Raw genomic sequence first — 230686 nt, 5'->3', positions numbered from 1 at the left:
GATTCAAGAGAGATGATAAGCTAGATTTTTCCTTTGCGAAAACTACCGCATCCAACCCTTCGAAGGATCTGAAATGCTGAAATTTATAAACTACATCAGTGCTCCAATTTTTATCTTCCACAGTATCATAAGCCAAAAAAACTGTTGGCTTATCAAAATAAGAAAAGTCCAATCCTATAGTGGATCCAATATTCACAGAAAACTCACAATGCTGACAGAGGTTCATCAAGAGTTTTATATCCTCGAAAAGTGGATAAAAGGACATCCAACTAGCCCCTTTTTCCCATTTGGGAGGAATATGTTTGATATTGGAAAACCGATCCAATACAGTTTGGTAACGTTCTACTGTGCATACCGGAACTTGCCTAAAAAGAATTGAAACTTCAGGATTAGATTCCAAAGCAGAAGCAACGTCACTTAAATAATCTGGATCATGTGGAGAAGTCAACTCATCATCTCCAGAGAAGAGGATCCATTTTTTAGAAGTATCCAAACCATACTTTGCGGCAAAATCTTCTCTCGACTCCAATAACTCAGGCTGAAAATGAAAATCGAATTGAGGCGTTCCAACAATAGCTAAGGCGCTTTCTGGAATCTCTGGATAATATTCCAAGAGTTCATTTTTCATGTATTCAGACCAAACCGCGTAATGATCCGTACGAAGGGGAAGTCTTGCCTTTGGAAGATTGTCCCAAGAAAAAATTGCTGTCACTGTTTTTACCCCCAGATCAGAGGCTGCCAAACATAGCGGTTCTAAAGTTGCAACCCGTTGATGGGTGATAAAGATTAAATCAGGTTTGATTCTTTGAATATCTGATTTGAATTCTTGGTAGGCCAAACTTCGGCGCCATTTCAGTCTATTGGTTTCCTCCAGATATTTGATGCCCTCATAGTTGGATAAGGTAGTACTCGCAAGTTCTGTCGTTTTTTGAAATACCCTTTTCAAAGGATTATTTCTAACCTTAAACCAATTGGTCAAGATGGTTGGATTTTGCTTTAGTTTGGAATTGTGCTTCAGCCTTGCATAGGTGGAAGTTTCACGCAGAAATTGTTGAAATCTGGATTCTGTTACCTTTCTTAAAGGTTCATCGCTGAAATCAATTCCTCTTTCATTTTTTACATAATTTAAAATCTGACTTTCTAGATTATGCATCAAATGGATATGAAACCCTTGTTGATTCAAATGGAGAAACAAATCAGAATACAGATAATTTCTGATCCCTACCCCATCTGGAATTACAAATAGAATATTCTTATTCACTAGTAATTTTTTGACCTAATGATTTTCAGTAAACTTTTCTTGAAGAGTTCTTCACAGCCTTCTTCTTCAAATTCATTTAAAAAGAGTTCCCTGCTTTTTTCACCCTGCTTGATAACTTCCTCCTTATTGTTTAAATAATGTTCCATAGCCTGGGATAAAGAGGATGAAGAACAATCGACTGGCAAGACGTATCCGTTTTGCTCTTCAAAAACCCGGTTAGGAACATCCCCTACTTTTGTTGTAATGATTGGCTTTCCTGCAGCCATTGCTTCCAAAATAACCAAAGGGCCACCCTCAAAAGTACTGGTCATTACGAATACATCTATTTCAGAAAAACAGCGATGCCTTTCCTCAAAAGGAAAACTGCCTCTAAAATTAACCCTGTCTTCAATATTTGAATCTTTGGCAAAAGCTTTCAAATTGGCTAATTCTGGTCCATCGCCAAACAATAAAAATTCAAAAGCAAGATCCTTTTTCTTTAATATTTCTACAGCCTCTAAAATCACTTGAAGATTCTTGCCCAAATCCATTCTCCCTACATATCCAAATTTGATGGGGCTATGAACTCTAGGAGGGATTTTAAGAAATTCTTCTTGACCCAAATAAATCCACTGCTTGATGATGGAATAATCAGCCTTGGGATAATTTTCCAAAAGGTATTCTTCTTTAGCCTGAGCAGAAATCAAAAAAGAACCATTCCCCTCCATCAATCGATAGAAATGATCATTCTTTGGATGGAAAATCGAAGACTCATGATAGGCAAAAGCAACTCTATTTTGAACACAAAGTCTCAAAATATGAGGTAGCAGTCTGGTGGGACTGATTCCAGTAAAGCAAAGGTCAAATCCTTGAAGTTTTTCAATCAACCAAAAGTCGAATAATTCAGGAAAATTTCTGAAGCAATTGCCCAGACTCATATCAAACCTAAAGCCTGATTTGATCCAGATTTTCAGAAATTTCTTATTGAAAACCACCTGCTTTAGCTGAGGTAAATCCCAGTCTAATTTTGGAAGATTTTCTAATTCATTTACTTGGAATGGGGAATAAAAATTTAGAATAGCAACTTCAAATCGAGGATCAGAATGAAGACACTTTGCAAATCCTATATTTTCTAATTCTTGTCCACCAGGCCCCAATATCTCGGGTAAAATGAATAAAACCTTTCTTTTGATGGTCATAGAAAGGTTAATAATGCTTTTTAAACTGTGATTTTAGTAATTTTTGTATGGCTAGCTGAAGGGAGTAAATCATCTTTAGGAAAAATGATTTAGTCTTATGAGCTATAAGGAATTGGTGTGTGATAAATCGATCCCATTCTCCTTTTTGATCCAAATAATCTGAATAGATTTTCAGCCTTGTGGATTGCCTGTAGAAAGGATCCGTTGATCTTAATAAAGAAGTTTCTAATACTCGGTATTTGACTCCAACTTCCAGGATTCCCTTAAACGAAAATTGCTGGGCCATCTTTAAAAACAAATCCAGATCTTCCATCATGGATTCTGGGTTATAGCCACCGACTTTCAACGCAAATTCCTTTTTAACCAATACTGTCGGAGCAGTAATAAAATAATCCATCAGGAGTATAGGGAATATCATTCCCGAAGGTAATTGAGAAGAAGAAGTCCAATTTCTTTCCTGAAAAAATGTAGGTTCTTTTAAAGCCTGACTCTTCTTATCTATCTTTTCTGCATCGCAGTAAACAACTCCAAGTTTTTCATCAGATGTTTGGAATACTTTTACTTGATCTTTGATCTTTTGAGGCATCAAAACATCGTCACAGCTTAAAATCTGATAATATTCACCTTCAACCAATTTTAAAGCATCGTTTGCGTTTTCGGTGATTTTCTTGGTTGAGGACTGAAAAATCGTTTTGACTTTGGCCTGAGGATTTCTATTGATCCAGCCTTTTATTTTAGAGACACTTTGATCTTTGGAGCATGCATCCACGATGATTATTTCAATTTCCAGATAGGATTGGAAAATAATGCTATCCAATGCCTCTTCCAAAAATTCTTCATGGTTATAGGCTATCGCTATAATGCTAACCAAAGGATAATTAGGCACTTCCTTATCCAGGTCTATATTGATTTAATACTTGGATTACCTGATCAACTTCTGATTCTTCCATAACCGGACTGATTGGGATGCTTACAATCTCCTCATGGATACGTTCTGTGATTGGAAGTTTCAAGGATGCATATTCTTGATAAGCTCCTTGTTTGTGAAAAGGAATAGGATAATGAATCAAAGTTTGTATGCCATGTGAATCAGTAAACTCAATAAATTCCTTTCTATTCTTACACCGGATAACAAAAACATGAAAAACATGATCTAAACTACCTGATTGAAATTTTGGTAACGTTAAGTGAGGATTAATGATTTCTGAAAGATATCTCTCTGCAATTCTTCTTCTTAACTCATTCTCCTGATCAATGTATTTCAATTTAACCAATAAGACAGCTGCCTGAATTTCATCTAATCTGGAATTCACCCCTTGTAATTCATTGAGGTATTTTTTTTGACTTCCATAGTTGCCCATGGTTTTAATGATGTTTGCCAGAGATTCATTGGATGTTGTTACTGCACCGGCATCGCCTAAAGCCCCCATGTTTTTACCTGGGTAAAATGAAAAACCAGCAGCATCAGATAGATTTCCAGCCTTTAAGCCTCTATGATCCTTTGCACCATGAGACTGAGCACAATCCTCCACTAATAACAAGTTGTTTTTTTCAGCCAACTCTTTCAATTCTCTCATCGGAGACAACTGTCCGTATAGATGAACCGCCAGGATTGCTTTTGTTTTACTAGTGATAGCTTTACTTACATTTTCAACACTTAAATTATAAGTATCCTTATCCGGCTCTACAAAAACTGGAACCAAACCTGAAGCTGTAATTGAAATAATCGAAGCGATATAGGTATTAGCTTGGACAATCACCTCGTCCCCATCTTTCAACAGTCCTAATTGCTTAAAACCTTTGAAAATCAAAATCAATGCATCCAATCCATTTGCCACTCCAACGCATCTGGATGTGCCACAGTAGTCAGCAAATTTCGACTCAAATTCATCATGAAATTTACCTCTGATATACCAGCCATTTAACAAAACTTGATTTAAGGCTTCTTGTAATTCAGCCTCATGTGCAAGATTTATTTTTTGAAGATCTAGGAATTTTACCATGATTCTATGCTAATAAATTAAAACTCCTGAAGCTCAACCATCGATTTGAAGGTTTTGCTATCAGATAATAGTTCAGCAAAAGTGCCTCTACATTCAACTTCTCCGTCTTTCATAAGAAGGATTTCATCAGCATTTTTAACCGTACTTAGTCTATGTGCAATCAATACGATATTGCAGGATCCCTTTAATGAATCAATATTTTCTTGAATCATTTTTTCAGTCTCACTATCCAAGGCCGAAGTTGCCTCATCAAAAATCAATAATTCAGCATCTTTAAATAACTCTCTGGCGATAGAAATCCGTTGTTTTTGCCCTCCGGAAATCAAAGCTCCACTATCACCTAGGATGGTATTTTCCTTTTCCGGAAGTCCTTCAACTAGCTCTGTGAGATTTGCCAGTTCGATTGCTTTAATAAACTTTTTTTGATTAGCCTCTGTCTTTTCTGCCCAGAATGTGATGTTATTAAAAACGGTATCGTTAAAAATCACTGCTTCTTGAGTGATATAGCCAATTTTTGATCTGTAGCTAGAAAGATTATAAGACCTGAGTGGTTTTCCGTTGAGAGTAAATTCTCCAGAAGTAGGATGAATTAAACCGACGAGCAGGTTGGTTAAAGTTGTTTTGCCACTGCCACTTTTCCCAACAAGTGCATATGATCGATTATTAGCTATTTCTAAATCTATGTTTTTAAGAACATTCTTTTCTGGAGAGTAGTAAAAGCCCACTTTATTTAGATAGATTGATTTTATTCTTTCCACTAAAACTGTGGAATCATCTTGTTCCTTGCCACTTTCCAGATCATTGAGAAGCTCCAATCCTACATGAAGCCCACCTAAATTTGCGGTAAAAGCTTGCCAATGCGTTTGAACTAACATGATAAAATTCAATGCTCTGTAAAAGAACATTAAACTTAAAAATATGGCAGCAATATTCCCATTAAGAAGTTTTATCTCCACTAAAATAGCAGCTACCACAATTGCAATTACTAAAGGTTCTCTGGCTGCCATCAGAATCGCATTGAAGATTCCGATTTTCTTTTGCTCAAGCTCAATCTGGTCTACATAATCCTTTAGCTTGATTTTATATTTCTGAAAATAATTTGTGGCTTTTAGGTACTTAAAATTATGAACTGCTTGAATCAAAGAAGACTGATACTTATGGCTTAGTTTACTGTTATTAAGGGAAGCAGATTCTGTGTATTTAAAAATGATTTTGAAAATCAGATTGGATAAATAACCTCCTACACTGACCACAAGTGCAAATTGAAAGTTTGCCAATAAGGCCAACACTACATAAACCAAAAGTAATACGAAAGACTGGAGGGTATTAAAATATGCCACATAAGCAGATACAATTTTGTATATCTCCCCAGAGAGCGTGTTTTGAACCCGGCCGGCATCAAGACCTAGAAAATTCCTATATTCCATGTCGCCGAGACTATCTACCATTTGGTATCTGATCTTTCTGACAAAATACATTTGAACCAGTACTTTATAATGGCTTTCTAAATACTTAAAAAGCCCTTTTACCACAAAAATGAGTAAGAGAAATACCAGAATTACAACAGCAGTCAATTCAAAGCCTGACCAGGTAATAAAGTCAAGCAAAAAATTTAATGATCCTAATGACTCCTCTGCCTCAGCTTTATCTATTTGAGCTTTCCCTGCGACTTGAATCAAAGGAATGAATAAGGCAAGGCCAAAACCATCCAGAAAACCTCCGACTAAACTTAATACGACTAGAAAGATTATTCTATTCCCTAAGTAGGAGTAAAAGAAAATAAAATGTTTAAAGTATTTTGAAATCAACTTCACTTAGAATTGCTTCAGATTACTTTTTACTTTTTTTATCATCACTATAATAACCATATCCATAGCCATAGCTATAGCCATAACCGTAAGTAACTCCTTTACCTTCTACTCCATTAAACAAGGCATAAATATTTTTAATCCCTTTGCCTGTTTTAAGACCATTCAATGCATCGATAAAGTTTCTTTGACTATAATCTTGTCTAAACACAAACAGGGTCAGGTCTACAAAATTTAATAATTCGATTGTTTCACTTACCAAACCAATTGGAGGTGTATCTAAAATTATTACATCGTAAACCTTTTTAAGTTCATTAACTAGATTTTCAAACTGATCACCAGATAATAGTTCTGCAGGGTTAGGAGGAATTGGACCTGACACCAAAATATCCAAGTTTTCATATTCAGAACTTTGAACAGCATCGCCCCAATTCTCAATCTGATTACTAAGAACAGTAGAAAGTCCCAAATCATTTTTCAGCCCAAAATCATCAAATATTTTAGGCTTTCTCATGTCACATCCTACAAGGATTGTTTTTTTGCCAGTCAAAGAATAAACTGAGGCCAAATTCATAGCACAGAATGTTTTTCCTTCACTGGAAATAGTTGAAGTAAGCATTAAGGTGACCTGCTTATCCTTTTGCATTAAATATCTGATATTGGCTCTCAATGATCTGAAGGATTCTGCAATCCCTGACTTACCATTGTTAAATACTACCAGGTTATTTTCTTCTTTGTTTTTAAGGATAGTAGCAATTACAGGGATTTTTAATTTTTTCTCCAAGTAAGTAATATCCTCAATTTTAACTCTGAAAAGCTCTCTACAGACTACAAATACTATCGGTAAGATTAACCCACAGAAAAGTGCGAACAAATAATTCCTTTGCGGCTTTGGGGAAACTGGACCACCTACCGTCTTCGCAAATTCAATAATTTTATTATTTGGCCTATTAGAAGCTTTGGTAATAGCAGATTCTGCTCTCTTTTCACTTAAGAAGTTATATATGCTTTCAGAAAGATCAGCCTGCCTCTGCAAAGCAATCAAATTCTGTTCTGCCTGTGGGAGATTTCTAAATGATGATTCAATTTCTTTTTTCCTTTGCTCCAGATCATTTATTGTCATCTGGTTATTTAAGTCCACATTATCCAAAATTTCACGAATGGACTTATTGAGGTCATCTAATTTTTTATTGGCTTCTCTCACTGCAGGAGAAAGCTCAGTCTGGGTGGCCATCAAACGTGATCTATCCACTTGGACAGATAAGAGATTTTCTATCAAGCCATTTAAATATGGGTCTTCTATTCCCAAACCGGATGGCACCACAATTTCATTATAATTCTCTCTAACCAGATAATCCTTCAAACTTTGAAAATATCTGCTTTTTAATTTCGCATTCGCGAGTTCAGACTCTATTTCAGTCAGTCTGCCATAGACTGTGCTACTTTCATTATTTAGGTTATAAATTTTATTATTTGATCTAAACGACTGAACCTTATTTTCAAATTGAGTCAGGGAATCAGAAACACCAGCTATTTGCTTATCGATAAAATTGATAGTCCGATTAGCAATTTCATTTTTCTCTTGAAGCTCAAGTTCAAGATAAGTTTCCATCAAGGCATTCAAGTATGTTTGTCCTTTTTCGGTATTAGGAACAGCCATACTTAAGTTCAAAATAGTGGAGTTTTTTTCCTCTAAATCCACTATCAAACCTCCTGAATACTTGTTGATTAAGTAATTTTTATCCCTTACTATATAATATGCCTCCCCAGAATCTTGATTGGAGGTATTATTGATCTTAACTTTAAACTGAGGAGTTTCAATCCACTCATTAAATTTATATGTTCCTCCCTGATTTGGGACACCTACTCCGATACTGCCATCAGGATATGACTGAGAATAATTTTCGTCAGGAAAAGAAAGTGTATATTCAGCAGGATTATTCCACTTGACTTCCACCAGTCCATTTAAAAGTTGAGGGTTTTCCCATTCAACTTCTACAACAATTGGGGTTTTTCTAAATACCTCTTTTTTAATAAACCTTCCCTCTTCATAATATTCCACATCAAAATCCAGCTGAACTAATGCCGCTTCGGCAATAGGTCTGGACTTCAGAATAATAATCTCATTAGTGATACCAATTCCCTGCTGTCCACCCAATGCAGGATTTTCAAAAAGTGATAATGGACTTTCTTGTTCTTTGATAAAAAACTTACTTGAAACAAGGTAAGCCGGCACTGTAGTATTTGTATAAAAATAGGCTGTTGCAAGGAAAATAGCCATACAAATCAAAATGACAGGCCATATTCTTAATATTTTAGGAAAAAGCGTTTTTAAATCAAAACTACTATCGTCGTCTTGGAAAAAATCGCTCTCCTCTTGATTAAAACTCATATTATTAGGGATATTAATTTTTAACTAGTGTTAGAACCAAAGCAACTGCTGTTATAGTAGTCGTCAACAAAGTCAGAGTTTCAACCAAGTTGGTACCTGCTCCAAGCTCCCTTACTTTCATAGGTTCTGCATAAATCATATCATTAGGTTTTAAAAAGTAAAATTCGGAACCTAATAGGTCTCTATCTAGGAGATTGATTTTATGGATTTGGGATCCATCTGGATATTGTCTTACCAAGAGGACCTGATCTCGTTTCGCAACTCGGTTTAAATCTCCTGCAAAGGCAATAGCTTCATAAATAGTAACCCGATTTTGCAAAATGGTATACTTTCCAGACCTGGTAAACTCACCTAAAGCACTGAAACGGATTCCACCTAATCTCACTCTTACAAAGAATTCATTCTCCTTCACATACTTTAACACCTCTTTTTCAATTAACTCTTTTGCTTGTCTCGTATCCAAACCAAGAAGCTTCACTTCACCGATCAAAGGAATTTCCACTAATCCTCTTTCATCAATAGTGTATCCATTTAAGAAGAATGCATCTCCAGCACCTTGACTACCTCCCATTTGAGCAGAAGTTTGGTTTTCATTAGAGATGGCACCAAAGATCAAATTCAAATTTTGATCTGTTGTCTTAATAGTGATTTCAACAATATCATTTATCTGTAAAAGATATTCCTCTGTTTCGTATGGATACTTACCACTGGATTCAATTAAAGGACCTTGACTTTCTTCCAGTTCCTGCATGTAAATCATCTTTTTATTAGGCACGCATGAGTAAAAACAACACGCCAAAAACGCCAAACACAAGATGTTTTTAAATAATTTATTCATGAAATAGAGTTAAACGAAATAGAGATAATTTGAATTTGGGTTCAAAAATAAGAATTAATCAGAATTTTAAATTTTTATTTCTAGGAGCGCAAAAAGTTCCCTTTAAAGCCTTGCATCAACATCCTCTTTTTTAAGATATCCTTTTACATCAAATACAACTTGGTTTTCAGATTTTTGAATTTTCAAAGCTGCGAATTCTTTGTGAGAAACAGCCAAAATGATTGCTGAATAATCATTTAAGTCAGGAATATTTTTCCCAGATGAAATTTCAACTCCATATTCATGCTTTACTTCATCAGGATTTGCCCAAGGATCATATACATCCACATCCATATCAAATGATTTCAATTCCTTGTAAATATCAATTACCCGGGTATTTCTTACATCAGGACAATCTTCTTTAAAAGTAAACCCGAGAATTAAAACCTTTGCGTCAATCACTTTAAGGTCTTTACGCATCATCAATTTGATTACCTCGGTAGCTACATGCTTACCCATGGAATCATTTAATCTTCTTCCTGCTAAGATAATTTCAGGATGATATCCTAATTCCTGAGCTTTCTGTGCTAAATAAAATGGATCCACTCCAATACAATGCCCTCCAACTAACCCTGGTTTGAATTTTAGGAAATTCCATTTGGTTCCGGCAGCCTCTAAAACCTCATTGGTATCAATTCCCATGAGATTGAAGATTTTTGAAAGTTCATTGACAAAAGCAATGTTAATATCTCTTTGGGAGTTTTCGATGACTTTGGCTGCTTCAGCAACTTTAATGGAAGATGCTTTATGAGTTCCAGCAGTAATAACTGTTTGGTATAATTGATCCACATATTCTGCAACTTCAGGAGTACTACCTGAAGTGACTTTCAGAATTTTTGCAACAGTATGTTCTTTATCTCCTGGATTGATTCTTTCTGGGGAATATCCTGCAAAGAAATCATCATTGAATTTCAGCCCAGAAACTTGTTCCAAAACAGGGACACATTCATCTTCTGTAACTCCCGGATAAACGGTAGATTCATAAATAACAACATCTCCTTTTTTTAGGTAATTCCCTATATTTTCTGAAGCCTTTAACATAGGAGTCAGTACTGGTCTGTTGTGTTTATCGGTAGGAGTAGGTACTGTAACAATGTAAATATTACAATCAGCAAGAACAGAAGAATCTGAACTTGGAAGCAATCCTTTTCCTTCATTTGAATCAGAAATGAGTACAGATTGAAGTAGATCGTTTTCTACCTCCAATGTATGATCAACGCCAGAGTTGAGCTCAGCAACTCTTTTTGAGTCTATATCAAATCCTATTGTAGGAAATTTCTTTGCAAACTCTACTGCCAAAGGAAGGCCAACATATCCAAGTCCTATAACGGCAATTTTTACATCTTTAATTGGTGTTAACATTAAAATCTATGCGTTTTTTTTTAGTAGTGGTTAATTCTTAAAAATCTTTCAGAGATCTGGAAAACTTCCATTTACAACAAAGCTTCGCCCTTTCAGTCACAAAATTTGGTAACTTACTCAGCACGTATGCAGCTTTCTGAATTTCAATTAAAATCTATCTTTTGAAAAATCAGATTAAACTTACCTGCACAGTTAATCTCTCAAATGAGTACCAAAGTTACTCATTTGGAAATGATAGCAAAACTATTTGGATTTGGATAAACTAGTAGCTTAGCTATAAATTACTTTGAGAACCTGTAGATCAAATTAAAACTCCCATAGAATGACAATAATTTCTGACCGTTTGGATAGTCTTCGGTACTTAATCCATCTGATTGCCATTGATAATTATAGCTTTTTATGAATTGGGCTTTTCCGCTTAAAATCAATCGGTCAAACTTCTCATCCCACAAAAAACCTAAGCTTAAATCTATCCATGGTTTTTTCTCAGGGTTTTGACCGAAAGCCCTGTAAAAAAAGTCTTGATTGTTTGCCAATCTTTCAAGTACAATACCTCTTTTATTTAGGTTTCTGACTTTTGATATTTCAATAGTCTGGACATTTGAACCTACACCTGCCCCAACTCCAAGACTTTGTCCATAATTGACAAAGCCCCTAGCTAAGCCATGGGTATGCCAGGTCTGGTTTCCAATTAAACCTGGATATCTTGCATATCGGTTTATAGATTCCTGCTGATGAGTGACCTCTCCCCTAACCTGTATAAATTCATCAGGAACAGGCAATTTTATAAGCTTTTGAAATCCGAAAATATAGGCTCTGGCATGTTCAGGGTTTAAAATGAAATCTCTCCAATCGTATGAATGGTCCCGTCGGCCAAATTCTCCGTAAACTTCAAAATTTGCTTTTGGAATTATGTATCTAAAGGATATACTAACTTGCTGGTCCTGCCCCTTGCCATCATAATTGACGGAATTACCATTTTCAAAAAGTGTTTTTTTTTGGAATACTTCGAAAATCGGAAAATAATCATTGAAGGTCTTTTCTCGATATTTATTGTATTGCTGGAAAGTTCTGCTAAACCCAAGGAACAAGTTTTTTAGAAAAGAGGGATTATATGTAATTGAAATACCATTTAAGTATCTCCAATCCCCATCAAATTTTCTGAAAAAGTTTTTGTTTAAACTATCTATCTGAGAGGGGAAAAACCCACTATTTTCCAATCTTCCCATCAAAACCTGACCTTCAAAATTACCTAAAAAAGTTTTGACAGGCCTTCTCGTATTTAAACTCAGATGCGGAAAACCTTCTGCATTATCACTAAATATCAATGAGTTAAACTGACCGGGGCCCCACCAAATATTCTGGGTTGACAATCCAATTTGAATTGGGCCGGCCAAAATAGAAATGCTTGATTGTCCCCACCAAAACCTAGAAATCGATCCATCTCCAAATCTCTCTGGATTATCCCCATTGTTCCAATAGAAATACCTTGAGCTTATTACTTTTCGAGGGAAATTATCGGAGAATCCTTGATATGGCTTATTTTGAGAGTAGGAATATTCAGGCTGAAATTGAATTTCTAGAAAATGGAAACGTGCATAAAAACCGGTACTGATATATGTTTGCAAACCAACGTTAGGGGTTAAAACTTTGTTTCCCCAACCGTATGGCCTTTTGCTGTTCAATTCGGTGGTAGAAACAACCGGTAATATGGCAAACCTTAGATTCGGTCTTTTAGGTATTGGTTCACCTGATAAATAGGTGGAAATAATTTCAGAAGTATTTGATGAATCTCTTCCATCAAACCTTATTGGCCTTAAATTGAAGGAATACCTTTGACTAAAATCGCCTTGGAGTTGTTGACGTCTTAGATATTGCTCCAATACCGGATAATCAGCATTTAGGCTTTGAGCAAATAAGACATAGGAAGTATGAAAGAAGAAAAATGTTAAAACTAAACTTATGTGTTTTTTAATTTTTGACATCCAATTTTATCCTACTTTCTACCTGCTTTTTTGCCCAAAAAAACAAAAATAGACTCCTTTGCCTCTACCCACCTCAGGTTTTGTTTGATTAGAAAATAATCCAACTTTTGGAAGAATCCATTATCCTGAATTTTAGAGATCTCTTGAATATCTTTTAACCTAATTCTAAACTTACCAATCAGTTTTAAAAAAATAATTGTTTTATTACCTCCAGAAGGCAGTCTTCCTCCAAATCTCTTTGCTTTAACTCTTAATTCTTTCCAACTAGACCTGGCTGGATGAGAAACTTGAAGATCATTGAAATAAGCTATTTTAAATCCCTCTTTGACAGCCCGGTTACAAAATTCTGAATCTCCTCCAGTCAAAAGCTTCGTATTGAACCCTCCTATCTTTTCGAGAACAGATTTACGAACCAACAAATTGGCAGTAACTCCAAAATTTTCATCGTTTACATATTTTTCATTTGGAAAGGCAAAAACCTTTTCGAATCGGACATAACGATTATCTATTTCTGAAAAGAGTTTGATTGATCCAGCGAAAATATCAGTCGAATAACTATTCAAAAGAAAGACCGAAGTTTTGATCCAATTTGAAGATGGAATGCAGTCCGAATCAGTAAATATATATGCATCGCCTTTGGCCACTGAAATCCCTTTGTTTCTAGCAGCATAAGAACCAGGGATAATCTCTTTTAAATATCGAATTGGAAAAGAGTAATTTATATCCAATTCCTTTGTATCATTTGGGTCATTATTTACGATAATGACTTCAAATTCCACTTCAGGACTATCTTGATTTTCTAATGCTTGTAAACAAAAACCAAGTCTCTCCCAATCCTTGTAAAGTGGGATAATGACTGAAATAAAATAACTCAATTTATTTTTTTGCTTTGTGCAAATAGGTTTTTAGAACTCCAAAAACAGCGTAATGGGCAAAATAATAACTAGCCTTTAAAAAGCTTAAATTCTCAAATTCCCTATAAACCCTCCATTGGTATCTGGCTGCTCTGAATTTATTACCTGAAATAGAATCATCCCGCAATCTATAATGTGCTAAAGGTTTATCAATCCCATATGCAAAAGGAATCATTTTCAAAATTTTTAACCAAAGAGCAAAATCTTGTCTTCTTGAAATTATAGGCATGTAAACTTTACCAAGTTGCTCTGTATCATACATTGCTGTTAAGCAACCTATGGAGCAAGTTTTCAACAACTCTTCGTGGTTTACTTTTTTTGGGACATGGTGTCTACCTACAATGGATCCATTTTTAAATTTTTGATACCCAGTAAAAGTAAAAGCATGCTTGTTATCCAGCATGAACTTTAGCTGAATTTCTAATTTATTGGGAGCCCATAAATCATCACTATCTAAAAATGCAATAAATCTTCCTTTTGCTTTCTCAATACCTTTATTTCTACTGATTGCTGCTCCTAAATTCTTTGGGTTTTCAATTAAGTGAATTCTTAAATCTAGGCCTTCGTATTTGTTTAGAATATGGATTCCTGAATCTGTTGAATAATCATCTATCAAAATAAGCTCCCAATCTTGAAAAGTTTGATTCAGGATAGATTGAATAGTTTCCTCAATATGGGAATAGGCATTATGTACAGGTGTAATTATAGAAACTAACATTAAAAATTCTGAATAGAATTAAATCCTTTTAAACTTTCTTTTATTGAATCTCTCAATGAAATAGTCCGACTTGGTTTCAGAAATTGTTTGAATAAAAAAGCAAAACCTAAGCCTAAAAATAAGGAGTTTCCATATAACCTCTTAATTAGTGCTCCTTTACTTCTAAAGTATTTTTCATCTAAGATTTTACCAGAGCTTTCCAATGGATGGCAAACTATATATTCAGGAACAAAGTACAAATTCAGACCTTTGGATATGGCATCATTAAGAAAAATTGTCTCCTCTCCGCTTGGAAATTTAGAACCTAATCCAAAGTTTTCATCAAACTTTACCTCTGCATCTTTTAAACTTTTAATTCTCACTACTATCTCAACGGAGGAAACTTTGTAAATGCTACTTCTGTCGTGCTTAAAACTTTCTGAAGAATACTTTTTATAGGGTTTCCCTTCTGGAGTTATTATTTTGAATGTCAGGATATCAGCATCAGGAAATTGATCAAAAGCATCTTGAATTTTATTTTCAAAACCTTCACAATAAATTAAATCATCATCTGAAATCAGAGCTAAATCCTTGCTTGCATTATCCAAAGCTTTGTTTCTACTCTTTGATAAGCCTCTTTCATCAAAAGACAAAAAAGTGAAATTTTCTTCCCGAACTTCTTTCTCAGTTGAGTTTTGGGAAATAACTAATGTAGAAAAACTATACCCCTTAAATCCCTCTGGATTGGGATTCATTGTAGAGATTAATACTTGAAAACCCATCGAAACTTAGGATAGTAAAATGCAAGGCATTGTGCTGCAAGATTGGTCAAAAGCAATGTAGCTGGAAGTCTATGTCTAACTGCACCTAACAGGTGAAACTCAAAGAACGCAGACATGGCCACATAAAGCCCTATATACATTAGCCAAAGACCATATTGATTCCAATGTTTTAAGTAAAAAAGAGATATTCCAAGAATGAATAATAAATATAGTCCATCTGCAAAATAGGCTAATTTAGTCCAAAATGGAATGAATATTATCACTGGAAAAGGTGCCAAGAAAAACTGGAAAAACAATCCTGGAAAATCCAATATCACATCTATCCAATTTGTCCAATCTACTTCGGGGTAAGTCACTCCTGACTCAAAATAATTGATTCGTTGTACATTTCTAAATAAGGCGAGGCTTTCAGGAGAAATAGAAATCCCAACAATACTTGTTGCCAAATAATTTAGAGCGACAAATAAGAAGGGAATTAAAATAAGTGCGATTACTAAAATCGCTTTTCGACTTAATTTTAGATTTACTACAATTTGTAATCCAATGACAATGAAAAAATAAAGCAGTAATTGAATTCTTAAAATTCCGGCTAATATGATACCTAAGAATAGGAAAACGTTCATTTTGTTTTTTGAAGTCATTCCATAAAAGAATAAACCTAATGCCAAGACAAAATAGCTTTCCCGGAGGGGAGTAAATGAATACACGATGATGGATGGAATAAACACTCCTAAAATCAAAAAGAAACGCTGAACCCAAACATCTTTAAGTTGATAAGTTCGATTAAAGGCTCCTGCAAGGAAAACCAACCCCAATTGAAAGAATAGCGCATTAAATAAAAAGTAATTGAAAATGGACTTTAGTGTAAGGTGATATATTGGAATAGCCAAAAACTTATATCCTATTTTAACACCTACTGATTGATTACTTGGAGTAATTCCAGTTTCCAAAATTCTGGTAAACAAGTTAGTATCTGGAAAATAAGGAATCAATTTTATTTTAAAATCAACTAAACCAATAGCCAAATAAAAAAGTAATACTCCTAAAAAATGGATGTTTATATATTTGGAGTCTGCCAGCAAAATCTTTTTTGCTATGATTGTTAACACCAAATACACAATGATGAAATAAAGTGGCAGGGTTAAAAGGTGCCAAAATTCCACATTTTGGTAATAAGCCTTCAAATTCCTTTACTTTTTTTCCAGACGTATTTCCTATAAAAAAAATAAGAAGCATATTTCCTTAGCCTATTTGGCCTGGTCAAAAATGACTCATACATCTTCAACATTGATAAAAATTCTTTTGAAAATGCGTTCTTCTTCTCTCCTATTAAATCACACAAATCATTGACTTTTTGAAGATCTGAGGTACTAAACACTTCTTCAAATCTAAAGAGTATATAAACAAATAACCCTTCGATCCATACGAAGTCCTTATGATCTAGCTCTTTCTTCATTTTGGATGCATATATAAATGCTTGATTTAAAATAAATCTCCGCTTTTCTAAAGTAACTTTTTGGTGGTACAGGGATTTTCTATAAAAAGATGTATAACCTGTTGAATAATCCATTTTGAAGGAAATTTCTTTTTCATTCAGAGCTCTGACGTGCAAATCAACATCTTGAAATCTTAATAATCCCGGATCAAAACCTCCTATCCTTTCAAAAAAAACTTTAGACCAAAGTCCACTACTCCCATGCCATGGTATGCTATAGTCCAGAAACATGTTTCTGTAGTAAATAGGAGAGAAATTTAATTTCAATCCAGGAAAGAAATCTGTTCCATCCTCTTTATTTCCTGAAAAATGAGCTGTTGAAAAAACGATCAAATCCTCATCTTTCATCCTATTTTCTCTAAGCTCTAAACACTTCGTAGAAATTATATCATCAGCATCCAAAAAAAGAAGATGGCTACCCTTACATTTCTTTACACCAAAATTTCTGCAAGAGTTAGCTCCTTTTGGAAGACTTTCAGGTCTATAAAACCATTTAAACCTTGAATCTTTTTCAGCAAATTCTTTAACTATCTGCAATGAATTGTCAGTTGACCCATCATCAACTAGTACACACTCCCAATCACTAATTGTTTGTCCTGCGACTGACAAAAGAGTTTCCCTCAGGAAATCAGCATTATTGTAAAATGGGATAATTACTGAAATCATCAAATTATTCAGTAGAACCTTGATGCAGTTTTAGGTAAGCCTTTATGTAAATCAAAAAGATCAAAATTATTCCAAAAACAAATCCAAGAGCTAAACTGAATGCTAAAGTCAACATTAAATTAGGAGCAGTTGGTCTGTTGGGAATAAATGCCGGCTCCATTTCAGAAAAAATTGGCTTTTGGTTATTAAGTTCAATTTTGGAAGTCTCCAGTTCTTTTGCAATTGTTCTATAAAGCTCAAACTTTAAATTATACTCTGCATTCAAGTTTTGTTCTATCGCTTTCATACTTTCCAAAAACAATCCCTGATTCCTTTCTTTAAAGGAAGTTAGAGCATTTTGAGCATCTTTAAAGCCTTCCTCACTCTTGGTGTATTGAACTTCAAGATAATCTACATGGCTTTTTTGTTTTTCCTGAAGGTATTTGGTTGCATACTCAATCAATAAACTTTTCACCATTTTGGAAAATTGAAATGCTAAATCTGCTTCAGGCATATTAGTTATCAAATAAAGGAGACTACCTTCTGAGTTTGCTGTTATTCTTCCTCCTATTTGATTGATAGCATAAATTTCTAAAGGTTCATACTTTGTTCTTTCCTTGATCGCATTAGTCTCTCTCTCTTTGTCATTAACTGTTACTCCACTTTTAAAGACTGATAAAGGGCTTTTAATAAACTTGGAAATAGAATTTTCAGGCCTTGTTTCAACCATGTATTTAAAGAGAGAAACAGAATCAGGGTAAAGTTCCGATTTCACTTTTGAATTCATTAAATCCTCTAAAAATGGTTTGCTTTGAACAATGAAGGGATAAAGAGCGGGATCCAAAGTGGCCAGTTCTCTTGTAGAACCAGGCATTGAAAATCCTGCAACCTGGGCCAAAGATCCCAATCCTCCCGCAGCATTGGAAGTTTGTGACTCTACCAGCAAAATTGATTGAGCAGAATATGATTCGGGGGTTGTACTGTAATAAATAATCCCAAATAAGATAAAAGCCAATATGGTACCCACCAGAATTTTTAACTTGGCTTTACCTAGTTTAACCAGATTTACCAAAGTAAAATCATCGGTGATTAATATCTTTTCAATATGTTTTTTCATTTAATTAAACTAAAGTTCAATTGTAATTTTAAAAGGCATGCCAGGCATTTGATCGAGATGATTTTGTGGCATTTCAAGATCTTTCAGCAGTTTTCTTTTTGAAGTCCAAAAGAATCATTTCTCTCATCCCTAAACATTCTACATACCAAGTTGCAAAAAATAGTTTTGTTTTCTCTAAGATGCTCAGGTCATTATATGTGAAGATAGAAATATGAGGACGTACAAAATGTAAACCGAACTTCAATTTTTGTTTGGGAGAATAGTTTTTATAAAATCTAGAATACATACCTCCAATTGTTCGTTTTTTCTTTCTTACAATTTCAGCGATACTTTTTCTAGTAGGATGTTTGACCAATACATTTTTTCCAAATGCCATTTTAAATCCAGCCGTTGTAGCTTTTTTGGTCCAAACAAAGTCTCCTCCTGACATTAATCCTTCTGGAAAAAGTCCAACTGCATCGATTACTTTTCTACTACAAAATAAATTAGCAGTTATGCTTTGACCTTTCTCTTCTACATTTCTCTTTTGGTTAAAACCAAATTTCTTTTCATACAGAAATGCCAAGTCACTTCCTTTCTTTGATTTAAAAAACTCCATTTCACCTCCTACCAAATCAAATCCATCCTCTAAATACTCAAGTGCATTTTCAATCCAATCAGGAGTTGGCAAACAATCAGAATCCGTAAATGCCAATACATTTCCTTTCGCCTCTAGAATTCCTTTGTTTCTAGCCGCATATGATCCAGGTTTACTCTCAGAGATTATTTTAGTGTTTTCAGAAATAGTAAGATCATCAGGTTTAATATCTGAAGGATCGTTATTTACAATGATGATTTCAAAACTACTTTTTGGAATTGTTTGATTCTGAAGGTTTATCAAACAATCATTTAAAGTTTCCCAGTCCCTGTAGGTGGGGATAATTACAGAAACTATAAAACTCATATAGATCCAATTTTCACCATACTACCTATAAAAATCACCTATTTAATTTTGCAGGGAACTCCATAAGCTTTCATTCCATCTCCAATATTTCTTGTGACTACGGAGCCAGCTCCAATTTTACAATTTTTACCAACTTTTATCCCCGGAAGAATTACAGTACCAGCACCTATTTGTGTAAAATCTCCAACTTCAGCATTTCCTAAAATAAGTGAGCCTGGTCCGATTTCAACAAAATCTCCAAGTTTGCACTCATGATGGACATTAGCGCCAACATTAATTAATGAACCAAGTCCAATTTTCACCTCTGGCCCTATAAATGTCTGACTCAAGGCATCAAAATCACCAAATACTGATTCACTGATTATGGCACTTCTAGACTTAAGTGGTAAATAAAGCCCTCCAATTTTCTCCAAAAAATCAATCATTTTTTTTCTTATCAGTGGATTTCCTACTCCTAAGCAAAATTTGAAAGAGCTTGGGAAATAATTCTTTAAGGCTTGTTCTGAATGCAAAATCTCAATGTTGCTTTTGAAGCTTGATATGGAAGTATTCTCATCAAAGCAAAAAATTCTATTTTCTGACTGAATTGGATTTAAGTAAATCAACTCATCAAATACTTCCAAGGCATGACCACCTGCTCCTGCTATTACCATTAACTCTTCTTCATCTATGTAAAACAAAAATCAACATATTTGATCTATGACTATTTCTAAATCAACAGTTTCTGTTAATTTTTTCTTTCCAATATTTAATTGAATTGCTGAAAGCAAATTGTCAACATTGAAATCAATATCCCCTACTGCAATTCCTTCCTCAATTAGATGGCTATAAGTAGTTTCTCCTATTTCTTCGAGTATAATACTAAAAGTGCCCAAGTCAGCAGCTTCTGAAATGCAGCCAGAAAATTTAGATATATGAAGATCTACTTCTTTAAGTAAAAAAGGTAAGGGTGTCTCATTTGCGACATTCCAAAGAGTTGAATCGAATATATTCAAAGATCCAAGCAAAGAAACTAATTGTTCTTTTGATTCTGAATCAATCCTTGGATGTAATCGAAGCAACCAATCATATTTATCTTTTGTTTTGATAATCGAATCCAAAATGTATTCGTCCAGGATTGGAGATAATGGCTGAAGAGTAAATAAAATGGTAGGCCTTTTTAGCTTCAATTCAATTTTTTCATTTTCTAAAAAATAATGCCATGGATTTCCTCCAATCAGGGTTTTTACATTTTTGAATTTTAGATTTTCTAATAAATGACTTTCTGTTTTTTTATCCCATAACCAAAAAATAGAAGGAAGTATTGAATAATCACTTTTAAATCCTGAGTAAGCTGAATGAAATGAACCTTGCGTACCATGCTGAATATCAACACATTCAATCCCTTTGTTTCTAGCAGCGATCAATAATCCGAAACAAGGGATATTGTAATAGGACAAAAGGAATATCTTTCGAGGTTTAGTTCTAGTTAAAATCCATTCAAAACTAGCTTTCCAGATTAGTACCTTTATCAAAGTTTCAAACATTTCTGCTCGAACAGAAAAACTAGGATTTGATAACTTATTTTCAAAAAAGGAAATAAACCCTTCTACTCCTTTCCATTTAGAAAAATCAATAGGCTTTTCCTTGATTTTACTTTCAAAATAGTTATAGATTTTTTGAATATTAATCCCTCTATCCTGATAAGTTTTTTCTTTTATCTCATTTCCATATTCAAAAAATACAAATTCTTCTGAGCTTTTAACTAAAATATCTGCTATGGGATCATAAAATTTATTGAATGATTCACCTTTAAATTTTTCTCTGAAATTTACTCCACTAAAAAAAAGATAATCAGAGGGTTTCAGCTTTACGTTCTTAATTTCAAAGCTCAAAATCAATCTCTTTACAGCTTTTTTAATTGAATAAGTTAAACCAAGGCGTTTCGAATTATTACTTTCTTTTATTCCCCAAAAAAGTCTCAAAAACAAAGAGGTTTTGAGAATGGGCCAAACTTTAAAACCTTCAAAAACCCAGTCTTCAGTGGGGTTTCCTTTCTCAAAATCATTTAAAAATTCAATTACTTCTCTTCTTTCCTGAAATTTCATGAATCAAATTTCTTTTTGAATTGAATACCAGAAAGTATTGTTACAAAGATTAAGAAAGCAGTAATTAAAAGCTTTTGCTGTATTGAAAATTCAACGATGAAATATGCTGCAATCGTCAAACAGCAGGTAAGAATTAACCATTTAATAGGATGGTAATTGGTAGGGTTTTCTGATTTAATTGAAGGAATATAAAATCCAATATAACCCATGAATAATAATGAAATGAAAGTTGTGTAAGCAGCAACCTCAAAACCATAGATTGGAATAAAGATCGAATTAAGAATTACATTCATTATTCCAGCAACAAAAGTTACTTTCCAAACAATATTGGTCTTTTCAACAAAGAACATCTTATTTATGGAACCCATGTACATGGGTCGGTAATTGTAGCCCATAACTATCACAATACCCAAAGAATACATTTCCGCCAAGCCAGGACTTCTCAAAAGGAATGAAAAGAGTTCTTTAAGCCAAATGCTAACCAAAAAAGTCATTACAAAAAAGGCGAATTGTAATCCAAATATTAAGTTTCTAGCTACAACATCCTTTCCCTCTTTGAATTTTTGCATCATCATAGGACTGATTGCATAACCAGCAGCTATTCCTATTTGCTGAAAAATATTTCCAACAGTATATGCTGCATTATACTTCCCTATTTTATCCACACCCACACCCAACACATCCATCACCATCTTATCTGATGAATTCAGCAAATAACTTGAGTAATAATGAGGAACAGTGGGTAAGCTTACTTTAAGGGATTTTTTTATTAATCTCCACTTAAAATTGAATATGGGCTTTAATCCAAATTTAAAATTGATAGGGTAATAATAGGATGCATTAGAAAGGACAGTAGCAATTAGATTTGACCAAAACCAGCCCATATACCCTAATTTCAGAAATGATATAAAATAAAGGTTGAGAAGAACGGTTAATATTCCAAAGAAAGCAGTTCTTAAACCTATTTTAAGAGGTTTTTGCTTTAGCTGATAATAGGTAGTGCCAATAATTCCTACAGGACCGAAAAGGATTAGTGGCGCAACATTTATAAGCATTATCAACCACCTGTTTTCATGTGCCTCTTCTGGAACAATCCAATAGACTAAAAATCCTAAAAGTAAAGCATAAACAAAATTCCATAACGTCAAAAAACCGTAAATCTGTCTCCAAGCCCATTTAAAATGGTTAGGTGATTTATAAAAAGTATTTACGAGGATTACTCTCAATCCTAAAAATGCCAATACTGCAATACTACTGGTATAAGCAGTAAGAATTCCTGCTACCCCAAAATCTATTTCGGTTAAATCCTTGGTTATAATTGGAAGGATGAAGAATTGAGCTAATTTAGGTATTTGAGGAGCGAAACCATAGATTACTGTATGGCTAAATAATTTTTTAAACATGGAAATAAGTGTATCCTACTTAAGAAAATAATCTTTAATGAAACGCTCCTTCTTTCTTAAGCCTTAAATAGTGTTCTATGTCCCTTTTTTTAAAAACTTTTGCAGGGTTCCCACCTGCAATTGAGTAAGCGGGAATATCCTTTACAACAACTGCTCCTGCCTGAATAATCGCACCTTCTCCTATTGTTACGCCTCCAAGAACGATGACATTATTTCCTAACCATACATTATCTTCTATTGTAATATTTTTAATAATGTAGGTATTATCATAAGGGATTTTAGACCCTTCATAGTTATGGTTTTTTGATAAAATCATACAGGACTTTCCTGAATGGAAATTATCTCCGATCTTCACTATTCCTCCTTTAGGAATTTCAATGCCGTTAAAATGACAATTGTTGCCCAAGAAAACATTTTCATTAAAAACGCATTTAAAATTCACTTTCAATCCCTCTCCAAAAGCTCCTAAAACTTTCTTAGCCTGTCTAGTATGATATTTTATTCTAGACTTCTTTTTATAAGCCCTAAAATGATGTCGGAGATACTTATAGATATTCATAAATCAGAGTTTTTGACTATCTATTTTTTTACTTAAAAGTATTTCAGCTAGTGAAAAATCAACTAAATCATCAATATCTATGGAGTATAATTTTCCCATTAAATACTTAGTCATTTTTAGATTTTGATAACCTTTTTCCTCCAATTTTTCTACGTGAATCACATAGATTGCTCCATTTAATTCATAAACCACAGGACAATCTTGCCTTCTTGTGAAAACACCTTTTTTCACCTTATCTAAGACACCTTCCTGATTTTCTTCAAATAGGACATAATATGGATTGGAATCAGTTTCTTTAACGGACACAATTAATTCTGAATTCTTATCTATCAAGTTCAGAGCTTCTTTAATATGAAATCCTTTTCTTAGAGGAGAAGTAGGTTGAAGGACTACCACATAATCATAAATGACACCTTTATTTCGATAAAAATTCAAAGCATGTAGGATAACTTGCTCATTGGTAGCATGATCCGAAGCAATTTCAGCTGGCCTTAAAAAAGGTATACTTAATCCAAAACTTTTTGCTACCTCTGCTATTTCATTTGAATCAGTAGAAACGCAAATATCATCTGCATCAGCTACTTCAAGTGCAGCTTTAATTGTATGCCCAATAAGAGGAACTCCTGCTAAATCTTTTATATTTTTTTTAGGGACACCTTTAGAACCACCCCTAGCAGGTATTAAATAAAGAATCTTCATTTTATTAATTCAAAAAATTATACTTGAATGGATTTTTTCTCTTCAACAAATTCTTCGATAGTTCTACATATGTACTCTATTTCACCCTCGGTAAGATTAACCGAAGAAGGAAGACTAACTCCTCGGTCAGAAATCGACTTCGAAAACGTTAAATCTTTTGGATTCCCAAAATTGCGATATGGAGGCATTACATGAAGAGGATAAAATACAGGACGAGTCTCAATGGATCTATCTGTCATATAACTCATCAATTCGTCTCTATCAAAAGGTGAATCTTCCTTTATTAAAAAGGTATATAACCAATAGGAATTAAAGTTAAATCCTTCTTCTTTAGGCAAGATGAAAAAATTACTCTTGGATAAAACCTGACTATAAGACGTCGCTGCAAATCTTTTTCTCTCCACAAAAATCTCAAGTCTTTCAAACTGTGCCACACCTATTGCAGCCTGAAGATTAGTCAATCTATAATTATAGCCGACCACATCATGCCAATATCGTTTAGACTTGTTCATTCCGTGATCTCTTAGGACAATTGCCTTCTCATAAGTAGATTGATCTTTAAACAAAACCATCCCCCCTTCTCCAGTAGTAATTGTTTTATTTCCAAAAAAACTGAATGTGGCAGCATCACCAAAACTTCCAACAGGATTCCCTTTAAATTTGGACCCTAATGCCTCTGCACAATCTTCTACTATTTTTAGATTAAATTCTTTTGCTAAAGCAATCAATGGATCCATATCGCAAGGCTGCCCATACAAATGAACTGGCATGATTGCTTTTGTATTTTTAGTAATAGCCTTTCGAATCAAATTAGGATTTAGATTCCAAGTATCAGCCTCAACATCAACTAAAACAGGTGTTGCTCCTGTGTAAATGATAGCATTTATGGAAGCTGCAAAAGTTAAATCAGGCAGGATAACCTCATCTCCCTCTCCAATCCCAAGAGCTGCCAAAGCTAAATGTAAAGCAACGGTACCATTGCTTACAGCAACAGAATAATATCCTTGATGATAGGTGGAAAAAATATTTTCAAACTCTTTCACATACTTTCCCTGAGAGGAAATCCAATTAGTTTTTATACAATCCGAAACATATGCTAATTCATTGCCTTCTAATTGAGGAGAAGAAATTGGGATTTTCCTTAATCTACTTCTCGTGGCATAATCAACAACCTTACCTTCAATTGAAACAAGAGGAATGAACTTAATTCTTTCATTTAGGGTATCTAATATCGTCTGATTAGAAGAACCTACAGGTAAAGAAATGAAATTTCTGTTCATGATAGCAGAAACCTTTTCTTCTAAAGGAACATCCAGAATTAAAGCTCTTCTGATATCACCGTCTGTGATAACTCCAACTAATATTGAAGCGCTATTTTCTATGAACAATACACCGGTCCCTACTTTATCCAATGATTTTAGTGCGGTCCGTAGAGAATTATCTTCTCCTATTATCAACTCATTAATTTCCAAAATCTTCTAATAATGAAATTTGTCTCTTTACTTCTTCTACTGACAAGTTCTTTACTTCTAAAACATGAACCAGTGTATTAAATTGATTCATATGTTTTAAAAACCAATAGTCCAAATCCAAGGATTGATTGTCATCCATCTCTCCATTGTTATCACTATGATGTATTGCCCTGATATGATGTTTGATCTTGCTAAGTTCAATTTCTTTATCAAGATCTAATGTTTTGCAACTGACTTTTAAATGAGCTGTGTCTAAAAGTAAACCTATTCTAGAATGGTTAATTTTTTCGAAAAAACTATTAATCCCTTCTGAATCACAGCATAGCAAAGGATTTACACCACTGTAGTTAAACGGTGCTAATACATTGTTTTCTATTAGAAAATTAACGTTAAGTGAATCCGCAAATTCAAGAATTTCCTTTATAGAGCTTTCAAATAAGCTTTCGTGAAAACTTTTATCAAAATTATCAGAAAAAGTTATCTTCCTACCTAATTCCTCTGGGTTTGGGTCGATACAAAAACCAGCATGAGCTGCAAAAAATGGGGAATTGGAAATTTTAGATATTCTTAAACCATTTTTGCAATGATCAATTGAAAGATTTCTAATCTTTTCATTTCCACTGGCTAGGTTTAAAACAAAAGGAATTTCTGGCGCTGGAAAATAATTATGAGGCATCCGCTGAAGATCGGCCTCTATATAAATTTCTTCCATTCTATTTAAATATGGAATCCCAGAACTGAATTCCAAATTAAATTGATTCCTTTCACAGATTTGAATTATTTCATTGATAGGGACACCTAAAAATGCCAAAGAGCTGACATAGAAATTTTCACGCATATCTCACCATTAGATAGGACTTACCCAAATCATCAAAAACATCAAACCCATGCCTTTTGTACATTTTAAATGCTTGATCGTTCGATTTATCAACAGCAAGTCGGATCTCTTTTACTTTTGTTTTATCTGCAAAATCCAGTAGATACTTCATCAATAAAGTGCCGATTCCATTTCCCCTTAAATGACCAGCTACTGCTATTCCTAACCATATTACATTTGCTTCCTGGTCTAAATGACCATAACCGATTTCCTCCCCTGATTCTGAACTGGCTAAAACTGTGACAAGGTGGTTTTCAATTATATTAAGAGGTCTACTTTCAAAGTATCGAAAATTCAATGAGGACTCCCCCAGATTTTGAATAAAAGATCTTAGTGCATCTATATTATGAAGATCAATTTTTCTGACCTTAAATTCCATTACCAAATAATACAATCAAAATCAAGGACTTCATCTGACTTCATTTCTTTGGAAATTTTCTTACCGAGAATTTGATCTAACATTGAAATGGGAATTCCATTTAAGGGCCGTTTAAAACCAATAAACTCCTCTTTTAAAACCGTACCTTCCTCTAAATCTTGTAAAACAACCAAGCCTCTTTTCATTCCCTTACTATTTTCTATTTCAATAGGAGAAGGTTTTTTGACCTTTGATCCAAGAGAAAGCTCTATGTTGCGAATACCTTCGACAAGATCTTTAAATTCTGCAGGGGTCAAAGAACAACTGTGATCTGGCCCTTCCATTAACTTATCAATAGTCAAATGCTTTTCTATTACTGAAGCGCCTAAAGCCACAGCTGCGAAACATGCATAATTATTAGTAACATGATCGGAATACCCTACTTTTACATCACATGCTTCCTTCATGCTATTCATAGCCAAAATATTGGCATCTTCAATTCTTGAAGGATAATTGGTAGTACATTGTAAAACAGTAAGATTTGTATTGCCCTCTCCTTTTATAGCCTCCACTGCATCATATACATCAGCAAGAGTTCCCATACCAGTTGAAAGAAAAATTTGTTTATTTTTTCTGGCTACATATTTCAAGAAAGGAATTTCTGTCAACTGACCAGAAGCAATTTTATAGGCATTTACGCCAAGCTCCTCTAAAAAATCTACATCTTCTTTATTGTAGGGAGTTGACATAAAGTCAATATCTAATTCCCCACAATAGGATACTAATTCTAAGTATCCAGAAAAATCCATTTCGAGTTTCTTCAACATCTCAAATTGACTTTCCTCTTTATCTGTAACTTCTAATTGGTATTTAGCTTTAGGTGATGTCTTTGTAACAATTTGTTCCGCTTTAAATGTTTGGAATTTCACACAGTCAGCACCAGCTTCTTTTGCCTTTCTTATCAATTCCTTAGCTATCAAAATATCTCCGTTGTGATTTACGCCTGCCTCAGCTATTATATAAGTCTTTTGCAACATGTTAATTCCTGATAATTTAATTTGGCTTAATCAAAAATATGCCTCCATGGATCCCATAGAGGCATTTTCTTTTTTAGTTAGATCCGATATTGAATACTTCAAAACCTAAAGTGCTTAGGTATTTCTTATCGTATATATTTCTACCGTCGAAAATCACTTTATTTTTCAAAAGTTTACCTACCACATCCCAACTTGGGATTCTGAACTCAGACCATTCAGTTACTAATAGTAGTGCATCTGCATCGACCAAAGCATCATAAGCATCTTTGCAATAAGTCACTTTATCGAAGATATAGTGCTCTTTAGCTTCTTCCATTGCAACCGGATCATATGCTTTCACTGTGGCACCAGCTGCTCTTAACTCATCTATAATCACACCAGCTGGGGCTTCTCGCATATCATCGGTATTAGGTTTGAAACTCAATCCCCACATTGCGAAAGTCATTCCTGATAGATCTTCACCAAAGTGTGCTTTTACTTTATTTGCGAGCACGTGTTTTTGATCATCATTTACATCTTCTACAGCCTGAAGAACGCGAAGGTCATATCCGTATTGCTTGGCAGTTTTAATGATTGCTTTTACATCCTTTGGAAAACAAGAACCTCCATATCCTACACCTGGATAAATAAATTTATTTCCAATTCTAGGATCAGAACCAATCCCTTTTCTGACCATATTGGCATCTGCACCCACCTTTTCACATAGGTTTGCGATATCATTCATGAAAGAGATTTTAGTAGCAAGCATGGCATTTGCAGCATATTTTGTCATCTCTGCGGATGGAATGTCCATGTAAATGATTCGCTCTCCACTCAATTGGAATGGCTTGTAAAGGCGTTTCATAATTTCTTCAGCTCTAGTATCATCGATGCCGATGACAATTCTATCTGGTTTTAAGAAATCTTCTACTGCTGCACCTTCTTTCAAGAATTCTGGATTTGAAGCAACTGCAAAAGGTAAATCGGAACCTCTTTTATCCAATGCAGATTTAATTGCCCCTCTCACTTTTTCACCTGTGGTGACTGGCACTGTACTTTTTGTAGCGACAACAATGTAATCAGTCATTTTCTGCCCAATTTCATCTGCTACTGCTAACACATATTTCAAATCAGCAGAACCATCTTCTCCTGGAGGTGTACCTACTGCAATAAATGCTACGGAAGCACCTTGAATCGCTTCACCTAGATCAGTGGAGAAATGAAGTCTTCCACTTTTGTAATTACGAACAACGATCTCTTCCAATCCTGGTTCGTAAATTGGCATAATGCCATTTTTTAATTTTTCAATCTTCTTTTGGTCGATGTCAACACAGGTAACTTCGATTCCTACATCAGCAAAACAAGCGCCTGAAACCAAGCCTACATAGCCGGTACCAACTACTGCAATTTTCATAAAATATGGTGTTAAATATTATTGTAATAAACGATCCAAAAGGATCCCTAAAGTTGCCAAGCTTGAAGCTAAACCAATCCATCCAGCTGCACTAAGCCTGTTTCTTCGAGGTTTTTTGGGTACAACTATCTCTGCACCAGGTTCTAATTCCGGGTAGATATTAAATCCTAGATAATTATGGGTTCTCTTTGCGTCACCATTGGCATAAACTACATAGGTTTTTGACTTTCTGGCATCTTCAGTAAAACCACCTGCTTTTGAGATATAATTTTTTAAACTGTTCTTTTTATCAAATCTACTTGTGGTAGGAAGTAAAACTTCACCCACCATTCTAACTGTTTGTAATTGTTTTGGAATTTGGATCACATCCCCTTCCAAAAGGAACAAATCATCATCCGAGCCGGGATTTTTCATGATTTTTTCCAAATCGATTCCTACAAGATCCTGCTCCTTTATTCTCGCTTTATTCAAAGTAGAATCTCTAAAAAGTGTATCATTCATGTAACTACTCTCAAATAGCTTCATGCGCTCCTGCTCTCTTTCCTCGATTAATTTTTCCTGCTCCTTTTGAGTTAATTTTTGATCAATTCTTTCATAAAGCAATTCTTCTGCTTCGTTGATATTTCTATTTGTCTCAGGATTTAGATTTTCTTTTATTTCCCTCAACGAAGCCTCTTTCAACTCCTCATCCGTTGGACCTTTGAAATAAACAGTTCGTCTTACCAATGTTGCTCCTTTTGGATAAGCAAATTGCGTCAAACCTCCTGCTCTCTTGATGACATCTGAAATTCTTTCGTTGGCACTCGCTATCGCAAACTGTCCGGGGTAAACCACTTCTCCTTGAATAGAAATTATTTGTTCCCTTTCAAACCCTGGACTTCTTCGAATGAATATATGATCAAATGGCTGTAGAGGTTCATTCTTTTCTTCTGGAGACAATTCCAAATTTGGATCAATAGTCAAGGTTTTAATCTCAGCAATTTTTCCGGAACTGGCATCTCTGACTCTTCTTGCGATTTCAATGGAAGAGTTGGTAGCAGATTGTAACAAACCTCCAGATCTAAGGATCAAATCCCCAACTGTCATGTTAGATGCATAAGGATAAGTCCCCGGTGAATTAATCTCACCAGAAATCTTTACATAATATTCTTCCTGAATGTCATATCGGCTTGGAATAAACAACAAATCCTCATTCTCTAATTTCAAATCCTCTTCCGTGCCATCTAAAATCCCTTTCAAGTCCAGAGATTCTGCAGCTAAGGTTAAATCCGAACTCGTTCTGTAAAGTGTCGCTCTATTCACAAAAGCTTCAGGCTTCAATCCTTGTGCTTTTTCAATCAACCCTTTAACAGTCAATGTGCCATTTTCAAAAGAATATTCACCAGGACGATTGACAGATCCAGTTACTTGCACTCGGTTTACAAATCTCTCTAATGCCTCTCCTACCAAAATTTCATCCCCATCTTCTAATGAGAAACTTTGAAATTGATCACTTGGCACATCAATCACCTTTCGCTGATTATTTTCAATTCTTCTTACTGTTACTCGGTCTCTGTAAGCCAAGCTTCCAAAGCCACCTGTATAGACGTAGATATCGTTTAAATGCTCATCTGACTTGACTTCAAAAAATCCTTCTCTTCTGACGGGTCCAATCACTTCTACTCTTGCTTGCACTGCAGGGACAAGGATGACATCATTATCCTGAAGGGTGATATTAGAACTTTGATCACCTTTAGAGAGGAATTCATAAATATCCACAGTGGCCACCAAACGACTATCCCGGTAAACCTGGATATTTCTGAAAGCGCCATTTTCATTTGGACCTCCTGCGGCATACAGACCATTGAATACTGTAGCAAATGAAGGCAATGTGTAGGTCCCTGGTTTGGTCAATTCGCCCACCATAGAAACTTTAATAGATCTTATGTTACCTAGTCTGAGCTGGATGAATGTATTCGGATTTGAACCATTCAGACCAGAATATATTCTTCCAAGTGCTGATTTAATTCTGGCTGTGGCAGCTTCAATTGTAGAGCCTCCCACCTGAACTGGCCCAACATTGGGCAGAAAAACCCTTCCTTCTGGATTTACATTTAGGTCAAATGATTGTTGGGATGCTCCATAAACATCCAAAAGCAATTGATCACCAGATCCAATTACATAAGATTGGGGAGTTGGAAGGTTTAGACTAGGACTAAAATCCAGTTCACGGTTATGAAAAAGCTTATAACCAAAGATCTTTTTCTGAAATGGAGTAAGATCATAATATGGATCGGACCTTCTTATAGAATCAAATAAATCAGGCCCAGCAATCCCATTTACGGATCTTCCTGAACTAATGTCATTTAATTGATCTTGTGGACTAACAGACATTTGAAGCTCGTTAATCCTTTGTCTGAGTTTTGCAGCTTCTATAGCCGGCATGCCTCTTTCTCTTGCCAATGCTTCTAATTGATTCACTGTCAATCCACTAGCCTCAGCTCTCTTTATCAACTGCTCTAACTGTGCATTTGAAAGATCATCTACTCTTAAATTTTGAATATCAGACAAACTTTGCGCCTGAACAATTACCGCTAACAGTAGAAAAAGAATAAAGAAAAATACTGACTTGATAATACCTCGATGATAGTTGTTTCTCAATGGACTTGCTATGATTTGATTTTGAGTATAAACCATAAAGTAATTTGCAATAAAATTTTTAAAATCAGAGACATCTGGACACAGCTTCGCCCTTTCAGTCACATTATGTGCCTAGCAAAGCATAAAATTCAAGAAATTTTATACCCCTGCTTCTTTATCAAATAACACCAGACCGGAGGTAGTGATCCTCTCTCCAAGCAAGGTGAATACCACTTTTCTATCTATCAAATCTTCCACCCGAGTGGTCAGATGGCTGATGTATTCACTGTTTAAACTTTCTCCTGAAACCAACACATCAATTTTCCCGGAATCAATTCCTTCAGCAATATCTCCGACAAGAACCACCTGATGCACTTCACCCATACGTTCGAGAATCTGTTCAAGCAACTTGTCCAAGCCCAAATATTTTCGGATGATATCCTGGATATTTTTAAAGAAGGGATGCTGAATGTTTGCCTGATATTCTATTTTGTTTTTATCCGTATGTCTTTCTAGGATTCCTGCTTGAGTGAGATTATTTAATTCCTTTCTGATTGCATTGGTAGACTCCCCAAATTCATCAGCTAATCCGCGTAAATGACTATGAGTTTTTGAATTGACAAAAAACTTGACCAAAAGTCTTAACCTGGTTTTAGAAGTAATTAAAGATTCAAGCATAAAAAATCCCATTTAAGAGTGAGTAACAAAGGTACTCATTAGAGCGAACTGAAAAAATAAAATTGGGATTTTGAATAAAGAATCAACTATAATTTATTTAACATTTTACTACCCTCGATAAAGATTGTCAGGTCTTTTTTTGAATAATCTTCTAAACAGACTACCAGAATATGCACTAAATCCTCCCAATAAAAAGCCCAGTATCCCTGTAATCATAGAAAGGAAAACCCCAGAGCCCAAGCCCATTATCTCAGCCATTTGATCAGGCAGGGGGCTACCAGTTTGGTAACTGATAAACACTGTTTGACCTAACCATGCCAAACCCATTCCCAACCCTCCAGCTAAAAAGGAAGAAAATCCCTTTGCTCCTAAAAGTGCTGAAATCATTCCTATACAGATCATGACGATCCAAAACGGGGTAAATGGATTTACAAATACCACTACCAGCACACTTAATATGGTCAATGCTATAAATTTCATTTTTCTATTTTAATGTGGTTTGAAACAATACTCCCTCAGCTTCTGACTCTTCCCTCAAATTAAAGTTGAGGTATTTGCCTTCGGCCCAAACCGGTATAAAATTCTTGTAATACTTACTTCCAGGATTGCCCGATTGCCCCCCAGGATAAACACCAAATGCAGTGGGCTTATCTCCTAGCTCGACCACCATTCTCCAGCTTGCACCATGTCTTCCACTTGTTGCATTGACAATTCCAGCACCACCTCCTGTATAAACATGAGAAACTGAAAAGGCCTTAAACTGAGGTACTAAGTGCTGGATAGTCGTGTTTTTATAATTTGCCCAGGCATAATCCCCATTTTCTTCTTCCCATTTTCCCATCTCATCCAACATCATTTGAAATGACTTTTGAACATGGTCTTTGGCAGTTTCTACTTCCGAAGTATTCTCCACATCAAAAATTTTAGCTTCAGGTTCATTCAGCAAGAATTGAATGGTTTGATAACTGTTAGGCTTTACCACTGGCACCCCAAACTCATCCCACTTCTTCCAAATCTGGCCATAAAGGTCATTCCACCATATATAATAGAGGGTAGGAGCCTTTTGGTTTGGGTCGGCATAAAAATCCCATTCCTTTAATTGTGAAAGATATTCTTGTGCTTTGTCATTTTCTTTGAATGCATCTCCCAAAAGCGACAGCATAGTAGGCAATATTTCTGAAGCTTGCTGATAGTAATCATCAAACTGCAGAGCTTTCATGTCATCAATGGTGATTTGATCCATTTGTCTCAATCTTCCATTGATCCTCCTGTTTCTATAATGCTCATAGCTATTATCAAAAACATAATATGGATAATTGGAATCAACCGGATGCTGGTTTGCAGATGCAACAAAACCTCTTTCCGGATTCAATGTCTGTGGGTTTTGATCATTTGGGATGTATGTCTGCCATTCCATTTTTGGATCTGATCCATCCATCAAGAATTTACCTTGTTCAGGCCATTTTAGGGCAAACTTTCCTTGAATTCGCATTGCTATATCTCCTGATTTGGAGGCAAAAACAAAGTTTTGTGCCGGAGCGGTGAAGTTATCCAAAGCTATATTGTAATCCTTATGATCTTTGGCTTCATTCAGCAGTAAAAAAGTCTTTTGTTCATTTGAGCCCATATGAACGGTCCATTTCAAAGCAAAATTAACATCCTGACGATCGCCTCGGAAATTTTTATCATAAACGACTGGACCATAATGGGTATAAACCACAGTATCTAGAAATGCCTCTTGCCCTTTTATTTTGATCTCCTCAACTCTGAATGTCGTAGGTCTCCATTCATCTCCATATTTATATGCCTTTCTATCTTCTGATTGGAAAGTAATTTTGTACCAATCTCTGGCATCTTTAGTGGCATTAGTCACTCCCCAAGCTATGTTTTGATTAAAGCCAGAAATGATTCCCAATGCTCCAGGAAGCGATGCTCCTTTTACAGAATATTCAGGCGTGGTTAGTTGTAAAGAATACCAAAGTGAAGGCAAGTTCAATCCTAGGTGCGGATCATTTGCCAAAATAGGATTTCCATTCTTAGTTTTCGAAGGTGCGACCGCCCAGTTGTTCGAGCCGATTCCTTCAACAGGTTGCGGCAGAGGATCCATTTTCCAAGTTTCATCTGGATAATTGATGCTATCAGGCTTGGTTACAGGAATCGCATCAAAGTCCCAGACTTTACCTGCCTCGATCACAGGATCCGGTTCATTGGGTAGATCCGGATACAACTTATCAAGCATCTGTGCTCCCAGGATTTTTCTCAGATTAGTATATTCCAAATCTCTATCTCCAACTAGCATATCCGACATATACTTTAATAGCAATAAAGACTTGTAAGGTGTCCACTCTTCAGGACGATAGTTTAAGATTTTATATTCGACAGGAGTTTGTCCGGGGGATAATTGAGAAATGTATTGGTTCACTCCTGCCGCATAGGATTTTAAATATTCCAGGGTTTCAGGATCATTCTTTTCCAAAAACTCCATTCCAAGTTCTGCACCATATCCCAGCCCTTTTCTTCTGGTCATCCGGTCCAAATCCAGCGCGATATCGCCAACAATTTCAGATAGTCTTCCTGCTGCAGCTCTGGTTTGAAATTCCATTTGCCACAATCTGTGCTTAGCCGTGATGTAACCTTGAGCCATGTAAAGATCCTTTTTATTAGCTGCAAAAATGTGAGGGATCAGATTCTCATCGTAAACTACAGTCACAGGGTTACTAAGATCTGGCAGAGATAATTCCTCTTCTATTAACTCATCTTCACTATACATATTTTGCCAAAAACCATGATTTGGATCAATCAAAGGAGCAACTGGTGGTACTGGGCCAATTGGTCGGGAGATCAAAACAGCCAATGTAATAGTGATTGCTAAAACGAGTAGAAAAGAAATATACTTCATGCGATCATGTCAAGTGAGGTAAATTATCAGAGGAAATGAAAAATTAACTTCCCAATAATTTCATTTCAACCGGGTAAATTTAGTCCTTTCTTTGTGATTCCACATCAAAGAAATATAGATTTGACATCAATCAAAAAAAGCCCTCATTCGATTAGAATGAGGGCTTTTTGAATTTTTTATTTTAATTGATTGATATCGGCAATTTTAATTTTTCCCATCTCACAACCAATCCCGGATTTTCGATATCAATGGAAAATCTCTCTTGAGAATTTTCTTCCCAAACTGGGGAAACATCCACTCTTAATACATCATTTTTCTCATCGTATTGAAAATGCCCATGTTCCAGCTCCCAATCAGAATTAAAGATCACGGTCCAGTCAGAATCTTCTTTTGGAATGGTAAAAAGAGAATATTTACCAGCTGCCAATTTCTGACCTTCTATAGTCATATCTTGAGATAATTCTACATAAGTCGCCTCATTGGCTCCTGTTCTCCAAACCACATTATAAGGCACTAAATCACCCCATAAAACCCTTCCTTTTACAGCTGGAGAGCTATAATGAACCTTAAATGGCTTACCGGAGATTTCACCATCTTTCACCTCCAGAGGACTTGGTCGATTTTCAGATTCTGAAGCCTCCTCCGCTGTCTCACTCACCTCTGTTTTCTCCATCGTTTCAGAAGATTTAGGGTCACAAGAAATATTTACCAAAGCAACAAATGCTGCCCCAAATAGTAGGTATCGTGTTTTCATGATGTTGGGATTTCTATATCAAATAAACAATAAACTCAGGTACTACAAAATTCCGGCCTTTCTAAATTTCGGAAAAGTGCCTATTCTAAAGAAAGTCAAGAATATAAAATTCAAACCGTTTTTTCCTTTTAACGTAATAGAGACGGAATCGGCCGGAAATTTGTTTGCTCCAAATAAAATGCTCTGGAAGTTTAATAATTTACTTTTGAGTCATTTACTTTGAGTGCCACTAAATCTATCGCATGAAATACCTCTCCGGAATTATATTTTGTTGTTCGCTGATTTTATTTTTTAGTGTTTATGTTTCTCCTGAATACTTTCCTTACGTCGGCTTATTACCATTTTTTATCCCGGTTATTTGGCTGATCAACCTTTTCTTACTTTTCATTTTAACACTTTCATGGAAAAGAACAGCGCTTCTACATTTAGCTGCATTGATTATTGGGTATAAATTTGCCTTGATAACATTCCAAATTCATCCTAAAAAGGAAAATGCTGAAGGTTTAAAGGTATTGTCTTACAATGCACATCTATTTGATTATAAAAGAACTGAAGAAGGAAAGTTTGACCCGAATGTCTTTACCTGGCTGCAAGAACATCCAGCGGATATCAAGGTTTTTCAGGAATTCTATCAGGACTATACTTCGGCCTCGAGAAATGCCGTGAAACTACTGGGCAAGGACTCTGATTTTGAAACTTCCTATCAAGTCATTGAGGGGAATCCAGAAAAACGATCTTATGGATTGGCAATATTCAGTAGGTATCCTATCATCCATGAGGGAAAAGTATTTGATAAATCAGGAACCAACGGGGCCATTTTTGCAGACATTCTCTACAATAGTGATACAATTCGAATCTACAATGCCCATTTGGAATCCATGAGAATCAACTCTTCTGGACTAGAGGATTTAGATGGAGTTAGGGAAAACTATAGACAAACTTTAGGGAAATTACACCGAGGTAGCTTAGAGAGGAGCAAGCAGTTAAATGTCCTGGTGGAGCATTTCCAAAATAGTCCCCATCCGGTTATCCTTATGGGCGACTTAAACGAAGTGCCCTATTCCTACACCTATTTTAAGCTAAGTGAAACAATGGAAAATGCTTTCGAAAAAGCAGGGAATGGATTCGGGTTTACCTATAATAAAGTCTTGTTTTTCCTTAGAATAGACCACATTTTCAGCACGAAAGAATTTGAGGCTGTAGCCTTCAAAACACATAGGGAGGTGGATTATTCAGATCATTATCCGATTTCTGCAACATTTACTTTTAAGTAATCTTTTGCTTTAAACGTTTGCTTTTTTCCTCCCAGACTTGCTTCATGGGAAGTAGCAGCAACGGCAATAAAAAAAGATCTGCAAATAGCGCAAATATCAAAGAAGCTCCGATAAGCAAACCGGTAAAGTGTGTCACTCCAAACTGACTAAAAATCAACAATCCAAAACCACTCACCAAGATCACCGAAGTTAAAATAATGGCTTTTCCTGTTTCTAAAAAAGTCCTCTTGATCGCATATACCAAACTGATTCCCTTTGCTAACTCAAAGCGAAGTCTGGTCATAAAGTGAATGCTATCATCTACAGCAATACCAAATGCAACCGTAAATAAAATTGCGGTAGTCAGTTTAAACTCCACTCCCAAGACATACATCAAACCCAGCATCCAGATCAAAGGGATGATATTTGGAATGAGAAGAATAAAAGAAATCCGCCAAGATCTAAACAACACACCTGCAATAATCCCTACAATCAGGAAGGCAAAACCAAGGCCTTTAGCCATTTGGGAAGTTACTGATTGATGGCCTAAATCAATTAAATAAGCGGTACCAGTCCAAGAAACTTTCAGAAGTTTTGGATCGATTTCCGCTTTAACAAACTCATTCAATTGACTTCGGATTGCGTTCATTTTCAAAGTACCATAATCAGGAATTCTCGAACTGATACGACCGATTTTATTATTATCAGCAAGTACTCTTATTCCAAAATCTCCCAAGTCCCGGTCAAGAAATCTATTCATTCTTTGAAATTGCCCTCTAGAAGGAAAAACAAAAGCTTTAGAGCTTCCTTGATTTTGGGCTTGATTGAGACTTTTGACTAAGGTGAGCGGCGAGATTAGACTTGCAGTATCCAAAAGCTCTTGAAGTTTGGCCTCCACTTTTTCTATTTCTTGTAGTACTTCATAATCAAGTAAAGAGCCTGCTTTTTCTCCAACTTCCAGGTATAATTCCAATGGATTTGATCCGCCAAATTGTTCATCAAAATAATCCAGGTCATTTTGGATAGGGTGGTTACTTGGAAGGTTATCCAATAAAAATCCATTGACATGAATAGTTGATCCAGCCCAAATACTCAAAATACTGATTGCTAAAAAAGTAATCAGCACAGTTTTCCTCCTCTTCAAAATCCAAGAAAATAATAATCTCAAAGCTCGTTCTGACTTTAACTGAACAGTAACATTCTTACCTTTTATTTTTACAAGATGTAGTAATCCTGGAGCTACAAGAATGCATACTATAAAAATGATGAAGACACCTGTTCCAGTAGTAATACCAAATGATTTCAATGCTGGAATTGTCGTGAAATATAAGGAGATAAAGCCTAAAGAAGTGGTCAAAAATGTCAATCCAACGGGAACAAACAAATCTTTAAACACCTCAGCAATAGCATTTTGCTGATTAAATCCCAAATCTATTTTTGTTTTGAGATGTGTGATAAAGTGGACCAATGCACTTAATCCCACAATCAGAAAAATTGTAGGCTGCATGACCGACATGACATCCAGTGATTTTCCAAAATAAAGCATGAAAGCAAAAGCCCATGAAACTCCTATCAAAAGCGTAACAACAGGAATCCAAACTGCCCAAAAGCTCCTAAAAATCAGAAACAACATTAGGAGAATCAAGAGAATTGATAATCCAAAAAACAGCCCAAACTCTTTCTGCATGAGCTGGATAAAATCACCTTGGGCTTGGATTTTTCCTGCCACTGCTCTGGGAGACAAATCACTTTTATCAAAAACAGATCTAATTTGGAGGTATAGCTCGTCTCCCTCCTCTTTTGAAATATTCTGCTTGTTTTTAATCCAAAAAAGAAGCGATTTTCCATCCTTAGAAATCAACTGGGACCGGAATGCCTCCATTTCCAGCTTAGATTTTTGCCTGTCATTTTCTGTTTCCCATTTAAAGACCTTTTCCCATCTCATCCCAAAAACGCCGATAATTGGCTTCTCAAAATTTAGAATTGAAATCACAGTGTCTACCCCTTCAATCGAATTGATTTCATTTTGAATTAGAAGTGCTTGATCCAAAAAATTTTTATCCAACAGCCCCCCTTTTGGGTTTTCAAGAGCGATCAGCAGGTAATCGTTATCATTCTCAAATTTATTTTTATACAGTTCATAAAACTCGAGATCTGCGTTGTCCTGAGGGAAAAACTGCTCAAAATCGTAATCAAATTGAGGTTTTGGTGGAAAAACCAATACAACAGCAGTAAATAGAATAGCTAGAATTAATAAAAAATATGCATTGGTCTTTTGAAACATCCGAGGTCAAAAGGTTCTTTCTGTGTGGAATAAATTTTCAATCAATAATACTAGATTAATAGCATCTTTGTTAATTGTCCTTTCCATTTCTTAGTCTATCTGCCTAAATTGCAGGCAAAGTTTACCCAATAAAATCCATGAAGCAGTATCACGATTTAATGAGAAAAATCCTTGATGAAGGAGCAGTAAAAGGAGATCGAACAGGAACTGGAACACGAAGTATTTTTGGTCATCAAATGCGATTCAACCTTTCTGAAGGATTTCCATTGGTTACTACCAAAAAGCTCCATTTAAGATCCATTATCGTGGAACTTTTATGGTTTTTAAGAGGAGATTCAAACATTGGCTATTTGAAGGAAAACAAAGTCTCCATTTGGGATGAATGGGCTGATGAAAATGGTGATTTAGGTCCTGTTTATGGCTATCAATGGAGACATTGGCCAGATGGGAAAGGCGGGGAAATTGACCAGATTAAGAACTTAATCCACCAGATCAAAACCAAGCCAGACAGCAGAAGACATATTGTAAGCGCATGGAACGTGGCCGATGTAGACCAAATGGCTTTGCCTCCGTGTCATACGATTTTTCAGTTTTATGTTGCAGATGGTAAGCTTTCCTGTCAACTCTATCAAAGAAGTGCCGATGTATTTTTGGGCGTTCCATTTAACATTGCCTCCTATGCCCTATTCACTATGATGATTGCTCAGGTTTGTGATTTGGAGCTTGGAGATTTTGTTCACACGTTTGGAGATGCACATTTATATTCCAATCATATCGAGCAGTCGGAATTGCAGTTGAGCAGAGAGTTGAGACCTTTACCAAAAATGAAAATCAATCCTGAGGTAAAAGATATTTTTGAATTTAAACTTGAGGATTTTGAATTGGTCGATTATGATCCACATCCACATATTAAGGCTGCTGTAGCAGTGTAATTTCAGATTTCAATTATAAAAAAGCCCTCAAATAGTTAACTATTTGAGGGCTTTTTTATAAATCAGGTTTTATCAAGTCAAGATCGAAATCAATTTTCCCATTTGAATTTCATCGTTCCAAATGAACGAATGTGAATGCCCAAAATGACGTAATAAGACTTTATTGCTATCGCATTTAATTAAGAAAACACCTTTTTCATCTCTTTCCAACTCATGATTTGCCGTTAAATTATTCACAACCTCTACATAAAATTTACCATAATCATACCTTCTAGTGAATATTGCAAATAGATGGTCATTGGCCCAATATGCATAAATACTTACAGGCTTTTTTTCTTCTTTTGTTACAAACCTTTTAATTACATAATTGATGTTTGAATTGGAAAATTTGGCAAAATGTGTAGGATTTAGATTTTGAATCGTTTTTACTTTTGTCTCCCATATTGGTTCACATTCACCTGAACCTTTCAATTCTATACTTGGCAAAAGGTTTAAATCATTTCTTATTTCTTTCAATGGTAACAAAGGATCTACAAATGACACCTTCTTATTATAAGCTATATTTAATTCAATTTTTCCAACTTTGAGCTTTTTGATTTTTTGTCCGCTGATGATGTTTTTAAGTTTTTGATACATTTTTAAAAATAGGATTGAGATAGAAAAACATTACTTGACTAAAGATACAATTAAAAAGCCTTTACATAAATTAAAATGTATTTAAAAAAAATTAACTATTTGATTAATAAATAAATAAAAAAATGGCCTGGAATTAAATCCAGGCCATTTTTATTAATTTTTATTCAACTCATATTTGAGCGTTTTTCCTTTTTCAACTGCCGGAAGTCCATCTGTCATCCAAAGTGGTGCCGGAGCTCCTTTTAAATAATGATCGAAGAATTGACTGAGTCGCATAGATAAGTCCTTTCTATTTCTTCTTTGAACCAAGTTATGGTCTTCACCATTGTACTGAAGTAACCAAGCAGGCTTATTTAATCTTTTCAAAGCCATAAACATTTCGATTCCCTGATACCATGGCACAGCTCCATCTTCATCATTATGCATAATTAAAACAGGAGTCTCTACTCGATCCATAAAGAACAAAGGTGAGTTCTCAATGTAATAAAGAGGCTTTTGCCAAAGCGTCCCCCCGATTCTGGATTGAGTTTGCTCGTATTGAAACATACGACTCATACCCGTTCCCCATCGGATACCTCCATAAGCAGAAGTCATATTCACCACTGGAGCACCAGCTCCGGCAGCTTTGAATAAGTTGGTTTGAGTGATCAGATAGGCAACCTGATATCCACCCCAGCTTTGTCCTTGAATTGCCATATTATCTGCATCAACAAAACCTTTGGCTACAATTGACTGAACTCCAGGAATGATACAGTTATAAGCACTTGGTCCTGGTAATCCCAAATCATACTTGATATCCGGAACAAAAACCAAGTATTCATTACTTACAAAATATGGGATATTGATCGTGGAAGCACTTGGCGCTGGAGATCTATAAGAATACAGACCATCGCTACTTCTTTCGTAGAAATAAACCATCATCGGATATTTCTTGTTTGGATCAAAATTTTCTGGCTTGAAAAGGATTCCTTGTAATGGAGTACCGTCATTTGCCATGTAAGAAACCAATTCTGAAGTACCCCAATTAACGTTGGCTTGTTGAGGATTCAAATCAGAGACCTTTTTCAAGTTCTTAAATGTCAAATCAGTCAAATACATATCCGGATTTTCTACATAAGTAGATCTTTGAAGAAACACATCATCCGTGTTCTTAGCTTTTGTCAATCCATAATATCTATTAGGAGTAAAAATTAATTTCTGAGGAGCAGATTTCGCATCAACCATAGTTTTGTAATAACCAGATTCCTTACTCATTTCATTAAATGCACTTAAAATCAAAGTCGATTTCGGATCAATACTTAAGACATCTCTGTCCAAGTTTTCAACTCGATAAACCATATTGTTTTTTCTGCCCTCTCCCAGGGTCAGATTGCTTGCCGAGCCCGGATTTTTTGGGTCAATTTTCCAAATATCAAATCGGTCATTGATCAAGATCGCTGCATCATTATCCAACCAACCGCTAGTTCCATAACTTCCAGGAAGAGAAGGAGAATCATGTAATTCCTCATAGAAAGGCACATCGATACCTGCTGTTAAATCAATCTTTTTCTCTGTGGCTATGTCATAAGCATACCAAGTGCTGTCAGTGCTGGCATACCAGTAAACATACTTTCCTCCCGGGGAGATACTTGGGAATCCAGACATTTCTTTTTCAATCAGTTTTCTGGAACCGTCGTTGAAGTCAACCAAATAGACATCTCTTCCTATTTGTATATCCCAGCTATAACTTCTTTCATAAGGAGCGTTGGTTGTCCCCAAGCCAAAATCTCTAGTGATTTTATTCTCTAATCTTACATCAGCTAGGTTTGGAGTTTCTAACTGAACAATTTTCCCTGAGCCCAAATCCATTGTTGCCAAATAAGATCTTCTTTCTTCTCGGGACTTTTGTCTCAGCTGCATGGGCTGAATCTGAGAATCCTGCCATCCCCAAATATCCAATCTTGGTCTTTCATCATCTAAAATGGTACTATCATCTTCATAAGGGTAATCAACATATTCAGGAGCCGTACCAAAGAACAATCTATTTTCATCTTCAGAAAATCTCAAAGAACCATTTTCGCTGATCCTTCCATTCTCTAAAATTCCTGCAGCAGATTCATCTGCTAATTGCTTCAAATTGCCAGCTTTTACATCAAACAGTTGTAATTGATAGTGAGGCTTCTTTGCTTTCGTGGAGTCATCAGAACTTAAAAACGCCAGGTATTTGGACTGGGGAGAAAAGCGATTCATCGTATATGAGGTCATTCCTTCGTGGATTGCTTTACTTTCTCCAGATGCTAAATCCAAAATATGAATGGCTGCATTATCCAAGGTATCTTCTTTGTCCAGTTCAAAATGTAGGTAATCCCCATTTGGAGCGAACCCATAGGATTTCACTCGCTCGAATTCATAGGATTTTGAACCATCCAAAGACCGGACAAGCAATTTGGTGCCATCAGTTTTCTTTGGTTTTTCTGCTTTTGAGGTAGAATCTGCAGGATCTTTCTTTGCAGGCTTCTCCTTTTCAAAAAGAATAGCTACCCAACTCCCTTTTTCAGATGGAGTATCAAATGATTTCACATTTGGAAACTTTTCCAATTTTCCCGTGCTCAATTGGTAAATGAAAAGACTGTCTTTTGGCATGTCATCCTTCTTGGTCTTTTTCACTTTGAGCAAGTGCACTGAGTCTTCCTGAGGCACAATTTTCCCTACCGCAAAAGCATCATCAGCGGTAAATTCATAACCGGATCCTCTAGGAATCACAAATTTGTTTTCAGGATTTTTATAAGGGAATAATTCCAATCTTCCATCTCCTTCTTGTGGAGAGATTTGGTAGCCTACCCAAAGGCCATCTTTCGTGATTTTTCCGGATCTGAGACTTTCCCAACCATCATAATCATCATGAGTAAGCGATCTTTTCTGTTGCGCTTCTACCACCGAAGACAGCAAAACAAACAAAAGCAAATACGCTGTTGCTATTTTTCTAAGCATGATCATTTATTTTAATGTAAATTCTTTTTCAAAATATCCACCTCTGGTAGAGGAAAGACGAATTTTCCCTTTGACTTCCTCAGAGGTATTCACCTTAACTTTAAAGGAAGCTGATTTTTTCTCACCTACTTCTGTATATCCAGCATAAATGGTTTTATCATATAACTCTGGACTTACGATTTGAACTTTTGCATCTTCATAACCTTTGGTAAGCTCTTTATCAAAATTTAGAGAAACCCGGTCCTCTTGAACGATCTTCACCAATTTCGCCTGCTCCAAAGCCACAGGTAAACCTCCGGAATTTGTCCAATCCAATGTTATTTCAAACAGACCATCTTCTAGCTTGTTCACATTAACATTAGAAATGGTGATTTGTGGAAGTTGCTTGGCCATAGCTAGGTTAAACAAAGCCTGCTTTTTCGCCCAATTTTCCAATTGCCATGTAGGGCCATTCTGGCCAAAAAACTTAGGATGGAATCCACCTATTTCTACTTCTCCAAGTACCGGGTGGTCAAACGCAGTCCAAGATTTAAACCCTTTTCCACCATTTGCCTCTTCATCCCATCTTAAACCATCAAAGTCATCATAAATCCCATCTCCGTTGTAATCTTTCATGGCACCGTTATTCCAAAGCTCATCTCCATACCAGATACTGCCATAATAGAAATATCCAAAATCAGGTCCATGCCCAAAGAGAGGACTTGGCTTTAGAGGATCTCCAGTCATACGATTTACTTTATATCGAGTGGCATAAGTTTCATAGACATCTCCAGCCCAGGGATATGCTGTAAAGGACAAACCCAATTCATCCATTTTCTTATAAATCGCCAAATCTTTAGGATACATTCTTTCTTCCGCCTTAGAAGTAGATGGAGCTCTCAAATGCATAGGAACTCGGGTATCCATGGAGTTTACTACAGAAATATTCGGATGAGTTAACATCCACATGACTGTTGCTCTGGATTCTACCTCACTCATAGGAAACTCCCCAGCTCCATTTTGAGTATAGCCCCTACCTGTCAAATCTCCTCCAGTATCAGGCCTCCAGTTTTCCGGATAATTTCTATGCAGATCCAACCCACCTATTCCATCTTCATTGTAGGAACCGTCACCATCATTATCATAGCCTTCGGTATAAACAAGGTATTCCCCTTGCCCAGGAAAAGTCCTTTTCATCAACTTTTGACTAGGATCTTCTGGATCGATAATAAAATTGGCTTTTTCTTTTTCCTCGGCTGTGACTGCCTTTTTTCTCATTTGATAGATAATTCCATCTCCATCCAAGTCTTCTTCGGGATCTTCATCTAAAAGGCCATCTCTATCATTATCATGAGGTTTGACAGTACTTCTATTTCTTTGCTCTGTCCTTAAATAAAGGTTTGACCCATCTGGATTATTTTGTGGGCGGAGATAAATAGCCTTGGTATCCACCAAAGCCGTTATTTCAGGATCTTTCCCATAATTTTCAAGGATATGCTGAGTCAACCATAAAATAGATTCACTTGAAGTGATCTCTCCTGAATGACGACCTCCTTCAAAATACGCGGCAGGTTTATCGGTGTCTTTACCAGTCTTTTTATTGGTAATGGTCATTTGAAGAATAGGCCTTCCTTCAAAGGTTTTTGCCACTTCATAGACATCTACAATTTCAGAATATTTTTCAGCCCAGACTTTGTACCAATGGTACATTACCTCCACTGTATGGTATTGATCAAAAGTCAATGTCGCCCCATGAGAATATTCAACTTCCGGGAAATTAAACTTCTTAAAAAAGGAAGGTCCGTGTCTTTCTCCAGAAACTGTATAAAATTTAGCTTTAGCATTGTCTTCCGGGAAGACTTTACCATCTGCCAATGACCTGACTTGGGAAAAACCAGGACTGGCACAAATGGTTAAAATTGTTACGAGTAGTGATTTTCTCATAGGTTGCGTGGTTGTTTTTCTCAAAATAACTAGAGGGAAACGAAACCGCCCAACCGCTCAAAAAAAAGCCGGAAAATCCGGCTTATAAAATTATTTTCTAATCGTCAGTTCAAAAACCTCGGGGCTATAGACCTGATAGCCAGGAACCGCTTTACAATCGGGTAATTTTCGAAGCATATGATCTAATCTTTCTTTAAGTCCATTATCGACATCGCCCACAACTTCGAAACCACTTAACCTACCCTTTGCATTAATTTGAAGGAGAACTTTCACTTCATCTAGAGCAGCTGATTTTTTGGTACGGAATAAAAAAGGAGAATAGCTGTCTATCATATCCAGAGTATATTCTGCCCAAGCCCATTGGGAATTTAGATTTCTAGCGACATTTTCTTCAACCACAGTCAAAGGAGTAATATCAAATTCCTCTGCCTCCATCTTTTCGGCTGAATTAACATCTTCCTCCAAATGGCGAATACTGAGCTTATTATATTGAATAGAATTGATTCTGCTATCAGGGAAATCACCTGAAATCTGGGCCTTTGCCTCTCCTACAGTCAGTGGGAACATGTCTGCTAAAGCAAACACTATTAAAAAAACTAATGATTTGAAAATTATTGTGGCTTTCATATTTCGTCCGATGTTACACAAAAATACATTAATAAAAGTTTCAAATGCAATTTTTTGTATTTTAAATTTAAAAAAGGCAATAAAAAAGTCCTGCCATCAGCAAGACCCTTTTCAGAATATAAACCCAAATATAACTTTAGAGATTAAAAGTTTCTACGTTAAAATGCTTAATAATTTGGAGATATTAAAATCCACCAATTAATATTTAAGCGATCAAGATAAATGCCAAATTTTTTTTCTGCGTTTTATCTTCGCTCCAAAGTAAATAGATTTTAAAGTTAATTACAAATTGAAAAAAAATTTTGGTATTTTTTGAAGAACCTCTAATTTACAGGCACATTCATTAACAATCATCTAAATCCAACAAAGGAAAATGGATAAAATTTTAGATATCGACAACATAGACCTGAAAATCATCTCACTTTTGAACGAAGATGCGAAGACACCTTACACCGAAATTGCGAAAAAGGTATTCGTATCCTCAGGCACCGTTCACGTCCGAATGAAAAAACTGGAGGACATGGGAATCGTAAAAAGTGCCACCTTGAATATTGACTTTTCAAAACTTGGATATGACATATCTGCTTTTCTGGGAATCTACCTAGAGAAAAGTTCACTTTATGATAATGTTATTGAAAAATTAAAGACGATTTCTGAGGTAGTAAGCGCTTACTACACGACAGGTAATTATTCCATTTTCGCTAAAATAATTTGCCGCGACACTAATCATTTGAGATTGGTATTGGATAACATCCAAAAAGTGGACGGAATTGATAGAACAGAGACTTTGATTGTCTTGGAAGAGAGCATCAATAGACCGATTCAGTTTTTCGACAAAGAGAAATAACTCTATTTGGATTAAATCCAAATAAATAAAATCGAGGTTTTTCCACAAACCATAAAAATTAAAGTGCTGAAAATTCAGCACTTTTTTTCCTTCAAAACCATTGAAATTGTAACAGAAACGGACTTTGAATTGAAATTCTGTATCAATCATAGATTTTTCGAATGGTTCTGAACATATTTTTTTCATTATATGTTGTACCTTCGCAGTTAAAATGTAATTAGTCTAAATAACTTAGCTAATATGAGCAAAGACAATCAGATTTTAGAAGAATTAACCTCCAAAGAGTACGAGCACGGCTGGTCTGTAAATTATGAAGCAGATGAAGCCCCTATCGGCCTCAATGAAGAAATCATTAATTGGATTTCTGCAAAAAAAGAGGAACCTCAGTGGTTACTTGAATGGAGATTGAAGGCTTTCAAAACCTGGCAAAATATGACTGAGCCTGAATGGGCGAATGTCACCTATCCTAAAATTGACCTTCAGAGCTTAAGATATTATTCAGCTCCTAAACAAGATAAAAAGCCAAAGTCTCTTGACGAAGTAGATCCTGAATTACTTCAGATTTATGAAAGATTGGGAATCAATCTGAATGAACAGAAGAAACTTCAAGGTATTGCAGTCGATGCAGTTTTGGATTCAGTTTCTGTCGGAACAACTTTTAAAGCCACTTTATCTAAGCTAGGAATCATCTTTTGCTCCTTCAGTGAAGCAGTAAAAGAGCATCCTGAGTTAGTAAAGAAATATTTGGGTTCCGTTGTGCCAATGACTGATAACTATTATGCAGCATTAAACTCAGCGGTATTCTCCGATGGTTCATTCTGTTTTATCCCAAAAGGAGTTAGATGTCCGATGGAGCTTTCCACTTATTTCAGAATCAATGCTGCAAATACCGGTCAGTTCGAAAGGACATTAATCGTTGCAGAGAATGAAGCTTACGTTTCCTATTTGGAAGGATGTACAGCTCCTCAGCGTGACGAGAACCAGTTGCATGCCGCAGTTGTAGAAATTTATGCTGCGAAAAACGCAGAGGTGAAATACTCAACCGTACAAAACTGGTTTCCAGGAGATAAAAACGGTAAAGGTGGGATTTACAACTTCGTAACCAAAAGAGGAATTTGTGCCGGTGATCATTCTAAGATTTCTTGGACACAAGTAGAAACTGGTTCTGCCGTAACTTGGAAATACCCTTCTTGTATTTTAAAAGGTGATTATTCTATCGGAGAGTTTTACTCTGTAGCTGTAACCAATAATTACCAGCAAGCGGATACAGGAACAAAAATGATTCATATCGGTAAAAACACCAAGTCAAGAATCGTTTCTAAAGGTATCTCTGCAGGAAAGTCTCAAAACTCTTATCGTGGCCAAGTTCAGGTGATGAAAAGAGCTGACAATGCAAGAAACTTTTCTCAATGTGATTCCTTGTTAATGGGTGATAGATGTGGTGCACACACGTTCCCATATATAGATATCAATAATTCCACGGCAAAAGTAGAGCATGAGGCAACCACCTCAAAAATTGGTGAAGACCAATTGTTCTATTGTAACCAAAGAGGTATTTCTACTGAAGATGCAGTAGCCTTGATTGTCAATGGCTATGCAAAAGAAGTATTGAATCAATTACCAATGGAGTTTGCTGTTGAAGCTCAAAAACTTTTGGCTTTAACCCTTGAGGGATCTGTAGGGTAAATAAGATTCTAGATTTGAAATTTCTAATTTGAAATTATGGCAACAATTACTCGATTTGAAGATTTAGATATCTGGATCAAATCGAGGGATTTTTGCAAAAGCATTTTTGAACTAACTCAAAAAGAAGGTTTCAAAAATGATTTCAGTTTAAAAAATCAAATCAACTCCTCATCAGGATCCATCATGGACAATATAGCAGAAGGCTTTGAACGTGAAGGAAACCGAGAATTTATTCAATTCCTAAGTATTGCAAAAGCCTCTGCAGGAGAGTCAAGATCTCAGCTATACAGAGCTTTTGACAGGAATAATATAAGTGAGGATTTATTAAAAATAAATATTGAAAGAAGTCTGGATATAAGCAGATCTATTTCTGGGTTTATTAAATATTTAAAAGAAAGTGAGATTCGGGGCAATAAGTTTAAGACTTAGGATTAGCCAAGAATCTCAAATATCAAATGTCAAATTTTGAATTATGTTAAGTATAAAAAACCTGCACGCCTCTATCGAAGGAACACCTATTTTGAGAGGTATTAATTTGGAAGTTAAGGCTGGTGAAGTTCATGCGATCATGGGACCAAACGGTTCCGGCAAATCTACTTTGGCTTCAGTTTTAGCTGGTAGAGAAGAGTATGAGGTTACTGAAGGAGAAGTGACTTTTAAGGGCAAAGATCTTTTGGATCTTGCTCCTGAAGACAGAGCGAGAGAAGGTGTTTTTCTAGCTTTCCAATATCCAGTTGAAATTCCAGGAGTTAGCTCCACCAATTTCCTTAGAACTGCTGTCAATCAAGTTAGAGAATACAGAGGTTTGGAGGCATTGGACGCAGTAAAATTCTTGACCATGATGAAAGAGAAGATGAAGTTGGTTGAAATCGATCAAAAACTTCTTAGCAGATCATTGAATGAAGGTTTTTCTGGCGGAGAGAAGAAAAGAAATGAAATCTTCCAGATGGCCATGCTTGAGCCTACCCTTTCAATCCTAGATGAAACTGATTCTGGTTTGGATATCGATGCACTTAGAATTGTTTCTAATGGCGTCAACCAATTGAAATCAAAAGACAATGCTACAATCGTGGTTACTCACTACCAGCGTTTGTTGGATTATATAGTACCCGATTTTGTTCACGTCCTTTACAAAGGAAGAATCGTAAAATCCGGTACTAAAGAACTGGCTTTAGAACTAGAAGAAAAAGGATACGATTGGATTAAAGAAGCCATCGATTCTGAGGCAACTGTCTGATTTTCGCATCAACCCCAAAAACATGAGTACGCTGACTAAGCAAAATCTATTTGAAGGATTTTTGGAAACTTCTTTTGCCGGTTTTGAAAAAACGAGAGAAGAAGGAAAGGCTAGTTTCTTAAAACAAGGTCTTCCAACCCTCAAATCAGAAGAATATAAATTCACTGCAATCGCAAAGAAACTGGAGCAATCCATCTCCTCTTTTCAAAACGCAAAACCTTTTGAGGTGAACGCTGAAGAGGTAAAGGCTGGAATTCCAGAAGGATTTGATGGAACTGTCTTGGTTTTCGCCAATGGACATTTAATTCCTGATTTAGCTATACAAGCAGAAAACTTAGCTTTCTCAAAATTATCTGAGAAGCCAGAAACTGCTATTGGAAGCATTGCGAAAGCAAATAAAGATCCATTTGCTGCGCTTAATCAATCTTCATTTGACGAAGGAGTTTTCCTTCAAATTCCTAAAAAGGAAGTAGTGGAAAAGCCAATTCTATTGTTGTCTTTCAACAAGGCGAACGAAGGTCAACTGATCCAACCAAGAGTTTGGATTGAAGCAGGTGATTTCGCTGAAGTAACTTTCATTACTCACAATATCAACAAAAGTGAGGAACCATATTTTGTCAACAAAGTTGTCGAAATCAAAGGTGGTGTAAACTCACAGATCAGATATTATAGGGTTCAGAATGAAGGCAAAAATGCCATTGAAGTAAGTAATATTGAAACCAACTTACTGCAGGATTCACGCTTTACTTCTGTTAACATTTCTCTTTCCGGTGAAATGGTTCGAAATAATTTGAGCTTAAATCTCCTCGGAAGCAATTCTGAAGGAAATATGTATGGAATCTATCTTCTGAATGGAAAAACTCACGTGGATAATCATACCAACGTGGACCATACTATTCCACATGCAGAATCCAATGAATTATATAAAGGCATTTTGGCAGATCAGTCGAGAGGAGTTTTCAATGGGAAAATCTTCGTAAGACAAGACGCACAAAAAACAAATGCTTTCCAGCAAAACAACAACATCCTTCTTTCTGAAGATGCGATCGTCAACACAAAACCTCAATTAGAAATTTGGGCTGATGATGTAAAATGTTCTCATGGCTGTACCACTGGACAGCTTGACGAAGAAGCATTATTCTACCTACAGGCAAGAGGAATTGATAAGACTCAAGCAAAAGGGCTTCTTTTGTTTGCCTTTGCAGGAGAAGTTTTGGAACATATCCAAGACGAGAGTTTCAAAAATTATTGCATCGATCTAGTACAGGAAAGACTTGGAAGCAAATTCTAAATCTTACATGAGTTTCCCCATAGAGCAAATCAGACAGATGTTTCCGGTTCTTCATCAAGAAGTTCATGGAAAACCTCTGATCTATTTTGACAACGCAGCAACTACTCAAAAACCTCAATCAGTCATCAATTCTTTGGAGGGGTATTATCTACATGATAATGCCAATATCCATCGAGGAGCACATGCGTTGGCAGATCGTGCTACGAGGTATTTTGAGGATACTCGAGAAACTGTTCAGAAGTTCCTAAATGCCAAAGAATCGGCGGAGATCATCTTTACAAAGGGAACTACAGAAAGCATCAATTTAGTTGCTTATACTTTTGGAAGGAAGTTTATCCAAACTGGAGATGAAATCATTATTTCCACTTTGGAGCACCATTCGAACATCGTTCCATGGCAGATGCTATGTGAAGAGAAAGGAGCCATTTTGAAAGTGATTCCTATCAATGATGCTGGTGAAATCATTTATGAGGAATTCGAAAAGTTACTTTCTCCTAAAACAAAATTGGTCAGTGTCGTTCATGCATCTAATGCACTTGGCACTATCAATCCCGTTAAGAAAATAATTTACTCAGCGCATGCTGTGGGCGCAAAAGTTCTTTTGGATGGAGCCCAATCAACGAGTCATCTGGAAATTGATGTTCAAGACTTGGATTGTGATTTTATGGCGCTGTCTGCACACAAGTTATATGGACCAACGGGACTTGGTGTTTTGTATGGCAAAAGAGAAGTTCTTGAAGCTATGCCTCCATTCCAAGGTGGTGGTGAGATGATCAAAGAAGTGACTTTTGAAAAGACCACTTACAACGAAATCCCTTTTAAATTTGAAGCTGGAACGCCAAATATTGGAGATGTAATAGCTTTCAAATATGCGATTGATTTCATCAACGAAACCAGTAAAAGTGCTATTAAGGAACACGAAGAGGGTTTATTGAGTTACGCCAATGAATTACTTGGTTCGATAAAAGGCTTTATTCCTGTTGGAACAGCAAAAGAAAAAGTCAGCGTTTTGTCTTTTAATATCAACGGAATGCATCCTTTTGATGTAGGTGTCATGCTTGATGCCAAAGGAATCGCTGTTCGTACTGGTCATCACTGTACACAACCTTTGATGAAAAGACTTGGACTTGAGGGAACTGTTAGAGCTTCATTTGCTGTTTACAATTCCAAATCAGAAATTGAAAAATTGGCCGAAGGGGTAGCCCAGATCGCCAGAATAAAAAATAAATGAGCAGTATTCAGGAAGTACAAGAGGAAATCATCAGTGAATTTGAAATCCTCGGGGATGACAAAGAGAGCACGATATTTTACATCATGGAGCTTGGCGGAAACCTCGAAAGTTTTCCTGAAAATGAACGGGTAGAAGAAAACATCATTAAAGGATGCCAATCCAAAGTGTGGTTGGTGGCTGATAGCAAAGATGGGAAAGTTCACTACCAAGCTGACTCAAATACAGATATAACTAAAGGTCTTATCTCATTATTGATTCGAGTTTTAAATGACAGAACCCCACAGGAAATTATTTCTGCGGAACTTGATTTTATTCATAAAATCGGAATGGGAGGAATTATCGGTAGCCAACGATCCAATGGATTGGCAGCGATGATCAAACAAATGAAGCTTTATGCTTTGGCCTTGCAGGCAAAACAAAGTGTCTGAAAATGGAAACTGAAAACAACACCACAGTGGGACAAATAACAGATTTGAAGGAAAAAGTTGTAACAGCTATCAAGCAGGTATATGACCCTGAAATCCCTGTGGATGTGTATGAGCTGGGATTGATTTATGAAATCACCGTATACCCAGTTAACAATGTTTATGTAATGATGACTTTGACGTCGCCAAATTGTCCATCTGCAGAGTTTATTCCTTCTGAAGTGAAAGATAAAATCCAGCAAATTCAGGGCATTAGCAATGTAGAAGTTGAAGTTACTTTTGACCCACCATATTCTCAGGATATGATGTCAGAAGCAGCGAAATTGGAATTAGGATTTCTTTAAGTAAAAATAAAAAGTAGAAAATATATGTATCCAGAAGAATTAATTGCTCCAATGAGAGCAGAACTTTCTAATGAAGGGTTTGAAGAATTCAGAACTGCAGAAATCGTAGCTGAGAAACTTGGTCCAGATCAAAAAGGAACCACGTTTGTAGTGGTGAATTCTGTTTGCGGTTGTGCTGCCGGAGCTGCAAGACCAGGAGTTAAATATGCATTGGATCATGCAAGTGTGAAACCAGATGTCCTAGGAACTGTATTCGCAGGTAATGATAGAGAAGCAGTAGCAAAATTCAGAGAGCTTGTACTACCTTACCCTCCATCCTCCCCTGCTATGGCATTGTTTAAGGATGGCGAATTGGTTCACTTTATTGAGCGTCACCATATCGAAGGTAGAAATGCCAAGATGATCGGCGATCATTTAGTAGAAGTATTTGAGCACTTTTGTGCATAATTAAAAAAAGCCCAATTGGGCTTTTTTTATTCCTTAATGATTTTGCTTGACTTGATTGGTTAAGCAAAAGTCAGTTTTTTATTAGAATTGTTCTAAAACAACTCTCTATCAAAGACTGTTTATCAATAAATAGAAGAATTATATCTCCCTTAATAGAATTATCATCCAAAAAATAAGCTGCTTTTATTAACTTAAGCCCGAAATTCTAAGTTTTTTCTTAAGAGCAATCCAAACAAACCTGTTATATGTCTGAATCCGCTAAGTTGTCCTTCAATGGACAAGAGTATGAATTCCCGGTAATCACCGGCACAGAAAATGAATCCGCAATTGACATTGCAAAGCTCAGAGGAGCGTCCGGTTTAATCACCCTTGATCCGGGATTTAAAAATACTGGTTCTACTACCAGTGCCATTACATTTTTAGATGGTGAAGAAGGAATTCTTCGCTATAGAGGTTATAGAATCGAAGATCTTGCAGAAAAGTCCTCTTTCCTTGAAGTGGCTTATCTATTGATTTATGGTGAACTTCCTAGCCAAGCTGAATACGAAAATTTCTCAAAAGAAATCACGCATCACACTTTGGTTCATGAGGATATCAAGAAGATTCTAGAAGGTTTCCCTTCCAATGCGCATCCAATGGGCGTGCTCTCTTCTTTGATCTGTTCTCTGACAGCATTCTATCCAGATTCATTGAATCCAAATAGATCAGATGAAGAAGTAAATATGAGCATCATCCGACTATTGGCTAAAATGCCAACTTTCGCTGCTTGGGCTTATAAAAATGAAGTAGGACATCCGGTGAATTATCCTGATAATTCACTAGACTATTGCTCAAACTTCCTAAAAATGATGTTTGCGCTTCCAGCTGAGAAATATGACGTAGATCCAGTGGTAGCTGCAGCCCTTGACAAGTTATTGATTCTTCATGCAGATCACGAGCAAAACTGCTCTACATCAACAGTAAGAATTGTAGGTTCTTCTCAGGCAAGCATTTACGCTTCTATTTCTGCTGGCATCAATGCCCTTTGGGGTCCACTTCATGGTGGAGCTAACCAATCTGTAATTGAAATGCTGGAAGCTATCAAGGCAGATGGTGGAGATGCCAAGAAATATTTGGACAAAGCAAAAGACAAAAACGATCCATTCAGATTGATGGGCTTTGGTCACAGAGTTTATAAAAACTTTGACCCTAGAGCTAGAATCATCAAAAAAGCTGCTGATGATGTTTTAGCCAAATTGGGTGTAAATGACCCTGTTTTGGATATAGCAAAAGAGCTAGAGCATGCAGCATTGAATGATCAATACTTCATTGATAGAAAACTTTATCCAAACGTGGATTTCTATTCTGGCATCATCTACAGAGCCCTAGGCATCCCTACAGACATGTTCACAGTGATGTTTGCATTGGGAAGACTTCCAGGTTGGATCGCTCAATGGAAAGAAATGCGAGAAAATGGAGAACCTATCGGAAGACCTAGACAAGTATATGTTGGGGCTAATGAAAGAGATTACGTTTCGATGAACAAACGATAAAATTTGATCCAGATCAAATAGTGAGAAAGCCAGCTGATTCAGTTGGCTTTTTTGATATCCCAAGTCGTTTATCCCATTAATTAGCTTCAATTTTGATGGACATTATTACCCAAACCAATTTATTATGAAAACTCAAACATTAGAAGAAGCAGTAAGGCTTACTAAACAATTCACAAGCAAACCTTCAAACGAGGACTTGTTGAAGTTATATGGCCTTTATAAGCAAGCTACAGAAGGTGATAATGAAAATGAAAGACCAGGGGGATTTGACTTCAAATCCGCAGCAAAATACAATAGCTGGCTTCAGTACAAAGGAAAATCTAAAGAGGAAGCTGAAGAAGAATATATCCAGCTTGTTGAAAAGCTTTCCCAAACTCATTTATAAAAAAAGGCCTGAATTTAAATTCAGGCCTTTTTAGTAAGCAGAGCTACAAAATTACTTTTTACCGTATTTTGAACCAAAGGGTGTTCTTTTTATCATGTAATCAATCCCGCTCTCGTAGGAGTCTACTTCACTTCCAAAAACATGTCTGGAATCTGAATACATATTGGTCCCCTTATTATTGAAAAGTCTGAAATCAACCGAAGTATCATAATCTATTTTGGTAGTAGAACTTGTTGATGTATATGCAGATCCTTTAGTTCGGTCGTCTGATTTTCCTTTTGTATAATCTGATTTTTCTCTCTCGCTATAGTTTGTTCCAGTTGATCCAATTGTAGTCGCTCCTTTATTAGTAAGGTTAACAGTTCCATAAACAACATATTCTACTCCCAATAATTTTGCGACCTCCGCAGGAAGCATCGTAGTAATATTGGAATAGTCAATATTATTCTTCGCCAATAATGCATTTGTCGTCATAGGGTCTTGTAGCATCAAGTTCCCATATTGTTGTCTAATGGAATTTGCAGTAGTATTCTGAGCCAAACTACTCATTGCCTTTGGATCCATGGAAGGATCATTGCTACTAAACTGAAATGGTAAAACTGCTATCTTATTATGGGCATCTTCCGCATTTGCAGGAGCAGGAGTTGTGCTGACAGTTCCGCCTGTGTCCACCGTACCAAATACTTCCTCTCTTCCACTTGCAAACTGTATCTTAGCCAGATCAGTCTTTGGTATTTCATAATCGAATTCTTCTCCAGTATATCTGAATTTCACATGGGATTCGGTTATACCTGTCACTTTCCCTTCTTTCTTTTCCCCTGTTTTTAGGAATATAATATCTGTTTTATCCTGAGCCATTACATCAACATTTGAGGCGAAGATGACTGTCAATAAGAATAAAACAGAAAATAAGATTTTTAAATTTTTCATCATTATTAAATATTGAATCATTTAAAAATACAAAATGCTTGAGACTATTAAAAAAACACTACTTAGCTTTTCAACAATTATTTTTTTGCTAGGCTTGATGCTATAATTGATCCTGCTATTAATTGTTGAATATGATAGAGCATTACCGGTAATAAAACTAAAGCCAACATGGCAGGATCTGGAAAAATCACTTTACCTATAACCACTCCTTGTACCAATGATTTTTTTGAACCACAAAAAAGCGCAGTGATCCTGTCTTCTCTTGAGAAATGAAGCATTCTACACAGCAATTCCAATATTCCCCAGACTAGAAAGAAAATTGCCAGCATTGTGAAGCTGACCTGCATCAATGTGGAAAGCTTATATGGCGCGAAAACATGTTGAGAGAAAGACTGGGCAAAAGAGGTAAACACAATAATCATGATCACTGTCTGATCTAGGTATTTTACTTTACCTATTTGCTTTGAGATTTTAGGGAAAATCCAGCTATGAAGAAAAACACCTAGTATTACCGGTAATAAAACTTTGACCGAAAGTTCTCCAAGTGTAGGCAAAAACTCAATTTCAAATTCAGAGGTATCTCCAAGAATCCCCATCCAGGCAGGAGTAATCACAACGCCAAGTAGGCTCGAAATACTTGCATTGAAAATGGCTCCCGGAATATTTCCATTTGCCAAAGATACCATTACAATTGATGCGCTCACCGTAGATGGCAAAACAGATAAATAGGTTATGCCCAAGTTAAAATCCTCATTGAAAGAAGGAAGTAACATTTGAAGCAATTGAACCAAAAGAGGAAAAATCAAGAAAGTAGCTGCTTGTATAAGAACGTGGAGTTTCCAGTTTTTTAGGCCAGCTTTTAATTGAGCAGGATCCAGTTTTACTCCATAAAAAAAGAAAACCAGCCCTATTCCCATATTAATGATTGGTTTCCAAGGGACATTTGATTCGGATGAACCGAACTCAGGAAATAGAAAACCTAAAAATACCGCGGCAAAGATCCCCAATAAAAACCCGTTTATTCCTACTTTATTGAGCGTCTTGAGTAGTTTACTAATCATTCTCCTGCCAACCTTTTGAAATTATCACAAAGAATGGCGGTTGCAATTGCGACATTCAAAGACTCAGCACTGCCAAAACCCGGGATTGTAATTTTATTAGTAACAAAGCCCGCTAATTCCTCTGAAATGCCATTTGACTCATTCCCCATCAGGAGAATTCCTGGCTTTGGCTTGTTAAGTTGATGAATATTGGATCCTCCCAGATAGGCACCATAAATAGGACAATCCCATTTCTTGAAAATCTCTTTGAGATCTCCATAATAAAATTTGACCCTCGTAAAAGAACCCATACTGGCCTGAATTACTTTCGGATTATAAAATTCCGCAGTCTGAGAAGAGAAAAGCAAATGTTTAATTCCATACCAATCAGCAATTCTGATAATCGTCCCCAAGTTCCCGGGGTCTCTCACATCATCCAAAGCAATTACCAAGTCCTCTTGGGTGTTTTCAAAATATTGGTTGGATTTCATTTTGGCTACTGCCAAAGCACTATCATTGCTTTGAAACTGACCAACGCTTTCCAGTTGCTTTTGTGTAACAATAAGTAATTCTGCCCGAAGGTGATTTAATTGTTTTTGGTGCTGTTCAAAAAATCTTTCTGTCACCAAAAGTAACTCTACTTCAAAATCAGAGTTTAATAACTCTAATACTGACTTCTCTCCTTCTACAAAGAATTTTTGTTCCAGATTTCGGTATTTCTTTTGATGTAAGGTTTTTATAAACTTAACCGTATTTTTGCTAAGCATTCCGATTTATTCTCCCATTTTGAAATTCATCAAATATATACTTTTTATCTGTGTCCTTGGAGGCCTACTGGGCTGTTCTGTGACTAAAAATGTACCTGAGGGGAAATATGTACTTTTTGAAAACGAACTTGAAGGATTGGAAGAAGTAAGCAAGGAGGACATCTACCCTTTGATTTTACAAGAACCGAATACAAGGATTCCACTTTTGAATTATTCCTTAGGAGTCAACATCTATCGATTTGGAAAGCAATTTTATGATAGTGCCGCTGTTTCTGAAAAACTCGAACTGAAAAGACAAGAACTAGACTCCGTAGGAACATTAAGAGGCCAAAATCCAGACGATAGAAAATTAATCAAGAGGCAGGATAAGCTGGAAAGCAAAGTAAAAAGTCTCGAGAAAAAGGAGGAGTTTGGAAATTTGGTCATGAGAACCGGAAATCCCGCCACAATTCTGGACAGTGCCGATACAAAAATTTCAGTTACTGAAATCAACAGTTATCTATATAACAAAGGATATATGGATGCTGAGGTAGATTATCAGGTAGAAACAAAGAAAAACAAAGCCTTTGTTACCTACCAAATTAATGAGAAACAGCCCTACATCATTGACTCCATTTCAGTGAGATCTGATAACGCAGAAATCCTGAGTCTTTTAAAGCGAACCAAAGCTGAAAGTCAATTAAAGAGAAATCAGAATTACGATCAGGACCGAATTGTAGCCGAGAGAAACCGTGTGGAAGAGCTTTTAAAAAACAATGGCTTTTTCATGTTTTCAAAGTCCTTTATTGAATACAATGTCTTTCAGGATACCAGTAAAAAAACTGTGGTAATTGAAGAGTTAATAAGGAAACCTACATTCACAGAAAAGCATGAAGTCTACTCTATCGATTCCATTTATTTTAGGGTAAACCCACCCACCAATGATTTTATCGATCAAAAAATAACCAGAGAATACAGAGATATTGATTTTTCATTTTACAAGGATCGATACTCCGAAAAGATTTTTGCATCCAGGATATTCTTCAATACAGGGAATAAATACAACCGATCTGATGTATTGGAATCTCAAAAACAATTAAATAACCTGGACTTATTCCGGTTTGTAAATATTTCTTTTGATACGGTAGGGACTTCCCTCACGGCAAAGGTCATTACCCAACCCAATCAAAAGTACCAATTGACCAATCAATTGGGTTTAAGTGTCACTGAACAGCTTCCTGGTCCATTTTTCTCTGCTTCATTGAGAAACAGAAACTTCTTTAGAGCTGGTGAAATTTTGGAGTTTAATTTCAGAGCAGGATTAGAGGGAGTTGCCTCTGCTACAGATCAAGGTGTCTACCAAAGTAGAGAGCTGGGAACTTCGGCTTCAGTAATCTTTCCAAGATTCCTGATTCCTTTTTTTCCGAGAAGTTTGGAGAAATATGGCCGATATAATCCTAACACAAGGACTTTGATCGGATTTAACTATACGAATAGACCAGAATACACAAGATCTGGCTTAAATGGCTTATTGTCCTATAGCTGGGCGACGCGAAGTAATCGGCAACAATTTACTTTTAATCTTGCTGATATCAACTACATACGTACGCCAAAGATGACGACGGAATTTCTGCAGGTTTTGACGGATTTGGCAGAGCAAGGAAATAACTTAATCTGGTCTTTCTTGCCTTCCATTATAAGTAGTGTATCAGGACAAACTATCATCAATTTCAATAAGTATGGGAACTTTGAAACTAACAGGTCTTCTTTATTGAAGTTATTTGTGGAAAGTGGCGGGACGACTTTAAATTTTTTCAAAGCCCCCTCAATTGATGAGACTACAGATTTTGCGAGGTTCCAATGGTTAAAATTTCAAGCCGATTTCAGACGTTATTTACCGATAGATAAAAAACAAACTATCGCCTATCGATTAAATTTTGGCATTGCCCAACCTTATGGCTTGAGTAGCGGAATTCTTCCTTATGAAAAATACTTTTTTGCCGGAGGTGGAACGAGTATTCGTGCCTGGCAAGCAAGACGATTGGGTCCAGGTAGCTATACACCTCCAGTAAATGATCAAGGTTACTTTGATTATCGATTTGAGCAGCCAGCTGAAATGCTTTTGGAAACCATGCTTGAGTACCGAAGAAACCTAGTTGGGTACTTTGATATGGCAGTGTTTATTGATGCCGGAAATGCATGGAATATTGGAGTAGAACCATCAAGACCGGGCTCTGATTTTCGCTTTGATCGATTTTATAAAGAAATTGCTGTAGGAACAGGGATAGGGTTACGAATGGATTTTGATTTTTTGATCATCCGTTTGGATATGGCCACGAAAGCCATTGACCCTGCCAGACCGGAAGGAGAGCGTTGGATTTTAGATAAATTGAGTTTTAAAAGGCCTTTAGGTGAAAAAGGTCAAACAGTATTTAACTTTGGGATCGGGTACCCATTTTAATAATTACCAGGAAATGCCAAGAAAAAGTAAAGAAGAAATCGCTAAAATATATCAAGGAATTCAGGACCATATTTGTACTGAGCTGGAAATCAGCGATGGATTTGGGAAATTTATCGAGGACAAATGGGAAAGACCAGGTGGTGGCGGTGGTAGAACCAGAATTTTCAAGAATGGAAATATTATTGAAAAAGGTGGTGTTGCATTTTCTGCTGTACATGGTCCTACTCCACAGAAAATTCTAGATCGGTTAAAGTTAGAGCCCGCAGACTTTTTTGCAACGGGTGTATCAATCGTGCTTCATCCAAAATCCCCAATGGTGCCGATCATTCACATGAATATCAGGTATTTTGAAATGGATAACGGTGTTCATTGGTTTGGTGGCGGAGTGGATCTTACCCCCCATTACATTGATTTAAAAGATGCCAGATATTTTCATGAAAGGGTCAAAGAAGTATGTGATGACTTTGATCCGGAAGCTTATCAAAAGTTTAAAACCTGGGCCGATGATTATTTCTATATCAAACATAGAAATGAAACCAGAGGTATAGGAGGGATCTTCTACGATCATCTTAAAGCTGAATCAGATGAACATTTTGAAAGCATCTTAAATTTCAGTTTAGACATTGGGAAATTATTCCCGAAGGTATATTCCCATTTCATGCAGAAAAACAGCCAGCTTACATATGGTGAACAGGAAGTAAATTGGCAGAAACTAAGGAGAGGAAGGTATGTGGAATTTAATCTCGTGTGGGATGCAGGGACCAAATTTGGTCTTGATACCAATGGGAGAACTGAAAGCATTTTAATGAGTATGCCTCCTGAAGCTAGTTGGGAATATATGAATGAACCTGAAATAGGCAGCAAAGAAAAGGCTACTTTAGATTACCTTAAGAAAGGAATTGACTGGATTAATAGTTAATTATGATTGAAAATATCAAAAAATGGGACGAGGATTTATTCCTTTTTATCAATTCCATGCATGCGGAATGGTTGGACCCAATCATGTTTCAAGTATCTCAAACGATAACTTGGATTCCTTTCTATATAGTTTTGGCATATTTCATCTACAAAGCTGATCCAAAATCAAGCTGGTGGGTGTTTGGAGGGATCGCCTTGGCAATTCTGATTTCCGATCAAACCACATCTGGTTTAATGAAGCCTTTTTTTGAGAGATTAAGACCCTGCCATGATGAGAGATGGGAAGGCATAATTCACAATTATGGAAGATGTGGCGGCTTATATGGATTTGCTTCCTCGCATGCTGCAAATACATTCGCCATTGCAACTTTTTTAAATCTAAAGCTTGGCAAAAAAATCAAGTTCCTAAAATGGCTTTTCCTTTGGGCAGCCATCATTTCCTATACCCGAATTTATTTAGGAGTTCACTATCCTGTGGATGTATTTACAGGAGCTTTTATTGGTTTCTTAGCTGGGGTTTTGAGTTGGTTCTTGATTGTTTTTATCAAAAGAGAAATACTCAAATCTATCCTAAAGTAGGTTTTCTCCTTTTGCAATCCTGTTCCCAATAATTGAATTTTTTACATTTTTATTGTAAAAATTTAGGAGGAATATTTTTTAAAAAATTGAATTTTGATGAATTGAATTTGTAAATTCAAAATACATTACTGTTTAATTATACTTTTAAAAGAATGAATAGTCAGCTTCAAATAGAGCAATTTCCCATTCGATTTTCCTATGCTGATATAGCCAGCGTATCATCTTCCCTTTTCCATATAGGTAAAGATTCTAATGCAGGGGTATTTTTTACTGAATTAATAAATTCAATGCTTTGGTATCCAAAAGCAATAAAAAAAACTCAACACTTAGATCCTTTGAAGGTTATAAAGGCAGAACATATGTCTACCGCCAAAAAGTATCCAATCAAAAAAACATCGGGAATCTGTTCCCAATTCAATAAATTTCTTACTTACTAAAATTTCAAACATCAACTAAGCCATATATTTAATACCTACCTGATTAAACATTTTAATAGGTTTCAAATCAATTTTTAACATATCATTTGATTTATATGAACAGATTTGTACTAACTATTTTGGGTGTATTTCTATCTACACTCAGCCTCTTGGGACAAGTTACCACCGTTGACCTGGATTTGCTCCAAAACAAAATCAATGGAGGAAAACCACTCCCTGCCGAACAGGCTTTCTACATCCGCGGGGCAATTCCCGAAAAGATAGAAATGGTGACTCTCAAGATATATCCCTCCAAAAAAACTGAGAAGGCTGGATACTCCTATTTCTGGAAGTCTCCTTTTGGATACAAGGACATTTCTTACCAAGTACTGGTTTCTGATCCTTTAAGATCAAATGAGGATTATTATTTGGAAATCGGCTTTTATCAGAGAGCTGGTTCCGAGCAGATTGAAGAAGTTCGGGCACTGATCAGTCAAAACATCAAAACCTACCTCAGCACAATTACGAGCATCAAAAAAGGAGGTATACATTTTTCAGAATCCGACATCGTCATCCTGAACAATATGAAAAAAATAGTAGAACAAGGAGCCTACTATTTTGAACTTCCAAATGGCGAGCAATTCCCGGGATTCAGCGATATCACCCAATCCAAATTAGAGCAGCGAGAAAAGCTGAAAATGGGTAAAGCCAAATATAACGCTACCGGAGTTGGAGAAAATGACAATGCAAGAGCTGTTTACGCCGCACAATACTTAGAAGAACTCAATGCGATCATTTCCTCTGAAATCAGCCAATATTTAAGTCCAAATATGCTCGTGAGAGTGGATGAAAAGATTTTTGATAATTATCCCACAGAAAAAACTTCAAATGCTCTCCCTATCAATATTGGTTATGGAGGAATATCATTAAGTGAAGGATTGCCAAATCAGGAGTTTGTACATGGTCCATATGTAGGCGTTTCATTTCCTTTAGGAAATAGAACTTTTGCAAGGTTCATGAATAACATGTCCATTTCTGCAGGAGCTTTCATTTCCGGTAAAATGGAAAACAGCCTGAATGAACGAATCTCAGGACCTGTGATCGAAAGACCTGTTTATGTAGGACTAGGCTATAACTTTTTCAGGGTTATCCGACTAAATGCCGGCGGTACATTTATTACAACAGAAAAACTTTCTGGTAATAATGTGAATAGCTTCCAACCTTTTATAGGGGTCAGTGCAGAGTTTAAATTGTGGTTAGGTTTCGGAAATAAAAAGTAAGGACATGAAGAAGCTACTCACGATTTTATTCTTGATTTCTCTCGTCTCTACTGCTCAGGCTCAATTGCATGGCAATAAATGGAGAGTTGGATTCAGCGCCGGTACTACCAACTACTTGGGAGATATTAAACCATTAAATGTGAATAATTTTCAGAATTTCACGAAGCTTTACAAGAGATATGAAAACTATTCCGAGCAACTTTCCTTTCAGTTTTCGCTAGAATATGCCTTAGGTAATTCGGTAGGTCTGATGCTATCAGCAGGAAGTTATCAATTCGGCGCAGGTGATCGATTTGTAAAAAATGATGGAAGCTTATATACAGAAAGCCCGACATTTGACAGAGCATTAAATTTCCAAACGGACCTTTATGATGCAGGATTTTCTTTTGTCTTCAAGCCCGATAATAATTGGTTACTATCTGGAAAATCATTTTTCGCTCCCTATCTGACTTTAGGACTTGGAGTTCAAACATTCAATGTCTATGGAGATTTGCTTGATGCAAATGGAAACAGGTATGATTACACGAATGTCAACACCATTCCTGACGGCACCTTTGAGACGAAGTTATCAGATCTGAATACAGAAAACCCTAATGGTTATAAATCCGCAACTCTTTATGCCAATGTAGGATTGGGATTTAGATTCCGTATCACTAAATCATTGGAGATTTTTGCCCAGTCTGATTTCAAAAGAGCAGCTACGGATTATTTAGATGATGTATCAGGTGTTTATAGAACATCTTACGAGAATTATTTTCAAGCCTATGCAGCAAAACCTGGAACCAATACTGTTACTGTTGACAATCCATATAGAGGCTTTGAAAACGGCAGAAAAGATTGGTACATCTATCATGGTATTGGGATTAAATTCAGCTTTGGAGCAAATAAGGAAGCATTTAGACCTCCTGTAATCACCCAGAGATATACGTACGTTCCGACTGAACTTTCCCAAAAACAGTTGACTGAGAAAGAGCAGGAAATGAATTTGAAAGCAGCAGGTACCACCAATAATTATTTCACTGTCATTCAACTGCCTTCCAATGGATCAGATCAAAAAAGCGGCTTTGTTGCTGACTCTGTTCAGTTAATGGAGATTCAAAATGAAATCGATTCGCTACAAAGCATTCAAGAACAGCTCAATTTCGAATTGGACTCTGCCCAAAATGAAATTTCAGGTTTCGATCAGGCAATCGCCTTGGCAGAAAGAGACAGTACTGTTTCGGCCAATATCAGAGAAATCAGAGTGACTAATTTTGAAAATGAGAAATCTGTCGCTGTAGGGAAATTGACAAGTTTAAATAGTGTTGCAAATCAAAATCAGTTTAAACTGGATTCTTTAAAAGCGATTCAGTCCAGCAGTTCACCGGAGCAAATAGCACTTGACTCGGCTGCCATGATGAGAGAATTAATCATTTACCCGGGACAAGTGAGTAGAATTTTATATTCGGCAGGAAATCCAACAGTCTTGCAATTAGATTCTGCTCAGCAAAGTGCTGCCATGAAAAGTGCATCCCAGAATGGAATGATGACGAGAGAACAATTCGATGAGGAAATGGAGAATTTTAGGTCAGAGATGCTTCAGTCACAGGCCACCAGAGACTCTGCGATGATGATGGCTTTTGCTTCCAAAATCCCAGAAGTAGATGATACTAGAGTGGCAGAGGCAGAGCCCCAGGAATTGACAGTCAATACGGAAGCGATGGATGACAAAACCGCCAAAAAAATTGAAAAGAATCGAAAGAAACAGGAGAAGCTTGAGAAAAAGAATAATGAGTTGCTTAAAGATGCATTACTGGTAGGTGGAACTGCAGCCACTACTGCAGCAATTGCTAATAGTGGAGATAAAAAAGCGGCGGCAGAACAAGCTGCCTATGACTCCACACTCCTAGCCAGAATTGCTTTAGACTCAGTTTTAATCGATAGTCTCAGCAATATTCCAAGAATAGTAGACACAGTGGAAGTAGAAAAAACAATTCCTTCATTCTTTAATGAAAGCAAAATTGAAGTTTATTTCGAAATCAACAAAACGACGCTAACCGATCAGGAGATTCAAAAATTAATGCCTGTAGTAGAGCATTTGCGAAATAATCCTAGCAGTAAGGTTGAATTAATCGGTTTTGCTGATAATACTGGCTCGGTAAGTTATAATCTTGCCATTTCTGAAAAACGTGTGGATGAGGTGGCAAGAATTCTGGTAGAAGATTATCAGATTTCAAGTGACCGGATTGATAAAAATAATGGAGGCTTAATCATTCGCGGTTCTGAAAAAGGTTCAGAAGATAAGGACAGGAAAGTAGAAATTCGAATTATGAATTAAATTCAGCCACAGGTGATTTTGATAATTGCCTGTGGTATATTTTATTTTTCAAGAATAAACAAAAGGACAGGTCTGGCTATAGAGTTGTTCATTAGAAAACTATTTTGGAATGGATTTAGGATTATTGAAAGTCACTGGTTTCCGATTACATTTTTCGAGGAGAAAGCATTGTCAACTACTCGATCTTCTACTCTTGAGGGATTATTTTTCTAGAATTCATCTTGGGCTTATTGTCATCATATTTTTTGCTTGTACAGATTCTTATGCACAAGACACACATCATTGGAATAATCAATTTGGTACAAGAGCGGCTTTACTTGGCGGTGCAGTTTTGACTGATACTATAGACAATGCTGGAGTTTATTATAATCCTGGAAATCTAGCCTTTTTAGATACCACTACCCTATCAATCAATGCCAATCTTTATGGATTGGAAAATATTAAAATTGAAAATGCACTTGGACAAAGAGCAGATTTTAAGGGTCTCCAATTCAACACGGTACCCTTATTGATCAGTGGGTCGATCAAAAGCAAATCCAATTGGAATATTAGCTACGGACTTCTCACTCCGGTTAGCTTTAAGTTTAGCGGAATTGCACGAATCAATGACTATTTTGATTTGGTAGAAGAAAGTGAAAGTCCTGGCCCAGAAGAGTTAGTTGCAGAATCTGGATTGAACTCCCAGGTCCAAGAAACAATGGTAACATTGGGTTTAGGAAAAAAAATAGGTAAAAACCTTGGTTTTGGAATCAGCTTATTAAATACTCTTCGATCTGTCAATTTCAATTACCGCTTCAATTCAAAAACCCTTACCAATTCTGACGATTACATTTTGCTTTCCAGAGTGCAGAATGAATATGTCAATTACTTTGCAGTGAGAACTGCTTTGAAAGCAGGAATCAATTACCAAAAAGGAAGTTTGGGCTATGGATTTACGGTAACAAGTCCTGGGATTCCAATTTTAGGAACAGGTACAGTAGCCGAAGACCTCACTTTAACCAACCTTAAATTACCAGGATCTGATACAAGAGCATCTGCTTATGCATCGGATAGGCAGGAAAAATTGAAAGCAAAATTCAAATCTCCACTCGAAATAGCTGCAGGGATCCACAAAAGTTTCAACCAGTCTCAGCTTAGTTTAAATGTCAGTTATTTCGCAGGAATTGATCCCTATAATATAATCAATGCTGAACCAGGTTCCTTTATCAGGCCAGGTGGTGATGAATTAGGAATAGGAAGTGATCAATTTTTAAATGTGGAATCGTCCATGAAGTCAGTGACAAATTTTGCTTTGGGATACGAAAACAAATTGAAGGAAAACCTATCTCTGCTGGGGAGTTTCAGAACAGATTTTTCTTACTACAATCCGGACTTAATTTATTCAAACCAATTGGTAACAGAAATAACCCAATGGGACATCTATCATATTTCTTTTGGAGCTATCATAGAAAAACAAAGAAGTAGTCTTACCCTAGGTTTGGTCTATAGTTTTGGAAACACCGATCAATTTTACCAGGATAACAGCTTTAACGAAACCAATGTCAGCACACCTTTAGAGGGTGCCTTGGTGATTACCAAAGCCAAGTATTCCAATATTGGATTGCTGATAGGATATTCCTTTAATTTTAAAAAATTCAATTAGATTTAAATTTTAAACAACTGAAATACAATGAAAAAACTTCTCCCTCTTTTCGCATTGCTTCTTGTGTCAGGGATTGCCATGTCACAAGAATTAAGAATCAATACCTATGCTGGGTATATATTCAAAGATAAAGTTGATTCCTACTATTCTAGCACTTCCTATTTTGAAGGTCAAATTCAAGACGGCTTAAGATGGGGGGCAGGTATAGAATACCACATTCCTAATAGAGGGGCTATAGAAATTCAATATTTGAGACAAGATACCAATGCACCTACAATCTATCAGGATGGAGGATTTCTCGGTGGAGCTTTGCAAAACACAAATTTTGATATGGCTATAAACTGGGTAATGCTGAATGGCACCCGATATTTTCCAGTGAATGAAGTCGTAGAGCCATTTGTAGGGGCTGGATTTGGAATGGGGATTTTCAGCGTAGCTAATCCAGATAACGGAAATGAGAACTCAGCAACAAAATTTTCTTATAACATCCGAGGCGGGTCAAACTTTTGGTTGACAGATAACATTGCATTTCGGGCACAGGCCACTTTATTCTCTGCAACTCAGGTTATAGGAGGAGGATTATATTTTGGTACAGGTGGATTAGGAGGCGGACTTTCCAGCTACAGTAGTCTTTACCAGTTTGGATTGGAAGGAGGCCTAGTTTTCAGATTGCCTCAAGCATCTAAGTAATAATCCAGAAATATTTATAAAAAAGCATCGGGAAAATTCTAATTATTCTCGGTGCTTTTTGCGTTCTTTGCCCTCTGAAAATCTACAAAGCCATTCCGATGAAGTTTTCCTGGAAGAAAGACCTTCTTTATTTCTCATTCTTAACTGTCAGTTTACTATTCCCAAGTCTATACCAAAATGCTTTTGCACAGGAAAAAGACACAACTTCCTTAGCCCCAGTTGTTAAAGAAAAACCTTTTACACATACCTCAAAAGGGTTTGTTTTTACTACTGCTGACGAAAAATTTGAACTTCAGTTTGCTAGTAGATTTCAATTTAGATTTGCGGTACCAGATGATCAGGATCCTATTTCATTTAATGACTTCAAAAATCAGGATGTCAAACTTTTTAAGATAAACAGAGCTAGACTGAAAATTGGTGGTCATGCCTACCAACCTTGGTTCAAATATTATTTTGAATATGAATTAGGCCAGAGCATTTTACTGGATTTCAGAATTATGGTAGAAAAATGGCCTTGGTTGAAATTTAAGGCAGGGCAATGGAAAGTGGAATATACCAGAGAACGTTTCATAAGTAGTGGGGAGCAACAATTGGTAGACCGGTCACTATTGAATAGAACATTTACAGTGGATAGACAGCAAGGTATTTCTGTGTATGGAAATCTTAATGGAGGTGGTGCGGCAAACTTTAATTATTGGTTGGGTGTATTTACTGGAACTGGCAGAGGTACCCGAGTCAATGATGACTCTAAAATGATGTATTTCGGTAGGTTCCAATGGAATCCATTGGGTCGTGAAGTTCCATTTTCCGGAGGCGACGTTAATATTTCTCAAAAACCTGCCGCTTTAATAGCATTAGCAGGCATCACAAATACCAGCCCTTATACCAGATTTTCCTCTTCTGGAGGTGGGAACTTAAGTGGTTTTGAAGGGACGAATGATGGACAGTATTCTGTAAAACAGTATAATTTAGAAACAGCTTTTGTTTACAAAGGATTCTCTTGGGCCAGTGAATTCCATAGAAAAAATATTGTTGACAATTTTGAAGACGGAGGAAGCACTACTTTAGGAGGCTTTTATTTTACCGCAGGGTATTTCCCTTATCAAGTTTTAAACTTTTGGCCAAAACCTTTAGAAATTGCTGTTCGAATAGCTGAGATAAGACCAGACTTATCCATTTCGCAAAATAGACAAAAAGAGGTTGCATTAGGATTTAACTGGTTTTTTGCGGGACATAAGAATAAATTAACGACAGAATTGACCAAATTTACTTTTGAGGATCAATCATTACCTCAAAGCGATGAATTGAGATTTAGGCTTCAATACGACGTATCTTTCTAATGAAAAAACTCCTGACATTCTTAACCTTTTTCCTATTCATAGGCCAGTTACTAGCTCAGGACAGTATTCAATATAAACCAAACCAAATACGGGAATTTAAACTTGTGCCACTTCCTGCCATTGGATCAAATCCTGCCAATGGATGGCTTTTCGGACTTGCTCCTTCCGCTACGTGGAGAATGGGAACTCCTGAAACGACACATTTATCCAATTTGGTTGGCAACTTTCTTTATACCACAAAGAAACAATGGATATTCAGTTCCAGATCCAATATTTTCCTTTCTGAGGATAAATGGATTCTGGTGGGTGATTGGAGGTATTTCATCACCTCCCAACCGACATTTGGATTAGGCAGCTCGACTCCTAACATGCCATCAGAAAATCCCAATCAATTAGGTGTTTTATGGGGTGAGCAGCAAATGGATTTTTCATGGGTAAGATTCTACGAAACAGTTTTGAAAAGAATAGGAACTTCAAAGTTTTACTTAGGAATGGGTTACCATTTGGATGTTTTTTCGAAAATTGAAAACTTTTTAGAAGATGAAAATTCTCCATCTGAGTTAAATTTCTCCCACGATTACTACAACCAGCAATTTGGCTTTGACCTTGATAAGTATACTCTTTCAGGTATAACTATTAATGGAGTGATGGAAAACAGAGATGTTGCAGTCTCTCCTTACGAGAAAAATTTCGCCCTTTTATCATATAAAATAAATCCTTCCTTTTTAGGTTCTGATAAGTCTTCCTCCACCCTTTTGTTGGATTACAGACATTATTTTAATTTAAGTGAAAAAAGAAAAAGACATTTAATCGGAGTTTGGGGATTGGCTAATTTTCTAGTGTCAGGAGATCTGCCTTATATGAGTTTGCCTTCTATAGGATATGATATGTTTGGCAGATCCGGACGAGGATATGCTCAAGGTAGATTCAGAGGTGAATCCATGGTTTATTCTGAGGTTGAATATCGATTCCCACTCCAAAAGAATAAAGAAACTTTTGGAGGCACCTTATTTTTCAACAGCTCATCTTATGGAAGCAAATTGACGGATGAAAGGCTTTTTGAAAAAATCAATGCTGCTTATGGAGTTGGGTTAAGGGTGATGATTAATAAAGAAAACAGAACTACTATCTCCGCTGATTACGGATTTGGAAGAAAAGGGAACTCAGGCTTTTACCTGAACGTAAATGAGTCTTTTTAAGGAAATTTCGGATGTAACCATCATTTCTCACTAGCTCTTGAATAATATTGAGTAATAATTAAACAGAAAAGCACAAAGCTATTATTTTTGATATTTAATAAGTGAGACTTTTAAATTATTAGGTTATGAAAAAGTGGATTTTGTTTTTATCCTTAAGTATAGCTTTCATCTCTATTAAGGCCAACGCCCAAACTATGTCCGTCGATGACGAAATCACGCTTATTCAGGCTGAATTCGGAAAAGACAAAAAAATGCTAGTAGATGCCTACATGGATTTGCCTGAATCAGTAGCTCAGGGATTTTGGACTGTTTACCAAGAATACGAAGATGCAAGAAAGGAGCTTTCTAGAGAGCGAATGAAAATCATCAACGATTATTTAAATGAGTTTGAATCAATCGGCGAAGCAGAGGCAGATGATTTGGCTAAAAGAACAATCAAGAATGATCAAAAGCTAGCCAATCTGCATGCTAGATATTACAAAAAATTCAAAAAAGTGAGTTCTGCTTTAGACGCAGCCAAATTTCTGCAAGTGGATACCTACATCCACAATACTATCAGAAATTTAATGCAGCAAGAACTTCCGTTTATTGGGGAAGAGATTTAAATAAATTAATCATATGAACAAAAAACTTTACCAACTCCTAATTTTCTCTACATTACTATTTTCTGCCATATCCTGTAAACCAGATGGTGCAGAATATGTGGATGAGCTAGATATAGTTTATACAAACTATGATGCAAGTTTTGATTTTGGCTCAGCTGGCACATATGCCCTTCCAAGCAAAGTCATTAAAATCACCGATCAGTTTATCGATGGGAATCCGGGTGATGAGCCAGAGTATTTAGATCCAGTTTACGCAGCTGCTATTTTAGCTTCTATTAAGAGTAATATGGATGCTGCCGGATTTACAGAGGTTTCAGAAAACTCCAATCCGGATTTGATCATTTTACCATCTGTTTCTCAAACAGATCAACTGTTTTTCTATTACGACTGGTGGTATTGGAACTGGTTTTATCCAGGATGGGGACCAGGATGGGGCTGGTGGTATCCAGGCTATTATCCTCCGCAAGTAAACCGTGTCAGAACAGGTACCTTGATGATGCAAATGACAACTTTAGAAACCCAAGGTGATGCAGATAAAATCCCTGTGGTTTGGACTGGAGTGGTAAATGGTCTTCTAGAAGGATCCGCAAACAGTATCAATAGTCGTGTCAATGAAAGCATTAACCAAGCTTTCGAACAGTCACCATACCTAGCTAAATAAGTCATGAAAAATATATTAGTAACGCTTCTGCTGATTGTATCTCTTTCAGCTGTTTCAAAAGCACAGAACTCACTTTTCTCTTTCAACTATGCGGTTACAGTACCTTTGGGTAACACATCCGATTTCATAGATCAAGTATCAGGAAGAGGCTTTGTTTTCGAATATCAAAAATTCATCAATCCACACACAGCAGTAGGGATTGAAGCTGGTCATACCACTCTATATAAGAGAGAAGAAGAAAAGGTTTATACAGAAGGAACAGCATCTCTATCAGGTATTCAATATAGATACCAATACAGTTATCCAATATTGGCTACAGCCAATTATTATGCTTTGAGAACTGGAGTATTTAGACCATATGCAGGTTTGGGGGTTGGAACAATGGCAAGCCAAAGAAAAATTGACATGGGAATTTATACCTCTGATAAAACTCACTGGCAATTTGCAATTAAACCTGAAATCGGAGCATTGATTCAGCCAAACGCGAATATGGCTTTTAGAGTTGGCGCAAAATATTTGACAGGATTTAAGAGCGGTGACCTTGATGGTCAATCAAATCTTAACTTCAATTTTGGTATAGTTTTCATCAACTAGACAAGTGAGGATTTCCTATCATATAAGCCTGTTAAGATTATGGATCTCCATAGTCCTAACAGGCTTTTTTTATTGTATTTCTTTTACAACTTTTTCTCAGAAGAAAGCCGAACCCTCATTTAGGGATGAAGAGGATGGTAAATTTGATTTAAGTGATTGGATCATTGACGCTAATGGGTTTGTACCAATTCCATTACTGATTACCGAACCTGCTCTTGGTGGCTTTGGAGGTGCTTTGGGATTAGCATTCTTAAACCCAGTTCCAGGAAGTCCGCCAAATATTACAACCGTTCTAGCTGGCTACACAGCAAACAAAACCTGGTTTATTGGAGGCATCCATACCAAGAACATTCCTGAAAAAGGAATCAAATATCGTTATGGAACAGTCTATGCAAATGTGAATATTTCTCTCTATCGGGAAATACCAGTTGTCGGAGAACAGGAATTCAAATTCAATTTTAAAATGCTTCCGGTGTTTTTTGAAGGGACCAAGCAACTTGGGGATAGTAAATGGAGAGCAGGTTTTAATTATACGTTTCTTTGGAACCGTGTTGGCTACAATGGAGAACTACCTTATTTTGTACCGGCAAAGGAAATCAATTCTCATATTTCCATGATTGGACCTGTTATTCAATATGATAGCAGAGACAATGTCTTCACTCCTAATAAGGGTACCAAAGTTGATTTTTCATATACAATCAGTCAAAACTGGACTGGAAGTGATTACAATTATTCCAGATTAAATATTGCTAACTATTCCTATTGGCCAGTTAGCAAAAATTGGATTTTGGGATTAAGAGCGGAATACCAACAAGTATTTAATTCTCCCCCATTTTATTTATTGCCTGGGATCAATCTGAGAGGTGTGCCAGCTGCACGGTATCAAGGCTTACAAACTGCCTTAACAGAATTGGAAAACAGAATTGACATTAGTAGCCGGTGGAGCATTATGGCTTTTGGAGGCCTAGCAAAAGCTTTTAATGGATTTGATGATTTTGGAGAATCAGATCTTGCATATAACATTGGCACTGGATACAGGTATTTAATTGCCCGTAAATTCGGCTTGAGAATGGGGATGGATGTGGCATTTGGTCCAGATGATTGGGGATATTATATCATTTTTGGAAGTAACTGGCTCCGATAAGTGATTACTAATTGATTAAAAAACATTATTTTAAATATCTAATCAAAAAACTGAATTGAAATGAAAAACAGTAGAACGCTTGCCATTTTGGTTGTCTTTTTATGTTTTGCCTGTACATCTTCTTTGGTCACCGTTGAAGATGATTCGTATAAAAATTTCGATTTGACAGCCTATAAAAGCTTTGGTTTTATGGATATAGAAAACACAAATCCATCAAATCCAGAATTTGAAAAAGCCATCGATTTATTGAAGCAGGAAGTTGCTGAAGGAATGGAAGCAAGAGGTCTGAGTAAATCTGAAAATCCAGACTTAAAAATAAATCTGGGACTAGTAGTAGAAGAAAAAGTACAAACCAGAACGACAAGTCTTGCGACGGATCCCTTTATGTATACCGGTCAGAGAAATTATACCTGGCAGAGTCAAGAAGTCCCAGTAAACACTTACAAAGAAGGAAGTGTGACTTTACATCTCGTGGATTCAAAAAACAATGAAGCCGTTTGGGTAGGATCTATTGATAGAGTCGTACCTAAAAAAGAAGAGAAGAAAGCTGAGGCTATAAAATTTGCAGTAGAAGAACTATTTAACAATATTGATCAAAACTAACTATTTCAACCCTTTACTAATCATGAAAAAAATTAATTTATTATTTACACTTTTGATTTTGGTGTTAGCAGCTGCATGCTCGCCAAGCACAAAAATTCTTGGTTCGTGGACTGGGCCAAACACCCCTTCAGAGCCTTACAATAGCATTTTTGTAACAGGTATATCAGACAATCTTGTAGCAAGACAAACAATCGAAAATGACATCGATACCCAGCTAAAAAGTAGAGGTATCGTAGCGACTAGTAGCTTTGACATCATTCCTCCTGGCTTCAAAGCCACAGAACAAAACAAAGACGCTACCCTTCAAGCTATCAGAGAAGGTGGAAGTGATGCGATTTTGACAGTGGCTTTATTGGATCAAACCTCTGAAACCAGATATGTACCTGGAACTACCATGTATTCTCCTATGGCTTATGGAGGTTATTACGGCAGATTCTATGGATACTATTCCTATTATAATCCAGTGATGTATGATCCGGGATATTATGCAACAGACAAGAAATATTACCTGGAAATCAACTTATACGATGCCAATTCTGAAGAGTTGGTTTGGTCTTCTCAATCAGAAACTACCAATCCAAGCTCAGTAGAAACGTTTTCAAAGACTTTCTCTGAATTAGTAGTTACACAGTTGATCAAAGACGGATTAATTTCCGGTAAATAAGAAAAGTCAAAAAAAAACCCCGACTGAGTCGGGGCTTTTTTTTGTTATTTAGGCAGCGTTTCTAGCTGCGTTTATTATTCCAAACATACTTCGCAAAATCAGCTTTTGAAGTAGCTCTGAATTCTCTCCAGTTTCCAACATGGTCTGAATTGCATATTGCTGGATTGTTATCAAAGGAAGTACGATTTTTTCACGGATTGCAATTGATCTTTTGCTAACCTGATTATCTCCCATCAACTCATCCATTTCTGCAACTTCTTTCAGTTTCTCAATGGATTTATTGTACTCCTTAAACATAATTTCCCAAAACTGTCCATACGATTTATCATCCTTCAAATAGGACGTTGCTGGATAAAAACATTTATTTAAGGATTGCATTGAATTGCCGAGGAGCGTTCTGAAGAATAAGCTGTTTTTATAAAGCTCCTGAACTTCTCCGATTCTACCCTCCTGCTTCAATTTTTCGATGGCAGTACCAACTCCATAAAATCCAGGGATATTTTGTTTCATCTGAGCCCAGCTTCCCACAAAAGGGATCGCTCTCAAATCTTCAAATTTAAGACCTCCACCTTTTCCTCTTTTCAATGGTCTGGAACCGATATTCGTCATTCCAAAATATTTCAAAGGAGTGACATGCTCCAAATACGGAACGAATTTCGGATGGCTTTTAAACTCTTTATAAGATTCGTATGCTTCTCCGGCAAGTTCCTCAATAAGTGCCCGTTGCTTTTCATTCAGGTTATTCTCAGAATCAGAGTACAGATGGTTTTCCAAACCAGCACTTAGAAGCTGTTCAAAGTTATAAGTACAAGAAGCTATCTTTCCATAGTTGGCAGAAATCGTCTGTCCTTGGATTGTTACCTGGATTTCAGAATTCTCAACTTTTTCACCTAGAGATGCATAGAAGTTATGCATATTTCCTCCTCCTCTTGCTGGAGGCCCTCCTCTACCGTCAAAAAAGACGACTTGAATATCATTCTCTCTGGATACACGCGTCAATTCCTCTTTTGCTCTCAAAATAGACCAGTTGGCCTGAAGGTAACCACCGTCTTTGGTACCATCTGAGAAACCTAACATAATGGTTTGCTTATTTCCACGGCTAGCCAGATGGTTTCTATATTCCGGCATATGATATAAGCTTGCCATGATTTCAGGAGCTTCAGCCAAATCGTCGATTGTTTCAAACAATGGAACAATATCCAATGGCAATTTCTCTTCTTCTTTACCGACAGTCAATTTTGCCAGCTTATATACTTCAAGTAAATGCTTTCTGGATTGACAATTGGAAATGATATATCTATGAAGGGCTTCTTCTCCATTTGAATTCTGAACTTCCCTAATCACTCCAAAAGTCTGAAGCATTTCCTTGTGAAAATCATCCTTGAATTTACCCAAATCAGGAAGTTGGCTGAGATTCATGATCTGTTCAATCTGTGCATCTTCAGTTTCCTTCCACTTGATTCCTTCGATCTCGAATGCCTCATCCCACAAGCTATCATGCTTTCTACTATCCTGTCTTGCATCCATATGGGCAAAATGGAATCCGAAGATTTTTACTTTAAGGATAAACTGATCCAGAAGATCCAAAAACATTCCTTTGTGATGCTCGATCAAAGACCCTCTTACCTCAAACAAATCATCCAATAATTGATCTTTGGAGGTATAAATTGCTTTATCCTCAAAAAGAGTTGAGAAAATAGAGCGCTCAATTTTAAGAACTTTATCCTCGACATGCTTAAATGTCAATCTTCTTTTAAGCTTCCTTAAATCTCTATAATAACATCTTAAGATCCATTTCTGAAGCCTCTCTGCTACCTTAACAGTAGTCTCGTGTGTCACAAATGGATTTCCATCTCTATCTCCTCCAGGCCAAAAACCAATTTTCAATAAACCTGGATTTTCCCAGCTATGAAGTGGGATTTCTAAGGTGGAAAGCAATCTGAACATGATATCCGGAATTGTCTGATAAAAGACGTTTTCCAAATACCAAATCAAACTCACTGCTTCCTCGTAAGGACTAGGTTTTTCACGGTTGATAAAACCTGTTTTTCCGAGCTGTTTTAATAATTGATTAATCTGTCCGATATCGTCAGATCTGATTGCATTTTCTAGGTCAGTGATGATACCCAAAACACTACCCGGGTAAAATTGAGTTGGGTGAGCTGTTAGGGTCAATCTGACTGAAAAGTTCTTCAGTTTTTCTATTAAAGCTTCCCTTTTATGATCGTTATCTGCCCTATTGATCAATGCCTTGATGGATCCTTTCCCATTCAAGTCATTGATTTTCTCATAGGCTGCATCTTCGATAGAATCAAACAAAACCACTTGTCTTTCCACATACTGGATCATTTTAAACAAGAGGTTGTTCTGCTCCTCCGTGGTATTTCCCGACATCATCTCCTTAAAAAATCCTTGAATGATTCCTTTTGGAGTCAAGCCGGATTGAAATCCTTTTTGACAGGCAGTACCCAAAATAGGAAGAAGTGTACCGGTCCGATAGATATCGTCAAATGGTAGATCTAAAAATAAACTGTTGTAAATCGTAAATCGCTTCGCGACTTCGGTGTCATAGGTTTTATACATCAGGGTCTGGTTTAATAAGCCTTCTAAATTAATTAAAATTCTATGTTTTACCCAATTATTTACCTAATCATTAATAAAAAACCCAATTCATTTAATTTTTAACAGGTAAATAAGAAGTTTTCGATATTTAAAGAAATTAGAAGCATTTCATTATTTTTCTATCTTTCCAATATGAAATCAATCGTCGCATTTGCACTTGTCCTGCTCCTCAGCATTTCCTGCAAAAACCCTACAACAACTACTATGAGCCAAGAAAGCGGTGAGTACACATTCCTTGTTGGAACGTACACAGATTCACCAGGTCAAGGAATCAACATCTTGCATTTCAATCCTTCTAAAAACCTATTGGAAGTCAATTTGTTATCACCCGATGTCCAAAATCCCTCCTTTGTTCTAGCTGGAAATGATGGCAAAAGAGTTTATGCTCTCGAAGAATCTGCGGGCGTCAAAGGTGGTGACTTGCTAAGCTTTAATTTAAATAAGGAGACTAACTCCCTACAACTATTAGATAAAGTTACTTCTTATGGCGACCATCCATGTTATTTGGGACTTTCGCCTGATGAGAAATTGATAACAGCTGGAAATTATACCGGAGGAAGCCTGAGTATTTTTGAAATTCAGCCTGATGGAAAACTAATTCACAAGCAGACCATTCAGCATACCGGAAATAGTGTAAATCCAGAGAGACAGGAAAGCCCACATGTACATAGCACGGTTTTTAACCCTGAGGGAAATCGTCTTTTGGTGGCAGATTTAGGTACGGATAAAATTTATAATTATGCCATCAACTCAGAAAACGAAGAGCCTTTGGAATTGAAATCAGAATTGGCTTTGACTCCCGGAGATGGTCCGCGTCATTTGAAATTTTCAAAAGATGGAAATACCGTATTCTTGGTTCAGGAGATGTCAGCTATGTTGGAAATTTATGATTTCAAAAATGATTCACTGAGCCTCAAACAAAGACTTTCCCTTTTGGATGAAGGTTTTAATGGGGCTGTTGGAGCGGCTGAAGTTAGGCTATCTGAAAATGATGAAAATGTTTATGTCTCCAATAGAGGTGATGCCAACACGATTTCAGTTTTCAAAAAAGGTGAAAATGGCGATTATTCAAGAATCCAGAATATTAGTTCAGGGGGATTGATGCCTAGAAATTTCAATTTAACCAAAGACGGAAAGTATTTATTGGCAGCTCATCAAGCCAGTAATGACATCGTAGTTTTCGAACGAAATCCAGAAGACGGAACCTTAACTTTGACAGATTGGAAAGTGGAATTAAATAAACCTGTCTATTTATTTCAGCTTCCAAACTAAGACGGTTCTTCCCAATCAATTCCAGATTTGTAAAGAATATTCCCTTTTTCCACAACAAGTGGAGATTCTAGATTATTGTGAAAAAGCTTGCCAGTACCTAAGCCCTGTGGCATTTCAGGGCTATATTGACTTGTCAGTTGGCTGATGGCATTTAAACCAATATTGCTCTCCAAAGCTGATGTCATCCACCATCCAATGGATCGTTTTTCAGCTTCAGCAATCCATTCTCTTGTCTCTTTAATTCCACCAAGAAGACTTGGTTTCAAAATAATGAATGGAGGCATGATCCCATCCAGTAGGTCTCCTTTTCTTTCAATCCCAATCAACTCTTCATCCAAAGCAATTGGCAAAGGACTGGTCTCACAAAGTTTTCTCATTTCATGATTTTGACCGGCAGAAATTGGCTGTTCAATGCTATGAAGAGAAAATTCATCTAATGCTTTCAATTTACTCAAAGCCTCTGCCAGAGTAAATGCGCCATTTGCATCGACTCTTAAGGTGATTTTGGAAGGAGGATAATTGGATCGGATGTAGGCAAGCAAATCAAGTTCTTTTCGAAAATCAATTGCCCCGATTTTCATTTTAATACAATCAAAACCTTCTTCCAGCTTTTGATCAATCTGTTCTTTCATAAACCCCTCATCCCCCATCCAGATCAAGCCATTGATGGGAATGGATCTTTTCAGATCGTAAAAGTCATTTTGAACAATCTTTTTCTTTCCACCATTTAACAGGTCCAATAAAGCTGTTTCAACCCCAAAACGAATGCTTGGCAACTGAAATGGTATCAAATCGGAAACCTTATCTAAAATGGAATTCTCTTCTATTTCCCAGGTTTCCATTTCCAGTTTTGAAAGCATCTCTTCCAACACTTGTTCGAAATCAGGCCTATCATCTGGGCTTAGTTTCACCAGTGGAGCAGCTTCTCCCCAACCAATTATCGAATCATTTTGGGTTTCAAAAGCTTTGATCCAATACACTGTTTTAGTTTTCAAAACTCCTCTGGAAGTCCCTGCATCAAAGCGAAAAACCAAATTTCTTTTTACATATTCGAAACGAATGTTTTTAAGAGAAGGCATAGTTAAAGGTCGGTTCTGATCGAAAAATCTATATTCAAGGGCTATATTTGCACCCGAATCAGGAAACAATTCATGAATATCTCCCAGATCGATTTAAAGGCTTACGAATATACATTACCCGAAGAGAGAATTGCTAAATTTCCTCTTGAAAAACGGGATTCATCCAAACTTCTTCATTTCAAGGATCAAAAAATTGAGCACCTTCATTTTTTTGATATCCCGAATTTATTGCCTTCCGACAGTCTCCTGGTCTATAACAACACCAAGGTAATTCCTGCAAGGTTGATTTTCCAGCGAGAAACTGGTGCAAAAATTGAAATTTTCCTTTTACAACCGATCGCACCGACCACAGTTATCCCTGAGGTAATGCTTGCCAAAAAGCCAGTGACTTGGGAAACCATGATCGGTAACCTAAAAAAATGGAAGGAAGGAGAAATACTCAAGGGAAAGGTTCAATTTGGAGAAAATGAAATCATACTTTCCGCAAAGTTAATTGACAGGGAACAGCGACAAGTTGAGTTTTCATGGGATAATCCCAATGTGGCTTTTGTAGATGTTGTGGAAGCAAGTGGTGAAGTTCCTTTGCCACCTTATTTGAATCGTAAACCGGTAGAGGATGATAAATCCAGGTATCAAACTGTTTATTCAAAAAAAGAAGGTGCTGTAGCTGCACCAACAGCTGGGCTACATTTTACGGATGAAATTCTTGATACGCTTAAGAGAAAAGGTGTTCGAACGGAGCAGGTGACTTTACATGTCAGTGCTGGGACTTTTCAGCCCATTAAATCGGAAACAGTAACTGAGCATCCCATGCACAGTGAGCAGATTCATGTTGAAATCGAATCTATTAGAAACTTACTTTCTCATAAGGGAAAAGTTATCGCTGTAGGAACGACTTCGGTAAGAACATTGGAAAGCCTGTATTGGTATGGTGTTAAGCTGATCCAAAAGCATGGAGAAGAGTTCCAAATCTCAAAGCTTTACCCCTACCTTTTCGAAGGAGAATTACCTGATTTTAAAACTTCATTCTCAGCAATCATTCAACATATGGAAAGTAAAGGAATGGAAATGCTGGTCGGAACCACAGAAATTTTCATTTTCCCTGGATATCAATTTAAAGTAGTTCAAGGATTGATTACTAATTTTCATCAGCCTGGCTCGACCTTAATTCTATTGATTGCATCTATTCTGGGAGACAGATGGAAGGAAGTTTATCAAGAAGCATTGGAAAATGGATACAGATTCCTTAGCTACGGAGACAGCAGTTTATTGTGGATTGAATCCTAGACCAGTTGCCAAGCATTTAATTTTAAATATTATTTATATCCGCTTTCTTACCAGTAGCCAAAAAAAAGTGGTTGAAGTATATTTCAACGTGATGTGGACAGTGGACTGTTATCGATGGACGAGATTATCCGCGACTTTCTAAACTCAATACTTAATTCCTGTCTCCATCGCGGATAATCATTTGAAATATTTTCTATTTTTAAACATGGCAAAAAACCTGATTCTAATTTTTTCAATTGTCCTGCTATTTTCCTGCAAAGAAGATGAGAAGCCAAGGTCTGGATATGGAATTCTTTCGATCACAGGCTTAAGCTTACGAGCAGATGGAATGCCCATCAGTCAAAATCCTTCCAGCGATGAAAATTGGGTCCATAAATTTGATGAAAATCTGGTGGTTTTATTTGAACATGAGAATGGAGAGACTTTCCAGATCACGATAGATCCAAACGATTTCAACAAGCCCTACACTATCGAATTACCTCTGGGAAAACTCAGGTATTCTGGAATGCAGCAGCTGGGTGATTTTTCAAAATATTTACCAATTAACCTTAGTGGAGAGGTGCAATTAAATCAAGAGCAGCAAAATTTAACACTTTTGGCCAGCTCTGATTTCGGACTCTTAACTATTAGAAAAACAAATCTATCAACTAACCCAGTTTTCAGCTCTCCTACTGACATCTCATTTTTTGAGAGTGGTGATTTTTACTATTGTTATATTAAAGGAGGCATAAAAACGAGTACAGAATTAACCACCGTACCACCAGAAAATAAATTCAGAATAGTAAATAAGAGTGTTTCCTTTCAGCATAACAACAAGTTCATTTTAAAAGAGGGAGAAACTACCCTGTTTGATTTTGATGAAAATGATTTTGATATAAAAATGGATGACATTCTTTTGGACAGTGAAAACAAGCCTACTTTCATAAAGCCTTTGACTGATATTTCCTTAGCCCAACAAATGGGAGAAAGTTCAGGTTTGGCAAAAATTGGAGACCGATATTTTTCCATCAATGACGGAGGGAATGATCCTAAAATCCAAGAATTAAATCCACTAACAGGTGAGCTGATCAGGGAGATTACAGTGATCAATGCTACTAATAAAGATTGGGAAGATTTGACTACAAGTTCTACTCACTTGTTCATAGGGGATTTTGGCAATAACTATGGCAACAGAAAAGATCTAAACGTCTTAAAAATCCCAATTTCAGATTTACTCAATTCCACCGAAGTTTCAGCAGAAACAATTCCATTTTCCTATCAAGACCAAGTAGACTTTTCCAGTAAACCGAATGCCAATAATTACGACTGTGAAAGCTTTTTCTACCTCAATGGCAAACTTCACTTGTTTACGAAAAACTGGGAAAACAATAAGACAAGACACTATATTCTTGATGATCTCAATCAGGCCCAAGTTTTATCCTCTAAAGAAGAATTTGACTCTAAGGGATTAATTACGGGAGCTGATATCAGCGAAAATGGAGAGGAGATAATTCTACTTGGATACGATAATTCAGGGTTAAATTCCCAATCATTTATCTGGCTACTTTCCAGCTTTTCGGGGACTGATTTCTTTTCAGGGACAAAAAGAAAAACAATTTTAGGAAGTCTTTCTATTACCTCCCAAACTGAAGGAATCGTATTCAAAGAAAAATCAGAAATCTATATTTCTGGAGAAAGAATTCCTCTGGGAGGATTAGTTATCCCCGCTCAGCTTTCAGAAATGGATGTTAAAGGATTATTTTAATCAAAAACGCTCATTTTTTTAGCATTGGACCGAATTACACTATCAAGCTCTTTGGCCAAAGGCTTCAAATACGAGAAGTATTTTTGATTTTCTATATCCAGCTGATTCGGATCTATTAAATCCAATAATCCCAGCATGGAAGAAAGGGGCGATCTCAGAATATGGGAAGGCTTCAAAGCCAATTCCTTAAGTTTCTGGTTTTCAAATTCCACTTTGCGAATTTTATTTCCAAAAGAAGAAATATCAATGACTTGGATTAATACCGCGATTCTTTCACCAAAATTATTATTAAGAGGTTTTATTGAGATTTTCCAATGACCATAATCATTTGGGTGAAACTTCAATCTGAGCTCAAGCTCTTCGGCTTGACCGGAATCCTGGCAGGATTTCACTTTTTCCACCAAACCACCGAACACAGAATTTTTAACGTCAAAATGAAACAAGGAACCTTCAGAAAATGACTTTCCTTTCCAGGACCTGGAGAGGTTCTTTCCAGATTTATTCTGTTGTAAAATCCTCATTTCTGAATCCACTATCCAAACGGATCCTGGAATAGCCATCAGCAGGTTTTCATCAAAGGGTTTGATGATATTGGATGGAAAATGCTCTTTCATTTTTGGTAATAAAAAAAGTTGAAACCCATCTTTAGCGGCCAATATAAGGCCGGAATATTGACAATCATCAGTTGTCCTTTTAAGTAATAAGCAAGTTGAAGAAAGACTATCTAAGCGTTTTAATTTTTCCATCTTCCTATCCTCTACTGGAGTGAGGAAGGTATTAAATGGATTTTGACCAATGATTTTTTCAGGACTTGCACCTAACCATTTGCAAACATTCTCTTCTACATCGATCACATTGAAATCGGGATCAAGTCGGAGACTTGAAAATTCAAGAACATTTTTGAGTTTATCCCATGAAAATCCACGGTCCAGATCACTCAAATTAATTCCTATCCCCACAACCCCAAGCAAATCCATATTTGGATCAGTGATTATAGAAAACTCCCAACAAAAATTAGAAGCTTTATCTCCCAGAGATAAATCCAAAAGTAGATGTTGCTTTTCTTGCGGTGAAGAAAATAAATCATCCAAGGAATTGGAAAATTTCAGCTTGGATTCAGCGTTTAAAATTTCTTTAAAGTCCGAATTCAATGATCCAACCATAGAATCAAAAAAGATTCTATTTGCATTCATGATACAACCTTCTACATCCAAGATGACCCAGTAAAAATGGTCAGAGTCCATTAATACCTCAGGTTTGAGTTCCTCTATTTTTTCTGCACTAATCACGATAGAAAGAAGTGGTAGGTGATAACTTCCTTAATATTCAATGCGAAATATTGATAAAAATATTCAATAAAAAAAAGGAGGTTTTTTAGAATTAAATACTTGAAAAACAGATATATCCAATGATTATTCTTTAACTGTCATTAAAAAGTAAGTAGGTAAACAAAAAATGCTTTTCATCACTGAAAAGCATTTTAAAAATAAATAGAATTATTTTTAGATAAGTTTAATTAACCAGATCATTTTGTTGAAAATCAGAATATTCAATTTCTTTCACCATCAAGATTAGTGCATTTGCAAATTCCTGTTTGCAGGCACACACCTGATAGGGAAATTCAGAATTCTGAGAAAAGTCAATTTGGAGGGAGCCAAAAAATCTTTCCAGTTCTTCTTTAGAATTAGTTTTAATTCTGACAAAATCCGACTTAGGTTGATTTCTTTCAATCAAAAAATTACCCTTATTCGTCTGTATTAGCATATTAATAATTGGTTAAAGATCAAATTTAGAAAACCATTTCTCAAAAAAAATACCCAGTACTGGGTATTTTTAAACTTTAGCATCAATTGTCATAAAATTATTTCTTTTGATAGTCAGTATTTTATCGAAAAAGTAATTTAGAATTAATTTCTATCTCCTATATTTTTGTTATAATCTTATCAATTGATTTATATTTGCAACGCCTTAGGAGAAGGAAGGGTATTTATTCCTTCCAAATCTACAGAAAGGTGACAGAGAGAGTTGGGTGAGTGGCTTAAACCAGCAGTTTGCTAAACTGTCGTACGGGTCAAACCGTACCGGGGGTTCGAATCCCCCACTCTCTGCAAACAAACACCCTAACTGCCTGAAATATTGGTAGTTAGGGTTTATTTTTTGGAGTCAGTAGCTAATTCAGTAGCGAATCTGTCTGATTTTTGAATTGATACTTCCACGTTTCGTCCCAACGTTTCCCCAATAGAACTTGTCCGCTGTTTTTTTGAAAAGTTTTCAGGGACTTCCCTTCAACCTGTAATTGATCAAATCCTGGGATCTATCTACCTGGAACTTCAATTGAATCTTTTCAAATATCGATCCTCGAACACTTCGTACGGTGCGAGGTGTACGATGCGTACGAGCTGTACGAATTGCAAAAAATTTTAGAAACCAAAAAGAAACTTCAATGCCGCAAAAGATCCCAAAATGAAAAAGCTGAAGGAACCAAAGCTAACTAGCCTAAATCCCACCTTCGAAAGGAATGGCCTCTTCAAATGTGAATCTTGGACCAAGGAAAGTACAAATCCAGATCCGAGAAATAACGTGACGATAAGGAGTGGCTCCAGCATGAATTCAGATAAATGGATTAGTTTGGATTGAACTTACGAAAAACTAATCCCAATAAAGAACTTCAATCTCTTGCATTCCAGCTAGTGGCGAAATGTGAAATTGGATCACACTTTTTTCTGGGCCAAATATGTAGGTGACTATTTTTCAAATATAAACATTGCTGCTTTACTATGAGATTCCATTTTTTTGATTTTTCCAATTAGGCCTAAGCTAAACCCCCATTTTCAGAGATTTGAATCGTGGAATAATCGGTTGGATTGATTTCATCAAATATCAACCCAGTAAGCAGCCCACCATATCCACAGCAGGTATTGATATTGATGCCCTGCCCTGTTTCACTTACACTCCTTATCGGTAAGTGGCCATGAATAAAGCGCTTCCCGGTCCAATGTGGCTCATAATCATAATTCCACATCAATTCATCCATTGACTTTTTTCCAAGTTCCTCACCCGTATCTCGCAAGACAGCATGGCAAAAGATAAAATCTCGGGTTTCGTGAAATAGGATGGTTCCATTTAAGAAATCATAAATTGCTTTCCTTCCCTCAGCATCTAATTCCTTCCACTCGAAGAAAGACTTAGCTGCTTGCCAATAGTCAAATTCACCATTGAGAACGGTACCGATATCCATGGGACTCGCTTTTTCCTCAATCAAGTCCAAAAGCATCTGATCATGATTTCCCCTGATAAAGATCCAATCAGGATGTTTCTTTTGGGCTTCGATTAGGATCTGAAGTGTTTTGACTGCCGATGGACCTCGATCTACATAATCACCGAGGAATATTGCTTTTGCATCCAATTCTTCGCTGAGCCTGACGGCTTTGGCAGCGGCTTGATAGCAGCCGTGGATGTCTCCGAAGGCAATGATTAAGTTATTTTCCATTTGGTCGAGATTAAAGGATAGTTATGGGCATGTCATTATTTTTGAAACTAGTTTTCCAAACAAGGCACAGTCCAGAGTATTTCATTCAGAAGTGTAATCATAAACACAGCCACTAATTCCCTACTAACCAAAACTTTATCCAAGGCCTTTATTAGTACCATTCTAATACCAGCTTTTGCGTTCACGTCTCGATTGATCAGACTTTGAAAATTCGAAACAGATTTGAACACATATTTATATAAATACTTTTTTATTTATTTATATGTAAAACCCAACACGCTTTGATCCAAAACCGTAAAATAGTATATTGATTATCAAACCGTTCAATCATGTGGCCAACCATCAAATTTTTAGGAACTATTTTCATCAGCTTCATTGCAATGATTGGAGCATTGGGAGCAGAAAATCCTTTTCTGCTTTTTGCAGTTGCGTGGGGGATTTGGATACTTTACATCTTAAGCCTACGGACAAAAAGAAAAAAGGAACTGGACAGGGAGCGGTTGATTCGGGAAATTTTGGATAAGCTTTAAACGTATCCGAAATTTCAAATATTTATCCCCTTTTCTCTTAATTCCCTCAAACTGGCCGCTAACGTGATTTCATCTCCATTGTCTATTGATGCAATCGCCAACAAGCACAATTCCTTTAGGTGCCGACCCGCTGCGAGTCGCTCATAAGGCAACTTCAAATTGGTTTCACAGATCCTTCGAATCTTCAATCTGATACGCTCCTCCAAGGTCACCAATTCTTCCCGGAGACTTTCCTCTTCGAGTGTTAATTTTCTTGACAAATCCATGTCAACATTTTAAACACTAGAAAAAAATCTTGCAAGAACCAATCACTTTTTGATAATGCCTATTTCTCCAAGATTAGAAGATTGAAGATTCCTAACTAATCCAAAAACCTGTCAGTTTTCCAAATTCCACATCCACCTGTCTGCTGCTTTCATCCAATCTCCAATTGGATCCCCAGACTGCGAACGCCAATAAGTTGATCGGTGGAAGAAAAAGAAAAGCTCCCCTTCTTCTATTCCAAACCTGTTGGTTAAGAAATAATCCCTGATTTGATCTATAGTAGGGATTCTGCAACCTGATTTCTTCCGTTTTTTAGCTCCATCATTCATGGTCTTTTTTGATTTAGTGGAGCGATAAACTTCCTGCAAGAATTTCTCTCCTATTCAGAAGTACCACCGAAGGGGGTCGATTTTTTTTGGTGGATGGAAAGAAAAAATTGACAAAAAAAAGGAGAATTACTCCTCCCCTTCTTGGTCAATTCCAAGGATGTAATTGGCTGCTTGATGTGCTTTTTGGGCTGCATAAATCAGCATTTTTGGATCTTCCTGAAGTGGTTTAAACCATCCTTTCAGGTAGGCCAAGGAGTTTTTGAAATTGGCATCCTTGATTCCGGCAAAAGCATTCAAAAAACTGGCTCCCATTTCGGCAATCAATTCCTCTTTTGAATATTCCACCGAACCAAAACCAACCAAAGCCGGTCTTTCGACAAATCTTCCTAATCTGATCGAATGGCCTGTGCTATGGATCATTTCATGAAAAAGAACAGAATAATATTGCTCGTCTCCTTTGAAGGATTCCTTTTCCGGCATATTGATTAAATCTTTGGATGGGCTGTAAAATGCCTCGTCTCCTTCATGAAAAATATCCGGACAGGTGGTGTAGCCTGAAATGATTGATTCGCAAGTTTCGATTGGGGAAAAAACCCTTTCTTCAGCACCGTCAATGGAAAAATCGATTCCTTCTATTTGATCGATATTGAAAACCGTCCAGATAAAGGGGGTAAATTTCCTTCCAAACAGGTCCTCGCTTTCTCCTTCTTCATTGATAGCCTTTCCTTTTACAAACTTGGAAATCTTCCAGAATACGACTTTAGAGCCTTTTTCATCCTTCTTGACATTACCGCCAAGGTGTTTTGCCTGATTATAGGTCAGGAAATAGGGACTTTTGAATTTCTTAGAAATAGTCACCCAGGCAAGCCAAAGTGCATTGAATCCCAAATAAGGACGGTTGGAAGCATAATTCTTCGGAGAGTTTTTAGGACTCCATACCTGTTCCCAAGTAAGATTTTCATTTTGGATACCTTCGATAATTTCATTGGTGACAGTTTCCGCTAATTGGTTGAAATTTTCCCAAGCTTTCATAGTGATAATGTTTTAAATTGTGACAGAAAAGGATTGATAAAGTGATTATTGATTTGTCTATCAGCCACATAAAGCCCAGTTATATCCAAGGATATTAGGAAGTTCGACCCGACACTTATACCGAGATTTTTCCCGAGTTCAAGGGGTAATTTTTTGGAAGTGAAGGGCGATATGTGGGCGTGAAGTGACATTTTTTTTATCCACTGGTATTGAGGTTCTGACCGACATGCAACCCAAGGAGTGTGGCTCTGCATAGGGCAAAAGCTTGGGATAAAAAACTGGGAGGCAGTCCGTAGGAGACCCTGTTTTTTAGATCAGGGCGGAGCGCACTTTTGACTGTTGCAGGTTCGCACTCAACCTTTGCATCGTCGTGTCATACACCGAAGACCGGGGGATCGAGTAGAAAAAAATGGAATGGAGCGCTCACCGACCGAAACGGACAAAAATCTCGATGTACTCGGAAGAAAAATCAAAAAAGGCTTGCCTCCCTAAAGGAGGTTCGGGCTACTGCTTCACGATACGGCCTTCCCGAGTCCAAGGCTTGCCGGGACTTAGGAGAAGGGTAAGTGGAGTGAAGCGGTAGCCGTGGGGAGTGAAAGCCCTTTCCTAAAGTGGAAAGAAAAGAGCTGTCATTTGAAAAATGGCGCGAATGGATCGAAACGAAAGGAGTGGGCGAAACGGGGGAAATGACTTAGGGATGGAATTGAAAATCCATTTGAAAACGAGTCTTTAACTTCAACCGGTTGAAAAAGTAACCCAACCTTAGGAATGCCAACCTTCAGCTAAAGAAAAAGAGGATTGCAAGTACACCTGATTGAACTTTGGGTTAAGAGCGCTGTATTCTTACAGCGTTCAAAATTGCCAGCAATGCCACTCCAACGTCGGCAAAGACTGCTTCCCACATGGTGGCTATACCTCCGGCTCCAAGTGCCAGTACAATAACCTTCACTCCAAAAGCCAAGCTGATATTTTGCCATACGATCCGTTTTGTCTGCTTGCCTAACTGAATAGCAGTAGCAATTTTTGAGGGCTGGTCAGTCTGAATCACAACATCAGCTGTCTCAATGGCTGCATCACTACCCAAACCACCCATTGCAATTCCCACATCGGCCAGAGCAAGGACAGGAGCATCATTGATACCGTCCCCCACAAAAGCAATGACCCGGCTGGCATCTTTTTTCAGTTCTTCTACCTTTTCCACCTTTTGCTCAGGCAGCAGATCACCAAAGGCTTTATCTATTCCGAGTGATTTTGCCACCTGTTGGGTCACTGCATTCTTATCTCCTGACAGCATGATCAGTTCCCGAACTCCTAATTTGTGTAGTTCATTGATGGACTGAACAGCATCTTCTTTCAGTTCATCCGCGATCACTAGATATCCCGCATATTTTTGGTCTACTGCTACATGGATAACGGTATTGACCTCCCTGGCTGCATCAGTATGGGTAACAATCCCTTCCTTATCCAGCAGTTTTTGATTGCCTACCAGCACATGCTTGCCATTTACAATTCCTTTCAGTCCGTGCCCGGCAATTTCCTCCTGTTGTTCGGGTTCTGAAATTTCTCTTCCTTGCTTTTTAGCATACTCTGTAATGGCTTTTGCGATGGGATGGGTGGATTTGCTTTCCATTGCTGCTGTCAGACTAAGCCAATCAAGTGTAATTCCCTCCATGGTCACGGCTTTCTGAACTTCAAACACTCCCTTTGTAAGTGTGCCTGTTTTGTCCATCACCACGGTAGTAACGCTGGTCATGAGGTCAAGAAAGTTGGAACCTTTAAACAGTATGCCTTTTCGGGAGGCTGCACCAATCCCTCCGAAATAACCAAGTGGGATAGAAACAACCAACGCACAGGGGCATGAGATCACCAAAAAGATCAAGGCCCGATAAAGCCATGCTTCAAACATATAGTCTTCCAAAAAGAAATAAGGCAAGAAGGCCAGGCCGATGGCCAGAAAGGTGACAATGGGTGTATAGACCCGTGCAAACTTACGGATGAACTGTTCAGTTTTTGCCTTGCGTGAGGTGGCATTCTGGACTAGCTCAAGGATGCGGGCAATTGAACTTTCATTGAACCGTCTGATAACTTTCAATTCAATCAGCCTATCGAGGTTCACCATCCCAGCAAGCACATTTTCTCCTTTGTTGTAGGTCGCAGGTTTGCTTTCGCCAGTTAGGGCCGAGGTATTAAAGCTGCCTTTTTCACTGATCATTTCCCCATCGAGGGGTACTTTTTCTCCGGGTTTAACCTGGATGGTTTCCCCAATTTGTACTTCCTCGGGGTGTACGGACACCGTTTGCCCACCTCTATAAACCGAAGCCGAATCGGGGCGGATGTCCAACAGGGCTTTGATGTTTCGCTTGGCCCGGTTCACGGCCGCATCCTGAAACAACTCACCGATGGCATAGAAAAGCATCACCGCAACCGCCTCTGGATATTCCCCTATGGCAAAAGCCCCCAATGTGGCTATGCCCATGAGGAAAAATTCAGTGAACACATCACCTTTTAAGATGGACTTCCAGCCTTTGACCAACACCGGCCATCCCACGGGCAAATAGGCCAGCACATACCAGCCAATGCGAATCCATCCCTGGAAAATTGCAGGCTGTCCCAACTGGTCAGCGGCAATTCCAGCAAGTAGCATGACAAAGCTCACCATACCACTTCCCCAAGTTTGCAGAAAAGTTGGAGAGGTTTTTTCCTCTTCCTTTTTTGGTTTGCCTGGATGCTGGTCAGTGCTGCAGCAGGCTTTATCGTCTAAGTGATTTGTATTTGTCATCGTCTAATCTGTTTTAATCTGTGAAAAAGGAAATGATGCCAGTGAGAATAAGTATGCCACCGGAAATCAGTCCTGCATTATGTTCCAATTTGTGCCAGTTGAATCGGTGCAGCCCTTTTTGGGCCAGGTAAACCCAAAAAGTAATCCCGAACACAGAAACAATGGTGTAGAGTAGTCCCACAGCTAGGATCATTGGAAAGCCATGAGTTCCTGCCATAAGGAAGTAGGCTTCAATTTCCAGGCAGGGCGAAAGAAACATGGTAAATACCAGCAAAGTCACAACCTGCGCTGCTCCTGCTTTTTCCAGCTTTTGTTTTTCAGCAATGTGAAAGTGGTGATGACGGTGGTGTTGAATGACAAAATAAAAGCCGATGGCTATAAGCAATCCAGGAATGACCCAACGGGTGTAAGTGTGTAGGTTTTCAGAAAGTGACAAGCTGAACAAACCCAAAAACACTCCTAACAAAAAGGTGCTCAGCGAGTGAGCCAAAGCTGCCATCGCTGCAATGCGAACCGTCTTGTTTCCCTCCCATCCAAACTTTTCTTTCAGGGCCAGCACCGGCAGCCAATGGCTGGGAATCAGTCCATGAAGGAGACTGAGCATAATGGTACCGGTGAGTAGAGCGGTCATTCTTTAGGACTATTTTATTTTTTGAACTGATTTATTATTGCCTTCAGATCTGCTGGTATTTCCATAGGCAAGAGAGGCGGAACATTGGCGCCTCCAGTATTACCTACAGGTATTTTCCCTACAAAGGATTTTACTCCACCTACAAAGAGCCTGAGAATCTGACCCCGTATTTCCTTCCAGTCTTTGATTTTAAAACCAAACCGAAGCATGAGCCAATGCACTTCAGAGTGCTGGTAAGGATAGGGCTGACCAAGGATGTGGGCCCTTTCCAGATGCTGCCAAGCTTCCCGTAAAAACCACTTCCCCAGTTTATCCCGATATGCATCCAGTTCTTTTTGATAATGTGGCTTTAAGCCTTTCGGCATGGTGGTATTAAATTTCATATGCTCCTAATCATCCTAAGTTGTGAGGTTTTCCATGATGCATGGTTTCATTTCATTGGATGTTTGACTTAAAATTACTAGTAAACCCAATGCATAGTACTTGCAATATTCATCCTGCACATTTCCCGCAAATCCCCTTTACTACCAAGTTGGCTTCTTCCCCTTTGAACATGCTTGGCAGTTCAATTTCCGGGATTTTATACTTGGGCAAACAGAAGGTTTCGCTACACACCCGACAATGAAAATGCACATGCAGGTCCCTTTCGATATTACACTCGCATCCCTCTTCGCATAGGGCGTATTTAGGCGCTCCGGTACCGTCATCGATACTGTGCACCAGTCCATTTTCCTGAAAGGTTTTCAGGGTGCGGAATAGTGTCACCCGGTCTGACTTTTCAAAGGCCTTTTCCAAGTCGGAAAGGCTGATGGCCGTCTCTTGACCTGCCAGTGCTTCCAACACCAACAGCCTCATGGCTGTTGGTCGGATGTCTTTCTGCTTGAGTTTATCTTCGAGTTCTTTGATCATAAGGATGATTCATTTTAATGTGCGTGTCCTTCTCCTTCTTCTTCGGTATTTTTGGCTTTAGCCAACAAGGTGAAAGCACCTTTGGTGACCACTTGAAGGGCACTTAGGTCCTTTTCTGAATCGGCCAAAGAAATCTGGGTATAGCCATCTTCGGTATATCCTTTGATGACTTCCATCATTTCAAAATCATGAACGGTTGCACCGTTTTCTGTTTTTTCTCCTGTATAGGCAAAGACATATTGTTTTCCACCAAACCGAACGATTCCTTCCTCTTGGATAGCCAACACTTCGTTGCTGTCGGTTTCGATCCTTGCAGCTATATACATTCCCGGCTTCAAATCTTCGTGCATCTTTTCTAAGTGGCCATGTACAGTCACCGACCGGTCTTCCCGCACTCCGCTACCTATCAGAAATACTTCTGCTTCCCGCCATTCTTCAGGAGAATTCGCCAATGCAAAGCGGATCCGTTGTCCTTCCTGCACTCTGGGGATGTCGTTTTCATACACGGTAAGTTCCACATGCAGGTCTTCGGCATTGGTAATGTCCATGATCACATCTTGCGGGTTGATGTATTTGCCCACATTGGTATAAATCTCCCGAACGGCACCGTTAACCGGAGCGAAAATATTTACAGAAGCCGAGATATATCCTTCGCGGATTTTTGCCGGATTGAAGCCAATGAGCTTCAATCGTTCTTCCATAGTTTTAATCCGGGCTTCATTAGCCAGAAAGTCACTTTTGGCTTGCTGAAATGTTTTACCAGAAGCTACTTTTTCATCAAACAGCTCCTTCTGACGGTCAAATTCGGCTTTCAGAAATTCCTGTTTGGCCAGACTCTCCAGGTATTCTTGTTGAAACTGGATGAACTCCGGATTTTCAATTACCACCAATAACTGACCTTTTTTAACCTTTGTGCCAGGCAGCATTTCAGTGTATTTCACAAAGCCTCCATAGGGCATATGGATGGAAATATTGCTTTGCGGGGGCACGTCAATCACCCCGTTGACCCGGAGTTCCGAACCAATAACCCGCTTCTCAAGGCTTCCGAATTTGATGCCTGCCTGCTCAAACTGCGCTTTGGTAAGTTCCACTGTATTCTCACTTTCTGTATGATTCACCTCAATGACTTCCTCATCTTGTGGTCCGCAGGAGGAAATGGTCAACCCCAGGAGAAGAGCCATTGAAGTTTTGCTGATGTATTTGAATATATTTTCCATTGTTGAATGTCTTTTTATTGAACGCCTGAAATGAACTCGATCTGGATAACAGTCTGATTGTACTGGTTGAGAATGTCCAGGTAATTAAACCGGACAGCCAATGCCCGGTTAAGTCCCTGAATGTATTCCACGTAGCCGATTTCCCCGCTTTCAAATCCTTTTTGAGCCTGTTTAAGAATTAGCTCTGCCTGAGGCAGTGCGTTTTGCTCATAATACTCAAGGCTGGTCTGAAATTTTTGGTACTGCTGAATGAGTGAGTTTAGCCTGCCTTGCAGTTGGTTTGTCACCGCTTGCAGCCGTGCTTCGCTTTCCTGCTTTTTCAATTCGGCCGCTTTGATGGCCGATGCTTGGGACTTCGCCCCAAAAATGGGGATGGCCATTCCCACTTGAAATCCGGTGAACCGGTCGCTGGAGGTAAAAGTGACGGGGTTACCATCCAAATCCTGATTAGGTCCATTGAGGGACTGGTTGAAATACCCTGCCGAAAGGTCGGGTAAGAACTTTGCCTTCTCCACCGATTTCTCTTTTTCGGCTACTTCCATTTGTTGGCGAAACCAGGCAAGTGTAGGATTGTTGGCAATTCCTTGCGTATCGAGAAGTACATTGCTCTCCCTTGCTTCCAGATAGCCCATGGCGATATCCCCAATACTATCCAGATTAAGCAAGGTTTGCAGCTGTGTCCTGTGGATTTCGATATCCGACTGGTTTTGCTGAAGCATGGCCTTGAGTTCTGCTACTTGGGACTCCGCAGTTGCTTTTTCAAGCAAATTGGTTTCCCCGGTTTGATAGCGGAGACTGGCCACTTGGACAAATCTCTCGTAAATTTCATCTTGCTCCTGCAGTAATTGTTGTTTGCTTTTTTCCAGCCACAACAAATACCAGGAAACCTTTACTTGCTGAACCAGTTCGTTTTGGGTAGCCGAATGCATCCATTCACTCGCTTCAATCCGTGCTTTGGCCAATTTCTTTTGATTGGCATAAACCGTGGGAAATTCCATGGATTGGGAGATGTTGAACTGATTGTCATTGTTGTAAATGCTGTTGTACTGTCCGTGAGTGAGGCTAAAATTGGTTTTAGCCATATTCCAGCTGGTCCCTTTCAGCTCCCTTTCCTGCTGGGTTTGCAAGTCTGCTGCTTTCAGGGTTGGATTGTTTTGGATCGCAACTTGAATGGCTTCATCCAATGACTGATAGCTGACCAGAGAATCCTGCGCCTTGGCTTTAGGCATCTGAACACAAAGCAAGCCGATAGCCAAAAGTGGAACAATTGCCCCTGGTTTCATCTTTATCCCTCTTTCAAAATAATAGTACAGGATAGGCAGCACAACCAATGTCAGAAAGGTAGCCGTGATCAAACCGCCAATCACTACAGTGGCCAGTGGACGCTGGACTTCTGCACCACCGGACTGGGACAGAGCCATCGGCAGAAAGCCCATGGAAGCCACGGCAGCCGTCATGATTACCGGTCGCAGACGTACACTCGTGCCTTTGTAAATCCGTTCGAAAATATCAGATACACCTTCTTTTTTCAGGTGATTGAATTCACCAATGAGGACAATGCCATTCAGCACTGCTACCCCAAATAAAGCAATGAAACCAACGCCTGCAGAAATACTGAATGGCATATCCCTGAGCCATAAAGCGAAGATTCCCCCAATGGCAGAAAGTGGGATGGCTGTGAAAATGAGGATGCCCTGCTTAATGGAACCGAAAGTGAAATAGAGTAACACAAATATCAATAGCAGGGCTAGAGGCACAGCTAAGGAGAGTCGTTCACGGGCTTCAACCAGGTTTTCAAACTGCCCACCGTAAGACACGGTGTAGCCGGGTGCAAATACGACCGTCTCTTCAATTTTCTGCTGAAGCTCTGTTACTATGCTTTCCACATCCCGGTTACGTACATTGAATGCTACAATGATCCGTCTGCGGGTGTCGTCTCGTTGGATTTGGTAAGGACCTTCCTGGATTTCCACTTCGGCCACCTGATAGAGCGGTATTTGGTGTCCATCCTTCCTAGCGATGTAAAGGTTCTGAACGGACTCTACATCCTCCCGATTGGTCTTATCCAATCGGACCACCAGGTCAAAGCGTCTTTCGTTTTCGTAAACCAGCCCTGCAGACGCTCCGGCAAAGGCAGCCTGGACCGAGCGGTTTACATCCCGGATGGTCAGGCCGTATTTGGCCAATTGATCCCGTTTGTAATTAATGACAATCTGCGGAACACCGGTTACCTCTTCTATATACAAATCTTGAGCACCTTCCACACCGGAAGCCAGCCGTCCTATCTGTTCGGCATATTCCGAAAGCTCATTGAGATCCTCTCCGTATATCTTAACCGCTACATCCTGCCGAACCCCAGTCATGAGTTCGTTAAAGCGCATCTGGATGGGTTGCTGAAATCCGAAAGTAACTCCCGGAATGACCTCCAGAGCTTCGGCCATTTTGTTGGCTAATTCTTCCCTGTTAGAGGCAGAGACCCATTCATCTTTGTTTTCCAGAATCACCATCATGTCAGCAGCTTCTACCGGCATGGGATCAGTTGGGATTTCTCCTGCACCAATTTTAGATACTACCTGCTTTACTTCCGGGAACTGTTCTAGTAGAATTTTTTCTGCCTGAGTCGTTGCCTGGATGGTGTTTTCAAGCGAGCTGCCAGTCATCACCCTCGTTTCTACAGCAAAGTCTCCTTCCTCTAGGGTTGGAATAAATTCCCCACCCATATTGGAAAAGACCCAAAAGGAAGCCAGAAACAAGCCCGCAGTCAGGATTAAGATCAGCGGCCTTTTGTGCATTGACCAACGGATAGCCGGATCGTACAATCTGTGGAAAAAAGCCATGAGCTTGTCCGAAATATTGGGCTTGTAATCAGTGTTCTTGCTCAGAACCAGTGCTGACATCATCGGCACATAGGTTAGCGAAAGGATAAATGCTCCCAGAATGGCAAAACTCACCGTCTGTGCCATAGGGCCAAACATTTTTCCCTCAATCCCCACTAAAGCAAGAATGGGGAGGTACACGATTAAAATGATGATTTCTCCGAATGCGGCGGAATTCCGGATTTTGCTGGCCGACTGGTACACTTCCTCGTCCATTTCATTCTGGGTCAGCTTTCTTCCCAGTTTCAACAAGCCCAAATGATGCAACGTGGCCTCTACAATGATGACCGCCCCATCCACGATCAACCCAAAATCAATAGCGCCCAAGCTCATCAGGTTACCCGACACGCCAAAGAAGTTCATCATTCCAAAAGCAAAAAGGAGCGCAAGGGGAATGACCGAGGCTACAATCAAACCTGCACGGAGATTTCCCAAGAGCAGCAACAAAACAAAGATCACGATCAAGGCACCTTCAGCCAGGTTTTTGCTCACCGTACCAATGGCAGTGTTTACCAATTTTGTTCGGTCCAGGAAGGGCTCGATGGTTACTCCCTCCGGCAATGTTTTTTGTATCTCAGCAATTCGACTCTTTACATTCTCAATTACTTCCGCGGAGTTTTCTCCCTTTAGCATCATCACAATGGCACTCACCACCTCACCCTCACCGTCTCGGGTAGTGGCTCCATACCGCACTGAATTACCAAGATTTACCTCAGCCACATCCTTTATGAGAACCGGAATTCCATCCGGATTATTTTTGATGAGCATGTTTCGGATGTCGTCCATGTCGCTCACCAGGCCTTCACTTCGGATAAAATAGGCGCTGAGGTTTTTTTCAATGTAAGCCCCTCCGGTATTCTCGTTGTTTTCTTCCAGTGCCTGGAAAATATCGGCAATGGAAACGTTCATGGCCTTTAGTCTATCCGGGTCTATGGCGATTTCATATTGTTTAAGGTAACCGCCAAAGCTGCTCACATCCGCAACCCCTGGAGTACCGAGTAATTGCCTTCGGACAATCCAGTCCTGAATCGTACGAAGTTCACGGGCATCGTATTGATCTTCATAACCCTTCTCGGTTCCCACCACATATTGATAGATTTCTCCGAGTCCGGTAGTGATGGGAGCCATGCCCGGCTGACCTACACCTGGAGGGATTTGTGCTTGTACATCGGTCAGCCTTTCACTTACCTGCTGACGAGCCCAATACACATCCACATCTTCTTTAAACACGATGGTCACCACAGACAAACCAAAGCGGGAAAAGGAACGAATCTCCTCCAACTCCGGGATGGTTGCCATGGTAATTTCGATGGGGAATGTAATTAAACGTTCTACCTCCTCAGCTGCCAGAGATGGGGAGGAGGTGATGACCTGAACCTGATTGTTAGTAATATCCGGTACGGCATCAATGGGAAGTCTCGAAAGGGAGTAGCCTCCCCAAATGATCAAACCAAGCGTGAGCAGGCCTATGATCAGTTTGTTTTTGACTGAAAATTGAATGATTTTATCCAGCATTTTTTAGCATTTATGAATCTGATTTTTTGGATAGACAGGGCAGAAAAAGCCCTTGAATTTTGAGCTGGGGGAGTAAATTGAAAATGCAGGATCACCTCCATGCAACAGCTTGGAAGTAATAACTACTTCAATTTAAATGTCCGGAAAATCAGGCCTTGGGCGGCTGGAATGGGGATTCGGGGTGTTCAGAGCAGAGTGAGAAGCTGTAAAAACCTGTCTGAGTAAGTGTGAAAAAGGATTGGGTGGGTATTTCCACTTTTTCCATTAAAGGGGTAATAAAAATGGAGCCATGGGAACACTGATGCTGGTCATGGAAGGGTAAGTTCTTGTCATGCTCGTCATCATGGTGGTGGTCTTCTTCATTTTGACCGTCTCCATAATGGAAATCAAGAAATTCCAGAAATGAAGTTCCGTCGTGTTCAGACTGCTCCTCGTAGTGTTCAAAAAGTACTGGAAGCTTTGGCAATTCACAGCATAAATCCATAGTAGGCCCCAATGCCTGGATCAGGAACAGAAAACCTAACGATATGGAAAGAATGAATTTCATTTGCCTGCAAAGGAACACAATAATAGGACGCAAGGGTATTGCAAATCGAACAAGATTTTAGCAACAGCTACCGCCATTTTCCTGTATTGGCGGACATTTGACCGTTCCATAACTGCAATACACGCAACAATCTCCTTCTTTTGGTTTTAGCACCTTGTGGCAGTTTTCACATTCATAGAAATACTGACAGGCGTCAGTGGGCATGGTTTCTTCCTTCTGATGGCCACAATTAGGGCAGGTGATGGTTGATTCTAATATGATTTCCATTTATTTCTCTGTTTTATTGGTCACGGAATATCCCGTTGAGTTGATGGCTTGTTGTATTTCCTGAATACCTGTTTTTGTATTGTCAAATTCTACAACGGCATTGCCCAATTCATAAGAAGCAGCTACTCTTAGTATACCATCGAGCTTATTTACTTCGTGCTCGACATGAGTTGCACAGCCCTGACATGTCATTCCTTTGATTTCAAAATTTACGGTCTGTATATCGGACTTCTCTACGATGACCAGTTGCTTGTCGGCTTTGGGGTAGAAAATGTGAGCATAGAGCGGAAATGTTAACATCAGGGCTGCAAAAACCGTGATTATTGATAAGAACTTTTTTGTCTGCCAAAAGCTTGGTTTCTCATCATCTTCACATGCACATTCGATGTCTTCTGCTTTCCTGGCTTTAAGCTTCTGGTACCAGGCAAATCCCAACACAATCACGGTGATACTTACAAAAAAAGGCCGTGCTGGATCCAGCCAGGAGAAAGTGGACGCGATCCCGCTCGCACCGGCCACTAGAGCAAGCACCGGGGTGATACAGCAAAGGGAACTCACTAAAGCGGCTATAAGGCCGCTGGTTAAAAGGGATTTTTTCATAACGTAGCAATTGAATTTGGGAGGTTAAACAAATCGAGCACTGACGAAATGATTCGCTGACTTTGCGCTTCTACTGAATAAAAAATGGTTTGCCCCGATTTTTTAGTAGTCACGACTCCTGCATCCTTCAGCTTTTTCAAATGTTGAGAGACGGCCGGAACTGTCATACCCAAAATGTCTGATAAGTCGCACGGACAAAGTTCATTTTCCTGATTCAGGAGGTACAGGATTTTGAGGCGAACCGCATTACCGGCAAGATTCAGTACATCTGCCAGTTCTAAAAAACCTTCCCCCTTGCTTTTCAAGTCTTCCCTGCACCTATTGATCTGGTCGCTATCGGCAAAGACACGGATGCATGTATTCATAACTTTGTATTTAAGCATTTGCTTAACAAAGGTATGGAGTGGAACTTATTTAAGCAAAGCCTTAAATACTGAAATTACCCCTTTGGAATACAATGCAGTTAAAAGTAGCTTGATAACCCAAATTGCACTCCCCCGATTTTAGCCGGTGGATTTCCCAAGATATCCTGTTGTTGCATGTACCGGTAGTTAAGTCGGATGACGGTTTGTGATACCGGCCTGAAACTGATTGCCGGAACTACTGCCCACAAATCATCAGAAATATTTCCTCCGGTTTCCTCGAAACTTCCCACGTTCCAGTCCACATATTCCAGTCGGCAGGCCAGACTGAACACTGCTTTATCAAAACCTGCCAGTTTTCCTCTCAGGATAGGTTGTACAATGTCTACGAACCCTCCCTTTTGCCGTTCACCATATTGCTGACTATAAGTCTCCGGTACATCAACCAGTACCCAGGCCCATTCGCCAACCAAATAAGTCTTTGTTGCCGAAATGGTAGTATTGAAATCCACCGCTAATACGTCCAGGCGTCTTTTGGCATCCAAAACGAGACCATCTTCCTCAAATCGGTTATAAATCCCCCCCATGTAGGAAAGTCCTATTTCTCCCACCTTGTTGTTTCTGACTGCTATTTTGCCCGTAAACAAGGGTTGCCCATTACTGCTTTCCTCAAAGCGCAGGGCATTTTCTTTTGCTGCCGGGAGGAAAGTTTTGTTTTGATTATTGCTGATGATACTGTTGTCGAAGCCATTGGTCAGGTAAGCTTCATACCCAAAAGCCCAGGCCTTTGAATAATATTTACCATACAGACCAAATCCGACATTGCTCCAGGTGGCTGGCAGCATTTCTGTCATGGCAATTGGCCGATCCACAAATTCCCATTTTGGACCGTCATGATTTTGGTTGAATGCCCCGATGGGATTCATTACCACTCCACCTCGGAGGTTTAGTAGTGGATGAAAAGTTAAATCCAATGCAGCAAATTCGATGGATATTTGTTTTCCACCTTCCTCCAACTCAATCTCAGAGAGGAACTTGATTTTCCTGTGAATCGAAGAGGCGACAAAGAGCGTAAAGCGGGGGATACGAAAACTGTGGCCCTCAGTGATCCCATCTTGGCCCATGTATTGATAATCGGCCTCTACGTACCCGCCAATGGAAGCCGGTAAATTCCCTATCTGAAGAAAAGGACGGTTGTACACTGCATCCATGTTCATGGCTCTGGTATATGAAGTATCGACTGGTACTCTTTTTAACAGCGTACTGTCAATCTGGGCATTTGCAACCAAGGCAAACAAGAAGACTGGAAGGAATAAATATTTTTTCATTTCAAGTCGATCTTCAAGGTGTTTGCTTCAATCCGAACCGGAAAGGTTCGCAAGGGGTCGTCTGCCGGGCCGTTTTGCACCATACCGGTATTGGTGAATTCACTACCATGGGCCGGGCATTGGAGCCTGTCGCCAAAAACCTGAAGTTCTGTGCCTTGATGGGTGCACCGCATCCATAAGGCTTGGTATTCTGTTTCAGACAGCCGGAAAACCGCAATCGGATATTGAAGTGATTCGTGATGCGCTATCACACTTGGCCGGAAGCTGGATTGATCATCCTTCGAATTCACGAATGCATCCAGCGGAACAATCATATAATCCCCTTCAAGGCTAGCCTGAAAATACCTGGTGCCCGCACAGGATGTTAAGCCGGAAATTCCCGTCATGATGCCAAAGCACCCCCATCCACAGGTTTTGATAAACTCATTTCTATTCATGGATTTGGAAGATTATAAGGATTCAAGAAAACGGATCAAAGCAGTTCTATCTTCGGCAGATAGCGACTCAAACTTGGTACGGCTGCTATTTGCCTCACCTCCGTGCAGTAAAATTGCCTCCTCAATGCTGCTGGCCCGGCCATCGTGCATGAGAAAGTAGCTGCCTCCTTGGGAATTTGGAGAAAGACCCAAACCCCAAAGGGGAGGTGTCCGCCATTCGAAAGTTTCAGCAGAGCCTTCGGTTACACCGTCATCCAATCCCGGCCCCATATCATGCAACAACAGGTCTGTATAGGGAAAAAAGGTTTTATTGGACAAAGCTACAATATCAGAGGTTGGGGTGGTCCATTCTGGGGTGTGGCAATCCCCACATTGGATTTGGGAAAACAAAGTCTTACCCTGAATTATTTGTTGGTCATTTTGTGAGCGCTGGATAGGTGTTTTTAGTGTACGGAGGTAAAAAACCACATCCCTGACGGTCTGGTCGCTCACTTCCTGATCCACTTCCAATCCTGAAAAAGGGTCAACTGGTTCAAATGTAGAAGTGATGCCCATGTCCTGGTTGTACGCTGATACGGTCTGCTGGAGCAGATCGATGGTAGCTGCCTTTTTGCCAAAGCGCCCCATATAGCGCCCATTTGCATCTTGATGAAACCACTTAGGAACAAAATAAGCGGGAGGATTTACATAGTTGGGCACCCCGGAAATTCCGTCTCCATCAAGATCATAAGGGTCTGCATTAGTCAGGATCTGCTCATCTGTAAGGGCTGACAGCAAACCCAAGCCCGTGACGGCAGGTGGGGTTAGCTTCATAAATGGTGTTCCTTCCGGAAGTATTTCCGGTGTGTATCCTGGTATAGCTCTATTTTGGAGTTGAGGACCTCCGATAAGCAGGTTGGGAGGCGTATTTGGAGCCGTCTGACCAAAGCGTGTCAGTGTAGTAAACGGATGGCCTTTTCCATCACCAGCATGGCAACTACCACAGGAAGTAGCCACAAATGTAGGCCCCAGACCTGTTCCGGAGGAAAATACCTCATCATTGAAGGCAAAATCCCCGGCCAGAAATCGGGCTTGCTCGCTTGAGTTTAGCCCATCAATTGGGCCGTCTAGAATTTCATCCACTGCCGGTGGCTCGGGAATGATATTTTCACAGGCGAAGGCCAGACAGCCTAGTAGTATCAGAATCAGCTTCTTCACATTCTTATTATTAGAATGGTAAAAGTAATAGGTTAGACTGATCTAACATATATCTTTTATGATAAAAACTTTATTTTCTGAGTAGAATTTTTCCCAGGTTCTTGTGTGACAGTCAGTTGTTTTGATGGTGCGCAGTTATCTGTCCGATAACTTGACGGCTTTATTGGTTAATCGCTTGCACTTGGGGAGGAGGCTCATGCTACGGCTTCACAAAACGGCCTTCCCGAGTCCCAGGCTTGCCGGGACTCGGGAGAAGGGTAAGTGGAATGAAGCGGTAGCCGTGGGGAGTGAAAGCCCTTTCCTAGAGTGGAGAGAAAAGAGCTGTCATTTGGAAAATGGCACGAATGAATCGGAACGAAAGGAGTGGGCGAAACGGGGGGAATTGAGCTATCCTAGACTGCTTTTAAGCAATGTAAATTCTCTTCTTGGAAATAATTGTAGATTTAGCAATAGAATGATACGGTGGATTTCAGGCACAATTCTTGAAAAAATTCAAAAGCAAATGCCTCCCTTCACAGAGATTACCGAGTACTTTGAAACTTTTCTTCTTTTTTCAGAAATAGAAAAGAATTTAATCCAAAGTTGATTTCATCCTCGAAATCGTAAGCAAAAGGAAGAATAAGGAATTGCATTTTAAAAGATAAAGGGGTATTATTAATTTAATAATAGGTCAAAAACCACTAATCGAAATTACATCACTAAATAATATTCTCAAAATGGGCTATTTAATATCGTTTCTATGTACGCTTATATTTTCTTTTCTTTGGAGAAAAGTCAATCTAAAATATGATACCACTAAAAAATATATTGATGATGAATCAAAAACTCTTGCTGAGAACAATATATTCAATTCGAGAATACAACCACTAATTTTCTGGACAAAATGGCTTTTTGGAATATCAATTTTTGTTTTCTCAATCAGCCTTATAATAATGATTCAGGAAAAAATGAATCTTGAAGAAGATAATATTCTAAATAAAGGTCTTACATTTTTAGGGGTTCTAGGCGGGATTGGTCTAGGTATCGGACTAACGAAATACTTTCAAATGGAGGGGATTCAATTAAGAATGAAAGAAAAATGAAACTGATTTCCAAAAAGAGTTTCATTTCTTCAAGATTCCCAAATTAAATCCCAAATCCAATCTTAATTTTTCTTATTAATATAGCTCTCTATTTTAAAATCTTCCTTCCGATAACCACAAGAGTAAGTGAAATCCAAATATATCCAACTATATTTTCTATTGAAACAATTGTGTTCCCTAAGGAACCTTTTGTTAGATCAGGCTTAATATCAGCATAACCTAGACCAGTAAAAATTTGGACACTAAAATTAATTGAATCGCCAAAACTAGAAATATTCAAGAAATTTTCTTTCAAAAAAAGAAATGAAAAAGAAAAAGTTAAAACTATCAATGCAGCAGAAAAGAAAATAGCAGAAATAGAACTCCAATTTTTTGTTGAAAATGCCAGTAAAACATTTTTCATTCTGTGTAATTCCCGAGGAAAAATTCTAGGTTCACTTGAGATTTTTGAAAATTTACTAATTGTATTTTGAAACCATATAACATATTCGGATAATTCCTTATATGGTTCTTGCTCGCTATCTACTGACACATTACAGGCAGAAAATGAAGTATAGTTATTGTATTTACTAAAACTATTTTCTCCGAAAATTGAGATTTTCAATAAACCAAAATACGAGATCTCATTAATTTTTGCCCCTCCCCACATCTTAGATGAAAAATCTATAGCATTTACAAAAGCATTATTCAAATCAGCATTTGTGAAAGAGCCAGATTGATCTCCAAATCTAATGAAGCCAATTCTACAGTTTTTAAATGAGCAATCATTAAGATTACAGTTCAGAAACTCGACATTATAAAATTCAGAATTATTAAATATCCCACAAGAAAGTTGAGCATTCCGTATTATGCAATTTTGCAATCGAATCCATTTCAATGGTATACCTAATAAATCCATCCAACCTCCAGTACTGTAGGTATGAGGAATGTTGGTATACATAAATTGACTTATGGAAATTCCATCAATTAAAATTTGATTAAAATCGATTATAGTTTTTTCTATTTGATAATCTCCACTTCGAACTCTTTCAGAATTTTGAGCAGCTGTTTCTTTTTGAAGAATATTAATTTTTGATTTGATTATTTCTAGCGCCTTTATCCCGGGTTCAGTCTCCCATCTAATCTGCTTCTCGATTTTTTGGCCATATCCAGGAATTATTCTATCCAAAAGATCTCTTGCTTTCGAATGATCTGAGTACCAAACATCAACCAAAGAATCTCCTTGAAGGCCATTTTTCTTTAAAATTCTTTGAATTTGATTTCTATTCATATTGGTAAATTTTTAACTCCATCAATTTCCTTCAACGTACTATCCATCTCGGTAATGGCTTTGATAATTATTTAATAATGAATGATGTTTTTGAAATCGAGGCATCGGACTTTGGGCCTTAATTACCTTGAAAGGCTACCACTCAATTTCCATTGGATTCAATTCCCAGAAACCTCCTTGATAATAGTGCCAAATGTTTTCAGGTCCACTCGGCAGGTAATAGATAATATAATCCTTCTTTATCTCCGTTTTATAATATGATAATTCATATTGAAATGTTTTCTGAATCAACCCCTTTGAATAACTAAATACAAAAAGGAAAGAAGTGTCCATAAAATCGTTCACCACAACAATCTCAGAATCCCCATCACCTGAAAAGTCATACTCGTAAATTGTTAAATGGGAAATATCATCCCCAACGGGTTGTTCAATGGATTTACCATTATATTCGATTACTATAGAACATGATCCTCCAGAGCAAGTAGATTTTATTGTTTCTCCTGAAGTTAGTTTCCCAGAGACATAAACGTTTTTTTCAAAAGCTTCTAAAATCTGCTTCTTCGAGCCTTGAAACTGTACGTTTGAAAATCTTTCTTGGGCATGGGCTGAAAGACAGGAAAATGACAGCCAAAAGAAAATGAGCTTTTTCATATTTATTTATAATTGCTTCCCTATTTATTCATATCTACTTTATACCAAATCGTTACCCGCCCCATCAATCTCCTTCATCGACTTAACCGTCCGACCAATACTTAGAAAATTCGCTGGTATTGGAATTTGTCCACGAAGTCTAGGACTCGGCTTTTAGGGACTTTGCCTATATATCCTTAATGATTTTTAGAAAGTCCTCAAGCTTGTAGGCCCCATCAACCGTACGCCTTTCATATACCATAAAATACCGGAAATTATTTCCCGCTTTACTTGCCCAAAATGCTCCTAATCGGATTTTTTGTTCAGCATCCAAATGGTCTCCTTTAGTCTCCAAAAGAACGGTTTTGCCGCTCTTCGTTTGGATGATAAAATCAGGATAGTGGTTTATAAAGCCATTAATCCGGAAGCCTTTTCTGTCAATATTGCGTGACCAAAATGCGATATTGCTCATGTTTCCGATTTCATTGATTACCTGCTCTTCAAATCCATTCATCTTCCCTTCTTTCTCATAAAGGGATTTGGTGATATCCTTGGCCGTATCCCCAGGCGAAATGCTTTTGGGCAGTGAGTAGGATGATTTGATAAAGACTTTATCGGTATCCAAAAAATCTTTGAACTTTTGTTCAGCGTAAGATTCAGAAAGCGCAGTAATTTTTTGCTTTATCTTATCCTTATAGGTGTATTCATTGTTTGCGAAAGCAGAAAACTGCTCATCAGTAAAGTCCTCTAAGATCCGGTTGATATATTTCTCTATTTCCTTGTCAGCGATAGGATACATGTTCCCAATCAAATCCATGATCCTCCTTGTAAAATTCTTAATCCTACTCTGCTTTCTGGCTGGATCAAGTAGATAGGTCATCACACTTTCTTTGACTACTCCATCTAAGCGAACAAAAGTAGGGGTATGTTCTTTTTTAGTCTCATCCAAATCTACTTTGTAAAGCTCCGAAGTGATGGTGTCAAAAGCGATGTTGGTATCTGCTTTACTCAAGGCAAAGCCTTCCAATAAGTTTTCCTTTTCTAAAGGAAGCTCTTCTAAGCCTGAGCTGAATAAATCGTTGGAAGGCACCTTGAGATAGAACTGAGGGAGATTTACTTTCTCAACCTCGTCTTTAAAAACCTCTTTTATCGTATATCTTTTCACCAATTTTTGGATTTCGTTGGGCAGAACTGGAATGCCACTGGATTCCATTTCAGTGACTGCTTTTTCAAAAGCTTCATTTTGTTCAATCGCCGTGTTTTCTATTTCAGACACCGATTCCACTTCCGGATAATCGTCAGAAACTAAAATTCTTGACACATCAATATCTGAAGTGATATCCTCGTCTGATTCCGGCTGATTTTGAGTCACACCAAGAGATGGAATTAAGGTAAGCTGTTGTAAAGGATCTGCCGGTCTAGCAGGTTCGACGGCAGTAGAATCAGCCAACTTATAATCTTTGTCACTAAATCCTGCCTTGTTCAGCCCCTTTACAATGTTGTCCAGCGTCTCTAAAAATCTGGAAGAGGCGGTCAAAACATAACTCACATTGAGCAAGGGGAATTTGTGCTTCATGACGTAGGGCTGCCTCAAAACACGACCCAAAATCTGCTCCACGTCCACCGCCGAACTCTTGTCTGCCAAAGAAGCCAGAATGTAGGCAAAGGGACAGTCCCACCCTTCTTTAAGCGCATTTACCGTAATGATGAATCGTACTTCACAGTCTCGACTCATCAAGTCGATATTCTTCAATTCATTTAGATTGGCCGTCTTGATCTTGATTTGCTCCTCGGGAATTTTCAACTCGATGAGCTTCTCCTTGAGTTTTTCGAAAGTTGTGTTATCATCCGCATTTCGGGGTTGGGCTTGAAAAAGCACAATCGGGCGAATGTATTTCCCTCCGTTTTTCTCTTCATCCAGTGCCTGTTTCTCAAGTCGTCTCTGGAGCTGTAGGGAAGAGTTGATCACTTCAGTCTTATCCTGATGATTGTACACAATCACCGGAAGCTTCACCATATTCTCCTTTTTCAGATCCAGTGCATCTATGAAGCTGATGATGTTGCTGTTTTTACGAGGTGTAGCAGTCAGGTCCAGGATAAAGCAAGGATTGATTTCCTTTAGCATATCCACACTCAGATCGCTTTCTGCATTGTGACTTTCATCTACAACAACCACCGGATTAAGGTATTTAATGACCGTCCCTAGCGTAATCTCCTCATTCTTATTCAGTAAACTCTCAAAGGATTGAAGATTGCCATTTTCCTGAAAAACCTTTCTGTCTTCTTTGTTTTTGGCCTTTAAACTATCAAAGCTAAAGACCATGATGTTCAATTGCTCCTTCACCGAGGTGGCATTGAATCCGCTACCCTGGAGCAAGGTGGATTTATCAAAAACCTCAACTTTGTTTCCAAAGTGAGAATTGATTTTTTGTCGATAAGGATGTGAAGGATCTTTAAGGTTTTTGATGGTCTGTTCCAAAATGGTAATGGAGGGGACCAGCCATACCACAGCTTTTGGCTTGTCATAGTTAAAGGCATCAAAAATAGTCTTGATGGCATTGCAAGCAATAAAAGTCTTCCCTCCAGCTGTGGGTACTTTTAGACAAATATGAGGTACCCGAGGCACATTATTTTTGTAAGGCTCGATGGCTGTCCCAGGGAAAGGCATCAATGGCGTTTTGGGATGGGCTGACCAAAAATTATGAAATGCCAGGGCTGTGTCCTTGGTTTCTTGCACGCTCTCCAAGAATTGGGACAAATCATTGATGACTTCTTGTTGGTAGGGCTTCAGTTCCATTACTTCTTCTTCAATTTTTTAACCTCTTTGTCAAAGTCAGAAATGAATTTTTGAGTTTTATTAAACTCATCATATTCCTTCACCGCTTTTTTGTCTGCCCGTAGTTTAGAAATTCGGCCTTTGCCGGAAAGGACTCTATATTCATTAAAAGTCAAAAACTTGTTGACGCTTTCTGCCAAGCCTTCCATGGTAAAGGTATTTTCACGCTCGATCAGCCCTTCGATGTAGTCGAAATATCCGGTCACGGTTCTTTCCAATTGTTGGATTTCCTTTTCCTGGAGGTAATTCTTGGCGATGATCACATCCGACTTTAATACTCGACCCTCCGGGCTGTTTTTCCAAGTGGTCAGGCCCATGTTTTCCTTTTTGGCGTCAGCTGAAAGATGAATAATTTCAGCAGCCGTCTTACCCGTGATGGCAAAATGAAATTTGTTCTGAACCATGGCATAAAAATTCTTGGTGATCTCCGACTTAGGATCATAATCGATGCTGCATTCGGCGAAAATATCTGTCACCTGCTGGTATATCCTCCTTTCGCTGGCACGGATAGATCGAACCCTTCGAAGTAATTCCTTAAAGTAATCTTTGCCAAAAGCGGTAGTGCCTTGCTTCAAACGCTCATCATCCAACACAAACCCTTTGATGATGTATTCTTTTAGGGTTTGGGTTGCCCAAATCCTGAACTGGGTCGCTTTGGATGAATTGACGCGGTACCCGACTGAGATAATTGCATCCAGATTGTAGAACTTCTGTTTTCTGGACACCTGACGCTCTCCTTCTTGTTGAACTTGTAAAATTTCTTTACAAGTTGCCATTTCGTCCAATTCACCACTTTCAAAAATGTTTTTGAGGTGAATGGTAATGTTTTGGGTTGTGGTGTCAAATAGCAAACTCATTGCCTTTTGTGTCAACCAAACACTTTCATCCTGAAGGTAAACCTGCACGCGCACTTCCCCAGAAGGTGCGGTATAGAGTAGGAAATTATTTTGTTGTTCACTCATGGTCAGAATCTGGTAATGTCTCTAGGTATCTTCTTAAAAATGATATGATGCTTTACCATAAACTCTTTGGTAAGCAAACAATTATCGGCGTAGATCACATATTGCTCCGCTTTAGTCTTGACGCTTGCCAGGAAGCTATGATCCAGTGTAGTAATGGCCTCTGATTCGTAATAGAAGTAGTAAGAGGTATCGTTATGCTTCCCAAGAAAATGGGCATTGTCCTCGTGCTTCTCTTCTTTCAAAGGAGTTTTCGTTTCAGTGTACCACACATAATTTCGGATTTTTGGCAGCCCTACAGATTCATTAAGATTTCCATTCTCATCAAATAGTGACTCGCCTAATTCATAGAAATCGAAACTTCCTCTTGTGCCTTCCACCGCCTTTTTGTCTTCGCCGTAGCCATTGATGACCCGCTTCACCCGCTCTGCGGTAATTGTCTCAGCATAGTCTTCCATTTCTATGCAGATAAATTTCCGGTTACCTCCATCTTGTTTGTTGAGATTAAGCACTGCATGTGCTGTGGTGCCTGAGCCAGCAAAGGAGTCGAGGATAATCGAGTTTTTTGATGTTCCTATCGTTAATAGATGACTTATTAAATCTTTGGGTTTAGGTGTTACAAAAGAAGCCTTTCCATTAAAAATAGATTTTATTTCTTTTTTAGCTCCTTCATTTGTCGAACCTATCTCAGCAAAAATTATTGATTCAGGGGTTAATCCTCTTTCTTTCGCATTTAAATAAGTCTTAACTCGTGGTACGTTATTCCCATGCTCTCCGAACCAAATCTCATTTTTGCTTATTTTTTCTTGCATAACGTCCTCTGTAAACAACCAACAGCGACCACTAGGAGGCGAATGCTTTTTACCGTTTGGTGCTAGCAATTCATAAAATTGACTTTTTGTCGCGTGTCCAGCCTGTGCGGTTGCGGGATCAGATTTCCAAGGTCCGTTTTTATCGTTATCTGGATTTTTATATCTATCTAAAGCTTCTTGTGTCATAGAGAGTTGGTTAATACTTTGACTATGATCACTGTTGTTCTTAGAATAGCATAAAATATATTCATGCCGGGACGATATCACTTTTCTATTTTCACGATTTGTTCTTTTCTCCCAGATGAAATTTGTGACAAATGCGTTTCGGCCAAATATTTCGTCAAGTAGTATTTTTAAGCTAAATAATTCATTGTCATCAATTGAAATAAATATTACACCTGCATCCTTGAGCAATTTTGAAAGCAATTGAAGACGCGGGTATATCATACATAGCCATTTATCATGCCTTCCTAAGTCTTCGCTTTCCTTTCCAACTACCTGTCCAATCCATTTAGCTAATTTAGGATGACTGACGTTATCATTGTAAATCCAACTCTCTTCTCCTGTGTTATATGGGGGATCTATATAAATACAGTCTATCCTACCTTCATACTCTGGAAGTAGCGCTTTAAGGGCTTCCAGGTTGTCCCCATGGATTATCTTGTTCCCGCTTTGTGTTTCGGTGCTGGTCTGTGTTCCATTATCAAATCCATAGCTATGCTCCAGTACCTTAAAGGGCACGTCTAGGTGGTGATTGATTACTTTTTCCTTTCCTATCCAGTGTAGTGTAGGCATTGCTTAGTTTAGTCTATTCTTTATCTCTTCAAACCATTTATTTACCTCATCGAAGGCGTCAAGGTCTTTAAATAGGTCAATAGTCATTCTCGAAGCCCCATGCTCTGAGATTGAGCCTTTTATATTATTTCTCTTGTGCTTGACTAATTCCACTTCCACATCAAGTACATCCCAGCTAGATTGCCATCCAGATATGGATGTATCATGCAAGGCTTTTTCAAGCTGCAATAGAGAAGTGATTATATCTGGATGGACATAGTTTTCTATCTCGCGTTTCATTGTCAGGACTCCCCAGCTATTATTGCCTCTTTTATTGACCATATCAATGAATTTCTGGTACTTTTTCACATCACTATCATAGATGTGAATCTCAGGTCGATTCAGTTTACTCAAATAGTTGTGCGTCACCCAATATGCCAAAGTGCCTCCTCCCATGCATATGGTAAGAATCCTTTTGTCATTTTTAAGATCAATACCAAAATGACCACAGATGTTAAACATAAAGGCGATGTCCGTAGGTCCTTCCAAACAGATAATTACCTTTAATTTATCCAGTTCGTCAGGGATATTGGGCAATACCCCAAGAGTATTTGCAATTTTTTGGACGTTCTCTTCCGTTCCTATTTCAATTATGTTTTCGCCCATCTCTTTGTAGATAAATCGAATATTCTCGACTTCAACCAATCCCGCAAGTGCCGGACTATGAGTAGTGGTGATAATCTGTGCAGCTTCTTCATTGGCAAGCGTTTTCAAAGCATCCATTAATTTGATCTGCCAGTCTGGATGTTGGGAAGTTTCAGGCTCTTCGATAGCGTAAATAATATTTGGAACACCTTTTTCCTTTCGTTTCCTAGCTGCTTCAGCCCTAAAAAAGTTAATGAGCAAAAGTCGCCGCACACCGCTTCCTCGTTTATTCATTGGAATATCATCGCTGGTAAGTGTTGGCTTGAAAAGATCTGCCCATTTCAATTCAGGAGCAAAATGCGGTTTTAGTTGCTCTGCAACCTCAGCATTCATTTCCTTCAGCTTTTCTATGGTGAGATTAGCTATTTCCTCAATTTCCTTTTCGACCTCCTTTTTAATTTCATCAAGTTTAACAAGATGCTTTTTTAGAGCTTGCTCTGCTGCAACTTTCAAAGGGTCTTGAATCTCTTTGTCTTTTTCATCATTCTTTCTATCGGCCTGAAATAAGGCATACAATGGTAAATGAGGAGTGAGTTTTTCCCAAATATCCTTCACTCCATCCTTCCCTGTTTCCAATTCAGCAGGCAATAATTCAATGGTGTCCCCCAAAGAATTCCAAATAGCTTTTCGGATTTCATTTTTTGTATTGGCCTTAAAATCACCTTCAACACCTAGATCCTTTACACGTTTTTGTAATTGGGTGATTGTTAGGTAAAAAAGATCGTTGGCATTTTCATTAGAAGGGTGATTACAAAGGATATATGTTTTTGGCTTAGAAATACTTGAAAAATCCTTCTTGATTTGGAGATTACCATCACCATCTAGTAGGTATTCTTCGTGCAAGTTCGTTTTCCCTCCAGAGTCAATATCCAATTCAGCCGGAATTCCAGAAAAAACAACTGAAATTTTTGCAGACTCACCATTTCCTCTAGCGATGATATTTACATCATCAGATTCCATTTTCCTATTGTCGAAAAAAATATCTAAGGCTTCTAGAATCGAGGATTTCCCGATATCATTCTTACCTATTAAAACTGTTAAATCATTAAAAGTAATGGTAGTTGGGTTTCTGTAACTCCTGAAGTTTTCGATTTTTAAGCTGACTATTTTCATTCATTAAAAATTATTTGTGTCTAGATTGGATTAAATCTTTGGGGTCCACTCTCAATATTCTGGCTATTTCAAAAAGCACTTCCAATCGTGGTTGGTGCCGATTTTGGACATAGCCATTTACCATGTTGTAGCTCTTGCCCAACTGCTCCGCAAGCCACGTTTGGGTAATCCCCTTTTCCTCAAGCACTTCTTTGATTCTGTTCATTCCCGAAAAAGACTGAAACTAAAAATAGAAAAATAAATGGATTATCTCATTTTTTGAGATAGAAAGAGAACTAAAAAGATTTCAATCGAAATGGCCAACTTATCAACTACCCTACTCCTCCCAGACAACTGAAAGGACTGTATTATAACCGGGCGTAACGATACTATATTCGTAAAATTTATAGTTTCTATCATTCTCCCATTCTTTCATATCAAACCAAGTTGACTTCCAGATTTGTTGTTTTGACTGGGCCTTGGAGTAAATCTTTCCTTCCTTAAAATATTCTGCCGCAACAGAGTCGTCAGGCGGAGAAAGATTAATTCGATCAATAATAAAATTCTTGAACTCTTCCGACTTCTTCCAATACATCACCTTATTATTGTGACAATAAAAAACACAAATCGGGTGTGGCCCAAGCTCTAGATATCTAAAAACCGTTGATGTCCGGCTTGTTGAGAATTTATCCGAAAGGTGCCTAATTAAACCTGGACTAAACTCATAATCAGAGCACTCCGAAAAAAAAATGTCAGATGGCATCAATAGTTCTGAGGCAAACTGGTTTGCTTCTGCCTCTTGGATTCCTTTTTTTGAACGGTTTACCTTATCATCAAACCAGCTTAAAGTACTTTCATTCTCGTTGTGTACTTCCAAAGAACTCCGGTGCATTTCATGATGGCCCAATTCATGAGCAATAGTAAACCTCTTTCTTCCTTCAAATTCTAGATTTGAATTAACAGAAATAATGGTCCTTCTTTCTCCGAACACAATTCTACCATCAGAATTTTTTAGTGGCTCATACCTTAAAGTGGCTCCTCTGCCAGAAACGATTAATTCAAGCGGTATTTCATTTGGATCATCAATCCCACATTCTTCCAACAACCTCCTCGCTGCCAAAGCCCCTCTCGAAATAGCCATTAGATTTCATTTCTTTTTTCCAATTCCTCCATGAGTTTTGCAAGATCAACATTTGACAAAATTTCACGAATTTCCTCATCGTCTAACTTATCGAGACTTCTAAATTGCACATTTGGTGCCTTTTGCCTAAACAGGCCAATCAACATATCCCCGGTTAAACTTAGATTTTCTTCTATTTTTTGTTTAAGCAACACAAGAGCTTTCTCCATCAAACTCTCATCCCTTTCCTTATTTTCTTGTGCTTTTCTCAAAAACGCAGACTTACGAATTGCCTTAATTCCAGATGCCACATATTTATTTAGATCTACACCTTCCTTCTTTAGAAAATCAGTAGCAGTTTCTTGATTTGAGCTTACTGCTTCTGCATAATCATGAAGAAGTAGTTTATAGCCTTTGAATTTATTTCCAGTTGCCATATTAATTTTTAAATAACCGAGTCTAAAATTTTTTTAGATAATCTCCTCAGTCTACGTATTCTATTATCATATTCTTCTTCAGAAATATTAAGTTCTTTACAGATTTCGCCTCTTTTTGATTCGTCGTAATATCGACCTATGAAGATTCCATATAGGTCTTCATCTTCAGAAATCTCTTCTTCAATTTTCGCCACAACCGCAGCGACATCTATCGCTTCATCGAGTTGAATTTCCTCTGCAAAGAAATCGTCAACATTTTCTAAATCATATTCTTCCTCCCTTTCTTCTTGGACAATTTCGTTAACGTTTGCAGCTTTCTTTTTAGCGTTAAAAATCGACTGTCGCAGAATATTGTATTTAAGATATCGAATGAGGTCGGGATTTCTGGACGGGTCAAATTTCTCTGGTTCAATTAAATACTTCGTAATTGCATCAATTGCAAAATCGTAAGAAAGTTCCTCCCTGGACCTTAACATCCTCTGATTACTCACTCCAATAACGGCATACGCATAAGCCATGAGCACTGGAATAACTTTTTCCCAGTCAACATTTTCATAGTCTGAATTGATTTCAAATCGTTCCAATAGGCGCTATTTAAATGTAATGCTAATCAAAAAGAAAAAATTGCTATGCCATGGCAATTTTTTCTCCGCCAGTAGCATACAATTTTATCACGTTCAAACTACTAAAAACGATGGCCACAAACAAACCAACAGGTGACAATGCTCGAATAGGAGCTGTCAAAAAACGATCACAAGTACAAAATCCAAAGACTGGTCTTTGGACAAAGAGAAATTCGGAAACCGGGCAATTTATGGATGTAAAAACATCTAGCTCAAAACCTTTCAAAGGAATCAGAAAAGAGAAGTAAGAATATGACAAAAAATGCAAATCGTCCAAGCATCCCCCAAAAGGTCAAAACTAATTTATGGAGGTCTTCTGGAGGCAGATGCCAATTCAATAACTGCAACACCCCCCTATGGTTGCACAAAGCAACAATGGATCAAATGAACAAATCATACATAGCCCACATATATGCCTTTTCTGAAGGTGGAGCAAGGTATGATAAGGTTATGTCACCTTTGCTAGAAAAGGAATTCTCGAATCTTATGCTGGTATGCGATGAATGCCACCGCACGTTTGACGATAAATCAAGGGAGGAAGAATATACAGCAGATCGCTTGATAGCCATGAAAAGAGCCCATGAAGAGCGAATTGAGCTTTTGACAGGAATTGCACCTGACATGAGAAGCCATGTTCTTCTATTTGGTGCTAGAATAGGACAAAATGCCTCTCCTTTAAATTTTCATTCTGCTACTCAAGCTATTCTCCCAAATTACTACCCTTCGATGCCACGGCCTTTGGAAATTGGAATGCAGTCAGCTTTAGAAGATCATACTGAAAGCTATTGGCTAGCTGAAGAAGAAAACCTAATTGCGAGATTCAAATCAGAAGTTGAGTATTTGAAGGGGAAACACGAAACCCAGCACTTTTCAATTTTTGGTCTAGCACCACAACCAATGCTAATAAAGCTTGGATCGCTGTTAAGTGATCTTTATGATGCCGAGGTTTATCAACTACATAGAGAACCTACCACCTGGAAGTGGCTAAATCACGAGCACGATGTTGAGCATCAAATTGTACCTGCCACAACTGACCACAAAGTTGTTGCCCTCAAATTTGAATTGAGCGCAACTATCACTGATGATCGGATAAAAAATTCTCTTGGTGAGGAATGTAGCATTTGGTCAATTACCCATAGTAACCCTAATAATGATTACCTAAAGTCTCGCCTCCATTTGCAGGATTTTCGCCGAATAGCACGAAAAGCTTTTAATCAAATAAAAGCACATCATGGAGAAGATACAATAATCCATGTATTTCCGGCTATGCCTGCTTCCACAGCTATTGAACTAGGAAGGGTTTGGATGCCAAAAGCAGACCTCCCAATGATAATTTATGATCAAAACAGGATGAAGGGCGGCTTTATTAAAACTTTAAAAATCAAATAAATATGCTAACACAGGAACAAAAACAACAATTCAGTGAAATCCTAGAGGAGCTAGGACAAACACTAGATATAAGCAAAGGCCAATATGAAACCGCCGTGCGAAGCTACATGGCAGTCGGTAACCAACTTTCCAAGGAAGGCTCTGTTCTAGCTCCTTATAAACCGGAAATTCTTCCGCAAGGATCTTTTTTACTGGGAACCATGATTCAGCCAGTAAATGAAAATGATGACTTAGACATCGATCTCGTTTGTAAACTGACAGGAAAGCAACCATCATGGACCCAGTACAATTTGAAACAAAAGGTAGGTGACCAACTGAAAGAAAATGAGGTTTACCGAAAAATGCTGAAAAAAGAAGGTCGAAGATGTTGGACGTTGGAATATTCTGATTCTGCCAATTATCATATGGATATTTTACCGTCCATAGTTGATTCAGGTTACCAAACAATTTTGGAAATGGCATTTTCATCTAATGATTTGACTGATTTGAATAAACTGGTCATTCGGATAACCGACAAAAATAGGGATGATTACTTTTTTGAAAATAATCATAAGCTATGGCTCAAATGCAACCCTTTTGGCTACGGCAAGTGGTTCTCCGTTCAGGCCTCTTTAGATTTAACTAAACGAATTACTCTAGGTGAATCGATTAAGCCAGTTCCCCAATATCAAAAGGATAAATTGCCTTTACAGCGAGTAGTACAAATCCTTAAAAGACATCGCGATCTAATGTTCAATGGTGATGAGGACAAACCAATTTCAATTATCATAACGACTTTGGCCGCAAGAGCTTATCAGAAGGAGACTTCCATTTTAGAAGCGTTATTGAATGTCATAGAACGCATGCATTTGTTTATTCTAGAAAAATTTGACCCAGAATCCGGCAAAATGATAAAATGGATAGGTAATCCCGTGAATGCAGAAGAAAATTTTGCCGATAAATGGAAAGAGGCTCCCAAGAAGCAAATTAACTTTTACAAATGGTTGGAAGCAGTCAAAGCAGATGTTAGAAACGCTCTTAACCAAAAAGATAAAGGTCTTCATTCAGTTATGGAATCTTTGAAATCCCCATTTGGAGAAAAATCTGTATCTCTAGCATTTGCTAACTACGGGGAAAAGCAATTGCAATTGAGGAAGGCGGGAGGACTAAAAATGGCGGGGATCACTGGTATGATAGGCTCAGTAGGGAAAACATCAATCACTCAACACACAAATTTCGGTGCGAAAAAGGACCAATAAACCTATTCCGTTATTTCAACAGGAAGCAGCGCTGAAGTCATTTTTCCCTGATTCAAAAATCAGCCGTAAATCCGATTCTGAAATTACGTGGACACATACCGTAAAACCGACTCCATTAAGTGCTGCCTATACTCTTCTTTTACATTATAAAAAGACAGATGGAGCAAAAGTATATGTAGTTTCTCCTAAGCCCCTAAGGTTAGCAGAAGGAAAAGACAGACTTCCGCATGTTTACAATCAAGCGGAACAGCGTCTTTGCCTTTACTTTCCAATTACCAATGAATGGAATCCTTCAATGTTGTACGTTAAAACCCTAATTCCATGGGCTTGCGAATGGCTTATGCATTATGAAATTTGGGTTGGCACTGGAGAATGGAAAGGGGGAGGAATTGAACATGATGAAGAAAATAATGAAGAGGAAGAGGAAAAGGAAGAACGAGAAAACTAGAAGCTCTCAGTTTACAGTAAAAACAAAAGCCCTTTCGGGCTTTTCTCAAGATTCATGCGAATCCGGTTCTTTGACGGAAACGTAAACCGTGTGGGTTTTTCCGTACTGATCAGGTTCTTTTAGCTTGGCGACATTGAACTTGACGAAGGTTTCTCCTTCATATTTGAAGGTGTGGTTTTGAAGCTCAGCCATATTCAGGCTCACTTCCACAATGTTCCTATTTTCGACTTGCTTTCCTTTACCGATGTACTTTTTTGAGAATGCCATAGTATTTTGGTTTTAGTTAAAATTTATGCAGGTCATTTAGGATGGCCGGGAAAGTGCGGAAAAATTAGAATTTAAAAACTGGGAGGCAGTCCGTAGGAAACCCTGTTTTTAGGGAATTCTGCTGAAAGCCCCAATTTTTTGAAATCGACAGGCCGTTCGACCTTTGTGCATACAATTGGATAAAACCGGAATAGGGCATGTAAATATTTCGAGGGTAAGGCAAGATGAAAAGACGGAATTAGCCAGAATCAATTGAGAGTAATCTCCTCAGTAAGTGCAACAGAAACCTCTCCGGGAGGCAAACCTTCAAATTCGAATTGTCGATAGACTTCCCCATCGGCCAAAACATTCACGGTAGCTGAAAGTGGCTGGAAAGAATCATCGGTTTCTCCTCCCAAGTGAACGGCATTAAAAACTAAGCCCAGGCTATGGATCGGGGCTGAGGAAGTGGCTGAAATGGTTGGGACTTCAGGCTCAAAAGAAAGCGTGTAGGTATTGCCTTGTTCGATCACTTGAGTCCAATTGAGCTCAGTCGGCTGATCTAGCACCGGAGCGACAAAAGTAGATGTGCCGCTCAGCATACTGTGAACCGAAAACGTCACCAGATAGTCAGCGTAATCACCATCCATTTCAACTTCGATGGTTACCGATTTTTCAACAAGTTTTGGAGTCTCATGCTCAGAAGAACAGCTATAAGAAAAAACAACTACAGCGAGTACTAACAGGTAATTCAGATTTCTCATATCATAAAATGGTTTAGTTTAAAGATTAAGAATTGACAAAAGCAAAAGATGATTGATGAGTAAGCCAAGGGATTTTTAACTTGGCCCCTCACCTACCCAATTCCTGAGACAGTGAAGGTAAAACGTCCAATTTCTTGAAATCCATGTCATAAAACTGGATTTTCTTATTCTCCGGATCGACTTCGATCATCACGGAGTGTCCGGTTTCCAAAGTAGCCATTTGGGTATTTCCCCGGCCTAAACTGGAAATAAGCATCTCCCTTTCCTGAGCATTTACCAGCTCCTTGATTGGAAATCTGCTCAGTTCAGGTTCCAGGTTGAAGCCATAATCAGGATAGAACTTTTTGTAGGAGAAATTCCCCTGCTCATTCAGCTTTTCAAAATCCAGTTTGATCCAGATGGACTCAATCTTTTCTCCTGAGCCTTCCTTCACCTGACCAACTTCACCCGAAGTCAATAGCTTATTATCCATTTGCCTATTTAGAATAGCTTTTTTATGGATAGATGCCCCTCTAAGCAAATTATAGGCTTCCTTTGCTGTCACGTCATTTCCCTTTCCATACGAAAATGTATTCTGGATCTGATCGTTGAGGGTGACTTTTACGCTATCCAAAAAATAATGGTAGGGCTTTGAAGATCTCGAGAAATTCAGCTCATAATTAACCTTGTCCCTTCCCTGGCTTCCATCCTTTTGCCTCGAATTAAAATCGGCAGAAACTCCGATTTTAAAGAACTCCTGTCGCTCAGAAACTTTAGCTTCAAGTGCAGCATTTAACGAAGTGCCAAAGCCAAGGAATTTCAGGTTCTTTTTAAGGAATTCAAGATTATTATTCTCCATAATTTTGATTGACAAGAGTTTAAATATAGCAAAACCATATTAATTGAGACCTTTCCAATGCAGTTGGTTTAGCTGATAAAAGGACTCAACTCCCTTTTGCTTAGGCTTAAATGTTCGGACGGTTTGAATGATCGCTTGGGAGATGCAGTAGGTTCGAAGTGAAAAAGTGAAAATCGATTCCTTCGAGATTTTATTCCTCTTTTGGTTTTTAAGCTGAACACAATCATCAGACAAATAATAACCGCAGTTCCGATCATAAACCAGATCCTGAACCTTGCAATCCATTACCCTTCCCAAAATCGAAGTGCTGAAAACCGTATTGATCTTGGCGTTTTTTGAAATCTTCTTGAAAGCTTGGGTCATCAAGCTCAAGTCAAACTCAGCCCCAATGATCAAAAAGCCAGCCTCATCAAATGAAATTCTGGCTTTGAACTGATTGGCAAAACAGATCAGGGAAGCATAGGAATCGGAGACAAAAATTGACCGAGAATCTTCTGAAAGATTAAGGACAGAAATCCCTCTGGAAGCCTGCTTATTCCGGTAAAGGCTCAGGATTTCAGCATCCACTTCCCCGCCTTGCCCACCAAAGAAGTCAAAAACGATCTGGCCCGTTTGATCCTGATGGGCAAACTTTGAAAACAGGCCTTGGATAGCCTTATCCACTCCTTTGTAACTCAAAATATCAAAGGTCTCTGTCGAAGCCATTGTCTTGTTCGAAGCGTTTTCTTGGGTTCTTTCCCTCTTCCGTATCGATGCTGTTTAGCCGTTTGATGGCATTGATATCGAATTCATCCCTAACGGCTTTTGGAAGTGAGGAATCTGCCGAAATTTTGGAATATTCTTCTTTGATGTTGTTCAAGTCACGGATTGCATCTCTGTCTTTTGGGTTTCTAGCGATTCGGCGCTCTACTTGTTTTTGAACCTCCTTGATTGCTTGAAGGTATCCTTCGCTATACGCTTTATCCTCCTGACTTTCCTTTCCGACTAATTTCTGAACCCCGGTAATCAGCAGGTAGGACAAGCCTCCATCCAACAAAACCGAAACTACTAACCCGGACTTATTTGATCTAAGGCCTTTTGGAGCAGATGGCGAAAGTTGAAACGCTGTTCCATCTGCCAACAGCACCGTTTCCCCTTCCTTGTATTTCTTCTTTTGCTGTGGATCAAGCGCTTGCCCATTGACCGATTGAGGGGCTTTGATGTCTCGAGGATTGTAGGAGAGAAATTGTTTGGTTTGCTGATCGTACTCGATGATTTCGGTCTGAATGTTACCTTCTTTGTCCACATAGCTTTTCTTGATGTTGGCCAATTCTTTCTGGACCAGCTGATTACGCTCAAGGTCATTCAAATTGGGATGTCGGTTCGGTTCCCTATAAACCGGATCTATCCGCAAGGCAGGATTCCCATCTTCTCCCCTTACTATGGAAAGTCTAGCCGGTAATTTTTCGATGAAAATATCCTTCCCTTTCAGGTCGGTCAATTCCACGATATCGGTCATTCCGCCATTCTTCAGGGCGTTGACATCTTTTTGAGGAATGGTAAATTTTCCGTTCTTGATGACTCCAAAAATCTCCAGATCCTTCATCGGTAATCCATTTTGGCTTTGCATGATGTTTGCTTTATGGTTTTGATAAATAAGTGATTGCCTCTTCTTTAGTCGATAGTCTTGAAATCAATTGAATGAATAAGACTGGATTTACATATTCATTTCGCTTTTTGATGCTCAGGTGCAGATGATCCCCAGTAGCTTTTCCCGTACTTCCCGAAATACCCAATATTGAACCTGGTAAGACATGCTCTCCCTTTGTCACAAAGGACTGTGAAAGGTGACCGTAAATCGACTCATACTTGCCGTGTTGGACTTTGACAAAAATTCCCAAAAGCGGATCGTTGCCCACCGAGACTACAGTTCCATGCAGCATGGAAAGAACATTGGAACGCTTGGTTTTAAGATCGATTCCCCGATGAAATTTCGTTTCTCCGGAAAATGGATCGGATCGGTAGCCAAACTCTGAAGTCAGAAAAAAATCCTCCAAGGGAAGGGATGCCAACAATAGCTCCTCCCCATGTTCCACGGCTAGTTCCTGTTGGGACAAAGGAGGAATTTCAGACCCTTTCGCTTCTTGCTTGAATTCAGCGGACTTGATCACGTTCACTGAAGTCATTTCCTTTCGAAATTCAATGGAATTGAATTGAGGAAATGCCTGGTGAGCAAAAAGAAGAAGTATGATCGATAGGTTCCTTTGCATGATTTAATCTATCACTGCCATTTCCCGGTGCTTTTCAATAATCTCAGTAACCTGTCGGTGGATTTTTTCAAAGTGCTTGGTCAGGATCTCCTCTTTCCTGCCTTGGAAATCATAGAATTTCGGAGTGCTTCGATAGGAGTTTTCCTCCTGCTTGATCTCTCTCATATCCAAATTGACTCTACAATGAACATTGGATGTTTTGTATTTCCCGTCAAAATGAGTCCCTTCCGTTGCAATAATTCCTGCAATTTCCCCGGTGTGCATGGAGGCTATTTTTCCAGCAGGAATCAGTGGATCATATCGCTCACTATATGAAATCGAGGTTTTGTCCCGATCAATCGAAACACTCTGCCCCAATTGCTTTCGCTTTCCAAACATCATCTCCAACCAAGACAGCGTGTCCTTATGGCGAACGGAACCACAAAGGACATTTCCGATCACCGAGGTCATAGTCGATGCTGTATCTTTTCCCTGAAGCTGGTTTAACTGGGGCAGTTCCTGCAGGCCGAGCAAAACCGCTACTTTATTGCTCCGGGCAGTAGAAATCAGGTTTTCGATTTTATGGATGTAAAAAGTAGGCGCTTCGTCCGCTATTAAAGCGGTTGGCAAATTCCCTTTGGTATTAATCAATCGAGTCAGCCGGTTGATGATCACCGAATAGCAGGTGCCTGTGATGCTCTGCGTTTCAGTACTATTGGCAAGAACCAGAATGGAAGGAGAATTGGGATCCGAGATTTTGAGGTCGAAATCATCCCCGCTGAAGACCCAAGCTGTTTCTTTGGTATTCAGTCTGGAAAGGAAAATCTTCAGAGTGCCGACCTGCCCTTCAAGCTGTTTGTAAACCTTCTTTTCAAAGGCACTTCGGAAGGGAGATACCATGGATCTGAGTTCGGGATATTTGGTCAGACAGTTAAAAATATCCTCGTAGTCCCTGTTGAGAAAATCCAGCACATGGGCGAAGGTGGAATATTTACCCTCTTCATATCGAGACACAAAAAAGATACAGGCAGAAAGAAAGTTGATTGCGGATTGCTCGAAAAACTTATCTGCTCCTCCTGTGGAATCGGATTTTTGAAGGGATTGGAAAATAGCTTCAGCGGTTTCAGAAGCATTGGCGACCGTCTTCAAATACCTTCTGTTGATCGGATTGATCCTCCTGGAATATTCTACCTCATCCAGATTGATTACATGAAATTTGAACTTGGGGTTTTTCTTTTTGTCCTGAGCTTTCAGATAGTGGAAGTAGGCAATCTGAGCCAAATCTGGAAACTTAAAATCGTAAAGACACATCGTAAATCCCTTGCCAATCATCTGTCTGATAAAAGGGTTGATCACCCCAAATGACTTCCCGGAACCCGGGGTTCCGATCACAAAAGTCCCTCGGAATGGATTGACCAAGTTGATCCATCCCTTTCGGACTTTCCCCTTGAAATAGAACTTCATGGGAATGTTGACCGAATAGGGATTTTCGATTTTTTTGGTGTCTTGCATGAAGGACTCCCCTTCGATATTCCATTCATCTTTTCCCAGTCCCGACTTGATCAGTTTCGACACATTGTCCAAGGAGGTATGGATCAAAACAGAACCTATAAATAATGACAGGCTGTACCCCAAGTCTTGGATGGAAGTGAAGTTCATCACCAAAAAGGAATCTTCCAGGGTGTAGAGATAGATCGAACCAAAGAACAGAATCAAGCCAATGGCCAAAGGGAAAATGATCTGATTTCTCGGGTTTAAATTCAGGTTCTTTCTAGAAACTGTCCCGATGGCGGAAAGGCAAATGGCTATCAAAATGGCTACTTTGCCAAGAAGCACATTACTATAGATCTTTAGATTTTGCAGCTTTTCGACAAGAGGAAAAAGAAACCTTCCCACCCCATCCATTGCCAACAACTGTGGGGCATAGACAAACATCAGAATGTCCATAAACACCATCAGGTAAACAATGAATTGAAAGGTTGCGTGAAGGCTTTTTAATTCTCTTTTCTCATTCATAGCAAAGGCTCAGTTGAAGGGAAAAATCATTTTTAAAGTGTGTCTGCCGCTAAAAGGTCTGCGTACTTGACCTCCAAAGAGAGCGTTCTTCCACTGATTTGGGATTCCGAAAGCTCGATGGTGAACACCTTGGAATTGGGGAAGGTGAACTTTTTGAACGCGTAGATATTGCGGTATTTCTTCTCAAAGCTCTTGGGGGTGAAAAGCTGGTATTCCGGCTCTATCTCAATGGATTGGACGTTAGTTGCTTTGACGATTCGTTTGTCCTCGATCTTAAATCTCAATTGGTCCAGGTCAAATTTGAGATTGGTCTTGTTGGTAAAGGAGATGTCCAAAAAGATGTAATCGTCTACCGTGTAAATCCTGTTCACCTGACCGGAAATCCCATACTGGCTGCTTTTGGTGATCTTGTCCTTCTTTTTCCTTTTAAATGCCTCTATCGAAAAATAACGAAGTTCTTGGTCGCTCATGGGGATTTTACCAACCTCCAAGGGACTGGTGTGGATAGGAAGAATTTCGATTTGAGTTTTCAGCTGTCGCTCATCATGGGCATACCATAAATCATACTGCGCGATGAATTTCTGCCCGACAATGGTAACCACTCCCAAAGACTTATTGTATCCATTAAGGTTGGAAACACTGTCACGGATTGCCTTTACCCGAAAAACACTCTCCAAAGGAATATCCCCGATCATATTGTCGGTCGAGATATCCACGTATTGGATGGGTTCGGGGGAAAGAAAGTGAAGGGAGATTTCCTCGTCGATATAGATTTTGGGAAGTTGGCTTTTCAGTAGCGTACCGTTCTGCTGTGCATAGGCCGAAACGGATATCGCCCAAAGGATAAGGGTTATAATCTTTTGTCTCATGGTAGGTCAGTTTTGGTTTTGGATCATTTTTCCATTTTCCTGCAATTCATTGGTATCGATCAAATAAACAGAAGTCCCATATTTGATATTGGCCTTGTTCTTTTTGATGGATTTGGAAACAGCCTGGGAAGTTGAGGTGAACATTCGTTGGAGAGCAGACATGTACAGTTGACTCAAAGCATCTGAGTTTTGCTGCATGGTCAGATTCATTCCCCCGGTAGTATTTCCTCCGAGTTCTTTGGAAAATTCCCGAAAGGCACTGGCCGGGACATACAAACCCTCCATGCCATCCACGTCATAGATGGAGAGTTTAATCGGGAAAATTTGGTCATTGATCATGACCGAGGAAATGGTCAGCTTCACCCGCTGAGCTTCATATCCGGAAATCAATGCATAGAGATAAGTCCCTTTGCCCACAATGGCATTTCCGATCAGTATATCATCCAAAAGTCGGATTCTCAATCTTGCCCCAAGGGTACCGCTCTTGATATCCTGGTCAATGATTGCCTCGATGAACTTTCCCTCTTTTTCTCTGGTGACGGTATTGAATAAAGTAGCGGTCCCCTCTGACTTCTGAACCCTATAAACTGCGTTTTCGGTCACATTTGCTACGGGTTTACTCTCCTTTTCTTTTTGCTGTAGCTCTTGATAAGCCGGATCATTCGCTTTGGAAATGGAGTCTATCACAGCCATCTGCGCTTTGAAAAGATCCATGGGATCTTCGTATCTGTTGGCGGGAACTTGGGTCTTTTTTCCTTCCAGCTGATTGATGGCATTCAGCAATTCTTCATCTTCCTTGGAAAAGCTTTGCTGTCTGGAAGGTGTTGGTATAACAGATGGAAAACCATTTGTCACATCGGGTTTTCCCGAATAGAGGCCTGCACCTTTTAAAGCGTTGTCTATGGAATCCAGCAGCCGTTTTTCCTCCTCATTATAAAGTGTTTTGATTTGGCTGGATTCTTCCACCTCGAGTTCCAAGCCTTTGATTGCCGTGTATCCATCATTTGCCCTTTTATAGGTTTCTCTTGATGCGTCCAGTTTGGAGTCAAGCGGTTTTTTCTGGATCTGTTCCGACACTTTACCGATCTCAGATTGGATTCCACTGAGGCCATGAACAGGTTCATCCGGACTGTCTTTGCTGAAGGATTTATACCCATAAAACAGCAAACACAAAAACGGGAGCATGATAATCGGCAGAATGTATTTGGGTTGTTTGAAGTCAATTTTCATGGGAGTGGTTGTTAAAGTATTGCAGTTGCTCAATTGCTTTTTCCAGATAGGCGGAATCGGTCTTTGAAATGGAATCCTGAGCGATAATCCGTTCGATTTCAGCTTTTAACTCTGCCATTTTCGCAGCCCTTAGGGTCAAATCCTGCAATGCTGAAAATTCGCCTGACAGCTCTCCCGGGATGGCCTTTAGCTCTTTTTTGAAATTGTTAGTCTGATTCTCCGAGTCAGGCTTCAGCACAAAAAAGGTCAGGATGAAAGACGCTACGATGAGAAGGAGCATGCCACAAAAAATGATTTTGGCATGACGATCCATCAAGCCTTTCATCTGGCCATTTACCCCAACCAGGTGAGGATAAAGCTCATTTTTCAGCTCTTGGAAAATGGTAGTTTCCCGATCCTTAGAAGGTGTTTTTCGAAACATTGCTCAGATCTTTATTTTCAATGGTTTTCCAATTCGTGATCAATACCCCGTGGCTGTTATTTTCACTTCTCGGGATATCGATCAATTCACCTTCAGTGATGATCGATCGGGTGATTGTGGCACTCCTTCGATCTATCTTTTGCTTACCGTAATACCGGAATCTATTCTGATCCAGGACAATGGAATCCGTCTGGATGGAAAGCACAGAACTTGAAGAAAGAATGGAATTGAAGTAGCCCTTTTCTTTCAGGTTATTGTATTGGCCGACTCCTGTCTCATCCACGAAATACATGGCCCTGCTCATCTGATATTCGATGTGCTTATCATCGGGAGTCAGGTTGAAAAAAAGGCTATGGAATAAGTCCACGGCTGCTTTGTACTCAGCTGGCCTATTCATTTGCATATTGGCCTGCTTGGCCAAAATGGGAATATCATTATCCAGGATATAAATGGACTGCCTAGCATTGGCTACCTGTTTATAAGCGTAAACCGAAACAAATCCACAGATAATGATTGAGGTAAGCAGGCTTCCCAAGGATAGAACCGTTGCCAATCTGATTTTGGATTCAATATTTTGGATGATCATGGTTAGATTAGTTTAGCTCTGGAAATTGATTTTGAAGCAGAGGATCCCATCCTTCCGGCGGTGGTTGCTGCCGAGGAGATTCCTGAAGTGGAAATGATCCAAGTGGAAATCGAGGGCACAGTAGTAATGGCAATGGCGCTGACAAAGAATGCTACAATCACCAGCCCGAAACTCAAAAAACCATTGGATGCCAGCCAAGCCATTTTTTCAAGTCGATCCGCTCCCCCACCGGTTGAAAGCAAGTACTCGTACTTGTCAATTTCGACCTCCAAGGCGTATTGCTGAAGTCTTCCTGTGATGTAGAGAATCAAATAGGCTATTCCTACATAGAGGTTAACCGAAACGAACCTGGCTATCCAAGTCGTGAACGCATCCCGAAAAGCTGGAAGAATACTCACTACCACTGAAAAAGGTCCGAGTATCACCAAGACTGTCGAGTAGATGATCTGCAACATGAAAATGATATAGACACACACTCTCAGAATCCATATGGCCACCAATTCGATGATTTGGGTAGCGAGAAGCTGAAGGCTGGTTTGCATCCTGATTCGCATTTGGACAATAGGAGCTAGAATCTGATCGGAGAAAAATCCTTTCACCCCATCCACAATCACCGTCCCCAAATCCTTATCGGATTCCTGCGCCTGTTCCGATGCCATCTCCGTCACTGCCTGATATTCCACTAGCTGATCGGCCATCTCGATCATGTAGGCGGCGCGGTCAAGCCGCAACCCATTATTGATATCGTTTTGGGTCCCGAAAAGCGCTTCCGTTTTGGCTGCGATCAAATCGGTGGGAAAAGCGATGATCTGACAGAAAATTGGCCACCACATCAGAAGAATCACCAAAGCAAATGGTCTCAGGAGGGGCATGATTTCAAGCTTTTTGTCCCCAGCCATCATTTCGTAGCACTTCAGACTGAAAAAAATCAGCATGAAAATACAGGCCAAGGTCTGAGCATCTCTCATGAAAGGATCTGAGTGAGCAAAGCCATAATCCCTCATTTCTTCAAAGAAGGTCATCACTCCCCGGTCGTAAATGCTGTTTCCCTGCAAATAGCTTATGGTCTCCTTGTACTGGTCATGGTTAGCCGATTGTGCAAATCCGGAGATGGATACCCCAAGGAAAATTGAAAGTCCTGTGATCAGCTTTTTCATTTTAGGACTTGGGTTTGGTTAGCAATCTTCTTGGCTCTTTCCTCTTCGCTATTTGGATCTGAAAGGATAATTTCCCCGCTGATTTTTCGCTGATTGAGCTTTCGGAAGGCAAGCATATTGGAAGACATATCCAGCTTGTATTGCCACTTTTTAAGGACATCTCTCATTTCAAGCATGATTCTGTGATACATCAGAATCCGTTGCCCCCTTTCCATATCCAGGCTCTTGGCAAACTCATATCGTTCTGAAAGCGACGCCATGTTGTTTAAATACCATTGGTATGCCCCATGATCAATCATGTACTGTATTACTTCTGGCGAAACGCCCTGAAAAGCTGAAGCTTCAGGATTTTCCAAAGGATTCAGCTCTCGCTTATAGTAGAATTGGTAAAGCGGATCTGTTGATGAAAAAGCACCTGAAATGCGGGCCATCTCCGCTGCTGCCAAGTTTTTGACCGTATCTGAGTGCTGCTTATAGTAGTTGGATGAAATCTGCATGGCCGCTGCCAATCCCAGTCTTTGAGTTTGTTCTCCCCTTGAAGACAAAGGCCTTTTGTCGAGATCAGGGTAAGTGGGATGCAAGCCCCAGGTGATATACCAAATCGGATTCGTTGGGATTCCGAGGAATCTTTTGGGTTCGGGATAGAATTTATCTTCATCCCATTGCTTAAAGACCATGCGTTCCTGCTGAGCGACAATCGCTCTATCATGGAAGGGAGTCTGTCCGTAGCTGTGAATACAAACAGAAAAAAGGATCAAAAACGAAAGAGTATGCTTCATCGGGTAAGGATTTTCTGTTTGATGATGATTTCATTGATCAATCCCAAATCACGATTGATATAAGCTTGGAAGGGATTGAGAGATCGGATTATCCCATTGGTCTTGGCCCAATAGATGCTGTTCTTTGCTGCCAGTACCAAGGCAAGAATTACCTGTAATTCCTTCTGAACCGAATCGAGAAGCTCATCCCGGACATTGTAATTCATCAAGAGATTATCGCCTTCTTTGAGAATCAGGGAAGAAAGTTCCATGGCCAGATTGAGACTTCGTTTTTTCGCCTGAGCCGTGTATTCTTCCACAAAAAGAAAAAGGATGGGATTATCGCCCGCCAACTGGAATGCCTCTGCGGAAATGGAACTGATATCCAAGACCGTCTCAGCGATCATCCTTACCTGAATTGCATCTTTGAGGCCCTCATTGATCTGGGTCAGAGAGTTGACAATCATGGTTTGAACCAGTGCCAGGCTGGATGAATTGAGAATGATATCATCAGTGTTTTGCCTGATGATATCCAAAGTTTGGTGATACCCTATTTCACTGACATTTCGTACAGCAGCGTTGGCATTGACTATCGAAAAATGCTCTTTGTCAAATACCACGGTCTGGGGATAAGATTCAACAGCCACGAAACACATGAAAAGAAAAAGGAGATTTTTCATCGGATTAGGGTTTTGGCGTTTTGAATGATTTCTTCTACCAAGGCCATTTCCGTTGCTACATACTGTAGGTAAGGATTGATTCCTCTCTTCCTTTCGAGATAGTGCTGAAGTGATTTGGAAACGGTGTAGGAAAGTCCGTTGATCTCCCTCAGCTCGTCCAGAATATGTTGGAAAAGGATTCTTCTTTCCGAAACTTTCATCTGGTTGACCACTCCGATACTTGCCGAAAGGCCAAAGAGATAATTCAAAAGTGAATAGGATCTTTCGACGAAAACCCGTTCCGACTCTACCGCAAAAAGTACTAATTCCGGATTTTGGCTACAGTAGAAAACGATTTGCTGCTGGTTATCAATAATGGAATTGACCAAGGGCTCAGCCGCAGCACCAATTCCAAAAGCATCGATGACAATGGAGAGTTTGGCAAATCGGTCCTGGACGGCTCGGTATTTCTCCTTTACAGACTTGACCAAATTGGTATTGACCTCCTCGTTGACCGAGTTCCTTCCCTGATTTCCTTTTGCCTCTTTTTGAAGGTTATATTCAGACTTGGATTCCTCGACTAGCTGGTGGAGAAGGGCCACATTGGTTTGAGCAAAACTCATCCCAAGGGTTGCCAAAAAAACGAAGGGTAAAAGCCAAAAAGATTTCATGGTTGGAGGGTTTTGGCTTTTCTGGCTATATCCTGCGCAAGCTGGATATCTACGTTGATGTACCCTTGAAAAGGATTTAGAGCCCTCACAAATCCTTTCATCTGAGCAAAATACATGGCTCGATACATGCCATAAGAGTAGGATCGCAGGATGACCATCTCAGTCAAAATCTGATTGATCAGTTTTGACCGCTCACCTGCATCCATGAGATTGTTTTCTCCTCCCTTCAACACAAATGAACTGACCTCCAAGGCCAAAGAAGTTGCCCTTTGCTGAAATAGGGTAGCATTCCGTTCGGCAAACAGGAGTAAAGCGGGATTCTCTCCGGCTAAGTCCATCACCTGGCTAAGGTCACTTGAAATCCCGGTGGCTATTCGAGCGATTTCCTGCACATTGGAAAGGTTGGTCAAAATCGAACTGACCTCAGAAAGTCCTTTGTAGATTTTGTCCTGCATCGTATTGACAATGGTCAGGTTTCCGGTAATCGCCAGCTGTCCCCGTTCAATCAAAGTCAATCGTTCATTAGTGGCATTCAGCTGAGAATTGATGACCGCAGAATGTGCCGCCGTTGCTCCTGCTACCGCTGGATCCACATAGATAGTTTGCCCTAAGGCAGATCCCGAGAGGATCAGAAATACCAGTATGTTCAAGCTTTTCATCTTTGTAATGGTTAAAAAGTGGCAGTTAGTGTTTCTCTTACCGGGGCCCCTTGCTTGTTGACCTCTCCAAAAAACTCATGGAGTGAAAGCTCAGAAGCCTTAAAATCCTCGACAAAAGCGTCCAGTCCCATTTGGTACCCTCTAAAGGCTTGGATATAGATTTCGATGGCTGATTTTTCTGGCTTTTCCGTGGTATAGGTCAGGTATTGGTACAAGGACACTTCCACCCCATACACCTCACCGGCAGATCCTCTTCGGATATATACTTCCTTGAATCTTCCCCTGCCCTCATGATTATCCAGCTGATTGATCGTGAAGATCTTTTTCCTTTCATTTTCATTGATGGAAAGCAGGGAGGCGATTTGAGAATAATTGTCTTTGAATTTTGTCTGATCCAAAAGACAGATCGTATCCGAATTATTGATAATACTGTCTTTGACTACCGCATTTCCGATGATATCTCCCAGCTCTTGGGTTACCACTATGGCTTCCCCCCAGAATTTTCGGACTGTTTTATAGAGGTATAGAATGTAGCCTGCCATGAGCGGGGAGGCTATGGCCTTCCAAGCTTCTTCGATGATGAGTGCCTTCCGGTATTTGGTTCGGAACCTCATTTTCTGGATGAAAACATCCATGATAATGAGTGTCACAATCGGGAAAAGCACCTTGTGCTCTTTGATGCTGTCAATTTCAAAAACCACAAAAGATTCGGTAAACAAGGACTGGTCAACTTCCTCATTGAGTAGGTTTTCAAACTCACCTCCCTTGTAAAACTTCTTGAGTACAAAGCGGAATTCTTCAAGTTCAAATCCAATGCTTTCACGCTCTTTGATTTCTGGGATTTTCTCCAGGGCGAATTCATAAAAGCTGTTGAAGCAAAGCCGATCGATAGTGCTTTCCTTGGAGAAAAAAGAGGAATAGTAGGCCGAGATCGTATTGGAAATAACATCGGCTTCAACCTGAGAGACTGTTCCTTCCGCTGTCTTCCACAAGAGGGAAATCAGGGTCAGGAGATAGTCTTTCTTCTCGATGTTGTACTCTTCTTCAGTAATGGAAAAAGGGTTGGTGGTTATTGGCTTTTCCTCGGTGTAAGTGATGTATTTCCCTTGGTAGTATTGGCAAAGTCCGGAATACGAGTGGCCGGTATCGACAATGACTACATCCATCAGCCACTTAGGATTGGGCCGCTTATTCCACATGCAATACTGCTCGATCAGGGCATTCATAAAGAATGATTTCCCCGAACCGGAAGGCCCCAGTACAAACTTGTTTCGATTGTTGATCCGATTGGTTTGCATCGGCAAATCAGCGGGATCAATCTTCAAAGGGATTCCCTGTCGATCCGTAAATCGGATTTGGAATCCACTTATCTCATCCTTGTTCAGTGACTCCTTCAAGAAAAAACATAATGCAGCATCCGATGTGGTCAGGAAGTAATCGTAAACTTTCAACTCAGCGGTATTGCAGGGAAGCAGTGTCCTGAAAAGCTCCAGTTGGTTATAGGAATTTTTATTGGCCACAATGCCCTGTTGGAAAAGGGAGGATTCCACATAATTACAAGCTCCTTGGATGTGCTCCTTCTTGGCAGAAACAACCACATTGAAGTGGCAATTGACCAAAAGCTGGTTATGTCTGGCCACGTCTTCCAATAGCCTGTCGATATCTTCCACACAGATATTATTGGCTGGATCGGGTATCCCGGAATGCCGCTTTCGCTTCAATTCAAGCTTGGTAAGCGTTGATCTCTGCTCAATAATTTCAATGACCTGGTTATAAACTATGGTTTGGAAATTAGGGACATCGAAAAGGAAGGCCATATTATCAACAGGAAACCCTTTGAGGCTATCCTTATCGTTACGCTCCAAATGGGTGGTCACCTTTTCCGGTAGTTCTACTTTGTCGGTATCTACCAAAGTGATCGACCGAAAAGCTCTTTCTCCGCTTTCCACTTGGCTTTCTTCAGCAAGCAGGTTGTCCAGCACAATCTTTTCCTCGTGGAAGTTCATGCTGAGAATCCGTTTCACATATCGGTCAGTCTCAATTCTTGAGAGTGCCTCTGTCTTGATTCCTGCACGTTCAAAAAGGTCGGTCACCTTTCCCAGTGTCTGAATAAAGTCCATTACTGACTTTTGACTGTATCTGCCTTTTACCCGTTTGGTAATCACCAAAAATGTCTTCATTGAAGTATAGGGCCGCCCCTGGAAATGGTCATCATACTTTTGCTGTAGGTATTCTTTTGAGGATTTTTCGCTGTAGGTCTTTCTGGAAAAAATGTCCTGCTTTTGGATCAGATGCCCTTCACCAAGTATTTTGATCAGGTTGGTGTATAGCTGATGAAAGGAATCGTACTTGGAAGAATCCGCTGAATATTGCAGGACAGGATTGTCCAATCCAAGGATGACACCATAGTCACCCTTCAGATTGAATAGACAATGAAAACCATGGATCTGATCTTCAATCCCCAGATAGGGAAGCTTAAATTCATTCCTTTTTTTCCCAAACATGATTACTTTGATTTTAAGGATGTAGCGATCTGAAATACCCCTTTATACCTTGTTTTGCTATGCAGGCCTTTTTTCTGTTGCTGAGAGGTGATGAAAAGTCCGGTAGTCATGACTGATAGGGTAATCACCCCACCTAAAACCATACTGGTTAAGCTTCCGATTAATCCTCCTGAGACGACCGCGATAACTAAAGAAGCGACTCCCCATCCGATGTATTTTCCCTGAAAGCCCCGATATATAAGAGGCTTCTGAAGCCCCTTATATATCGGAAATTGCTTAGCCATCAGACACCGAAAAACGCTTTGATGATCACACTGACCAAGACCAAAAACAGGCAGGAGCCGCCCCATCCCATCAATTCTTTATTGATGTCTTGATCACCGGAATTCCATTTGATGTAAACTCTTACGCCTCCTATCAGCCCTACTACCGCCCCAATAACAAGACAGAGACTGGCTACGGGATCCACATAGGCGAGTAGAGACGATTCTGCTGCGACAATTCCCTGAACACCTTGGGCTCTGGCGGCTGTAGTTGCAAGCATCACAAACAATGCGCTTGAGATCATTTTTTTGGTTCTGTTGAACATGGTTTTCATAGTTTATTGAGAAAATATTGACTGTTGATTTTGCTTTTTTTGGGGTGTCAAATCAGTGGGACAGCATACAGTCCGCTGAGAAAAAAGCCAATAGTGGCCAAGAATAGGCAGGCTCCGAACCAACTGATGACCTGAACATCGATCTGATGTCTTCCCATTTGCCAGTTGTTGTAAACCCGAAGACCGCCAAGCAATCCTGAGACTGCGCCCACGACAAATGAGAGTCTGGAAATAGCGACATAGAAACTTTTCATATCGGTCTCGACCTCCTGAAATTTTGAAACTCCCGGAGGGGATTGGCCATAAGTCTCCGATCCCGACAAAAAGAATAAGAGGGAAAGGAGAGCACATAGGAATAGCCGATGAAGGAGCTTCATGAGAACACGACTTTCTTTTTCATTTCAATACTGCCTTCCTTGGCGAGTACAAAGAGGGAATTGAGCGTAGTCACCCCTCCTGTAGATTTGACTGGGCTGGGATCATTGATTTCAAATTCGATATCTTCTGAATCCTCCTCGCTGTTGACCCATACTTCCGTCTGGGAAGCAGATTCTGTCTTGGGCTTCACAGGATCAGGCACCGGGTCATTATCCTCAATCACCGTTGGACTTTCATCAAACTCATTGAGGTCCGTCTGGAATGTGTAGGCATTCCCTGCCGACACTTCTGAAAGTTGTGGTTTGCGCAAAACATCGAAGACGACATTTACCGCATAGTACACCACATAGAAAAGGGATAGGTATAGAAAGAAGTCTGTCCAGCTCATGGCTATAGTTTTTGTATGGATTGTTTGATTTCATTGACCAGTTCTGGATTATTTTCCAGAAAGTCCCAGCACAGGAAATTCACGAAGGAGGTCACGTCCACTCCAAAAGTGGGACTGATTAGCTTCAGTACTTCCTCCGTTCGAGCGTCCATCCGAATCAGCCTTTTGGAATCTCCGTTTACTTCAAAATTCTTGATGGCCTCTATCAGCTCATGGATTCCTTGGCTTCCGATCTTGTCAGTCTCATTACTTTTAGACTTTACCAAAGGCTTTACCTCAGGTTCAGGCAATACCAATTCTGACCTTACTCCTTGGACAAGTTTGCTTATGTAGTCCCCGTTTGCCATGGCTAATCTGCTTCTATATGGTCATCAAATAATTTGTTGAAAATGGGATCCAGGATAGGCACAAGCGATTCCGGAGTGTAGGAGGTAGTGAGTCTTTGGAAGTCTATCCGATCCGATACCGGGGAGGTCAATTCACCAAACTGGCCAAGTGCCTGATTGACGCTCTCCAAGGTTTCGTATTTGACTGATGTTTTGACTCTGTTGGGGATTAGGATAATCCGGCTTTCAGGATTCACCTTTTTGACCACGTAGCAAAATTCAAACGTGCTGGTGACGCTGTATTCATCGTAGCAAAAAGGGCAGATGATCAATTCAGACTCCTTGAGTACCGGCACCAGGTTGTCGTCATCCATTCTCCCAGCAAGATCAATCACGGTGAGAATTTTAGGATCTTGAGCAGCTCTTTTCTGGATAGACTTGAATCCTGGAATATTCGATAGCTCAACTTCATACAACTTCTCATTTTCTAAGAGGTCCGAATTGAGATACTTGTTGTAAAGTGACTGTTGAAAGTCCATATCAAAGACTTTCACCTTTCTTTTCCTTTTCTGGACGGCAAAATTTGAAAACAGCACCGCGAGCGTACTTTTTCCCACTCCACCTTTTTGGTTTGCGAATAGAATGATCATGGCTATCTTTTTATCTAGTGATTTCATTGTCTCCCTTGCGCTTTTTGCTTCTTTTCCTACCGTGCACAGCTTCATCATCGATGTCATTGGCGATTTGGAGTACAAGAACCAGGTCAAAAATCTCTTGACTCTGTATGGCTCTATGGGCTTCGCTATCTTGGAAGTATTGACTTAATGCCAGCTGCTGCTCGGCAGAAAGAATGTCACTGGCAGCGATATCTCCTTGGGCTGTTTTCAGGTAAGAATTCCCATCTCTATTCTCCAACTTCAAAGCGTGGTGTTCCAAGCCTTGCCGAACTGTCGAGAAATCATTGAGAGCAGATTGGAGCCTTACTTTTGCCTCGATCAAATCGATCGGCTTATCCTTGTTCGGTTTCTGGGATTGATAGGATTTACGTTCACCTTCCTGTTCAAAAAATCGCTGGATTGGGAATACTTCAATGCCTTTAAAAATGATCTTATTGGCATGGTCAATCAGGGAATAACCATAAGGCCTTTTTCCATCTTTGCCATGGAATACGAGCTGAACCCCAAATTTATCCCGTATAAAATCACCTAGATCCGATCGATACCCGGTTTGGTTTCCTTTTTTACCGCCGGGTTTAGGTTCAAATAGACAAGTGAGCTTAGTTTGGTAGACCTTGGAATATCTATCCAAAATCGCTTTCAGCTGTTTTGCTCGATCCTTATCCAATTGATAGGATTGGATCTTTTGGTTGAATTCTGAAACAGGAATCTGACCTTGAACTGAACCATATTTGATCAATTCTATCTGCTCACCTTTTTCCCTCACCTTGAATCCCAAGTTTTCGAGGATTAAGAATCCTTGGGCTTTGGTACTGAAGCGAAACTCCATCAAGCTATCCGCAGCTTTCACTGCTTCATGCTTGGGATTGAGTCTCATGATCTCATTGATTGCTTCTTGTGCCCTTAGCTTCTCAAATGAATCACTGATCTTTTTGCCATCCCGATCAATTCTCGATGACACAATATGAACGTGGTTATTTGCCGTATCCTTGTGAAAAACGATCAGGAAAGGGTTATTCCCATAGCCCATTTTATCTATCCATTCATGGGCGATTTCTGTCAGCTCTTCTTTGGAATACTCCCTGCCCTTGCAGCTGATCATGGCATGAAACTGCTTGTCCTTGACGAGTGCATTTCTGTTCGAATGAGTTATCAGGTAATTTTTCACCTCATTCGGCCCCACATCCTTGGTGTCCTGCAAATACCCAAAATTCCGGAGCCTAGTCAGCTCTCCCTTTTCATTTTGGGTTTTGTTCGTGTTGTAGGTCACCCCATTAAATGAACTTGCGCTGGAAAGGATTTTAACTCTCATTTGATTGCCTGATAAATCTGTTTCAAAAACTTGTTCATGAAGTCCCTATGCTCAAGATGCTTGGCCATCTGTTTGGTGTGATTCAGAAAAATCTCCGGGGAAATTTTGTCTCGATACGTATTGGCATGCTTGGCCAACTGGTTGATATTATTGTTAACCCTAGCCTGTTCGGCAACCACCTTATCAATTGCATTTAGGATTCCCTTGGTGTCAATGATCTTGATCGTTTCAGAGCTAAGCTTCATTCTGATCAAGTGACTCAAAGACACACCAAGGGACCTACTTTCCTCCTTCAATCGGGTAAAAACATCCGGCTTTAACCTGACAGATACCCAAGAGAGATTTTCTCTTTTCTCCTTCATGGCTACATGTTGATGGGGGTAAAGAATTGGATTCTCTAGGCGAAAAAAAATACCTAGAACTGCGTAAATGCGATAAATAGGCATATCTGCGTATAGAAAATCGCCTATACGCAGATATGCTTAATCAATGGGTTCGTCCCTTAAAATCTGTTTTATGAATAGGAGTTTAGGGCGTTGATCAGCTCAACTCGGTTTTTGCTGTCCGCCTTTTTAAAAATCGTCTGAAGGTGTTTGTTGACTGTTCTTTCTGAAATAAAAAGTACTTCTGCGATTTCTTTGCTAGTAAGTCCTTGGGCTACTTTCTCAACCACTTCGCACTCTCGCTTGGTAAAGCCCAATTCAGCACATCGTTGGCCGAAAAAAGTACTGGGATCAATCGGTGGCCTCTGGTCGGTATCATTGATTTTTGCAAATACCTTTCTGTTTTCGAAGATCATCTTTCGGATAAACAAAAAAGTAATGATGATAAAGCCACCATTTGTGCAAATTACTTCCACAAATTGGGAAGCATCGACATAGCTAAAAACTGGCAGCAATACCCAAGGCACCGCCGCAGAATAAGTCAAAATTGCTTCCAGTGAATTTTGAGACCCCTCAAATTTCTTTCTAATACTCAGAAAAATGATCACGATCAGATAAATCGCATAAACCAAAGGGATCGCCAATCCATACCAAATGGTTGCGGGAAGATCACCCAGTAATGGAAGCCCAATACAAAAGAAAAGCAGGAATGGAGCTATTAAGAATATCCAGACCCCAATTCGCGCATTCCACCTCAAATCATCCAGTTCGAAAACCCGATAAAAATAGTATGGAAAATATGCTCCCATTACAAACCCGGTTCCATAAGCCAAGTTGATCTGAAGATTCAATGAAATAGGGAGCTCTGGATCTGGGAACAAGCCACCTGCAATATTGTAGATGATCAACAATCCCAAAAGGATCAAATAGTATTGTCGATTCTTTTCAGCAGGATTTTGGAGATATAAAACCAACTGAGAAACAAAAAATAGCACCTCGCACACGACAAAAATAAATGTCGCCAGATGCATGTCAGTTCCAAACACTGTCATAGCAAATCCTTTTTGTAGAAGTAAAATGGAAAACCAAATTCATCGGAAGATGCATAAACTGAGAATCCGAAATTCTCATACCATCTGAAATTTCGCTCGGTGGAAGTTTCCAGGCAGACAGGTAGGTTCTTTTTCTTCGCCAACTCGAGTACAGATTTGAGAAGCATAGATCCTTCTCCTTTACCTTGGTTCTCTGGCTCTACACCGATAAACCAAACGTAAAGAAATGGCTCATTTGGTTGGACCCTTTCGATGCTTGATTCCCTTTTGAGCACCTTCGAAATTTTTGAAATTCCAATTCCCTGGAGAGCCAGTTTTAAGTCCCAAATCCATAGATTAAAAGACTTTCGCTTTCGGTTAGAATACTTGATCAAGACGCATGATTTTCCACTTTCGGAGATATACACCTCTCCGTTTTCCAGACAGTTTGCCAAACTGTACTCCATCAAAATTCTCCTGGAAGTGGCCGAATTACCAACCACAAAATCAACCGATTTATTGCCTTCAAAAGAATTCACTAAAATAGTAATGACTTTTTCTCGATCCTGTTCAATGAATTTTCTCATGGTTCAGTCAATTTAAATTTTACCGAGTTGCGAGGTTAAATCCCTCCATTTTGAATGATTCAGCAAAGAAACATCGGAATGGCAAGTGCGTGTTTGTGAAAAAAATTCGGCAGAATTTGTGTCACAAATACACAACTTGCAAGGAACACGCAAAAGGTTCCTCAACACGCTCTTTCAATTTTACATGCTGAAAAAAGCAAAGATATTTCTTCAACATTCCTCAAACCCACCACTTTCCCGCGAGGAAAAAAAGGTGCTAAAATTCATGGCCTGAGATTAAATCAAGCCCATTTTTCAAAACCAGAATGATGCTTTTATCACTTGAAAAAAGACATCGAAATATTCCTATATCTGTACATATCTATATATAGATATACAGATATGTATATATTCAGAAAACCAATAATTGCCTCACAAAATACATTTGTATGTATATATTTGCCTTAGAGGATCAAGTTATGATCTGCAAAACAGAAAAAGGACTATATTCAATTTCACAGATAACACTTTCTTGATTTAGGCTCTGAACTTAAGATATCAACTAATGAAAAGGTCTGGAAGATCATCCCAATCGAACAATCCGAAAAGACCAACGGATAATTCCTTTTGAATATATCTATTTTTAAAAATATATGGTTTTGCTATATTATTAAAAAAATTTATCGTTTAAAAATAAGAATCACTCATAAATGACTGAAAATCAACGCCTAAAAATCATCCGGAAATTCTTAAAAGAAACCCAAGCAGATTTCGGGGCTTCTTTGGGCTTGACTCAGGCAGGATATTCAGACATAGAACGAGGCAAGAACAACGTTTCTGGAAAGATTAAGATCCTCCTAAAGCGAGAACATAACATCAACCTAAGTTGGTTAGCTACGGGTGAGGGAGAAATGTTTATTACCACCATCGAGGATAGTGAAATGGACTCGGACAAACTAGGGAGCGAGCAAAACTTTTTTGACCGGCTCCAAGCAGAAATCGAAAGACTTCAAAATGAAGTGAAACGCCTAGCTGCTGAGAATAACTCATACAGTGAATTGGTGCGATCAAAGAACCTGATCATCGAGAACTTGGAAACCAGAATTAATCAAAAGTAAATACATATTTATATAAATACTTTTTTATGGAAAAATGTTTTCATATCTTTAGTTAAAACCAAAGAGCCATGAAAACAATCTCCATCATGAATCACAAGGGAGGAACTGGTAAAACCACCTCCTCCATAAACATCGGTGCTGGGCTTGCCAAAAAAGGTTTCAAAGTTTTGTTGTTGGATATCGATTCCCAAGCAAACCTGACTGAGGGACTGGGAAAAGGTGATCCTGAATTATCTGTTTATGATTCCATTCGGGAGAATAAAAAGTTACCGATCCTTAATGTCTCCGAAAACCTGGACTTGGTTCCCTCCTCCATCGATCTGTTGGGAGCTGAAATGGAGATTGTATCCAAAATTGGAAGAGAGCAAATCCTCCATAAACTCCTAAAGCCTATCCGCTCAGAATACGACTACATCATCATTGACTGCCCTCCTTCGGTTGGGTTATTGACCGTCAATGCCATGGTAGCGAGTGACACCATTTTGCTACCATTACAAGGAGAGTACTTTGCTTACAAAGGAGTGGACCGGCTTTTGGGCATAGTGAAAGAAGTCCGGGACAACCTAAACGATAAATTGGAAATCGGTGGAGTGTTTATTACCCAAATCAACCCAAACCGAATCCTGACCAAAACCATTGTGGAGAAACTCACCGAGGATCTCCAGGATAAAGTGTTCGACACCAAAATCCGAATCAACGTAGCATTGGCCGAAGCACAGCTGCAGGGACAAAGCATATTTGACTATGCACCAGACTCGAACGGAGCTAAGGATTATGAACTGCTGGTCGATGAAATTTTAAGCAAGTTAAACTGATAAAAATATGGCGAAGAAACTGAACGATCCTAGCAAGGGAAACAAAAACCTTGGCGCAAAACAAAGAGGTCTCGGAATGCTGATCAACCCTGAATCTGAGATACAACAAAAAGAAAAATCATCAAGCAAAGAGTTTGACACAGAAGATGTGAAAATCTACTCACTCCGGATTCCAACTGATATGTTCGATAAGTTAAAATATGAGATAGGTAGGGAAACCAAGGCTTCAATGAGAGATATGATTCTGACGGCGGTTGCTAAGCATTATGGGATTTAGGAAAAGGTTACTCCTTTTTGCACAATTAAAGCCACCTGAAAGGATGGCTTTGTTTCTTATGAAAGACTTTACGTTTTGCTTGATTTTAATACGGTTTTTTGAACAAAGACACGCACATGTAAAAAATTAATTTGTAGAAAAAGGCTAATCAAGCACTTCAGCCCTAATTACGTTTATACAATGTGGGAGGGGAGTGTTAGCCGAACTCTGTCCTTCCCTTCTCTTGGGGTAACCCAAGAGAAGGGAACTAAATAATTATTTTATTCCGCGTCCAAAACTAACCTCCCCTCAAATCTAATGGCAAACTGTTGGACTGTCAACCCCCAGTTATGGATAGGGGCCGTCCATTTCCGTTCGATCCTCTTTGCAGCAAGATACACCAGTTTCAGCAGTGCCATATCACTTGTGAAAGCCCCTTTTATTTTGGTGACTTTCCTAACCTGCCGGTGATAGCCTTCAACCGCGTTGGTGGTATAAATGATCTTTCTGTTGGGTTTGGTATAGGCAAAATAGGCACTAAGACGTTCCCAGTTGCTGTTCCATGAACGGACCACCACAGGGTATTTCTTCCCCCACTTTTCTTCCAGGTCCAACAGGGCAGACTCTGCCCCGTCTTTGGTATCTGCCCCATAGATAAGTTTCAGGTCAGCGGCAAGCTCCTTCTGCTCCTTACTAGCTACATACTTCAGGCTGTTGCGGATCTGGTGGACGATACAGAGCTGTACCTCAGCCTTAGGGAAAATAGAATGGATTGCTTCAGGGAATCCCGTCAGGTTATCTGTACAGGCGATCAGGATATCCTTTACCCCACGGTGCTGCAGGTCACTTAGGACCTGGAGCCAGAAGTTGGCCCCCTCACTTTCAGAAAGAAACATGCCCAACAGCTCTTTCTTCCCTTATTTGTTGATACCCAAAACATTGTACAGGGCCTTATGCCTCACCTTACCATCTTCCCGCACCTTGAAGTGCATCGCATCAAGCCATACGATACAATATACATCCTCTAAAGGACGGCTCTGCCATTCTTTCACCTTTGGGACCACCCGGTCTGTAATCCCGCTGATCACTTCGGTGGAGACCTCTGTATATACATCTCCCGGATATGGGCTGATATATCCCACATACTGCCTCCCATGCCATACAGGGCGGATCTGGTCTTCCAGACTGTCGGCTAATATGCGCTGCCTTTTTTTCACTATTTTAGGCTCAAAGCCACTTTTTCGGTCCTGTGGGGTCTCGATCGTTACTTCTCCCAGGTTACTCTTGACAATCTTGTTGCCCGTGCCGTTTCGCTTGTTGCCCGATGACCAACCATTTTCTTCATCCCGAAGATGCTCTTCCATCTCTGCGTGGAGCGCCTCTTCCAAAAACTCTTTGAGTATCGGCGCTAAGGCTCCGTCCTTTCGGAACAGGTTGTCACCTGATAAAAACTGTTTTAATACTTTTTTCTTGAATGCTGATTCTTGTTCTTTCATACTGCTCTATCTTAAAATTCAAAGCTTTAGACAGAGTTAAGATTACACACTCGATCGATAGAAATTCCATTATCGGATTTTCATACATTTTGTATTTCTTTTGTGCACTCATGTCAATGTGTTTTAATTATTTAATCAATTTTTCTATAATATAAGCTGGAACCTGGGCTGAATACGCATCTTCATCATTAAGTTGATTTTTGGTAACAAGTTCCAACTCGAAGATTAGCCCTAATACAAAAACCTTATCCATTTTTAGATCTTGATAGAAGTTGTCATATTTTCTTTTTCCCAATAAATTGATCCCATAGAGATGAAAAACATGAATAATTTTACGGAGTTTAGAATAGCTTCCCATCTCTTAATAATTATAATATTCTATACTTTGTTATTTGTTCACTGGCAACCATTTCCCCTATTTTTATCAGTTCATCTGCTTTATGAAAGTCGAAGGTATTGGCCGAATCATTAGGGATATTGATTAAGATATCCGGTTTGTACCTTTCAATATGCTGCCTGGCAATTTTATGTATCATAGCAGCAGTGGTTGTGGTTAACATAGAATAATAACCTAAACTTCCTTTATCTCCTGATGAAACCAGTTTGGCCATATTTTTCATGAGGCCATTAAGCTGGTTATCGTTCGAATTGTTATTTGGCAAAACATTTTTGTTTAATTCATTTTTTTTATCTCCGTATAGATTTACCACAACAAGAATGTAATCCTGTTTACGTTCTACATACTCAATGGGAACCGGATTTAACACCCCCCCGTCTACCAGCAATAAGTTCTTATACATAACCGGTATAAAAACGGTTGGAATTGCTACCGATGCCCGAATGGCCTCATAAAAACTACCCGATTTAAAAATCATTTCGCGTTCGTTCAGCAGATCAGTAGCTACAGCCGCAAAAGGAATACGCATCTCCTCAATGTTCATGTCGGGGATAATTGTTTTCATTTTGTCAAATACTTTATCCCCTTTCAGTAACCCGGAGGTTGACAAAGCAAAATCCAAAAGTCCCCAGATTACCTGTCGGTTTATTGTTTTTACCCAATCGGTGTATTCGGGTAATTTACCCATCGCGTGGAGTCCGCCAATAACAGCGCCTATAGAAGATCCCGAAATAGAGGATATTTCAAACCCTTGTTTCTCCAATTCATTAATAGCACCAATATGAGCCAGCCCTCTTGAGCCGCCACTTGATAATACTAATGATACTTTCCTTTTCATCTTTTAAAATTCATTCATTAATTTCTATTCTATCATTTAATCCAGATGGTTAGCCATTTCTACTTTTGAGTACAAATAGCATTGCTTTAACGCATGTTCTTAACCTCTCTACTGGTACCGGTAACTTGTAAATAGGTTGATATTGCCAGTTGATATTGAGTTTTGGCTTCAATCAATTTATCAGCAGTTTCTGTTTGCAGTGCTTGTGCTTCCAGTAAGTCCGAAAGGGTGACAACACCACTGTTATAACTGGTCTGCATTACTTTCAGATTCTCATCGGTTTGCTTTACAGTTTCTTCCATCATTATAATTTGACGATAAGATTCGTTTACATCAGTCCAGGCTTTTTCCATCTGAAGCTTTAATAAACCTTTGGTATCATTGAAAGTGTTCTCGGCAATTTGTTCCTTGATTTTATGTTCCTTGATGGCGTGCGAGCCTCCCCACCAATCGGAAATGGGTATAGACACTGTGCCATAAACCAAACCATTGGTAGTAGTATTAGTTCCTTCGTAATAGCTGTTGAAGGAATAACCAGCAGCACCTACAGCTAACTGAGGCATATAATCGCCCCTTTTCATTTTAGTTTGTAACTGCTCTGCTTTTACCGATTGCTGCAACAACTGATATTCTGCCCGGTTTGGTAATGCAGCTTCGATATCGGTGTAATAAGTGTTTGGCAATTGTATGTTTTGCAAATCTTCCTGCAATACCAGCGCTGAGTCATACACTATACCGATGGTTTGACAGAACTGCCTAATCGCTAACTGCTTGCCGCTTTGCAGTTTGCTTTTATTGGTTCTAAGTTCACTTTGCTTTATCTGTACTTTCAACGCATCGTTTTTAATAATTAACCCTGATTTGAAGGCATCCTTTACTTGCTTGCTTACATCGTTTAACAACGCTTCATATTGTGCGATGGTCTTTTCTTTTTCCTGAAGCACTACAATCTGCCAGTATTGTTGTTCTGTTTTTAATAGCGTTTCATTTAAACTTAATTGTTGTTGCTTCTCTTTTACGTCAACTCCCAATTGGGCGAGTTTATTTCCGTTGCTGATTTTTCCACCAACAAAAATGGGTTGGGTTATATTGAGTAATCCAACCGTTGCTCTATCTAAAAGCTGGAGGTTTAAACCTGGAAAATAAGCAAACTCTGTTGCCGTTGCGAGGTTAGCCGGATTGCCGTCATATACCGGCAAATTTCCTCCCGGCATATTGAATTTAATGATGGGGTTCATCGCACGCATAGCAAATGCTGTTGCACTTACTTTAGGAAAGTAGTTGGTAAAAGCATTTTTCTTTACCTCCTGAGCCATCTCCATTTCCAATGCACTGTTTTTAATGTGTACATTATTTTTAATCGCCAAGTCTTTACTTTCTTGTAGGCTCAGCGTTGTCTGGCTGTATCCTTCTGTTATGAGAAATAAAGTGGCAGCTATGATAATTATCTTTTTCATTCTAAAGAATTTTAAGCAATTGATTTCTTAAGTGATTGATGATACATCACAGGCAGCACATACAAGGTAAGTATCATGGATATCAGCAGTCCAAAGCAAACTACAGCACCTAAAGGCCCCCAAAGAGATGAGCCACTTACAATCATCGGCACCACGCCAACGGCAGCCGCAAAAGAAGTGAGAAATATGGGGCGCATTCTACGCTTACCGGCAGCCACCGCTGCTTCCGCCAATAACATTCCGTTCTTGTTGCGGAGCTCTTCAGCATAATCAATCAGGATAATGCCATTGCGCACGACGATACCCATAAGGCTCATTATTCCGAGGAAGGAGGTAAGCCCAAAAGGATAACCGGTAAGTACTAAACCCATAGCCGCACCCAGAAAACTTAAAGGCATGGTCAGCATCACTAAAAAGACTAATCTCGATCGCTTAAACTGGAAAAGCAAAATAAAATAAATCAACATTACGCCTGCCAGCATGGCTTTGCTCAGCGGTGTATAATTTTCCAATTCACTTTCCTCCTCACCGCCATACGTGAGTTGAACATCGGAACCTGTTTTTATTTTTTTGAGTTCCGGCTTTAGTTCAGCTAATATTTTATAAGGTAGCACCCCTCTTTTTACATCCGCTCGCACCGTAATAGTTCGTACACCGTTCCTGCGGATAATTTGCCCTTCGCTCCAGTCGGTGGTTATGGTAGTTACCTGTCGCACAGGAACTGTGGCACTCAAAAACAGGGATGTTACATTTTGATTTTCGATATCATCAAAACCATCTCTTTTATCGATTGGATTAATGACCTTCACATCTACCGGATAATCTCCTTCCCAAACTGTACCTATAGGTATCCCAGAGAAACCAGATGCTATTGAAGAGGCGATTAGTCCTCGGGTCAACCCTAACCGGTTGGCGAGTTCATCATTCACATCTACACGCACACCCTGCCTTTTATTAAGATAATCCGTACGCGCCCATATAACAGCATCGTTTTGTTGCATTATACTTTTTACATTTTCAGCGATGGCTTTTATGGAATCAATGTTGTTACCGGAAATCCGTACTTCAATCGGAGCGGTTGTGCTCAGCATATCCAATTGTTTCATGCGCACATAGGCATTTGGAAAAATATTGCGTTTTGCTTCATATTCATCCAATATTGCCACGGCATCGTCGGCTGTTATGGTATTGACTACCAACTGCGCATAATTTTTTGATGGGAAATTAGGTGCGTAGGTAGTGTGGAAACGTGGTGAGCTGGTACCCATGAAGGAGGCTACATTAACCACCCGACTATCACTCATGAGCAATACCTCCATACTATCGGCAACAGCAACTGTTTGGGCAAGTGTGTATCCTTCCGGTAGATAAATTTCTACGGCAAACTGATTCCTCTCCACTTTTGGAAATAACTGTCGTGGCAACAGTGCCATGATTGCTCCGCCTAATAAAATGGAGAGTAAGCCTACCAGCATGGTCAGCTTTGGTCCTCTGAAGGCACTTTCGAGTGTGCTATTATAAAACTGTTGCACCCAATCGAGTAGTGACTTCTTATCGGCTTTTGCTTCTTCCGCTTCTCCTTTCCTGACTCCTTTTTTGATAAATACATAGCTCATGTAAGGAACCAGAAAGTAGGCCACCAGCATAGACGTAAACAAGGCCACACCAATGGTAACAGGCAGAGAACCAACAAAATCACCGGTCATTCCAGATAAGAAAAATACCAAAGGAACATAGGTAGCGATAATGGCAAGGGTAGCAGAAAATACCGGAACAAAAAGTTCTGTCGCACTTTTCCAGGCAGCATCCCAGGGCGTTTCGCCATGATCTAATTTTTCTACATGACTATCAATAACAACAATGGCATTATCCACCACCATGCCTAATACAACGATTAATCCTGCAAGCGAAACGGTGTGTAGTTCAACACCTAATAAATATAAAATGCCTACGGTTATAAAAATGGTAATGGGGATCGTTACGCCGGCAACCGCAGCTACCCGTAAAGGCAATAACAACATCGTAACGATGATCACAGCGATAATAGCAATGAAAAATTCTTTCAGGAAATGAATAATGGAACGATCTACGGCTGTTGGCATATCAGCAATCTTATCCAGATTTACATCAGAAGAAATTTTAGTCCGGATGGAAGCGAGGGATTGATCCACCTGTTTCCCAAAATCAACAATGTTGTTGCCAGGTTGCATTTCCAATGACACCAGCAAGCTTTTTGCCCCATTGTTTTTTATGAAAGAGTCAGGTTCCTTATATTTTCTAACTACAGTAGCAATATCTTTCATCCGGATGATGTTACCAGCAGGATCGGCATACACGATTTGGTTTTTAATGTCTTCTTCCGATTTGAAATTTGCTGGAATATGTATCGGTGTAATCAATTCTGAATTATTGAGTTCGCCACCGTAATACACAGCACCCTCCAATTGCATGGCGGCAAGCACCGTAATAGGACGCACACCGTAATAAGCCAGTTTAGCATTATCCAGATAAATGGCTATCTGTTCCTGTTGAATTCCGTAGTGTTTTACTTTAGAAACGGCCTTTATTTTTCGCAATTCCGTTTCGATAATTTTCAATTCTTTCTCCAGCTCTTTATAGGTTTTGCTTTCTGATTGTATGGTAAGTAGCAAAGCGGCTGTATCGCCAAAATCATTGTTGGCAATCAGCGCAAGTACCTGCGGTGGCAACTGTAATTTTAATTCGCTGAGGCCGAATTTTATTTTATCCCAAAAGCCATCAGGGTCTTTTACGTTGTTGTTTACTTCCACAAACACAACCAACATTCCTTCTCTGGATATGGAATACGTTTTCTCCCGGTTTACTTCTTTAAAACCGTAAAGAAAACTTTCCACTTTGGTGGCTAATTGGTCTTCCACCTGTTCGGAAGTAGCCCCCGGAAATACACCGATGATCAATCCCTGTCGAATGATGAACTCAGGAAATTCATTTCGGGGCATTACCCAAAGAGAAAATATACCAAACAACACCAACAGACTTGTTATGGTAATGGCTATTTGCTTATACCTCATAGCCAATTCTATGACATTAAACTTATGTGTCGTCATGATGCTATTTTATAATGTTTACCTGTGAGCCCTGGCGAAGTTTGTCTTGCCCTGCCACAATGATTTTATCACCTTCTTTCAAATTTCCGCTGACCAGAATTTTTTGGTCGATTAAAGCAATGGTTTTCACCGCTCGCTTTTGAGCCGTGTTATTTTCTATCACATATACAAACTGCGTCCCTTGTAAATCCTGCTGCATTGCTTTGTTAGAGATAAGAACACCGGTCGCCTTGTTTTGGGTTGCAAAGTTGACTGTACAAACCATACCCGGCTTAATGGCTAAATCAGAATTGTCAACTTCAAGTCTTACCGGATAGGAGTGTGAAAATATATCAGCCGAAACACCAATTTCTCTTACAATACCGGTGATTGTTTTAGAGATAGCTCCAACAGTAATGATGGCCTGATCTCCCTTTTTGAACGAACTGATCTCATCTTCTGGTACGGGAATTTTTACATATACTTTACTGATGTCGAATAATTCAAAAACTGTAATATTTGGAAATACATTCTCTCCCTCCTGAATCGATTTTTTACCTATCACACCCGCTGTAAAAGCATATAGTTTTGTATCGTCAAGTCCTTTTTTTGCAATGGCTGTAGCCGATTTTGCCTGACTTAATCCTGTTTCTACCTCCACCCATTTTATTTCAGACAGGGTACCATTTTCATGCATCGGCATTAACCGGTTATACGCATCCTGTGCCTGTTGTAATTTTTGAAATGCCATCTGGTAGGTGTTCTCCATAGTCGATGGATTTAGTTGTGCCAGCAACTGGCCTTTGTTTACCTGCTGTCCTTCTTCTACTGCTATTTTCGAAACGGTTCCCGGCACCGAGAAACTGAGTGGTGTATTTTTCTTTGGCACCACAACCCCGGAATACCCAACTGTATGGCTTCCTTTAAATTGAATTACTTCTTCTGTTTTAACATTAAGGGAAATGTGCTTCGCACTTTCCGATGATGTATTCTCTCCTGACGAGCATCCGGCCAGGATAACGGAAAACCAAAGAGCGATGTGCAGTTTATTGACTTTCATATTCATTGTTAGTTCTATTAATTACAATTAGACTATTTTAGTTTTTTGGTCGATAATGGGTTAAAAAAAAATTACCTCGCTATGATTCCATAAAAAAGCACGTTCAGCAATCCTTCAAACCGATTTTCTGTTTTTGCATAATTGTTTTTAATGAATAAAGGATATTCTAAACCCTTCAGTGCTGTGACCAGGGCAAAGGCGGTGAGGTTGATGTCTTCTATTTTAAAATCACCTTCTTCAACACCCGTCTTCAATATTCCTTTGATGGTGTTAACCTCTTCGGTGTCATACTTCACTCTGACATTTTCAATGAAACTGTAATGCTCCAGATATTCATCTTTTAAAGCACTGTATAGATTGGTTAATTTGTTAATAACTTTCATTCTTGTTAAAACATAAGCCCGTATTTTTTTTTCAGAGGTAGTTTCTGCATTGATTGCTTTTGCTATGGCAGCACTTAACACATCCGATTCCTTTTCAACGATTGCCTTGAAAATATCTTCTTTGCTTTTGAAGTAATGATAGATGGAACTTTTGCCTTTTCTTGAAGCATGAGCTATTTCATCCATTGTGGTTTTCTTAAAACCATATCTGGCAAAGATGGTTTTAGCGGAATTTAGGATGACCTCACTTACATCGTCTTTAATGTCCATTGTTGTTTCCATTGTTTCTTCCCAAACTATTTATCGACCAAATTAGTTTTTTGGTCGAGTGCAAAGATATACATTTTTTTTAAACCCACTCTTTTAAGAATTCTTTCGGTTGGGGAGTTTAGCTCAAACAAGCTGATTTTTGCATAAATTTGAGCGGCTCATGTTAAGATTCACTCCTTAATGCGCTATACACACATCTTGCGAGGGCGACCGGTTCTTTATTATCGGGCTGAAACAATTCTACATCAACCTTAATGATTGTCTTCCCTTGTTTAATTATTCGTGCTTTTGCTTGTACATCCGCCTTAACGGCTGCATGTAAATAATCAATGCGCATATCAATGGTGTTCAGCCTGTCATTGGGTGAATGTAAAGCCGTTGCCCCGGCCACTCCTCCGGCAGTATCGGCAATGGCGGCCAGAATACCTCCATGCCAGCGGCCTTGTATAAAATCACCAATAAACTCTTCTTTGAATGGAACATGAATATGAACCGAGCCTGCTGTAATCTCAACTATTTTTAAACCGAGTATTTTGTTAGCAGGCATCATGTTTTCGATGGCGTGCTTCAATATTTGAAAATCATTTTCGTGCATGGTTAATTTTTTTTTAGTAGAATTTATTTTTACTGACCCAAACTTCGCCTCATTAATCGCTTATTTCACCTATTGCAAATTGGTAGGAGCGAAAAATAATTTTTTTAATCTCATCGGCCTCCTCTTCGTTTCTGGGCGCGTAAACCATTATGAAGTTTGGCGGCAACCATCCTTTATGCACTACAGGATGCAATTCGCCCCAACCCAGTTCAATTACTTTTTTTACATCACGCTGCGGGAGGCCTAAGTGCATACTGCCATCCGGAGCAGGATGAAAATGCGCAAATTCCGTTTCAACCATAAAAGCATTACAATGTGTGCACATTTTTTCTTCTGACATACACATGGCCTGTGCTCCGGGTACAGAGATTTTGCTATACTCCTTTGAAATATCAGGAAGCGAGAATGCCCAACCAATGAGTTCATCCACCAGCTTTCTGTCTTTTGGTTGTTGATCCAATTGCATGTGAGGATTGCTCGGTGTGGTAGTTGGTTTGGCTCCTGTTCTTTTTGGAAGCTCAAAATCATAATGTAAGGTCATGTTATACTATTGTTTAATGGGTTGATTCAATGATGAAACTACGGTCGCTAAATGCAGGCAAAAGACTTTCATAGGTGTGCTCTATAGTATCGTTGGTATTCAGCATAGCCATAGAATAAATTAGCGGCACATAATGATCGGGAGTCGGGGCAGCCATTTTTCCAAATTTTGTTTTTTCATAATTCATCAAACTTTTTATGTCGCGGTCCACCACTCTCTGTTTTATCCATTCATCAAATTCCTTATCCCATCCATACAAGGTTTTATCGCCTTTGAAAAGTCTGGAACTTGCCAATTGAAGATTATGAACAACGGAACCGCTGCCGATAATCAAAACACCCTTCGTTCTTAATTTCTTCAGTTGAACTGCTAACTCATAGTGGTATTGAGGAGATTGATAATAATCAATGCTCATCTGAAAAACCGGTACATTGGCATCTGGGAAAAGATGACGAAGCATGGGCCAATTGCCATGATCGAAACCCCATTCGGTTGTAGTTCTAATTGCAGGGATGGCTTCTGCTACATTTTTGGCAAATTCCGGAGCACCTGGAGCCATGTATTTTATAGTGTAATATTCGGGAGGGAAACCGTAAAAATCGTAAATCGTTTCCGGCCACGGAGAAACATTTACGTATGTGCCTTTGGTACACCAGTGTGCTGATACTACCAATATGGCTTTAATTTCTTTTGGATATTTTTTTCGTAAGTCAACACCTAAATCAAAAAGATAAGTTAAAAAAGGATTCGCTTTATGAGGAAGGTGTATGTCCATTGGGTTTCCGTGCGAAGTAAAAAGAACCGGAAGGGTTACTTCCTGTTCGGGTAAGCCGGTTATCGAATTGGCCCAGCTCTTTACATTTGAAGTCCCAAAACCTATTGTTGCTGCTCCCATTATTTTTATAAAGTCTGATCGGTTCATTTTACAATTCAAAAGGGAATTTAAATCGGACGCACGTTACTCCGCTACCGGATAAAGTCATTCTGATGAAATAGAAAGTTCTTGCTGGTAATACTTTTCATCATCAACAATGTCCAGCATAAAGCGGGCAACATCTTTTCGGCTGATGGTCATGTTTAGTTTTTTATCGCCTTTAATGCTTACCCGAACTTGCTTCTGCTTTTCACTGCTGCTAAGGCCAACCGGTCGAACAGATGTCCATTTCAGTCCGCTTGTACGAAGTACTCTTTCCTGATCTTCATGACCTGCGTAGGCTACACCAACGTTGGTCTTTTTGATAAGAAATTTAAATATCCAATTTGTTTCTTTGTAGCTATCGCCTGTTCCCCAGGCTGAAACAGTTATCACCCGCTTTACACCGTTTTCATTCATTGCGAAAATTATATTTTTCATACTTGTATACAATAAATCAAGTGGCGAAGTCACTTTTGCCCAAGGCAGGTCAGATTTCCTTCCAATGTTGAGCGCAACAAAGATGGCATGTGTTTCCTTGATAACTTTCCTCACATCATCTATACGCATAGGATTTCCTTCAATGACTTGTAGATTGGGATTTGCAAGTTTGATTTTTTGTTTGTCGCGAACCAATGCTTTTACAACCCAACCTTTTTCCAGGGCTTGTTTTACAATTTCAATTCCAGTTCGGCCATTGGCGCCTAATACGGCTATTGCTTTTATGTCCATTATTTTTTCGTAAAACTTGCCAGCATTTCGGGATTGCGCAGGTAATTACCAATCCAGATCACAGTCAAAATAATGGCAGGCATTATAAACGATTCCTCATGTTGTAGATGAGTGGCAATGGCTCCACCAAAGTGGGCGGTTAACAAAAGAAACCCAAGGGAGGATGTTCTGGGAATAATAAATAAAATGATGAAAATCAATTCGCCAATTCCTATAAACGTGAGGTTATCAATCAATCCCCATTTAGTGAAATTAGTTACCAATTCTTCAGCGTGTGTCAGTTTCATGGTGGCGCTCATAATAACCAACGCACCCACTAGTCCAATTATCACCCATGCGGCAATTTTTCTTGTTTTACTCTTTGTTTGCTTTTCCATGATGGTTTTGTTTACTAAATGAATTTCATTTCCATAAATTCTATACTTAAGCATGATGCTCAAGCAAGAACTGCCAAGTAGTTCACTTACCTGGTTTATATCCGATCAAAATCAGGGCAGGAGATAAACGATTACAGTAATAATCAATCCTGTACCAAAAGCATAGGCAAGCAATTGCCAGGCTCTTGCTCTGTCTTTCACCCTGAATTCTTTTTGATCGATGGTATCTGTTTTCCCCACCTCTCCTAAATTGAACATGTGCCCAAATCCGAAATACACGCAGAACTTATTGTACGCCTGTATGAATCCTGTTGCTCCCATTACTGCCGGAATGAAAACTACAAGTCGCATCCAGTGAGGTGCACTGAACCATAATAAGAGAGAAATGGTAATTACCGTTAGTACCAACCCTGTCCATCCACTTGCTTTTCGCCTTTTGATTTCCTCTCTCCCCATATTGCAGGTTCCGGGAATATATTTTTCATTGGAAGGGTTGCTTCCATTATTTTCATTAAACGATGACATAAAGGCAATGGCTTGATCGAGTGAAATTGCTCTTGTTTTGATTTTAGTTAGTTGAATAATAAAAACGTTCATGAATAATTTGGCCGTCCTTCCATTTTTGCACGGCCACCTGGCACATTTTCATGCGGGGCGCGCCTTTGTAGGTGACATCAAATTCCCATTCTACCATAGTCACATTGTCGCCCACGGCAACTGCTTTTACTTCTGCTCCGTGAAACGTTTCAATCATCTGCATCCCTTGAATTTCCCTTTCCCTGTTGGCTGATTTGCCAACCATTGGGGGTTTGGAGTTTTCCTGCATTACTACATCTTCATGATAATACTTTTCAAAAGCATCCATTTGTTTGCCCGACAGCATTAGCTTGATTAGGTCTTCGATTTTTTCTTTGATGTTCATGGTTTGATATTTTTTCGTGTATAAATAAATTCGGTTTTAGAGCAGATAACTATGTAAGTGCCGATGTTGAATAAACAGAGAATCTAATATGCCGCCATTCCTCCATCTACCACATTAATGGTTGCAGTTATAAATTGGCTATCGTCAGAAGCTAAATACAAAACTACATTGGCTACTTCTTCGGGCTGAACATACCTTCCCAAGGGAATACCTTTTATAAATTCCGCTTTTATTGCCTCTGCATGTCCTGGAGCCATTCCTTCTTCCAGAGAACGCATCATCCGGTTATCAACGGTCCCCGGATTAACTGTATTTACCCTGATTTTTCGTGGGGCAGCCTCCTGTGCTGTGGCTCGCATAATACCAATGGTGGCGTGTTTACTTGCATTATAGGCGGTCATTCCTGAGATGCCAATAAGCCCTGCTACGGAAGATGTAATGATAACACTTCCTCCGTCATTCATTCTTGGTAACACATGCTTCATGCCCAACCAAACCCCTTTCACATTGACAGCAATAACTTTATCAAAATTTTCCTCCGGGTATTCTGTAATTGGCTTTACCACCCCTTCGATCCCTGCATTATTGAAGAACACATCTATTTTGCCAAATTTATCTACTGTTTTCTGTGCATATTTTTCAACATCAGAACTTTGGGTAACATCTGCTACGCAATAATCAACATTTGGTGATTGTAATTCTGTTGCAGCATTTTTCAACGAATCCTCATTTACGTCAACAAGCATTATTTTCGCACCGTTTTGTAAAAAAAGTTTGGCGGTAATCAGGCCGATACTGCCGGCACCACCTGTAATGATTGCAACTTTGTTTTCTAATTTTCCCATATTGGTTTCATTTATGAATTTCTACTATTTAAGGTTTTATTTATCCTACAAGGATTTTGTGCCATATACACTTTTTAGAAAATCCTTTAAATCAAGAGGAGGATGACCAATTAATTTCTTTAATGTATCATCGGCATAATCAAACTCCCCGGCTTTCATGGTCTCGGCAATACTTGCCATCATACCCGTAACATTTTCCGGCAAACCATGTTGCAGCATGCCCTTTTTCAAATCTTCCAGTGGAATATCTACATAGTTTACAGGGGCATTTACAATATCCGAAAGCATAACAGCTATCTCTGTAAAGGTATATGCTTTTAATGCGGTGATATTATACACTTTATTCTGATGGGCAGAAGGGTTGGAAAGTACAACTGCATTGGCCTCTGCCATATCATTTCGTGACGCAAAATTTACCCTTGCATCACCAGCACTGTAATAAATAGCTCCTGTATTGGTAAAATCTCCTAACAACATCGGTAGAAAATCAGCATAATAGGTATTTCCCATAATGGTATAAGGAATTCCTGATGCTTTAATCTCTGCTTCTGTTTTTACGTGATCCATACCTCCACTGAATTTGGAATCAGGGGAAGATTTCAGCACACTGGTGTAAACGATATGCTTTATGCCACTCTCTTTTGCCGCTTTTATGGCATTAGAATGCTGCTCATAACGTCCGGTTATGGAACTTGATGAAACCAGTAAAAGGACATCTACCCCCCGCATAGCCGCAAGCAATGAATCATAATTAAAGTAATCTCCTATGGCAATATCCACTCCTTTTTTTTTGAATGGAGCTCCTTTTTCTTCGGTTCTTACCAATGCCCTAATTGGGGTTTTAGGATTTTTTTTCAATAAAGATTCGATAGTGGCCGCCCCTAAATGCCCGTTGGCTCCTGTAATTAATATCATAATTTTTTGTTTTTAAATTAGTTGGTAGATGTTTTCACAAACTTAATCAAAATTAAAAGATATATTGAAATATATCTATATATTGAATAAAAAAAATTACTTGACCAATTCTTCTTTAAGGGATGTGAGGTATTTTTCTAACAACTTCTTATTTACCGATAAAAGCGAATGTTGTCCATCCTTTTTTGCATGGATAAGTCCGCAATCAAACAGTATTTTAGAGTGGTGTGAAATGGTAGGTTGAGAAAGCGTAAAGTGGCCTTCCAATTCACTGCAACTGATTTCTCCTTTTGCCATGAGTATCTTTAGAATTTTGAACCGCGTGGCATCAGCCAGTGCTTTTGATATTTTGAGCAAATCCATTGTCATTTTGTTTTTTGTAAAGATAATGTTTTGTAAAGAATTTTACTGTTGACCAAAACTAATAGCGAATAAAATAAGGTGCTTTATTGCTGGCCAGGCTGAACTTTATAAGTATAATATACTTAGGGTATGGATGATATTACTGACCTATCTCGAATTCACACTGCCTACTATTTATAGTCTGGCGCGGCTATGGCATGTGCCAAATGCTTGGGGCAATTCGGATGACAACTCTTCTTAAAAATGCGAAGGGTCGGGCCGTTTCTTTTTCTCTCCATGCGTTGGCATATTATTCATAATATTCCCATTCAATAAATTCTAGGTCTTTCCCGTTTGTCGGTTTACATTCAAAGTATTGTAGTTCTTTTGCTTACTTATCAAAAATGTGAAAGATTCTCTTCTTTACGTTTTCTGGAGTTCGCATACCAAAATAGATAGCTTTCAGACTTTCAAGTGGATAATGTCGGATTCTTTCTTCTGGTTCTTGGGGATTTCCAAAGTTTATATGAATCGCTCTCCATTCCTTTTCATATTTCCACGGTGCAGTTTTGGTAGAGAAAACCCATTCTAATTGATGAGCAAAATGATGTGTCCAAGGTTTTGAAAGACCTATCAAATCACAATCGTGTTCATTTTCAAAAACTTGTGAAAACTCGAAAAAATTTATAAACGGCTGTTCGCTCTCATAATTAACTTTTTTAATTCTGTCCCAATACACGTGGGTTTCTAAATCCCATTTGGATAGTCTTTCTTTGTATTTTTTGCAATCTAATTTCCTTCGAGCTTTCCCGATGTAAGGGAAAAGACCTGAATTTTCTAACGCAAACTCTAAACAGATTCCTGAATGCTTGCTGGAATAGTGCGACCACATTAAAAAATCATCATTGCTTTCTGAAAAGCAAGTAGCATAACTATTTTCAAGAAATTTTGACGATATACGTTTAAGTACGCTTTTGAAATTCTCTGAATCAAATTGGAATTCTAGATTGTGTTTCTTTGATGCGGAATCAATAATGCTTTTAATATCAATATCCCAAACTCTTTCTTTTTCATCTTTTAGCTGGTTTATATATTCAAAAACCGTTTGCTGAAATTCTGCAACCTTTGTTCTGTTGTCATTGAATGCAAGTAGGTTTTTGTCGTTCTTCCTTTTTTTGTCAGTTAAGGCATCATTGAGCGATAGGGTTGACTTAAAAAGAAAATAAATCAGATATTCTACTTGCTCGGATTTCTCACAACTAAATTCAATCCGAGCCGACAAATCAAGCGGGTCATTCAATTCGAAGTAGGAAGCGAAGTACAACTCTTGATAGTAAAGTTCCTTAAAAAGAAATTCTGAAAGTGGGCGATATTTATAGAGAATCTTCAATTTCCTGCAGTGGTAATAATTTTTCAGTCAGCTATCCTTGTATGCAGCACAACTTTTGGCTATGAGTATTATCCCTAAGTGGAGCGGCATAGGTGGTGTTACAAGTTTTTTATTATTTATTTTTTATTAAATGAACAGTTTTTATTCAAATTTAAAGGTTTCATCAAAGTATTCCTTTTTGACGATGATGTAAGATGAGGGTATGCCATAATCAAATGTGAATCTTTCAAAGATCAAATCCGGGTTGGGATTATGGATAATAATCTTTGGAAATGTTTTCCGTTTGAGAAATGCCGATTTAAACAATTGATCAGTTCTAATATCAGTTACAGGAAATGAATATCCTATTATATAGATTTCCTCTGCGTTTTCAATTTCTCTTTGTGCTTCAGCCCAAACTCGAGTAAATAATGTTCCAAATAAATCGTATTCTTTATTTTTTACCGGGGGAATTATTAATGGCATAGAATACAAACCTTTATCATTCGATTTTCCTTCAGGCATCAAAGGGTTTTTAATTCTGCTTTTTACTATTGTATAACCTTCAGGAGCAGGTTTACCTATCAAGGGAAGATTTGGTGGATAATAGCCATATGAGAACTCTTCATATCCAGACATGTATCTACCAGCATAGGTTGCATATGGTTTAGTTGCTCGTTCGAAGACATAGAAGTCTTCTACATTAGTTTCCTGGCTTAATTCAAATTTGCCTTCTTTGCTAGGTATAATATGACTTGTAATCCAATTACTAGAACCGTGAAGTTTTAACAACTTCGGGAAATTTCGTTCAATAGATTGATCATCATTATAAATCCAATCATCCCTGAAAACGGCAGAAGGCTGTACAAAATATCCATTTCCACTATTCCAATCAGTTTCTTTCATTAAAGCTCTGTCCATCAAAGTATCCCAATTAAAAGTTATGATTGAGTCTCTCGTAGAAAGTTGTTTAGCTAAATTTTTATGAGTTAAAGATTCATCACCATTCTGAATTTCATTTATTACACTTACAAAAAGAAATATCAATTCATTATAAGCCTTTAATTGTTGAATACCATCTGGGTGTCTAAAAATATTTCCACGATGTAAAGCCTTGTACAATTTTTTTTGAATTTCAGAATGCAGTAATTCGATATCTTCAGAAAAATTCAAAAATTGGAGTGCATCAACTTTATCTCTATCAGATATATAGTTAATTAAATGTCCAATTAATACCCAAGGATTTTCTGAAATTTCAAGTTTTCTAAAGGTTTCAAAAAAGTCTAATGCAACAGGCATTTTCACACCTGTTTTAGATTTGTTATAGCTTTTAGAAGCCCCTGCTCCAAGTATTATTGCTCTTTTCATTTAAAAAATAACGTCAATGTAAGAATCGTAGTTTTGGTTGTGCTGTAGCAATGAAAGGCTCTAATTTCTACAAATTGTTATGGCCTATTAATTTTCTAATAAGTTCATTTGACCGTTAAGCTCTTCTTCCAGTCTTACATTTTCGAGAAATGGTGAATTTTTTACTTTGTCATAAAGATTTAGTAATCGGCTGTTAGCCCGTTTTACTACAGTATCGTAAAGTAAAGGAATTATTTTAGTTCCCCCTTGATGCGTTTCCTGAGCTTCAAGTGGATCAATTTCCGAACCGAGAACGAAACATGTTATTTTATTTTCAGGAGTGACATATCCTTTTTTTGTTAACTCCTTCACATATCCCCATGCTTGACTTTTTTGCTCTGAACTAAGGGGAACACCTGGCTTTTTTAATTCCACTATCGTAAGTCTATCTACGCCAATTTCACCGCCTTCATCATCATATTTAGGATATGAGTAGAGACCTACTGTACTGTCACTTAAAATTGCGAAATCTGGTCTTTTTCTTGAGCCTTTCTCTATTCCTCCGTATAAATTTTGTATTACTGATGTCATTCCTTGATTTGAGGTGTATTCGATAGTTTCGTATTCGGGTCCAAAAATCCATAGGCCCTTTTTGAATAAAGGTTGCAACTCCTGAACCTCATCAGTATCCTTTGAAAGTACTTTGATTTTTAACTGCTCCAATAATTTTAGCCTAAATTGAAGTTCATCCAAAACTATTTTTGCAAGATCCACATTCCATTCTTCTAGAATCTCATTGAGATTATCCAGTTGATTTGGATCAAGTTCATATAGAGCGTGTATAAGGCTGAATTGAGATTGTGATTCCTCCAAATTGGCTAGGATTGTCCCAAGCTTTGCAAGTTCTGTTTCATTAATTGATGGGCATTCCTCCTGCACTTGAGTTATAAACGAATTCCATTTTGTTTGACCAATTAGCCCAATCCTTTTAAGAGTTTGATTATTTTGTGATTTGATGTCATAAAAAGTTTCTTTACGTTTTTCTTTAGAAATATCCAAAACAAAATCTTTAACCTTGTTGAGTACAACCTCATTTACTGATTGAAATTCGTCACTATTTGATTTAAATCCAGACCAATCCGGATGTATGTTTTTTTCGGAATTTAAAATATCTGCCAAAACGATAAAGATAAATCTTTTGGCTTCTATACGTCTTCCGTCAATAAGATGATCCATACCAGTTCCTTTCCACGAACACTCACCAACTAACCTCCCATTCACATGCCATGCAATGCCATGTTGATGGGTAGTTTTGTCAGTTGATAAAGTATCGATTGCAATTAGTTTAACTTCTCCAAAACCTTCCACGGTTAGAATAAACTCCTTAATATTTTTCTCTGGTATATCTAGAAAGGTTATTTTTTCTCCATCAATTGCAACTTCGAAATTTGGGTCAGTAAGGAATCTCATACCAATCTCTCTTTTGATTAAATTAGCCGAGATTATGGGAATTTTGGCATTATCTGCATAAACCATTGTTCCATGTCCAGTTACTCCTTCTTTACTATCTATTTTCTGGAAGAATATTTCGCCTTCATTCCCTTTAAATACTTTTACAGTAACTTCATTATTCTTTTTCCATGTTTTAACAAAGAAAGACGGACCAAAACAAAACCCTGCAAATCGTCCTTTGCCGTTTTTTCCAAAAGCAAGTCGTTTTGAAATAAATGAGTTTTCTCTAGGTATTTCAGCATAAATACCCTGATCTCTTTGCCTATTATATGCCAATTTTCTAAAACGTTTATCAAATTCGGATTCAGACATCCCATGTCCATTATCTCTGATGAAGAAAGAATTGTCTGATTCGTTAGGCCATTTGATTTCCACTTTAGAGGCACCTGCATCCCAAGAATTTGCAATTAGCTCTATTATAGCAATCTTTGGTTCACTCACTATTCCAGTACCAGTAAATGATTCGAGGAATCTCTCGTCAAATAATGCTGTTTGTTTTCCTTCCATGAGTTTTCATTATTAGCTATAATACTTTTTGGTTACAGCATCACCACTTCCCTATTGCCTATATATCACCATTGTCCACAGGTCTTTAGGGATCTGCTGTGACCAAATTAAGGATTTCGTCGATCCCATCAAGTGGACTTTGAATATTTTTATTTGATATCGATAGCACATGCGTATATATTTCAGTGGTCTTACTACTTTCATGACCAAGGAGAGCTTGCACATAACGCAAATTTGTCCCCTTTTGAAGTAGATGAGTTGCAAAACTGTGACGCAAAGTGTGTACAGTCGCCCAAGGGTTTGAATTGCTATTCTTTATTGCTCTTCGAAAAACGGCTTGAATGCTTGTCGCTGAATACTGACCTCCTTCCTGCCCTTCAAATAGCCAATAACTGGGCTTATAAGCTTTGTAATACTCTCTAAGCATTACTAGCAGAATTGGTGAAAGCACAGTTTTCCTATCTTTTTTTCCTTTTCCTCCCTTGATGAAAATGTAACCATCATCAGAATGAATATCTCGTTTTCTTAGGTTTAGATATTCCGACGAAAGGTTGATAGCTTCACTTATTCTTAATCCAGCACTGTAAATAAGCATCAATACAGCTCGGTGCTTTATATTCTCCACACTGCAAAGGATTGCTTTGATCTCTTCCTGACTGAGTACATTGGGCAGCGTTAGGCTTTTCTTAGGTCGTTGGATATCATAAATAGTCCGTTCTCTACCCAGCACGTGTTCATAATACGCCTTAATCGCGTTTATCAACGTATTTTGCGCACTTTCTGAAATTTTATATTTGGTGATCTGATGATAGACAAAGGCTTCTATTTCTTCCTTTGTCACATCCTTAATATTTCGACTTTCAAAAAAAGATAAAAATTGAGTTAATGATGATCAATAGTTCTTTACTGTAGATGGGCTATAGGCTTTAAGAATTAATTTCTGCTCCAAATCTGCCAGTGCCTGGACGGATTGCGTATTCATGATTCTAACTGGTACTGCAACTTTTCTTTCAGATGGCCTGACTTCAGATTTACCTTTATATAACATTTGAAGTTGATCCCAATTAGCTTTTGTATTGACGAGACTCCAAAGTATTCCACTTTAACCCCCAGACCGAATATTGTCACTTGTGAACCCCACCCACCAAAAATGCATTAACATCCTCAAAACCAGAAAAGTGACATCTTTGATCAGAAACATTCGTTTGGATCTTCCAGATTTCCATCGCTTCTGAAGGAATGATTTTCATATTGGAAAGGAGAATTCCAATTTTGTCCCTACTCCCCCTCAATGCCTCCAAATCCCAATCGGTAGGTGATCCTTTTTGAAGGCAATAACGGAATAGCTGGGCTACTCTAATAAAATTAATTGTACACTTCTCTCCCGTAACATCATTATCCAAATAGAGATCAACTACTTCACACTCTTCCAAAACATCCAGAATTAAGCGAAAACTGAGATTGGCAGTACTATTCAGAATAATGGCTTTGAAATCTGTAGCTCTAGAAAGCTTCAGATAACTCAGAAAGTCAAACCAGCCTTCAAAAACTTTGATGCCTTTAACAGTCCCAAGGATTCGAATTGAAGTACCTCCTCCAAGAATGTTCCCCTTAAAAATAGAGGATCGAAGTACCCATCCACCCGATTCATTTGGAAAACCCACTGCGAAATATCGCTTTCCCTTATTCCGCCAATGCACCTCTTTACCGAAAGGAGCAATATCCTGAAGATCAATACCCCTGCCTCGAATGTATTGGATAAGTGCATCATGGCTGATCTCGGAAACTTTCTCCACCACTATCTTTGGACCGATCTCTGGTTTTTGTCTGGGAAGAAATTCTCTAACCGGAACAGTACCGGAGAGGCTTTCCACTGACTCGAAGAAGGTTTTGTTTTCAAATTCCTGGACTGCTGCGATAACGTCTCCGCCCTTTCCTGCGGCATGATCATACCACACATTCGCTTTGTCATCTACGGCAATCGAGCCAGTCCGCTGTTCCAGGAAACCAAAAAAATATTCTTTCCCGTGGATGCCTTCGAATTTCAGAAATCCTGATCTGACCAGGCTATGGAAATAATCCAGCACAGGGAATTCCTGTTTGATTCTGGCAGCCGCTTGTTTTACTTCAGAGTAGTTCATAATATTTACATTTTTATATAAATACATCTATACATAAATAATACATCTTATTGATTTAAAGGAGTCTTATCTTTCCTTTTGTCGTGAATTGTCGGATTACCTGCAAAAAGAAAAAGAGGGGTAGTGGTAAGTGGAAATCGTACGATTCGCACACCTCGTACCCCTCGTACAGTTCGATTTTTACGATTGAGCTTACTCGTCTAACTCAAGTTGCTTGAGCCATTTCCTCACAGCTCCTTCTGACACTCCGAGTTCCTGAGCTATCTTCACATTGGTATGGCCCTCATTTTTGAGTTCCAAGGCCTTGGTCTTCATTTGAGATTTATCGACTGGATTCAACTGCTTTAAATGATCGGACTCTTTTCCAAACTGGATAAACCTAAACGAACTGAAATTTGAGTCTTTGCCGATTTTACAGACTAGGACATTTTCGGAGGGATATTTAAAAGCACCATACCTGACTTTTATTTGTTTCAAGTATTTAATGGAAGGGTCTTTTTGACTTTCTCCTACAGCGAAACAAGAATCAATCAGATTAATAAAGCTCTTGCTGCCTTGGATATCGTTTCTATTGATCGGTGCAAACAGGTTCCTCTTTGGAGTATGGGCAATGAGCAAAATCGACCACCCATGAATCTTTTTCAGATTGTTGAGCCTTATTAAAAATGGAGTGGTATTCCTTGCCTTCTCATTATCTGAAATCACACAAGACAGATTATCTATTACGAGGATTTTAGCGCCGGACTTGGAGGCTTGAACCTCTATCTCTTTAAAAAGAAAGCTTTCATACTCTTCAAAAGCCTCATCAAATCCGTAGGGATTGATTTCTGCTCTCAGGAAAAGGTCACTGAATTCGAAATGATCAAAAAGTATATCCTTTTCCTTATCGTATTGAGCATATCTCATTTCAAATTGCTTGGCCGTCAGTTCCAGGTCAAAGTAGATGACTTTGGACGCTTTCAGTTCCATCTCCAACCCTAGGGTTGGTACTCCTTTGGATACACTGTCGATGATTTGGACAGCAAGTAAAGACTTACCTTGATTGGTATCAGCGAAGAGAATGCATAGCTCTTCCTCATACCAAAACGGACCAAAGATCTTTTTTGGAATAGGTTTGGTCTTGGCTTCATCCATCCATTCGTTGGCGGATTTGATGATTAGAAAGTCACCGGAATTTGGATCATTGGAATTTGTACTATGATTTATTGAAGTCATATTTCTGCATGTAAGGGTTTGATAAAGAATGCAGAAACAGTATCTTTAAGTCGTCAAACAGGATACTGAATCCACAAAAGAATTGGGCGAGTTCGAAAGGGCTCGCTTTATTTTTTTCTGGGGTTTCGCTGTCGACCAGCATTAAGGACCTCTGATTTCTTGAAGTACACACTGCTGTTGATCATGTGTTCCTTCAGGAATCCTTCTTTTCTCCAATTATTAATGGTGGTTCGGGATCTACCCAGGAGCTTCATCACTTCGGGGATCTTGATGAATTCTTCTTCAGGGATAGCAGGATTTGAAACCTTGGATAATTTGTTGACGATAGCTTCCGCTATTTCATTGATGAGTTGCCCTTTGTCGATGGGACTTAAGATGACATTGTTCATGATCGGCTGAAAATTTGTTTCTGGCCGAATCTGCCCAAAAATGACCTTGGATAGTTAGTGGGATACTATCCAAAAAAAATAATAAGATTACAAATCTGAACGATTACTTATAAAATCGTCGATAGCGGCCACTTTTCGTTTCAAGCTAGCTTTCACGAAAATTTCTCTGACTTTAAAAAGTTGTTCTTTCCTTTTACCGGTTAGGTCTTTTGTAGTCAGGATATCATGGGAAATCTTAGAAAAATAATCGCGGATTCCCCTGTCGGTTCCGCCAATCACACTTGAGATTACCTTGTCAAATCCTCCGCTGGTTAATTCCGGATCCTGTTGCAGCGCTTTTTGCTTCAAATCATTTAATGAGCCTGGACTCCCAAGGAGGAAATCGATGGCAAGAAGGGAGATGGTTTTGTCATACTCCACGAGCTCAATCTGCTCTTCTTGATAATCGATACCTTTTCTAAGGTTAGAATAAAAAATCTCAGCTCCTGCGAAATCATTCAAATCCAGATTGAGGAACTCCTTATAATTATATGGCTTGGTCAGAGGATCGATGTAATCAAAAAATCGACTTGTCTCCCGTAGATTCTTTCTGGCCTTTCCCATGATCACGATGAAAGTCATAATTGAGCCCGCCAATACGAATAATCCAAAGGCATACTTTAGAGTAGACGGGTGAACCAAAACAATAAATAATACCGATATGAGCAAAACTACCGCAATGAGGTAACCAAGACCTTGGAGCAGATACCCTCTCCTTTTATGAAAGGCTAAAAAATCTTCGAAGAACATTTTATGGCCATCAAAAATCTGCCAACCTAATCGGTAGGCCAAAATGCGTTCTTCCTCAGAGAGCTCATCAAAATACCAGAATGATTCTTTTGCCTTGTATTGGCCAAGTGAAAGATCTGATTCAAATTTTTTCATCAGTAGTTGGTTTAGTCCCAGGCCTGACTCATGGCATCTCTTTTCCTTGACTCATCGACCTGGACGTATCGCTTGAAACTTTTGTAATCGGAGTGGCCGGTGATCTTCATGACCACTTCAGCCGGAATTCCTTTGGCAAGAGATAGGGTAACAAATGTTTTTCTGCCGGTATGAGCGCTGACAAGTTCATGCTTGGGGTAAATTTTGGATTCCCTTACGGCTCCTCTATACCTTACTATCTCAACAGGATCTTTAATCCCCGCCAATTCGCATAATTCCTTGACGTAATCATTAAACTTTTGGTTTGAGATCATAGGAAGTGGAAGAACTCTTTCCTCATACTTTTTCAGAATCTCCCGAGAAATTCTGGTAAGAGGAACAATCGATGGTTCTTTCGTCTTGGTGATTGTCAGTCTGATTTCATTTTCCTTGATATGCTCTCTCTTGAGCTGGAGTATATCAGAAAATCGATAGCCAGTTACACAGCTAAAGAGAAAAATATCTTTGACTTGGCTTAACCTCGGATTTGCACTTACATCAAGAGCATACAATGCATCGAATTCCTGCTGATTAAGTGCTATGACTTCAAGTCTTTCTTTCTTTACAGAAAAATCCTTGTAACCCTCATGGATCTTGATGCCTCTCCGTCTTGCATAGCTCATAAAGGTCTTCAGCGTACTTAACTGTTTGGCGATGGTGATATTATTAATTGTTTTTATGTTTCCTGTGTTAGGGTGGACCTCTTTCCAGTCAATTAGGAAATTTTGAAATCTCTGCATGAAGGAATAATCCATGTTTTCAAATCGAATAGGTGTCCCTGTCTTTTCCTGGAAATTTTTTAAATGCTTCTTCAAGGATTTATAGACCACCATACTACCCTTCACCCTATTGACTCCATTTTCCTGAATGTATTGATCGATAAAGTCATAAACCAATTCTACTGGCTCAGATTTTTTGATGACCTCCTTTTTTGTTTCTTTGATTTTTGCAATCAGCATATCGAGATCATAGGGTTCTTCTTTCGCTCGAAACCCTTCTTCGATTTGTCTGACTTTATTTCTGATTTCAAGTAAGTCATCCTGATATTGGAGAAGATAGCTTTTGGGCGGCACGGCAGATCCAAACTTCTTTTCGAGAGCTGCTTTTTGTTTTGCTGTCATATCCACGATCTCCTGCTTTTCGGAAGACCACAGATCGGGCAATAACCGAATTCCAGTTGAAATCACTTTCCTTTGCCCTCCCAAATGGACAACAAGCATCAAAGGCTGTTCACCTTTCTTGTTTTGTAAATCGTGCCTTAAAATGAATCTTATTGTTGCCTCCATTATCTGAAATTTTCTCAGATAAAGATACTGAATGAAAATTTCAGTAGCGATTTTAGTAGCGAAAAGATCATCCAAAAGTGATCAAATTCTTACAAATCATTCATCCTAATAAGCTTAAACCCTTTATTTTGGGAATATAGAGGTATTTTTGCACACTTTTGAAAAAAAGGTTCGAATCCCCCACTCTCTGCCAGTCAAATTTAAAGCCTGAAAGCTAACGCCTTCAGGCTTTTTTATTTTTCAAACCATTGGTTTAAGATTATTAAAGTCGCAAAACCTTCTTTTCGTTAAATCTCAGTTTGACCTACTGACTTTTATACTTTTGATTCCCTCTAAAAGTGCTGGAATTTTAAAGTAGAAACTCCTTTTCCCATTATAAAAACTAACCTTTCTTTAAATTACAGACCTATTTGGAAGTGTTTCAATTCAGCTTTTCCTAGCTCATTCGATATTTTCCTGCGCTCATTTGATTCTTGTTCCTAAACCTCTCGTGCTCTTCTACATTTGAGCATCAATTAAAACAAAATCAACTATGAAAAAGGAACTTTTCTTCTTAAGAACATTTGCCGCCACTTCTGCTATTTGCTCATCTTTTCTATTTTTTTCCTCATTTAAATCCTCTGGAAATCAAAAATTTGAAACTATAGATGTGCAACGAATAAACGTAGTGGAAGCCGATGGCACAGTTAAACTCATTGTAACCAATGCAGGACTTTTCCCTAACGGAGAGGACAAAATCAATGGAAGGCTTACGAACAGTACTCGTAAAAAAAGAGCTGGTATGCTATTCTATAACGAAGACGGGATTGAGTGCGGTGGTTTTATTTATGATGGTGAGAAAACAGAAAATGGTCATAGCGCAGGTTTATCGTTAACCTTTGATCAATATGATGGAGATCAAGTCATGCAACTTCTTACTACTGATTCTCAACTCGGGGATGAACGTTATGTAAGTTCTTCTTTGGTTTTTAATGATAGACCTGCAAAGGAATCCCAAGAAAAAACTGGGGAAATCATGAAAGAACTTGCTGAACTTAGAAAGTCTAATCCTGAAGCTTTTAAAACAAGATATGCTGAATATCAGGCCCAAGAATTAATTGGTGGCGCACCGAGAATTATGCTGGGAAAATCAAGAAGTCAAAACAACGGTCTATTTTTGTTTGACGATCAAGGAATGCCTCGCGCAATGTTCTATTTGGATAAAGACAATAATCCCAAATTGGAAGCTTTTGATGCAGAGGGAAATGTCACCAGCACTTGGCCAGAAAAAAACTAAAAAGTATTTGGGGGCAATAGCCCCCTGCTTTAATTTCTATGAAAACTCTATTTCAAAAACTTCGAATTAGTCCAGAATTTATAAGCCTAATTTTTCTATTTGCCTATCTGGATTCCATCAAAAGCAGAGTATCACCTGGACAGCGATTTGATTGGTACATTTTCACTCCTGAATCAGCCATCATTTCCATACTTCAGGCTCTAATAATTTTTTTTATACTTCAATATTCTTTTAGCTGGCTACAATCCAGTCCTAGTTTTGACATTCCTTGGAAAAGAACTGCTGTTAGTTTTGGAAAAGGGCTGCTATTATACCTGATCCTATCGAATCTCTTCAGCATATTAATTTCACTAGCTTTTGACACTTGGGAAAGAAATTATCAGACTGAAATCCAAGTTTCAAACAATATCAAAAAGGTACTCGACTTTATTATCTATGGTGGTTTTTATGTAGCATACTTGCTTTTTCATCAATTCAAATCACATCAGAAGCAGTTAAAAGATTACGAAGTAGCCTTAGCGGATTCTAAAATCACCCATCTAAAGCAGCAATTAAATCCCCATTTTTTATTTAACAACTTGAATATTTTGGATCAACTCATTGAAGAAAACCCAAAATCCGCTTCAGTATTTCTTCAAAATTTTTCGGAACTATACCGTTATGCCCTAAAAAATTATGACAGCAAATTGGTTTCCTGGGAGGAAGAACTGGAATTCGCTGAAAACTATTTCTACCTCATTCGAGAAAAATATGGAGATGCTTATGAATTAAAAATAAACTTGGAAAACCCTAAAGGGAAATTACCACCTCTGACCTTACAGGTATTGATCGAAAACGCCATTTTTCATAATTATGGAACTGCCGAAAACCCTGTCAAAATTCATGTAACCTTTGGAAAATACCTGACGGTAAGAAATACTTTTTTCCCATTTAAAAAACCCAAACATCAAGGTGGAAGGGGCCTTTTAAATCTAAAAGAACAATACCGGATTTTAAGTAAAGAAACCATTCAAATCAGTCAAGATAAAGATCTATTCTCTGTATTAATCCCACTTATCCAATGATCAAAATATTGCTTTTAGAGGATGAACTTCCTGCAAGGAATAAGGTGAAAAGATATTTGGAAGAATTGCAGTTTGATGTGAAGGTAATGGCTGAAATCGAATCGGTGGAAGAAGGAGTAATATACCTTCAATCTCAGCCAGCACTTGATTTGATCATTTCTGATATTGAGCTCAGAGACGGAAATTCCTTTGAGATATTCCAGGAAGTGCAGTTTCCATGTCCAATCATTTTTACCACTGCTTATAATGAATTTTGGATGCAGGCTTTTGAAAGCAATGGAATCGCCTATCTTTTAAAACCATTCAGTTTGGATAAATTCAAACTGGCTTGGGAAAAATTTCAGGTCTTAACCCAACAATCTTCGATTCAAACTCAATGGCTACTGCAAATGCACGATTTATTGGGCGCTAATTCTGAATCAAAGGAAACTTTTAAAACCAGATTTTCAATTCCTACACCTAGGGGCTCTTACTTTTTAGAAACCAAAGAAGTAGCATACTTTTCTGCTGAATCCGGACTTGTATATGCAATCGAAGCTAACTCAAAAAAGCACCTCATGAAGGAAACAACTTTGAAGGAAATAGAGCATATCCTAGCCCCGAACCAATTCTTCAAAATCAATAGGAGTGAGTTAGTCCAAAAAAAATTCGTATTGGGTACTGAGCGGTATTCTAAAAATTCAGTTGCTCTTAAGATCAAAGGAAGCGAGCGACTTTTAATATGCAGTCAAAGCCAAACCCCTTCATTTTTGAATTGGATTGAAAAATGATGAGTTCATCTTAAAACCTCAAATCACATTTTAACCAACTGAAAACAAGGTCAATTAAATGCTACTGTTTTTCTAATCTTTCCAACATCTATAGTTTAAAAAGCTTTTCCTCTTGATAAGGTCAAGGAAATTTGACCGGCATGATGGGAGTTATGAAAAAGAATATGCGAGAAAAGCCGCATCCTAGAAACAGTCCCAAAAAACGGTGTATCAATTTGTGAAAACCAATCCTCGTCTTTGGAATTTGCTATTACCTCTTCAAGCATTTGATACCCCAGATCAATGTAGGATTTGCTGGTTTCAATTTCAAAATTCTGCCCCGTGTCTTGCTGTCCTATGGTTGTATTTTGAATCTCAGGAGGAACTCCCAGAAAGTACCCAAACAAATTCATCGTTTCGCCTATGTGTCTATAAATAAAACCAATGGAAGCAGCTTCAGCAGTAAGCCTAAAATTTTTATTCTCATCAGTGACTCCGTCCAAAGCAAATGAGTTGGTTAGTTTATTTTGAACCAACATTTCTTGAAGTAATTCCTTTTGACTGTTCATAGGTAGATTTGAATTTATTTTTTTCTACAAAAAACATTTTTTTCAATTCTTAAATATCGCAATTCCGATCATCTGAAAAAGAGCCTTCAATGACAGATTTATAAAATTTCCACACTAAAAAAGCTCTGAAATTGACTTCCAGAGCTTTTTAGCTTCAAATCACTTAATTCCTCCTTCTAGATTTTACTTTCCAGAGATTTGATCATGTCTATTAGACTATTATTCAATTGCTTAGAAGCATCAGAATCAATTTTCTCTAATAGTATACTGAGAATTTGAAGATTTTCTATTTCTGCGATCTTCTGACCTTTGTGTCCCGCTGCTTCCCATACTGAATCAAATGTTCCTTTTACTTCCGCAATATCCATTTTGGAAATCCCAATCAGGTATTTGGTCAAAGCAATGGTTGCAAGGGTAGCCAAATCCCAAAAATCACTTTCATTTTTCTGATTAAATTCTCCTCTTTCGACAATTTCATCTAAGGCTTTTCGGGCAGAAATTGGGATTTTCTTTAAACCATTATCTCCAGAAAACATCAGTTTTAACTTGAGCAAGGAAAGCCAATTTGTCAATGGATATGGATTTCTAAATCCACTAACTACAGAGGCTTTTTCATAATTTGCTACAGCAAGATCAAGTGATTCTATCAATTGATCCTTTTTGTCAGAATTTGCAAAAATGAGCATTCTTCTCTTATAAGCGCTCGCCAATAAACTCAACCTTTCAGTATTCTCATGAAGGAGATTTAGCAAATTCAAATCATTGATAACCGAATCAATGCTTTTAATAGCTTCTTTAGAAGAAACATTTCCCTCCAGAAATTCCTTAGCGACAAACTTCGACCGGACATTACAATATTGCTCCAGGGCTTTGACGGAATACTTTGATTTTTCTGATTTCAACAGCTTTTCGAAGCATCCCAAGGCTCTTCCATATTCATTTAGACCATTGTAAATTGCGCTTGACAGTTCAAGTATTTTATCATTTTGTACTCCCATTTTCTCAACGGAAGCCTCCAAATCCAAAATTCTTTTTAAAGTATAGTCCGGATCATAATCGTTTGCTTCCATCCTTTGAAGCAAATTCTGCAATTCTATCTCAACTTCTTCGATTACCAAGAATCCAAGATCAGATGAGTAAGATCCCCCTCCTTCACTTAGCGTATAGAACGGATCCCCATAGCATTGGAAAGCTCCCCAAGTATTGGTTCTCCGTCCGAATTCTTCAAAAATCTTCTTTCTCGCACGTTTAACAGACTCCCCAAAGCCATATCCATCAAACATATGGGTATAAAATTCTTTGGCAAATTCCTGAGCTGCGGCATCATCCACCGCCCAACCTGCGACGATAACTGCTCTTGCACCATTATTGATCAGTTGGGTTCCGATATTTGCTGCAAATTTGTTTTTCTGTTGGCTTTCTGCCTCTGACTCGCTGTTCATCTGACCTAAATAACAACAATTGACAAATACCAATTCTGCAGTTTCACTCATTCCTGCTAACTGACCTGGACTTAGAAAAGATTCTTTCCCAATAACCATTCCTGTGGATTTTTTTGGACCATACTCAAATAATCCATGTCCGGCCAAGTGAATGATTTTATGATTTTTTGAAAACAGTTTTAAGAATATGCTGGATGCGGTGGAATTGATGAGGCTCTCAACCTCATAACCTTGTTGTTTTAATAAGCCTTTAACAATTTCCGCTTCCTTTTTGGCCCCGGGAAGTTGTGACAAAAACCCACCTAATAGTGGATCTCCAATCACCAAAGCAGTATTTTCCTTCACTCTGGCTATCTTCTCTCTGGAGTTTTGGGTAGAAAGTTGTCTGACCATCCCCGAATGAATACAGAGTGGAAGGGAGTTAATATCCTCTTGGATCATCTCCCATGGATATTCTGCTGACGGCAAATCCACCACCCAGGAAATATTATTTTGACGCTTGAGCTCTTCCTTAAAATTCAATGGAATCAAGAGTTCAAACATGGTCTTTGCAATTTCAGGAGAATACTGATTATTGACAGTCATGTCTTTTAGAAGAATGTCCAGGGTTTTATTGTTGGATTCTATTTCTTCTACTTTTTCACTTGCCCCGGTAGTAGCCATGGACATTTTGAATTTCTCAGAATCATCAGTGACATTTTCACAAACTGTGATTCTGGTCCACCAATCATTTGAGTTGTCATATGGAATCCTCCATCTTCTTCCCACTTTATTCTTCAATCCAATACCTTCAAAAACGATATTAAATTCCCTGCTTTCATTGGATTGCAAACGATGAACAGATTTCAAAATAGAGAGAGCCTTATCGTTAAACAATTCTATTACCTCTATTTCTTCAATTCCCCTGATAGTTCCTTTATACGTTGCTCTTATGTTTCGATTGGCTCGTTGAATACCAGAAATAATTGCTCTAATGGAACTATCAGTGGAAAGCCCACCATAGGTATTTGCTATCGCAATGACAGATATGCCCAAAGTCTCATATTCTTGAGAAGAACCTGAATCCTGAACAGGTAGATTCCTTATAGTCAAATACCGTGAGACTCCCTTTTCGATAGATATCATCAGTTGGTAAGCCGATAGCTCACCCGGAAGTCCCAATCCTACGATTACTCCGCCTTTGAAAGCTTTTCTGGATTTTTTATCCGAAAGGACAATCTGATTAGTACCAATTTTACCTGGATATAAGCCCAAACTGTGGAGTCTACTCAATTCACCATTTAATTGATTATCAATGGCTTTTTCGGTGGTCAAAATTGCATCAAATTCAAAATGTCCAGCCAGAACAGGGTATTTGGCATATTTCAAATCTCCATGGCTGACACCGATTCTAATTGGGGTTTCCACTATCCATTTCTCTTCTCCTTTGTCCACCCCAATGATCGTATTCAACACATTCTCCTCGCTGATATCGAATATTTCTGTTTCTGCTGCCACAAAATCATGCTCCTCTCCCCTCACATTAGGAAGACTGTTTTGAAGTTTGTTTGTACTTCCATAAATCAGCAAATCCTCAATCGCTGCAAACAATTTGCTATCCTTCGATAAGCCTCCGTGCGTCACATTGCAGTAATAGTATTGGCCTGACTTTTTGATAGGCTCAGGTATTCCAGATTCCCAGGTGACACTTTCATCTCCGGCATTGGTTCCATAAAACACCAATTCTCCATCTTCAATTTCTAGATTCGAAACTGTGAAATTTTTCTTGCTACTCTGTCCAGCGATGTAGCAGATATTGCTGTAATCTATCGAGTCCGAGTTGTTTAGAAACACCTCTTGATGTTGCTTAAATTCCTCCAATATCTTTTTAGAAGGAATAGGCCAAGACTCATCACCAAATGCCGCCCTCATTCTTTCCCAGAAACTTCTGTCCGAAAAATCATGACGAATATTCTTGCCCATGGGAAGAAGATTCAAGATCCCAGGAAAATCACAGAATACATTGAGCAGGTCTTTGGTGGAATGTCTGATGTCTATTTTTCCCAACAATCGAATGATGCTGTCCTTCCCAAAAAGCACATATGGAATCCTGTATGAACCACCTAATGGGGAGCCTAAAAAGACAGCTCTAAACCCGATAGATGTATTAAGCTTTTGCCAGGTTTCTGGATGATAAAGAATAAAATCCCTAACTAAAACTCCACCCATGCTATGTGCAACAATTTTGATCGGTTGGTTCAATTTCAGCAGTTCAGAGATCTTTTCATTTAGGATTTTGGCACTTTCTTTAAGTGGCAATCTCCAGTCAAATTGAAACGTAAGGACATCATAGGTTTTCTCAAGGTTCTTACCTAGGTCCTCATAAGAAGTGGCAATTAGAGAATCAGCTTTTAACTTTTCCTTTGCTCCACCCTGGTAAGCAAGATTTTTTAAATCTCCTTTTAGGAATCGGAAATAATTAATCCAGAGCATCTTATCATCCCTTAGATTGGAGCCCATAATTCCGGGAAGTACAATTGCAATAGGACGATCTCCACTGATTTTCTCACGCTTATAATCTCCTCCCTCAAGTCCTAAAGCACCTCTTTCGAGAACGCCAGATCTCTCTTGAGGCAAGAAACCATCCGGTACCAGTCCAATTTCTATTTCCAGAGCATCTATAACTGCTTTCAGTGTTCGACTGGTTGAGAAATATTTAAAATGATCGATTTGGCCACTTTTCTCAATAAAATAATTGACTATTCCCCGCTTCCTCACGCCACCCCATTTCATACTTTCAGTGTCAACGACCAGGTCATTCTTATCCAAAAAGAAAAATTTCCCAACCAAAACCACTAAACTCTTGAATCTCAAACTCAGTTCGCTACTTCCTCCCACCACAAATAATGGAATGTCAATCACAATATCTGATCCTTGATAATTCAGTATTTTGATAAAAGGAGACTTTGGATTCATGGCTTCCAAACCAGGCAAAACGTCTACATCATCTTTGCAGGAAACTGCCTCCATGATAGTTTCCTTGAATGCCACGAAAATCGGATTTCCTGCCTGTCCAGTTGCTAAACCAACCAAGTTGAAGGTGACATTTAAAAAAATATTCAATCGTTTAGAAGCCAACGTAGTTCCATTTGCAGGACTTGCCACCCGAACCATTTTTCTGATTTTGATCTTTTTGGAAGTCATCAACTTTTTGAGCTCTTCAATAACTTCAATGTCCCGATCTCTATCATTATCGATTAAAACCCCTCTTTCTGCATCGTCAAATCCCTTTTCTGAGGTACAGAATCTTGCCAGAACATCTGCCACTAAGCCTCCCCTGGATTGACTGAGCAAATCCAGTTCGATTCCATCGGGCAGCTGGCTGACTAATTCCATCACATTTTCCAAAGGACTGCAAGTCAGACTTCGATGCTGAAATGCCAAAATCTGTTTTTCGCCATAGGAAGAAACCAAATCCTTCCAATCACTGGACTCTTTTAAATCCCCAAAAGAACTTTTGGTAGAGGATCCGGTGCCATGCAAGAATAAAATATGAGGTTTTGAAATATCCAGGTCTTTTGCCTCTTCCAATTCAAAATCAGGTAGGCAATGGCATAAAATCCCATATTTGACTTTTTTAAAATCATTGCCTTTGAAAGCGAGCTGCTTATTTTCCAGATTTCCGGCCATCTCTCGCATTTTTGGTCGAATCACTTTCTTCTTTACAAAGACTTTCAAAAGCTTGATGCCAACTTTTTTGAATATCCCTCTTTCAGAATCTTCAGAACTTATTTCATCCGGTAGAAAAAGTTCATCTTCACCTGCTGAGCGTTTAAACTGACCTGGAAAAATTTCCCCTAAAGTTTCTCTATCCCCAATCCAGACACTGTTGTCATCAAATTCAAATTCGATGATTTTATCATCATCAATGACAATAGTTTGTTCTTCTACATCCCCTCTGGTAGGATTAAAAACAGTAAAAGCCTGATCTAATCCATAAAATTCAAAACCTTGATCCTCCCCCGTTAAATAGGGTAAATGATCATTTCCTTTGAGTTTGATTTTCAATGTTGACATGATAAAAATTCATTAAATAGAAAGAATAATCTTAGAAAAAGGCTTTTGAAACAGGGATATAAAAAGGGTATTCAATGCAGTAATTCCTGAAAACCTGTAAAAATCCATCCTTTTAATAAAGATCTCGCTACCAAAAAAAGTAGCTACACCTTATCCAAAAACCAGGTACAAAATATGATTTTTTTGACTGAAAAATCCCGTAAAGACCAAATATTCTGCTAAATACAAATCGAAATCAAAAAGAATCCTGAGTATTTCTGATATCGGCCAATAAACCTTCCAGACTGATTTTCAATTCTGCAGGTTCTACAATCCGGAGCATATCAGTCATATGAATTATAGACCTTAAAAACCATTCTAGTGAAGAGTTCATAAAAATCATTTCAGTCTCCATCCCAACTTTCTTTTCCGAAACATAGCCAAGATTGTATTTCATGTTCTGAAGAAATTTCAATCCTCTTTCCTGAACTCTAATGACAATCTGAAAAAGTTTTTGCTCCTCACTAAGCTTATCTAAAAATCGCTGTAATTTAGGATGCTTTGATAGCACATAGGTTTCCTCCCTGACTTGAATTTCTTCAAATCGGTCTATGCGAAAAGTTCTATAATCTTTTCTTAGATGACAATAAGCAATCATATACCACTGCGAAAAGCTATGATAAATCCCGACTGGTTCCAGGGTTCTTTGTGTAGTAGTTTTTGGCTCAAAAGTCGAATAAACTGTCTTCAAAATCTTTCTTTCAGAAATTGCGTCTAAGACTTTCTGAAAATTTCTGCTTTGCCTTTTTTGGGAAGAAATAGGATGTGAATCCAAAACCAGAATAGAATCGTCCATCCTTCCGATCAGATCCTTTTCATCAGATTTCAGAATGGCTTTTATTTTTATCAATGCTTCTTTGAAGTAGGTATTGCTTTCTTCATCCATATTTTTTTCCACCAATTTCTCCGCAACAATAAATGCCAATGCCTCTTTTTTGGTAAACATCACTGGAGGCAATCTATAGCCATCGACCAATGAATACCCCTGACCAGCTTCTCCTATGATCGGCACACCGGTTTCCTCAAGTGCTCTTACATCTCTATAGATAGTCCGTAAGCTCACTCCGAATCGATCAGCCAATTCTATTGCCTTGATGGTTCTTTTGGTTTGGAGGTGGGTAAGAATACCTGTGAGTCTATCGATCCTGTTCATCTCTTAGTGTGCTATCTAATTTTATTCAAATGAGGTAAAAAAAATTCAAAATCTAAAAATCCTACTGACATAAGGCTGACACTAGGGCATGGTAATTTTACAGAAACAACATCAAATAACAGCATTATGGAAACAGAAACTATGAGTCAGATCATCACAAAGGATCAACTTTTAAAACATTGGCAAGGTCATAGAAGCCTGAGCAGAAGAACATTGGAAAAATTCCCTGAAAAAGAATTATTTGAATTGAGTATCGGTGGAATGAGAACCTATGCTGAATTGGTCAAAGAAATGCTTGCCATTGCAGCACCTTCTGCGAAAGGATTAGAAACCGGAAAATGGGAAGCCCTGGAAGAGGATAAAAAAGACCTAAAAACAAAAGAAGATCTTCTAAAGGCATGGGATGAAGCGACTGAACAAATCAATCAGTCTTGGCCAAACATCCCTTTTGAAGTTTTCCAACAAAAAGTTGTGGCTTTTGGTCAGTATGAAAGCTCAGGGTATGAACTCGTAGCCTATGCGATTGAAAATGAAGTTCATCATAGAGGCCAAGGTTATGTTTACCTTAGATCTCTAGGAATTGAGCCACCATTTTTTTGGGAGAGAGAATAATCCTATTAAGCCCTTGGAACCTTTCAAGGGCTTTTTTTAACCAATCCCCTGCTCTATCCAAAGTCTTCGATTTCGGATAGTTCTGAGTTTCCAGTGACCTGATTTGTAATAAGAAAATGCGACGATGGCAGCAATTAAATTGGAAATAGGAAATGCCCACCAGATCCCTTCAAATCCCAAAACTGTTTTTGAGGAAAGTATAAAAGCTACTGGAAATCGGACCACCCACATGCTGAACACTGATATCAACATAGAAGCTTGGGTAAATCTTGCTCCATTGAAAAGGCCATTTAACACTTGCTGAACTCCTAGTAAACCGAAACTCGGAGCCATTATCCGGATAAATTTCGCTCCATCCTGTATTACTTGAGGATCATTGGGGACGAAAAACCGAGTCAATGTTTCCGCAAAAAAGAACAACAACATTCCAATCGCTGTAAGTCCAAAAAATGCAATTTTGCTGCTCAAGTCGCCAATTTTTTCAGCCCTTTTGATTTTTGAAGCACCAATATTCTGACCAACCAAAGAGGTGGTGGCTATCGCAAACCCCAAAGCGGGTACAATCACTAAACTCAGGATTCTTGCCCCTATCCCATATGCAGCTACCACCGAACTACCAAAACTTGTTACCAACATCACCATTACTGTCATGGCTGCAGCTCTGGAAGATTGCTCTAAACTTGCTGGAATCCCCAAAGCAAAAAGCCTCTTAACCCAGTCAAGTTTCAATCGCATGTCTTTTAAATTGATCTTGATCCCTCTTTTTCCACTAAACAAAATCATCAGTCCAGCTACAGCAGACAAGCCCTGTGTTATTACACTTGCTATCGCAGCTCCAGCGACTCCATACCCCGGAATAGATCCAAACCCAAAAATAAAAAGCGGATCCAAAACCAGATTCAGAAAAACAGTACCCAACACGATATACATCGGGAGCAAAACATCACCAATTCCTCTCATCAAAGATTGGAAAACGAAAAACATAAATAAGAAGACAAAACCCCAGGATGAAACCTGAAAATAAGTAACCGAGTCTTGAAAAATCTCTGGTCCTGCACCTATTAATCTCATTAAAGGATTGGCAGAAAAATATCCCACAAGAGCCAATAAGATGGAAACTAGCAAAACCAACATGACTGTTTGGGAGGCCGAAAAATTGATCATTTTCTGATCATCAGCCCCTTTATATTGAGAAACGATCACAGTTCCCGCCAAGGTCAAACCTGCTCCTAGAGACAACACAAGAAATAAGATTGGAAAACTGATACTGACTGCAGCTACTGCATTTGCGCCTAATCTTCCAAGCCAAAAAGTATCAATCAATTGATAAGCGGTCTGAAGGATATTCGCCATAATGATAGGCCAGGCGAGCGTCGTCAAGGATTTTAAAATACTTCCTTCCACTAACCTTTGATCATTGTTCATACGCTTTCGGGATTCCCTTAGATTTTACAATCAGTCAATCAATTTAAATGTAAAATAATTCCCGACACTCCTAAATCAAAAAAGCATTCAACAAAGTGTTTCCACTTCATCAAATGCTTTCTACTCGAGTGAATTAACCAACTTACTTAACTTTGAGGGGCACTGCACTCCCTACTATCCTCTCATAGTCTTTGACCATATCATTTAAAATTTCCGGTTTATCCTTTGCAATATTTGTTTGCTGTCCGATATCTGATTTCAAATCATACAATTGAATTTCCGGGTCATTACCAATTTCAATATTGACGGAAGCCGAAATAGCCGGACCTTTATGTGGTGGAATCATCACATAATCTCCTTTTCTCAATGCCAATCTACTAGAGGCTTCCAAGACCAATTCGGTTCTTCCAACATTGGAATTACCCAGAAAAGTGGATAAAAAGTTTTCACTGTCCTCTCCTTTTTTAGTGCTTCCTGCTAGTTGACCCAAAGATGTCATCAAGTCAATTTGTGATACAATCGCATCAGAAACCCCAGGTTGAATGGTTCCTTTCCAGTAGGTAAAGAATGGAACTCTAGTGCCTGCTTCAAACAAGCTATATTTCCCTCCTCTCAATGGGCCTGCCGGAGTATGATCACCTAGCATTTCCACCGCATTATCATAATAACCGTCGTTTAACACCGGCCCATTGTCACTGGAAAAAATGATCAAAGTATTTTCCAGCAATCCTTCCTCTTCCAAAGTTTTTACAAATTCGCCAATCATCCAATCAGCTTCGACAATTACATCGCCTCTAGGACCCAAATCTGAAGCTCCCACAAATCTTGGGTTAGGAGTTCTAGGAACATGAGGTTGTTGTAAAGCATAGTAAAGGAAAAATGGTTCTTCTTTATGGGATTTGACATAATCCTGAGCTTTTTTCAAAAAATGATCAGCCATATCTACATCACTCCATTTGGCTGATTCACCACCTTTCATAAATCCTATTCTCGGGATACCATTGACAATGCTATTGTTATGACCGTGATGCCATTTCATGGTCAATAATTCTGGATTATCTTTCCCTGTAGGCTCTCCCTCAAAATTGGTTGAATAATCAACTAAAATCGGATCATCTGGATCCAAGCCGTCTACATCCCCATTTTCGATATAAACTGTAGGTACACGATCTTGTGTCGCTGCTAAAATGTAGCTATAATCAAATCCCACTTCATTTGGTCCTGGAGAAATGTGCTGATTCCAATCTACATTGCCTATTCCTAATCCTAAATGCCATTTCCCAACAATCCCCGTATGATATCCTTGCTCTTTCAAAAGTTTTGGCAAAGTCAATTGAGCAGTATCGATAATCAAAGGAGCTGTCCCAGGCAGAATTCGGGCATCTTTATTTCTCCAAGGATAGGTTCCAGTCAGCAAAGCATAACGACTTGGAGTACAGGTAGCAGATGAAGCATAACCGCTCGTAAACCTTAATCCTCCATTTGCCAGTCTATCCATATTCGGTGTTTTGATTTCAGTTGCACCATATGCACCCATATCACCGTATCCTAAATCATCCATGTAGATGATTACTATATTGGGCTTATCATTTTGCTCTTCTTTGCCTTGACTTTCACTTGCAGTACAGCCTATTTGGAAAGCCAATCCAATAAGTAAAAAAGTCGTTAAAACTTTAGTTTTGATGTGCATATTCTATGGGTTAATAAATTTATTTTTTGTCCAATTGGATTGAGTTTTTTCCTTTCTCCATTTGCTGATAGGTTTCAATTTCAGATACATTTTGAAAGTCTGTTTTTCTCACCCAGCCGAAATTAACCTTTTCTCCATTCATGTATCTTTCGTAGAAATTGACACTGTTTTTGTCGGTATAAGTATAACTTTCCAGCAAATCTCCTTTCCCAAACATTCTAGGGTCTCCTTGCTCGGTAAGTTCAGTGACCAATTCTCTTCTCATAGTTTTCAAGAGATCTTGAAATTCCTCCTCCTGAGCAAGATTTCTCATGCAGTCAGGATCATTTTTGATATCAAACAATTCTTCCTCATTACGCTTCCCAAACGACCAATTCCAATATTTGAAAGTATCTGGAGAATAAATACTATTTAAAACCACCGTCTTGGTAGCTCCTCCATCGGTATTGAGATATCCAGTCTCAGGATTTCCGGCAGGCCATCTATCTGTTTTAAAATTTTTCAGGTAAAGCATTCCGTCTTTGATCATACCTCGAATTGGATATCCTTCGTCATTTGGTCTTCCTACATCATGTCTTTCTTTTCCAATCACCACAAAGTTTCTATCTTCAGTTAATTGTCCTCCTTTATCGGCATACATTAAATCGGTAAGACTTCTTCCGGTAATGGCTTCCATTCCTGAACTTTCTTCAGAAATACCTGCCACTTCCAAGAATGTCGGTGCTAAGTCAATAAAGCTCACCAAATCCTCCACTTTTCTACCTGTAGATTTAATTCCTGCTGGCCACATCATCGCCAAAGGCAAGTGGTTGGAATATTCGTATTCCTGCCCTTTGATTCTTGGGAAAGCCATTCCATTATCAGAAGTAACAATAATTAGCGTGTTCTCTAATTCTCCAGCAGCCTCTAGTTGGTCGAGCATTTTCCCAAGTTGCTTGTCAAAATATTCTATTTCAAAAGCATAATCCAACAAATCCGTTCTCACAGAATCAACCTTTGGCCAGAAAGAAAAGATATCCTCATCTTTCACTTGGGCAACATTCTTACCACCTTTTGCTATCCCGGAACCATATTCATATCCTCGATGTGGCTCTAAGCCACCATACCAGAAAAAGAAAGGCTCTTCTGATTCTTTTTCATTTAAAAACACTTCGAAATTGGCAGCATAATCAACGTTGCTGATATGTGCTGTAGGAGGAGTCAATTTGATCTCAATATATCGATTGACCAATAAATCCCTTGGGCTTCCATCTTCATTTTTTGCTATTCCAGGTGCCCAGCCTTTGCCCGTATACCCGACGTGATACCCATTTTCTGAAAGGGATTCTGCGACAGTTTTAAACTTTACAGGAAAATCAGCCCAGTGGTTAACCGCTTCTTCCAATTGCCAAGAGTTTCTTCCAGTCAAAATATTAGATCTGGAAGGACCGCATTTTGCATTTGGAGTGTAAGCATTTTGAAAAAGAATCCCTTCGGAAGCGATCCGATCAAAGTTTGGAGTATTTACCCAATCACAACCATATGCACTCATGTGCATATAGGTTACATCGTCCATGATTGCAAAAAGGATATTGGGTTTGGGTATTTCTTTCTTTTCAGTACAGGACAATGCAGTCAAAGCAAAGCCTGACACTACTAGAATGAATAATTTGATTCCTTTCATTTTTTATTTCTTTCTTAAGATAGCCACCAATCCTCCTCAATTTGCAAACTGTATCTTGATTTCTGAAGAGGGATTCATTTTCCTTTCCTATACATTGTAATCTGTGACCTTGCTTTTCTATGATTTCAAAAGCCCAAGTACATTTTGAAATCATTGATGAACCAGATAAATTCAATTCCTTTAAATTATATGGATTTGAAGTCTTCTAAATGAGTAGAATAAAGCATTGTATTAAATTTCACTAAGCTTTTGGGTTATAAGCAAATAAAGTAAGCTATTCTTTCCTAACAAATCATCCTTATTTAGGAGCATTAAAGAAGTCCCATCGGAAAATTTCCATTAAAGGAATAAACTTATTTTAAAAAATCAACAATCCATTGAAGCGTTTGAAAGGGTAAAATCGTCACGGTAGTGAATAAAAATTAAACCCACTATTATGTTTAAAAGAGTAAAAAACTGGTCTGCAAATCACTTAAGATCTTTAGTTGCCCTTGCATTAATTGGCGCTACCTTCAGCTTAACGAGTTGTTTTGATGACGATGATGTCAATCAAATCCCTCAGGGAGCGTATGTTTTGATTTATCAGGGTTCTCCTGACGCTCCATTGTTGGATGTTTACGCAAATCAAAACAAAGTAAATGATTACCCTTTAGACTATACAGAAGGGATCAGCTATAGCCCTTTCTACACTGGAAACAGATTGTTCAAATTCACTACTACCAATTCGCTGAGCTCACTTTTAGAGAAGAATTTCACTTTGAAAATTGACAGTGTTTATTCTTTATTCTTGGTGAATAAAGTAGATCAATTGGACGCTGTGATGGTTCAGGATAATTGGGAAGATCCTAATGCGGATGAGGCTCAATTGAGATTGGTGAACTTATCTCCGGATGCAGGAAATGTAGAGCTTGAACTTTCTGAAATGGAAAATTCACTTGTAGAAGACCTGGAATTTGGGATGGCGAGTGATTTTGAAAGCCTTGCTCCTAAAGTTTACAACCTGACGGTGAAATCAAAAAGCTCTGGTGAAACTCTAGTTACTGCCAGTAACATCGAATTATTGGGAAATCGAGTGTATACACTGATTCTTAGAGGGCTGGAAGAAAGCAGTTCCCAGGATGATAAATTAGATCTACAATTGATCACAAATTACATCAACTATTAATCCTTAGTAATCGAATTACAGAAAATCCCGGTTGGTCAACAATCGGGATTTTTTTATATCCCAATATCCTGAACCACAGATAATATATTACCAGCAGGATCTTTAAACCAGGCTACCAAAGGTCCGGCACCTCGGCAAATTCCTTTTTCGTCTGTTTTGATCGGCTCCACATATTGTTCAAAAACAATCCCTTTGGCTATCAATTCATCGACAGTTTTTTCTACATCTTTCACAGGGAAGTTTAAAACGGTATATGTCGCTGGCTCGTGATTGGTTTTCGGATAAATCATAATCTGACTTCCTCCGGAAATTTTTAGAGCAAGGATGCCAAGAGGTAATTTCTCCACCTCCATGCCCAAAACTTCAGTATAAAAAATCCGAGCATCATGGAGGCTATCTACAGAGAAACCTCCAAAGGCTTTAGTGTTAGTAAACATGGTATCATAATAGGTTTGGATATCTGAATAAAACTGATTTAAAAATCAATAGCAATTTTCTGATCCTATATTTAGAAGCAATATAAAAAATGCCTGCACAAGGGGTTTGTGCAGGCATAATTCCTTTTCTTATTATACTAAAACAGCTTATTTTTCGTCGGAACCACCAAAGTTTAATTTTAAGCTAGCTCCGAACATTCCGAAATTATTTCCAAAACCTGAGATCGATCTCAACTGATGGTTATAAAATGGCATCACCATGTAATTCATTTTTTCTGTTTCCAGAAATCTGATATTTACTCCTAGGTTCACTGTGGCAAAAGGATAAAATTTAGAATCCGGATTAGTTAGCACTCTGGATTGAGTGACCGCATTACTTTGAATAGCAAATGAACTGGAATTACTAAATGCATCAAGTGACCCATTGACAGCCACCTGTTCATTGATGGTGGTCAATTGTTCAGCATTTTGATTGATCGCATATAAATTGGAGAATCCTGCCTGAATAGAAATTGAGTTATTTCTTGTCACTGGATATTTGACATAGATTGGCATTTCTACCTGTACCTGCTGAATATCCTGCTTTTCTACTTGAGAGGTTCGGTAACCAGCTACAGTTACAGGCATCTGAGTCTCATTTTGCTGGTTCATGTAGTTTAAACCAAAGCCTGAGCCCACAGTCAATTTACCTGGCAAATCTACATCCAAGATCATCCCCACACCGATGCTTGACGCAATGGTATTGACATCATTTTGCTGCATTGCCCCAAAACCCGGAGAGACTCCCATTCCCAACACGACTTTAGTATGATCTTTAGGAATTTCAGGAAAATCCTTTTCCTCAACCATTGCAATGGTCTTGTTCTCATTTTTTGGTTCAACTATCGTAATGGAAGCTTTTGGTTCTTCTTTGACTTCAGTCTTTTGATCCAAAGTGGCTATGGTAGAAGTAGTATTCTCTATTTTAGTTGGAATTGATTCTTCTTTTGTCGGAATAGTTTCTTCAGCTTTGGCAACAGCTTTCTCTTCCTTTTTAGCAATTAATGGGATTTCCTTTTTCTCCTCAGGAGGAGCTATTGCATTTAATTCCTCTTTTTGAATAGCACTTTCACTTTCCTTCACTTTGGGAACCTCTTCTTCTGCCACTGCCAAAAGTGGCTTATCGGCTTTCACAGAATCATCTGTTTTAGGAGTTCTGGAAGACTTACTCTCTGTTTTAGGAGTAGTTTTCTCAGTATCGCCAGAAGTTTCAGGAGCTATCGCAATTGCTGATTCTGATGGCTCGACCAAATTCTCCTCATCTGAATTAGGAGTTTCAACCATGGTTTCCTTTTCCTGATTGGATAGAATTTCCGTGTTTCTCAGCGTATCATCAGGCACAGAAGTCTCCATTCTCAACACTTGGCTGATTCCAAATAATAAAAGCAAAGATGCCGCAACAGCGCCCCCCCAATAATAGATATTGCGGCGTTTTCTGGCATTTCTCACTTTCTGGAATCCCTCCCATGCTCCTACCTCGTAGGGCAATTTTCCCTCTTCCAGATGTTTTTTAAGGGAAGAGGCGATCCATTTATCCGACTTATCTTCCTTCATATTCTTTTAAATGTATATGAACCAATTGACGGAGTTTAACTTTCGCCCGGGTGAGATAAACTCTTGACGAACCCTCCGTAATACCCATTCGATCAGATATCTCTTTATGACTGTACCCTTCTATTTCGTACAGGTTAAAGACCAATTTCTGATCATCCGGTAGTTGGTTTATTAATTTGATAATATCCTCGAATCCCAAACTTGAAAGCGCATTTACTTCCACTTCGTTAGGGACATCTATTTCCAGATCTGAATGATTCTGATACTTTTTATTTTTTCGATAATAATCTATTGCTGTATTGACGGTGATTCTCCGCAGCCAAGCTTTGACTGTCTGGAAACTCTCCACTTTCTTGATGGAAGCAAAAAATTTAAGAAAGACATCGTTGGTGATCTCCAGCGCTAAATCCCTCTCTTTCGAGTAGGACAGACTGATCCCCATGACGTAGCCATAGTATTTTTTATAGAATACTTCTTCGTGTTTGGCCGATCTCCGTTTGCAACCGTCGATCAGTTCCTCTTCCGTATAGTTCAATTCAATACGTTATTACTTTGACAGCCAAATTTGGCTGATTTTTATCTATTTGGCTAAACAGTTTCTTGTAGATTATTCTATTCTAAAACTGTCTTCGCTTGATGCTGAAATTTCCTGAAATGCTCATTTTCAAGTTTTCCAACCGCCGTAAACTCATGTCTATCAATTCGACACGTTTCTTTCTCAGATTCTAGCACATTCTTTTCTCCTGGCGTAAAGCCAAAAAAGAAAAGGGCTAATATCAATCTAAGAAAGATTTTCATGATGGTTTTTCAGCCTGAACGCAGCCCATCAAGAATATGCAACAGTCGGAGTAAAAAAAAATCAATAATTCAATCTCGGTTCTAGCCACAAAAGACCAGAAAACAAGAGGAACAGACCAAGCCATACCCAATCGGAGATTTTCCCTTTTTCAGAATTCAACTTTTCCATTGCCTCATTTGAATTATTTCCTCTTAAAAAATCAGCCATATTTTTTGAATTCCTAACAGTTTCCAATTCCTCATCACCATATAGGTATACTTCTACAGAATCCGATAAACTTGCCCATCCAGATTCCGCCAATGAAAAACGAGAGACTTGTGTAAATGGATTGACCAAATCTTTCTGAAAATAGATGGTATCAGAACCTATCAACGAAAAACCATCTTCATTTTCGGCTCCGTTATATTCCAAAGTCCCAATTTGATCAGAAAACAAAGGTGCATCATAACTCCAATTACTCAATTGATCAGGAATGAGCTCACCAAGGATTTCATCCCAAATTTTTGAATAAACAGCAGTATCACCACTCAGATAAATTGGAAATGTCTGGCTTATCAAGCTCATTCCTACTTTCATGGTTCCTAAATCCTGAACAGCGACAGAATTCTCAAAAAGCATTTTCTGTCCTTTTTTCGCCTCGAAAGTATAAGGAAGTGCTTCAATGCCCGACTCCAATTCCCTCCATTCCTCAGTTCCTGATCGCTTGATTTCAAAATCAGTCTTAAAAAGCTCATTCAACTCTCTGACATCTGATTCTGGATTTCCTGAATTAATCATCAAAACTCCAGTAGTTCCATTTGCCAGTTCTGCCCTTACGCTTCGACTTTTAAGTTGATTTAAGTCAGCAATCAAAACTTTCAGCGAGTCTAAATCTTCATCACTTGACTGAATCTGACTTGCTCTCGAAACTTGGATTCTTTCATCCACCTTTTCTCCTTTTTCTTCCAGATAGCGATTCAAATTCCTTTGCTCTGGATTCGGAAAAGAGAATCTCAGTTGATAAGTTTTTGGGATTGGTGGAACAGCAAAAAAATTGATACCCGCAATCAGGGAATCATTCAAAAAAAGATTCACTTCATTTCTTCCAGTGACTTGAACAGGAAATCTTAAGTTGAAACTTTCCTGATTTGCCTCAATTGAATCGGATGCGAGCACCTGATCCTGAATTTTCAATTCGAGAAGGGATTTCTTACCAGTAGAGAGAAGTCCCGTCACCAGCTGCATTTCCCCTTTTCTAACAATCCCTTTCCAATGTAAATATTCAGGAAAAAGACCTTCTTCAACTTTGACCAAATTGACATTTTTACCATTCAGTCTATTCAATTCGATATTAGAATATCTATTCCCAACCAAATAAACCGGATTTCCTTTGCCTTGGTAATCTTCAACCGATAAAGTCTTCCGAATTCCTAAACTATCTCTCAATCTTTTGATTTGTGATGAGGGAACATCTTTTGAATAGACCAAAACAGGGTCAGATCCTTGATCACTTTCCCAAACTGGCTGTAGAAGGTAACAAATCAAAAAAAACGAGAAAAGGATATTTAAGATGGATCTAACCCATTTCTTAGGACTTTGATCCGCAGACTTGAAAATCAAGAAAAGCTGAAAACCCAAAATCAGCAGGATCATCAACAGAAAAACAATCAACCAAATTTTGGGTAGAGAAGGGTTAAAATCCATCATTTGATATTTTTCCAAAAAGCTGTTTCAAGCTCATTTTTCTGTAAATAGGAAGCAGACAATTTCTCACCAGAATTTGCTATCGGATAAAGCGACTCAACCAACTGGGCTTTGGATTCTTTGGTGATTTCACCGGAGGTCAGTTGCTGCAAAGCCAGTAAAACCGACCAGTCTTCCATACCAGAATATTGCATTCTGGCTGTCCAAAGTTTTCCCAGTTCAGAGATTGCAATCTGATCGGACGAGCTGAATTCAGTTTTCGAAACCAAGCCCAAAACCCGAGATGCCAAAGGCTTGATTTTCTCTTCTAAAATCTTCTGTTCTTTCTGAATCAGCTGTTCGATATCATCCAATTCTCCACTCAGCCTTTTCTCTTCTTCCTTGATCGGTGGCGGATCAAAACCAGTTCTTTTCACATAAACTCTCGATTTTTGCTGAACGGATTTCAAATATTCCAACGCTTTCTTTTCAAAAGGAAGAGCCTTTTCAGGTTCGTATAATCGAAGATAAAGTTCCGATTCCCACATCTGTTCTAAGGCCATTTTCAAAGCACTTTTCGTTGACTCCTCATAAAAAGTATTTACTTCCTCTGATCCATGATCATGCATAAATGCACTTAGTAAGTCTCCCAAGCCAGATTCATCTTCATTTTTGTATTCCATTTCGGCTCCTGATTCTTCGGCATGTTCTTCATGCTGTTCTATAGGCAGACCAGTCGGTTCATGCTCCCCTTCCTGATCATGTGCATGTCGATACCCTGCCAAAATATCTCCATCATCTCCTTCCATTATTCCTCCACCGGCCGAATTTTCAAACTCTTCTCCTAAATATTGCCCGTAGCGCAAGCGAAGCAATTTCTGATCATAGCCGATGTTGTTAGAGGTTTCATTAAAAGTATGCTGCTTCATCGTCTTTTTACCAGCAATCAGCTTTTCTGTATCGATGATGATTTGTCTTTGGCTTCGGAAATATTCCGGTAAAACACTGATTGCCATTCCAGCCATTTCAGCCTCTCCAATCCCCGTCGAATCCACATATTTGATGAAATAGGTGTCTGATCTGGAAAAATTAGCTTCTGGTCTTTTATTATCTTTTGCCGCCCAATAGTAATACAATTCATCCCCTTGTTTGAATTCCAAAGCTTCAAAATCCAACTCGGTCTTAATGGAAGAAGACTTGAAATTTCGCTCGTTGATTTCAATTTTGTTTTCCCTGAATTTCACATTCTCACCTGAGCCTCTGGCCAAAGTTGCCACCAAATACACTTCACTCACTTTAAAATCATCGGAGATTCTAGCTTCCAAACCCATCTTTTGTGGGTCTTTTTGAAAGTGAAATTTATAGACATCTTTCTCTGTCGGTTGGATCAGAGGCACTTTATCCTCAGTTACCTCCAAAGTATAATAAGAGGTTTCGAATACTTTCTCACCCGCTTTATACGCTCTAATCGCATAAATTCCAGAACCAGAAGCCTCGTCCTGTAACAAATATTGATCTGAGTTTCTCGCGAAAATCAATTCTTCCCCTTGTGAATTCACAAGCATCACTTCCAGTTCATCGGCACCTAAAAATTCAGTCTCCCAATTAATCTTTGATCCTTTGATGGTTTTTATCTCCATCGAATTTTGATCAATAACTGGCAATTCGGTGTATGAAGGCGGGACTATCCTAACAGATAAATTGGATAGCTCAATTGGAACCTGTTCTTCAGTTACAGGAACTGTATTTCTTATTTCATTATTTGGAAGTGAAGTATCTGAATCAGCAGTAAAATCAAGGAAACTAAGCCCAAATACGGCTATTGAAATCAAAAAGAAATAGACTGCCACTTGGAGATTTTCTTTATAAATCGAAGGCTTTTCTTCCGGTACCTGCAAGTTAATTCGCTCCCATTGTAACGACTCCGCAAGGTTTCTTTCACTTTTTGAAAGAAGCTCTAGGCTAAATTCCAATGCAGGAATTCTCTCATGAAGGATTTGAAGAGCCAAGGTCTTTTGATTTTTGAAAAGCCCAAAAAAGTAAGCAGCTATAAAAAAGGAGATTAGAGCTACAGATAAAGCGACAGCAAGAGAATCCTGAAATGCATAAAAAAGTAATCCTGATCCTAAAGCAACCAATAGCGATTTCAAAAAGGAATTGATCCTGATTTGGTTCTCTATATGCTCGATATGTTGTTCGATCCGACTCATATCCCCCTCTGAAATGACAAGTAACGCTCTGCTCCAAAAGTGAGAACAAACAAACCTACAAGAAGTATTTCCAATCCTGATTTCTTCTCATTTCGCTGCTTTTCATTTATCAAAAAGCGAGAAGAAATCTGAGTTTCCGAAATCTTCGAATCCTGCGGTTTCACCCCCACAAAATCTATCAACTTACCCAACAAAAACTCAGGCAATCGACCTGTTTGCACTAATTCAGAACTTTCGAAATCAAGTTTGGTAGAAATAAAATTAACATTGTCAGCTTCAGGAAAACCAGATCTTTCAGTCAAAAAGTAAAGTTTATTGGATTCTATATTTTCAGGATTCCCATCATCAAAAATTAATGTAGCACCCTCTGGATTCTCCTTCTCGACAAAATAGATCTTCATCACCTGAGAAATGGAATTTAAAGAAGCTATCACATTTTCTCTTTCCTCTTCCTCAAGATTCCCCAAATAAAACCCGACTTGTTTCAAAGAAATAATCGCTGCTTTATTCTCTGATTCGGATTGTGAGACAAGCAGGCCATCATTTCCAATTTCCAGCATTCTAGCTGAGTCTAGTTCGATTCCGAAATTCGGGCTTGGACCAGAAGCTGTTTTTGCTAGATGGATAATTGGTTTCACTGGACTTATCAGCATCTTCTCTGGAAGATAATTCTCTGAGTTTGGAAGATAGAAATGCAGTTCTGCTATCGGTCCTTCCAAAGAATTCAATGCTTTCTGGATCTCATAGGAAGCAAACCAATCCGGCTCAAGTTCCTCGGATATTTCTGTTAATTCGCTATCTATCCAAGCAACTTCCTCCTCTCGCTCATCCGCCTGCTCTAATTCAAATCGGAATTCTTCAAAAACCTGTCGATCCGGAGCTACCAAATGCACCACTTTTTTACTTTCAGAAATTTCCCAGGAGTTCAAAATCAAATGAGAAAGTAGCAAAATGAACAACACCAACAGAATCATTCTCAAGAGTAAAACCAGAATTTGGTCTAGTCGAATTGATTTAGAAGATTGATTTTCTTGTTCGGAAAGCCAAGCCATTGCAGCCCATGCCACGTTTTTACCCTTTTTACCATTCCATAAATGAACCGCCAAAGGGATGGAAAGACCTAAAAGTCCCCAAAGCAATATGGGCTGAAGAATCTCCATCAGGTAAATGATCTTTTGGATAAAAACTTCGATACGACAGAAACGATCGGTTCGTCAATGGTTTCCTGCATCAGGTGGATATTTGGCTGATGAAACGCTTCTCTTAAAGATGATAAGTATCCAGAGATTGCCTCATTGTAGTCTTTTTTGGCAGCTGCTCCATCCAAGGTAATTTCACGATCACTTTCCAGATCTTTGAAAATAAAACTGCCTTTCATATCGAACTCTTTCTCCTGCTTTCCCAGAAGCTGGAATAAGACAATTTCCTTTTGTGGATGCTTCATTTCCTCCACAATTTCTACCCATTCATTGTCTTTTTGAAGAAAGTCGGAAACCAGAATAATCAATTCTTTTTGCTTGCTCTTCATTGCTGGAAAAGACTGTTTGCTCACTGGCCAAGAACCAGAAGCTTTCTCTGATTCCAAATAGAACAAAATACGCTGAAAACTCTTTGGAGAAGGGGCTACTTTCTTGGTTAAAACGCCTTCATGAAAAGTGAAAAATGACAAAGAATCTCCCTGCAAATGGGCCAAATAAGCAATCGAAGCCAACAAGTTTTTCGCATAGTCTAATCGACGGATCCCATTTTCTTCGTAATTCATCGAGCCAGAAAGATCCAGCATCAAGGTGATATGCAGATGACTTTCAGCCTGTGACTCTTTGATCATATATTTTCCTGATCGGGAAAAATATTTCCAATCTATTCGCTTTGGATCGTCCCCAGGCTCGTAATATCTATATTGTTCAAACTCACTACCGGCACCCACTCTCTTTCCGAGATGGATCCCCTGCTTGAGTTGCTCGCTGATAATTTTTGCAGAAAGCTTCAAGTTGTTCAGTTTGACGATATCCAGATTACTAGCTTGCATGTACTGGGATAGAATTTACAATTTTGGTAATGACTTGATCTGCTGACACATTTTCTGCTTCCGCTCTGAAGTGAAGAGACAATCGATGTCTCAGCACTGGAAATGCCAAAGTCTTGATATCTTCTGGCGTTACAGCAAATCTTCCTTTTACAATTGCACGAGCTTTGGCACAAAGGATCAAAGCCTGTCCAGCTCTGGTTCCTGCCCCCCACTCTACATATTCTCTGACTGCATCCACCTGAGTGATATCAGGTCTGGTATTTCGGATCAGCTTGTTGATATGTTCTAATAACTTGGAGTCAATATGAACTTGTCGGGTCAGCTTTTGGAGTTTTTTCACTTCTTTTCCAGACAAAACCATTTCTGGTTTACCAAAGTAAGTCCCAGTCGTTTTTTCTAATACTTCAAGTTCCTCCTGCTCAGAAGGATAAGCCAATTTGATATACAATAAAAAACGATCCAGCTGAGCCTCCGGCAAAGGATAAGTACCTGATTGCTCAATCGGGTTTTGGGTAGCAATAATCAAAAAGGGATCTGGAAGCGGGTGAATTTGTCCTCCATAAGTCACCATTTTTTCCTGCATTGCTTCCAGCAAAGCGGCTTGAGTTTTTGGTGGAGTCCGGTTGATCTCATCTGCCAAAACCATGTTGGCGAAGATTGGGCCACGGTTAAACTGGAAAAATTTCTTCCCAGTCTCATGATCCTCCTCCAGAATCTCAGTCCCTAAAATATCCCCAGGCATCAAATCCGGTGTAAACTGGATTCTCTTAAATTGGAGTTCCATCACTTCAGAGATAGTTTTTACCATCAAAGTTTTGGCAAGTCCTGGTACGCCTTCCAGCAAGCAATGACCACCTGCAAGCAAAGTGATAATGATTTCATCCAGCACTTCTTCCTGCCCGACGATTACTTTGGCAATCTCTTTTTTCAGCAGAGGGATTTTAGCTACCAGATCTTTGTATTCTGCTAATTCTTTATTTTCCAATACGTTGTTAGGTTAAGGCATAGACCACGATGTTGACACCGAATTTGGTGTTGTCAATTTTCAGGAAGCGTTTGTTTCTAAAATCGTAGTCCCATTCGCATCCATAATCTTTATTACTGTATAAAACTGCGATTCTGTCTTTGATGATGATGGCTTTGAGATAATCATGAACGAGATCATCTCCCCAACCATTCAGTTCAAAGGAAGTAGCTGGTGGACCATCTTCAAACTCGAAAAAGCAGTTATAGATCCAGTGGCCATTTGGGATTTTTTGAAGCGCATCAGGACCAAAAATTTCGGCCATTTCTGCTTCGAAAGACTTTGCAAACAAACCATCGATGTCATGATTGCAATCGTCAGCGAAAACAAAGCCTCCATTCTCTACATATGTTTTGAAATTGGCTCTTTCCTGCGAAGAAAAATCCACCAATTTATGCCCGCTGATATAGCAAAATGGGCTTTTGAAAATCTCAGGGCTACTCAATTCCACCACTTTCTCTGTTTCATCCACTGGAATTGTCGTGTATTCCACCAGTGAATTGATCAGATTAGAAGGCATTCTTTGATCGGTGTCCCAGTTTCCTGAATTGTACTTGATTCTTGTGAAGAAGAAAGGGCGCATTTGTTGGTTAGTTTTCAAAAGGTATGTAGTAAAGCCTGTGATCGAAATTTAGTTTCGAAGGAAAACTTCCTTTCTCAAACTTAAATTCCGACCACGGCCTATTTAAACTGTATACCGATTTTAAACAGCGTCAGATAAACTGGTGAAGGTGAAGTCTCTGATTTTCATCGGAGGCACCATGCTTCCATCCACGCGTTGTGGTTTACCCATCGCTTCAATATTGTTTAGCATGATTATCGGGCTTTCGTTGAAACGGAAGTTTTTAACAGGGAATTTGATCTGACCATTTTCGATGTAGAAAGTACCGTCACGGGTAAGACCTGTAAACAATAAAGTTTGAGGATCAACCGCTCTGATATACCAGAACCTAGTTACCAAAACTCCTCTTTCGGTGCTTTTGATCATATCAGCAAGAGATTGGTCACCACCTTCGAAGATGACACCTCTAGGTCTTGGAACTGCTTCTACACCTTGTTTTTCAGCCCAGTAACGAGAATAAAACAGGTTTTTCACGACTCCATTTTCCACCCAGGTAGTTTTTTCCAATGGCAAACCATCGCCACTCCAAGGAGCTACTGGAATATCTGGATGAGTTGGATCTGAGTAAATATTTACTCGCTCATCAAAGATTTTTTCCCCGATTCTTGTACCTCCACCTTTTTTGCTCATAAAGCTTCGGCCTTCGTCAGCACTTCTGGCATCCAGACCAAAAGTCAATCTTCCCAATAAATCGGAAGCTGCTCTAGGCTCAAGAATTACAGTATATTTTCCTGGCTCGATTGCCTGGGCATTTACAGATGCCTGGGCTTTTTGGACTGCCAAAGCAGTAACAGGACCTGATTTCAACAAATTGACATCATTGTAGTCGGATCCAGCATATCCTGAACCTGTTCCATCAGCTGTTCTTACAGTTACTGTAAAATCAACAGAAGTTCTTTTGTTGTATCCAAAAAGGCCTTTGCTGTTTCCAGTGGCATTAAACCCAGAGAAATCCTCCAAATAACCAGCTGCTGTCAAATTGTTATCAGCACAAGGCTTGATACTGTCTATTGCCACTTGTGCTCTATAATCGGGATCGATATTATCAGTAGACTCACTGAAAGTATTGGTCTCAATGTAATCCTGAGGACCTAACATTGGCATGTATTCTGGATTTTCAGGAGCAAGTTTTGCGATTTCTTCTGCTCTTGCCACTGCTTTCTTCAGGGATTCATCATCCAATTCGTTGATGCTTGTAGAACCTGATTTTTTGCCAAATACGGAAGTAATACTTAAGCTGATACTATTGGTTTCACCACTGGTATTTACTGTATTTCTGGCATATCGGATATTACCTGTTCTTCCACCACCAATACTGACTTCTGTTTCGTCAGCAGTTGCATAAGAAAGAACTTTATCAATTATTTTTTTTGCTTCTTCTTTAGTTAAAATAGCCATTTCGATGATTTTAAAGTTAAATCTTTCTTCCTGTGTTGATTACATTGACTCCGTCAAATCTGGTAGTAGAACTACCATGAGAAACAGCCGAAACCTGCGAAGGCTGGCCTTTTCCGTCAAAGAAGGAACCGAATAGCTTATAATCATCTTTGTCACAAATCTGAGAACAAGAGTTCCAGAATTCCTGAGTATTAGACTGATAGGCCACATCCTCAAGCATTCCAGCGATTTCGCCATTTTTGATTTCGTAAAACAACTGACCACCAAACTGGAAGTTATATCGCTGCTGATCGATGGAATAAGAACCTCTACCCACGATATAAACACCTTTTTCAACGTCTTTAATCATGTCGTTGACACTTAACTTTTCAGCTCCAGGTCTCAAAGAAATGTTGGCCATTCTCTGGAACTGCACAGATTCCCAGCTGTCTGCATAGCAGCAACCATGAGATTCTTTCTCTCCAAGAATACTTACCTGATCACGGATCGCCTGGTAATTCACCAAAACTCCATTCTTGATCAGATCCCACTCTTTGGTTTTCACACCTTCGTCATCATAAGCTACATAACCCAAAGAATGTGGTTGTATCTTATCTGCGAAAATGTTGACCTTATCGGATCCATATTTGAAATCACCTGATTTCCACTTATCCAAGGTTGCGAAACTTGTACCAGCATAGTTGGCTTCATATCCCAACACTCTGTCTAGCTCCAATGGATGACCGACAGATTCGTGAATGGTCAGACCCAAGTGATCTGGATCGAGTACCAAGTCATATTTTCCAGGAACAACTGACTTCGCTGAAAGCTTTTCTACAGCCTGCTTTGCTGCTGCAGTAGCATCTTCAACGATATCATAAGAATTTCTATAGCTCACCAATCCTACTGGACCAGGGATTTTCTCAGAAGCTAAACCATCTAAATATTCATAACCCATCCCCATTGGAGCGCTCAAGGCCTGACGAGAACGGAAATTGCCTTCTGCTTTATTCAAAGCAGTGACGGTAAAGTTTGGCCAGATTCTATGCACGTCTTGGTCGATGTAAGATCCATCTGTGGAAGCAAAATATTTTTGCTCATTAACCATAAACAATGCTGAGTTAACAAAAGCAGCTCCATTTTGAAGAGCGGCATCATTTGCTGATAAAAGCAAATCGATTTTGTCTTTTACAGGAACTTCAAAGGCATTCTTTTTAATAGGAGTCTGCCAGGTCACTTCTCCGGCTCCTTTAACTGGTGCAAGTTGAACAGGTTCGCTTTGAAGTTTTGAATTTGCTTTTGCGATAGCGACCGCAGTTTCAGCACAAGCCTTGATGCCATCTGGTGTCACATCCGAAGTAGCGGAAAAACCCCAGGTTCCTTCGGCAATAACTCGGATCCCCACACCGAATGACTCTGCATTGGTGATGTTTTGTACGTTTTTCTCGCGGGTGATGACAAACTGGTTAAGGTATCTGCCGATTCTTACATCTGTGTAAGTTGCACCTTTTGCTTTGGCTGCATTCAGTGCGATATCTGCCAATACTTTTTTGGCAGCAGCATCAATTCCCGGTTCCAATAATCGTTCTGCCGTCACAGGATTGCCCATGGCCAGCATTCCGGGAGTCATCAGGGCTCCAAGGCCCATCCCGGAAAGATGAATAAAATCTCTTCTTTTCAATTTACCTTCTGTTTAAATGATGGTGTATTAGTGATATTTGGTTTGATAGGGTATTCATTTTAAAAATACCTTTTAAGATCAGGAAGCCAATGAAATTATACAGCCGCGGTAAAATCTCAATTTAGCAGCCCGATTTCATTATTTAACCACCTCAATTTTCATTTTTTTTAATGAAATACCTTAAAATCCTTTGCTTATTTACCCCTGCCTTGGAATTAAAATCATTTTTTCCTCCCCTTCACTTATAAATGAGACCCTCTCTTAATATTTTTCACAAAAAAAACTTTCTCATTTTTTTAAAAACATTTTATCAATCTGTCCTAAATCATTTTCATATTCCTTAATTTTTCACTTTCATTTTTCATCCTCAAATCTATGACGCTTCACACTATTTTAGGTGCAAATGGCAACATTGCCCGAATCGTTTCCAATGAGTTAAATCTGCAAGGGATTAAAGTCAGGCAATTCAGTCGAAGGCCAAGAAAAGTGAATGATTCTGATGAATTGGAATCTGGAGATTTATTGGATAGTCTGAAAGTAAATAATGCAGTTTCCGGAGCAGAAGTCGTTTACCTCTTAGCAGGTATTAAATACAGTAGTAAGATCTGGGAAGAAGAATGGCCCATCATTATGAGAAACACTATAGAGGCCTGCATTTCAAACAATGCCAAACTGGTATTTTTTGACAATATGTATGCATACGATCCTGATGAGATTGGACATCTTACTGAAAAGACTGCCTTGAATCCAAAGAGTAGAAAAGGACTGGTTCGGAAAGAAATTTTAGAAATGCTCTGGGCCGAAGTAAATGCAGGGAAATTAACTGCTTTAGTAGCCCGGGCAGCTGATTTTTATGGTCCTAATGCATCCAACAGCTTTCTCAACGAGCTTGTCCTTAAGCGCATGAAAAATGGAAAAGCTCCCCAATGGCTCTATGCAGGGGGTAAAAAACACTCTTTCACTTATATTCCAGATGCAGGAAAAGCCACAGCATTTTTGGCTTTGCAGGAGGATTCCTATAATCAAAGCTGGCATCTACCAACAGATAAGTCCTACCCATCAGGAAATGAAATTACCTCAATTGTTAACAAGGAGCTTGGAACTAACTTCAAACTACAAGTGATGCCTTCTTGGCTAGTATCAATTTTAGGATTATTTATGTCAATTATGCGTGAAATAAAGGAGTTGAAATATCAGACAGCCGAGGATTATTGCTTTGATTCCAGCAAAATTGAGAAGGCATATGGTTTAAAACCAACTCCGATCAAAGATGGTTTGAAAGAATCCTTAAAGGCCTAATCAAATAAGTTCCTGTCTTGAAAGCACTCTAAATGAAAATTTATACCCTTCATAAGCAGCAATAGAATAAAACAGAAGATCAATGATCTGGAAGGTTTCTTCCATCAAAAGAAAGGTATAGGAATAATCAAAAATTAAGAGCGTTTCTAGAAAACCTATTCCTTCCTCATTCGCGATAAAACCTATAATGCTCAAAAAGTTTCCCAAAACACAACTTATAAGAGCAATCGCTCCTCCGGCAATCCCGAAAGATTGATCAACACCCTTGCCGAGGTAGCGAATTGTAAATCCAACACCAGCACCAATAGCAATCGCCATATACCCAATCTGGAAATTCGTGGCAACAGTGATCATTCCCCAAAGAATTGCTCCTAATATTCCAGCAATAAAACCCCCAGTCACAGCCAACGGGAAATTTTGTTCCATTCTCAATTCCCTTAGTTTCGGTTCTGAAATTTGATCAATTTGAAATGCCGCTTCTTCAAAGTCATTGTCGCTAATTTCCTGAGCAGCTTTTACATCAATTGAATAAGTCGGACATGTGTTTGTGAAACTTGCCCTTTCTCCTGTAAGACTACAGATTAAGCCTATTTCCATATTCATTTCTCGGTGAGTACATTTTTTACAAAACACCAATTGCGCTTCTCTTGTCATAAAAGGATAAGGGATAAATTTGATCGAATGTACCAAAGTGAAAAGGCATAAAAAATACCCAATATTGGGTATTTTTTATGCCTTTTGATATGGGAAAACAAGGTTCTAATCAATAAGCAATTTCAACTTATAAAGGATAATCCCATCATCTTCGGTTTCTGATAAACCGGCCACTTTGGAAACCACAATTTCACCTTGATTATTCACGACCATGGGGAAATTACTAGCGATGGGAAAGGGCACATTGGTAGCTACCTGATTGAAATCTTTATCCAAGACCGCCGCAAAATTAGGGTCCTTTCTACGAACCGAAAGTCCACCGTCTGCCCGAGGATCAAGACCTTTCATTTGGTCTTCAGTTAAACCTCTATTGTAAATAGCCAAATAATAATCTCCTACTACCAGAATATTAGTCAAATTCCCTGGTCTCTTTTTCTGGTTTTCCGCAAAAAACTGATCTGCATTTTCAAAAGAAACTGAAGTAGTTGGTACCCAATCAGGAATATCAATTTCTATAGTTTTTTCGTATTCAAATCCATCACCAGCTTTTTTATAGACATAAATTTCTGGTTCAAACCACATACTTAATAAAAGTCTATCTCCATCCATAGTATATACTGGGATAGGAAAACCATGAACCTCATCACTCAATAGCTCTGATGTCTCAGGAAGTTTCAATATGCCCAAGGTATCTCCAGTAGTTTTGTCTTGAGATTCAATAATCGGCATTTTAAGCAAAGCTTGATAAAATTCACCTTCTTCAAAATTGACATTCATTGTTTCTGGCCATGGCTTTGGATAGTAGATTTTATTTCCAGATTCGAACATCCCAAGCTTAGGGTACATCATAAAAGACATATGAGGATATGGAATGCTCAGTTCACCCACTTTTGAAGAATCTTTGAAATAGTAATATCCTTTGGGAGGATTAAATACCGTCACATTTCCATTGAAATATCCCAATCCAAGCGCTTGATTAACAGGAGAAGTACCCTCTTCACTGAATTTATTATGTAGAAGAATTTCGCCCTCATCATTGACTTCTAGGTATTCATAGTATGAATCAGTAGCCAAAAGATACTTTTCGGAATTTTGATCATAATCCAACAGCATCATCTCGCCGAGATAGTCAACTTGAACCGAGTCAATAATTTCTAGCGAGTAAGTCTTTTCTTTTTCTTCTTTCTGCTCATTCGGAGAACAAGAAAAAACCAACATCCCAAAAACTGATAAAAGACAAAAATGATAACCTGATTTCATCTGATGGATTTTAGCTGAATTAATTAAAAAGACCATTTTAGAAAAAAATAGTTTAAAAAGCAAGGCAAAACTATTAAACTAAGTAAAGAGCCAGTTTCTTCATGCAATTCCCTTGCATGGATCTTTTGTTAAATTTAAGTTTTAGTAAAAATCTATGGCGCATTCCCACGATCATCATCACCACCATCAAACTGGCTCCAATCTGAAGCTTGCCTTTTTCCTCAATTTGGTTTTTACCATTTTGGAGATTTTCGGAGGGATTTGGATCAATTCTGTAGCCATCATTTCGGATGCAATCCATGATTTGGGAGATACTGTTTCTTTGGGACTTGCTTGGTATCTGGACAAAAAATCCAAAAAATCAGCAAACCATCAGTTTTCTTTTGGCTATACCAGGTTCTCCCTTTTAGGTGCTTTGATCAATGCCGTGATATTGATTACAGGATCCTTTTTTGTGATTTCTGAAGCCATAAAAAGAATAATAAATCCGGAAGTGTCTGATGCCAAAGGAATGATCTTGTTTGCTCTGGTCGGTGTTGCAGTCAATGGCTATGCAGCTTGGAAAGTGAGTTCCGGTGCGACTCAAAATGAGAAAGTAGTGAGTTGGCATTTGGTTGAAGATGTATTGGGATGGGTTGCAGTTTTGATTGCAGGCATCATCATGTACTTCAAAAATATCCCTTGGCTTGACCCTGCCCTATCTCTTGCCATTTCTGCTTTTATTCTTTGGAATGTTTTCAAAAACCTTAAAGAGACGCTATATATCTTTCTACAGGCTGTACCTGCTGAGCTTTCTTTGGAAGAAATCAAACAAAAGATTTGTGATATTCCACAGGTAGAATCGATTCACCATACCCACTTATGGTCTTTGGAAGGAGCCCATCATGTTTTTACTACTCATGTGAGAATTAAAACCGTGGATCATCTGGAGGAAGTTCTGGAGGCGAAGAAAGCGATCAAGGAGGTGCTCAAGGAATATCCTTTTAGCCATTACACAGTTGAAGTGGAATTGAATGAGGAAAATTGCGAACTCAAGGAGCCCCATGAGCATTTTTCCTGATGATCTGGGAAACGAGATCTCTTAATCTTGGCACCACCTTTTCTTCAAACCACGGATTTCTTTTTTGCCAGATTCTATTTCTTGGAGAAGGATGAACTAATGGGAAATTCCGGGGCAAATATTCTTCAAAAGCATGTACAGTTTCGGTGAGATTGCTTTTCGTATTCCCTTTTAAATAATATGCCTGCGCATAGCTTCCTATCAAAAGGACCAATTCAATCTTTGGCATAAATTCAAGCAATTCTGAATGCCATTGAGGAGCACACTCCTTCCTGGGAGGTAAATCACCGCTTGTTCCTTTACCTGGATAGCAAAAACCCATGGGCATGATTCCAAAAATCTTTGAATCATAAAATTCCTCCTTCTCTACTCCTAACCATCTTCTCAGCTCATCTCCACTGGGATCGTTCCATGGAATTCCTGTTGCCTGAACTTTTGTCCCAGGAGCCTGCCCAACCACCAAAATCCGACTTTCAGGGTGAATAGAGAATACTGGTTTAGGGTGAAAAGGGATTTTTCCTAAACACAATTGACAACTTCTTACTTCTTCACAGGCAGAATGAAAGTTTTCCATACTATTCACTAACGCTTTTGAATTCGAAAAATCCTCAATTATTCTTCTAAAATAATTTTAAAACAGCAAGGTTGTGTATTACTGATTTTTTTTCAATAACTTAAATAGGCATTTCACTGAATTACAAGTATTTGAAAACAACTGTCTTTAAATACAGTTAATCCAGTAAAGCAGATTTCTACGTATTTCTGATATACTTTTTATCAACCAAAGAATTAAAGCAATCATGAAAAACTCTTACCTGATTTTAGCCCTGTTATTGATTTTGTGTGCTTCTTGCTTTACGCAAAAAGACTATGTAACCGAATACGATTACAATTATCAAGGCTCATTTAAAAAATATAAAACCTTTGCATTTGTCGTTCCGGATGAAATAGACACTACCAGCATTTCACCGGTCTTGAATGCCACAATAGGTGCTAGGCTAGGTTCACAGGGATTTAGAGAATATGAGCAAAAGCCTGATATGCTTGTGAGTTATAAAATATTTGTCGACTCCATCAAATATAGAGGATATGTGCAGCCAGAGTTTGATTACTGGTTAAACAGAAGAGGTGTCACCACAGTCAATGAAGAAGGAGAAGAGGAAAAAGAACAGGAGAAAGACGAAACTTACAACCAAGTAAAATATCAGGAAAACCAAGGAATGCTGGTGATCTATGTCATCGATAGTAAAAGAGGAAGCACCATTTGGCAGGGATATACTGCAGCTAATTTTGATATGGCATCTCCAAATTTTCAATCTGACATCACAAGAGCCGCTTACCGGGTAATGAATGAATTTAAAGTGGTCAACCGATACATGCAATAGTCCGCAATCAGCGGGAATTATACTATCCAAACTGTGGAAGCTCTCCACACAATTTTAGATTATCCCGATTAATTCGGGATATTTTTTTGTCCTGAAACCTGGGCTTCCATCATTAAAAAACAGCCATACAGCACAATTATGGCCATTTTTTAGAGTTTTATCCATTTCAGAAAAAAGAAGGATTAGCGACTGGCAGTTGGTTTGGAACTACACTTTCCAAAACCAAGAAACGAAACAATGAAAAAATCACTAATTATCACCGGAATTTTAGGAGCCTCGATGATGGTTTCCTGTGTTTCAAAAAAGAAATACACCGAACTGGAAAGCAATCTTTTTAAAACCCAAACTGAATTAGCTACTACCAATCAGGAGAAAGCTGAATTGGAAGAGAAAATGGCGATCATTGAAGCCAGAGTTGCTGAGTACAATAACAGAATCAACTCTCTAAGAGCAGTAAATGATGAGCTTAATAGTACCAATGCAAGCTTATACGACATCCAAGGTGGAACTGTCATGTCTCAAAACTCCAAAGCTAAAATGAATGAAACTTTAGCAATGGTGGATCAGGATAAGTTGGCTCAAGCTAAAACTTTGGAAGATTCAGTAAATCTTGCAGTTGAGTATAACTTGAAGAAAAACATCACTGAAACTACCATGGATGGAGAAGAGGATGATGTTCAGATTGACATCGATCAGACTGTTGTGATGATTTCAGTATCTGACAAATTATTGTTTAATACTGGTAGCTACAGAATTAACAACAAAGCGAATCCTTTATTGCAAAAACTGGCTGAGGTAATTAATTCCGAGCCAAGTCTACAGGTTATGATTGAAGGTCATACTGATCCAAGATCTATTTCTACAGGAGTAATTCAGGATAACTGGGATCTTTCTGTAAAAAGAGCTACTAGTATCGTAAGAAAACTTCAGGAAGATTATAATGTCGCTCCTGAGAAAATGATTGCCGCTGGTAGAGCTAGTTATATGCCTATCGTAGAAAACAATTCACCTGAAAATATGGCAATCAACAGAAGAACAAGAATTGTTTTAATTCCAGATTTGGACATGTTCTTTGCAATGTTGTAATCCAAATTTAAAACCACTACCAACCAAAAAGCAGGCTTTAGAGCCTGCTTTTTTTATTTATAAAATTCATACCAACAGCATACCTAATTTTTTTTGATTAAAAACCCAAGAAAATAGTTAAGTTGAGTTTATCTCTGAAAATAATCCTTTTAGATGTATGAAACCAACTCAAAAGTCAATAGACAAGTTATCCTACAATATTATTGGTGCCGCAATTGAGGTACATAAACACCTTGGACCAGGTTTACTGGAAAGTGTCTACCATAAATGTTTAGCAATAGAATTAGAAAACAGAGAAATAAAATTCACTAGTGAATTAGCTATCCCACTTAACTACAAAGGACATCTTATTGATACTCTTTTGAGATTTGATTTCTTAATTGAAAATCAAATAGTAGTTGAAATCAAATCTGTTTCAGAAATACTTCCCATCCATCAAGCTCAACTAATCAATTATATCAACCTCTTGAAAGCACCTAAAGGAATCCTTATAAATTTCAATGTGGTCAATATTTTTCATCATGGTCAAAAAACATTTATAAATAAATATTATGAATTACTAGACTTTGGATGATCAAAAAAAGAAAATCAACCCTATGGAAAAGGATTCAAATTACATTTTCTCATGGTTAACATAGTTCTTACTTCCAGAGAGAAAACTCTATGCGACCCTATGTTGCTATGTGGTAATCAATGATTTTGGAGAAAAAAAAATTTTAACCGAATAGCCCCATTGAAATCATAGCAACACTACTTGCGGCAGTAAGCTATGCGACCCTATGTGGCTATGTGGTAATAAATACTTCGAGAAAAAAGAAAAACCACATAGTCACATAGAAATCATAGTTACACTACTTGAGGCAGAAAGCTATGCAATCCTATGTGGCTATGTGGTAATTAGTGCTTTAAGAACTTAATCTAATCCAAAAAGCCACATTAAAATCATAGCAACACTACTTGAGGCAGAAAGCTATGAAACCCTATTTGGCTATGTGGTAATTAGTGCTTTAAGAACTTAATCTAATCCAAAAAGCTACATTGAAATCATACCAACACTACTTGAGGCAGTAAGCTATGCAATTCTATGTGGCTATGTGGTAATTTTTATTCTGCCTATTCCATTACATCAAGCGTACCTAAGGCATGCTTCATCAAGACTTCCTGAAAATACAAGGTAAAGACAGCCTGAGCCTGATCCGCCTGCGCTGCAACTAATTGTTGGTTTGCAGTGGAAAGATCCACAAAATTGGAAAGCCCAAGTCTAAATCTCTCACTTACAGCATTCTGAGCTTCCTCTGCAGCCAAAACCTGAACTTGAGTATTTTGTTCATTAAGAACTGCTGCTCTATAATTTTGGTAGGCTAGCTTCACTTCTTGATATACTTTTCTGTCTACAGATTCTTTTTGAAGAATTTGATTTTGGTAAGCAACTTTTCTTCTTCCCACATCCAGTCTTGTCTGGAAATTATTGAAAATCGGAATAGATAAATTCAACCCAAGAGTGTTCTGAGGATAAATCTTCAAAAGCTGCTCGCGCAAAGACCTGTCATCTAATGATGTAAAGAAAGTATTGTAATTATAGAAAGCATTCAATCTAGGATAATACATCGCCTTAATCGATTGAACTCTTTTCTTGGCTGCAGTGACCAACATTTCCTGCTGCTCCAGATCTGATCTGTTTTCCAGAGCCAATTCATACAATTCCCCAACAGTCATTCCCTCGAATGAAATCAGGGTGTTCATTGGATCCACAGGCGTCAACTCAGGAATAACTGTTGGCTCCAACTGAAGATATTCTGAAAGATCCCAAAGATCATTTTCCAAGGTCACCTGAGCATTGATGGCAACAGATTCAAGTCGCGCCACCTCTGACTCTTGGTTGTACTGATCAGAAACTGTTCTTAATCCAGCATCTACAAAACCAGTAATTTGCTCCAGTTGTTGTTTTTGGTTTTCTAGATTTTCGAGGGCAATTCTTAATAACTCCCCATCTAAAAGCACCTGAAGATATCTTCTAGACACATCAAAAATCACTTGCTGTGCAGCTCTTTCCAAGCCTTTCTCACCTGCTAGATAATTTAATCTGGAAGATTGGGTGTCCAAAATTCTTCTACCGGCATTGAACACAGGCATATTTAAGCCCAAACCTGTGGAGACAATTTCGTTGGTCACATTGGTCACCACGATCTCACCTTCGATCTGTTGGAATTGCTGACCTCTTTGTTGCTGGAAAGAAGTATTGATATTGGCACTTGGAAAATGCGAGGCCAGAGCTGATTGTTTCTCTCTTTTCAGAACTTCCATCTGATTTGACTGCATCTGGTAGTCTAGGTTTTTTGACAAAGCAATTTCAACAGCTCCTTGAAAATCGAGTTTCAGTGTATCCTGAGCTTGTACTGTTCCTAAAGAAAGAAGGAAAACTCCTGCACTTAATACTTTTTTATACATGGGTAATAACTTCATCTTGGTCAATTTTTCCGTCCAGCATTTGGATCAATCGGGTACCATAATCGGCATTCTCACGGGCATGAGTGGCCTGTATAATGGTAGTACCTTCTTTGTGCAACTCTTGGAAAACCTCCATTATTTCCTGCGCTTGGGCAGAATGTAAGTTTCCTGTAGGTTCATCAGCCAGGAGAATTCTCGGTCTTCCCGCAATCGCTCTGGCAATGCCCACTAATTGCTGTTGTCCACCTGAAAGTTGAGCAGGGAAAAGGTCTTTTTTAGCCACCATATTGAATCGATCCAATAAGTCTGCAATAATGCTTTTACGCTCGTTGGAAGATACTTTTCTATAAAGTAGCGGCGTCTCGATGTTTTCGTAGACTGTCAGTTCATCGATCAGATGGTAGGCTTGGAATATATAGCCAAATTCAGACTTGTGAAGAGCCGAACGGTCCCTATCACGCATCTTGGTAATATTCTTTTCGCCAAACCAATATTCTCCTGCATAGTCTTCATCCAGAAGCCCAAGGATATTAAGCAAGGTGGATTTCCCTGCACCACTTGGTCCCATCAGAGTGACAAATTCACCTTCATTGATGGTCAAATTAATTCCTTTTAAAATGAATACCCTTTGAAAGCGGGATTCTATAAACTTATCAATTTCTTTGAGTTGAATCATTCGAACGTTTTGAAATAGGTATTGTGTGATTAATCGCTTTTTAATGTTTTTGCCGGATTGAGGGAATACACCTTCCAGCTTCTGTAGGCTATTGTCACGATGGCCAAAATAAAGACCAGAGAAATAGAGATGACAAAAGGCCAGATTGAAATATTGGTCTTATAAGTAAAATCCTGAAGCCACTTGTTGGAAAACCAGATTCCAAAACCAGTAGCTAGTACTGCAGCCAGCGCTAGAAGTTTCATAAAATCTGCTGCCAAAACCTTGATTACATTTTCCTGTGTAGCTCCTAGAACTTTTCTAATGCTGATTTCACGGGTTCTTCTTAAGGCTACATAACTAACCAATCCAAATAATCCCATGCAGGCAATGAAGATGGCAATTCCGGAAAATATCCCAAAGATGACACTTGCCTGCTTCTCGGAACTATACATTTTTTCATAAGCCTGATCTACAAAAACAGGATTGAAAGGTCTTTCTGGCACTAGTTCTTTCCAGATGCCTTCGAGAGTTGCCAAATGCTCAGTAGGATTTCCTTCGGGTAATTTTATAAGTAATACATTGGATTGATCCGGATCATTAAAGATCACCATTGGACTTACCTGATAATGCAAAGAATTGAAATAGAAATCCTTCACTACCCCTTTGATTTCAGAGTTGGAGTTGAAACCCAAATTGATGGTTTTTCCGACAGCTTCTTCCGCAGTCCAGCCCATTTCCTTCACTGCCGTTTCATTAAGAATAACTGGAAACCTCTCTGTACCTTCCTCTAAATCTGATCTCTTAGGATCATTTTCTGAGAACTGGCTTCCAGCTATCAACTCTAAATCGATCGTTTTCAAAATATGAGTATCCACAGAGTATCCTGTGATCATAAATTCACGGGAGTTATCACCTCCAGGAAATACCCGATATCCAGCTTTTACATGTATCGGCATATCAGCAGCCCGGGAAATAGAAGTTGCAGCACCTGAACGAAGCATTTCATTTTTGATGGTTTCGATCCCTTCGCGCATATTGTAATGGTAGCTTAGGGAAACCAAATGCTCTTTCTCATAACCCAAATTGACTCCTTGCATATAATCCAACTGGGATTTTACTACAAAAGTGGAAATCAATAAGCCAATGGAAACAAAAAACTGGAAAACTACCAATGACTTTCTTACCCATGCACCACCACCCATTTTGGTTTTATTTGCCAATGCCTTGATAGGTTCCATGCCAGACAATATCAAAGAAGGATAAATTCCAGCCAACACGCCTATTAATGCAATAAAGCCTGCCATCAGGATTAAGCCAAGTGGCGAAATGATCAGCGCCATATTCAATGGAACTCCACTGATAGAGGTGAATTTTGGTGCGATAAGGTAAAGTGCCAAAATACTTAAAACAGTGGATGCCAAGGTTAAGAGCATGGATTCAGAAACAAACTGTCCAAACAGCTGTGATCTTCCTGCTCCCATAGCTTTTCTCAACCCAACTTCCTTATTTCTTTCTGTAGCTTCAGCGGTAGCTAGATTGACATAATTGATCACGCCAATCGCAATCAGCAAAATCGCGACGATACCAAAAATGTATAAATATCGAATATCTGTACCTGGCTTAATCGAACCTAAAGACTGGTCTCCAAGATGAATTTGCGTTACAGGTTGGATGAAAAATGCAGTTTCATAACCATATTCTGCTAGGTCTTTGCCTAAATATTTATCTACGATTTGTTCCAGTTTCCCTTCGAATACCTGAGGATCAGATTCTGGCTTCAACTTCACATAGGTGTAATAATTACTTGGCGACCATTCTGGGTCTTTACCATGTCTATGTGTTTTAAAAGAAGCAAGAAAATCAAAATTGATATGACTATTGGAAGGAAAATCCTCCATCACTCCAGAAACAACATAGTCTCTATTGTCAATTTTTAAGGCTTTTCCAGCAACTCCATTTGCAGTTCCAAAATACCTTTCGGCAGTACTTTTAGTCAAAACGACTTGGTTTGGCTCCGCCAAAACCTGTGAAGCATTTCCAGCCAAAAGATTGAAGTCAAATACTTTAAAGAAATTCTCATCAGCATACGCGAAAGCCTTTTCTTCTTGATTTCCTTCTCCATTATCTACCATGACCGTAGAAAAAATGCTGATATCAAAAATCAATGTTCCATTTTCTACTTCAGGCACCTCATCAATCAATGTAGGAATCAAACTGGAAGGAGTTGAAGAAACCAATTCTGCTTGTCCCTCAGATCTGAATTCCTGGTTTAATCGGTAAATGCGATCATACCCTGAATACATTTTGTCATAACTCCACTCATGATGTATATATAGACAAATTGCCAAAAAGCTAACTACGGCAATGGTAAGTCCCAACAGATTTATACCTGTATAAAGCTTTCGCTTTTGCAGGTTTCTGAAGGATACTTTTAAGTAATTTTTCCACATAGTCTTTGAGAAAGGAAAATCCGAAAATTGACTTGAAGTAAAAGAGCATTGATCAGATCATGCCCAAAACTTCCGACTCCAAGGAGTTCCACTTTTGTGCCACAAAAAAAAGCCCCTGAAACGACTCCAGAGGCATTTTTCGGTATTCAACCCTATTGATTTCTCGAACATTTTTGTTCGCAGGCGGACAAAGACAATGTTCAAGTTTTATTTTTCAACTGCTAGTTTCTAGCTCTTTTGATCAAAATTTACGGTACTTTCCATCCAAGTACTGATTCGCTTCTTTTTCTGCGAAACGAGCTTTTTTACTGTCCCAATGCAGCGTCTGATTTGGGAACCTTCCCGCAATCACACCTAGCAAAATAGTCTCAGTCAATCTTGCCGCATAAGAAAAAGGTGCAGAGCATTCGTCTTTTCCTAGGCAAGCATCCACAAACTGGTGGTAATGCTTCTTGCTTTCAGAATCATAATCTTTAACCGGTGCTCCTAGGTTAAACGACTCAATGTCCATTTCCTTATATTCTCCATCAACAATTAATCTTGGCAACTGCTGGAAGTGAGGCAAAAGCAATCTTCCTTTCTCACCCATAAACATTGCTCCCTGGTCAGGAAGTTTTTCACCATTTGGCAAAACTAAATCCGGATGATTTGCTGGCGCTCCTACTCCATCATACCATACCCACTTTAATTTCTCAGCAGTGTGTTTGGTACCTGGGAATTCATAAGTCACGGTATTGTGCTCAGGGAATCCAAAACCTGTTGGCTGACGACACTCATTGATAATGGTTTCTGGAACATCCAGTTCCAATGCGTTGTATGGAGTATCGAAGATATGCACACCCATATCGCCTAAGGTTCCGCATCCATAGTCCATAACTTTTCTCCAGTTACCAGGGTGGTAGTATCCTTCTTTATAAGGTCTTTCAGGAGCTGTTCCCTGCCATAAATTCCAATCAAGAGAAGCTGGAACTGGATCAGATCCAGTTGGCTCTGGCCCATCAAAGCCCCAGTTTTTAGGAGACCAAGCTCTTACAGTATTGACTTTTCCGATGATACCAGATTGGATCAATAGTGTCGCTAATTTATAATCGTAGAAAGAGTGCACCTGAATCCCCATCTGAGTGATAAGGTTTTTCTTCTCAGCCATTTTCTTCATTTCTCTTGCCTCAGACACGTGGTGAGTCAATGGCTTTTGACAATAAACAGGCTTGTCCATTTTCATGGCCATCAAGGAAGCCGGAGCATGCGTATGATCAGGAGTAGAAACCACTACTGCGTCAATTTCATCCTCTAACTCTTTCAATAAAACTCTGTAATCAGCATAGATTTTCGCATTTGGGTGCAAAGCTTTTGCTTTGGCAAGTGCCTCACTATCTACATCACAAAGTGCTACGACGTCCACGAGATCATGAGATGAAATCGCATCCAAATCAGCCATTCCCATACCGCCAAGACCGATATGTGCAGTTCTTAATCTTCCTTCTGCATATAATTTTCCCAAAAACGAAGGTGCCAAAGCGGCTCCTAGGATACCAATACCACTTTTCTTGACGAAATCCCGGCGATCCATAACTGAAATTTTCTTACTCATTATTTATGATTTAGTTATTTTGATGATTTATAATTCTTTAATTCTGATGTTTCTGAAGTGGACGACATCTCCATGTCCCAAAAAGCCAATATGTCCAGAGCTTCTCTCCAAACCTGGATGCTCTTTATGATCCAAAGTTCCGTCTTTACTCGCTTCTAAATAATCCCCTTCTAAGATAGTTGTACCGTTTAATATCACCTTGATTTTTGGATGATTCACAATAACCGTTTGCTGGTTCCACTCTCCTACTGGTTTTAGAAAACCACGTCTCGCAGGTATCACACCATAGACAGATCCATGATATTGATAGGTTTGCAATTCGGCATATTTCTTTGCTCTGTTATCCAAAATCTGTAATTCTTTTCCCACATAAGCAGCGTCCCCTTCCAGAGGTGCATGGATTCCAAGACCGTTATTTGCCCCTGGTGTCAGCTGAAATTCAAAATGAAGGATAAAATTTCCGTATTCCTTTTCAGTGTACAGGTTTCCGCCACCACCTCCCTGAGGATCGATGACAATCATCCCATTTTCAGTTCGATAAGACTCTTTATTTCCAACCCAACCATCTAGATCTTTGCCATTAAACAAACTGGTAAATCCAGGCTCCAATGATTTATTCTGAGCACTACTCGTTGCTATCGCAAAGCCAGAAAGGAAAATAAAAAAAATACATTTTAGGGTTTTCATAAGATGTTATTCAAGTCAATTGTTTCTTGGCATACTAAAACCATGGCACAATTTAACTTTTATAGGGAATTTCTCATTAAAGAACTTCATTAAAAATTTTAATTACACCATTGGGGATTTATTGATTTTTTTGGGAAAGATGCGTTTTTATTTACCCATGTCGAATACCCAATTTTATTATTTCATACCTATTCAATAACCTGACATCTGCTGTCGAACACAAACTTTCATCTTTCTTGATACCATAGAAGCCAGTAAATTAGCTTTTATGGAGGGAGAATTAAATGCAGAAAAGTATTTCAAAGGAAGAGGTTCCCAGATTAAACCTGAAAACCGATTCCTTACCAATCACTATGTATCTGATCATATCGAAGGAATAGACGAACCTATGATCCAGAGCCCTTTCACCAAACTTTTCTTTGAAAACCCAAAAACAATTGTCAACAAAGTAAGCAGTCCTGATGTAGGGATGATCTATTCGCTTAATCCATATCAGGGTTGCGAACATGGTTGTAGTTATTGTTACGCCAGAAACTCACATGAATATTATGGTTTTGATGCCGGATTGGATTTCGAAAGTAAAATCATGGTCAAAAGAAATGCTGTTCAACTTTTAGAGCAATTGTTCAGCAAACCCAATTGGAAGCCAGCTCCCATCAGCCTTTCAGGAAACACAGATTGCTATCAACCGATTGAGCGAAAGTTTGAATTGACCCGAAATCTTTTAAAGACTTTTCTTCGCTACAGGCATCCAGTTGGCCTGATCACCAAAAACAGCTTGATCCTTCGTGACTTGGATATTTTGGAAGAACTGGCAAAAGACAACTTGGTCAAAGTCTTTATTTCTATTACCTCTCTTGACGAAAAAGTGAGACGTAGCATGGAACCTCGAACAGCCAGTGCCAGCAAAAGACTCAAAACTATAGAGGAGCTTTCCAAAGCCGGTGTCCCCGTTAGCGTGATGTGTGCCCCTATTATCCCTGGCCTGACGGATCATGAAGTGCCAGCCATACTCAAAGCAGCTGCGGATCGAGGAGCACTTTCTGCAGGAATGACTATCGTACGCCTAAATGGCAGCGTTGGGGCTATTTTCGAAGATTGGGTTGTAAAGAATTTCCCTAATCGTGCTCCTAAGATTTTGGATCAAATCAGTGCTACCCATGGAGGCAAGTTGAATGATTCAGAATTTGGAAGGCGCATGAAAGGCGAAGGAAAAGTCGCTGAAATGATCAATCAACTGTTTAAGACTTCTCTAAAGAGATACTTCGCCGGTCGCACCATTCCTGAATATGACTTGAGTAAATTTAGAAGAGGCGGGAATTTGAATTTGTTTGAACAATAATAGTACAAAGTCCTATGAACAAAGTACCAAGTATCTTTAAACTCCGTCATTCCGAGGATTAAAACTGAACTTCGATTTCTATACAGAAATCAATAATCCGAAGCAATCTGTTTACTAATAATCAGTTTGCCTCACTCATTCCTCGGTCTCAATGACTCAGAAAATCCCAAATCCCCAATCCCCAATCCGAAATCGCCTCACTCGCTCTTCAAGACTTTCGCTGGATTCGATTGCGATGCTACAAAGGAATGAATACCAACGATTAGCAAGCAAATAGCCATCACCCCTAAGCCTGCAGCGATAAATATCAGATAAGGCATTTCTACCCTTGTATTGAAGCCATTGAGCCAGTCATTTAGAAAATAGTAGGCAGGAAAAACTGCAATCAGAAATGAAACTCCAACTAAGATCATATACTCTTTGGAGATCAAAAACAAGATCTGATTCAATGTTGCACCCAGGACTTTCCTGATGCTTATTTCTTTGGTACGTTGGGCGATTGTGAAACTGGAAAGACCGAATAAGCCTAGACAAGAAATCAAAATTGCCAACCCGCAAGCAAATCCTAACACGTTCTTAATTTTAACATCTTCCTGATAGAACCGATCGATTTGTGTATCCAGAAAATTAAAAGATGCAGTTTCATAGGGATAAATGGTCAGATAAATCTGCTCTAAACGCTCCTTTGCGGCTGCAAGATTTTGATCAGAATTTAGCTTCACATTCACAGTCTGAAAATATTCAGGGTTGTAGGTAAATAGCAATGGACGAATTTTTTCCCTTAGCGTTCTGGAATGAAAATCAGCAACTACACCGATAATTTTGACCTGCTTTTCGCTATATCCGATTTCAGATCCAATAGCCTCTTCCACACTCGCAAAGCCTGCTTCTTTCACAAATTGCTCATTGACAAGAATTTCTTCCTCCCGATCTATTCCATCGGTCCCCGCTAGCAAAGGAATCCCATTTACTTTCACAAAAGCCGAATCAACATTCATCACCTGAATCGAAAGCTCCTCAAAAGTAGTGTCCACAGGCACGCGTACGACTGATGTCCAAAGGCTGGTGGAAGATGCCAAGCTTCCACTGAGACTTGCACTTTTTACGATTCCTTCCTGATTGTAGCGATCCTGAAGCTGGACCATCTTGTCTGGATCAGACATGAATGGTAATTGGGCATACAACACTGCTTCCTTGTCAAAACCAAGTGGTTGACTGGTCACAAACTTGAGTTGATAGTTTAATACCAATACAAGAATTATAAAAGCAATAGAAGAAGACAATTGAATAATTGTAAGATTCTTTCTAAGAAATACCCCTAAAGAAAATTTTCTGTTTTTCACCATTTCGCCTTTCAGAGCACGTTGAGGGTCGTAATTAGATAGAATCAACGCTGGGTAAATACCCGAAATCAAGGTCAAAAGAACAGGGAATGCTGTATAAAACAGGATGTTGAAAAGTGAAAAATATTCGATGGAGAAATCTTGAGGTAAGTAAGTTTTAAATAATAATTTAAGCCCTTCTACTAAACCCAAAGCCAAAATAGAGCTGACCAAAATAATAAGAAACGTTTCAGTCAGAAACTGCGAAATCAATTGAATACGGGTTCCTCCTATCGTCTTCCTAATCCCTACCTCTTTGGATCTGCTAATAGCTTGCGCTGTTTCAAGATTTACAAAATTCAAGGTAGCAAGCACCAAAATTATTAGACCAATAAAAACCAAACCATTTAAGAATGTTTTGGAAACACTTTTACTGCCATAGGTTTGACCAAAATGCATCTCTGAAAGAGGCTCTGTAAAGAAGCTGGTTGCATACTCTCCATTTTCCTCAGCCTCCATATTTTTGGCTATCAAAGGCGTAAATGCCTCATCTACCGATTGAGGTGATACGCCTTTAGAAAGTTTTACAAATAGTTGGCTACTTGAAGTCACTGAATTCCACTCATGAATGCCATACCAATTTATTTGCTCTTCAGTCCTAATCGTACTTAAAGAAATAAAGTCTTTGAAGATAAAGTCGGTATTCTCTTGATAATCAGCTATTACCCCAGTGACTTTTGCATAGATAGAATCTGTATCCACGAACATCAATTCCTGCCCTAAAACATCAGAAGCTTCAGAACCCGGAAAATACTTATGCAAACTTGCTTCTGAGATGACTACAGATTCCGGTTGAAGCAAGGCTGTTTCAGGGTTTCCTGAGAGCCATTTTCTTGGGAAAATTTTGAAAAAGTCCGGATCAGCAAAAGTTACTTCATTGGATCTATCAAACACCTTATTTGTATTGGGCAAAGCCACTAAAGTATTGTACATAGTATACAATTTGCCTTTTTCCTCTATCCCAGGGATCTCTTCTTTGATCACATCATAAAGTGGCCCTGGTGTTCCAGAATTAGGATAACTTCCTCCATCTCCATAGTCTGTCAGTGTATTCACCCGATAAATCCTATCTACGTCTGGATGAAACTTATCAAAGCTATAGGAATGCGTGACCACATTAAAAATCAAAAAACTGATGGCAATTCCAATAGATAAACCTAGAATATGGATAGCAGTTCGAAGCTTATTTCTAAGGATATTTCTGAAGGCGATCTTAAAATAGTTTTTTAGCATATGGTTGAAAGTTTTAAAAGTTGGAAAGTTTAAAGGTTCTCGAACAAGTTGTAAGTTGATGTACTAATTTTTGTTGCTTTTAATTTAAAGTTTATCAGGCTTAGCGAGTCGGGGCCATTTTGTAAAATTTTACTCGAAGACAGGTTCAAAACTGACGACATCCGCAATCGCATATCCGACATCACTTCATTCATCTTTCAAAACTTTTGCAGGATTCGTCTGGGACGCATTGAAAGCATGTAATCCAACAATGGTCAAGCATACGATCAGAATAAGGAAACCTGAAAGGATAAATAGGCCGTATGGCATGTCAATCTTGAATGCATAATTATTGAGAAACTGACTGGCAAAGAACCAAGCTATACCCGAGGCAATAGCAAAAGAAATCCCTATCAGTAATACATATTCCTTACTGATCAATACCAAAACCTGAGAAATAGTCGCTCCCAAAACCTTCCTGATTCCAATTTCTTTGGTTCGCTGTGCGATGGTAAATGAAGATAATCCGAAAAGCCCCAAGCAGGAAATCAGGATTGCCAAAAAGGAAGCAAAACCCATCACATTGCGAAGCATTTGATCATCCTCATAAAATTTTGCGATCACTTCATCCAAGAACTTAAACTCCGAAGATTCCAAAGGATACAACTCTTTGAAAATCTGATCCATTGTTTCTTTGGCTTCTCGAATATTTGCACCTTTCTCTAATTTCACAGAAATCAAGGAAGAATATTCGGGCTGATAAACCATCAGCAAAGGCTTGATTTCAGATCTTAAACTCAAGGAATGGAAATCATTTGTCACTCCTTGGATCACCCGAGTCGTATCATCGTAATAGAAACTTTTACCCACCGCTTCTTCTGGGTTGGCAAAACCGAATTTCTTCACAAATGACTCATTGACCAAAACCTGGTCTATTCGATTGGCTATGTTTGTTCCAGCAATAAGTTTCAAACCATTGACGGAAACAAATGAGGAGTCGATCAACTTATTTTGAACTTCTACATTCTGTGAAATGGAATCAACTGCCATTTCTACCTCCGAAGTAGAATAGCTATTGGAGGACACTAAATCATCGCTGAAAGACACTCCCTGGACAAAGGCTTGCTGGCTGAGTTTTTCTTTGAAAATATCTACCCGATTTAATTCATCACGAAATGGCGTAGAAATGTACAACACAGCTTCTTTGTCAAATCCCATTTCCTGCTGGCTCATGTACTTTAATTGGCTGGTTAAAACCAAGACCATGATTACAAAAGTGATGGAACATGTAAACTGGACCACGGTTAGATTTTTGCGTAAAAATACTCCGAAAGAAAACTTACCGGCTCTGACTCTTTCTCCTTTCAAAGCTCTCTGAGGATCATATTTTCCCAAAATCAACGCAGGATAAATGCCTGCGAGAAAAGTCAATAAAATGGAAAAGCCCAAGAGAAACCCGAGATTGGTCAAAGAAAAATAATTGACTTGAAAACCTGCCGGTAAATAGTCCATTGCCAATGATTTCAAAATTTCCACCAGGGCAAAGGAAAGGATAGCTGCCACAAAAACGATCACAAATGTTTCTGAGAGAAATTGATAAGTTAATTGAGAGCGATTCCCTCCAAGTGTTTTTCTGATTCCAACTTCTTTGGCGCGATTGATGGCATGTGCAGTTTCCAGATTGATAAAATTCAGACAGGCCAAAACCAGAATAATTCCGCCCAAAATCATAAGCCCATTTAAGATCAAGGGCTCAGCCGGATCATTTTGATACATAGCATCCCTAAAATGAACTTCTGACAAAGGCTGTAAAGCATGATTACGCTCATCTCCTTCATCCAACTCCAGGTATTTCCCAACCAATGCATTTAAATCGCTTTCTAATTTTAATGGATCTGTAGTCTCTGCAATTTTTATAAAAACCTGAGAATTTGAAGTAATTGCATCCCAACGATCCATATTGAATCGGGATTTATTCTTCATGGTCTGAACTGAGTTCATTGAAATAAAACTACTGAACTCAAAATCAGAATTTTGATCATAGGCTTTTACAATACCTGTGACAACTGCAGGTATGGAATCTTGATTGAAATAAACGATTTCTTTACCAAGAATCTCTTGTGGATCCAGATCTGGAAAATAACTTTCTGCAGATGCTTCAGAAAGCACTACTGTGTTAGGTTTTGCCAAGGCTTGTTCCTCCGATCCAGCGATCCATTCTCTTGGGAAAATTTTAAAAAATGCCTCAGAGGCCAATAAAACTCCATCTTGACGTCCAAGATTTTTATCAGATGATGGAATCCCAACCATCGTTTTGCTGAGAAGATAAATATGCGTTCGGTTTTCGATTCCTGAAACTTCATCCTGTATTTGCTCTCCTAATGGAAAAGGCACTCCGGGATTTGGATAGATACTACCCCGATAAATCGAAGTGGTGGACACCCTAAAAATTCTATCTCCATCTGGATGAAACTTATCATAACTATGCGCTTCCAAAACGACATTGAAAATCAAAAAACAAATAGAAATCCCAATCGACAAGCCCAATACATGGATAGCTGTTCGAAGCTTATTTCGGAGGATATTTCTCCAGGCTATTTTGATGTAGTTTTTTAACATAAGCGTTTGATATTTTTTATCCCCAAGACCTCATAGGCTAAGCCTATAAACCTGAAACCATTTTTATTCATCTTTCAAAAATTCCGCAGGATTGATAAAAATTGCTTTGAATGTCTGGTATCCAGTTGTTGCCAAAAACAAAAGCAAAATGGAAATAGCAGGCAATACAAAAAACCACCAGCTCAGAGTTACCTGAAGCTGAAAGTTTTCCAACCATCCAGAAAGCAGGAGGTATGAAATCGGGATACCAGCCAGAAAGCATATGGAAAGCCAAATCAAATATTCGCCTGAAATCAATTTTAGAATTTCCCCCGCTGAAGCACCTAAAATTTTACGGATACTCAACTCTTTGTTTTTCTGCAGTGCAAGCTGACCTGTCACTCCAAGCACTCCCATGATGGCGATCAAAATTGCCACAATTGAAGCGAGCCCAAACAACATGACAAATTGCTGCTCACTTTTATATTGCTTGTCAAAATGTTCATCCAAAAAGTAATATTCAAAGGGTGAACTCACGTAGGATTTTTTAAAAACACTTTCAATCTCCTGAAGTACCTGCTCTGGATTTGAACCTTCATAATCAACCACATAATACTTCAAATCACCTTTCGAAAAATTCAAAACCAAAGGTTCTACCTCTACATTAACTCCTTGCTGGCGAAAATCATCCACGACAGCAACAATTGGTACGCTTGAGTTGCCAAATTCAAGTTGCCTTCCAATGGCATCCTCGGCTTTATCAAATCCTAGAGCATTCATTGCTTTTTTATTGATAATAGCCTCCTTTCCTTTCTCCAGTGAGGTATTAAATGGCTTTCCCGCCAAAAATTGAATATCGAAAACATCAAAATATCCTTCTCCCACATCCAACATAGAATACATCACCCCATTATTCTTTTTTCCTTCTACATGAAAATCTTCAGATCTCCAGTACACTTCATTACCGGGAATTTCATTAGTGGCGCCTATGCTCTTTACTGCATTCAGAGACCCAACTGAATTTTGAATTTGCTCTTGATAGTTACCACTTCCCTCTATATATAACATGGGAGATCGAAATACCACTTTATCCTCCAGGTTAACCCCTAACTTCTGATCTCGCATAAATTCCAGCTGCATATAAACAGTCAGAACTCCAGTAATAATTATCAGGCAAAAGACTAATTGACTGATCAAAAGTGGTCTGGCAAAAGCTGATTTTAACTTAAATTTAAGGGTGCCCTTTAAAGCTCCTGCGGCCGAAAAAGAAGTTAGAACTATAGCAGGATAAATACCTGATAATAAAGTTCCTAAAACCCAAAAACCAATGAGATATCCAGCGATCGAATCAACTTGAAAAACGCTTTCAGGTAGATCTAACCCCAAAACATTATTTAAAACTTTGCCTGCAGAAAATACCAGAACAGCAGCTAAAACCACCGCTAGAAAATTGATTAAAAAGCTCTCAAAAAGAAACTGGAAAAAGATCTGGAACCTATTCCCACCTGAAACTTTCCTTACTCCAATTTCCTTTGCTCGACTTAGTGCTTTTGAATTGGAAATATTGATGGAATTGAGATAGATCATCAATAATACAAATACTCCGATCCATAAAAAGTATCTCAGATTCTTCCCATCAACACCTTTCTCATATTCTCCAGAATAGTCCAACGTCGTGTGAATAGTGTTCACAGGTTGTAAGGATAAATTCCATGCTGTGTTACTGGTCTTTAAGTTTTCACCATAATGCTGCTGTAAACTTTCATTGATGGCTTTTTCTGTTTCGGGAATGGAAGCATCAGGAGTTAATTTCAAAAAGGAGTACAAGTTTAACCAATCATAAGATTGATCGATACCTTTCCCAATAAAGTGATGTAGGGTGGCATAAGAAATCAAAATCTCTGGCTTGATATGCCTATTTGCCGGAGGAGACTCAAAAACTCCTGCCACTTCAAATTCCACCGTTCCATCAAAATTGGTACTGTTTATTTCGAGGGTCTTTCCCAATGGGTTTTTATCTCCGAAAATCTTTTGGCTGGTAGCTTGGGAAAGCATTACTTTCAGTGGTTCTGCCATAGTAGCAAAATTCCCTTTCAATAATTTTGTATCGAAAAACTCAAAGTAGTTTTGATCAACAATAAATATATCTTCCTCTCTCACGAACTGCTCCTCAATCCCCGCTATAACTTCACCAAGAATAACCACCCGACTAAAGTCCTCTACCGCTGCAATTTCTTTGGCAAAAGTTTCGCCCATCGCAGGAGAAGTTCTGGCGCTACTTTCTTCTAATTCACCTTTGGCCAAAGTGGTGAGATTGACCCGATACAATTGATCAGAAGCGTCAAGGTCTGAATCGTAACTTTTCTCAAACTTCACATAAATCATGATGAGCAGAACAGCACTGATTCCTATTGCCAGTCCACCGATATGTATCAAGGAATTCCATCTTTGAACATAAAGTTGTCTAAAAAGTATTTTGAAATAGTTCTGTAACATCACATGTAAAATTTAATTGAAGTATTGGTAAAATCTCTTCTCTTTTTCTTTTGCCCTATTCATCCTTCAGCGTTTTTACAGGATTCATCTGGGTGGCTTTAAAAGCCTGAGCAGAAACAATGATCAGCGTAAAAGCAATTCCTCCTATTGCCAACAGCAGGAAGTTTAACCATGAAGGCCAGTCTTTCACTGCAAACTGGCCAATCCAATTTTGCATCAGATATAAGCTTAGCGGCAAAGCAATTAATACCCCAGCAACAGTGATCATCAAAAACTCCTTATTAAACATCCAGGAAATACTGACACTGGATGCCCCCAGAACTTTTCGAATACCGATCTCTTTGGTTCGGCCTGCAATGCTTAAGGCTGCCATGGCAAACAATCCCATTGCGGCGATTAAGATTGCGATTCCGGCAGCAAAAAACACCATTTTACCCAAACGCTCATCTGCTTTGTATTGCTCCTCGATTGTCTGATCTAAAAAGCTGAATTTGAAAGCTTCCAATGGAAAAACCTGCTTCCATTCATTCTCAAGCATCGTTCTGAAACCCTCGAAATCAGTGCCTGTTCCCTTAACCAGAACTTTTGGATTGGTAGATGAATTAATGCTCAGCATATTGATTCCACTAAAGAAAGTCGCTGGATTTTTCACCAATAAGATTGGCTCAATCTCTTTGTACAGGGAATTATGATGAAAATCTTTAACCACTCCTACAATTTGGTGAGGATCAAAACGTGGATTTGGCATCAATTCTCCCAAAGGATCATCCCATTTCATTGCTTTGGCAAAGGCTTCATTAATGACAAATGCACTGCTATCTGATCCGGGATCGGGATTAAAACCTCTTCCTTCCACCACCTCCAAGCCCAAGGTTTTGAGATAGTCCCCACCGACAAAATTTACCCTAAAATCAAACTGATCTCCATTTTCCAATGGGAAACCCGCAAACCAAAATGCCTCATCTCCATAAGTTGAAACTGTGATTCCTGCAGACTGTACTTCTGATCTTCTTACCAATGCCTGTCTGTATAGTTCTGCTTGCTGAAACCCTAGTTGGATGGAACTCACAAAACTTTGGGTTGGCACATAAGGGACATCCACCACGACCACCATCTCCTGGTCAAAGCCAAGATCATAGTTTCGGATGGCTTTCATCTGATTTACCATGATCAAAGTGGATGCGATGAGTAAGAATGAAATGAAAAACTGAAAAGCAACCAACCCTTTTCTTAGAGCTTGCTTTCCAAAATGCATGGAAAGGTTCCCTTTTAGTACTTTGATCGGTCTTAAATTAGACATGAAAAATGCCGGATAGGCACCAGCCATGGCAGTAATCAAAACAACCAATCCCGCCAAAATCAAGATTTGTACAGGACCATAAACAAGTGTTAATTCCTTCTCAAAAAGATTATTAAAGGTAGGAACCAAGAGTTCCGCCAAAACCAATCCCAACACCAAAGCAGTTATCGTGGTAAGGAATGCTTCTGTCAAAAACTGGAAAACCAATTGGCCAAACTCTGCACCCATGGTCTTTCTCACCCCAACTTCTTTTGCCCGAGTAGTGGATCTTCCGATTGCCATTGTAGTGAAATTGATACAAGCTATCAGGAGAATGAGAAATGCAATCCCCGCTAAAATCCATAAGAGTGTCGGCCGGGTAGTTTCAGCCATTCCTGTATTCGCATCATCCGTCAAATGTATTTCAGACATGGGCTGCAGCGTAAAGAAGTATGTACCCTCCTCGTAATCCTCTCCCAAAACCTTTTTCATCATGGGATCCACTCCTGCTTCTATAGAAGCTTTTGAACTGGCATCGTTAAGTTTGACATAAGCCTCTCCATATACATTGTACCAGTTATTTTGATTTTGTTCGGCTATGTTGAAATCCAGATTTTTATCATTCATCAAGATTTCAAATTGTATACTGGAATTACTTGGGACATTTTCCAAAAGGCCAGTCACTCGATACTCCTCATAATTATCACCCATTTTCAATCGGATAGACTTGCCGATTGGATTGGCATCTCCAAAATATTTCTGAGCCACCTTTTCCGTAACCACAATCCCGAACTTATCATTTAAGACCTGATTTTTATTTCCTTCAATCAATTCGAAATCAAAGATCTCCAGGAAGTCCGGACTCACCATTAGCAATTTCTGGTTTTGAGTAGTTGACTCATCCAAATAGGCTTGAGCTGAGCTGGAAATCATTCGGGTAATGTTTTCAATTTGAGGAAACTCACTTTCAAAAGTTGGCGCAGTAATGACAGGAGTGGAAAAAGATGAAAACTCCTCTCCTTCGCTGATTTCATGTCTTTCCAGTCTAAAAATTCTTTCGCTGTCCTTATGAAAATTATCAAAGCTTGCCTCAAACTGGACAAAGAAGAATATCAGAATGCTTACACCTAATCCCAAAGTGAGACCTATCAAATTGATCCCAGTATGAAGCTTATTCTTCAAAAGGTTTCGAATGGCGATTTTGAAATAATTTTTAAACATTGCTATATAGTTTTATTCTATTTTTTCAGTATCAGGTTTTAGATATCAGAATTCTTCCTTATTCATTTTTAATGGCATCAACTGGATTTGCCAATGCAGTTTTTAAAGATTGAATCGAAACTGTGGAATAGGCCAAGATCACAGAGATTGCTGCAGAAATCAGGAAGAACCAAATGGAAATAGGTACTTTAAAAGCAAACTGATCCAGCCATTCCTGCATGAGATAATATCCCAAAGGCAAAGCAATCAAGAGTGAAAACATTACGAGAATCAGAAATTCGGAGGTCAGTTTATTCGCTATGGAAGCTGCAGAGGCTCCAAGAACTCTTCTAATCCCAATTTCTTTTCTTCTGGATTCGGCAGTAAAAATAGAAAGCCCCAATAATCCCAAACAGGAAATCAATAAGGTAAGGAATGCAAAAGACCCGAGAAGTGAACTTGTTTTAGCTTGTTGAGCATATTGCATTGCAATGTCTTCATCCAAGAAATTATAATCGAAAGGCAGGCCTTCATTCACTTCTTTCCAGGTAGACTTTAAGCTTTCCAGAAGCTCTGAGTTAATACCTTGATCAGCTTTGATCAAAATGTATTGCGTTCCATCAAAAGCAGCATTTTTTGCTGGCAAATAAACTGTTGGTTCAATAGTATACCTCAAATCACGGGTATGATAATCCTTCACCACTCCGACAATGATTCCCTTATAATTAGAAAAAAGTTCTCCGTTTTCCTCAGTGAATACTCTAAGGTCAGACCCCAATACTGAATTCAGATCTTTCCCCATCCACTCAACTGCAGATTCATTTACGATCATCGCAACATTACTCAAATCAGGAAATCTGCCCCGCATCAATTCAGACGTTCCTCTATCCGCACCATCCTCTATAAACTCTCTTCCTGAAAGTATTGGAATATTCAAAGTCTCAAAAAAATCTGCATCCACATACTGTACATTGATGTTTCTGGACTCCCCTTCTTTCATCCCTGGAAAATCAGCTGGCGGATTCCACCCAGTATCTACCCCAGGCCTATCGCTTGTGAATTTTACCGAGCTCACTCCAGGAACATTTCCAAGCTCCTGCTTCAAAACATCTCCTTTTTCTTTGGCAAGACTTCCCATCTTCACTGAAATTAAGCCTTCGGAATCAAATCCCATAGAGGCATCCGTCATGAATTGATGCTGATAAAAAGCAACGGAAGCACAAAAAACCAAAAGGGTGGATAAGACAAACTGGAATACCACCAGTGTTTTTCTCAATACTGATTTGCCTTTACTTAAGGGAGATTGCTTTAAAATCATTTCTGGCTTTAGTCCTGAAAGGTAAAATGCCGGAAAAACACCTGCCAAAACAGATGATCCTATCCAAATCCCAAAAAGCAAAACTTGTAACTGCGTATCACCGAAAAGGTCAATCGGGATTTTCAAGGATATACTTGATTCGATTAAAGGGACACTGATATAGACAAAGATTAATCCTATGATCATCGAAACTGCGTTGATCAAGAAAGACTCGGCCAAAAACTGGAAAATCAATTGGGTTCTTTGGGCACCATTCACCTTTCTGATTCCAATTTCTTTCATCCTTTTGATAGCTCTGGCTGTAGCAAGATTGATGAAGTTGATACAGGCTAAAAACAAGACAAAGACTCCAATAGATAAAAATATCCAGAGCGTTTGCAATGACATAGGCGGAGTCCAATCACCTTGAAAACCAGCATTGGTATGTACATCTGTAATAGGTTGAAGAAAGTGAACATAAGATTTTGCTTCTTCCGGATTTCTATACTTTGGATTTATCTCTGGGATTTTTTTGCTGATCGCTGCAGGGTCCTGCTGTTTATTTACTTTTACATAAGTGTAAGTTTGAGGCCACCAGAAACTCCCAAAATCAGCACTTGTAGGGAAATCATTAAATGATTTAAAAGTGTTCATTCCCGAAACGAAATCGAAATCCATGTGAGTATTTGAAGGAAGTTTTTTCAATACCCCTCTCACTTCAAAAGAAAAATCACCCGTTGAAATCAAGGCTTTTCCTATTGGGTCAGCATCCCCAAAGTATTTGGTAGCCATTTCTTCCGTGATTACCACTTGGTAAGGATTTTCTAAAACTCCTTTCCAACTCCCTTTGCTCAGCTCAAATCCAAAAATCCGGTCAAAACCTTCATCAGTAAAAATAAAATGATCTTCACGAAAACTCTCATCAGGCGCTATTCCATCAGGTGCTTTAAGATAAGTGCTAATTTGTGTGAGGCTGACTACTTCATCCAATTCTCCTTCAAATTCCTTTCTAAGCATAGGTGCCACTGCCCCTCCTGCCCAAGCCCAGGAATTATTTTTTTGCACTTCCTGTACCACACGATACACCTGATCAGAATCAGGATGAAAAGCATCGTATGATTTTTCATGCTTAACGAATGCCAATAAAATCAGGCAGCATGCCAATCCCACTGATAAACCTTGAACATTGATTAAGGAAAAAGCTTTTTGCCTTACCAAGTTTCTCCAGGCGATTTTTAGGTAGTTTTTCAGCATACACAATCCGATTTTAGTTGGAAAAGTAAATTCTAAATTCCTTAGAAAACAGAATTCCCCTTACCCTATCTATCTAATTTCTATGCCAGTATAAAACAGCTCAAAACAGGCTCTAGAGCCCTAAACACATGTTTTCACAAAAAATCAATCGGACGTTTTCGTCCGCTAGTGGGCAAAGTCAGTTGGCAGTAAGCAGTCGCAGTGGGCAGCTTGCTTTTGTCGGCCTGAGCGGAGTCGAAGGCCAATTCAGTTAAATCATTAGGCATCTTACCTGTCAAAAGAGTAGTCGCAGTGGGCAGCTTGCCTGCCGAAGGCATGGTCGCAGTGATCAGTGTGTCAAGACGAATATTTAAACGTCTTTGCGAGGGAGGAACGACCGAAGCAATCCCATTCCTCCTACCTCCCCCCCGACTTCCAACGTCCTACCTCCCACTTCGCATCTCGTACTTCTCCCTTCGTATTTCTCTACTCACTTTTCAAACTATCAATAGGATTGACCATAGCTGCCCTGTAAGCTTGCGAAAAAACAATACCCAAACTTATCAACAAAATTGATCCCACTCCGATTGCAATTGGTACTACACCAATGCTTACTCTGGAAGCAAAAAACTCCAGCCATAGATTATTGATAAAATAAGCTACAGGAACAGCCAAAATAACTGCTACTCCAAGGAGTGTCATAAATCCCCGAGAAAGCAAAACGATAATCTGTGGAATACTAGATCCCAAGGTTTTCCGAATCCCAATTTCTTTGATGCGGGTCTGAGCCGTATAAGTAGCCATGCCCAAAAGTCCTAGGCAGGAAACGAAGATTGCCAAAAATGAAATCAGGCCCACTACCGATAAAACATCTCCCAAAACCTGATGGATAAACAACAATTGCTGATCCATGTATTTATATGAGAATTTGGAATTGGGGTTGACCTCCTTCCAGATTGCTTCTAAACTTGCTAATGTCTTAACTTGATTTTCTGGAGATACTTTGACTAAAGCAAAGCCTAAAGCAGAATTTCTATTTCTTAAAACCAGGCTTTCAATTTCCCTATCTGGGGATAAGAACTGAAAATCTTTCACCACTCCAGCAACTTCCACATTCTTAAACTCCTCTCCATCTTCAACTACCAAAAGCTTCCCTATCGCTTGTTCATTCGACCCGAAATTAAAATTGGAAACAGCTTTTTCATTGATCAAAATCAATTGATCACTTCCTTCTACAGGCAAGTTCTTTCCTGCCAAAATTTCCAGATCCAACACATCGATAGTCCCTGAATTGATATCAAAAAAGTTACTAGGCAAACTGTCCAAAGGATGATCCGGATTGATGACCTCTGTTCCAAAATTCCAACCTCCACCTGGAATCATGGATGCTCCCCCAACAGCTGAAACAGCAGGATTGGATGCGACAGCTTGAGCAAAACGATTGTAATTATCCGGATTAAAAAGCTTTACCGTCACGACATTTTCCTTATCGAAACCGTAGTCGAAATTCAGCATATGTTTGGCCTGATTTTGCATCAGGACCACAGAAATTATGAAGATTAAAGAAATCGAAAATTGAACCACCATCATCGTATTTCGGATTCCCATTTTCTTGAAAATCTTTACCTCATTTAACTTGCTGAACAGATTGACTGGGTTTAACCTTGAGACATACATTGCCGGAAGCAAACCCGCGATAATCCCTACCACTAAACTGAACACCAAAAATATCCCAAAAGCCAAAAGACTGTTTTCGAAGGAAATTTTTAGATACTGGCTTAAGGTCAAGCCCTGAAATCCCCATTCCAACAGTTGAAGAATCAGGTAGGCAAAAAACAAGGAGAAAAGAGATATCACCACCGCTTCAGTAATAAACTGAGCGAAAATCTGCTTTTTATTGGCTCCAGAGACTTTTCTGATCCCCACTTCCTTCACCCGAGTCAAAGCTCTAGCCACCGACATATTGGTATAGTTCAAGCAAGCCGATAGCATCACGATCAGGCAAAGCACAGAAAGAATCATCAAGACTATCTTTGGAAAAGAAACATGGGTAGTATTTCCGATGAACCCAATCGGAGTGATCTCATCCAAGGCAACTGCTTTGAATGAATGTTTATCTTCATATTTAGACCCGTAGATTTTTTCAGAAACTTCATCTAAGGCGTATTGTAAATCCTTTTTACCCTTTCCATCCTGCATCAAAACATAGGTGTAATTGGTCCAAACATTTTCCCAATTATTTTCTTCATACGAATGAAGAGCTCCCTCAGGAAGAGATTTCATGGTACTCAGGGAAGAAAGCAACTTCAATGGCAGGTGGGTCCTCTCGGGAATAGGATTTAAAACACCGGTAATAGTAAAATATCCAAAATCAGTCTCAAAATTCCCCTCTTCAATGTCTGTGGCTCTGATATCTTTATCATGAAAAGCGACTGTTTTACCTAAAGCAGATTCATTTCCAAATAAGATTTCTGCCATATCAGAAGAAAGCACCAAAGA

Annotated in this window: 206 protein-coding genes, 1 tRNA gene and 2 pseudogenes (2 of these 209 cut by a window edge); 53 read left to right on the top strand and 156 right to left on the bottom strand. The window is 38.7% G+C overall.

All coding sequences use genetic code 11. From position 1 onward, the window contains the following. The 31 genes from FHS59_RS16735 to FHS59_RS16585 form a co-directional block, all read right to left on the bottom strand. On the bottom strand, positions 1-1261 hold the 5' portion of the coding sequence (locus FHS59_RS16735; protein WP_184496518.1) for a hypothetical protein. It extends 149 nt beyond the left edge of the window; the window shows 1261 of its 1410 coding nt (coding positions 1-1261); it begins with the start codon at positions 1259-1261; the stop codon falls past the left edge of the window. Continuing rightward, positions 1261-2439, bottom strand: coding sequence for a glycosyltransferase family 4 protein (locus FHS59_RS16730; RefSeq protein ID WP_184496517.1), 1179 nt, complete (start codon positions 2437-2439; stop codon positions 1261-1263). The genes FHS59_RS16735 and FHS59_RS16730 overlap by 1 nt, the downstream gene beginning before the upstream one ends. Before the next feature lie 7 nt (positions 2440-2446). Next, a complete protein-coding gene (locus tag FHS59_RS16725) occupies positions 2447-3325 on the bottom strand; it encodes a glycosyltransferase family 2 protein (RefSeq protein ID WP_184496516.1) in 879 nt (292 codons plus the stop codon). 4 nt (positions 3326-3329) lie between these two features. Continuing rightward, positions 3330-4442 (bottom strand): DegT/DnrJ/EryC1/StrS family aminotransferase, encoded by a 1113-nt coding sequence (locus FHS59_RS16720; RefSeq protein ID WP_184496515.1) that lies wholly within the window; start codon positions 4440-4442, stop codon positions 3330-3332. A 17-nt stretch (positions 4443-4459) separates the two neighbouring features. Continuing rightward, positions 4460-6256: an ABC transporter ATP-binding protein gene (locus FHS59_RS16715; protein WP_184496514.1), complete on the bottom strand. Its 1797-nt coding sequence runs from the start codon at positions 6254-6256 to the stop codon at positions 4460-4462. A 16-nt stretch (positions 6257-6272) separates the two neighbouring features. Beyond that, entirely contained in the window at positions 6273-8642 is a 2370-nt protein-coding gene (locus FHS59_RS16710; RefSeq protein WP_184496513.1) for a GumC family protein, read from the bottom strand. A gap of 13 nt (positions 8643-8655) precedes the next feature. Then, positions 8656-9480 carry a polysaccharide biosynthesis/export family protein gene (locus tag FHS59_RS16705; protein ID WP_246388495.1) on the bottom strand — a complete coding sequence of 275 codons (825 nt, stop codon included), beginning with the start codon at positions 9478-9480 and terminating at the stop codon, positions 8656-8658. A 102-nt stretch (positions 9481-9582) separates the two neighbouring features. Next, positions 9583-10881 carry a nucleotide sugar dehydrogenase gene (locus FHS59_RS16700; protein WP_184496512.1) on the bottom strand — a complete coding sequence of 433 codons (1299 nt, stop codon included), beginning with the start codon at positions 10879-10881 and terminating at the stop codon, positions 9583-9585. Positions 10882-11162: 281 nt separating this feature from the next. Then, positions 11163-12866, bottom strand: a complete 1704-nt coding sequence (locus FHS59_RS16695) for a capsule assembly Wzi family protein (protein WP_184496511.1) — start codon at positions 12864-12866, stop codon at positions 11163-11165. An 11-nt stretch (positions 12867-12877) separates the two neighbouring features. Continuing rightward, a complete protein-coding gene (locus tag FHS59_RS16690) occupies positions 12878-13741 on the bottom strand; it encodes a glycosyltransferase family 2 protein (protein ID WP_184496510.1) in 864 nt (287 codons plus the stop codon). A 1-nt stretch (position 13742) separates the two neighbouring features. Beyond that, a complete protein-coding gene (locus FHS59_RS16685) occupies positions 13743-14498 on the bottom strand; it encodes a glycosyltransferase family 2 protein (protein ID WP_184496509.1) in 756 nt (251 codons plus the stop codon). Next, positions 14498-15232 (bottom strand): glycosyltransferase family A protein, encoded by a 735-nt coding sequence (locus tag FHS59_RS16680; protein WP_184496508.1) that lies wholly within the window; start codon positions 15230-15232, stop codon positions 14498-14500. Before FHS59_RS16680 ends, FHS59_RS16685 begins: the two co-directional genes overlap by 1 nt. Before the next feature lie 8 nt (positions 15233-15240). Further along, positions 15241-16422, bottom strand: coding sequence for a hypothetical protein (locus tag FHS59_RS16675; protein ID WP_184496507.1), 1182 nt, complete (start codon positions 16420-16422; stop codon positions 15241-15243). Between the two features lie 17 nt (positions 16423-16439). Beyond that, positions 16440-17420 carry a glycosyltransferase family 2 protein gene (locus FHS59_RS16670; protein ID WP_184496506.1) on the bottom strand — a complete coding sequence of 327 codons (981 nt, stop codon included), beginning with the start codon at positions 17418-17420 and terminating at the stop codon, positions 16440-16442. 4 nt (positions 17421-17424) lie between these two features. After that, positions 17425-18516 (bottom strand): hypothetical protein, encoded by a 1092-nt coding sequence (locus FHS59_RS16665; RefSeq protein WP_184496505.1) that lies wholly within the window; start codon positions 18514-18516, stop codon positions 17425-17427. A gap of 73 nt (positions 18517-18589) precedes the next feature. After that, complete coding sequence (locus FHS59_RS16660) at positions 18590-19459, bottom strand: glycosyltransferase (RefSeq protein ID WP_184496504.1); 870 nt, start codon at positions 19457-19459, stop codon at positions 18590-18592. 38 nt (positions 19460-19497) lie between these two features. Continuing rightward, positions 19498-20112 (bottom strand): acetyltransferase, encoded by a 615-nt coding sequence (locus tag FHS59_RS16655; RefSeq protein ID WP_262890880.1) that lies wholly within the window; start codon positions 20110-20112, stop codon positions 19498-19500. Positions 20113-20142: 30 nt separating this feature from the next. Then, positions 20143-21546: a hypothetical protein gene (locus FHS59_RS16650; protein WP_184496502.1), complete on the bottom strand. Its 1404-nt coding sequence runs from the start codon at positions 21544-21546 to the stop codon at positions 20143-20145. Then, positions 21543-22949, bottom strand: a complete 1407-nt coding sequence (locus tag FHS59_RS16645; protein WP_184496501.1) for an MATE family efflux transporter — start codon at positions 22947-22949, stop codon at positions 21543-21545. Before FHS59_RS16645 ends, FHS59_RS16650 begins: the two co-directional genes overlap by 4 nt. 34 nt (positions 22950-22983) lie before the next feature. Then, positions 22984-23508 carry an acyltransferase gene (locus FHS59_RS16640; RefSeq protein WP_184496500.1) on the bottom strand — a complete coding sequence of 175 codons (525 nt, stop codon included), beginning with the start codon at positions 23506-23508 and terminating at the stop codon, positions 22984-22986. Positions 23509-23511: 3 nt separating this feature from the next. Then, the gene (locus FHS59_RS16635; RefSeq protein ID WP_184496499.1) at positions 23512-24207 is read right to left on the bottom strand and encodes an acylneuraminate cytidylyltransferase family protein; all 696 of its coding nucleotides are present in this window, start codon (positions 24205-24207) and stop codon (positions 23512-23514) included. 17 nt (positions 24208-24224) lie between these two features. After that, the gene (locus FHS59_RS16630) at positions 24225-25619 is read right to left on the bottom strand and encodes an aminotransferase class I/II-fold pyridoxal phosphate-dependent enzyme (RefSeq protein ID WP_221444526.1); all 1395 of its coding nucleotides are present in this window, start codon (positions 25617-25619) and stop codon (positions 24225-24227) included. A 49-nt stretch (positions 25620-25668) separates the two neighbouring features. Further along, on the bottom strand, positions 25669-26517 hold the full coding sequence (locus FHS59_RS16625; RefSeq protein ID WP_184496498.1) for a sugar phosphate isomerase/epimerase family protein: 849 nt from the start codon (positions 26515-26517) through the stop codon (positions 25669-25671). After that, on the bottom strand, positions 26510-26935 hold the full coding sequence (locus FHS59_RS16620) for a GNAT family N-acetyltransferase (protein ID WP_184496497.1): 426 nt from the start codon (positions 26933-26935) through the stop codon (positions 26510-26512). Before FHS59_RS16620 ends, FHS59_RS16625 begins: the two co-directional genes overlap by 8 nt. Then, positions 26935-27951 (bottom strand): N-acetylneuraminate synthase, encoded by a 1017-nt coding sequence (gene neuB / locus FHS59_RS16615; protein WP_184496496.1) that lies wholly within the window; start codon positions 27949-27951, stop codon positions 26935-26937. The genes FHS59_RS16620 and neuB overlap by 1 nt, the downstream gene beginning before the upstream one ends. Positions 27952-28024: 73 nt before the next feature. Next, the gene (locus tag FHS59_RS16610; RefSeq protein ID WP_184496495.1) at positions 28025-29344 is read right to left on the bottom strand and encodes a UDP-glucose dehydrogenase family protein; all 1320 of its coding nucleotides are present in this window, start codon (positions 29342-29344) and stop codon (positions 28025-28027) included. Between the two features lie 18 nt (positions 29345-29362). Next, entirely contained in the window at positions 29363-32020 is a 2658-nt protein-coding gene (locus FHS59_RS16605) for an SLBB domain-containing protein (RefSeq protein ID WP_184496494.1), read from the bottom strand. Between the two features lie 102 nt (positions 32021-32122). After that, positions 32123-32641: a DeoR family transcriptional regulator gene (locus FHS59_RS16600; protein WP_184496493.1), complete on the bottom strand. Its 519-nt coding sequence runs from the start codon at positions 32639-32641 to the stop codon at positions 32123-32125. 108 nt (positions 32642-32749) lie between these two features. After that, the gene (locus FHS59_RS16595; protein WP_184496492.1) at positions 32750-33121 is read right to left on the bottom strand and encodes a hypothetical protein; all 372 of its coding nucleotides are present in this window, start codon (positions 33119-33121) and stop codon (positions 32750-32752) included. Positions 33122-33125: 4 nt separating this feature from the next. After that, positions 33126-35540, bottom strand: coding sequence for a penicillin acylase family protein (locus tag FHS59_RS16590; protein WP_184496491.1), 2415 nt, complete (start codon positions 35538-35540; stop codon positions 33126-33128). Between the two features lie 181 nt (positions 35541-35721). Beyond that, complete coding sequence (locus FHS59_RS16585) at positions 35722-36294, bottom strand: DUF2911 domain-containing protein (RefSeq protein WP_184496490.1); 573 nt, start codon at positions 36292-36294, stop codon at positions 35722-35724. A gap of 242 nt (positions 36295-36536) precedes the next feature. Between FHS59_RS16585 and FHS59_RS16580 the strand changes: the two genes are divergently transcribed. After that, on the top strand, positions 36537-37568 hold the full coding sequence (locus FHS59_RS16580; protein WP_184496489.1) for an endonuclease/exonuclease/phosphatase family protein: 1032 nt from the start codon (positions 36537-36539) through the stop codon (positions 37566-37568). On the opposite strand, the gene FHS59_RS16575 is transcribed toward FHS59_RS16580, so the two are convergent. Beyond that, a complete protein-coding gene (locus FHS59_RS16575; RefSeq protein ID WP_184496488.1) occupies positions 37561-39831 on the bottom strand; it encodes an efflux RND transporter permease subunit in 2271 nt (756 codons plus the stop codon). The genes FHS59_RS16580 and FHS59_RS16575 overlap by 8 nt on opposite strands. Positions 39832-39968: 137 nt before the next feature. Here FHS59_RS16575 and FHS59_RS16570 point away from each other — a divergent pair, with 137 nt between their 5' ends. Beyond that, a complete protein-coding gene (locus FHS59_RS16570; RefSeq protein WP_184496487.1) occupies positions 39969-40763 on the top strand; it encodes a thymidylate synthase in 795 nt (264 codons plus the stop codon). A gap of 72 nt (positions 40764-40835) precedes the next feature. Here FHS59_RS16570 and FHS59_RS16565 read toward each other — a convergent pair whose 3' ends face one another. The 4 genes from FHS59_RS16565 to FHS59_RS16550 form a co-directional block, all read right to left on the bottom strand. After that, positions 40836-41399, bottom strand: coding sequence for a hypothetical protein (locus FHS59_RS16565; RefSeq protein ID WP_184496486.1), 564 nt, complete (start codon positions 41397-41399; stop codon positions 40836-40838). 153 nt (positions 41400-41552) lie between these two features. After that, on the bottom strand, positions 41553-44369 hold the full coding sequence (locus tag FHS59_RS16560; RefSeq protein ID WP_184496485.1) for a S9 family peptidase: 2817 nt from the start codon (positions 44367-44369) through the stop codon (positions 41553-41555). A 6-nt stretch (positions 44370-44375) separates the two neighbouring features. Next, positions 44376-46292 carry a M14 family metallopeptidase gene (locus FHS59_RS16555; protein WP_184496484.1) on the bottom strand — a complete coding sequence of 639 codons (1917 nt, stop codon included), beginning with the start codon at positions 46290-46292 and terminating at the stop codon, positions 44376-44378. A gap of 90 nt (positions 46293-46382) precedes the next feature. Further along, on the bottom strand, positions 46383-46919 hold the full coding sequence (locus tag FHS59_RS16550) for a hypothetical protein (RefSeq protein WP_221444525.1): 537 nt from the start codon (positions 46917-46919) through the stop codon (positions 46383-46385). Between the two features lie 373 nt (positions 46920-47292). Here FHS59_RS16550 and FHS59_RS16540 point away from each other — a divergent pair, with 373 nt between their 5' ends. The 11 genes from FHS59_RS16540 to FHS59_RS16490 all read left to right on the top strand — a co-directional run bounded on the left by FHS59_RS16540 (position 47293) and on the right by FHS59_RS16490 (position 56344). Further along, a complete protein-coding gene (locus tag FHS59_RS16540; protein WP_184496481.1) occupies positions 47293-47766 on the top strand; it encodes an Lrp/AsnC ligand binding domain-containing protein in 474 nt (157 codons plus the stop codon). A 240-nt stretch (positions 47767-48006) separates the two neighbouring features. Then, positions 48007-49452: a Fe-S cluster assembly protein SufB gene (gene sufB, locus FHS59_RS16535; protein WP_184496480.1), complete on the top strand. Its 1446-nt coding sequence runs from the start codon at positions 48007-48009 to the stop codon at positions 49450-49452. A 36-nt stretch (positions 49453-49488) separates the two neighbouring features. Next, a complete protein-coding gene (locus tag FHS59_RS16530) occupies positions 49489-49881 on the top strand; it encodes a four helix bundle protein (protein ID WP_184496479.1) in 393 nt (130 codons plus the stop codon). Positions 49882-49924: 43 nt separating this feature from the next. Continuing rightward, a complete protein-coding gene (gene sufC, locus FHS59_RS16525) occupies positions 49925-50689 on the top strand; it encodes a Fe-S cluster assembly ATPase SufC (RefSeq protein ID WP_184496478.1) in 765 nt (254 codons plus the stop codon). Positions 50690-50711: 22 nt separating this feature from the next. After that, on the top strand, positions 50712-51980 hold the full coding sequence (gene sufD, locus FHS59_RS16520; protein WP_184496477.1) for a Fe-S cluster assembly protein SufD: 1269 nt from the start codon (positions 50712-50714) through the stop codon (positions 51978-51980). 7 nt (positions 51981-51987) lie between these two features. Continuing rightward, positions 51988-53211, top strand: a complete 1224-nt coding sequence (locus tag FHS59_RS16515; protein ID WP_184496476.1) for a cysteine desulfurase — start codon at positions 51988-51990, stop codon at positions 53209-53211. Then, positions 53208-53639: a SufE family protein gene (locus FHS59_RS16510; RefSeq protein WP_184496475.1), complete on the top strand. Its 432-nt coding sequence runs from the start codon at positions 53208-53210 to the stop codon at positions 53637-53639. The genes FHS59_RS16515 and FHS59_RS16510 overlap by 4 nt, the downstream gene beginning before the upstream one ends. 2 nt (positions 53640-53641) lie before the next feature. Next, positions 53642-53980: an iron-sulfur cluster assembly protein gene (locus FHS59_RS16505; protein ID WP_184496474.1), complete on the top strand. Its 339-nt coding sequence runs from the start codon at positions 53642-53644 to the stop codon at positions 53978-53980. 24 nt (positions 53981-54004) lie between these two features. Continuing rightward, the gene (locus tag FHS59_RS16500) at positions 54005-54427 is read left to right on the top strand and encodes a BrxA/BrxB family bacilliredoxin (protein WP_184496473.1); all 423 of its coding nucleotides are present in this window, start codon (positions 54005-54007) and stop codon (positions 54425-54427) included. Between the two features lie 245 nt (positions 54428-54672). Then, positions 54673-55959 (top strand): citrate synthase, encoded by a 1287-nt coding sequence (locus tag FHS59_RS16495; RefSeq protein ID WP_184496472.1) that lies wholly within the window; start codon positions 54673-54675, stop codon positions 55957-55959. Between the two features lie 124 nt (positions 55960-56083). Beyond that, on the top strand, positions 56084-56344 hold the full coding sequence (locus FHS59_RS16490) for an acyl-CoA-binding protein (protein WP_184496471.1): 261 nt from the start codon (positions 56084-56086) through the stop codon (positions 56342-56344). 51 nt (positions 56345-56395) lie between these two features. Here FHS59_RS16490 and FHS59_RS16485 read toward each other — a convergent pair whose 3' ends face one another. From FHS59_RS16485 to FHS59_RS16475, 3 genes are all read right to left on the bottom strand, one after another. Beyond that, positions 56396-57274 (bottom strand): hypothetical protein, encoded by an 879-nt coding sequence (locus FHS59_RS16485; protein WP_221444524.1) that lies wholly within the window; start codon positions 57272-57274, stop codon positions 56396-56398. 77 nt (positions 57275-57351) lie between these two features. After that, on the bottom strand, positions 57352-58335 hold the full coding sequence (locus tag FHS59_RS16480) for a bile acid:sodium symporter family protein (RefSeq protein WP_184496469.1): 984 nt from the start codon (positions 58333-58335) through the stop codon (positions 57352-57354). After that, positions 58332-59081, bottom strand: a complete 750-nt coding sequence (locus tag FHS59_RS16475) for a TrmH family RNA methyltransferase (RefSeq protein WP_184496468.1) — start codon at positions 59079-59081, stop codon at positions 58332-58334. The genes FHS59_RS16480 and FHS59_RS16475 overlap by 4 nt, the downstream gene beginning before the upstream one ends. Before the next feature lie 19 nt (positions 59082-59100). Here FHS59_RS16475 and tamL point away from each other — a divergent pair, with 19 nt between their 5' ends. From tamL to FHS59_RS16395, 16 genes are all read left to right on the top strand, one after another. Beyond that, the gene (gene tamL, locus FHS59_RS16470) at positions 59101-61521 is read left to right on the top strand and encodes a translocation and assembly module lipoprotein TamL (protein ID WP_184496467.1); all 2421 of its coding nucleotides are present in this window, start codon (positions 59101-59103) and stop codon (positions 61519-61521) included. A 13-nt stretch (positions 61522-61534) separates the two neighbouring features. Further along, complete coding sequence (gene hemF / locus FHS59_RS16465; RefSeq protein ID WP_184496466.1) at positions 61535-62440, top strand: oxygen-dependent coproporphyrinogen oxidase; 906 nt, start codon at positions 61535-61537, stop codon at positions 62438-62440. 2 nt (positions 62441-62442) lie between these two features. Continuing rightward, complete coding sequence (locus FHS59_RS16460; RefSeq protein WP_184496465.1) at positions 62443-63018, top strand: phosphatase PAP2 family protein; 576 nt, start codon at positions 62443-62445, stop codon at positions 63016-63018. A gap of 152 nt (positions 63019-63170) precedes the next feature. Beyond that, a complete protein-coding gene (locus tag FHS59_RS16455; protein ID WP_184496464.1) occupies positions 63171-63455 on the top strand; it encodes a hypothetical protein in 285 nt (94 codons plus the stop codon). A gap of 95 nt (positions 63456-63550) precedes the next feature. Continuing rightward, positions 63551-64714, top strand: a complete 1164-nt coding sequence (locus FHS59_RS16450) for a hypothetical protein (RefSeq protein WP_184496463.1) — start codon at positions 63551-63553, stop codon at positions 64712-64714. 4 nt (positions 64715-64718) lie between these two features. After that, a complete protein-coding gene (locus FHS59_RS16445) occupies positions 64719-67031 on the top strand; it encodes an OmpA family protein (protein WP_184496462.1) in 2313 nt (770 codons plus the stop codon). A 109-nt stretch (positions 67032-67140) separates the two neighbouring features. Continuing rightward, on the top strand, positions 67141-68673 hold the full coding sequence (locus tag FHS59_RS16440; RefSeq protein ID WP_184496461.1) for a hypothetical protein: 1533 nt from the start codon (positions 67141-67143) through the stop codon (positions 68671-68673). 27 nt (positions 68674-68700) lie between these two features. Then, positions 68701-69363, top strand: a complete 663-nt coding sequence (locus FHS59_RS16435; RefSeq protein ID WP_184496460.1) for an outer membrane beta-barrel protein — start codon at positions 68701-68703, stop codon at positions 69361-69363. 98 nt (positions 69364-69461) lie between these two features. Next, positions 69462-70703: an OprO/OprP family phosphate-selective porin gene (locus FHS59_RS16430; RefSeq protein WP_184496459.1), complete on the top strand. Its 1242-nt coding sequence runs from the start codon at positions 69462-69464 to the stop codon at positions 70701-70703. Then, positions 70703-71902 carry a BamA/TamA family outer membrane protein gene (locus FHS59_RS16425; RefSeq protein ID WP_184496458.1) on the top strand — a complete coding sequence of 400 codons (1200 nt, stop codon included), beginning with the start codon at positions 70703-70705 and terminating at the stop codon, positions 71900-71902. The genes FHS59_RS16430 and FHS59_RS16425 overlap by 1 nt, the downstream gene beginning before the upstream one ends. 125 nt (positions 71903-72027) lie before the next feature. Beyond that, complete coding sequence (locus FHS59_RS16420; RefSeq protein ID WP_184496457.1) at positions 72028-72507, top strand: hypothetical protein; 480 nt, start codon at positions 72028-72030, stop codon at positions 72505-72507. Between the two features lie 13 nt (positions 72508-72520). Continuing rightward, positions 72521-73168 (top strand): DUF4136 domain-containing protein, encoded by a 648-nt coding sequence (locus FHS59_RS16415; RefSeq protein WP_184496456.1) that lies wholly within the window; start codon positions 72521-72523, stop codon positions 73166-73168. A gap of 3 nt (positions 73169-73171) precedes the next feature. Then, positions 73172-73762, top strand: coding sequence for an outer membrane beta-barrel protein (locus FHS59_RS16410; RefSeq protein ID WP_184496455.1), 591 nt, complete (start codon positions 73172-73174; stop codon positions 73760-73762). 4 nt (positions 73763-73766) lie between these two features. Next, positions 73767-74906 carry a BamA/TamA family outer membrane protein gene (locus FHS59_RS23565; protein WP_184496454.1) on the top strand — a complete coding sequence of 380 codons (1140 nt, stop codon included), beginning with the start codon at positions 73767-73769 and terminating at the stop codon, positions 74904-74906. 60 nt (positions 74907-74966) lie between these two features. Next, positions 74967-75509 carry a DUF4136 domain-containing protein gene (locus tag FHS59_RS16400; protein ID WP_184496453.1) on the top strand — a complete coding sequence of 181 codons (543 nt, stop codon included), beginning with the start codon at positions 74967-74969 and terminating at the stop codon, positions 75507-75509. Positions 75510-75531: 22 nt separating this feature from the next. After that, complete coding sequence (locus tag FHS59_RS16395) at positions 75532-76173, top strand: hypothetical protein (protein ID WP_184496452.1); 642 nt, start codon at positions 75532-75534, stop codon at positions 76171-76173. Between the two features lie 48 nt (positions 76174-76221). On the opposite strand, the gene FHS59_RS16390 is transcribed toward FHS59_RS16395, so the two are convergent. Beyond that, complete coding sequence (locus FHS59_RS16390; RefSeq protein ID WP_184496451.1) at positions 76222-78756, bottom strand: phosphoenolpyruvate carboxylase; 2535 nt, start codon at positions 78754-78756, stop codon at positions 76222-76224. Between the two features lie 171 nt (positions 78757-78927). On the opposite strand from FHS59_RS16390, the gene FHS59_RS16385 reads away from it, so the two are divergent. Further along, complete coding sequence (locus FHS59_RS16385) at positions 78928-80067, top strand: lactonase family protein (RefSeq protein ID WP_184496450.1); 1140 nt, start codon at positions 78928-78930, stop codon at positions 80065-80067. Here the strand turns inward: FHS59_RS16385 and FHS59_RS16380 are convergent. Further along, positions 80064-81146 (bottom strand): o-succinylbenzoate synthase, encoded by a 1083-nt coding sequence (locus FHS59_RS16380; RefSeq protein WP_184496449.1) that lies wholly within the window; start codon positions 81144-81146, stop codon positions 80064-80066. The genes FHS59_RS16385 and FHS59_RS16380 overlap by 4 nt on opposite strands. Positions 81147-81218: 72 nt before the next feature. On the opposite strand from FHS59_RS16380, the gene FHS59_RS16375 reads away from it, so the two are divergent. Together FHS59_RS16375 and FHS59_RS16370 are read left to right on the top strand one after the other, a co-directional pair. Beyond that, on the top strand, positions 81219-82433 hold the full coding sequence (locus FHS59_RS16375) for an S-adenosylmethionine:tRNA ribosyltransferase-isomerase (protein WP_184496448.1): 1215 nt from the start codon (positions 81219-81221) through the stop codon (positions 82431-82433). A 205-nt stretch (positions 82434-82638) separates the two neighbouring features. Then, on the top strand, positions 82639-84177 hold the full coding sequence (locus tag FHS59_RS16370; protein WP_184496447.1) for a hypothetical protein: 1539 nt from the start codon (positions 82639-82641) through the stop codon (positions 84175-84177). On the opposite strand, the gene FHS59_RS16365 is transcribed toward FHS59_RS16370, so the two are convergent. Beyond that, a complete protein-coding gene (locus FHS59_RS16365) occupies positions 84174-85466 on the bottom strand; it encodes a PAS domain-containing protein (RefSeq protein WP_184496446.1) in 1293 nt (430 codons plus the stop codon). The genes FHS59_RS16370 and FHS59_RS16365 overlap by 4 nt on opposite strands. A 730-nt stretch (positions 85467-86196) precedes the next feature. Between FHS59_RS16365 and FHS59_RS16360 the strand changes: the two genes are divergently transcribed. After that, positions 86197-86285 (top strand) — tRNA-Ser (locus FHS59_RS16360). Between the two features lie 704 nt (positions 86286-86989). Here the strand turns inward: FHS59_RS16360 and FHS59_RS16355 are convergent. After that, positions 86990-87667, bottom strand: coding sequence for a metallophosphoesterase (locus FHS59_RS16355; RefSeq protein ID WP_184496445.1), 678 nt, complete (start codon positions 87665-87667; stop codon positions 86990-86992). A gap of 329 nt (positions 87668-87996) precedes the next feature. Here FHS59_RS16355 and FHS59_RS16350 point away from each other — a divergent pair, with 329 nt between their 5' ends. Then, entirely contained in the window at positions 87997-88197 is a 201-nt protein-coding gene (locus tag FHS59_RS16350; RefSeq protein ID WP_111390986.1) for a hypothetical protein, read from the top strand. A gap of 14 nt (positions 88198-88211) precedes the next feature. Here the strand turns inward: FHS59_RS16350 and FHS59_RS16345 are convergent, their stop codons facing one another. From FHS59_RS16345 to FHS59_RS16275, 16 genes are all read right to left on the bottom strand, one after another. Beyond that, positions 88212-88463, bottom strand: coding sequence for a hypothetical protein (locus FHS59_RS16345; protein ID WP_111390985.1), 252 nt, complete (start codon positions 88461-88463; stop codon positions 88212-88214). Positions 88464-88574: 111 nt separating this feature from the next. Further along, entirely contained in the window at positions 88575-88790 is a 216-nt protein-coding gene (locus FHS59_RS16340) for a hypothetical protein (protein WP_111390984.1), read from the bottom strand. A gap of 126 nt (positions 88791-88916) precedes the next feature. Continuing rightward, the gene (locus FHS59_RS16335; protein ID WP_111390983.1) at positions 88917-89822 is read right to left on the bottom strand and encodes an ArdC family protein; all 906 of its coding nucleotides are present in this window, start codon (positions 89820-89822) and stop codon (positions 88917-88919) included. A gap of 826 nt (positions 89823-90648) precedes the next feature. Continuing rightward, complete coding sequence (locus FHS59_RS16330) at positions 90649-92601, bottom strand: heavy metal translocating P-type ATPase (protein ID WP_111390981.1); 1953 nt, start codon at positions 92599-92601, stop codon at positions 90649-90651. A gap of 13 nt (positions 92602-92614) precedes the next feature. Next, the gene (locus tag FHS59_RS16325) at positions 92615-93232 is read right to left on the bottom strand and encodes a hypothetical protein (RefSeq protein ID WP_184496444.1); all 618 of its coding nucleotides are present in this window, start codon (positions 93230-93232) and stop codon (positions 92615-92617) included. Positions 93233-93246: 14 nt separating this feature from the next. After that, positions 93247-93615, bottom strand: coding sequence for a DUF3703 domain-containing protein (locus FHS59_RS16320; protein ID WP_111390979.1), 369 nt, complete (start codon positions 93613-93615; stop codon positions 93247-93249). Between the two features lie 109 nt (positions 93616-93724). Then, positions 93725-94141, bottom strand: a complete 417-nt coding sequence (locus FHS59_RS16315; protein ID WP_111390978.1) for a Fur family transcriptional regulator — start codon at positions 94139-94141, stop codon at positions 93725-93727. A 14-nt stretch (positions 94142-94155) separates the two neighbouring features. Continuing rightward, entirely contained in the window at positions 94156-95358 is a 1203-nt protein-coding gene (locus FHS59_RS16310) for an efflux RND transporter periplasmic adaptor subunit (RefSeq protein ID WP_184496443.1), read from the bottom strand. Positions 95359-95372: 14 nt separating this feature from the next. Continuing rightward, a complete protein-coding gene (locus FHS59_RS16305; protein WP_111390976.1) occupies positions 95373-99749 on the bottom strand; it encodes a CusA/CzcA family heavy metal efflux RND transporter in 4377 nt (1458 codons plus the stop codon). A 148-nt stretch (positions 99750-99897) separates the two neighbouring features. Then, positions 99898-100329: a hypothetical protein gene (locus tag FHS59_RS16300; protein WP_103923851.1), complete on the bottom strand. Its 432-nt coding sequence runs from the start codon at positions 100327-100329 to the stop codon at positions 99898-99900. 24 nt (positions 100330-100353) lie between these two features. After that, positions 100354-100563, bottom strand: coding sequence for a GDCCVxC domain-containing (seleno)protein (locus FHS59_RS23335; RefSeq protein ID WP_103923850.1), 210 nt, complete (start codon positions 100561-100563; stop codon positions 100354-100356). Further along, on the bottom strand, positions 100564-101163 hold the full coding sequence (merTP, locus tag FHS59_RS16295) for a mercuric transport protein MerTP (RefSeq protein WP_077353374.1): 600 nt from the start codon (positions 101161-101163) through the stop codon (positions 100564-100566). It lies immediately after the preceding gene. Continuing rightward, the gene (locus FHS59_RS16290) at positions 101160-101528 is read right to left on the bottom strand and encodes an ArsR/SmtB family transcription factor (RefSeq protein ID WP_200820543.1); all 369 of its coding nucleotides are present in this window, start codon (positions 101526-101528) and stop codon (positions 101160-101162) included. The genes merTP and FHS59_RS16290 overlap by 4 nt, the downstream gene beginning before the upstream one ends. A gap of 98 nt (positions 101529-101626) precedes the next feature. Continuing rightward, positions 101627-102853, bottom strand: a complete 1227-nt coding sequence (locus tag FHS59_RS16285) for a hypothetical protein (RefSeq protein ID WP_103923848.1) — start codon at positions 102851-102853, stop codon at positions 101627-101629. Next, positions 102850-103290, bottom strand: coding sequence for a Rieske (2Fe-2S) protein (locus tag FHS59_RS16280; protein ID WP_103923847.1), 441 nt, complete (start codon positions 103288-103290; stop codon positions 102850-102852). The genes FHS59_RS16285 and FHS59_RS16280 overlap by 4 nt, the downstream gene beginning before the upstream one ends. A gap of 12 nt (positions 103291-103302) precedes the next feature. Beyond that, positions 103303-104487 (bottom strand): di-heme oxidoredictase family protein, encoded by a 1185-nt coding sequence (locus FHS59_RS16275; protein WP_184496442.1) that lies wholly within the window; start codon positions 104485-104487, stop codon positions 103303-103305. 716 nt (positions 104488-105203) lie between these two features. On the opposite strand from FHS59_RS16275, the gene FHS59_RS16270 reads away from it, so the two are divergent. Next, a complete protein-coding gene (locus FHS59_RS16270; protein WP_184496441.1) occupies positions 105204-105569 on the top strand; it encodes a hypothetical protein in 366 nt (121 codons plus the stop codon). 88 nt (positions 105570-105657) lie between these two features. Here FHS59_RS16270 and FHS59_RS16265 read toward each other — a convergent pair whose 3' ends face one another. The 10 genes from FHS59_RS16265 to FHS59_RS16220 form a co-directional block, all read right to left on the bottom strand. Then, entirely contained in the window at positions 105658-106839 is a 1182-nt protein-coding gene (locus FHS59_RS16265) for a pentapeptide repeat-containing protein (protein WP_184496440.1), read from the bottom strand. A 135-nt stretch (positions 106840-106974) separates the two neighbouring features. After that, positions 106975-107490: a hypothetical protein gene (locus tag FHS59_RS16260; RefSeq protein WP_184496439.1), complete on the bottom strand. Its 516-nt coding sequence runs from the start codon at positions 107488-107490 to the stop codon at positions 106975-106977. A gap of 166 nt (positions 107491-107656) precedes the next feature. Beyond that, complete coding sequence (locus FHS59_RS16255) at positions 107657-110266, bottom strand: DEAD/DEAH box helicase (protein WP_184496438.1); 2610 nt, start codon at positions 110264-110266, stop codon at positions 107657-107659. Next, positions 110266-111267, bottom strand: a complete 1002-nt coding sequence (locus tag FHS59_RS16250) for a virulence RhuM family protein (RefSeq protein WP_184496437.1) — start codon at positions 111265-111267, stop codon at positions 110266-110268. Before FHS59_RS16250 ends, FHS59_RS16255 begins: the two co-directional genes overlap by 1 nt. 2 nt (positions 111268-111269) lie before the next feature. After that, a complete protein-coding gene (locus FHS59_RS16245; protein WP_184496436.1) occupies positions 111270-112871 on the bottom strand; it encodes a site-specific DNA-methyltransferase in 1602 nt (533 codons plus the stop codon). A gap of 3 nt (positions 112872-112874) precedes the next feature. Then, positions 112875-114668 (bottom strand): ATP-binding protein, encoded by a 1794-nt coding sequence (locus FHS59_RS16240; protein ID WP_184496435.1) that lies wholly within the window; start codon positions 114666-114668, stop codon positions 112875-112877. A 10-nt stretch (positions 114669-114678) separates the two neighbouring features. After that, entirely contained in the window at positions 114679-114873 is a 195-nt protein-coding gene (locus FHS59_RS16235) for a helix-turn-helix transcriptional regulator (RefSeq protein ID WP_184496434.1), read from the bottom strand. Between the two features lie 111 nt (positions 114874-114984). Continuing rightward, entirely contained in the window at positions 114985-115788 is an 804-nt protein-coding gene (locus tag FHS59_RS16230; protein ID WP_184496433.1) for an ImmA/IrrE family metallo-endopeptidase, read from the bottom strand. Then, positions 115788-116204: a hypothetical protein gene (locus tag FHS59_RS16225; RefSeq protein ID WP_184496432.1), complete on the bottom strand. Its 417-nt coding sequence runs from the start codon at positions 116202-116204 to the stop codon at positions 115788-115790. The genes FHS59_RS16230 and FHS59_RS16225 overlap by 1 nt, the downstream gene beginning before the upstream one ends. A gap of 8 nt (positions 116205-116212) precedes the next feature. Beyond that, complete coding sequence (locus FHS59_RS16220) at positions 116213-116788, bottom strand: hypothetical protein (protein ID WP_184496431.1); 576 nt, start codon at positions 116786-116788, stop codon at positions 116213-116215. Between the two features lie 50 nt (positions 116789-116838). On the opposite strand from FHS59_RS16220, the gene FHS59_RS16215 reads away from it, so the two are divergent. From FHS59_RS16215 to FHS59_RS16200, 4 genes are read left to right on the top strand one after another with little or no spacing between them, the layout of a single operon-like run. Beyond that, positions 116839-117075: a hypothetical protein gene (locus tag FHS59_RS16215; protein WP_184497609.1), complete on the top strand. Its 237-nt coding sequence runs from the start codon at positions 116839-116841 to the stop codon at positions 117073-117075. Positions 117076-117079: 4 nt separating this feature from the next. Further along, on the top strand, positions 117080-118216 hold the full coding sequence (locus FHS59_RS16210; protein ID WP_184496430.1) for an SAVED domain-containing protein: 1137 nt from the start codon (positions 117080-117082) through the stop codon (positions 118214-118216). Positions 118217-118218: 2 nt separating this feature from the next. Next, positions 118219-119454, top strand: a complete 1236-nt coding sequence (locus tag FHS59_RS16205) for a nucleotidyltransferase domain-containing protein (protein ID WP_184496429.1) — start codon at positions 118219-118221, stop codon at positions 119452-119454. Further along, the gene (locus FHS59_RS16200; RefSeq protein ID WP_221444523.1) at positions 119435-119902 is read left to right on the top strand and encodes a hypothetical protein; all 468 of its coding nucleotides are present in this window, start codon (positions 119435-119437) and stop codon (positions 119900-119902) included. Before FHS59_RS16205 ends, FHS59_RS16200 begins: the two co-directional genes overlap by 20 nt. A gap of 45 nt (positions 119903-119947) precedes the next feature. Here the strand turns inward: FHS59_RS16200 and FHS59_RS16195 are convergent, their stop codons facing one another. The 27 genes from FHS59_RS16195 to FHS59_RS16065 form a co-directional block, all read right to left on the bottom strand. Next, positions 119948-120169: a hypothetical protein gene (locus tag FHS59_RS16195; RefSeq protein ID WP_184496428.1), complete on the bottom strand. Its 222-nt coding sequence runs from the start codon at positions 120167-120169 to the stop codon at positions 119948-119950. Between the two features lie 248 nt (positions 120170-120417). Next, positions 120418-120912, bottom strand: a complete 495-nt coding sequence (locus tag FHS59_RS16190; RefSeq protein ID WP_184496427.1) for a hypothetical protein — start codon at positions 120910-120912, stop codon at positions 120418-120420. Between the two features lie 88 nt (positions 120913-121000). Further along, on the bottom strand, positions 121001-121750 hold the full coding sequence (locus FHS59_RS16185; RefSeq protein ID WP_184496426.1) for a hypothetical protein: 750 nt from the start codon (positions 121748-121750) through the stop codon (positions 121001-121003). A gap of 39 nt (positions 121751-121789) precedes the next feature. Next, positions 121790-122455, bottom strand: coding sequence for a hypothetical protein (locus FHS59_RS16180; RefSeq protein ID WP_184496425.1), 666 nt, complete (start codon positions 122453-122455; stop codon positions 121790-121792). After that, on the bottom strand, positions 122433-123359 hold the full coding sequence (locus FHS59_RS16175; RefSeq protein WP_184496424.1) for a DUF4099 domain-containing protein: 927 nt from the start codon (positions 123357-123359) through the stop codon (positions 122433-122435). The genes FHS59_RS16180 and FHS59_RS16175 overlap by 23 nt, the downstream gene beginning before the upstream one ends. A 10-nt stretch (positions 123360-123369) precedes the next feature. Beyond that, positions 123370-123999, bottom strand: coding sequence for a M23 family metallopeptidase (locus FHS59_RS16170; protein ID WP_184496423.1), 630 nt, complete (start codon positions 123997-123999; stop codon positions 123370-123372). A gap of 3 nt (positions 124000-124002) precedes the next feature. Next, on the bottom strand, positions 124003-125994 hold the full coding sequence (locus FHS59_RS16165) for a type IV secretory system conjugative DNA transfer family protein (protein ID WP_184496422.1): 1992 nt from the start codon (positions 125992-125994) through the stop codon (positions 124003-124005). A 32-nt stretch (positions 125995-126026) separates the two neighbouring features. Beyond that, on the bottom strand, positions 126027-126863 hold the full coding sequence (gene traN, locus FHS59_RS16160; RefSeq protein WP_184496421.1) for a conjugative transposon protein TraN: 837 nt from the start codon (positions 126861-126863) through the stop codon (positions 126027-126029). Between the two features lie 6 nt (positions 126864-126869). After that, complete coding sequence (gene traM, locus FHS59_RS16155) at positions 126870-128093, bottom strand: conjugative transposon protein TraM (protein ID WP_184496420.1); 1224 nt, start codon at positions 128091-128093, stop codon at positions 126870-126872. Continuing rightward, positions 128083-128514 carry a hypothetical protein gene (locus tag FHS59_RS16150; RefSeq protein ID WP_184496419.1) on the bottom strand — a complete coding sequence of 144 codons (432 nt, stop codon included), beginning with the start codon at positions 128512-128514 and terminating at the stop codon, positions 128083-128085. The genes traM and FHS59_RS16150 overlap by 11 nt, the downstream gene beginning before the upstream one ends. Then, positions 128492-129100, bottom strand: coding sequence for a conjugative transposon protein TraK (gene traK / locus FHS59_RS16145; RefSeq protein ID WP_144605577.1), 609 nt, complete (start codon positions 129098-129100; stop codon positions 128492-128494). Before traK ends, FHS59_RS16150 begins: the two co-directional genes overlap by 23 nt. A 2-nt stretch (positions 129101-129102) precedes the next feature. Continuing rightward, positions 129103-130257 (bottom strand): plasmid transfer protein, encoded by a 1155-nt coding sequence (locus FHS59_RS16140; protein WP_184496418.1) that lies wholly within the window; start codon positions 130255-130257, stop codon positions 129103-129105. Then, positions 130254-131036: a hypothetical protein gene (locus FHS59_RS16135; protein WP_184496417.1), complete on the bottom strand. Its 783-nt coding sequence runs from the start codon at positions 131034-131036 to the stop codon at positions 130254-130256. The genes FHS59_RS16140 and FHS59_RS16135 overlap by 4 nt, the downstream gene beginning before the upstream one ends. Continuing rightward, positions 131033-131695: a hypothetical protein gene (locus tag FHS59_RS16130; RefSeq protein ID WP_184496416.1), complete on the bottom strand. Its 663-nt coding sequence runs from the start codon at positions 131693-131695 to the stop codon at positions 131033-131035. The genes FHS59_RS16135 and FHS59_RS16130 overlap by 4 nt, the downstream gene beginning before the upstream one ends. Then, positions 131692-132345 (bottom strand): hypothetical protein, encoded by a 654-nt coding sequence (locus FHS59_RS16125; protein ID WP_103923812.1) that lies wholly within the window; start codon positions 132343-132345, stop codon positions 131692-131694. Before FHS59_RS16125 ends, FHS59_RS16130 begins: the two co-directional genes overlap by 4 nt. After that, complete coding sequence (locus FHS59_RS16120) at positions 132342-133004, bottom strand: hypothetical protein (RefSeq protein WP_103923811.1); 663 nt, start codon at positions 133002-133004, stop codon at positions 132342-132344. Before FHS59_RS16120 ends, FHS59_RS16125 begins: the two co-directional genes overlap by 4 nt. Before the next feature lie 11 nt (positions 133005-133015). Then, entirely contained in the window at positions 133016-135508 is a 2493-nt protein-coding gene (locus tag FHS59_RS16115) for a TraG family conjugative transposon ATPase (RefSeq protein ID WP_103923810.1), read from the bottom strand. 2 nt (positions 135509-135510) lie between these two features. Beyond that, on the bottom strand, positions 135511-135792 hold the full coding sequence (locus FHS59_RS16110) for a DUF4133 domain-containing protein (RefSeq protein ID WP_077353341.1): 282 nt from the start codon (positions 135790-135792) through the stop codon (positions 135511-135513). Continuing rightward, positions 135792-136097, bottom strand: coding sequence for a DUF4134 domain-containing protein (locus tag FHS59_RS16105; protein WP_103923809.1), 306 nt, complete (start codon positions 136095-136097; stop codon positions 135792-135794). Before FHS59_RS16105 ends, FHS59_RS16110 begins: the two co-directional genes overlap by 1 nt. A 56-nt stretch (positions 136098-136153) precedes the next feature. Continuing rightward, a complete protein-coding gene (locus FHS59_RS16100; protein ID WP_103923808.1) occupies positions 136154-136483 on the bottom strand; it encodes a DUF4134 family protein in 330 nt (109 codons plus the stop codon). Further along, positions 136480-136872, bottom strand: a complete 393-nt coding sequence (locus FHS59_RS16095) for a hypothetical protein (RefSeq protein ID WP_103923807.1) — start codon at positions 136870-136872, stop codon at positions 136480-136482. The genes FHS59_RS16100 and FHS59_RS16095 overlap by 4 nt, the downstream gene beginning before the upstream one ends. A 2-nt stretch (positions 136873-136874) precedes the next feature. Further along, positions 136875-137219, bottom strand: coding sequence for a hypothetical protein (locus FHS59_RS16090; RefSeq protein WP_103923806.1), 345 nt, complete (start codon positions 137217-137219; stop codon positions 136875-136877). A 2-nt stretch (positions 137220-137221) separates the two neighbouring features. Continuing rightward, entirely contained in the window at positions 137222-137875 is a 654-nt protein-coding gene (locus tag FHS59_RS16085; RefSeq protein ID WP_246388494.1) for a ParA family protein, read from the bottom strand. Continuing rightward, positions 137859-139187, bottom strand: a complete 1329-nt coding sequence (locus FHS59_RS16080; RefSeq protein WP_103923805.1) for a relaxase/mobilization nuclease domain-containing protein — start codon at positions 139185-139187, stop codon at positions 137859-137861. Before FHS59_RS16080 ends, FHS59_RS16085 begins: the two co-directional genes overlap by 17 nt. Further along, positions 139184-139549, bottom strand: coding sequence for a plasmid mobilization protein (locus FHS59_RS16075; RefSeq protein WP_103923804.1), 366 nt, complete (start codon positions 139547-139549; stop codon positions 139184-139186). Before FHS59_RS16075 ends, FHS59_RS16080 begins: the two co-directional genes overlap by 4 nt. 152 nt (positions 139550-139701) lie before the next feature. Next, the gene (locus FHS59_RS23560; RefSeq protein ID WP_103923803.1) at positions 139702-140622 is read right to left on the bottom strand and encodes a helix-turn-helix domain-containing protein; all 921 of its coding nucleotides are present in this window, start codon (positions 140620-140622) and stop codon (positions 139702-139704) included. Next, complete coding sequence (locus FHS59_RS16065) at positions 140619-141188, bottom strand: GNAT family N-acetyltransferase (RefSeq protein ID WP_103923802.1); 570 nt, start codon at positions 141186-141188, stop codon at positions 140619-140621. The genes FHS59_RS23560 and FHS59_RS16065 overlap by 4 nt, the downstream gene beginning before the upstream one ends. A 689-nt stretch (positions 141189-141877) precedes the next feature. Between FHS59_RS16065 and FHS59_RS16060 the strand changes: the two genes are divergently transcribed. The 3 genes from FHS59_RS16060 (at position 141878) to FHS59_RS16050 (ending at position 143377) form a co-directional block, all read left to right on the top strand. After that, a complete protein-coding gene (locus FHS59_RS16060) occupies positions 141878-142285 on the top strand; it encodes a helix-turn-helix domain-containing protein (protein WP_103923801.1) in 408 nt (135 codons plus the stop codon). Positions 142286-142353: 68 nt separating this feature from the next. Next, positions 142354-143100, top strand: coding sequence for a ParA family protein (locus FHS59_RS16055; protein ID WP_103923800.1), 747 nt, complete (start codon positions 142354-142356; stop codon positions 143098-143100). 7 nt (positions 143101-143107) lie between these two features. Continuing rightward, complete coding sequence (locus FHS59_RS16050; protein WP_014773269.1) at positions 143108-143377, top strand: hypothetical protein; 270 nt, start codon at positions 143108-143110, stop codon at positions 143375-143377. 260 nt (positions 143378-143637) lie between these two features. Here FHS59_RS16050 and FHS59_RS16045 read toward each other — a convergent pair. The 28 genes and pseudogenes from FHS59_RS16045 to FHS59_RS15915 form a co-directional block, all read right to left on the bottom strand. Next, positions 143638-144852 (bottom strand): annotated as a pseudogene (locus FHS59_RS16045) (IS256 family transposase). A 127-nt stretch (positions 144853-144979) separates the two neighbouring features. Next, on the bottom strand, positions 144980-145210 hold the full coding sequence (locus tag FHS59_RS16040) for an acyl carrier protein (protein ID WP_184496415.1): 231 nt from the start codon (positions 145208-145210) through the stop codon (positions 144980-144982). Between the two features lie 10 nt (positions 145211-145220). After that, a complete protein-coding gene (locus FHS59_RS16035) occupies positions 145221-146087 on the bottom strand; it encodes a patatin-like phospholipase family protein (protein WP_014773266.1) in 867 nt (288 codons plus the stop codon). 86 nt (positions 146088-146173) lie between these two features. Next, positions 146174-147544 (bottom strand): TolC family protein, encoded by a 1371-nt coding sequence (locus tag FHS59_RS16030; protein WP_184496414.1) that lies wholly within the window; start codon positions 147542-147544, stop codon positions 146174-146176. An 11-nt stretch (positions 147545-147555) separates the two neighbouring features. Next, positions 147556-150630, bottom strand: a complete 3075-nt coding sequence (locus tag FHS59_RS16025; protein ID WP_014773264.1) for an efflux RND transporter permease subunit — start codon at positions 150628-150630, stop codon at positions 147556-147558. Positions 150631-150634: 4 nt separating this feature from the next. Then, complete coding sequence (locus FHS59_RS16020) at positions 150635-151669, bottom strand: efflux RND transporter periplasmic adaptor subunit (protein WP_103923946.1); 1035 nt, start codon at positions 151667-151669, stop codon at positions 150635-150637. Between the two features lie 71 nt (positions 151670-151740). Then, positions 151741-152334, bottom strand: coding sequence for a TetR/AcrR family transcriptional regulator (locus FHS59_RS16015; protein ID WP_200820542.1), 594 nt, complete (start codon positions 152332-152334; stop codon positions 151741-151743). A gap of 151 nt (positions 152335-152485) precedes the next feature. Continuing rightward, positions 152486-152917: a PaaI family thioesterase gene (locus tag FHS59_RS16010; protein ID WP_014773261.1), complete on the bottom strand. Its 432-nt coding sequence runs from the start codon at positions 152915-152917 to the stop codon at positions 152486-152488. A 52-nt stretch (positions 152918-152969) separates the two neighbouring features. Next, positions 152970-153458, bottom strand: coding sequence for a luciferase domain-containing protein (locus FHS59_RS16005; protein ID WP_014773260.1), 489 nt, complete (start codon positions 153456-153458; stop codon positions 152970-152972). 13 nt (positions 153459-153471) lie between these two features. After that, positions 153472-154353: a dioxygenase family protein gene (locus tag FHS59_RS16000; RefSeq protein ID WP_014773259.1), complete on the bottom strand. Its 882-nt coding sequence runs from the start codon at positions 154351-154353 to the stop codon at positions 153472-153474. 84 nt (positions 154354-154437) lie between these two features. Next, entirely contained in the window at positions 154438-155103 is a 666-nt protein-coding gene (locus FHS59_RS15995; protein WP_014773258.1) for an NAD(P)-dependent oxidoreductase, read from the bottom strand. Then, on the bottom strand, positions 155103-155480 hold the full coding sequence (locus tag FHS59_RS15990; protein ID WP_014773257.1) for a DoxX family protein: 378 nt from the start codon (positions 155478-155480) through the stop codon (positions 155103-155105). Before FHS59_RS15990 ends, FHS59_RS15995 begins: the two co-directional genes overlap by 1 nt. A 111-nt stretch (positions 155481-155591) precedes the next feature. Then, entirely contained in the window at positions 155592-156077 is a 486-nt protein-coding gene (locus tag FHS59_RS15985; RefSeq protein ID WP_014773256.1) for a hypothetical protein, read from the bottom strand. Then, complete coding sequence (locus FHS59_RS15980; RefSeq protein WP_014773255.1) at positions 156049-156402, bottom strand: nuclear transport factor 2 family protein; 354 nt, start codon at positions 156400-156402, stop codon at positions 156049-156051. The genes FHS59_RS15985 and FHS59_RS15980 overlap by 29 nt, the downstream gene beginning before the upstream one ends. Positions 156403-156485: 83 nt before the next feature. After that, a complete protein-coding gene (locus tag FHS59_RS15975; protein ID WP_144605546.1) occupies positions 156486-157247 on the bottom strand; it encodes an SDR family NAD(P)-dependent oxidoreductase in 762 nt (253 codons plus the stop codon). Positions 157248-157292: 45 nt separating this feature from the next. Continuing rightward, a complete protein-coding gene (locus FHS59_RS15970; RefSeq protein ID WP_014773254.1) occupies positions 157293-158162 on the bottom strand; it encodes an SDR family oxidoreductase in 870 nt (289 codons plus the stop codon). 96 nt (positions 158163-158258) lie between these two features. Further along, on the bottom strand, positions 158259-158525 hold the full coding sequence (locus FHS59_RS15965; protein WP_160111209.1) for an ArsR/SmtB family transcription factor: 267 nt from the start codon (positions 158523-158525) through the stop codon (positions 158259-158261). A gap of 370 nt (positions 158526-158895) precedes the next feature. Further along, a complete protein-coding gene (locus FHS59_RS15960) occupies positions 158896-159894 on the bottom strand; it encodes a DUF2971 domain-containing protein (RefSeq protein WP_103923797.1) in 999 nt (332 codons plus the stop codon). 141 nt (positions 159895-160035) lie between these two features. Next, positions 160036-161241, bottom strand: coding sequence for an SIR2 family protein (locus FHS59_RS15955; RefSeq protein WP_103923796.1), 1206 nt, complete (start codon positions 161239-161241; stop codon positions 160036-160038). A gap of 87 nt (positions 161242-161328) precedes the next feature. Next, positions 161329-163239 (bottom strand): ATP-binding protein, encoded by a 1911-nt coding sequence (locus FHS59_RS15950; protein WP_103923795.1) that lies wholly within the window; start codon positions 163237-163239, stop codon positions 161329-161331. An 85-nt stretch (positions 163240-163324) separates the two neighbouring features. Then, the gene (locus FHS59_RS15945; protein WP_255590697.1) at positions 163325-163969 is read right to left on the bottom strand and encodes a tyrosine-type recombinase/integrase; all 645 of its coding nucleotides are present in this window, start codon (positions 163967-163969) and stop codon (positions 163325-163327) included. Beyond that, positions 163967-164113: pseudogene (locus FHS59_RS23455) on the bottom strand (phage integrase N-terminal SAM-like domain-containing protein); the annotation flags it as partial. The pseudogene FHS59_RS23455 and the gene FHS59_RS15945, both read right to left, overlap by 3 nt. 18 nt (positions 164114-164131) lie before the next feature. Further along, complete coding sequence (locus FHS59_RS15940; RefSeq protein ID WP_184496413.1) at positions 164132-164287, bottom strand: hypothetical protein; 156 nt, start codon at positions 164285-164287, stop codon at positions 164132-164134. 76 nt (positions 164288-164363) lie between these two features. After that, positions 164364-165380 carry a toprim domain-containing protein gene (locus FHS59_RS15935; protein ID WP_184496412.1) on the bottom strand — a complete coding sequence of 339 codons (1017 nt, stop codon included), beginning with the start codon at positions 165378-165380 and terminating at the stop codon, positions 164364-164366. 192 nt (positions 165381-165572) lie between these two features. After that, positions 165573-166595, bottom strand: coding sequence for an AAA family ATPase (locus tag FHS59_RS15930; RefSeq protein WP_184496411.1), 1023 nt, complete (start codon positions 166593-166595; stop codon positions 165573-165575). 107 nt (positions 166596-166702) lie between these two features. After that, on the bottom strand, positions 166703-166984 hold the full coding sequence (locus FHS59_RS15925; protein WP_184496410.1) for a helix-turn-helix domain-containing protein: 282 nt from the start codon (positions 166982-166984) through the stop codon (positions 166703-166705). Between the two features lie 87 nt (positions 166985-167071). Then, on the bottom strand, positions 167072-167908 hold the full coding sequence (locus tag FHS59_RS15920) for a hypothetical protein (RefSeq protein WP_184496409.1): 837 nt from the start codon (positions 167906-167908) through the stop codon (positions 167072-167074). An 11-nt stretch (positions 167909-167919) separates the two neighbouring features. Continuing rightward, positions 167920-169233 (bottom strand): site-specific integrase, encoded by a 1314-nt coding sequence (locus tag FHS59_RS15915; RefSeq protein ID WP_184496408.1) that lies wholly within the window; start codon positions 169231-169233, stop codon positions 167920-167922. A gap of 532 nt (positions 169234-169765) precedes the next feature. On the opposite strand from FHS59_RS15915, the gene FHS59_RS15910 reads away from it, so the two are divergent. The 3 genes from FHS59_RS15910 to FHS59_RS15900 are packed head-to-tail and all read left to right on the top strand — an operon-like array spanning position 169766 to position 172343. Further along, entirely contained in the window at positions 169766-170509 is a 744-nt protein-coding gene (locus tag FHS59_RS15910) for a hypothetical protein (RefSeq protein WP_184496407.1), read from the top strand. 38 nt (positions 170510-170547) lie between these two features. Further along, positions 170548-171573, top strand: a complete 1026-nt coding sequence (locus FHS59_RS15905; RefSeq protein WP_184496406.1) for a sensor histidine kinase — start codon at positions 170548-170550, stop codon at positions 171571-171573. Continuing rightward, entirely contained in the window at positions 171570-172343 is a 774-nt protein-coding gene (locus tag FHS59_RS15900; protein ID WP_184496405.1) for a LytR/AlgR family response regulator transcription factor, read from the top strand. The genes FHS59_RS15905 and FHS59_RS15900 overlap by 4 nt, the downstream gene beginning before the upstream one ends. 95 nt (positions 172344-172438) lie before the next feature. Here FHS59_RS15900 and FHS59_RS15895 read toward each other — a convergent pair whose 3' ends face one another. The 3 genes from FHS59_RS15895 to FHS59_RS15885 all read right to left on the bottom strand — a co-directional run bounded on the left by FHS59_RS15895 (position 172439) and on the right by FHS59_RS15885 (position 179581). After that, positions 172439-172891 carry a DinB family protein gene (locus FHS59_RS15895; RefSeq protein ID WP_184496404.1) on the bottom strand — a complete coding sequence of 151 codons (453 nt, stop codon included), beginning with the start codon at positions 172889-172891 and terminating at the stop codon, positions 172439-172441. Positions 172892-173067: 176 nt separating this feature from the next. After that, complete coding sequence (locus FHS59_RS15890) at positions 173068-178389, bottom strand: CHAT domain-containing protein (RefSeq protein ID WP_184496403.1); 5322 nt, start codon at positions 178387-178389, stop codon at positions 173068-173070. 235 nt (positions 178390-178624) lie between these two features. Then, on the bottom strand, positions 178625-179581 hold the full coding sequence (locus FHS59_RS15885; RefSeq protein ID WP_184496402.1) for a helix-turn-helix transcriptional regulator: 957 nt from the start codon (positions 179579-179581) through the stop codon (positions 178625-178627). A 126-nt stretch (positions 179582-179707) separates the two neighbouring features. Here FHS59_RS15885 and FHS59_RS15880 point away from each other — a divergent pair, with 126 nt between their 5' ends. Further along, positions 179708-180193: a DinB family protein gene (locus FHS59_RS15880; RefSeq protein WP_184496401.1), complete on the top strand. Its 486-nt coding sequence runs from the start codon at positions 179708-179710 to the stop codon at positions 180191-180193. Positions 180194-180229: 36 nt separating this feature from the next. Here the strand turns inward: FHS59_RS15880 and FHS59_RS15875 are convergent, their stop codons facing one another. From FHS59_RS15875 to FHS59_RS15865, 3 genes are all read right to left on the bottom strand, one after another. Further along, positions 180230-181618, bottom strand: coding sequence for an MATE family efflux transporter (locus FHS59_RS15875; RefSeq protein ID WP_184496400.1), 1389 nt, complete (start codon positions 181616-181618; stop codon positions 180230-180232). A gap of 142 nt (positions 181619-181760) precedes the next feature. Continuing rightward, entirely contained in the window at positions 181761-183308 is a 1548-nt protein-coding gene (locus tag FHS59_RS15870) for a sulfatase family protein (RefSeq protein ID WP_184496399.1), read from the bottom strand. Positions 183309-183327: 19 nt separating this feature from the next. Continuing rightward, positions 183328-184971: a sulfatase family protein gene (locus tag FHS59_RS15865; RefSeq protein WP_246388493.1), complete on the bottom strand. Its 1644-nt coding sequence runs from the start codon at positions 184969-184971 to the stop codon at positions 183328-183330. Positions 184972-185407: 436 nt separating this feature from the next. Here FHS59_RS15865 and FHS59_RS15860 point away from each other — a divergent pair, with 436 nt between their 5' ends. Further along, positions 185408-186136, top strand: coding sequence for a DUF4397 domain-containing protein (locus FHS59_RS15860; protein WP_184496398.1), 729 nt, complete (start codon positions 185408-185410; stop codon positions 186134-186136). A 53-nt stretch (positions 186137-186189) separates the two neighbouring features. Here the strand turns inward: FHS59_RS15860 and FHS59_RS15855 are convergent, their stop codons facing one another. The 12 genes from FHS59_RS15855 to FHS59_RS15800 form a co-directional block, all read right to left on the bottom strand. Further along, a complete protein-coding gene (locus tag FHS59_RS15855) occupies positions 186190-186573 on the bottom strand; it encodes a VOC family protein (RefSeq protein WP_184496397.1) in 384 nt (127 codons plus the stop codon). A gap of 147 nt (positions 186574-186720) precedes the next feature. Further along, positions 186721-188166: a hypothetical protein gene (locus FHS59_RS15850; protein ID WP_184496396.1), complete on the bottom strand. Its 1446-nt coding sequence runs from the start codon at positions 188164-188166 to the stop codon at positions 186721-186723. Next, positions 188153-188701 (bottom strand): RNA polymerase sigma factor, encoded by a 549-nt coding sequence (locus FHS59_RS15845; RefSeq protein ID WP_184496395.1) that lies wholly within the window; start codon positions 188699-188701, stop codon positions 188153-188155. The genes FHS59_RS15850 and FHS59_RS15845 overlap by 14 nt, the downstream gene beginning before the upstream one ends. Positions 188702-188778: 77 nt before the next feature. Further along, complete coding sequence (locus FHS59_RS15840) at positions 188779-188964, bottom strand: hypothetical protein (protein ID WP_184496394.1); 186 nt, start codon at positions 188962-188964, stop codon at positions 188779-188781. Positions 188965-189025: 61 nt separating this feature from the next. Beyond that, positions 189026-190666, bottom strand: a complete 1641-nt coding sequence (locus tag FHS59_RS15835; RefSeq protein WP_184496393.1) for a hypothetical protein — start codon at positions 190664-190666, stop codon at positions 189026-189028. Next, positions 190648-192837, bottom strand: coding sequence for a hypothetical protein (locus FHS59_RS15830; protein ID WP_184496392.1), 2190 nt, complete (start codon positions 192835-192837; stop codon positions 190648-190650). The genes FHS59_RS15835 and FHS59_RS15830 overlap by 19 nt, the downstream gene beginning before the upstream one ends. Further along, positions 192834-193997 carry a BatA domain-containing protein gene (locus tag FHS59_RS15825; RefSeq protein WP_184496391.1) on the bottom strand — a complete coding sequence of 388 codons (1164 nt, stop codon included), beginning with the start codon at positions 193995-193997 and terminating at the stop codon, positions 192834-192836. The genes FHS59_RS15830 and FHS59_RS15825 overlap by 4 nt, the downstream gene beginning before the upstream one ends. After that, positions 193997-194866 (bottom strand): DUF58 domain-containing protein, encoded by an 870-nt coding sequence (locus FHS59_RS15820; RefSeq protein ID WP_184496390.1) that lies wholly within the window; start codon positions 194864-194866, stop codon positions 193997-193999. The genes FHS59_RS15825 and FHS59_RS15820 overlap by 1 nt, the downstream gene beginning before the upstream one ends. Beyond that, on the bottom strand, positions 194856-195851 hold the full coding sequence (locus FHS59_RS15815) for an AAA family ATPase (RefSeq protein WP_184496389.1): 996 nt from the start codon (positions 195849-195851) through the stop codon (positions 194856-194858). The genes FHS59_RS15820 and FHS59_RS15815 overlap by 11 nt, the downstream gene beginning before the upstream one ends. A 7-nt stretch (positions 195852-195858) precedes the next feature. Beyond that, positions 195859-196473, bottom strand: a complete 615-nt coding sequence (locus FHS59_RS15810; protein ID WP_184496388.1) for a DUF4159 domain-containing protein — start codon at positions 196471-196473, stop codon at positions 195859-195861. A 120-nt stretch (positions 196474-196593) separates the two neighbouring features. After that, positions 196594-197910, bottom strand: a complete 1317-nt coding sequence (locus FHS59_RS15805; RefSeq protein ID WP_184496387.1) for a TldD/PmbA family protein — start codon at positions 197908-197910, stop codon at positions 196594-196596. A 16-nt stretch (positions 197911-197926) separates the two neighbouring features. Further along, positions 197927-199570: a TldD/PmbA family protein gene (locus tag FHS59_RS15800; protein ID WP_184496386.1), complete on the bottom strand. Its 1644-nt coding sequence runs from the start codon at positions 199568-199570 to the stop codon at positions 197927-197929. A 375-nt stretch (positions 199571-199945) separates the two neighbouring features. On the opposite strand from FHS59_RS15800, the gene FHS59_RS15795 reads away from it, so the two are divergent. Continuing rightward, complete coding sequence (locus FHS59_RS15795) at positions 199946-200869, top strand: NAD-dependent epimerase/dehydratase family protein (RefSeq protein ID WP_184496385.1); 924 nt, start codon at positions 199946-199948, stop codon at positions 200867-200869. Here the strand turns inward: FHS59_RS15795 and FHS59_RS15790 are convergent, their stop codons facing one another. Both FHS59_RS15790 and FHS59_RS15785 read right to left on the bottom strand, forming a co-directional pair. Further along, complete coding sequence (locus tag FHS59_RS15790) at positions 200870-201472, bottom strand: hypothetical protein (RefSeq protein ID WP_246388491.1); 603 nt, start codon at positions 201470-201472, stop codon at positions 200870-200872. Positions 201473-201628: 156 nt separating this feature from the next. Next, a complete protein-coding gene (locus FHS59_RS15785; RefSeq protein WP_184496383.1) occupies positions 201629-202783 on the bottom strand; it encodes a hypothetical protein in 1155 nt (384 codons plus the stop codon). A gap of 154 nt (positions 202784-202937) precedes the next feature. On the opposite strand from FHS59_RS15785, the gene FHS59_RS15780 reads away from it, so the two are divergent. Then, a complete protein-coding gene (locus FHS59_RS15780; protein ID WP_184496382.1) occupies positions 202938-203843 on the top strand; it encodes a cation diffusion facilitator family transporter in 906 nt (301 codons plus the stop codon). On the opposite strand, the gene FHS59_RS15775 is transcribed toward FHS59_RS15780, so the two are convergent. Continuing rightward, entirely contained in the window at positions 203815-204417 is a 603-nt protein-coding gene (locus FHS59_RS15775) for a uracil-DNA glycosylase family protein (protein WP_184496381.1), read from the bottom strand. The genes FHS59_RS15780 and FHS59_RS15775 overlap by 29 nt on opposite strands. 226 nt (positions 204418-204643) lie before the next feature. On the opposite strand from FHS59_RS15775, the gene FHS59_RS15770 reads away from it, so the two are divergent. The 3 genes from FHS59_RS15770 to FHS59_RS15760 all read left to right on the top strand — a co-directional run bounded on the left by FHS59_RS15770 (position 204644) and on the right by FHS59_RS15760 (position 206888). Beyond that, positions 204644-205228, top strand: coding sequence for a DUF4136 domain-containing protein (locus FHS59_RS15770; RefSeq protein WP_184496380.1), 585 nt, complete (start codon positions 204644-204646; stop codon positions 205226-205228). A 237-nt stretch (positions 205229-205465) separates the two neighbouring features. Continuing rightward, on the top strand, positions 205466-206314 hold the full coding sequence (locus FHS59_RS15765) for an OmpA/MotB family protein (protein WP_184496379.1): 849 nt from the start codon (positions 205466-205468) through the stop codon (positions 206312-206314). A gap of 157 nt (positions 206315-206471) precedes the next feature. Then, complete coding sequence (locus FHS59_RS15760) at positions 206472-206888, top strand: GxxExxY protein (protein WP_184496378.1); 417 nt, start codon at positions 206472-206474, stop codon at positions 206886-206888. Between the two features lie 539 nt (positions 206889-207427). On the opposite strand, the gene FHS59_RS15755 is transcribed toward FHS59_RS15760, so the two are convergent. From FHS59_RS15755 to FHS59_RS15735, 5 genes are all read right to left on the bottom strand, one after another. Continuing rightward, complete coding sequence (locus tag FHS59_RS15755) at positions 207428-208777, bottom strand: TolC family protein (protein WP_246388490.1); 1350 nt, start codon at positions 208775-208777, stop codon at positions 207428-207430. Further along, on the bottom strand, positions 208755-209438 hold the full coding sequence (locus FHS59_RS15750; protein ID WP_184496377.1) for an ABC transporter ATP-binding protein: 684 nt from the start codon (positions 209436-209438) through the stop codon (positions 208755-208757). The genes FHS59_RS15755 and FHS59_RS15750 overlap by 23 nt, the downstream gene beginning before the upstream one ends. A gap of 29 nt (positions 209439-209467) precedes the next feature. Continuing rightward, positions 209468-211870 (bottom strand): ABC transporter permease, encoded by a 2403-nt coding sequence (locus FHS59_RS15745; RefSeq protein ID WP_184496376.1) that lies wholly within the window; start codon positions 211868-211870, stop codon positions 209468-209470. Between the two features lie 241 nt (positions 211871-212111). Next, entirely contained in the window at positions 212112-213461 is a 1350-nt protein-coding gene (locus FHS59_RS15740; RefSeq protein WP_221444522.1) for a Gfo/Idh/MocA family protein, read from the bottom strand. Between the two features lie 27 nt (positions 213462-213488). Further along, positions 213489-214148 carry a 3-keto-disaccharide hydrolase gene (locus FHS59_RS15735; protein ID WP_184496375.1) on the bottom strand — a complete coding sequence of 220 codons (660 nt, stop codon included), beginning with the start codon at positions 214146-214148 and terminating at the stop codon, positions 213489-213491. Between the two features lie 268 nt (positions 214149-214416). On the opposite strand from FHS59_RS15735, the gene FHS59_RS15730 reads away from it, so the two are divergent. Next, a complete protein-coding gene (locus FHS59_RS15730) occupies positions 214417-215490 on the top strand; it encodes a PA0069 family radical SAM protein (protein WP_184496374.1) in 1074 nt (357 codons plus the stop codon). A 197-nt stretch (positions 215491-215687) separates the two neighbouring features. Here the strand turns inward: FHS59_RS15730 and FHS59_RS15725 are convergent, their stop codons facing one another. The 6 genes from FHS59_RS15725 to FHS59_RS15700 all read right to left on the bottom strand — a co-directional run. Continuing rightward, positions 215688-218105 carry an ABC transporter permease gene (locus tag FHS59_RS15725; RefSeq protein ID WP_184496373.1) on the bottom strand — a complete coding sequence of 806 codons (2418 nt, stop codon included), beginning with the start codon at positions 218103-218105 and terminating at the stop codon, positions 215688-215690. 186 nt (positions 218106-218291) lie between these two features. Further along, complete coding sequence (locus FHS59_RS23650) at positions 218292-220703, bottom strand: ABC transporter permease (protein ID WP_184496372.1); 2412 nt, start codon at positions 220701-220703, stop codon at positions 218292-218294. A 63-nt stretch (positions 220704-220766) separates the two neighbouring features. Then, positions 220767-223178, bottom strand: a complete 2412-nt coding sequence (locus FHS59_RS15715) for an ABC transporter permease (protein WP_184496371.1) — start codon at positions 223176-223178, stop codon at positions 220767-220769. A gap of 55 nt (positions 223179-223233) precedes the next feature. Continuing rightward, positions 223234-225678: an ABC transporter permease gene (locus FHS59_RS15710; protein WP_184496370.1), complete on the bottom strand. Its 2445-nt coding sequence runs from the start codon at positions 225676-225678 to the stop codon at positions 223234-223236. A 58-nt stretch (positions 225679-225736) separates the two neighbouring features. Next, on the bottom strand, positions 225737-228208 hold the full coding sequence (locus FHS59_RS15705; RefSeq protein ID WP_184496369.1) for an ABC transporter permease: 2472 nt from the start codon (positions 228206-228208) through the stop codon (positions 225737-225739). 465 nt (positions 228209-228673) lie between these two features. Continuing rightward, positions 228674-230686, bottom strand: the 3' portion of a protein-coding gene (locus FHS59_RS15700) for an ABC transporter permease (protein ID WP_184496368.1). Its footprint extends 429 nt past the window's final position; only the last 2013 of its 2442 coding nucleotides appear in the window; its start codon lies off the right edge, out of view; its stop codon occupies positions 228674-228676.

Source organism: Algoriphagus iocasae (assembly GCF_014206875.1).
In the GTDB taxonomy this organism is placed as follows: Bacteria; Bacteroidota; Bacteroidia; order Cytophagales; family Cyclobacteriaceae; genus Algoriphagus; species Algoriphagus iocasae.
Note: the sequence above shows the minus strand (reverse complement) of the source record. Positions and strands in the feature narration are given on the sequence as shown.

Excerpts from the sequence above, each read along its gene's own strand:
- FHS59_RS16635 (WP_184496499.1), bottom strand. The coding sequence starts at position 24,207 with ATGAAGATTCTTTATTTAATACCTGCTAGGGGTGGTTCTAAAGGTGTC.
- FHS59_RS16290 (WP_200820543.1), bottom strand. The coding sequence starts at position 101,528 with ATGAATACATGCATCCGTGTCTTTGCCGATAGCGACCAGATCAATAGG.
- FHS59_RS15875 (WP_184496400.1), bottom strand. The coding sequence starts at position 181,618 with ATGAACAATGATCAAAGGTTAGTGGAAGGAAGTATTTTAAAATCCTTG.
- sufC (WP_184496478.1), top strand. The coding sequence starts at position 49,925 with ATGTTAAGTATAAAAAACCTGCACGCCTCTATCGAAGGAACACCTATT.
- FHS59_RS15805 (WP_184496387.1), bottom strand. The coding sequence starts at position 197,910 with ATGGCTATTTTAACTAAAGAAGAAGCAAAAAAAATAATTGATAAAGTT.
- FHS59_RS16695 (WP_184496511.1), bottom strand. The coding sequence starts at position 12,866 with ATGTCAAAAATTAAAAAACACATAAGTTTAGTTTTAACATTTTTCTTC.
- FHS59_RS15830 (WP_184496392.1), bottom strand. The coding sequence starts at position 192,837 with ATGAGTCGGATCGAACAACATATCGAGCATATAGAGAACCAAATCAGG.
- FHS59_RS16410 (WP_184496455.1), top strand. The coding sequence starts at position 73,172 with ATGAAAAATATATTAGTAACGCTTCTGCTGATTGTATCTCTTTCAGCT.
- FHS59_RS16180 (WP_184496425.1), bottom strand. The coding sequence starts at position 122,455 with ATGGCTTCGACAGAGACCTTTGATATTTTGAGTTACAAAGGAGTGGAT.
- FHS59_RS16340 (WP_111390984.1), bottom strand. The coding sequence starts at position 88,790 with ATGAATGATGGAGCTAAAAAACGGAAGAAATCAGGTTGCAGAATCCCT.
- FHS59_RS16425 (WP_184496458.1), top strand. The coding sequence starts at position 70,703 with ATGAAAAAACTCCTGACATTCTTAACCTTTTTCCTATTCATAGGCCAG.
- FHS59_RS16435 (WP_184496460.1), top strand. The coding sequence starts at position 68,701 with ATGAAAAAACTTCTCCCTCTTTTCGCATTGCTTCTTGTGTCAGGGATT.
- FHS59_RS15930 (WP_184496411.1), bottom strand. The coding sequence starts at position 166,595 with ATGACTTCAATAAATCATAGTACAAATTCCAATGATCCAAATTCCGGT.
- FHS59_RS15740 (WP_221444522.1), bottom strand. The coding sequence starts at position 213,461 with ATGAGTAAGAAAATTTCAGTTATGGATCGCCGGGATTTCGTCAAGAAA.
- FHS59_RS16170 (WP_184496423.1), bottom strand. The coding sequence starts at position 123,999 with ATGCAAAGGAACCTATCGATCATACTTCTTCTTTTTGCTCACCAGGCA.
- FHS59_RS15780 (WP_184496382.1), top strand. The coding sequence starts at position 202,938 with ATGGCGCATTCCCACGATCATCATCACCACCATCAAACTGGCTCCAAT.
- FHS59_RS15880 (WP_184496401.1), top strand. The coding sequence starts at position 179,708 with ATGGAAACAGAAACTATGAGTCAGATCATCACAAAGGATCAACTTTTA.
- FHS59_RS16720 (WP_184496515.1), bottom strand. The coding sequence starts at position 4,442 with ATGGTAAAATTCCTAGATCTTCAAAAAATAAATCTTGCACATGAGGCT.
- FHS59_RS15770 (WP_184496380.1), top strand. The coding sequence starts at position 204,644 with ATGAAAAACTCTTACCTGATTTTAGCCCTGTTATTGATTTTGTGTGCT.
- FHS59_RS16015 (WP_200820542.1), bottom strand. The coding sequence starts at position 152,334 with ATGGAAACAACAATGGACATTAAAGACGATGTAAGTGAGGTCATCCTA.
- FHS59_RS16060 (WP_103923801.1), top strand. The coding sequence starts at position 141,878 with ATGACTGAAAATCAACGCCTAAAAATCATCCGGAAATTCTTAAAAGAA.
- FHS59_RS15950 (WP_103923795.1), bottom strand. The coding sequence starts at position 163,239 with ATGGAAGGAAAACAAACAGCATTATTTGACGAGAGATTCCTCGAATCA.
- FHS59_RS16325 (WP_184496444.1), bottom strand. The coding sequence starts at position 93,232 with ATGACCGCTCTACTCACCGGTACCATTATGCTCAGTCTCCTTCATGGA.
- FHS59_RS15910 (WP_184496407.1), top strand. The coding sequence starts at position 169,766 with ATGAAAAAGGAACTTTTCTTCTTAAGAACATTTGCCGCCACTTCTGCT.
- FHS59_RS16600 (WP_184496493.1), bottom strand. The coding sequence starts at position 32,641 with ATGCTTGAATCTTTAATTACTTCTAAAACCAGGTTAAGACTTTTGGTC.
- FHS59_RS16390 (WP_184496451.1), bottom strand. The coding sequence starts at position 78,756 with ATGTATAAAACCTATGACACCGAAGTCGCGAAGCGATTTACGATTTAC.
- FHS59_RS16625 (WP_184496498.1), bottom strand. The coding sequence starts at position 26,517 with ATGCGTGAAAATTTCTATGTCAGCTCTTTGGCATTTTTAGGTGTCCCT.
- FHS59_RS16375 (WP_184496448.1), top strand. The coding sequence starts at position 81,219 with ATGAATATCTCCCAGATCGATTTAAAGGCTTACGAATATACATTACCC.
- sufD (WP_184496477.1), top strand. The coding sequence starts at position 50,712 with ATGAGTACGCTGACTAAGCAAAATCTATTTGAAGGATTTTTGGAAACT.
- FHS59_RS16575 (WP_184496488.1), bottom strand. The coding sequence starts at position 39,831 with ATGTTTCAAAAGACCAATGCATATTTTTTATTAATTCTAGCTATTCTA.
- FHS59_RS16305 (WP_111390976.1), bottom strand. The coding sequence starts at position 99,749 with ATGCTGGATAAAATCATTCAATTTTCAGTCAAAAACAAACTGATCATA.
- FHS59_RS16350 (WP_111390986.1), top strand. The coding sequence starts at position 87,997 with ATGTGGCCAACCATCAAATTTTTAGGAACTATTTTCATCAGCTTCATT.
- hemF (WP_184496466.1), top strand. The coding sequence starts at position 61,535 with ATGCCAAGAAAAAGTAAAGAAGAAATCGCTAAAATATATCAAGGAATT.
- FHS59_RS23560 (WP_103923803.1), bottom strand. The coding sequence starts at position 140,622 with ATGACAGTGTTTGGAACTGACATGCATCTGGCGACATTTATTTTTGTC.
- FHS59_RS16075 (WP_103923804.1), bottom strand. The coding sequence starts at position 139,549 with ATGAAGGAGAAAAGAGAAAATCTCTCTTGGGTATCTGTCAGGTTAAAG.
- FHS59_RS15750 (WP_184496377.1), bottom strand. The coding sequence starts at position 209,438 with ATGATTCAACTCAAAGAAATTGATAAGTTTATAGAATCCCGCTTTCAA.
- FHS59_RS16030 (WP_184496414.1), bottom strand. The coding sequence starts at position 147,544 with ATGAAAAAGATAATTATCATAGCTGCCACTTTATTTCTCATAACAGAA.
- FHS59_RS16095 (WP_103923807.1), bottom strand. The coding sequence starts at position 136,872 with ATGAGCTGGACAGACTTCTTTCTATACCTATCCCTTTTCTATGTGGTG.
- FHS59_RS16540 (WP_184496481.1), top strand. The coding sequence starts at position 47,293 with ATGGATAAAATTTTAGATATCGACAACATAGACCTGAAAATCATCTCA.
- FHS59_RS16330 (WP_111390981.1), bottom strand. The coding sequence starts at position 92,601 with ATGACAAATACAAATCACTTAGACGATAAAGCCTGCTGCAGCACTGAC.
- FHS59_RS15785 (WP_184496383.1), bottom strand. The coding sequence starts at position 202,783 with ATGAAATCAGGTTATCATTTTTGTCTTTTATCAGTTTTTGGGATGTTG.
- FHS59_RS15970 (WP_014773254.1), bottom strand. The coding sequence starts at position 158,162 with ATGATATTAATTACAGGAGCCAACGGGCATTTAGGGGCGGCCACTATC.
- FHS59_RS16010 (WP_014773261.1), bottom strand. The coding sequence starts at position 152,917 with ATGCACGAAAATGATTTTCAAATATTGAAGCACGCCATCGAAAACATG.
- FHS59_RS15710 (WP_184496370.1), bottom strand. The coding sequence starts at position 225,678 with ATGTTTAAAAATTATTTCAAAATCGCCATTCGAAACCTTTTGAAGAAT.
- FHS59_RS16345 (WP_111390985.1), bottom strand. The coding sequence starts at position 88,463 with ATGGATTTGTCAAGAAAATTAACACTCGAAGAGGAAAGTCTCCGGGAA.
- FHS59_RS16655 (WP_262890880.1), bottom strand. The coding sequence starts at position 20,112 with ATGGTAATAGCAGGAGCAGGTGGTCATGCCTTGGAAGTATTTGATGAG.
- FHS59_RS16230 (WP_184496433.1), bottom strand. The coding sequence starts at position 115,788 with ATGGCTATTTCGAGAGGGGCTTTGGCAGCGAGGAGGTTGTTGGAAGAA.
- FHS59_RS15820 (WP_184496390.1), bottom strand. The coding sequence starts at position 194,866 with ATGCAAGCTAGTAATCTGGATATCGTCAAACTGAACAACTTGAAGCTT.
- FHS59_RS16080 (WP_103923805.1), bottom strand. The coding sequence starts at position 139,187 with ATGAGAGTTAAAATCCTTTCCAGCGCAAGTTCATTTAATGGGGTGACC.
- FHS59_RS15885 (WP_184496402.1), bottom strand. The coding sequence starts at position 179,581 with ATGAACAGGATCGATAGACTCACAGGTATTCTTACCCACCTCCAAACC.
- traK (WP_144605577.1), bottom strand. The coding sequence starts at position 129,100 with ATGATCATCCAAAATATTGAATCCAAAATCAGATTGGCAACGGTTCTA.
- FHS59_RS16130 (WP_184496416.1), bottom strand. The coding sequence starts at position 131,695 with ATGAAAAATCTCCTTTTTCTTTTCATGTGTTTCGTGGCTGTTGAATCT.
- FHS59_RS16090 (WP_103923806.1), bottom strand. The coding sequence starts at position 137,219 with ATGGCAAACGGGGACTACATAAGCAAACTTGTCCAAGGAGTAAGGTCA.
- FHS59_RS23650 (WP_184496372.1), bottom strand. The coding sequence starts at position 220,703 with ATGTTAAAAAACTACATCAAAATAGCCTGGAGAAATATCCTCCGAAAT.
- FHS59_RS16120 (WP_103923811.1), bottom strand. The coding sequence starts at position 133,004 with ATGAAAAGCTTGAACATACTGGTATTTCTGATCCTCTCGGGATCTGCC.
- FHS59_RS16355 (WP_184496445.1), bottom strand. The coding sequence starts at position 87,667 with ATGGAAAATAACTTAATCATTGCCTTCGGAGACATCCACGGCTGCTAT.
- FHS59_RS16665 (WP_184496505.1), bottom strand. The coding sequence starts at position 18,516 with ATGAAAAAACATATTGAAAAGATATTAATCACCGATGATTTTACTTTG.
- FHS59_RS16195 (WP_184496428.1), bottom strand. The coding sequence starts at position 120,169 with ATGGCATTCTCAAAAAAGTACATCGGTAAAGGAAAGCAAGTCGAAAAT.
- FHS59_RS16205 (WP_184496429.1), top strand. The coding sequence starts at position 118,219 with ATGCTAACACAGGAACAAAAACAACAATTCAGTGAAATCCTAGAGGAG.
- FHS59_RS16585 (WP_184496490.1), bottom strand. The coding sequence starts at position 36,294 with ATGAAAACACGATACCTACTATTTGGGGCAGCATTTGTTGCTTTGGTA.
- FHS59_RS16430 (WP_184496459.1), top strand. The coding sequence starts at position 69,462 with ATGAAGTTTTCCTGGAAGAAAGACCTTCTTTATTTCTCATTCTTAACT.
- FHS59_RS16590 (WP_184496491.1), bottom strand. The coding sequence starts at position 35,540 with ATGAAGTATATTTCTTTTCTACTCGTTTTAGCAATCACTATTACATTG.
- FHS59_RS16710 (WP_184496513.1), bottom strand. The coding sequence starts at position 8,642 with ATGAGTTTTAATCAAGAGGAGAGCGATTTTTTCCAAGACGACGATAGT.
- FHS59_RS16700 (WP_184496512.1), bottom strand. The coding sequence starts at position 10,881 with ATGTTAACACCAATTAAAGATGTAAAAATTGCCGTTATAGGACTTGGA.
- FHS59_RS16185 (WP_184496426.1), bottom strand. The coding sequence starts at position 121,750 with ATGGAGAATAATAATCTTGAATTCCTTAAAAAGAACCTGAAATTCCTT.
- FHS59_RS16315 (WP_111390978.1), bottom strand. The coding sequence starts at position 94,141 with ATGATCAAAGAACTCGAAGATAAACTCAAGCAGAAAGACATCCGACCA.
- FHS59_RS16190 (WP_184496427.1), bottom strand. The coding sequence starts at position 120,912 with ATGAGAAATCTGAATTACCTGTTAGTACTCGCTGTAGTTGTTTTTTCT.
- FHS59_RS15810 (WP_184496388.1), bottom strand. The coding sequence starts at position 196,473 with ATGCGCCCTTTCTTCTTCACAAGAATCAAGTACAATTCAGGAAACTGG.
- FHS59_RS15850 (WP_184496396.1), bottom strand. The coding sequence starts at position 188,166 with ATGAAGGAAGATAAGTCGGATAAATGGATCGCCTCTTCCCTTAAAAAA.
- FHS59_RS16055 (WP_103923800.1), top strand. The coding sequence starts at position 142,354 with ATGAAAACAATCTCCATCATGAATCACAAGGGAGGAACTGGTAAAACC.
- FHS59_RS16385 (WP_184496450.1), top strand. The coding sequence starts at position 78,928 with ATGAAATCAATCGTCGCATTTGCACTTGTCCTGCTCCTCAGCATTTCC.
- FHS59_RS15915 (WP_184496408.1), bottom strand. The coding sequence starts at position 169,233 with ATGGAGGCAACAATAAGATTCATTTTAAGGCACGATTTACAAAACAAG.
- FHS59_RS16500 (WP_184496473.1), top strand. The coding sequence starts at position 54,005 with ATGTATCCAGAAGAATTAATTGCTCCAATGAGAGCAGAACTTTCTAAT.
- FHS59_RS16135 (WP_184496417.1), bottom strand. The coding sequence starts at position 131,036 with ATGAAGCATACTCTTTCGTTTTTGATCCTTTTTTCTGTTTGTATTCAC.
- FHS59_RS15975 (WP_144605546.1), bottom strand. The coding sequence starts at position 157,247 with ATGGGAAAATTAGAAAACAAAGTTGCAATCATTACAGGTGGTGCCGGC.
- FHS59_RS16595 (WP_184496492.1), bottom strand. The coding sequence starts at position 33,121 with ATGAAATTTATAGCATTGACCATATTAAGTGTGCTGGTAGTGGTATTT.
- FHS59_RS15840 (WP_184496394.1), bottom strand. The coding sequence starts at position 188,964 with ATGAAAATCTTTCTTAGATTGATATTAGCCCTTTTCTTTTTTGGCTTT.
- FHS59_RS16400 (WP_184496453.1), top strand. The coding sequence starts at position 74,967 with ATGAAAAACAGTAGAACGCTTGCCATTTTGGTTGTCTTTTTATGTTTT.
- FHS59_RS15760 (WP_184496378.1), top strand. The coding sequence starts at position 206,472 with ATGAAACCAACTCAAAAGTCAATAGACAAGTTATCCTACAATATTATT.
- FHS59_RS16035 (WP_014773266.1), bottom strand. The coding sequence starts at position 146,087 with ATGAAAAGGAAAGTATCATTAGTATTATCAAGTGGCGGCTCAAGAGGG.
- FHS59_RS16505 (WP_184496474.1), top strand. The coding sequence starts at position 53,642 with ATGGAAACTGAAAACAACACCACAGTGGGACAAATAACAGATTTGAAG.
- FHS59_RS16260 (WP_184496439.1), bottom strand. The coding sequence starts at position 107,490 with ATGAAAAAGCTCATTTTCTTTTGGCTGTCATTTTCCTGTCTTTCAGCC.
- FHS59_RS16040 (WP_184496415.1), bottom strand. The coding sequence starts at position 145,210 with ATGGGAAGCTATTCTAAACTCCGTAAAATTATTCATGTTTTTCATCTC.
- FHS59_RS16320 (WP_111390979.1), bottom strand. The coding sequence starts at position 93,615 with ATGAAATTTAATACCACCATGCCGAAAGGCTTAAAGCCACATTATCAA.
- FHS59_RS15920 (WP_184496409.1), bottom strand. The coding sequence starts at position 167,908 with ATGAAAAAATTTGAATCAGATCTTTCACTTGGCCAATACAAGGCAAAA.
- FHS59_RS15745 (WP_184496376.1), bottom strand. The coding sequence starts at position 211,870 with ATGTGGAAAAATTACTTAAAAGTATCCTTCAGAAACCTGCAAAAGCGA.
- traN (WP_184496421.1), bottom strand. The coding sequence starts at position 126,863 with ATGAGACAAAAGATTATAACCCTTATCCTTTGGGCGATATCCGTTTCG.
- FHS59_RS16670 (WP_184496506.1), bottom strand. The coding sequence starts at position 17,420 with ATGATTTCAGTAATTATCCCATTTTACAATAATGCTGATTTCCTGAGG.
- FHS59_RS15900 (WP_184496405.1), top strand. The coding sequence starts at position 171,570 with ATGATCAAAATATTGCTTTTAGAGGATGAACTTCCTGCAAGGAATAAG.
- FHS59_RS15955 (WP_103923796.1), bottom strand. The coding sequence starts at position 161,241 with ATGAAAAGAGCAATAATACTTGGAGCAGGGGCTTCTAAAAGCTATAAC.
- FHS59_RS16565 (WP_184496486.1), bottom strand. The coding sequence starts at position 41,399 with ATGTATCAAAAACTTAAAAACATCATCAGCGGACAAAAAATCAAAAAG.
- FHS59_RS15860 (WP_184496398.1), top strand. The coding sequence starts at position 185,408 with ATGTTTAAAAGAGTAAAAAACTGGTCTGCAAATCACTTAAGATCTTTA.
- FHS59_RS15980 (WP_014773255.1), bottom strand. The coding sequence starts at position 156,402 with ATGAACATCAAAGAAAAAATCGAAGACCTAATCAAGCTAATGCTGTCG.
- FHS59_RS16495 (WP_184496472.1), top strand. The coding sequence starts at position 54,673 with ATGTCTGAATCCGCTAAGTTGTCCTTCAATGGACAAGAGTATGAATTC.
- FHS59_RS15995 (WP_014773258.1), bottom strand. The coding sequence starts at position 155,103 with ATGGACATAAAAGCAATAGCCGTATTAGGCGCCAATGGCCGAACTGGA.
- FHS59_RS16125 (WP_103923812.1), bottom strand. The coding sequence starts at position 132,345 with ATGAAATCTTTTTGGCTTTTACCCTTCGTTTTTTTGGCAACCCTTGGG.
- FHS59_RS16395 (WP_184496452.1), top strand. The coding sequence starts at position 75,532 with ATGAAAAAAATTAATTTATTATTTACACTTTTGATTTTGGTGTTAGCA.
- FHS59_RS15705 (WP_184496369.1), bottom strand. The coding sequence starts at position 228,208 with ATGCTGAAAAACTACCTAAAAATCGCCTGGAGAAACTTGGTAAGGCAA.
- FHS59_RS16250 (WP_184496437.1), bottom strand. The coding sequence starts at position 111,267 with ATGAGTGAACAACAAAATAATTTCCTACTCTATACCGCACCTTCTGGG.
- FHS59_RS16255 (WP_184496438.1), bottom strand. The coding sequence starts at position 110,266 with ATGGAACTGAAGCCCTACCAACAAGAAGTCATCAATGATTTGTCCCAA.
- FHS59_RS15825 (WP_184496391.1), bottom strand. The coding sequence starts at position 193,997 with ATGGAGATTCTTCAGCCCATATTGCTTTGGGGACTTTTAGGTCTTTCC.
- FHS59_RS16370 (WP_184496447.1), top strand. The coding sequence starts at position 82,639 with ATGGCAAAAAACCTGATTCTAATTTTTTCAATTGTCCTGCTATTTTCC.
- FHS59_RS15730 (WP_184496374.1), top strand. The coding sequence starts at position 214,417 with ATGGAGGGAGAATTAAATGCAGAAAAGTATTTCAAAGGAAGAGGTTCC.
- FHS59_RS16310 (WP_184496443.1), bottom strand. The coding sequence starts at position 95,358 with ATGGAAAATATATTCAAATACATCAGCAAAACTTCAATGGCTCTTCTC.
- FHS59_RS15795 (WP_184496385.1), top strand. The coding sequence starts at position 199,946 with ATGACGCTTCACACTATTTTAGGTGCAAATGGCAACATTGCCCGAATC.
- FHS59_RS16140 (WP_184496418.1), bottom strand. The coding sequence starts at position 130,257 with ATGAAAAAGCTGATCACAGGACTTTCAATTTTCCTTGGGGTATCCATC.
- FHS59_RS15990 (WP_014773257.1), bottom strand. The coding sequence starts at position 155,480 with ATGGAAAAGCAAACAAAGAGTAAAACAAGAAAAATTGCCGCATGGGTG.
- FHS59_RS15890 (WP_184496403.1), bottom strand. The coding sequence starts at position 178,389 with ATGTCAACATTGAAAATCAAACTCAAAGGAAATGATCATTTACCCTAT.
- FHS59_RS15940 (WP_184496413.1), bottom strand. The coding sequence starts at position 164,287 with ATGTTATATAAAGGTAAATCTGAAGTCAGGCCATCTGAAAGAAAAGTT.
- FHS59_RS16210 (WP_184496430.1), top strand. The coding sequence starts at position 117,080 with ATGACAAAAAATGCAAATCGTCCAAGCATCCCCCAAAAGGTCAAAACT.
- FHS59_RS16000 (WP_014773259.1), bottom strand. The coding sequence starts at position 154,353 with ATGGGAGCAGCAACAATAGGTTTTGGGACTTCAAATGTAAAGAGCTGG.
- FHS59_RS16285 (WP_103923848.1), bottom strand. The coding sequence starts at position 102,853 with ATGAAAAAATATTTATTCCTTCCAGTCTTCTTGTTTGCCTTGGTTGCA.
- FHS59_RS16650 (WP_184496502.1), bottom strand. The coding sequence starts at position 21,546 with ATGAAATTTCAGGAAAGAAGAGAAGTAATTGAATTTTTAAATGATTTT.
- FHS59_RS16685 (WP_184496509.1), bottom strand. The coding sequence starts at position 14,498 with ATGTTAGTTTCTATAATTACACCTGTACATAATGCCTATTCCCATATT.
- FHS59_RS16490 (WP_184496471.1), top strand. The coding sequence starts at position 56,084 with ATGAAAACTCAAACATTAGAAGAAGCAGTAAGGCTTACTAAACAATTC.
- FHS59_RS16270 (WP_184496441.1), top strand. The coding sequence starts at position 105,204 with ATGGGCTATTTAATATCGTTTCTATGTACGCTTATATTTTCTTTTCTT.
- FHS59_RS16240 (WP_184496435.1), bottom strand. The coding sequence starts at position 114,668 with ATGAAAATAGTCAGCTTAAAAATCGAAAACTTCAGGAGTTACAGAAAC.
- FHS59_RS16555 (WP_184496484.1), bottom strand. The coding sequence starts at position 46,292 with ATGAGAAAATCACTACTCGTAACAATTTTAACCATTTGTGCCAGTCCT.
- FHS59_RS16645 (WP_184496501.1), bottom strand. The coding sequence starts at position 22,949 with ATGTTTAAAAAATTATTTAGCCATACAGTAATCTATGGTTTCGCTCCT.
- FHS59_RS15925 (WP_184496410.1), bottom strand. The coding sequence starts at position 166,984 with ATGAACAATGTCATCTTAAGTCCCATCGACAAAGGGCAACTCATCAAT.
- FHS59_RS16445 (WP_184496462.1), top strand. The coding sequence starts at position 64,719 with ATGAAGAAGCTACTCACGATTTTATTCTTGATTTCTCTCGTCTCTACT.
- FHS59_RS16115 (WP_103923810.1), bottom strand. The coding sequence starts at position 135,508 with ATGTTTGGGAAAAAAAGGAATGAATTTAAGCTTCCCTATCTGGGGATT.
- FHS59_RS15905 (WP_184496406.1), top strand. The coding sequence starts at position 170,548 with ATGAAAACTCTATTTCAAAAACTTCGAATTAGTCCAGAATTTATAAGC.
- FHS59_RS16235 (WP_184496434.1), bottom strand. The coding sequence starts at position 114,873 with ATGAACAGAATCAAAGAAGTGCTTGAGGAAAAGGGGATTACCCAAACG.
- neuB (WP_184496496.1), bottom strand. The coding sequence starts at position 27,951 with ATGTTGCAAAAGACTTATATAATAGCTGAGGCAGGCGTAAATCACAAC.
- FHS59_RS16475 (WP_184496468.1), bottom strand. The coding sequence starts at position 59,081 with ATGCTTAGCAAAAATACGGTTAAGTTTATAAAAACCTTACATCAAAAG.
- FHS59_RS16680 (WP_184496508.1), bottom strand. The coding sequence starts at position 15,232 with ATGAATCCCAATCCAGAGGGATTTAAGGGGTATAGTTTTTCTACATTA.
- FHS59_RS15865 (WP_246388493.1), bottom strand. The coding sequence starts at position 184,971 with ATGAAAGGAATCAAATTATTCATTCTAGTAGTGTCAGGCTTTGCTTTG.
- FHS59_RS16620 (WP_184496497.1), bottom strand. The coding sequence starts at position 26,935 with ATGGAATTTAAGGTCAGAAAAATTGATCTTCATAATATAGATGCACTA.
- FHS59_RS16460 (WP_184496465.1), top strand. The coding sequence starts at position 62,443 with ATGATTGAAAATATCAAAAAATGGGACGAGGATTTATTCCTTTTTATC.
- FHS59_RS16335 (WP_111390983.1), bottom strand. The coding sequence starts at position 89,822 with ATGAAAGCTTGGGAAAATTTCAACCAATTAGCGGAAACTGTCACCAAT.
- FHS59_RS15735 (WP_184496375.1), bottom strand. The coding sequence starts at position 214,148 with ATGAAAACCCTAAAATGTATTTTTTTTATTTTCCTTTCTGGCTTTGCG.
- FHS59_RS15855 (WP_184496397.1), bottom strand. The coding sequence starts at position 186,573 with ATGTTTACTAACACTAAAGCCTTTGGAGGTTTCTCTGTAGATAGCCTC.
- FHS59_RS15895 (WP_184496404.1), bottom strand. The coding sequence starts at position 172,891 with ATGAACAGTCAAAAGGAATTACTTCAAGAAATGTTGGTTCAAAATAAA.
- FHS59_RS16085 (WP_246388494.1), bottom strand. The coding sequence starts at position 137,875 with ATGAAATCACTAGATAAAAAGATAGCCATGATCATTCTATTCGCAAAC.
- FHS59_RS16660 (WP_184496504.1), bottom strand. The coding sequence starts at position 19,459 with ATGAGTTTTATAGTTTCTGTAATTATCCCCACCTACAGGGACTGGGAA.
- FHS59_RS15965 (WP_160111209.1), bottom strand. The coding sequence starts at position 158,525 with ATGGATTTGCTCAAAATATCAAAAGCACTGGCTGATGCCACGCGGTTC.
- FHS59_RS15935 (WP_184496412.1), bottom strand. The coding sequence starts at position 165,380 with ATGAACTACTCTGAAGTAAAACAAGCGGCTGCCAGAATCAAACAGGAA.
- FHS59_RS16440 (WP_184496461.1), top strand. The coding sequence starts at position 67,141 with ATGGATTTAGGATTATTGAAAGTCACTGGTTTCCGATTACATTTTTCG.
- FHS59_RS16485 (WP_221444524.1), bottom strand. The coding sequence starts at position 57,274 with ATGAAAAATTTAAAAATCTTATTTTCTGTTTTATTCTTATTGACAGTC.
- FHS59_RS16165 (WP_184496422.1), bottom strand. The coding sequence starts at position 125,994 with ATGAATGAGAAAAGAGAATTAAAAAGCCTTCACGCAACCTTTCAATTC.
- merTP (WP_077353374.1), bottom strand. The coding sequence starts at position 101,163 with ATGAAAAAATCCCTTTTAACCAGCGGCCTTATAGCCGCTTTAGTGAGT.
- FHS59_RS15790 (WP_246388491.1), bottom strand. The coding sequence starts at position 201,472 with ATGAATATGGAAATAGGCTTAATCTGTAGTCTTACAGGAGAAAGGGCA.
- FHS59_RS15725 (WP_184496373.1), bottom strand. The coding sequence starts at position 218,105 with ATGCTAAAAAACTATTTTAAGATCGCCTTCAGAAATATCCTTAGAAAT.
- FHS59_RS16570 (WP_184496487.1), top strand. The coding sequence starts at position 39,969 with ATGAAGCAGTATCACGATTTAATGAGAAAAATCCTTGATGAAGGAGCA.
- FHS59_RS15755 (WP_246388490.1), bottom strand. The coding sequence starts at position 208,777 with ATGAAGTTATTACCCATGTATAAAAAAGTATTAAGTGCAGGAGTTTTC.
- FHS59_RS16105 (WP_103923809.1), bottom strand. The coding sequence starts at position 136,097 with ATGTTCAACAGAACCAAAAAAATGATCTCAAGCGCATTGTTTGTGATG.
- FHS59_RS15985 (WP_014773256.1), bottom strand. The coding sequence starts at position 156,077 with ATGAACGTTTTTATTATTCAACTAACTAAAATCAAAACAAGAGCAATT.
- FHS59_RS15870 (WP_184496399.1), bottom strand. The coding sequence starts at position 183,308 with ATGCACATCAAAACTAAAGTTTTAACGACTTTTTTACTTATTGGATTG.
- FHS59_RS16730 (WP_184496517.1), bottom strand. The coding sequence starts at position 2,439 with ATGACCATCAAAAGAAAGGTTTTATTCATTTTACCCGAGATATTGGGG.
- FHS59_RS16265 (WP_184496440.1), bottom strand. The coding sequence starts at position 106,839 with ATGAATAGAAATCAAATTCAAAGAATTTTAAAGAAAAATGGCCTTCAA.
- FHS59_RS16640 (WP_184496500.1), bottom strand. The coding sequence starts at position 23,508 with ATGAATATCTATAAGTATCTCCGACATCATTTTAGGGCTTATAAAAAG.
- FHS59_RS23335 (WP_103923850.1), bottom strand. The coding sequence starts at position 100,563 with ATGGAAATCATATTAGAATCAACCATCACCTGCCCTAATTGTGGCCAT.
- traM (WP_184496420.1), bottom strand. The coding sequence starts at position 128,093 with ATGAAAATTGACTTCAAACAACCCAAATACATTCTGCCGATTATCATG.
- FHS59_RS16150 (WP_184496419.1), bottom strand. The coding sequence starts at position 128,514 with ATGTTTCGAAAAACACCTTCTAAGGATCGGGAAACTACCATTTTCCAA.
- FHS59_RS16175 (WP_184496424.1), bottom strand. The coding sequence starts at position 123,359 with ATGCAAAGCCAAAATGGATTACCGATGAAGGATCTGGAGATTTTTGGA.
- FHS59_RS16480 (WP_184496469.1), bottom strand. The coding sequence starts at position 58,335 with ATGATTAGTAAACTACTCAAGACGCTCAATAAAGTAGGAATAAACGGG.
- FHS59_RS15715 (WP_184496371.1), bottom strand. The coding sequence starts at position 223,178 with ATGTTACAGAACTATTTCAAAATACTTTTTAGACAACTTTATGTTCAA.
- sufB (WP_184496480.1), top strand. The coding sequence starts at position 48,007 with ATGAGCAAAGACAATCAGATTTTAGAAGAATTAACCTCCAAAGAGTAC.
- FHS59_RS16050 (WP_014773269.1), top strand. The coding sequence starts at position 143,108 with ATGGCGAAGAAACTGAACGATCCTAGCAAGGGAAACAAAAACCTTGGC.
- FHS59_RS16515 (WP_184496476.1), top strand. The coding sequence starts at position 51,988 with ATGAGTTTCCCCATAGAGCAAATCAGACAGATGTTTCCGGTTCTTCAT.
- FHS59_RS16455 (WP_184496464.1), top strand. The coding sequence starts at position 63,171 with ATGAATAGTCAGCTTCAAATAGAGCAATTTCCCATTCGATTTTCCTAT.
- FHS59_RS16245 (WP_184496436.1), bottom strand. The coding sequence starts at position 112,871 with ATGCCTACACTACACTGGATAGGAAAGGAAAAAGTAATCAATCACCAC.
- FHS59_RS16005 (WP_014773260.1), bottom strand. The coding sequence starts at position 153,458 with ATGACCTTACATTATGATTTTGAGCTTCCAAAAAGAACAGGAGCCAAA.
- FHS59_RS16415 (WP_184496456.1), top strand. The coding sequence starts at position 72,521 with ATGAACAAAAAACTTTACCAACTCCTAATTTTCTCTACATTACTATTT.
- FHS59_RS15765 (WP_184496379.1), top strand. The coding sequence starts at position 205,466 with ATGAAAAAATCACTAATTATCACCGGAATTTTAGGAGCCTCGATGATG.
- FHS59_RS16705 (WP_246388495.1), bottom strand. The coding sequence starts at position 9,480 with ATGAATAAATTATTTAAAAACATCTTGTGTTTGGCGTTTTTGGCGTGT.
- FHS59_RS16065 (WP_103923802.1), bottom strand. The coding sequence starts at position 141,188 with ATGAGAAAATTCATTGAACAGGATCGAGAAAAAGTCATTACTATTTTA.
- FHS59_RS15775 (WP_184496381.1), bottom strand. The coding sequence starts at position 204,417 with ATGGAAAACTTTCATTCTGCCTGTGAAGAAGTAAGAAGTTGTCAATTG.
- FHS59_RS16605 (WP_184496494.1), bottom strand. The coding sequence starts at position 32,020 with ATGGTTTATACTCAAAATCAAATCATAGCAAGTCCATTGAGAAACAAC.
- FHS59_RS16550 (WP_221444525.1), bottom strand. The coding sequence starts at position 46,919 with ATGAAAGCCACAATAATTTTCAAATCATTAGTTTTTTTAATAGTGTTT.
- FHS59_RS16610 (WP_184496495.1), bottom strand. The coding sequence starts at position 29,344 with ATGAAAATTGCAGTAGTTGGTACCGGCTATGTAGGCTTGGTTTCAGGC.
- FHS59_RS16225 (WP_184496432.1), bottom strand. The coding sequence starts at position 116,204 with ATGGCAACTGGAAATAAATTCAAAGGCTATAAACTACTTCTTCATGAT.
- FHS59_RS16380 (WP_184496449.1), bottom strand. The coding sequence starts at position 81,146 with ATGCCTTCTCTTAAAAACATTCGTTTCGAATATGTAAAAAGAAATTTG.
- FHS59_RS16530 (WP_184496479.1), top strand. The coding sequence starts at position 49,489 with ATGGCAACAATTACTCGATTTGAAGATTTAGATATCTGGATCAAATCG.
- FHS59_RS16450 (WP_184496463.1), top strand. The coding sequence starts at position 63,551 with ATGAACAGATTTGTACTAACTATTTTGGGTGTATTTCTATCTACACTC.
- FHS59_RS16100 (WP_103923808.1), bottom strand. The coding sequence starts at position 136,483 with ATGAAGCTCCTTCATCGGCTATTCCTATGTGCTCTCCTTTCCCTCTTA.
- FHS59_RS16215 (WP_184497609.1), top strand. The coding sequence starts at position 116,839 with ATGGCAATTTTTTCTCCGCCAGTAGCATACAATTTTATCACGTTCAAA.
- FHS59_RS16580 (WP_184496489.1), top strand. The coding sequence starts at position 36,537 with ATGAAATACCTCTCCGGAATTATATTTTGTTGTTCGCTGATTTTATTT.
- FHS59_RS16560 (WP_184496485.1), bottom strand. The coding sequence starts at position 44,369 with ATGCTTAGAAAAATAGCAACAGCGTATTTGCTTTTGTTTGTTTTGCTG.
- FHS59_RS16025 (WP_014773264.1), bottom strand. The coding sequence starts at position 150,630 with ATGACGACACATAAGTTTAATGTCATAGAATTGGCTATGAGGTATAAG.
- FHS59_RS16420 (WP_184496457.1), top strand. The coding sequence starts at position 72,028 with ATGAAAAAGTGGATTTTGTTTTTATCCTTAAGTATAGCTTTCATCTCT.
- FHS59_RS16510 (WP_184496475.1), top strand. The coding sequence starts at position 53,208 with ATGAGCAGTATTCAGGAAGTACAAGAGGAAATCATCAGTGAATTTGAA.
- FHS59_RS16280 (WP_103923847.1), bottom strand. The coding sequence starts at position 103,290 with ATGAATAGAAATGAGTTTATCAAAACCTGTGGATGGGGGTGCTTTGGC.
- FHS59_RS16020 (WP_103923946.1), bottom strand. The coding sequence starts at position 151,669 with ATGAAAGTCAATAAACTGCACATCGCTCTTTGGTTTTCCGTTATCCTG.
- FHS59_RS16110 (WP_077353341.1), bottom strand. The coding sequence starts at position 135,792 with ATGGCTAAGCAATTTCCGATATATAAGGGGCTTCAGAAGCCTCTTATA.